This is a genomic window from Auritidibacter ignavus (assembly GCF_029853775.1).
Taxonomy (GTDB): domain Bacteria; phylum Actinomycetota; class Actinomycetes; order Actinomycetales; family Micrococcaceae; genus Auritidibacter; species Auritidibacter ignavus.
This window is the reverse complement of the sequence record NZ_CP122564.1, coordinates 115,344-346,029: the sequence shown is the minus strand read 5'-3', so window position 1 is coordinate 346,029 and position 230,686 is coordinate 115,344. Positions and strand designations below refer to the sequence as shown.

Sequence of the window (230,686 nt, the reverse complement as noted above, 5' to 3'; positions counted from 1 at the left end):
ACCGGCGTTGGGGTGCCCCACTGCGCCGGGATACTGTGGCGGACAACCAGCCAGAGCGTTTAGCAGAAAACCTGATGGTATATGTGGCCAGAAACTGGCCGGTGCATCAACGAATCATCCGTGATGACTTCACCGCCGCTGGCCTCGGCCAGGCCGAACAGAAAACCCTGGATTCCTTACTCAACAGGCTGGTGACCCACCAGCTTTTGGCCCGTGATCATGACGGGTTCATCTGGCCGGCTTCCACCCATCAACCCGACTGGGGCGTATTCCGCCAGCTCAGCATTGAGCAGCTGGCCGATCCTGACGCTGTACCGTTGATTGAGCTCGCCAATGCCGCCTGGGCTGGACTCGGCACCTGCGAGGACCAGCGCGCCACCACCAACCACCTGGTCGTCGCTACCGCCGAACAGCTCGGACTAACCGCCGAGGACCTGCACGCATCTCCCCAAGCCGAACAACGGGTGTGGGATGCCCTCGAGACCGGACTGGCCACCGACCGGTTAGCGACAGCCGGTCCGAACCAGATCAGGAGAGGACGCACCCAGTGGCCGGTGCTCTACCGGCGTCCGGTCACACCCCGGCATTCACGTTCCTAACACTGAACCTGCTGATCCTTATCCCGTGCTACACCGCGCCAATAGCTAATCCACGAATGGTCTCGCCGGGTGAGCAGACCGTGAGAGCCTGGTGGCAATCGAGGCAGAGGGAGACTGTGGTGCGCAAAGGGTGCGGGGGCTGTTTTGGACTGATCCTGCTGATTGTGTTGATCGTTCTGGCTAGCCGGGGTCAGCAAGGTATGGACCAACAACAAGAAAACCGCCGAGGCCACTTGAGTGAAGCGCCTCAGATGGTGGGGGCGCCGCCCGAGACGAGATGATTGAGGATCTCACCGAACGCTTTGAGGCGTTGCACCCGCACCCCGATTCCGGATGGTTCGTGGAGACGCGGCCTCACGCCGCCGAGTTCTACCGTCACGACCTTCACGCCCAGGAGATGTTCTGTGAACTCACCGACTCCTCGTCACCGCAGTATCCTCCCTCCGCTGACGATCCTCGCGCGTTGGGTGAACTGGTTCAGGAGAGCGAAGATGCCTCCCGCCACGCTGAGCGAGGTGTCCAGGGCTTCGAATGGACAGGGCCACCGCCCGCACCACATGACCGGGCCGGAACCCCCCGCTACATCTCCGCAGCACAACGAGCGCTCGACCCGCGCTGGGGCCAACCCGCCCGAGCCGAGGCTCCTCCAGCGGCGTCTGCCACACGAGTGAACACCTCGGTCTTCGAGCTGGTCACCACGCAATGGCCGCTGCAATGCACCACAGTTCACGTGGTGGAAGACCAGTATGGCGCTCTGTGGCCAAGCTGGGTGGATCGGCAAGCGTGGATCTGTCACCGCACCTTTTCCAGGACCGAGCGCCCCGAACAGCTGTGCGTGTGCCAGGCATCCCCATCCGGGAAATCGGCAACGCCCACTGGGCCGTCCTCGCCCAGGCCCCTGCAACGCAGAGGCTCTCGGCTGAGCAGTTGCTGGAGGCTACGTGGCATCGATTGGTGGGCACCGACGCCGTCATCAATTCCTCGATCACCGTCAGCCCAGACCACCACGCGCAAGACCGGCTCCAGCAAGGACTTCAAAACGCTATAGAAAACGACCGGGTCCAACGCACCGCTCACGGCAGGTTCATCGTGTCGGGTGTGTGTTGGCCGGTCACCTACCGACGTCCGTTCCGGGCACGGGCACGACCCGATGATGCCTGATGACGAGCCACATGAGCTTCAATAAGTCCCCCCACGTCTCACGTTGTCCTAGGAACCTTTTAGGCTACTTTCAGATAAGTCGCGCGGGATGCTGGACGTCAGCTATTCCATGAGTGAAAGCGAGTTGCGGTGAGCCAACAACAAGGTGGCGGGCTGGGGTGTTTGGGAGTGATTCTCCTGCTGGTCGTTCTGGGCCTGGCCATTGAATACTGGTACATAGTGGTCGGCATTATTGTGTTGCTGGTGGTTGGCTTTTTCGTGTTCTCGTCCCTAGCGGCAAGCGATCAAAGGCAACTGCAGGAAAAGCAAGATCGCATCGCCGCACGCAAAGAGCAGAACCAGCAGGAGGCCGAACGCCGTGAGCGCGCCGACAAGTTGCAAAGGATCACGGATCGTTTCACGGCCCTTGAAGCTCGATCAGCCTCCCAGATCCATCATTTGACAACCGAACCGGAGAACGCAGGCTGGCTAGTGGATTCCAACCCGCATGTGCAGGCGTTTCGGAGTCAATATCATCGCGCCCGGACCGAATTTTCTCGCCGTCTCAAGCCCTATTCGTCGATGTATCCACCTCGAGAGGACCAACTGACTCAGCTCGATGAGATGGTTACTGATCTTGAAGTGGCCTACGATCATGCCGATCGAGGGGTGCGGTTGTTCGGCTGGGGTGGTCCCGCGCCTGATTCCACCGACCTCGCCGCGGCGGCTCGCTACACGGCCGAGGCCCAACGGGTACTGGATTCTCGGTGGGATCAACCGGCCCTGATCGACCCTCCCGGTCCGTTCTCGGTGACTCGTTATGGAAAACTCGTGCATGAGGCAATCACACGCCACTGGCCCGTGTTGCGCGAGAGCGTTCACGACATTATGGCCGTCGCCGACTCAGCAGTCGTCAGACCCCATGTTCCCAGGGACACCGACGATGCTCTTGACACCCAGCTGGCCACCGGTCTCCTGGTGGAGGACCACAATGGGGCCTTGTGGCCGGCCTGGGTGGATCCCGACGAGTGGATTTGTCACCGCACTTTTCCCAACGATCACCACCCCGATTATCTGCCCTTGGTCCAGGCGCCGATCCGAGAAATTGCCAATGCCCACTGGGCGATGCTGGCCGAAGAGACCGAGGCTGGCGGGATGCCCGTCGATCAGCTCATCGAGGCTACCCTCCGCCGACTGCGTGGCCCCGATGCCGCCCCCGACAACAGTCCGCGGCTACAGGCCAGACTCCGCCGAGGTCTCGACGATGCACTGCTCAGTGGCCGGGTGCAACGAGAATCTGATGGACGGATCACCTTGTTGCGGGTGACGTGGCCTGCGACGTATCGACGCTCCCGTTTCGACGAGCGGGGCTGAGCACCCACCGATCTTCCGCAGCGTTGAAGTCTCCCCCACCTGGATCAATCGGTGAATTCTGGCTACCGTCACCGCGCAGTTCATCGCGTTGCGGACGCAGGATATTGCCGATGACTGACAAACAGATCCAGATCAGGGCAACCATGTGGGCGATAATGCCGGTGGCGTACCAGGCGGTGACCCACCAGTCGCCGAAGTCGCCACCGGAGGTGATCCGGGCCGATTCCATCCACACTCCGCCGAAGTGATATACCTCCGCGGCCTGCCAGATCCAAAACTGGGACTGTTTGGGCCGAGCCAGCACCACCAGAGGGATCAACCAGGTGACGAACTGCGGAGAGTAGACCTTTCCGAGCAGAATAAAGGCAGCCACGATCAACAGGCACAACTGAGCCATGCGGGGCCGGACCGGGGCACGCAAGCCCAAGACTAGGATTCCCACGCAACACAGGGCGAATAGGCCGTTGGAGATCAGCGAGAACGTCTCACCGGACCAGCCCGTGAAGTCCAGGGCCAACCACATCGAGGAGAAGGACACTTCACGATCGGAGGAGAAGGTGTAGAACCGCGACCATTGGTCGAAGGCTGTGAGCATAAATGGCAGGTTGACCGCCAGCCAGGTGATCGCTGCCGGGAAGATGACTTTGGCGAACACTCCGAGTTTGCCGGTACGGATCGCCAGCACCAGGATCGCGCCCAAGAAGAATAACGGGTAGAGCTTCATGGCCGTACCCAGCCCAATCAGCACCCCGGCGAGTACGTTCTGGTTCCGGGCAAAGGCCCACAGCGCCAGCGAGCCGAGCATCACCGCCCACAGATCCCAGTTAATGAACGCGGTCAGGATCATCGCAGGAGCAAGAGCTACCAACAGTGCGTCTTTGGGACGGTTGCGGGCGGTGTAGGCGGTGGCAATCACGGTGATGATCCAGCACACCGTGATCAGGGCGGCGTTGATGTCGAAGTAGGCCACGGTGCGTTCCAGCGTTGCGCCCTCACCGGGCACCATCCAGGCGGTGAGACCGGCGATGACCGCCAGCAGGGCCGGGTATTCCAGCCACTGGTCTTCGGGTAGTGGCGTGTAGAACGGGAACCAAGCTTCGGCCAGCCCGCGGGTGGGAAACAGTTGCGCGAAGTCCGAGTAACACATGTGGATGTGCGCATCCGGGGTCCCCCAGCCGTTGACACGACACCATTGTTTGGACAGCAACGCCAACACAGCCGCTACCAGGGTGACCAGCACCAGCACCACGAGCAGTCGGGGGGTGACTGCCGACCGGGGCACCGGGCGGCGTTCCGGGGTGCGTGTGGTGGAGTCAGTGGGTGCAGGCATAAGGGGTTAGTCTTTCTCGAGGTGTCGTAGCGTGGTGGCATCTCGGTCGCGTTGCGGCGGGAAGGCTTGTGAGGTGGCCGGATCCCAGAATAGCAACCCCGCCATCCCGATGACACCGATGACGCCGGTGATCACCCGCACCAGCAGGATGGGAATCCATTCGGCCACCGACACCTGATCGACCACGCCGATGACCACCAGCACCATGATGAGTAGGTACAGCATCCAGGACCAGCGCGGATGCCACAGCCGGACCACGGCGAATAGCGGCAGCACCCACAGCAGGTACCAGGGCTGGATGATCGGTGCCAGCAGAATGGAGACGATCAGCGCGATACCGGTGGAAATCACCGGGTGGGTCACCGAGCGCTTCAGCGCCAGGTAGGCCACCACCACAGCAGAGATCACGGTACCCAGCGTGTAGACCACGTCGGCGACCGGGCGGATACCGGTCTGGGCCAGCGCGTCGGTGATCCAGCCGATACCCAGGCCGAGCAACCCGAAGGGCGCATAGGGGAAGGCAGCGTCACCAGCGGTGGTCATGGCCGGGATCCAGCCAAACCACAGCCCGGAGATCCAGCCGAAGACGGTCATCACCGCACCGACCACGACCGCGCAGAGTCCCCAGGCGAGTATCCGTTGCCGATAGCTGACCTCGCGCTGGTCATGTGGGTCGGGTCGACAGAGCATCATCCCGGCGAAGGGCAGGGCCAGAATTGTCAGAGGTTTGATGCCAATCGAACAGGCGATCAGTACCAGCCCCACCACGGTGCGCAGCCACCAGCCGGTCGTGGGCCGGTAACTGCCTAACAGCAGGAACCCGGCCAACAGCAGCCCCAGCATCAACGAGTCGTTGTGGACTCCAGCCACCAAGTAGAGACTGACCAGTGGGTTGAGTACGCTGACCCACAACGCCCAGTCGGGGCGGGCGCCGAATCGGCGAGACAGCTCAATCACGGTGTACCAGCACAGAAACAGCCCGGCGATCGAGACCACGCGGAACAGCAGGACCGCGATTTCCGGGACCTGGCCGGAGACAAAGGTGATGCCTTGTGCCAGTAGCAGAAACAGGGGCCCATACGGTGAGGGGGATTCGGCCCAAATGGAGTCGGCGCCTTGACTAAACCACCCGGGTAGCGTGGATACCCCGGTCTCATAGGGGCTCCACCCGGAGTGCAACACCTGCCCTTGGGCAATATAGGAGTAAACGTCACGGGAGAAGATCGGGAAGGTGAAGATCAGCGGAAGCGTCCAGAGCACCATGGCTCGGGTCAGCACCCGATAGCGGGCGTGTTCCAGTCGGGCGGGCGCCCCAGGTTCAGGCTCGGGGTTTATCCCGCGGTAGCGGGTGTGCGGCAATCGCAAATCTTGCCCAAGGCATAACCAACAGCGAACCAGTAACAGTGAGGCGGTGACCAGCACGATGGCGCAGGTGAGCACCCCGGCGGTTTCCACACGCAGGGGGTTGAGCACCGTGGAGTGGGCGAACCAGGAGAATTGGGAGCTGGGGAGCCACCCCACGCCCCAGGAGGAGACCATGATGGCCAGGGAAGCGATCAGCCCGGTCAGCAGGTGACGGCGTGGTTCAGGATGGGCCAAACGCAACAACCGACGGTGGAACCAGATGCCCAGAGTCATTGATCAGCACCACTCCGATCAGGTTCGCGCGAAATCGGTGGCCTGTCCGGGGTGCGGGTGATCCGCCAGAACGCCAGGTCGCTGGCGCGTAGGGTCCGCAGGCGACGCCAGGTGTTTTTCAACCCGTCACGCACGTGCCAGTCTTCTTTCATCATGCGGGAGGTCAGCGGGTCCAGTAGCAGAATCCAGATGATGCAGATCCAGGACACCGCGGTAGATAGGTGGGGCATGAATTCCCCGACGGTGAGGAATTGCCAAATGAACAGCTGGTCAGCGGCACCGAAGGCAAGGAAGAAGGCGACGATCACGATGACCAGCTTCAGTTGCCAGTTGCCTTTGATGCCCACCACCACGAACAGGGGCAACAACCACAACACGTACCAGGGCTGGACGATCGGTGAAAGCAACACGATAGTGGCAAACGCCCAGGTGGTCCGTTGCAACAGCTGGGATTGTCGGCCGGTGAACATCAGAATCAGCACGATGATGACCGAGGCAATGCGACCGATGAGTTTCAGCACGTCCAGCACCCAGTCGCTGGGGATACCCAGGGCGTTGAGGGGAGTGCGGATCATATCGTAGGTGAAACCAATCGGCGACCACGGGACCGAGCCCGTGCCGGTCTCGGCCATCACCGATACCCAGCCGAAACCGTAGCCGTTGATGAGTCCAACAGCCACCAGCACGGCGAGAGCGATCGCCAAGGTCAGGGCCCAGTAGCCGAATTTGCGCACCCACCCCGGATTGCGTCCGGCCCACCACAGGCCAATAAAGGGTAGCAACACCACCGTGATGGGCTTAATGCCGATCGAGGCGACCACCAGCAGCACCGCGATCAGTCCGCGCCCGCGCACCGCGTAGTAGATCCCAGCGACCGCGAAGCCCACCATCAACGCGTCATTATGAGCCGAGGAGACGAAAGAAATAATAAAGAGCGGATTGGCTGCTGAGATCCACTGGGCCCGAGCCGGGTCCACACCATAGTGGGCTGCCAATGTGGGCACGTAGTACATGATCAAGGCCACGCCGGCGACAGCAACCACGCGGAAGAGCAGGATTGCCAGATCGGGGCTGTCCACACCGCTGAGGGCCATGATGCCGGCGGCAATCCATAAGAAGATGGGACCATAGGGTGTGGCGTCTTCAGCCCAGGTGGTGTCGGTGCCCAGTTGGAACCAGTTCGACAGGTTGGAAATGCCCTCTTCATAGGGGTCTCCCCCGGAGAGCACCAGCCGTCCTTGATTTACATACGCGAAGATATCGCGGGAGAAGATGGGCAGACAGAGTAGCTGTGGCAGGATCCACAGGGTGGTAATGATGGTCACCGGGGCCAGGGAGCCGGCGGGAAACCGGTAGAACCCTTGCTGAGACGAGACGCGCCGACGCAGCACAATCCCTAGTCGCAACCAGGCCCAGAACATCACCCAACATCCCAGCGTAAGGAGCAACGTTCCGATCGCCACGCCGTGATTGGTCGCGCGCAACGGGGTGAGCACCTGCCACTGATTTAACGGTGAGGCCGCTGCCAGCCAGCCGACTGCATAGGACCCGAGCATCACCATCGCGGAGCCCACGACACCAACCACTGCCGCGATCACCAGCGAGGGTGAGAGCGCCCGGCGGGGTTGCTCCGAGGCGGTGGATACCTCAGTGGTGGTCATGTTCGTCCTTTTGATGGCAACCGGGGTACCCGGCCGGTGGAGTGGGCAACGGCCGCACCCACAGCTGTTCATCGGGTGTCATCGTGCTAATTCGGTGCATAATCTATCATCGTTAGCGGAGAGTACGGTGGAAGACACCAACACTGCCGGACTGTTGTTCCTGGCGGTGGAAGCATGTGAAATCAATCTGTCAGGGAGACACGAATGTCCGAGAAGACCCCCGTGGAGAATGCCAACCGCAATCTGGTGTGGATCGATTGTGAAATGACCGGGTTAGACCCGGATGTGGACACACTGGTGGAAGTTGCGGTACTAGTCACGGACTCGGAACTGAATATTCTGGGCGACGGGGTCGATGTCGTGATTAAGCCCTCAGAGGCAGCGGTGACTCAGATGAATGATTTTGTTACCCAGATGCACACCTCCACCGGTTTGATCAACGAGTGGGAACAGGGCATGAACCTGCAGGACGCCTCCGCTGTGGTCATGGACTACATCACCACCCACTGCCCCACCCCGCGCACCGCGCTACTGGCCGGCAATACCGTGGGCCAGGACAAATTGTTTTTGACCAAAGAAATGCCTGCGGTCACCGACCACCTGCATTACCGGATCGTCGATGTCTCCTCGATCAAAGAACTGGCCAAACGCTGGTTTGTTGATGCCTATGAGAATGCCCCGGAAAAATCGGGCAACCACCGTGCCCTGGGAGATATCGTCGACTCCATTAATGAGTTGCGCTATTACCGAGATACGATCATGGTCCCCTCCCCCGGCCCCACCGCAGCGCAAGCCCAAAAAATTGCCGGTGAGTTGGAGCTCTATCAGACCGCTGACTACGCCCGTTAACGCCCTCTTTACCGCATGTTGTTCCCGATTGGGTGTCAACGAGAAAGCAGGGTATAGTTACTAGGCGTTGCCCAGCAGACTATGACACATCATGCGCTGGTGGGCAGGGCCTTATGGTGGGTATAGCTCAGCTGGTAGAGCGTCTGGTTGTGGTCCAGAAGGTCGCGGGTTCGAGCCCCGTTACTCACCCGGAAATATCGTCCCGTGAACTCTTCCGTTCGAAAGTTCACGGGACTTTTTTCATCCCCGGCTACCCGGTCTTGCCGAGTCATCGGGGCGCCAAACCCCACCATTAGACCGGTCTGGGTCAGGAGTAGACTAGACTCGAATCTCAGCACAGCCCTGATCAGTGGCGCTGTTTTCGTGACCTCAGGAGCAGTCATGGCATCGAGCACTCAACGTGTCGCCTCGTTGGTATCCCACCGTGTGATCGGTTGCGTGCTCGCGGTGATCGCTGGGCTCACCTTGAGTAGTTGTTGGTCTGACTCCACCGATGAGACCTGTTCTAAGGTGCTGGAGTTTCAGTCTGTCCAGTCCCAGACCCACGGTGATGCCATCTCCGATAACACCACCGTCAGTGACCAGATGACCGAGGAATGGAACCAAGCCACCGATAAGACCAGCGATGATCGACTCGCTGAGGCGATGCGCGTGTATGCGCCAGCATTTACCCAACAGGTCTCGACCATGGCCGGTGAATCACCCGATGCCGTCCCGGATGTCGATTTATCGAACCCAGATATTCAGCAGGCCGCGGCCACCCTCGACGAGATCTGCGGTACGAGCTGGAGTCTTGACGAGTCATCAACCTCCCCGTAGGAAATATCACGAAAGGCTGACTACCCGATGTCTATTGTTGTCATCAATGCGCTGACCGTACCTGACGAAGCTCGCGCAACTCTCGAACAGCGTTTTGCTGCTCGCAAACATGCTGTCGACCAAGCACCCGGTTTTGAAGGCTTCAAATTGTTACGCCCTACTGCCGGCGAAGACCGTTATTTTGTCTTCACCCAATGGGCTTCCCGTCAGGACTTTGAACACTGGCGCGACCACGGTGCAGCTGCCGCACATGCCCATGACGATTCCGAACAGGGCGAGCGTGCCAAACCGGCCGCCCAAAGTGCTGAGCTTCTCGAGTTTGAGATCGTCGACCTCTAGAGATCACTCTAGAGCTAAGGAGTAATTTTTCGTGGCCACTATCCGTCCTATCACCATTCACGGTGATCCTGTCCTCCACCGTCGTGCCACTGAGGTCACCGAGATCACCCCGGAGATCGTCACGCTCGTTCAGGACATGCACCTCACCCAGCGGGTTGCCAATGGCGTTGGCTTAGCCGCACCGCAAGTTGGGGTCGGGCTACGAATCTTTACCTGGGGCTACGAGGACACCGCAGGGGTAGCACCCACCCACGGCGAAGTGATCAACCCTGTGCTGACTGTGCTGGGCAAAATTTCGGAGGAAGAACCCGACCGCACCGAGGATACCGAGGGTTGCCTGTCGGTCCCCGGGCTGGGATTCCCCTTGCAGCGTTCAGATCATGTCCGCCTGCAAGGTTTTACCGTCAACGGTGATGCGCTCGATTTCGAGGCCACCGGTTGGTTTGCCCGCATTATGCAGCATGAATTCGACCACCTCAACGGCACGCTGTATGTCAACCGGTTGAATAAGCGCTGGTCGAAAAGGTGGAAGAAAGAGCTGAAAAAACACGGCTGGACTACCGAAGGTCGCACCTGGTTGCCAGGAAACGATCAGGATCCTTTCGGCCACGAGGTAGACGCCGAGGCCCTGGCCGAAGCGGAGGATACACCAAACAGTCGGCAAGATTCCTAGCCACCAACGCACAGCCCCCGGCCACGTCCTTCTGTTGGGACGGGTTCGGGGGCTGTGGTGTTCGCTGTCCTGATGCCTCGGTTGGGCGGTCCTAGTCGCGAGCCGGAAGCACTGGCAGGGATTCACCGGCCATCTTCTCAATGACGCGGATGACCTGAGAAGAGTATCCAAACTCGTTGTCGTACCAGACGTAGAGCACCAAGTGGGTGCCGTTATTGACGATGGTGGACAGACCATCAACTACGCCGGCACGCTCGGACCCCACAAAGTCGGTGGAGACGACCTCTGGAGAGTTGGTGTAGTCAATCTGGCTACGCATCGCACCGGTCAGTGACTCTTGGCGCAAGCGGGAGTTGATCTCATCGACCGAGGTCGGCTTGTTGAGTTCCAGGTTCAAAATAGCCATCGAGACATCCGGGACCGGAACACGGATGGCATTACCCGATAATCTGCCCTTCAACTCGGGCAGAGCCTTGGCCACTGCTTTCGCCGCGCCGGTTTCGGTCAGCACCATATTTAGGCCTGCCGAGCGACCGCGACGGGAGCCCTTGTGGAAGTTATCGGTGAGGTTCTGGTCGTTGGTATAGGCGTGCACGGTTTCGACGTGGCCGTGGTCAATGCCGTACTCGTCCTGGATAACCTTCAGCACCGGAGTGATGCCGTTGGTCGTGCAAGATGCGGCGGAGACGATCGTGTCGTCGGGCCGAATATCAGTGTGGTTCACACCGTAGACGATGTTTTTAATATCGCCCTTACCCGGTGCAGTCAGGAGCACCTTGGCGCTCCCCCGAGCAGCCAAGTGCTTGCTCAGGCCTTCTTCGTCACGCCAACGCCCGGTGTTATCGACCACGATGGCCTCGGAGATGCCGTAGGCGGTGTAGTCCACCTCGGCCGGATCGGAGGCGTAGATGACCTGGATGCGCGTGCCATTGGCGGTGATGGTGTTGGAGTCCTCATCCACCACGACCGAACCGTTGAACGGTCCGTGAATGGAGTCGCGGCGCAACAGGGAAGCGCGTTTGATCAAGTCGTCATCGGTGTTGCGACGCACCACAATGGCGCGCAGCCGCAAACCGGTTCCGCCACCGGCGTGGGAGAGTAGAATCCGGGCCAGCAGGCGACCGATCCGGCCGAAACCGTAGAGCACCACATCGGTTTCTTCCCCCACCCCGGCACCGTTGCCGTCGACAATGTCAGCTAGTGCGGTGCGCAAGAACTCTTCGGGGTCGTTCACGCCCGAGGACCGCCAGTCACGTACCAACAGGGCGAGGTCCAACTTGGCCGCACCCAGGTTCAACTGAGTAGCTGCCTGTAGCAGGGGGAAGGTTTCAGCAATGGGAAGTTCGGCTTCATCGACCTGCCGGGCAAAACGGTGGGCACGGATAACGTCGATGACCGACTTGTGAACCAGCGTGCGTCCATGAATGTTGGTGACAACATTGTGGTCGCGGTAGAGCTGGCCGATCAGCGGGATCATCCGCTCTGCCAGTTCTTCTCGCTGTCCCCACTTGTCTTCGGCCTGTTTAATCTCAGCGGTGTGATCTGCCACTGGGTGTTCATCCTCTCTGGCGAAGGCAATGCCCCGACGACATCCTTGTCGCAGGGCGGGCTGCTACGGATGGCTCCAAACGTCCTTTCATTCTAACCACGACTAGCCGGTGGGCAGGGACATCACACGGCGGAGCAATGGCTCACACCGCCGATTCGTAGGCAGGCTGGTCCGGACAGGTCTGCAGAATATTCTCCAATGCCTGTCGTTCTTCCGCGGTGACCCACAGCTCATATTTGGCTTTGACCGAGATCTGTCGGCCGGCATACTCGCAGTGGCTTTCCGGATCCGGAGGCAACCATTCAGAGGCGTCGCTATTAGATTTGGCAGTATTTACCGGACCGGAGACGGCTTCAAGGTTCAACGGGTCGTTAGCAAACCGGTGGCGCTGGTCTTCAGACAGTTCTTGGGCGCCTTTTTGCCAGGCGTCTGATAGCGCAACGACGTGATCAATTTGTACCTGCGAGGAGGTGTCCTCGCCACGCTGGAAGGTCAGGGTTTGACCGGTGTACAGGTCCTCAAGCACCCCGCTGTCTACCACGCAGTCATCGGTGCCACTGCGGTAGGTGACGTTTTGGAGATCACGGGCCAGAATTTCATTGCGGGTACTACACCCATCACCGTCGAGGTCCAGCCAGCCATCACCAAAGTATTCGCGCTGATATTCAGCGGAGAAGTCACGGTCCCCGGTCTCCAGGTGATCAAGGAGCTCTTCAGCAGTGCGGTCTTGGGCATCCACCTCGGTCAATGTGGACTGGTCGGGAAACAGCCCGAAGACCACGAGCAGCCCCATCAACACCAGGGCGGCCACCACGACGGTCCCGGTCGTGCGCCGGGAAGACTTCCGCCGGCGGCTCGCGCTACGCCCGATGCCTGGCGACCTGCGATGTCCTCTGTGGTGATGGGACCGAGAGCCGAGGCGAGACCGCGACTTTCCACGCCGAGGATAAGGTGCCTGCACAGCCGCGTCCTCCTTTAAGACCCTAACGATGTGGGAGATATTCACCGGCAGGTGGCCACCGGTGCTGACGATCAGTGGGATGGACCGGCGATAAGCCGGATCCTGTGCCGTGGGCTCGTTGCCAAGCCCACGGTAACGGTCATCCATCTAGGTCAGACTGCATTGCTGCAGGACTCTAGCAACCAACCCGGGTGCGTCTCGCGGGCCACAAGTTGGCACCCTACTTGGTTTTGCACCGGATGGGGTTTACCAAGCCGTTGCTGTCACCAGCAACGCTGGTGGTCTCTTACACCACCGTTTCACCCTTACCCAACAGGGGCGGTTTACTTTCTGTTGCACTAGCCTGCGGGTTACCCCGAGTGGGCGTTACCCACCATCCTGCCCTACGGTGTCCGGACTTTCCTCGACTCACGTCGCTGAGCCGCGACCGTTTGCCGGACCATCCCGGACAGCTAGTCTAGCGTTCCCGGCGGTCACCCTCAGGCCATAAGAACAACTGTTGTTTACATCGCCACGACTTGTCGGTCACCGGGAGTTTGGTCTCTGCCGTTTAGAGTGGGACTAATGCTAGTGCTTTTGCCCCCTTCAGAAGGAAAGAATTACCCAGAGAAAGGTCGCCCGATCTCTTGGGATTCTTTGGTGTTCCCGCAACTGAACGGAGAGCGCCACACCATGATGGGAAATCTGGCGACAGCCTCCTCGTTGCCGACGGTCTACGATGAGCTTGGGGTGTCCCGAAAACTCAGCAATGAGGTGGCCGCCAACCAGCACCTGAATATTGCACCCGCCGCACCAGCGCACCAGATTTATACCGGAGTGCTCTATGAAGCATTCGATTATGCCTCCCTGACGCCGGCGGCCAAACGGCGCGCTCGGCAGAAAGTTTTGGTTTTCTCTGGTCTGTTCGGCGTCACCGGGATTGCCGATAGAATTCCGGCCTACCGGATGTCTGTATCCGCCAAACTGCACACCGTGGGCACGACCGCTAAGTGGTGGCGCCCCAAAATGGCACCGTGGCTGGACCAACGCGCCACCCACGATGGCCCGATCGTGGATTGTCGATCCGGTGGTTATCAGAAAATGTGGGAAGCCCCGCACCCCATCACATTGACCGTCAATGTTTTCCAGATGCGTGGTGGCACCCCGAAGACTGTCTCCCACGCGGCAAAGTACACCCGTGGCCGGATTGCCCGAGCCTTAGTCGAGGCCGATGCTCGCTCCACGCGCTCCTTGGACAAGGTGCTCGACGTGGTCAAAGAAGCCGGCCGTAGCGGTGGTGAAGACCGCTGGGACGTGGAAATGGTGCGCCCCCAAGCCTCTCGGGGCGGCTCGTTGCAGGTCATTTTGCCTGAAGACTAGCTCCGACTACTCCGTCGCTACGCCTCGTCGCGAATAAGGATGACGCCGGTCTCTGGATCATAGGCCAGCTGGTCGGCGGGCGTATTGTCAATCGCTGCGAGTTCTACCGGCGACAGTGTCATGCCACTGGCCGAGGTATTGCCGTCTAACCGCATAACACCGATTCCTGCGTTACGCTGGGCAATGTCTTGGTAGTGAGCCACCAACTCCTCCGGCAGGCTCCCAACCAGTTCAGCCCGTGCTGCCGTTAGTCGTTTGCCCTCGGTAGCGATCTGGCCCATCTGGTCTTTCAGTCGCACCGCGAGCTCTTCGAGGTTTTGCTTCAGATACTGACGCTGTTGTTGGCAGGCGGAGATCTCGGCATCCACCCCGGCCACAGCCTCACGGGCAGCACCGGTGGCCGCTTCCGCCTGCGCCAGATCGGCTTCCACCGAGGATTTCTGCGCCAAGATCGCATTCAACTGGTGGGAGTTCGCCGCGTTCTCTTCTGCTTGCCCGCTCAACGTCTTCACCCGCCGGTCAAGGGATGCTTCGGTTGACTGTGCGTCAGCCAGGCGGAGACCGGCGTCCTCCCGTTGACGGTTGAGGTGTTGGAGTTGATCGGTGAACTTCTCGTACTGGTCTTTGCCTTGCTGGTAATCAGGGTCTTTCTTCAGCTGAGCCAGGCGCTGTTTCGCTGTGGCAATCTGGGTGTCGAAGGCCTGCAGGTCGAGAAGTCGTCGTTGGGTTTCGGGGTCGTAGCGTGCCACTGGCATCGCGCCATTCCTTTCGATCCGTACACTGTCCGCGTCGCTTGTAGTCTCGTGTCTTCTCGTCGGGTCTATTGTGGTGTGATCAGTTTCAACCGGCGGTGATCACAAAGTCCCAGGGGTCGGTATTCAGTGCTGAGACACCAGTGTCAACCGTCCAGCCATGCTCGGCCAACCCGCGCTGTAGGGCCTGTGCGGCTGCCGGCAAGAACAGCCATTCGGAGGCGAAATGGGAGACGTCGACCAGATAGGGTCGGTCGCCTTCTAGTGCTGCCCGTTCCCGGGCTTCACTGGCTGGATGGTGGCGCAAATCAGCGGTGACATATACATCAGCGTGATGGGCACGCACCTGGTCGAATAACGAGTCTCCGGCCCCACCGGTCACCGCCACGGTGCGGACCACACCGTTGCGGTCGCCGGCCACCCTCACTCCGGGCGCGACCGCGGGCAGAGCAGAAAACACCCGGGCGGCAAAGTCCTCCAGGCGCAATGGGTGGGGCAACGTCCCAACTCGACCCATCCCCTCACCGTTGACTGATTGTCCCTTCTCGGCCGGTGCCAGTGGCACCACATGCTGCAGGCCCAGAATCTCGGCCATCACATCGGAGACCCCGCCGACCGCAGAATCGGCGTTGGTATGAACGGTAATCAGTGCACACCCACCCTCGATCAGAGTGTGCACGACTTTGCCCTTAAATTGGTCCGCTGCCACCGAGTGCACCGCTTTGAGCAACAACGGGTGATGGGTAATCAACAGATCGGCTCCGGCCTCTACAGCCTCATCGACCACCGCTTGCACCGGATCAACGGCCCAATGAATTCGCCGCACGGGTTGTTCAACTCGGCCGGTCACCACTCCGGAAGCATCCCAGGGTTCGGCCAGTGATAACGGCCAGAGTTCTTCCATCACCTCGATCACCTCGCGCAAGGTGGGAGTTCGGTGGTATCCGTGCTGTTGGGTGGAGGCATCGGTCGCTGACGAGAGTGTGGAATCGGCCATGTCTCTATTGTCTCGCAGTCAGGGAATGAATTCACCCCCGTAGCACGCTATACCTGGCGTGATGGATCAGAACTTCGACACGAACGCGACACCGCAGACCCGTGAGCTCATCATGGCTGGGGGCTGTTTTTGGTGTCAGGACGCCATTTATCGCAAGACCCGGGGTATTACCGCAGTGGAAAGTGGCTACACCGGTGGCTACGTAGACCATCCCAGCTATCGGCAGGTCTGCAGTGGCACCACCGGGCACGCCGAGGCGGTAAAGGTCCGCTTTGACCCCCAGGTAATCGATGTGGGGGTGGTCCTCGATATCTTTTTCGCCTCGCACAATCCGACGAGTCTGAACAGACAAGGTGGGGATGTCGGCCCACAGTATCGTTCTGCGGTCTTCCCCCGCACCGCGCAAGACCGCCAGGATTTTGCAGACGCGATCGACCGACACCAGCAGCTCTGGGATGCTCCGATTGTGACCACCATCGAACCGGCGGGGCACTGGTGGCCAGCCGAAGATGAGCATCAGGACTTTTATCACAAACACCCCGCCATGGGGTATTGCCAGGTGGTCATTAACCCAAAACTGTCCCGAATCCGCAAAGATTACGCTTCGTGGCTGATCGACTGATGGCTTGCCGAGTGATCTTCTACGCTTAAGTAAGGAAAGACTAACCCGTTGCCCGCGGTGAAAGAAAGGATGGCAACACCCATGGCACTACTGAATAATATTACCGAAGCTGTTGGTCACACCCCCTTGGTCAAGCTCAACCGCTTGGACCAGGACTTGCCTGGCAATGTGGCGGCCAAGGTGGAGTTCTACAACCCAGCTAATTCAGTCAAGGACCGTATTGGTGTCGCGATCATCAACGCTGCCGAGAAGTCCGGCGAGCTTCGCCCGGGTGGCATCGTTGTGGAAGGTACGTCCGGGAACACCGGTATCGCTCTGGCGATGGTTGGGGCAGCTCGTGGCTACCGTGTCATTCTCACCATGCCCGAAACCATGTCGGCTGAGCGTCGGGTGATGTTGCGCGCCTATGGTGCAGAAATCGTACTCACCCCCGGTGCCGATGGGATGCGCGGCGCCGTCGAAAAGGCCCAACAGATCGTGGCCGAGTCTGATAACGCCATCTGGGCTCGCCAGTTCGCCAACGAAGCCAACGTGCAGGCACACTATGACACCACCGGGCCGGAGCTGTGGGAAGACTCCGACGGCGCTATTGATGTGCTGGTCTCCGGTATCGGTACCGGTGGCACCTTGACCGGTGCTGGGCGCTATCTGCGCGAGCAGAAGCCGGAGCTGAAGATCGTGGCCGTCGAGCCAGCAGATTCGCCGATCCTTTCCGGCGGCAAGCCCGGCCCGCACAAGATCCAGGGTATCGGGGCGAACTTCGTCCCCGAGGTGCTCGACACCGAACTGTACAACGAGGTCTACGCCGCCACGTTGGAGGAATCCGTCAAGGCTGCCCGTGACCTCGGTACCCAAGAAGGCATTCTGGGCGGTATTTCCGCTGGTGCCATCATCTCGGCTGCGCTGGCTGAGGCCGCCAAGTCCGACAACGAGGGCAAGCTGATCGTGGCGATCATCCCCGACTTCGGTGAGCGCTACATTTCCACCGTGCTGTACGAAGACATTCGCGGCTAACTGGCTGGGGTAGGCCAGTACGCGCTCAGCAAGCCCAGAAGAGCGCTGCAGGCCCCCGCCCAGGTCACCTAGGACCGGCGGGGGTCTTTTTTGTCTCGTGACGTTTCAGAGTGGAATATGACACTAAACTCACGTGTTGTTGATAGATGCCTGACCCCGTTCGCGGTCAGCAGATGATGGAAACTCGCACCGAAAGGCTGAGCTCAGTGGGCTTTCTCTCACGTATTACCCGTCGCGTTGTCGAAGATATCCAGGCGGTCAAGGACCATGACCCCGCGGCTCGGGGCTCCGTTGAAGTCGCGTTGGCCTATTCGGGGCTCCATGCCATATGGATGCACCGTCTTGCCCATAAAGCCTGGCAACACGAGCACCTGAAACTTCCTGCTCGCCTGCTGTCCCAAATCAACCGGGCGCTGACCGGTATCGAGATTCACCCGGGGGCCACGATTGGTCGGCGGTTTTTTATCGACCACGGCATGGGCGTGGTGATTGGCGAAACCACGGAGATCGGTGACGATGTGATGCTGTATCACGGTGTGACGCTTGGTGGACAGTCCTTGGAGAAGGTCAAGCGCCACCCCACGTTGCATGACGGTGTCGTCGTCGGTGCTGGCGCTAAGATCCTCGGCCCGGTGGAGATTGGGGCGGGCACTGCGGTGGGTGCTAACGCGGTGGTCGTCAAAGATACTCCCGATAATGCCATTGCCACCGGTGTACCGGCCACCGCGCGTATTCGGAAGTCACCGCAGGAAAATAAGCCGGCCGTCGACCCGGCAGAGTACGTCGACCCGGCCCTGTGGATCTAAGGACCTTGCCCTAGGCTCGGGCCCCAGCCGTCTGCGTGTCCGGGATCCACCGGGCTAACCACATCGTGAGCATTCCGGCAGCGGGAACCACCAGCAGCGCCCAGCGTAGCTCGCTGACCTCGGCGAGTGCACCGACCACCGGTGGGGTGATGAGAAAGCCAATCCGCATCAGCCAGGACACCAGGGTGAGGCCGGTTCCTTCGGGTAAGCCCGGGATACGGTGGGCTTGATCGTAGGCGCCGGGGACCAGAGCCGCGGAGCCGTAGCCGGCGATGCCGACTCCCAGGATGGTGCCCCAGACCGATGGGAACAGCAACGCGACACCGAGCCCGAGCCCGATCAATGCACCACCCAGGCTGAGGATGGGGCGTAGCCCGAAGCGGTCAATCAGCGGGTCGGCGACCAACCGGCCCATCAGTTGGCCGGTGATCAGCGTGGTGAACCCCATAGTTGCCACGATGGGGCTGGTGCCACGTTCCTCGAAGAGATACAGGGCCGCCCAGGAGTTCCCGACGTCTTCAACCATGGTCCCGGTGTTGCCGATCAAGACCAGCACCAGCAGGAATCCAAGGCTCGACCAGCGGATCGGCAGGCGGCAACGTTTCCCCGGTGTCGGGTGACTCTCGACGGATACCTGCCCGGGTGCAGTGCCGGTGTGTTGGCGTGGGAGCATCCACCACCAGGCCCCAACAGCCGCCAGCGTGAACATCGCCCCGGAGAGGCTCAGGTGTACCGGTAGCGGGAGGGTGAGCCCCACTGCCCCGGCTGCCATGACCCCACCCAGCACCCCACCCAGCGACCAGACCGCGTGCAAGGAATTGATGATGGACCGGTGGTATCCGGCTTGGACACGCAAGGCGTGCTCATTTTGGGAAACATCGGCCACCGCATCAGCGCCACCGGCAATCAGCAGACACAGCATGAGCACCCAGAGGCTGGGGGCCAAGCTCGCTCCGAGCAGACCAACAGCCACCAGTGCGGTAAAGACCGCGGCAATCAGCCCGGACCCGAAAGCCCGCACGAGCCGGGCGGCCAGGAGTCCGAACAGGATCGCTCCGGCGGGAAACGCGGCGACGGCAATACCGAAGACCCCGTCGCTGAGTCCTAGCGAGTCTTTGATCTCCGGGTAGCGTGGCAACAGGTTGGCGAACAGGGCCCCGTTGGTCAGAAACAACACGGCGGTGGCGGCCCGTGCGCGCCGGTAAGGTGCAGGCGGTGTGTGGCTACTGCTCAATCTCGCAACGGTCCTGGGACCACAGGGTATGGAAGGACCCGTGGCGGTCGACGCGCTGATAGGTGTGGGCGCCAAAGTAGTCGCGCAAGCCCTGAGTCAGTGCCGCTGGCAGTCGCTCGGCGCGCATCTGGTCGTACCAGGCCAGGGCCGAGGAGAACACCGGGACCGGCACACCCGCCGCCACACCGGTGGCGACCACACGACGCCAGGCCGGAAGAGTTGCGGTGATCGCTTCGGTGAACTTCGGGGCGAACAACAGGTTTGCCGGGTAGTCCCCGGCTCCGGAATTCTGCGGATCGGGGTGCCGGGTCACATCGCGTCCGCCATAGGCTTGCATGATCTCGTCGAGCAACCGGGCGCGAATGATGCAACCATTCCGCCACAGCGAGGCGATGGTGCCAATATCCAATGGCCAGTCGTAGGTGGCTGCCGCGGTGGTGAGCATATCGATGCCTTGGGCATAGGACACCAGCTTGGAGGCATATAGTGCCTGGGCCACATCGTCGATGAAAGCCTCCCGGTCGTCAATGGTCACCGGTTCAGCCCCGGCCGAGAGAAGCTGCTGGGCTTGGGCTCGTACCTGACGCTGTGACGAGACGGTACGGGCGAAGACGGACTCAGCGATCGCGGCGACTCCCGAGCCAATGTCCAGCCCAGAGATCGCGGTCCAGCGACCGGTGCCCTTTTGTCCCGCACTGTCAACGATGACATCCACCAGGGGCTTGTCAGTGGTGGCATCGATGTGGCCCAGAACCTGGGCGGTGATATCGATCAGGTAGGACTCCAGTTGGGTGGTGTTCCACGTGGCGAAAATCTCGGCCTGTTCTGCCGGTGAGATGCCGGCGACCTGGCGCATCAAATCATAGGCCTCACCGATAACCTGCATATCGGCGTATTCGATCCCGTTGTGCACCATCTTCACGTAGTGGCCGGCCCCATTGGGGCCGATCCAGGCACAACACGGGTCGCCCTGGAAGTCAGCGGCAATGTCTTCGAGCATCGGGCCCAGGCTCTGGTAGGAGGCCGGGGAGCCACCGGGCATGATGGCCGGACCGTTCAGCGCGCCGTCTTCCCCACCGGAAACGCCGACCCCCACGAAGTGCAGGCCCCGCTCAGCCAGGGCCTGTTCGCGACGGATGGTGTCCGGGTAGTGGGAGTTGCCACCGTCGATCACCACATCCCCGGGCTCCAGGAGTTCAGCTAGCTCTGCGATCACGGCATCCACCGCAGCGGCAGCGACCATGACCAGCACCCGACGGGGGCGCTTCAGCTCAGCGACCAGCTCGGCCAGGGTTTCGGTCCCCACAAACTCGCCCTCGTCACCGTGCTCGGCGAGCAACGACTCGGTGCGTTCGGCGGATCGGTTGTGGACGGCGACCACATAACCGTGGCGAGCGAAGTTGCGGGCAAGGTTGGCACCCATCACTGCCAGACCGGTGACCGCAATATCGGCGCGTGGCTCTGGGGAGGACTCGGTGGCTGTCTCGGTGGGTTCCGCACTCATCGAAAGGATCCTTTCCTGGCAGGCGAAAGCGTCGGTCGGGGCGGGGACCGTCCCCGTTTAGTCTAGCGCCCGGGTGGTGTCCCGTCCTGGAAGCGGGAGCCGCAGCGAGGATTCTGGTCGACGATTAGTCTCCCACGGCATCCCGGCCACGCTGAACGATCAGCGGATCGGGTTCACCGACGACATCGTAGTCTTTGTCGTCGTAGTCAAACTGGGAAAGGTAGTAGCGCATTGCGTTTAGACGGGCGCGTTTTTTGTCATTGGATTTGACGGTAATCCACGGGGCGTGGTCGGTGTCGGTGTGCATGAACATCTTTTCTTTGGCTTCGGTGTAGTCTTCCCACCGGTCCAAAGCTTCCAAGTCCATCGGCGACAGCTTCCAGCGACGCACCGGGTCCAGCTGACGGATCGCAAACCGCGTGCGCTGTTCGGTCTGCGTGACCGAGAACCAAAACTTGGTCAGGTGGATGCCGTCTTCCACCAGCATTTTCTCGAACAGTGGCACCTGGTTCATGAAGGTCTTGTATTGCTCGTCGGTGGAGAAGCCCATCACGCGCTCCACACCGGCGCGGTTGTACCAGGAGCGGTCAAATAACACCATCTCCCCGGCGGTGGGAAAGTGGTTGATGTAGCGCTGGAAGTACCACTGGCCCGATTCAACTTCGGTGGGCTTATTCAGCGCCACCACTCGAGCAGCACGAGGGTTGAGGTGCTCAGTGAAGCGCTTGATCGTGCCACCCTTACCCGCAGCGTCGCGACCTTCAAAAACGATAATGTGGCGTTGCCCGGTGTCCTGGGTCCAGTACTGCAGTTTCAGCAATTCGATCTGGAGCCGGTACTTCTCGAGCTCGTATTCTTCACGAGTCAGGCGTTCCTCATACGGGTAGTTTTCGCGCCAGGTGTCGACGGCCTTACCCAAAGGATCAATCAGATCGGGGTCGGGGGTGTGACCGTCCGAGACCGTGTACCCGCCCTCGCGCATGGCGTCAATAAATTCACGTAGATTCTGGCGCGGGGAATCCGGTTCCAACATTTCCAGCATGGTCGTTGTCTCCTCTGGTACGGGTCAAGATTGCTGTGGTGCACTCGGCGTCGAACCCACCACCACCGTCAATATAACCGCTCGGTCAAGCTCCGACTAACGGTCACGTGAATCCGCGGTGAACAGTTCTCGGTTTTCGGTTTCCACCACACGCCACTGCAAATCGCGGAGCCGTTCTCGGTCGCGCTTGCTCAACGCACGGGTCATCCGCCGGCCGGTCTTGGTGATCCGGTCACATAGCTGCGTGGCGAATTCGTTACCTTGCTCAGTGATCACCGCAGCACGCTCTCGGTGATCGTGCTCAGCCACTTGACGCACCACGTGCTTATTTTTCACCAGCCGGGTGACAATTGCCGAGGTGGTGGATCGGTCCAACCCCACGTGGCGTGCCAACTCAGTTTGGGAAATGCCCGGATGCAAACCGGCCGTCACCAGCACGCACATTTCCTCGGGTTTGTAGTGGTTCCACTCCACGCTACGAGACCACAGGGTTGCGTGGCGGTCTAAGACCCGTCGCACCATATCTCCGGGGTAGGACCAGGACAGGTCATCCTCGGTCAGTCGTCCAATGATGCGCCACTGGTCGATCACCCACGTGGCGTCTTCGGGATTCAACGGATCCAACAGCCGGTGTTGGACCACCTGGACCGAGGTCTTCAGTTGTTCCGTGGCAATCTTGGCTGGGCCGGTCAACGAGATCGTCCGTCGTCGCCCATCGTGGGGATCGGGGTGCCGGGTGACCCAACCGGTGTCTTCCAGGCGACGAAACAGTTCCGAGGATTGGGCTCGCTCCACGCCGGTTGCCTCCAGAGCAGCGTGCTGGTCGACGGGCTGATCGTCGAGTTCGCAGAGCCGTTGCACCGATAGCAACACGGAGAACTGCACGGGCGTGAGATCGAGGTCAATCACCTCGTTCCAGATCCTGAGATACCGGCCATCCAATCGTCGCATCTGGTAGCCGAAGTACTTTTGTACAGCGTTGAGTTTTCCCATGGCCACCGGCCCCCTTGAGCACGCTCCCTGAGTACGCGGCATCTCACGTCTCGGTCTGACAACTTCCCGTTATGTCGGAACAATTCATTATATACCCGCAAGTAATTCAGATCATGGACGACGTAGAACACAAAAAAGGCGATAAAACCACCTGGACCACGTGGTTCATCGCCCGGAGTTCTCAACCACCCTCGCACCGTGGCGATCTGGACGGTTGGCTAACACATTCAGCACAGAGTGGGTCCTACCGGGATCGAACCGATGACCTACTGGGTGTAAACCAGTTGCTCTACCAGCTGAGCTAAAGACCCGAAGAATAACGCAGACTATCCTAACCCAGCGGTGGAGTTTCGCCAAATTGCTCTTGAGCCAACCGCAGGTGCTCGGTGTGTTCCCGGGGCTGGAGCGCGCTACCGGTCACGCGGGCTCGTTCGACACCAGCGCGATCCAGTAGCACACTGTGTCGCAATGGCTTACCGGTAGCGGGATCAAACGCCTGGAAGCTCTCGGCAATCGCGCCGTGTGGCCAGAAGTCAGATAGTAACGGTATGGGACCCGCCGACCCCGTGGCGGGATCATCCGCGCCCCAGAGCTGGTCGGCTAGCACCCGGAGCACGGCCACAGAATCCACCGCCACCACACGCAGTCCCACCCTGGTTTCGCTCAGCTGGGTGACCAGTGTGGGAAGGGCGGTCAACTCGCGGGAGCACACCGGCGTAAACGCGCCGGGAAGAAAATACAGCCACACCCCCGCCAACGAACACTCGGTTCTCTCGGGTGCCAGGAACGGAGAGGACCACCTCTGGCCGTACTGGTCTCGTGCCGACAGGGCACCGGGCGAGCTCACAGCGGTGAGGCGACTTCCAGCCGAGTGGCTGACCAGCTGTCAGACACTCCCGCCTGGGAGGTGCGACGTAATGCGGTCGAGCGGCAGGCCTCTTCAATATCAGACGGCGGCACATGGAGTTCTTGTGCCGGTTTGGGCACCAACAACCAAATGGCGCCGTTTTCGGCCAGATTGGTTTGGGCATCGACGAGAGCATCGGCGAGATCTTGAGCGTCGCCTTCATCGGATCGCCACCACAGCAAAACGGCCTCGACCGGTTCGCGGTCATCTTCGGCCAACAGTGGCTCGCCGAGTTCGTCTTCCAAACCGTTGCGAAACTGGAAGTCGATATCGTCATCCCATCCCAGTTCTTGAACAATATCGCCCACGGACAGGCCCAGGGCCTCAACGAGGCCGGCCGATTGGTTCACGACACGCTCCTTGTGATGTGTGAGGGTAACAGCCGGAACCGAATCGGCCCGGTTCCGGCGTTAGTCAGTATCTCTAGCATATCGACGCCGGTGACGTTAGCAACAATGCCACGCTCGGTCGCTACGGTTGGGCCCAACGTTACTGCCTCGACATGCTGTCGTTACCCGTTCGTACACCGTTTTGACCGGCTCGATGGCGACCGTGAGACAGGTAACGATCGCGTCCTGAGCGTGTCTGAACTCCGCTGCACGCGGTATTCTCGAAAGTATCAGCACCAGCTCGCACACCCACCGGTCTGCGATCTGGTCACCGTGATGACGCAACCCAATGTGGTGGCGATACCACCGATGAAGAGAGGTTCACGACGTGAGCGCAGCTGAAGAAAGTTCCCACATCCGCAATCGATTGACCGACAACGTTCCGGATAAGGATCCCCAAGAGACACAGGACTGGATCGAATCTTTTGACGGAATGCTCGAGGAACGGGGCACCGAACGCGCTGAGTACATCATGCGCAATCTTTTGCAGCGGGCTAGCTCCAAGTCGGTGTCTATTCCCATGGTGACCACCACCGACTACGTCAACACCATCCCGGCGGACCAGGAACCGGATTATCCCGGCGATGAAGAACTGGAACGCCGGTACCGTAACTATTTGCGGTGGAACGCTGCCATGATTGTCCAGCACGCTCAGCGTGAAGGCATCGAGGTCGGTGGCCACATTTCATCCTACGCTGGCCAGGCCACCCTGTACGAAGTGGGCTTGAACCACTTCTTTCGCGGACCCGATCACCCCGGTGGTGGCGACCAGGTCTTCTTCCAGGGCCACTCCTCCCCGGGAAACTACGCTCGAGCCTTTCTCGAGGGCCGGCTGACCGAAGAGGATCTAGATGGGTTCCGCCAGGAGAAATCAAAGGGCGACCACGGGCTACCCTCCTACCCTCACCCGCGGATGATGTCGGACTTCTGGCAGTTCCCCACCGTGTCGATGGGGATCGGCCCACTGAATGCAATCCAGCAGGCCCAGGTTAACCGCTACTTGCACAACCGGGGTATTAAAGACACCTCGGAGCAGCACGTGTGGGCGTTCTTGGGCGATGGCGAAATGGATGAGCCTGAATCCCGCGGTGCTTTGCATATTGCAGCCAACGACAAGCTGGACAACCTAACGTTTGTGATCAACTGCAACCTGCAACGTCTCGACGGCCCGGTCCGCGGTAACGGCAAGATCGTCCAGGAACTGGAAGCCTACTTCCACGGTGCCGGCTGGAACGTGATCAAGGTGTTGTGGGGTCGTGAATGGGATCCGCTATTAGAAGCCGACGACACCGGCGAACTGGTGCGCATCATGAATGAAACCCCCGATGGCGACTACCAGACCTATAAAGCCGAAGATGGCGCCTTTGTGCGCGAACACTTCTTTGGTCGGTCTTCGACCACCAAGGAACTGGTTGCCGATATGTCTGATGATGAGATCTGGGGCCTGAAGCGTGGCGGTCACGACTATAAGAAGGTCTACGCCGCCTATGATGCCGCGCTGAAGTTCAAGGGCAAGCCCACGGTGATTTTGGCTCACACCATCAAGGGCTATGGTCTGGGCACCCACTTCGAAGGTCGTAACGCAACCCACCAGATGAAGAAATTGACCGTGGAGGACATCAAGGTCTTCCGCGACCGTCACCGGATCCCGATCTCCGATGAGCAGATCGAGGCCGATCCGTACCACGTGCCCTACTATCACCCAGGACCGGACGCTCCGGAAATCAAATACATGATGGAGCGCCGTGAGGCACTGGGTGGTTTCTTGCCACAGCGTCGAGAGAACTACGATCAGCTGGCGATGCCCGATGAGAAGCTGTACAAGCACGCGCGGAAGGGCTCCGGCAAGCAAGAAGTGGCGACCACGATGGCTTTCGTGCGTCTGCTTCGGGATATCATGCGCGATAAGAATATCGGTCAGCGCATCGTTCCGATCATCCCCGATGAGGCCCGCACCTTCGGGATGGACTCCTTCTTCCCCACCGCCAAGATCTACAACCCGCGCGGGCAGAACTATATGGCCGTAGACCGCGACCTGTTTCTGTCCTATAAGGAATCAAGCCAGGGCCAGCTGTTGCACGTGGGTATTAACGAAGCCGGTGCCACCGGGGCGATGACCGCCTTGGGTACCTCGTATGCCACCCACGGCGAGATCATGATTCCGATCTACATCTTCTACTCGATGTTCGGATTCCAGCGCACCGGGGATCTGGTGTGGGCGGCCACCGACCAACTGGCCCGTGGTTTCATGATTGGGGCTACCGCCGGTCGGACTACCCTGACCGGTGAAGGCACTCAGCACATGGACGGCCATTCCCCGATCCTGGCTGCCACGAACCCGGCGGTCCGCCACTACGATCCGGCGTTCTCCTACGAAATCGCCCACATTGTCCGCCACGGTTTGGATGTGATGTACGGCGACCACGACGGGGATCCGCTGGACCGTGACGTGCTCTTCTATCTGACCGTCTATAACGAGCCGATCGTGCACCCCGAAGAGCCCGAAGACCTCGACGTCGAGTCGTTGCTGAAGGGTATCTACCGTTACTCGGTGTCGGAGCACGGTGGCCCGAAGGTCAACCTCTTCGGCTCGGGTGTCTCCCTGCCCTGGGTCATTGAAGCCGCCGAGTTGCTGGCTGATGACTGGGGGGTCTCCGCAGATGTGTGGTCGGTGCCGTCCTGGACGGAGCTACGTCGCGAGGCCGTGGCCACCGAGCACTACAACTTTATGCATCCCGATGAGCAGGACCAGGTGCCATATATCACCCAGGTGCTCCAGGACGTCGACGGTCCGATCGTGGCCACCACCGACTACGTCACCCTGTTGCCCGACCAGCTACGCCCCTACATCCCCAACCGGTTCGCCGTGTTGGGCGCTGATGGCTTCGGCTTTGCCGACACTCGGGCCGCGGCACGTCGGTACTTCACGATTGACGCTCATTCAACCGTGGTGCGCGCTCTGAAGGAACTCGAAGCCACTGGCGAGGTGCCCGAGGGCACGACCGCCCAGGCTTTCGCCCAGTACCGGATTGATGATGTCGCTGCCGGCACCACCGGTACCGCCGGAGGAGACGCCTAACAAGCCCCTGCCCTGCGCGAACTTCCCCGGCGTTGTGCCCCGGAACTGCCGTGGTGGCCACCGAGCTGTCGTGCGCAGACCGGGGCACGCCCGTCTGGGAAGACGCAGATCCGCCGTTGGCACCGATTTATTCGGTTCCGGCACCCGTCCCGATCAGCAACCGCACAGACATAGCACAGACACCACATCACCTAACTCAAACTCATGCGTGAGAACACCAACGAGACCGACCACCAATCGTCTGCGAGACGACCACCGACGCTGTCGGAGGAAGCCCTCAAAGAGCTCTCCAGCCAGGTCGGCGTGTTGAAAACCAGCATCTTGCGGCAGCTGGAAACCGATTTGAGCTGGTATCGCGAGTTGGAAGCCGAACAACGTGCCTCGTTGGGAGCTATCGCCCAACAAGGCTTGCAGGCCTTCATCGACTGGTTCGCCACCGACCAGCCCCGCCCGGCTAATCAGATGAACCGGGTGCTCGCATCGGTGTTCGCCAATGCACCGGTGGAACTGTCTCGTACCGTGAATTTGCGACGAGCCTCCCAGCTCTTGCGATCCATCCTGGACACGGTGGAAACTCACCTGCCCACCGCGGTCGCCGAATCCGACCGGAGCACCATCCGAGAAGCGGTCTTGCGTTACTCCCGAGAGATCGCCTTCGCCTTGGCTGACGTCTACGCCAGGGCTGCCGAGAAGCGCGGAGCCTGGGACACCCGTCTGGAAGCACTACTACTCGACTCGGTGCTGCGCGGTGAGAACCCCGAAGAAATCCAATCACGAGCTGCCGCCCTGGGCTGGCGGGCCACCAGTGGCATCCTGGTAATCGCCGGTAATACCCCGTCGGAAAACCAACCGGCGGTCCTACCGCAGCTACGCCAAACCGCCACCCGGGCCCGCGTGGAGGCCTTGGTGGGTGTTTTCTCCGAGCAAATGCTCCTCGTGCTGGGCTCGGCAGAAGGACGTCACGACCTCATCGAACGGTTCACGCCCTTCTTTGGAGACGGTCCCGTGATTTACTCCTCCCCGGTTGATTCACTCCGCGAGGTCCACCACGCCGCCCACGAAGCGATCGCCGGATTCCACGCGGCTCCGGCCTACCCGGGGGCCCAGCGCCCGATTGCGGCCTCTGAGCTGTTAGCAGAACGCGTGTTGAACCGTGACGCCAGAGCCCAACGACTGCTCGTGCGGTTCTACTACCAGCCGCTGAAAACTGCCGGCGCGGCCATGATCTCAACATTGGACAGCTATTTACGGCTGGGTCACTCCTTGGAAGCCACCGCCCGCGATATGTTCATTCACGTCAATACCGTTCGGTACCGCTTACGTCGGATCGCGAAGCTAACTGGCAAAGATCCCCTGAACCCTCGAGATGCATATGTCCTACAAATTGCGCTGGCAACCGGTAGACTCATGGAGGCGAATACATCGCGTGAATACTGATCACCGCGCACTCGGCCGACATTGATACCTCGACCGTGGTTTGTAGGTTTCCTACAATAGTGTGGTGTGAGCTTCGTGCTGTGTCTCGCCTGTGAATCGTCGTCGAGTTTGGGAGAGTTGAATCTATGCTTGCAATTGTGTGCCCCGGACAAGGTTCTCAAACCCCAGGATTCCTGACAGACTGGCTGGAACTGGGGGATACCCGCGAACGTCTGGGCACCTACTCTGAGGCAACCGGCATTGATCTGCTCGCCCACGGAACGGTCTCAGATGAACAGACCATCAAAGACACCGCCGTGGCCCAACCCCTGATTGTTGCTGCCGGACTGATTACCGCACGCGCCCTGAACCTCAGCTGTCTGGATCCCTCCGGCTGGATCACCGCCGGACACTCCGTGGGTGAAGTGACCGCCAGTGCCCTGGCCGGGGTGCTGACCGAATCCGACGCCCTGAATTTCATCAAGGTCCGCGCCGCTGGTATGGCTACAGCTGCTGCGACGACCCCGACCGGCATGGCCGCGGTGATTGGCGGTGACCCGGAGGAGGTCAGCGCCCATATCCGCGCCCACGACCTCACCCCGGCCAATGTCAACGGTGGTGGCCAGATCGTGGCCGCCGGTGCCGAAGCAAATCTCCAGGCCCTGGCCGATGACCCGCTCGATAAAACCCGGGTCATCCCGCTGAAGGTCGCCGGAGCGTTCCACACCGATTACATGAAACCAGCCGTGGCCGGATTGCATGACTTCGCCGACACCTTGTCTCCCGCCGATCCCACCGTGCGCCTGTTGTCCAACCGCGATGGCCAAGAAGTCACGGATGGCACAGAGGTACTGGACCGACTGGTGTCCCAGCTGATCCGCCCGGTGCGGTGGGATCTGTGCCAGGAGAGCTTGCGAAATGCCGGCGTCACCGGACTGATCGAGCTGTTGCCCGCCGGTACCCTCACCGGCCTCGCCAAGCGCGGGCTGAAGGGCGTCAAGACTCTGGCTATTAAGACACCCGAGGACCTCGAACCCGCCCAAGAATTTATCGCCGAGCACCTCGGTGCTGCAGTTGAAGGATGATCAGATGAGTACAGTGACCCTGAAGCAATCGGCTCTTCGAGCAGGTAGCCGGATTCTCTCAGTCGGCGCCTACCGTCCCACTTTGGTGGTCCCCAACGACGATATCGTTGAGCCTATCGACTCCTCGGACGAATGGATTCGGCAACGCACCGGGATCATCACCCGCCACCGCGCTGATGCTGAGACCTCCGTGGTTGATATGGCCACCGCCGCAGCCGAAGACGCCTTGACATCGGCCGGAATGACCGGTGACCAAATCGATGCGGTCATCATCTCCACAGTGACTTTCCCCTTCGCGACCCCCTCAGCGGCAGCCAAGGTCGCCGACAACATCGGCGCCAACCCGGCTCCGGCCTACGACATTTCAGCCGCCTGTGCTGGCTACTGCTACGGTGTGGCCCAGGCAGATGCCCTGATCCGGTCCGGAGCAGCCGACCATGTGATGGTCATTGGTGCCGAAAAACTCTCTGACATTATCGATGAGACCGACCGGTCGATCTCCTTTATTCTCGGCGACGGGGCCGGCGCTGTGATCGTGGGTCCGAGCGAGGAACCGGGCATCGGTCGGTCTGTGTGGGGTGCTGATGGTTCCCGATGGGACACCATTCACATGACCCACTCGATGCTGGATGTTCGCGACGCCCTGGAAAAGGCCCAGAAGCACGCTGATGCCTCCGAGATCGTTGATCGAGACGATAAGCTCTGGCCGACACTGCGCCAGAACGGCCCCTCGGTCTTCCGGTGGGCTGTGTGGTCGATGTCCGATGCTGCTCACGATGCCTTGACCGCAGCTGGGGTGACCGTTGATGACTTGGCGGCGTTCATCCCCCATCAAGCCAATATGCGTATCATTGACGAGTTCGCTAAACAACTAGATCTGCCCGATACCGTGGCTATCGCCCGAGACATTGCCGATGCGGGCAACACCTCGGCAGCCTCGATCCCGCTGGCCATGCACCGGTTGCTAACAGAACAGCCCGAGCTGTCCGGAGGCTTGGCCCTACAGATAGGTTTTGGCGCCGGTTTGGTCTACGGCGCCCAGGTGGTTCGACTGCCCTAAGGCTTTGAGCCGTCGGGTTGTCTTCCCATCTGACGACAGACCACCGCTGACAAACACGCCAACGTTGTGAAAAGGAGTATTGCTCATGGCTAACAAGGAAGAAGTTCTGGCTGGACTGGCTGAGATCGTCAACGAGGAGACCGGCTTGGAGACTGAAGAGATCCAGCTGGACAAGTCCTTCACCGATGACCTGGACATCGACTCCATCTCGATGATGACCATCGTGGTCAACGCTGAAGAGAAGTTCGACGTGAAGATCCCAGACGAGGAAGTCAAGAACCTCAAGACCGTCCAGGATGCCGTCGACTACATCGTTCAAGCTCAGAGCTAAGACTCACCAGGACACACTCTCGCGGTCGCTGATCGCACCCATGAGCATTCTGGAGCGGTCCTAAGACATGCCCCTGTCACGTCTGTTTCACGACATGGCACGTCTTAGGGCCGCACCCGGAGGCTGTCGCATAGGTGCCCCTTGTGGCCGCCCACACACCTACACCGACCGATTTAGTGGCCGAAGGCAGTGGTCTTCGGCCCTGCAGAAGATAAAAGGCTGAAAGCATGACTCGCAAAGCTGTGATCACCGGTCTCGGTGCCACCACGCCTATTGGTGGCGACGTTCCGACGTTCTGGGCCAACGCTCTGGCCGGAACCTCAGGCGCCCGCACCATCGAAGAAGATTGGGTCGAAGAATATAATCTCCCGGTGCACTTCGCCTGCACCCTGTCCGATGATCCCGCAGACAAGCTCTCCCGTGTCGAGCTCAAGCGCATGGATCCCACCACGCAGTACGCCATGGTTGCTACCCGCGAGGCCTGGGCTGACGCCGGGTTGACTGATGTTGAGCTAGATCCGCAACGACTGGCGGTTGCCTACGGTACCGGAATTGGCGGGGTCTGGACACTGCTGTCGAGCTGGGACGCCTTGCGGGAGCGTGGGCCACGTCGGGTGATGCCGATGACTGTGCCAATGTTGATGCCCAACGCCGCCGCGGCCATGATCTCGCTGGAGCTCAACGCAGAAGCTGGAGCTCGCACCACCGTGTCTGCGTGCGCTTCCGGCACCGAAGCGCTCGACCAGGCTCTGCACCTGATCCGTTCTGGGGCAGCCGATGTGGTGGTCTGCGGTGGTTCTGAAGCCGCGATCCACCCGTTGCCGGTGGCCGGCTTCGCTGCCATGCAGGCGCTATCCAAGCGCAATGACAACCCCCAGATTGCTTCTCGCCCGTACGACGTTGACCGTGACGGCTTTGTCCTGGGTGAGGGAGCCGGCACTTTGGTAATCGAGTCCGAAGACCACGCTACCTCTCGTGGGGCACGCGTCTATGCCGAGCTGGCCGGTACCGGTGTGACCTCCGATTCGCACCACATCACCGCGCCCGAGCCCGAAGGTCTGGGAGCCTCCCGCGCGGTCTGGGAGGCTCTGGAGTCCGCTCAGGCTTCACCGCATGACGTTATTCACATCAACGCCCACGCCACCTCAACGCCTGTTGGCGACAAGCCCGAGTACTTGGCCTTAGCCTCGGTATTCGGTGACCGCATCTGCGAAATTCCCGTCTCGGCCACCAAGTCTCAGACCGGTCACCTGTTGGGTGCTTCAGGTGCCATCGAATCGGTGTTGACCGTGAAAGCTTTGGCCGATCGTCAGCTACCGGTCACTATCAATTTGGAAAACCAGGACCCGGACATCCCGTTCCATGTGGTCACGGACGAAACGACCCTTCCTGAAGGCCAGCGCCTGGCCATTTCGAACTCCTTCGGATTCGGTGGCCACAATGCTGTGGTGGCCTTCCGTAGCATCTAAGGCCCCACGACAAAGACCGACGAACAGTTCAGCCCGGGTCCGTGACGGACCCGGGCTGAACTGTATGGAGGAGGGTAGAAGGCTGACTTAGCCGACTTCGTGCAACCAGCGGACATTGGCCCCGTCGGTTGCTTGACGGAATGGCTCGAGTTCTTCGTCCCACGCCTCCCCGAGAGCCAGGCTGAGCTCGTGATAGACCGCGGATGGTTCTCCTGCTGCCTGCTCGTAGGCAAAACGGATTCGGTCTTCGGACACCATGATGTTGCCCGTCACATCGGTGGTGGCGTGGAAAATGCCCAGTTCGGGCGTGTGAGACCACCGGGACCCGTCGGAACCTTCTGAAGCTTCTTCAGTAATTTCATAACGCAAATGAGCCCACCCGCGCAGTGATGAGGCAAGCTTTGCGCCACTACCCTGCTCCGCACGCCAGTTGATTTCGGTGCGGTAGGTTCCCGGCGCGGCCGGTTGTGGCACCCAATCCATTTTTTCTTGGGCACCAAGAACGGCGCCGACCGCCCACTCGATATGCGGGCAGAGCGCTGCTGGTGCGGAATGGACGTACAACACGCCATTAGCCATTGGTAAAGACATAACCACCCTCCATATTTTCTGGTACGTCTTCCCCTACGACCGGAAAATATCTTCTGAGGTTGTTATGCCACGTTAAATGACATTCCTCTTCCATTATGCACTATTGGCTGGAAGGACTCCAGCTCGGCGTTCGCCACGATTATTTAGGCCCGAGGGTGAGCTTGACGATATCCATCGCGTAGCCGTTCGATGGAGATATGTGTATAGAGCTGAGTCGTCTGTAATGATGAATGTCCCAGCAATTCTTGAACGGAACGAAGGTCTGCACCACCATCGAGCAGGTGTGTGGCCACGGAGTGTCGCAAAACGTGTGGCCCTGACGCCGAAGTCGATCCAAGGGCTCGTAAATGACGATCGACCATCTCTCGAACCTGACGGACACCGATACGACCACCGCGAGCGCCCAGAAAAAGGGCCTCGACCGGTGTCGAGGCTTTCACGAGGTGGGGTCGGCCCTGTTCACGCCAGCGGGCAGTTGCGTCTAGCGCAGACTGGGTCAGTGGAACGACGCGTTGTTTGCGCCCTTTCCCAGTGACCCGCACGGTGTTCTGAGCGGTGTCGAGATCGGCAATGTTCAGGTCGGCGAGTTCGGCCACGCGCATTCCGGTCGCGTACAGTAGTTCCATCATGGCGATATCTCGCAATTCAACAGCCTGTTGGGTGGGGGTGCAGGCGTGGGATGCTGCTGAGTGTTCTCCCGTTTCGTTTGGAGCGGGTGCTCCCATCTGGTCCAACAGTTGGCTGGTTTGAGTTTGGGTGAGAGCCGCAGGCAAATGTTGTTGCTTCTTGGGGGCCCGTAGACGTAGCGCTGGGTCGTGCTCAATGAGGCCCTGCCGTTTGGCCCAACCGAAGAACCGGCGGACTGATGCTGTTTTGCGCGCGATACTCGCTCGAGAATGATGCTGCCGGTGCAGGTGAGCTAACCACTCTCGCAGGTCTGAGAGTTCCATATCCGGTAACACGGCGGACTGCGGTGTCGTGGTCTGTTTTGCCCGCTGGGTCGCACAATACTGCGCTAAAGCGTATAAATCACTGCGGTAAGCCGTGACGGTATTTGGCGACCGATTGAGTTCAAAGTGTAGATAGTCACAGAACTCCTCGATCCACTGTTCGTCGGTGATGTGGAGTGTGGACTGCCCGGAACCGCTCATGCCTCTACTCTGCCACGTTGGCGAGCTCACTGTGACGAGGACATGGCCACCCGTTGCGCTTGATATTGCCTGTGCCGTTCATGAACTAAGCCGGCGCGAGACAGTTTCGGAAGGTTCCGGGCAACTTCGCGGGCACTGAGTCCGCTGGCTGCACAGATTTCGTCCATTGCGGCATAGCGTCGCAGTGGTAGCGCGTCATAAAGGATGAGTTGTTCGTAAGACAGCTGCTGATCTAAAACGTCACTGTACCGGCAATGAGATTCCTGATCTGCTGGTACGACTGGTGTGACCGGCCCGATATCGTCCAGCATCTCAGTGAGCGAGTGGTGATCAAAGACGATCGTGGCTGGAGTTTCGGATAATAGCCGGTGGCAACCTGCCGAGGCTGCCGAATGAATAGATCCAGGCACGACCGCCACAGAAATACCCATCTCCAGCGCATGGTGAGCGGTGTTTTGGGCTCCGGATCTCCAGCGGGATTCCGGTATCAACACCAGGGAGCTCAGCGCAGCGATCAGTCGATTTCGATTCAAGAATCGGTACCGGTTGGGTCTGGCACCGGGTGGGAGCTCGCTGATCAGCACTCCGGTGCGCGCGATATCCGCCAGTAACTCTTGGTTTCCAGATGGATAATACTGATCTAATCCTCCGGCCATGACGGCCATGGTCGAGATGGGAGCCTTCTGGCCACTGTCTGTTGCCAAGGCTGTTCGATGCGCTAGGGCGTCCACACCGTAGGCGCCTCCGGAGATAATAGTGCGCTGTTTGTGCCGCAGCAGGCTCACGAACTCCTCGGTTACCCTCCGTCCGTACGGGGAGATTTCTCTACTGCCGACAACGGCGACCGAGTGTGAGTGAGAAGGGATCTGCCCCGGTCCTCGTGTCCACAGCGCCACCGGGGTGGTGTGATCCAGACGGTTGAGCGCGACCGGCCAGCGGTGGTCCTCCGGAATGAGGAAACCACCCCCGTTGCGCCGAAAGTCTGGCAATATGGCTGCCGGACGATAATTATCCCGTTTGTCTTTCCAGCGAGACAGGATCTCGCGAAGCTTTCTCGTGCTCTTTCCTCTCAGCCCGAGGTCGTCGAAGCCTTCCACCAGATGCGCCCATTCCTGGTGAGTCGGGGCGGACCCTTGCACGAATTCCGCTGCACGCAGGGGACCGACCACAGTGATGATCTGTGTGGCGAGTGCATCTGCTGGCTCAATGATTTGGGTCAGTCCAGCCCGAGCGAAGGCGATCTGCTCGAGCTCTTCCTCGCTGAAGATGCCCTGGCTACCGGTCATGTTCGCTCCCCCACAGTTTAAGATGGAAGGCCATGTCGATTTCGTCAACTCCGGGATGGGTTTGTTCTGCTAGGTCGGCCAAGGTCCAGGCGACTTTGAGGATACGTGAATACCCACGTGCGGTGATCTCACCGCGGTCCAGGCTCCTGTCGAGTATCGCCCGAGCCGAGGGGCTAACGCTCAGCGATGGGTGATGGAGTAAGCGTTGGTTCATCTCAGCATTGACGCAGATGCCCGTGCCTTTTAGTCGCTCGGCTTGGCGAGCGCGGGCTGCCAAAACCCGTTGGCGAATCGTGGCGGATGACTCCGGCTGCATCCCGCGACGGTTTAGGTCGCGGGATGTCACCGGGTGCAACCCGACGAGGATGTCAATGCGGTCCAAAAGAGGTCCCGACAGTCGCGCGTTGTACCGTCGTCTGACAGCGGATGTGCAGGAGCATTGGCGTGATCCGGCATATCCCCACCCACACGGACACGGGTTGGCTGCCAGAAGCAACTGGAATGAGGCGGGATAGATGACGTTATGACGGAGTCGGGATAATTCGATGTGACGGTTTTCCAGTGGCTCACGCAAAGCTTCGAGGACGCGTCGGTCAAATTCAGGTGCTTCGTCGAGAAATAGCACCCCGCCGTGAGCTAACGAGATAGCGCCTGGTTGGGCCTGCCGGGTTCCGCCCCCAATCACGGACGCTAGTGAAGCAGTGTGGTGCGGGGCCTGAAAAGGTGGTGTCGTGATGCTAGCGATCACCTTGGCCTGTGAGGAGGCCAGCGAGTGAATCGCGGTCGTTTCCAGTGAGACCTTTTCGTCCAGGTGTGGCAGGATCGTCGGTAAGCGTTGGGCGAGCATGGTTTTGCCTGATCCCGGAGGTCCTTGAAACAGCAGATGGTGCCCGCCAGCAGCGGCGACTTCCAGTGCCCAGCGTGCGTGGTGTTGCCCGGCAACTTCTGCGAAGTCCAGCTCATCCTGCCGATCAGGTTCCTGCATTGTTGCGTCCGGGGCCGATGCGGTGAACACATCAAAATTCTCACTTCGGACAGCGGCACCGAAATCCTCCAAAACCGCGCTGAGATGACGATACGACAACACGGTCACCCCGGACACTAGTTCGGCCTCTTTCTTCGAGGCCTCGGCCACGACAACTGTGTCAAACCCGGCCTTTTGTGCAGCGAGTACCGCTGCCAGCAGTCCTGGAACGTGCTGCAAGGTTCCATCGAGACCTAAAGCAGCCAGAAACACCGGCCCGGTTTCATCGTTGACCCGATACTCGGCGCCATAGGCTGCCATAACGATGGCCAAATCGAACAGTGGTCCGCTCTTGTGTAGTCCAGCGGGAGTGAGGTTCACCGTCAGATGCCGTCGGGTGATCGGCATTCCCGAATTTCGTGCTGCTGCACGAATACGATCTTTCGCTTCGTTCAGTGACTGATCGGGTAGGCCCACCAGAGTAAATCCGGGCAGCGCTCCCCCGATATCTGCTTCAACAGTAACCAGTTCCCCGTGCAGGCCACTGAGCGCCATCGCGTAGGTACGCCCGATGCGTGCTGGTTCAGTCACATTCAACACCATGGAGTCCAGGACCGCGTCCGCAGTAGCCGGCGCAGGGTTGTTGTCATATTCGGAGTTCATAGCATCACGTCCTGGAACAACCGCGCCTCGTGCTGACGTTGCGTGCCCACAGTGATGGCAAGCAGATCAACCCGTACCGGAGTGTACTGAAGCTGAGGATGTTGGGCCCGGTAACTCAGCAGAGCTCGCTGAATGCGACGAAGTTGGTACGCAGTGAGCGCCTGCTCGGCGGAACCGAAACCGATCCCACCACGGGTTTTGACTTCCACGGCCACCAGGTCGCCACCAGCCACGGCGATAATATCGATTTCACCCTCACGTGACCGCCACTGCCTTTCCAGGATGGTGTAACCACGTTTTACCAGAAGCTGTGTTGCTAATTCTTCACCGTGTGTACCAAAGGACCGGCGATCGCGGTGACGTTTTGGGTTGCGTTGTGTCTGCGATGTTTGAGAGTTTCTCACTGATTGCACCTCCACAACCAGTGTGAAATCCCCGCAGAATCAGCTCAGTACCTGGTGAATTTCTGTGGACAATCACAACACGACCCACCACCTGTGGACAACAACGACGCCCCCAGAAGACCACCAGGAACACACCACGAGACTAAGCACACGATTCGGGACCCAGTCCGACCTGCGTACTCACGTCGAGATCCTGATCTGGCAACTCTTCGATATTGACGTCTTTGAACGAGACCACGCGAGCGTTATGAATAAACCTGTTGGGACGGAACACATCCCAGACCCACCCATCCTCAATGTAGACCTCGAAGTAAGTTTGCCCCTTGTCCTCCACCGTGGTGAGCTCCACGTGGTTCGTTAAATAGAACCGCCGTTCGGTTTCAACGATGTGTGTAAACAGGTGCAGAACGTCTCGGTACTCTCTGTAGAGGTTGAGCTCCTGGGTGGCATGGTATTCTTCAAGATCGTCCTCGGAGTCGTGCATATCTCCATCATAGGTAATCCTGGCTACCCCGGGGCGAGGCGTAGCGGATACGACACCGGCGAGGCTGCGATCACGCTCGACGGCCGAATACATTCTGCGCAACTTCTCCAATCCTACAGCAGTGTGTCTTGACGATGTGCTGCCGGAATCAGATGCCAGCTCCGCCGATGATACGGAGAGATGCCCTGGTCGCGCAGTGCTTGGCGATGCTGTGCCGAGCCATATCCTTTGTTATGAGACCAGCCGTAGTCGGGGTAGAACGCATCAGCCTCGGTCATCAGTCGGTCGCGACAGACCTTGGCCACAATGGATGCGGCAGCCACACTCGCACAGTCCCGGTCGGCCTTGACCTGTAGATGTACTCGAAGCTCATCCGGGAGATGCCGCTGTTCCTCAGCGACCTCGACCGGCAGGCTTAACAGCCAGTTGAATTTTCCATCCAGGATTAGCACATCGGGCACCCGGTGATGTCGCCTCACCAGGTCATACCAGGCCCGGTACCCGGCGACCGCCAGCGCGGCGTTGATCCCCCACCGGTCAATTTCTGCCGGCTCGGCGTGGCCGATGCCCACCATCCACGATGTGTGAATCGTGTCTGAGAGAGTTTCTCGACGTCGGGCAGACAGCATCTTGGAATCCCGCAACCCCGGGATGAGGAGCGTGGTGAATGGGGAAACAGCACTGATTCCCACCGTTACTGGCCCAGCCAGCGCACCGCGTCCGACTTCGTCCATGCCGGCCACCAGGATGGTGTCTTTGGGATAGTGGTCGGGCCGGTGGGTACTTTCGTCGGCGGCGAGCTGACGTTCTGTCGCGAAGCTAGCGTCGGCAACCATTAGGGTTCAGGCACGTCGTTGAAAGGTTCGTCATTCGACCCGGCCGGGCCCCACCGGTCAATGGGCCAGGCAATGACCTCAGCACGTCCGACCACATCATCGACGTTAACGAATCCGTCGTTGGGCCCTTCCTGGTGGGCTCGGGAGTCTCCCGAGGCATTGCGGTGATCGCCCATCACCCAGAGCTTGCCTTCAGGCACGGTGACGTCGAAGTCTTGGTCGGATCCCGAGGCACCCGGATACACGTAGGGCTCGTCAATGATCTCCCCGTTGACTTGAATCTTGCGGGTTTGTTCATCGACGGTGACGTGATCGCCAGGCATGCCGATGATACGTTTCACCAGGTGCTGTTCTGAGGAATTTGGGAGGAGACCAACGCCTTCGAACACAGTCTCAAAGACGTTGCTGTCGTCGTCAACCGGCGGGAGCCAGCCCTGCGTATCTTCGAACACGACGATATCACCGCGTTTCAGGTCGGCCACCCCGGGAACCATGAGGTTGACGAAGATCCGGTCATTGACTTGCAGAGTGTTCTCCATTGATCCGGAGGGAATCACGAAGGCCCGGAAGAAGAAGGTTTTGATGATAAAAGACAGGACGAGAGCAGCGACGACAATAATGAGGATTTCTCGCACATTGACCCAGATACGACGTCCCAGACTCGGTGCGTCTTGGCGGTCATCACCCTGGTATGCAACATCATCGGACTGCTCGTTCAGATCAACGTCCTTGTCTAATTTGCTCATCGTGGATTTACTCTACTCTCTGGAAGTTCGAACAGGTCCTAGCACGCGTTCATTGTGCACCATGCCACCACCGGGGGCACCCAGCAAATCCCGAGAATCGAGGGAGGATTCCCGGTTGTCCCCCAGGAGAAAGACTCTGTCTTCGGGTACCGTGACGTCAAACGCTGTGCTTGAGGCAGGCCGGTCAGGCTCAGCAAGATAGTGCTCTTCGTGGAGCTCTTGGCCGTTGATTTCGATGCGACCGTTCGCGGTGCAGCAGGTGACCCGGTCTCCGCTGATGCCAATCACTCTTTTGACCACGTTGTCACGACTCGGGGCGATGCCGATCCATGCTCCCACGCTTTCGAGCACGTCCTGGAACGGTTGTTCCGGTTGATAGGGGGTAAATGAGCCTTGAGCATCGATGACCACCACATCTCCGCGCTCTACCGGATGGTGCTCGTAGTAGTCCGGGTCGATCCAAATACGCTCTCCGACTTGCAGTCCGGGTTCCATGGACTCAGAAGGAATCACGTACGAGTCGCTAAACCACCAGCGCAAGGTGAACACGATCGCCAGCACCACCACCAGCACGAAAATCAGCCCCCACATCAGGGCTTTGGCTCCCCCCGACACAGCAACGGACCGCGAGCCATCACGAGGGCTCACGGTCCGTTGCTGGTTCTGCTGTGTCACCGTCAGGACAAGCTACTGATCAGCGCTGACTAGGAGTCAACGCGCTTCTCGGGAATACGAGCAGCCTTACCGTGACGATCGCGCATGTAGTACAGCTTGGCACGACGCACGTCACCGCGCTTCTTGACCTCGATCTTGTCGATCACGGGAGAGTGCAACGGGAACTTGCGTTCAATACCGACGCCGAAGGACGTCTTGCGCACGGTGAAGGTTTCGCGCAGGCCCGAGCCCTGACGGCCCAGAACGTAGCCTTCGAAAACCTGAACACGCTGGGTCTTACCCTCGATAATGTTCACGTGAACAGCGACGGTGTCGCCGGCCTGGAAATCAGGAATGTCGTTGCGCTTCGACTTTGCATCGAGCTGATCTAAGATGTTCATGGATCTCTCCTGGTGGGACGCCGCAGGTCACCCACGTCATACAGCAAGCTCTTGACGTCTTGCGATGGAAATTTCGAGACACCCTTGTTGAGGGTTGTCCCGGTGCACACAGGCGGTACGCTATCCCCCGCGGCAGACAGCGGACCCAGCGGGCACGAGTATCTATTATGCCAGATCCTTGCGGATTTTCCATAAATCAGGTCTGCGACTCTTGGTTCGTTCCTCAGCTTGTGCTAAACGCCACGCGTCGACTTTGCCGTGATCTCCGGAAAGAAGTACCTCGGGGACCTCTCGTCCCCGCCACGTGGCGGGTTTGGTGTAGACAGGATATTCCAAGAGCCCATCTGAATGGGATTCTTCCACCAACGACGCAGGGTTTCCTACCACTCCAGGAATCAATCGCCCGATAGCTTCGATCATGGCCAAGGTCGCGACTTCTCCCCCATTGAGCACATAGTCGCCCAAGGACACAAGGTGCACTTCGAAGAGTTCTTCAGCCCACTCAAACACTCGTTCATCGATGCCCTCATAGCGTCCGCAGGCAAAAACCAGATGTTCGCAGTCCGCTAGGGTCGCGGCGGTGGGTTGAGCGAAAACCTCCCCGGACGGAGTCGGGATCACTAAATGCGGTGTGCCATAGCCCAGGTGTTTGCCGTGGGATGCCACTTCTTCCAGAGCACGTGCCCACGGCTCCGGTTTCATGACCATTCCAGCCCCACCACCGTAGGGTGTATCGTCCACGGTGCGATGCCGGTCGGTGGTCTGGTCCCTGAGATCATGGACATGAATCTCCAGCAGGCCCTTGTGGCGGGCTTTACCGATCAGCGAGACGTCCAGGACCTCGAAAAACTCGGGAAAGATGCTAATAATGTCGATGCGCATCGGGGTTAGTCCTGTCCCAGTTCCAATAAGCCAGCAGGCGGGGTGAGGATCACCAGTTGTTGGTCCACGTCGATCTCCGGAACGATTTCGACCACGAAGGGTACGAGGTTTGTCGTGCCGTTGGTGCGTGTGACTTCGAGCAAGTCCTGGGCCTCCCCAGGGATCAGGTCCGAGATGGTACCGATCGTCTCACCCTCAACAGAGTCGAGTTTGACCGTAAAGTCCGCTAAGTCTTCGGCGTACCACGCATCATCATCGTCTTCCAGGTCTTCCGGTTCAGCATAGAGCTGGCAATTACGGTACTGTTCGGCCTGGTTCCGGTCGCTGATCTCTTCGAAGGACAGGAGCAAAATATGCTTATTCCAGCGGGCGTTGTTGACCGTCAGGCTACCAGCTAATGGCGAGTCTTTTTTTCCATGATCCACGGTGAGCACCGCGCCGGGAACAAAACGAGTTTCTGGGGTGTCTGTGAAGATCTGAACGGTGACGTCGCCTTTAATGCCGTGGGGTTTGCCGATCCGGGCCACTCTCACGAGCCCGTCTAGCTTTTCCTGGGCCATGCCGATTCTTGCTCCTTAGTACCTGCTGGTGCTGGGTGGTTGTCATGTTAAAACACCGAGGGTTCCTAGAACAATGTGATCGGTGTTCTAGGAACCCTCGAGGTCATCTCTGCTTTTAGTGACGACGGTCCGTGTCAACCACGTCTACTCGCACCGAGTATCCGGCCAGCCCGTCAACGACAGCGCGCAGGGCATTGGCGGTCCGACCTTTTCGGCCTATAACACGGCCGAGATCGTCGGGATTTACTCGCACTTCGAGAAGCTCGCCACGGCGGTTTTCACGGAGGTCAACCTGTACGTCCTCGGGATAATCAACGATCCCTCGGACCAGGTGTTCCAACGCTTCTTGCAACATGATTATTCAGACTTTTCTTTGCTGTCTGCGTTCTCTTCAGTCGCAGACTCATCGGTGCTCTCTTCAGCCTGGCCCTCAGCCTGGTCTTCTTCCTTGTCATCACCCTTCGGGGTAATGGCCTCAGGAATAATCACCGACCCCTTCTCCGGAGCAACAAACTCCTCTTTAGCTTCCGGCTGCTTCAAGGTGGACTCGTCGTAGGACTCGCCCTTGAACTTCTGCCAGTCGCCAGTCAGCTTCAGCAAAGCCTGGACCTGTTCGGTCGGCTGAGCGCCGACCGACAACCAGTACTGAGCACGCTCAGAGTCAATCTTGATGAAAGAAGGGTTCTGCGTCGGGTGGTAGAGACCGATCTCTTCGATGGCACGACCATCACGCTTGGTGCGGGAATCCATCACCACAACACGGTAGTGCGGCGAACGAATTTTACCCAGACGCTTCAGACGAATTTTTACAGCCACTGTTGTGGTTACTCCTCTTTCTCACATTGAGTGCACGTCAACGTTTTCACTGGGGATCAAAGTTGAAACGTAGCGTGCGAACGGAAACGCAGAGGAAAGGATAGAGGGTCGTTTCCTCCGCGAATCAGTACCGAACCATTATGCCAGACAACGCACTCTTATTTCCACTCGACGCCCCGTGGTGGATAACCCCTATTTCAGGAACTTCTCGAAGCCTTTCGGCAAGTTGAGCTGACTGGGATCCATTCCCTGAGAGTTTTGAGCACCACCAAAAGAGCTGCCTTTCAAGGGATTTGGCTTGGGACGGTTAGCGGCTTTCTGCGCTTGCTCCCGCGCTGCAGCCTCCGCTTTAGCGGGGTTGCCGTAGCGCTGTTTCTTGGCGTTCTTTTTGCCACCTTTACCTTTTTTCTTGCCCCCGTGGCCACCCGCTGGCATACCGGGAATATTGGGCATGCCAGGAATACTCGGCATGCCTCCACCCGAGGCCATCTTCTTCATGACTTTCTGAAGCTGGCCAAACTGTTCGACCAAAGTATTGACGTCAGAGACTTTAACCCCAGAACCTTTTGCGATGCGAGCGCGTCGCGATCCGTTCAGGATCTTCGGCGCGTTCCGTTCATGCGGGGTCATCGACCGAATAATAGCTTCAATACGGTTAATGTGGGAATCGTCGAATTGGTCAAGTTGTTGGCGCATACTCTGGGCGCCGGGCATCCGCATCAACAGCTTCTTCATTGACCCCATGTTCTTGAGTTGCTGCATCTGCGACAAGAAGTCGTCAAAGGTGAAGTCCTCTTGCCCGGCGAACTTCTTCGCCATCTTTTCGGCTTCGGCCTTGTCCCAGTTACGTTCGGCCTGCTCGATCAGGCTCATCACGTCACCCATGTCGAGGATACGTGATGCCATGCGATCGGGGTGGAAGACTTCAAAGTCTTTGATGCTCTCCCCGGTGGAGGCGAACATAATGGGTTTGCCCGTGATGTGTTTGACCGACAGGGCGGCGCCACCGCGAGCGTCCCCGTCCATCTTCGACAGGACGACACCGGTAAAACCGACACCTTCGTTAAACGCCTGAGCGGTGGCCACCGCGTCCTGACCGATCATCGCGTCGAGGACGAACAGCACTTCCTGCGGGTTAGTCGCAGCTCGGATATCAGAGGCCTGCTGCATGAGCTCTTGGTCGACACCGAGGCGACCAGCGGTATCGATAATCACCACGTCGTGTTGCCGTTTCTTCGCTTCATTAACCCCGTCCAGGGCAACTTGGACCGGGTCACCAGTGGGATCTTCGAACTCCGAGGAGACGCCTGGGTGGGGAGCAAAAACAGGAACTCCGGCCCGTTCACCGTTGATCTCCAACTGACGAACAGCGTTCGGACGTTGCAAGTCAGCTGCGATCAACATCGGGGTATGCCCGTCTTCTTTAAGATGACGGGACAGCTTGCCGGCAAGGGTTGTTTTACCCGCGCCTTGCAGACCCACCAACATGATCACCGTCGGCGGGGTTTTCGCGAACTGGATACGACGGGTCTCGCCTCCAAGGATCTCTTCCAGTTCAGCGTTGACGATTTTGACAACCTGCTGGCCTGGGTTGAGCGCCTGGGAGACTTCTTCACCCAAAGCACGTTCCTTCACGCGCTTGATGAACTCACGCACCGCGGGAACAGCAACGTCAGCATCGAGCAATGCACGGCGAATTTCCCGAGCAGTTGCATCAATATCCGCCTCGGTCAGGCGACCTTTACCCTTCAGATTCTTGAAGGTCGACGTCAGACGGTCTGTCAGAGATGTGAACACTGGAAAGAAACTTCCTTCGGAAACGGTTATTAGCTCCTACCCAGGGTAGCAAGACTTACGTCGGTCTTCAGAAATAGTCAAGTCTGCCTGAGGAATACCAGCGTGACCCCTCAGTCAGAGAGAAACTCACATCACTGTAGACCGTAGCTCCAGTAGCCTTGATGCCGAGTAGGGGTTAGGGCTTGGGAGGTTTATCGCTCAGCACCCGGGAAGGAACCCAACCAGTACCCACCTTGGCAACCACGCGGGTCCACGAACCCTTCGAACCCAACACTCGAACGCGCTCACCAGCCGGAACCGTCCCAATCCGACGCGTCTTCGACGACGTACCAGCACGCATCGGACCAGACGAGGTCACATACTGATATGTCTTCACAGAGGATTCAAATTTGGAAACTTTGGAAGACGCATTGGACCGGATGCTGGGCAGTAGCGCATTCAGGCGGGCCCCGGGGCATGCAGTAGCGTTGGTATGGCGGTGGCCAAGAATGACGGGCGACGAAACGTGAGTACCGCTCTTATAACGCGCGGTCGAGCCCGGAGAAGCGCGCGAGACAAGTGTTGTTTTCCCTTGCGGGTTGAGATCGTACTGGTGCGCCTTCCACGCCAGAACCCGTGTCAGCGAGTTCACCATAGCTGTCGGCGGAGTAGCTGCCTCGAAGTTCCCGATGGCACTGACACCAATAGTGTCTGTGTTGAATCCTCCGGCCTGTGCTCCTATCGGCAAAGAATCCATCGACCCCTTGCGGCCTTCGTAGATCGTTCCATACCGATCGACGAGGAAGTGATATCCGACATCTCCCCAGTCCAGCGTCCGGGCATGGTAGCTATAGATACCGCGAACTTGCGCATAAGCTTGTGACCGCGAGTAGTTGTTGGTCCCCGCTGTGTGGTGGACGTACATCGCTTTGAGCGTGCTGGATTGCTTGCTGGGAGACGCCCAGGATTCGTTGGCACCCCACTGTGACCTTCGGACGATCGTTGGTCGACCTACGCTAGGGTTCTTCTTGCTGGTGGAAACATGGCTGGCGGTGTTGGCAACCACAGCTCCATCATTATCCGAAACACCGGGGTCGATCAGTGTAACCTCCAGGCCCGAAGGAACCTCCCCTGATTCGGTGTTGACGCGAACCTGCACGGCGTCTGCTTCCGTGGTCGCAAGTGGCTCTGTACCGATAACATCGCCCTCGGCCATTTCGTCATCAATGATCTCCAGTGATTCCCACTGAGACCAACGATCTTGCTCGCGAACGCGGATCGAAACATTAGTGACGATTTCAGAAGTGGATCGATGCCAGGTCACACCGGCAATCACGAAATCAATGGATTCCAGAGGAACAGTCAGCGCAGACAGCTCGCCTTCGTCGCTCTCCCCATCCAGAGCAGACTCGCTCAGATGGTCTTCTTCACGATCAGTCGCCGGTTCCGACCCTTCCGCTGCATCGGTAACCGTTTGCCTGGTTTCTTGGTCTGCTACAGTCTCATCGTCCTCAACAGCGTTCTCGCTCGGGTCAGCATCGACCGGTTCGGGATCCGCCAGTTCAGACTCGGTGGATTCCGAGTCGGTGGGTGCAGACTCACTCAGGGCAGACTCAGTTGGATCCTCCGAAACCTCGTTCGTCGCCGGGCTATCCCCCTCTTCATGGGCTTCTGCGTTCAGGGGCTCGGGCGAGGTCTCGGCTTCGATCTCTTCGCCCTCGGGAAGGGCTTCCCGAGAGACACCATCGATAGAAAATACCTGGATATCTTCACTGTGCACCTCCGCCTCAGGAAAGTCAGCCTCTGCAGGTCCTTCGGCGGTTTCGGCAGGCTCGTCGACTGTAGCATTTTGGCTGTGAACCGCAACAGAAACGGTGTCGGCTACTGCTGGACTGACGGTGGAGACACCGAGAGCAAGAAGAACGAATGAAACGGTGAGCTTTTTTCGCAAAGTGAAGCCAGGCATAAGGGGCCTATCCAAGGGGTGTGAGAGAAATGTGAAGACAGTGAGACAGAAGTGTCTAATTAGACAACCATCATGCTACCACAGGGAGACAATCTCAAAGCCGATCGCCTTGCATTAAGAGCGATGCGACCCCCAGACAGCTGAAGCCCTCCACCGAGACAGAAGCGAGCCGGTTCACCAATCGCTCCTGGCCGGGAAGAGGACTTCAATCGTTGCCATGTCACTGAATCAACTCACAGGACTGGGGCACGTCGATAAGACGCCACCTGTCCGGATGGTCTGAGTCAGTGCCACGGAGGTTACTCTGCTATCAGCGCGTCAACGAAACCGTGCGTGTCGAACGGGGCCAAGTCGTCGGCACCCTCGCCCAGGCCAATCAGCTTGACAGGAACACCCAGCTGACGCTGGATTGCGACCACGATGCCTCCCTTAGCAGATCCGTCGAGCTTGGTCAGCACAATACCTGTAACGTTGACGGCTTCGGTAAAGACCTTTGCCTGGGTCAGGCCATTCTGTCCCGTTGTGGCATCGATAACAAGCAGGACCTCGCGGACCGGCGCTTGTTTCTCAGAAACACGCTTAATCTTGCCGAGCTCGTCCATGAGGTTACCCTTGTTCTGCAGACGTCCGGCGGTATCGACGATCACGGTATCGACTTCAGATTCGATGCCCTTCTGCACGGCGTCGAAAGCGACTGAGGCTGGGTCGGTTCCTTCTGCCTCGGAACGTACCGTCTCAACCCCAACGCGGGACCCCCACGTCGCCAGCTGTTCGGCGGCAGCTGCACGGAATGTATCAGCTGCACCAAAGAGCACCGAATGATCTTCAGCCACGAGAACGCGACCAATTTTACCGACAGTGGTGGTCTTGCCCACTCCGTTGACGCCCACCACCATCACAACGGAGGGAAGGCCTTCTTGACGCGATACGGCCAGACGACGATCCATCGTCGGGTCTACCAAGTTAATGAGTTCTTCGCGGAGCATCTCACGGACTTGCTCGGTGTCTTTCGTGCCCTCAACGGTGACTCGTTCACGGAGCTTATCGACAAGTTCCAGTGCGGGACCGGAACCAAGGTCTGCGGTCAACAGAGTCTCTTCGATTTCATCCCAGACATCGTCATCAATGTCGTCCTGGGACAAGAGGGCGAGCAACCCTTTGGAAAAGATGTTGTTGGATTTCACGAGACGCGCACGCAGGCGCCCCAAACGGGTCTTGGCTGCTTCTGGTTTCTCCAGCTCGGGAGCAATCGGCTCCTCGATGACAGTCTCAAGCTCGTCGACTTCGGTCTCAGCCTGAGCTTCCTCCGATGGAGGCAGAACCGGTGTCTCATCTGGGACGGCAGTTTCTGCAACATCCTCCGGAGATGGAGCAACTTCCTCCGGAGTTGCGGTGGTTGTGTACACCACCTTCGTTTCATCAGGTCGATCCGAGACAAACGTCGACACCAGACCGACTAAGACGGGCAGAACAACGGCGCTGATAATAAGGATTTCCACCTCTTCAGTCTTTCATATTCTCCGGGTTCTTGCCGAGCCAGTTTCAGCCCGTTGCTAAGAGCACACTGAGGACAACCGAATCAATCCGGGCTTCGTGATTAAATCGAATATATGCCCCAAGATCGCGATGTCCCGAAAATTCCAGCAGAGCTAAAAGTCCTCATTACAGCGACCTTCCTCATCGCGATCGGGTTCGGTATCGTTGCCCCGATTCTTCCTTTGTATGCAGAGTCGTTTGGTGTCGGGGCATTTGCGGTCTCAGCTGTGGTGTCCTCATTCGGTTTAGCTCGCTTACTCTTCGCCCCCGTCTCCGGCCGAGTCACCAGTAAGTTTGGTGAACCCTATGTCTACACCACCGGCGTCACCATTGTGGCGCTGTCGATGTTTTTGGTGGCCCTTGCTCAGACCTACCCACAACTTCTCATCTTCCGTGGTTTGGGAGGCATTGGCTCCACCCTCTTTACCGTTTCCGCGATGTCGTATCTGGCCCGTAAGTCTCCCCCAACAATCCGCGGGCGGATCTCTGGCGCATATGCCTCTGCTTTCTTGCTAGGCAATATTTTTGGTCCCATCGTCGGCGGTGCTCTTGCAGGGTTGGGGCCTCGTGCTCCTTTTATCATTTATGGTTGTTCCCTTGTGGTCGCCGCGTCGGTCGTCTTCTTCACCCTCACCGGCGTCGGTCGTAGCAAAACGCACCGACCGGCACCAGATGACCGACCGGCGATGAAGCTCAGGCAGGCACTGAGCAATAGTTCTTATCGGGCAACGCTGACATCATTTTTTGCCAATGGCTGGGCTGCGTTCGGGGTGCGAAACTCCGTGACTCCCCTCTTTGCCGCCTCGGCCTTCGCGGGAATGACCTTCTTCCTCGACGGTCCGCAAACCGCGGCGGTCGGGTTGTCCTTATTTGCCGTGGGCAACGTAATTGCTGTGACCTTCTCGTCGAGGCTCTCCGACCGGATTGGGCGTAAGCCCCTGATCGTCTCCGGATTATTCATCGCTGGCGTGACAACTGGCGTGCTCGGCGTGTTCGTTAACCCTTGGTTATTCTTAGCCCTCAATACCATCGCCGGTGCCGGAACGGGTTTGCTCAACGCCCCACAACAAGCTGCGATTATTGACATCGTGGGTCAAGACAAGAAGGCAGGAACTGTGATGGCGACGGCCCAAATGGCATCCGATGTCGGCGGCATTGCCGGACCGTTATTGGTCGGGCTCATTGTCGACGTCGCTGGCTACGCCTGGGGCTTTGGCCTCACCGGGGTTATCTTGGTCACCGCCGCACTGGTCTGGACGTTTTCGCCCGAGACAAACGTCCCTATCACTCCGGGAGGCCCCCGGACCGGGTCCTTACCGAAGATTGATCCGACTCAGTCAGAGGCTAAGACTATGTTTCGTCATGACTCAGACGCTGGCTGATGACCTGGGATACCCCATCTCCACGCATTGACACACCGTAGAGAGCATCGGCGATGTTCATCGTGCGCTGTTGGTGGGTGATAATAATCAGCTGCGAGTCCCGTTGGAGTTCTTTGAAGATCGTCAGCAACCGGGAAAGATTAGCGTCATCCAGCGCAGCTTCTACCTCATCCATCACATAAAAGGGTGAAGGCCGGGCTTTAAAGATCGACACCAGTAGCGCAACGGCGGCTAGCGACCGCTCGCCTCCAGAGAGTAACGATAGCCTCGTGACTTTTTTACCGGCCGGACGGGCATGGACTTCAATGCCCGTTTCCAACATGTTCTCCGGATCGGTCAGGACGAGCGCTCCTTCACCTCCGGGAAAAAGCGTGGAGAAAACATGCTCAAACTGAGCGGAGGTATCCTCGAAGGCTTCTCGAAAGACCCTGAGCACCGTCGCATCGACATCCTCAATAATCTGCAACAGGTCCCTGCGAGAATTCTCTAGGTCCTCCAACTGTTCACTGAGGTATTGGTGTCGTTCCTGCACCGCCGAGTACTCTTCCAAAGCCAGCGGATTGACTTTGCCGAGCGCGCGCAATTCACGCTCGGCCTTCTTCAAGCGTTTCTCCTGTTCGTCTCGACGGTAAGCAGTCGACGATACAGCCTCGTCCTGATCTTGCTGGCCCTCGTTAAATTCGGGGATTGGTTGGTCGGTCCCAAAATTCGCGACCAGATAGTCGTGGGTGTACCCCAAAGTGTCCAGACTTTTTTGTTTGAGTTGCTCGAGCTTAATTTCTTGCTCCTGGCGGGCAAGCTGACGAGCGTGGGTACGTTCTTTGAGTTTCTCTAGATCAGATTGAGCCTGCTGGCGTCGGTGAACCAGAGCTTCCCGACGTTGCTGAGTTTTTTCACGAGTGGCCGCGAACTCTTGCTCATCAACCTCAGCACGACGAACCGAACTACCGATCTTTTCCAGAACTGTATTTACGGCCACGTGGACCTGTTCGAGGTGAGAGACTCGGTGTCGTTGCTGGTGTAGCGCGCGGGAATACTCTTGTTCTGCCAGGTGAGCAGCAGATAGCCTCCGCCGGGCTTGTTCCACGCGTTGTTGTGCCTGTTGTTCAGTCGACTCCTGAGTTCGCAACGCCAGCCGCGCATCCGTTTCAGCCCGTCGAGCTTCGACGGCGCGAGCCTCTGCACGCTCGGCTTCTTGTTCGCTCGGCGAATCTTCCGAGGTGTGCTGTTGCGACGCTACCCGCTCGGCAGCCACGGCTGTATCGTAAGCCTCCTGGTATCCTGTCACACGGTTCTGAGCCGCCTGAAGGTGATCGGCAAGCTCCTCCAATTGTTGCTCTGAACGCTCGCTATTCTGCAGGGTTTGGGCCAAGCTATTCTTCGTCGCTGCCTGTCGCTCCAGGTAGGTCGTCTCTCGCCGTCGAGCTTCATCTACCCTCTCGCGGATCTCGTCATGAGTTTGCTGCGAGGTGCGTACTTCCTGTCTCATACCCTCAATGTGTTGCTGTTGAGTCGAGATCTCCGTGTCAAGCCGATCTCGGGTCTTTTCGGCATCATCAAGCGACCCGCGAGCTTCGACATGGCTACTCCCGCCGGCTCCGTGAACCTGGACCCACAGATGCGTCATGAGGTGTCCATTCCGGGTAGCGATCACCACATGGGCATTATCGAGGTCGGTCTCCTCGAAGCGTTGTATAGCGCGTTCGGCTTCCTCGAGGTCTTCGCACAGCACGACGTGTCCGAACAGCTCTTGCAATGTCGCGGTCACGGCAGAATTCGCGTCTGGCTCACGCGCGAAGACGTGGTCTACCGCAGTAACAAGCCCATCAGGGAGTTGTTGCCGCTTCACGTAACTCTCCCCTTCAGAGGTGGGAGTGTAAATCCGCGTGGTCTCAACCTCGCCGTGTTGCAATAAGTCCACAGCAGCCTTGGCGGTTTGCGAGTCATCCGCCCAAAGCTGTTCAACCGCCACCGGTAGCACGGCCGCAACGGCGCGTTCCCACCCAGCTGAGACCACAAATTGAGAACTCAATTCTTCGACAGCCAGATCCATTAAAGACGCCCGAGCCGAGCCCTTGTGTGGTTCCAACGAATCCTTGAGGACCTCGATCCGTGCCTGGATAGCGCTATATTCACGATTCTGCGCGGCCAAGTGTGCCATCAGGTCATCCAGTTGGCCACGCTTCTGGGACAGTTTCCGGTCCGCCTCGTCAAGCTGGCCTTCGATCTGTGCACGTTGCCGTGCTGCCTCATCGGCCTGCGTTTGGTATGCGGAAAGTGAGTTTTGTAGCTCACGAAGACTGTCTTGACGGTACTCTGATTCTTCAGTCACGTGCCTGCGCTGGGCTTTCACTGCTTCCAGTTCAGCGATGGCCGAGGCGAGCTTTGCTTCTGCTGTGGCAATGGCGCGGTGACGTTGGGCCTCTTCTTGCAGTGAGTCCGTATATGCTTGCGAAGCGATTCTTGCTGCACGCTCGGCATCGTCCTTTTCCTGGATGGCCCGCGCCAGGGCCTTATCGGTTTCTGCTCTGGTATCGCAGATTTGCCGATATTCTTCGGCGGCTTGATCAAGCTGGGCTTGCGCTTGCTCGGCGGTGATGGTCGTGGTTTTCGTGATCGGTGCCGACGCGGTCCGCAGCCGTTCGTCGGTCACCGACAGCAACGACCGATACCGTTCCTGCAAACCACTGAGCCCGTACCGGTGTTCACGAGCGACGGTGGCCGCCTGCGTAATGTCGTCGAGTTCTTGGTCCAGCGCGTCCATTTGTTCAGAGACCTGAGTGATGTTCTGGCGAGCCGCGACGAGCTCTTCGTCGTTGCCCCGATCTTGTTCCACCAGATCTGCCACCACCCGCAGTTGCTGCTCCACGTCGTCGGCCAGCAGTCTGGCACGGGCATCTCGGACATCGTATTGGATGCGCTGGGCTTTGCGTGCCGTGTCGGCTTGACGCGAGAGTGGTCCTAGCTGGCGACGGACTTCTTCAGTGAGGTCTCTGACTCGGTCCAGGTTCCCACGCATCGCATCGAGTTTGCGAACCGACCGTTCTTTCCGGCGACGATGCTTCAGAATTCCGGCGGCTTCTTCAATGAACCCCCGTCGCTCCTCCGGTGTGGCATGGAAAATGCGGTCGAGTTGCCCCTGACCGACGATGACATGCATTTCTCGACCGAGCCCCGAGTCACTGAGAAGCTCCTGGATATCGAGCAGTCGGGCCGGTGACCCATTGATTTGGTACTCGGATCCGCCGGCTCGAAACAGGGTGCGGGAAATGGCCACTTCGGAGTATTCAATCGGGAGGGCACCATCAGAATTATCGATGGTCAGGGTCACCTGTGCCCGCCCCAAAGCCTGGCGACCTGAGGTGCCTGCGAAGATGACGTCCTCCATCTTGCCACCGCGCAGGTTCTTCACACCCTGCTCGCCCATCACCCAGGCCAGTGCATCGACAACATTTGATTTCCCCGACCCATTGGGGCCGACGACGGCGGTGATCCCAGGTTCAAATTCGAAAGTAGTTTTGGAAGCGAAGGACTTAAACCCTCGAACCTCGAGCTTTTTCAGATACATTTACACGTCACACCGGACGGCAAATAAGCCCTTATTCACCGAGTCCGTCGTCAAATTGTGGTAAACGAGAGCCCACGCCGAGTAGCTCTGCAATCGCCGAGACAGAACGCGGTGCGGCCCGGCCGTCACCATAGGGGTTTACCGCATTGGCCATCTTGGCGTATGCCTCGTCATTTGTGAGCAACTCGGAGACTTCCTCGACAACGCGCTCTTCGGCGGTACCAATCAGTCGGACGGTTCCGGCGGTCACCGCTTCGGGACGCTCGGTGTTCTCGCGCATCACGAGCACCGGTTTGCCCAGACCTGGTGCTTCTTCCTGAACGCCACCGGAGTCGGTGAGGACGACGGTGCTGAGGTTCATCAAGTGGGTAAATTCCCCGTATGCCAACGGCTCGGTGACGATGACATTTTCTTTGCCTTCCAGGAACGGCAGAATTGCCTCACGCACTACAGGGTTCTTATGGGCTGGCAAAACAATGGTCGCGTCCGGGTGTGAGTCCGACAGTCGTGCCAATGCTCGGCCGACACCGCGCATCGCATCACCCTGGTTCTCACGGCGGTGAGTCGTGACGAGGACGACCTTTCGTCCCTGGTCTACCTGCTCGATCAGTTCTTGCAAAGCAGGTTCACTGAACGGAACACGCTGGTCCACCACTTCAAGCAGGGCATCGATGACCGTGTTACCGGTGACGTAGATATCGTGCGCGTTGACGGCCTCACGGAGGAGGTTATCGCGACTGACCGAGGTCGGTGCTAAGTGAAGAGAAGAAATCTGGGAGGTAATCTTCCGGTTCGCTTCTTCCGGGAACGGGGAAAAGATATTGAAGCTACGGAGCCCGGCTTCGGCATGAACCACTGGCACACCACGGTTGAAGGCGGCAATGGCGCCAGCTGTGGAAGTCGACGTGTCACCTTGGACCACCACGGCATCGGGTTTCTCTTCATCCATGATCGCGTCGAGACCATTGATGGTTTTCGCCATCACCATGTTCAGGGTCTGGCGGGGCTGGATGATATTGAGGTCGTGGTCGGGAGTGATTCCGAAAAGCTCATTCACCTGGTCCAACATTTCCCGGTGTTGTCCAGTGACGGTCACCACACACTCGAATTGATCCGACTCCTGAAGAGCTTTCACAATCGGGGCCATCTTAATCGCTTCGGGGCGGGTGCCGTAGACCGGCATGATTTTCATTATGTCTCTACTCCTACATCACTACGACACAACGACCTCACGCGGCAGTGAGCCGGTGATTTCATTTTAGTATGCCGAGACAACCCTACACAGCTACCACCCTAATCAGCACATTTTCGTTGGGAGGGCCGAGATAAACATATGACCTTTCTCGATATCCTTTCCTTAGTACCCGCATGACTGCACTGTGATCACTGTGATCGCCGACATTCCCCGGGCTAGATACTGATCGCGCTGGTGCTCGGTACCTTTATCACGTTTTGCGGGCTGTCCTTTCTTCTGATGAACGTGAGAACTGTATATCTCCCCGATTCCTCAACGCCAGTAAAAGCGTACCGAGGAGTGTCTTGGTACCAAACTTCGGAGATTTCTGTCCCATCGCGATACAGGTAGAAAGCCCATTCATACTCACTCGGTTCGACACTGGCGAAATCGTTAGCCACAAGTATTCGCCCATGGATACGTTGCACGGTTGTCACTGAACTAGTGGGATCAGGATAAGACAGTGCGGCCGATGATTCACGCAGATCTGTAATCAGCCGAACCTTGGTTCGTGGAGCGGTTTCGTCCGCAGAAAGTCCTGGAACCGATAGGGTCTTCAGTGAGGCGATCTCGGGTGGGGGTGGCGTCACGACATCCAAGGCCGAGGCGACTTTTCCGAGAATGGTTGATCTGTTCAGTATACCCTGCTCCATCGTCCTTAATACTGCTTCATGTTGTTGTTGCAGAGGCTCTTGAAACTGCTCTGGAGCGTGTCCAACGATCGTCGCGAACCCTTCACGGATGAAGAGATCTCCAGCTCGCTGAGCGTTGAATGTGAAGCGCTGCGCGTCTGCCTCATCGCGTCGAATCTGTACGGTTTTGCCACTATCCGCTACATCATACGATTCGCGCCATGAGTCGTCGTCCGGCACCTTTTTCAGCTCTGCAGTGGTGAGACGGCTTGTCCACTGATCACTGTCGAAAGGGTACTTCAGCAACTGGGGCGCCGAAGCCTGGAATATGTCTTTGACCAGCTTGCCTTGGGTTCTTTCGTGGAATTCAGCGAGTCGCGACGCTTGCAAAAAGTAAGGATTAGCCAGTGGAAACAAGGGGACTTCGCGCTTGTCTAAAGCCTGTCGCGTGATACCGAAATGGTACCTATTCCTAGTCCGAAAGTAGTATCCGTCGAGGCGTTGGAACAGGTCGGATCCCCTAGAGCGTTTAAAGGTTCTTTCGAAATGCTCAGCAACTAATGGTTTGAAGTGCTTATTCGCAAGCCGGGGGTAGCTGTGCGCTTGGAGAAAAAAGTTGAAGACCCGCGGGTCCGACATCGATACGCCCTTTCCAAGTTCCCGGAAAACACGGTTAGCCAGACCTTCAGCAGACCCCGGGACGCGAAGTAGCTCTCCTCCACCTCCGCGGATCGTCATCTGGGGAATGGCGTATTCTCCTGAAAAATCGGACAGAAACATCTCGTAGTTGCGATTCGAATCGCGTATTTGATGGGTGAAGACACGCTCACTGAACAATAAGGATAAACCGCACTGTTCAGTAGGGCCCCACCACTCCATGCCGTGATCAGCGCGAATCGCATTGGCGAGCTGAATATCTCGCCCGTAAACCTTACGTTTCTTACCCTCATATCTTCGTGGGTCAAACGTCAAGACCTTGAAGTCTTGATGAGCACCAGTCAGTGTCAGGAGCGCTAGAGCGAGCCGGGAGTCAACGCCTCCGGAAAGGGTGATAACTTTCCGAGCGGACAACGAATTCACTGCAGTCGTCAAGGACTCTCTGGCTAGCTCTATGCCTAACGACACGGCGTCGGTGTAGTCATTGATTGTCTCAGAGCCCCCCAGTGTAACCCGCGGACGGATGGTCGCTTGGCGACCGGTAATCTCGAGGACGCAATCTGGCTCGAGAATATGTATTTGTTCTGCCATGGTCGTCGAGTCACTCATCCCCTCGGCAGTCCGGCCACGACTAGTTAGAGCGGCAACGTATGTACTGAGATTCAGATGAACCGAAACACCGGACTCTCGAAGAGCAACCGCAACGGCGATAAAGCTATCCGACAAGACCACCCCACGCCTAGGGATAATTGCATAAAAGACTGGTCCAAATCCGAAGCGATCGGCAAAAACAAGGTGTTTCACTCCTGACAACAGGTGTCGAGAACTAGCTATGGCTAGCCATTCCCCAGGAGCATCACGCAAGTCGGCAATCGTGAGATTCTCGGGGTGAGCGAACCCAAATTCTCCCCGGCAAAGCTGTTTGCCTGTCAAAGCAAGTCCACCGAACTCCGCAACCTTCGTATTTGGCTTCCACTTACCCGGGACCGCACTTTCTTCGATGGTCCGAGCTCGGGTATCAATCAGCACAGCGCGAACGACGGATGAGGACTGAGAATTCATGGTTGCCTTCTGAACGACAGCTCGGGGGTATATCGACTGGGCACAACCATCTGTGGCCGTAGCTTCACTCAATGGCTGGTTTGACCCGGCATCCCTACAAAACTATCAGCTTCGGCGAATACCTCAGCTTATCTGCACGGGTGATCCTCGTTCTGCCATTTACCTCCCAGTTCGGACGACCCTCCTAGCATCTGGCAAGATCGTTTCGCCGTGGCGATACAATGTAGTCTCAATGTGAAGGTGCAGATTCCCTGCAACGGCACAAAGAAGACCTCTTGATGCCGTTGTATGTGGAGGAGCAGGAAAGGCTGTAGCGAGAAGTATGGCGTCTACCAACGACAAGGAAGCGGGTCATCCACAAACCGCTGAGTTCGTTTCGGCCGTAAAAGATTCGTATCCAGGTGTAGACAAGCTCACTCCCATCGGAGGGCGTCCTGGAATCGGAAAGTATATTCGTCAGCTATGGCAACGGCGTCACTTCATTTGGCGTCAGTCGCGAGGCCGCGTTGTTACGGGCAACGACGACGCCAAGCTGGGGCCACTTTGGTTGGTTCTTCGCCCAACTCTCGACGCAGCTTTCTACTGGATTATCTTCGGGCTGTTGTTGCAATTCGATCGGGGCATGGACAACTTTGTGGCCTTTGTCATTATTGGTGTCTTCATGTTCCAGATGACCAGTAGTGCCTTGGGAACCGGTAGCAAGGTGATCGCGTCGTCTCGCTCACTGATACGGGCTTTCAAGTTCCCGCGGATGGCGCTGCCTTTAGGAGAGGCTCTCTACGATTTGTTGCAAAGAGGCCCGGCCTTTTTGATGATGTTCTTGATCATCATGGCTATCCCTCCCCACGAACTTCCAGAGTGGAGTTGGCTCCTCTTCCCCATCATTCTGCTCATTCACGTCGTCCTAAATTTTGGCATCACGCTACTTGTTGCTCGGCTGGCGGTCGTTTTCCCTGACCTGAGTAAGGTGATTCCTTTTCTAACTCGCCTGCTCATGTACGGCTCTGGAGTGATCTTTCCGATCACCCGGTTTACGACTAGATATCCAACGTTGGAAGCCATAATCGAGCTGAATCCGATCTACACCGTCTTACTGATGTACCGCGAAATACTCATTGATGGCACGGTGCCAGCAGTCGAGCATTGGTTGGTTCTCTGCGGTTGGGCCGTTGTGTTGTTTGTCGCTGGGTTTCTAGTGTTTTGGCAAGGAGAGGAATCTTATGGTCGCGAACGAAACGTCTAAGCCTAAGAACTCTCCCACCCCGGAACCGGACGAGAGCGAGGACACCATTTCACCAACCACGACAGAGCTCGGAGAGCTCACGATGCTCGCCACAGACATTGAGCTCACTTACCGCGTGCGGATTTTAGATGAAGGCAAAGAGCGCGGATTAATTCAGTCACGCGGCAAGAAGACATCGTTTCAGGCGCTGAAAGGGATCTCGCTGGCAGCGCGCGAAGGTGAATTCATTGGGCTCGTAGGGCGAAACGGGTCGGGTAAAAGTACCTTGCTCAGGGTTCTCGCCGGTGTCGAGACTCCGAACTCAGGCCAGGTCGTGGCACGCTCCACACCGCAGCTACTGGGTGTTGGCGCCGCACTCTTGCCGAACCTCACCGGTATCGACAATATTCGTATCGGACTATTGGCCATGGGACTCACACCGGCACAGGTCGAAGAGAAAGTGCCCGAGGTTGTCGAACTGGCAGACATTGGTGACTTCGTACGGATGCCGATGCGTACCTACTCGTCCGGTATGGGAGCTCGGCTCCGTTTCTCGATCTCTGTGTCGGCAGACCCGGATATCTTGATGATCGATGAGGCCCTTTCCACCGGTGACGATGCCTTCCGACAACGCTCGAATCAGGCCATGAAGGACTTGATCGCCCGCTCCGGTACGGGATTCCTCGTTAACCACTCGCCCTCTGCAATTCGTGAAATGTGTACTCGAGTCATCTGGCTCGATAAGGGTGCAGTTGTCGAAGATGGCGAACCTGACGAGGTGATGAAGCACTACAGCTATTTCATGAATGCGTTGCGGCGCCACGGCGAAAATGTCGCCCAGGGTGTGAAGGAAAAGCACATGCAGACATTCCAGGATCGGATTGACGACATTGTGGAAGACGGCCAGCCATCATAACGAGGCCATACCTCATGGCGTCCTGTCATCTTTAGCCTAAACGCACTTCTGCCCCTCCCAACGATGTACTGGGAGGGGCAGAGATATGCGGGACCTTACGGGTTTTAGCTCTCAATCAACCGCAAGATTTTTCCTGAGATGACTCCTGGACGGAAATGCTTATGCATATAGTCACGAACTGCATATGACTCGTCGAGCAGAGCCTGGGGATCTGCGGCCAGCGACCGAATTCGCTGGACAGCGCTGTCGATATCGTCAACAAGCCACCGTGTTCCATATACTTGCTCTGCTCCAGCCCAAGGTAGGATCACCGGAACACAGCCCGCAGCCCCTCCTTCAGCAACCACCTGATGAGTTCCTTCATGATCACTCGTCGACAGAATGAAACCGGGGACGGTGGTATACCATTCTGCAAGGTCAGGACTGTGGCCATCAAATACTACAGCGTCTTTTAACACCGGTGAGGATTCGATCCGCTCATAAACCCTCTGGAAGTACTCCTGTTCTGCGGGTCTATCCTGCAACCAGGGATACTCCGTATATTCTTTCCCTTTGACGATCAGCTTATACTCTTGGTCCTTAGATGCGAGTTGCTCGATGATGTCCAAAGCTCGATCGAACCGTTTGGACTGCGGAACAGACCCGACAAAGCCGATATTCTTCGGGTTAATCTCGCTTCTATAGGTGAGAAATCGGCCCATATCGAACGTATTGCCGATGACGAAGCTCTTAGACGTCGGAATACCATAGCGAACCTGCGCCCTGCGCATCCCTACCGGCGAGACGAAAATAAACGCATCAACATTTTTGAGGATTGCTTGGTCTAGAAACTTCGTTCTCAGTTCCTGGGCATGCACCCTCGTGATGAGTTTTTGTCCCGGAAGCTTATTCTGGCTGTACCACACCAGATTGCCCAGCGACCACTCACAAAAGATCACGTCAGCGCCATCGAGAAGACGTCGACTTTGTTGTTCATCATGGATGCTATGGCCACCCCATCGGTCAATTCGGACACGGTGGCCCGCCTTTTGGATACCATTCATGATCTCGATAAAGAACTTAAAATCGTGTCCAGCGATAAGGACGGTTTGCGAGCTCTCATCAGGACCAGCGAGGGAAACGTTCCTAGCAGAACTAGTAGTAACTGCTGTTTTCGTTGAGTCTACTTGCTCTTTTTTGTCTCTGACAATCTGCCATGCGAAAACGTCCTCGTCGTCGAGAGTAGGAGTTTCACCCTCTAAAATTTGCGCGTAAGTGTCGCGTTCGAAGAGAACAAGCCTACTGTTGATGGCTGCCGAACACGTGGCAACGGGGACAAATAGGTTTCCCGGCGACCAAGACACAGCCTGCTTTCCGACGGCCTTCCAATCGCCGAAGGTTAGGCCGTTGAGAAGGTCTTCCACATCGTTTCGGCTCAAGGTCCCGATGGAATTGGCCGCCTTAACGACATGTCGAATGTCGTACTCGCGCAATGCGTCCATCTTCGACTGTGCCGTGGGCGCTACAACGACTTGGCCAGCGACTTCTTGACCGTCGAATTCTTCGTCAAGCAAATACATGTCAGGACGTACTGACTGCTTCTCGAACTCGGGGATATCACTCGCCGAGCACTCCACGGCAAAGGGATGCAGCTTGGGAGCTCTTACGAGGAACCCAGCGACGCGCATCATGTACACCAAACGATGGGCGCACGTGTGGGCCTCGTAAACATGTCGCAAGGCCTTCCACAAATCCTTGTGCCGGGCTTCCTCGGACGATTTCCAGCGTTTCAAGACACTATTGGCTTCGTCGGGATTTTCAACGGTGGGGACTGTACCCGCGAAAGTTTCATCGACACCACGACCAGGCGAGCTAAGAACGCTTGACCCGGATGCAGTAATCTCCACAACTCGGCGCGAAAACATCGAGGGAGAATCCACAACAGAGTTCCCGTTGAGATGGATCGGGTGTGCTTTATAGGCCTGGCACATCTCGGGGTAGCTCAAACTCTGTCGAGCGTAGCGACGGAAGCGATCTGGAAGCCGATAGGGCGAATTCGGGTCGTTATGCACCCGCTCATAGATAGCCAGCCCGTACGGAGCTGATTCGTAGAAGAGAAAGTCAAGGCCCTGCTTTCGTGTGGCATATTTGTCGCCATAATACGTGCCACCGTAGGCAATGGTGTCTTCGCGTTCACGAGTGCTCGGCAACGGATTGTGCAGTATTGGTTGAGCTGCGAAAGGCGCCGACGCGACGGCCGAAATGCGGTTATCTGGTTCAGCGTTATAGTCGACAATCGTGCGCGCATCAGTAGTAAACACGTAGTCACACCGAGCAGCCGTACGCTTAAAGCGGTTGTAATGAACTGGATCTTCCTTATTCCAGAACATCACGGGAATGCCGTGTTCTTGGGCATGATCAATCAGGTTAGCAATTGGCGCGTGACTCGTGTCGTCGTAATATCCGATGATGCCTTCCCACGCTTTGTCGTTACCCTGCCAGGCAGACTCAATGAAGACAGCATCAATGTCGTTGTGAGCGAACTGTTCCCGCCAGTCATCGGGCGTGACCCGAATCGCTGTCAGCTCGGGTAGGAACGTCTCGGAGGTAAACGTATCACCAATGAAGGCAACGGTGTAGGAATCCAACGGCCGTTCAGAAGAGCTCTTCGCTAGTTGCGATTGACTTCTCAAAAGCTCTTGGAGCGCAGACCAGTAGATCTCACCTGTCTGCTTCCACGTGCGGTTTTCTCTTACCCAGCGACGAGCGCGTACACCGAGCTGGTCTCTAAGTTCCGGGTTTCGGATGAGCCGGTGCAACTGTTCCTTCAGTTCAGGGACACTATCCTTCGCGAAGCTCAAAGCCCGTGATTTATCTTCGTCTGTACCGTAGAAAGCTCTGTGTGGCGAGACATCAGACAACACCACCGAACGCCCCACGGCCATAGCTTCCAAAGGCTTGAGCGGAGAAACAAGCTCAGTGACTGGCAACGATTTCCGGGCTAGCGGGAAAATGTCGATGCTCGACAGATAAGTCGGCATGTTGGCATTCGGTATGCCCTCGAGGTACCTGGTGCGAGGTTCTAAACCAGCCTCGGATACACGTTTCTTGAGTTCGGGCAGATAAGATCCACCACCAATGACCAAGAAGTTGAATTCATCTCCCTCTTCTTGAATAGCGGAGAGTGCGTCAACCACCAGATCAAGCCCTTCGTACTCGGTGACGCTACCGGCGAAGCCAACAACAGGCAGTTCAGGCTGGGAGAATCCGAGCTTCTTGAGCAGTTGGAGATCTTTACCTTGAGGAAAGAACTTATCGATATCCACCGAGTTTGCAGCAACGGAAATGTTGTCCCCGTTGACTCCACGTTCGACAAGATCGTCTTTCATTTCTTCTGTGATGACCACGACGTGGTCAGCCTCGCTGGCAACTTGAAACTCAAGCCGGCGGTCAAGTGCGTACTTTTCAGATCCGGCCCACGCTGGGTTCTTAGACGCCGCTGTGACTTCCCAGAAGCCTCTCATTTCGTAGACAAAGGGCACCCCGAGTCGGCGTGCAGCCATCAGGGCCGGAAGCGCAGTGAGGTAATTTGACGCTGACACAATCACCTCAGGCTTGTCGATCATGGCCTCGCGTACGTAAGCGTCTGCGCTGACTTGCAAGAAAACGCCAATGTCGCCTTCCCAGCTTTTGAGTCCGGGGTTGTGAACATAATGGACACCATTGATCTGTTGCTGATAGCGACGCTTTTCTTGAGGAACTTTAAAGCCTGTCGACGGGCGCCTATCCCACGGTTTACCAGGCAGTGGGGCGACAATGACGTCAGCGCCTTGCAACTGGAGCCCCTGTGCAATCCCCTGGGTTCTGGTCGTGTAGCCATTGCTATTGGACACGGGCGAAATGCCAACCGCATAGAGAATCCGATTCTGAACCGGCAAATAATTGCACGTATAGTGCTTCTGAGGTAGCTCGACAGGCTTGTCAAGTAACTTATGCAAGGACCGAACACGCTGAACAAATTTTTTCTCTCCATCGCCCAGCACGGCGCTTTCTGGAACACTGTCGAGGATACTGTTCGCTTCAGAGATGTTCCCTTGGACGTTCAAGACCTTATTTGCATAGGGCAATGCGTTCTTCACCGTAGGCTTTTTCTGAAACCGGTCTCTCAGGCTTTCCAGGGATTCTTTCGAGGAGAGATTGCTGGCTGCTGTCGGCAATACCCTTCCTCGGACATCACCTGCGCGCCGAACAGAGTTTCTCGTCAAGCGCACGACCTTTGCATTAAGGCGCCGGAGGAACATAACCATCACGAATGCCAAGAGCGCCAATAGCCAGAATAGAGCAACAACCAAGATTGCCAGGTCTATAAAAAATGCCAAGACAGTTGCAGCAACCGCCACCAAACCAAAGAAACCAACAACAAGCTGTTGCTTACGACTAAACCGTCTGAACAAACCAAGCATAATAACTTTTCAGCTCTCCACAATTATTTAGTACAGGTATATATCAGTCGTTACTTCGCGAGTCGCTGCGGAAAATTCCACTTGAAGGACGTCCGCTGGTTTATGAACACCATTCTTGGGAAAATACCAGCCCTGAATATCAGGGGTCTCTTCGCCTCGGCGTTGAACAATTTTGAGATCGCCTTCCGAACGTAATCTCAGGTGCCCAAGATTTTCGTTCGACGCGTTCTGGATGACCACGGTATCGCCCGATGGCCTGGCTCTGACATCGGGTCCGAAATGCCATAGCAACGTGTACTGATGGAGATCAGCAGACTCAATCGTATCGATAATCCGTACGTGGCGTTTGGCATCATTCGGCTGATCGTCTTGTGGTTGAACGGTCACTCTGCGACTATGCTTGACGCCCTCGTAGCGGTGGTTGAAGCCTTTGACGTCGAACATCCCCTGTTGCTCGACTTGCTGTAGCCCTACCTTGTCCATTTTTGTGGGGTCGATACGAGGTAGTCCTTCGCCATCCACGATAAGCGTATTGTGAGCGAAACTAGAGAAAGCATAAATAGTATACGGATCAGACATCTCGTACCCATTAGGGCCTGCTTCCCTGAGAATCTCGAGCCCTTTGTAGACGAGGTATACGCTCAGCTCATCGCTGTGTTTGTGGTAGTCGGAGTTATAAGCGGCTACGAAATGCAGATACAAAGAATCAAGATCTCGCCAGTCTTCACGAAATATTGCCACACCAGCTTCATCGGCAATGAACCGGTCGAAATCGGGCGGAGTGCCAAGTGCACCTTGGGTCAACGCATACCTATATGAGTCCGAGTTATAGACCCGACCATATCCTCTACCAAGAACCGGCCCAGGCGGGGTGTCGCTGACAGGCGCAAAGGAGCCCAAGGGGCTGATGGTTGCGATTGCGTATCTTTCAGAGGCTTTGAAGACTTCTCGTAAGGATTGTTCCGTCGTCGACGCTTGCTGGCCTTGTAATTGGTTGTATTCTTTCAGATGGCGACTCACGATGACGTGGTAGTCGGGGGACTGTTCCTTATGCACTCCTTCGGCCGTGTAACTGCTCTTGAAGTAGGCAGTCAATCGCCCGAACGCTAAATCATATAAACCTTCGTTGTCGTCAATGTAGCTACTGGCGAGCATCAAGGCGAGGTCCTGGAACATCCCGTGGTTCGTTCCGGCGCTATGGAATTCGTCTTGTACCAAAAGATCAACGCCTTCGCGAATAATGTCCTTCACGAAAGTCTGATCCGAGGCGCTGAGCAAAGGACCGTAGTCGTCCAGCAGACAGCACAACGCGATAGTTCGTTGAGCAGTGGACTCATCGTGGTACGACATTGGAATCCGGGAAGGAGGTAACCCCACTACGTCACGCCAGGTATGGAGTAGCCATATTAACTTTTCCGCAATAGCATCGTCTAAATCGATATGAAACGGGCGAAGATAATAATAAAAAAGCCAACCGTGCATTTGCCGAGCCAGACTACGGGTACGTCGGTGACGCCACACCTGACCATCCTCAAGTCGCAAGGTCTGTCGTGGTTGGATAGTCATCAGGTCACGGTCAACAAAACGCGAGCGCGCGTCGCGCATGGCGAGCATGTTGCGTTTCGGAAATAAATAGTCCAGTGTCATCTGTCACCCTTCTGTCGGTTCGGTCGCCAACGGAGGGTGCTTAACAACGGACTCAACGATGTCTTCGACCCCGTAAGATGCTTTCCAACCCAGTTCTTCGCGAATTTTATCGACGTTGGCAGTTACTGTCGCCGCGTCCCCATCGCGTGGAGGCGCGATCTGATACTCCAGGTCAACCCCTGGAACTCTCTGGAATGCATGGACGATATCCAGAACACTACTTCCGATACCTGTGCCTACGTTATATGTATAGACCCCTGTCGCATTCGGCTGGCCAAGTGCGTCAAGGGCGACAATATGTGCATCGACAAGATCTTCTATATGCACATAATCCCGAATGCAGGTGCCGTCAGGAGTGGGATAGGCATCTCCGTAGACTGAAACCACACCGTGGCTCGTCAGCATATTGCGGATAGCAGGCATGAGGTTCGTGGTGGTGGTGTCAGCAAGTTCTGAACTCGTCGCGCCAGCGACGTTGAAATAGCGTAAAGCCACGGCGGACAGCCCCCACGCCCGTTCCGCGTTGTGGAGAGATTGCTCGTTGATGAGCTTGGTCTGGCCATAGGAGTTGATGGGATGACAGGCAGTGTTTTCGAACACTTCCGACTCGCATGGTTGTCCATACACCGAAGCGGACGAAGAGAAAACGATCTTCTGAACGGCTGAGTCTCTCATAGCACTCAACAGATTGACGAGCCCACCGATATTATTTCGAAAATACATCTCGGGTTGCTCGACGGACTCGTTGACAGCCTTCTTCGCCGCAAAATGCACCACGGCGTCAATTTGATGGTCCGAAAGAATCTTGCTGAGCTGATCAACAGCCTTATCGGCCGACAGATCGAGTTGATATAACGGCACATCCGAGGGCACGCGCCTCTGAAGCCCCGTGGAGAGGTCATCGACCACGGCAATATCGTAAGCTCCCAGCTCGAGAGCCCGGGAGACGAAATGGCCACCGATGTAGCCGGCCCCGCCCGTCACTAAAAGTCGCATTTCCCTCTCCTCGACTCCTTGTCCTCCATGCGGTCAAATATGGCTGTCTCTGCTGACGACATCTTATTCGCCAAAAACTTCGAGGAGGGCAACCGTCAACCTCTCTGGTTGCCCTCCCGCGTCCAAGGACGACATGCAGTTATTTATCGCGCCACTGCCCACGAGTATCAATCACATGCTTGCCCGACACGCGGTCACGCAGATCGGCGAAGACAGCGTGGTCAACAAGCAACAGGACAATATCGGCTGCTTCAACAGCGGCATCCACGCTTGCGAAGTCGACGTTGGGCAAACCCTGCAATTTCGCGGGAAGCTCGTTCACGTGGGGTTCTACCGCGAGGATCTTGGAGCTGGAAAGCTCGCGTGCCATTTGCTCAGTGATTCGCATGGCCGGCGACTCTCGCAGGTCATCGATATTGGGCTTAAAGGCAAGACCCAGCGCCGCAATGACAGGAGCTCGGCCAGTTTCTTTCTCAACGTCATAGGCTTCTGCCTTGACCTGCTTGATGACCCAATCTGGCTTCGCGTCATTAATTTCGCGAGCGTTGCGGATCAACTTCGCCGAATCCGGTGCAGCGGCGACAATGAACCAGGGGTCCACAGCAATGCAGTGCCCACCAACGCCAGGGCCGGGCTGAAGGATGTTAACCCGCGGGTGGTGGTTGGCCAGTTCAATGACTTCCCAGACGTTGATCCCCAGCTCGTCACAAATCACAGACAGCTCATTCGCGAAGGCAATGTTGACGTCACGGAAGGAGTTTTCGACCAGTTTGGACATCTCGGCCGTGCGCAAATCGGTCAAAAGTAGTTCTGCCTTGCAGAAGCTACGGTAAAGGTCGCGTGCGCGCTCAGCAGCGTGCGGTGTCGAGCCACCAACGATCCGGTCATTGGTCACCAGCTCGACCATGACCTTACCGGGCAGCACTCGTTCTGGGCAGTGAGCGAATTCCAGTGTGCCCTTGTCTTGAAGATCTGGACGGGCTTGGTGAATCACATCCGCCAAGTGTTCGGTGGCCCCGGGAGGTGAGGTTGATTCCAGAATCACCAGCTCATCGCCCTGTAGCTGAGGAGCTATATTGCGACCTGCTACTTCAATATAGGAAAGGTCCGGGGTTTTGTCATCGTGGAACGGGGTGGGTACGGCCACGATGTAGGCATCAGCTTGCGGAGTCTCTGCCGAAGCTGACAGCAGGCCCTGATCAACGGCTCGCTTGACGTAGTCCTCGAGGTCTGGCTCAACGAACGGTACAGTTCCCGAGTTAATCGCCTGAATCGTTCTTTCATTGACGTCAACGCCAAAGACTTTCACACCGTTCTCGGCCAGAATTGCAGCCGTTGGAAGGCCAATGTAGCCAAGCCCCACGACGGCCACGGTCGAAATATTCGACATAGAATTATCCCTCGATTTCTTTCGGCACTTGGTTCAGTACAGCACCGCGGTCCGTGCGGGGGCACTGTACACCCCGGGGAAGTATACCCCAGGATTTTCAATGAGGTGACAACGCAACACCTACGGTACGTACCCCGTGAGCTTCTGATACAGCTCAGTGTAGCGACTTTCGTTGGACTTCCAGGTTCTTTCCTGCAACGCCCACGACCGTCCGGCATGACCGATAGTTTGTCGTAGCGTGGGGTTATCCAAGAGATCCGTCAGGACGCGCGCCCACTCAATGTCATGCTCTGGCGGGACCAACATACCGGTCACCCCGTGATGGACCAGTTCCGACAGAGCCGGAAGATCCGAGGCGACAACGGGCTTGCCACTGGCGGAAGCCTCAACCGATTTCATCGGAGTGACGGTCCTGGTGACGGACGAATCAATACGGGGCACGACGAACACGTCTAAGGCCTGGTGATACAGTATCGACTCTTCTCGTTGCACCCGGCCGGGTGCAATCAGTCGATCACTTAGTCCCAGCTCTTCGGCCAGACGGAGCAAGCTGGGGCGGGCGGTACCATCTCCGACAAGGAGCATCCGTAGCCGAGGCCTGCTCGGGGCCAGGTGAGCAACGGCACGCACGACAGTATCGAGTCCTTCGTACGGAACCAATGAACTGACCGTCCCCACAAGTTCCAGGTCACGCGGCAGCCCCAAGGCCTCGCGCGCTTCCTGAGTGGACCGGGGTTCCTTGAGGAACTCGCCCCCGATTGCATTTGGTGTCAGGACGATGTCTGCACTATCGCGATCGAATTCTTCGAGTTTGGCTCGCATTTGCTTCCCGAGTGTCACCACGCCGTCAGCGGCCAGCACAGATTCCTGTTCCCGCTGTGTAAACAACCGGTAATACTCAGACCGGTAGGCTTCCGCACCACGTGTTGACGCCCACGTATCGGCAAGTAACCCTCGGACTTCATACACCCATGGAATATCCAAAGCTTCTGCAACGGCACGCACGGCGTTAGCGTTATTCCAATGTGAGGTGGTGTGCAACAAAGCCGGCTTAACCTTGAGGGCATGAGTGAGCAACATCTCAGCATACTGTTGCTCACGTTTTTCAGCATCAGTGTGCAGGCGCCTTGGAATCAGCCGGTGGTAGTCGATGCCATCAAGATGATTGACGGCCGGGGCTGTCAGCCCTCCGGTCACCACAGGCCATCCCATGCGAGTTGCGGCGCTCACGTTCCATCCCCGAGATTGCAAGGCTCGCAAGATGGAGTGTGATCGTTGTGCATATCCCGAACCGGTATATGGCAACGAATTAGTCAGCACGTGGAGAATGGCACCTTGTTCGGGGTGATAGTCCGGCACCCTTGCTAGTTGGGGACGCTCTCCTTGGAAGGTTCTCAACTGTGACCGGTACCCTTTGCGCTTCCAGCCTTCTTTCCCCGAGGTTTTCAGCCCTTCGACAGCAGCGGTCATGTTGCCTTTATTCCACTGGATCCGTGACCGTGCGAGGCGGTAGCCCTTGCCTCCGGGGCGCACTCTGGCCAACCCCCATTCGGCCGCCTCGGTGTCTCCACTGCTGGTGAGCAGGTTGACCAGCTCGAGAACTTTACGGGAGCCTGCACGTGCTTCCACGGCTCTACACAATTCTTCTCGTAAGCTTTCGGAGTTCCCACGTATGGCTGCCCCCAGAGCCCCGACAACATCAAGTGGTCCGCCGTGGATCTTGGACGCAACGCTGGCGACAGGCTCAGAAATCGACGTCGGCAACCGTCGCGCTACTTGCAAGGCAAATAACGCAGGGTCTTGTCCGATATGGTCTCTTGCGGTTTGGGCCGCAAGCTGGAAATTGCGAAGAAGCTGAGGGGTTCTGTTCCATGATGGTGACGCATTGGCCGTGTTCGTTGCTAAAGAGCCCTTTCGTGCCTGGAGCAGGTGACCTAGCAGCGCAGAGAGCCGGGAGGCCTCGACATCGAGAGAAATGTTGTCGGCAGCCCACCGGTGGGATGCAATATTCTGAGCAGTAGAATCTGGGTTCTTCGCAAGCTCCAGCCAATAGGAGGCCAATTGGTCGGCAGTAAGCTCGCCGAGTGGCTGATGTCCGGCAACGCGCAGTGTCTGCGCTGCCTCTCCTTGTACCAAACCGGTGATATGTTTTCCCGTTGCCAGTAATTCGTAGAGTTTGGAAGGAACAGTGTGTCTGAAGCTCTGCCAGTCTGGTCGAAGACTCACAACACATGTATCGGCCCATTGATAATGTTCGGTAGCGCGGTGCGACGGCACGGCGTCGTAAAGCTCCGCCGGTGACCCTAACGACCGGTTGGTTTTAATCAGAAGGTGTTTTTGAGTGCCCTGACCAACAAATCGCAACTGGATCCGGGAATTCTGGCGTTGTGCTAACGCGACTGCCTGCAACACTAGGGCAAGATTCTGCGATTCTCCATGATTTCCCAAATACAGGACGTGTAGCTCCCCTGGTTCGCGTGACCTCGACGGTAGCAGAGCCTCAGCTGAAACACTCACGCCATTTCGAATAGTGGCAACGTTTGTCATTCCGCGCTCTCGCAATGTCTGAGCAAATCCTTGAGTAACGGTGATGAGCAGGTCTGCCGATCGCTGAAGCCAGGTCACGACCTGTGACGCAGATTCGGAAACCACTTTTCCGCCAACATTCGCTTCGGTGAGAAGATCGGGCCATGCATCGCGCATCTCGACGACGAACGGTTTTTTCAGCAGTTTGGAGATAACGCGACCAGATACTAAATTCGGCAAGGCAGGTACGGTGGCAATCACGATGTCGACGTCGGAAAATCTTCGGGCCAAAGGAATAAACTCCGCGGCGTGTATCGTGCTCTCCAGCAGACGAGCCCACCGAGAGTGCTTCGTGCGGTGGGTCACCCCAGTTCGAATAATGCGTTCTCCTGCTGGTCCCAGTTCTTCACTCGGGTGATCAGCAACTCCCTGAGTCAGAACAGCTACCTCGCACCCAAAACCTCGTAAGAACTTGATGAAGTTCTGCCACCGTCGCTGTGGTGGAGTTTGCTCAGGCCAATACGAATGCGTGACGAGGAGAATTTTCACCGGCTCGGGATTGCTAGCAGTCATCAAACACATTCCATAGAGCATCGAATAGTTGCGGCGTGCGCGGGAACCAGGCGTCGAGTCACACTATCCCTGTACCCCGGATTCCACAGCAGACGGTTCTGGCGGGTTCGCTGGGGAAGTCGATTCTGGTTGGTTGCTACCGTCGGGATTTTGTTCTGCGTCGTATTCTTCTAAGAACTCATCCATGGTGCCAGAGCGTAACGCCTCTCGCATGCGATCAGTGGCGGCCTCGTCTTGTCGCACAATCGCTGCCCCGCCTGAGGTGATATCGGCGCCAGCATTCGGAATTGTGAACATCTTAATATCGGAGGAGCGAATGTTAGACATCGACAGCCCGTAGTTCAGCATAGTTTCGGCATCAAGGCCGTCGTCTACCGACAGATACGGGCTCAGGGTCGTAATGACATCGCTGAGTGTTCCTGGATTTGTCAAAACATCGCGTGCCAAGAGTTGATCCACCAGACCTTCGAGGAACAGCTGTTGGTTTTTTACACGCTGGTAATCACCATCGTTGAACGCGTGGCGTTCCCGTACAAACCGCAACGCATCGGTGCCGGAAACTTTGATTTTGCCCTCGGGGAAGAACGAGGGGTTTCGGATACCCGATGAAAATGCCTGTTCGTTGTCGACTTCCACACCGCCAAGCGCTTCGGTGACATCACGGAATCCTTCAAAGTCGATAATGGCAATGTGATCGATGTCCGAGCCGACGAGTCCTTCCACAGTGTCAACGACCAGAGGGAACCCCCCTTCTTCATATGCACCGTTGATCTTGCCCATGCCATACCCTGGGATCTCGACCCATAAGTCGCGCATGATGGACATCACATACACTTCTTCGTGACCATCCGGTATGTGCACAAACATGATCGTGTCTGTGCGCGCGCCATCTTCGCCGGCTTCTTTATCTTCCGGTCGTTGGTCACTACCCAGCAAGAGCAAATTCAGTTCGCCATCATCCATTACCGGTCGAGTGGTATCAATACCACTATCGATGGTCTGAGTTCGCTCATTGACGTTCGAAATAAGTGTACGCGCGTACACCGAAGTACTGGCGACGACGGACACCACAATCAAAACCACAGCGACGATGACGGAGAAGATAATGCCATGAGGGCGGGTGGCGACTCGACTAACGCGCCGGGGCGCATAGATCCGAGAGGACTCAGCCATACGGCGTCCTTCCTTTCATCTCTGCTGTGGTAGTGCAACAGGTAAGCGTTAACAACAAGCCAGCAACGAGCCCGTGAAGTCTACGTGGAGTCTTCGCGATACCGTACGCTGATAACGTCATAGTGGGTAACAATCTACTCCGAGTATCGTATATCAGAAATCCGAATCTACCCATTTCCAAGTTACCGTTGCGTTGTGCGTGGCTTTCGTTGACACCTCGGACAGTAATACGAGGACCGATTCATGAACTTATCACGGCGAATAAGAGTGTCGTACCCTTCGGCTAGGCAACGACGACAATACGTGCCCTCCTGATGGTAGGCGTTTAACGAGCGATCAAAATACCCAGATTCGCCGTTGACGTTGACATAAAGAGCGTCGAAACTCGTTCCGCCTTCTTTCAGGGCCTGTTCCATAACCTTCTGTACACACTGATAAAGCGTTCGCACTTGTTTGCGGCTCAACCGGTTACATGGCCGGTTATAGTGTATTTTTGCCCGCCACAGCGCTTCATCCGCATAGATATTTCCGATACCGGAAACCAGGTTCTGATCCAGAAGCGCCCGTTTAATTGCGGTCTGCTTCTTGCTCAGCACCTGATAGATGTGGTCTACGTCAAAATGGTTATCCAAAGGGTCTCGTCCGATATGAGTCACCGTCGTCGGGATCAGCTCATCGGGCTCATCCGCGGTGGGAACAAGTCGATCAAGATAGAGACCTCCGAAGATCCGTTGATCCACGAACCGTAACTCAGTCGGTGCCTGTCCGTGACCGGATGCACTGTCCAAGCGCAATCTGATGCGCAGATGGTGAGGAGCCGGTGCGCTGTGATGACTCAACAAGATCTGCCCGCTCATCCCCAGATGGACGACTAGCGCTGTCGGAGATTTCTGCTCGGTTGGGGAATGGTGTAACGGAATCCACAGATACTTGCCTCGCCGTTGAGGTTGCTCGAGCTCCGCCTGACGCAACGAGGTCACGAAGTCAATCGGACCTTGCCGGTGCCGTCGAACTGACCTTGGATCAAGCACCTCAACGTCAAGGACCTGTTGGTTCGTGATCCAGCGCGATAGCCCCCGCCGCACCACTTCAACTTCCGGAAGTTCAGGCATTCTGGGCAATGTCTTTCTGCAGGGCGTCGTATCCGTCCCACGCAGCCAGCCGTTCGGCCTCCTTTTTGCTACCGGCTTGGCCTACACCGTATTTTTTCTCGGCAACATAGAGTTCTGCGGTGAACTCTCGTGCGTGGTCGGGACCTCGCGAGCTGAGTCGATACTCGACGGGCGCCAAACTTGCCGAGTCGGCCTCCATCTGGACCAGAGTCTTCCAGTCGCGACCGATGCCCATCACGTAGTCGTCATCAAGAAGAGGAATGACATAACGGTGAACCAAACCTCGGGCAGCCTGGTGTCCTTCTTCCAGGTAAGTTGCTCCAATCAAGGCTTCCATGGTGTCCGCAAGGATGGAGTCCTTATCTGCGCCCCCGGTGCGAGTTTCACCTTCACCGAGCAAAATGTGTTGCCCAACCCCAATGCTTCGCCCAACTCGTGCTAAGGCCACCGTGGAGACAATCGATGATCTCTTTTTGGCAAGTTGTGACTCATCCTCATCAGGGAATGCACGGTAAAGATGATCGGTCACAATAATCTGCAGGACTGCGTCGCCGAGAAATTCTAGACGTTCGTTCGTCGGCAACCCACCCTTCTCAAAGGCATAAGAACGGTGGGTTAATGCAAGACGAAGCATCTCGGAGCCTAGGTGGACTCCGAGATGCTTCGTAAGATCTTCAGTCATCAAAGACTAAATATCGGCGACTTTGCGGCCCTTGTACTCGTAGAAGAGCGGGGTACCAGCAGAGTCGGTCACAACGTTAGCCTGGTGTGGCATACGGTAGGTTACTTTGCCGTTTTCAACGGTCTTAACAAGCTCAGGCGCCTGGGCCTTCCACTGCGAACGACGCATGCGGGTGTTGGCGCGAGACTTTTTTCCCTTAGGAACAGCCATGGTTATCTCTCTTCTGGTTCTTGGGTCTGGGTCTGGTTATCTATTGTAGCGTCAGCATCAGTTTGTTCCGCTGATGATAACGCCGCGAGTGCAGCCCACCGTGGGTCAAGCTGCTCATGGTGGTGATCCTCATCGACTTCGTCAAGACGTACGCCACATTGATCGCACAGGCCCTGACAGTCAGGTTTGCATACCGGTTTGAAAGGAAAAGCAGACAACACTGCGTCAATGACTGGTAGCCCAATATCAATCGCATCATTGACGATCAGACGTTGCTCTTCCGGATCAAGTTCCGGATCTGGCACGTACTGGTACAGCTCGCTAATGCTCACGTTCAGGTCCTGCGACAAAGGGTCCAGGCAACGTGAGCACTCACCACGAAGTTCCGCGTTGACGTCCCCGGAAACCAAAATTCCTTCGTGCAAGGAATCCATCCTGAGATCCAACTCGATCACAGAGCCCGGCTCTACTCGGGCTATAGGCGTTTCCATTCCCTCGGGTGCCACGACCTGTCGTTGAACCGGTTCAGAAGATCCAGCAACACCGTTGAGGTTCTTAACGTTCAAAACCCACGCAGAGTCAGAGGGCACGAAAGCACCAGCCACAGAATTCTTTTCTAGGTTCGCCATGCTTATCGGACCTCCTATCACCGTCTCATGGGTAAATCAGGACCCTCGTTACTGAGGACATCTCTTATTGGTAGCCATCTCAGAGCGATTCTTCCCCTGAAGAACAACCACCGAGCCAAACCTACAGAATACACCGTGAAATCTCGATACCAAAATTAGGCCATAAGCTTTAGAGCGGAGGAAAGCATCTGGTACGGCTTGGGTTCACGCAATAGACGGTGTCCTATGGCTTTTGCCGCTATTATGCCTTTCTTCTCTATTTTCCGTATGGCTTCCCGTCACATTGAAGGTACAATCGCTCATGCTCACCGAGTGAAACACACACCTTGAAGAAATACCGAATGAAACGGACCGCAAAATGAACTCCACGACCCAGCGCAACGCAATCTTATCTCGGGGGATGCCAGAACGCCGGTACCTCCCGGAACTACACGGCATCAGAGGTCTCGCTCTCGCTGGTGTGGTCCTCTTTCATCTCTTTGGGGCCGGCAGGATTTCCGGGGGCATTGATATCTTCCTTGCTGTTTCGGGGTTCCTCTCCACCGGAATGCTTTTGCGAGAAGCCACCGCCAAGGTGGGCGCATCAATCTCTGGAACTACTTCGGACGCTTATTCCGACGCATTTTCGTCCCTGCCGCATTGGTCGCCTTGATCACCCTTGGTGTGGGATTGTTGGTGATGCCGGCAACCGGTCATCGCCAATTGTGGGCTGAAGCTCGAGCCTCGCTACTTTATTTCGAAAATTTCGAGCTGATCAACTCCCAGCTGGCGTACGGAGCCGCCGGGCCCGAGACCTCCCCGTTTCAGCATTTCTGGTCGTTAGCCGTCCAAGGTCAGTTCTATCTCATCTGGCCTCTCATCACGGTCATCGCAGTCTTGGTAGCGCGAGCAATCAGGAGCTCGGCCCCACTCGTTCTCGCCATTATCTCGACGCTTATCTTCCTCGCATCGTTTACCTACGCCATCTACGTTGGGAGTTACAACCAAGCCGAGGCCTACCTGATGACTGAGACCAGAGCCTGGCAACTAGCCTTCGGGGCTCTCCTGGCCTTGTTCATCAGCACGTTGCGTTTGCCCCGCATGCTTCGGCCCGTTGGGAGTTGGGTGGGTGTCGCCCTGATCGTCTCCTGTGGGTTCGTCCTTGACGGTGCGCAACTGTTTCCTGGTCCGTGGGCTCTTTGGCCACTACTCGGGCTCGTTCTCGTTCTGATCTCCGCCGGACCTGACGGAGGCAACCACGACCCTTCGTACACGGCAACTCGACTATTGTCGTCCCGTCCCTTTGGCTGGGTCGCCGACCACGCCTATGCCCTCTACCTCTGGCACTGGCCACTACTGTTCTACTACCTGCAGATACGAGATCGCGAAGCTGTTGGGATACGAGGTGCCACCCTCATTCTCCTCGCGTCCTTATTCCTGGCAATGCTCACGCACCGGTTCGTGGAACGGCCCCTACAGCATCACGGCGGAAAACCACAGTCCCACGGCCTGTTGCGTAATAAGCCCACAGTGCTTACCGGTGCTGCCAGTCTCGTCACGCTGGCCGTATTGACCACCCAACTTGCACCATCCCCCGCCGACCTAGACCAAGCCTTCGGTGACCTCGACCCAGCTGTCTACCCCGGTGCCGCGGTCGAGCTTCAAGATGAGGAACCTCCCGACGCAGACGTGTTTCCACAGCCCGAAGACGCCGCGGACTACCGAGCCGCATACCATTTCAGGAATTGCACGCAAAAAATGGGAAACAACCCAGGAACAGACGAGGTCCTTGTCTGCGACGACGAGGAAGCACCTGAGTCGCCGACTGCGACCGTGGTGCTGGCCGGAGGATCACACGCCGGACACTTGGAAGACGCCTTTAAAACCTTGGCCCGCAAGTATGACTGGGAAGTTCTCATCGTCCTAAAACCAGGCTGCGTATTCAGCGGATCTGCGAATCAACCGGGAGATATGTGCACCGCATGGAACAACAACTTCATCGGCTGGCTCAACAACAACGACGTTGACCTTGTCGTCGCCCCCGGAACCCGCCACGAGGCCGAGGAAGATCGGGAAAACATCCCTGACCGAGCTGAGGAGTGGTGGGAGCGAATCACCGCAACGGATACGGAGCTTCTTTTGATTCGGGGGACACCACGTTCTGAACACGATCTTCCATCTTGTTTGGCCGAAGGCGGAAGCCCTCATGAGTGTGGGCCCTCAGCCCTAGCACTGCACCAACCGAACCCCCTGAACAGCATCGAACTACCTGACGGCGTTCAGCACATCGACCTCACCGATGCGGTGTGCCCGGCCATTCACGATGAATCGGCATCACGGTGCGACGCTGTTGTCGGGAATATTCTTGTGACTTTCGATAGCAACCACCTCACTCGCCCGTTCTCCCAATCGCTCGCACCCGTCATCGAAGAACAAATGCAAGACACCTTCCCTCACCTGCTCCGATAAAACGCTGAGCAACGACGCTGGTGAGGTTAGAATACTCGGTGGCTTTAATAAACCACCTTGCAGTACCAGTTCCGGAGCCGTATCGGCGATCTATACGAGGGCCTGCGGATCTACGAGACCCCAGCACGGCCATGTCCGATATCAATCAGCATCTCAATGGAGGGATGAGTTGAGCGAGAGCTACCAGAGTGTCAAGAACTTTATCCGAGCTCAGATTCTCGAACCGGGACTTTCTGTGAACTCGCTGGAGAAAATCAATCCGGCACCGGACCAGATTGAAAATGAATTCATCTCATTGGGCTGGCGCTTCGAAGACATTCCGGGGGAAACCTCAAAGTTTCCCAAACGTCGCATTATGTCACCCAACGACCGCCTCAGGCTTCTGATGCGCAAATCGCTGGTGTACCGTCACCCCGAGAGTGTTAACGCCATCTGTCGCAGTAAAGATCTCACCCGACAGTATCTGGAGAATAACGGCGTTCAGGTCCCTCGCGGTCAAGCCTTCGATCATGACGAAATGCCTCGGGCCTGTGAGTTAATCCAGAGCGCACCTGGTCCCTTTGTGGTCAAACCCTCGGATGCCGCCGGCTCACATGGTGTGAGCCTTGGAGTTGAGACACTGGAGCAACTCGAAAAAGCCTGGAATGAGGCTCTAACCCACGCACGTGAAGGCTCAAAGATCCTCGTCGAAGAATTCGTTGCAGGTATGGATGTGCGCGCCTACGTGACCGGAGATACTGTGGTGGCCGCCGCGGCACGGCTTCAGCCGTTCGTGGTCGGCGACGGGAAGTCCAACCTCGTCGAGCTCATAAAGGCGTCTCGACAGCGCTTGAAGAACCACGCCTATTGGAAGAGAAACCCTGCCACGGCACGGTGGAAATTCCTCGAGGCTCGTGGCTATCGCAAGACTTCCGTCCCGGCCCGAGACGAGATTGTCATCATCAATCCGTATATCGTGCTTCGGTACGGGTCGAGCATCGTTGACATTACCGACATCATCCATCCAGGGATCAAGCAGATAGCTGTCAAAGCAGCACACAGCATTCCTGAGTTAGAGGTCGCCGGCATTGATCTCCTCGTGACAGACATCAACGACCCCACCACTGCCCGAGTACTCGAGGTCAACACCGCCCCGGGGCCCAGCATGCACAAGTTTGCGACTTACGGGAAGACTCGCGATGTCGAACTAGATGTCGTGGCCTACTTTCATTCCCAATTTCTGGACACCTTGGATCCCAAGGAACGGCGTCAATTCGAGTCAAAATTGGCACGCGACAAGCGCTATGCCTTGTTGAAGAAAAAGGTTAGGGGCGTGGTCTCGCGTCTGCGTCGCGGACGTGACTCGCATTCGAAGCGCGGTCGCTAGGCAGTGGACTTATCAACTGCTTCGGTCGCGTCTTAGCGACCGAATTGTTCGGAGAGCCCCTGGGCGACAGCATGGGGAACAAATTCGGAGATGTCTCCACCCAAACTGGCGATTTCCTTCACCAGCGTGGACGAGACATGCTGGTACCGGGCATCGGCAGGCAGGAACACAGTTTCTACCCCGGAAAGGTGGCGGTTAAAGGTCGCCATCGGAGTTTCGTATTCCACGTCCGTGGGATTACGAATGCCCTTGACCAGCGCATTCGCCCCTTGCTGGCGGCAGACCTCGGCGATCAGCCCGGTCTCCATCGGCACCACCGAGACACCGCTGAGTGATGAGACGGTTTGCTCAATCATGTCCAGACGTTGCTCGAGACTGAACAGGTACTTCTTCTGCGGGTTGGTGGATACCGCAATGACAACCTCGTCGAAGATGAAGGTTGCGCGCGCAATGATCTCGATATGGCCTTTATGGACTGGGTCAAAGGAGCCGGGGCATACTGCACGTTGCATATCTCGAACTTACTATGGATCTATGGACAACGCACAAGACCCAACAGTCATCCCGCAATCCAGCGTCACCGAATTTCCTCCCGGCCCATGGCAAGCCGTAGCTACCGGTGCCGGCTTACTCACCGACGGTGTACCGGCTCCCACGATCTTTGAGGAGATGACCACGGCCGCACGTGAGTATGAGGCGGTCAATCTGGGGCAAGGGTTCCCTGATCAAGACGGACCAGAGTTTATCCGCGCCCGTGCCGGGGAGATCATCGCCGCAGGTAGCGCCACCTACCCCGGGGCTAACCAGTACGCTGCCGGTACCGGGTTTGAGTCATTACGGCAAGCGCTAGCTAACTATTACCGTCGTAGCACCGAGGTGGAGTGGGATCCTGCCTCAAATATTCTGGTGACCACCGGGGCGACGGAAGCTCTGGCCGCTAGCATTCTGGCCTTCGTGAACCCCGGAGACGAAGTCATCACCTTTGAGCCCTCATATGACTCCTACGGCGCCATCATCGGTCTGGCGGGAGCCCGCGATGTTCCGGTTCCCCTGCACGCCCCCGATTTTCAGCCCAGCCCAGAGGCATTAGAACAGGCCATCACCGATGCGACACGGATGGTCATCCTCAATACGCCGCATAACCCGTCAGGTCGCTCAGTCGATGCCGCCACGCTGGCGCAGATCGTGGAGATCTGTGCCCGGCACAATGTGTGGTTGCTCTCCGATGAGGTCTACGAAACGCTGATGTACACCGGTGAACACCGCTCGGCTGCTATCTACGCCCACGGTGCCCAGGGATACTCCAAAATCATCACCGTGTCGTCTGCAGGAAAAATGCTCTCGTTGACCGGCTGGAAGGTCGGGTGGCTGTTGGCCGATGCACCGGTGGTCTCCGCTATTCGCGCGGTCAAACAGTTTCTGACGTATTCTTCGGGTCCGGCATACCAAATGGCCGTTGCGGAGGCCCTGGATGCTCCGGACCGACTGGATCCCTTCCTCGCATCCCAACGCGCCGAATTTGGTGCCCAACGCGACCGGTTGGTGACCGCGCTCCGCTCGGCTGGACTGGATCCGGTCGTACCGGATGCCGGCTATTTTGTGGTGGTCGATCTGGCTCCGCTGGGTGTCACCGATGCAGCCACCGCGGCTCGCGAGCTGGTCAAGGATCCGGGTATTGCTGGCATCCCGGTGTCGTCATTCTGTTCCACCGACAACGCGCTCAAGCGGTTCGGGTCTTGGATGCGGCTGGCCTTCTGCAAGTCTCCAACGGTGATGGACCAGGCGCTACAGCGGCTCGAACGCCTGCCTGATGGCCGGTGACGCGGCGATAGTCTGGTGGTCGATCGCTAGTCCCGGGGTACTTTTCGCACGTAGAACACCGCCGATTCTCCGTAGGTTCTGGTGTCGATGATCTCGGTGGCGGCCGGAAAGCGCGGGGGCTGCGAGCGCGCCGACCGTTCCAAGACCAGCAGTCCGTCGACCACCAGGGCCGGAAAGATCAGAGCCAGCACCTGATCGAGCTTCTCGCCTTCGATCGGGTACGGCGGGTCGGCTAGGGCCAGGTCAAAATCTCCGTGCGCGTTCTTCTCCCCCGCCAGCCGGGTGGCTAGCAAGGGCAAGAATTTTTCCACGGTGGCCTGACGCACCGTGATGACCTTCCGGGACCCACCCAAGGCCCGGTTGACGGCTTGGGCATTGTCTCGTGCCACGGCGACAGCCTGGCGGTGGTTGTCAACCGAGATGACCTGTTGGGCTCCCCGGGAGGCAGCTTCGGCACCCAAAGCACCTGAGCCAGCAAACAGGTCCAAGACCCGGGTGTTGTCCAACCAACCTTTGGTCTCCAACCAGGAGAACACCGCTTCTTTGGTCCGGGCGGCGCTGGGGCGGGTGTGGTCACCGGCCAGGGTTTTCAGACGCAACCCGCCGGCGGCCCCGGCGATAATTCGGTTCACAGGTGGCTCCTCCCCGGTGACGGTGGCTAGTTCTTGACCAGGTACGCCGATCCCTCGGCGTGCTCATCATCCCAGACGTCTACCGCGTGTGCCAAGGCCGGGTGGTGTTCCAGAGTGGGGTCACGCTCCAGGGTGGGGGCAATCCAGTTGTTAGCGGCCACGATCAAGTCCTCGTCACGGATCACCCGCAACACGCGCAGGCGAGAGGAGTAGCCGTGTTGGCTTGCTCCAAGGACATCGCCTTCGCCACGTTGTTCGACATCGGCCCGGGCGATCTCGAAACCGTCTTGGGTTTCGGCCAGCACCGCGAGCCGATCCAGGGAGGGATGGTGATCCGGCAATCGGGTTGCCAAAAAACACCGGGCGGCAGCGCGACCACGTCCCACCCGTCCGCGGAGTTGGTGCAGGGTGGAGAGTCCGAAGGACTCGGCATCAAGGATGGCCATGACCGTGGCGTTGGGAATGTCAACCCCGACTTCAATCACGGTAGTCGAGACCAGCACGTCAATCTCCCCGGCGACCAGCTGTTGCATCACCGCTCGCTGGGTGTCGGCGTCCTGTCGGCCGTGCACCATACCGAAGCGCACCTGCTGGCGGTCAAAGACCGAGACCTGCGGAAGCTTGTGCACCATCTCGGTCACACTGGCCGCATGTGCGGGGTCGGCCAGTTCCGTACTGGCTGGTTGCTCGGCGGGGTCCGGCGGATCGATTTTGGGGCAGACGATAAAGGCTTGATGTCCGGCAGCGACCTCTTCGGCGATAATTTCCCAGACTCTGCCAATAATCTGAGGGCCGTGGGCCATCCGTGCCACATGAGTTTCAACCGGTTGCCGGCCCGAGGGTAATCCGTGGAGCAACGTGATGTTCAGATCACCGAAGACGGTCATCGCCACCGAGCGTGGGATGGGCGTGGCGGTCATGACCAGCATGTGGGCCCCGGGGTGGTCTTCACGCAACGTCTCGCGCTGGTCTACTCCGAAGCGGTGTTGCTCATCGATGACAATCAGTCCCAGCTCAGCAAAGGAGACCTGGTCAGAAAACAGTGCGTGGGTGCCAATCACGATGCCGGCTTGGCCGGAGGCGATCTTGAGCAACGCCTGTTTTGTCTGCGCGGTCGTCATCGACCCGGTCAACAGGACAACTTCGGTAGCTGGGCCGGTGTAGGAGCTCAATTGCCCGGCGGTGGCCAGCGGGCCCAGCGTCGTCGTGATGGATTGATAGTGCTGGGTGGCCAACACCTCGGTTGGGGCCACTAGCACGGCTTGGGCTCCCGAGTCCACCACCTGGGCCATGGCCCGCAGAGCCACCAGGGTTTTCCCCGAGCCGACTTCGCCTTGGAGCAGACGCGACATGGCGGTGGTGGAGTTCAGCTCGGCGGCTAGCTGGTCGCCGGCTTCGCGCTGTCCGGCAGTGAGGCTAAACGGCAGGTGCTCATCCAATGCGGTCCGGATTCCGTGCTTACGCACCGGGTAGGCGGTTGCCGTCCGGTCGGTGCCGTATGCGGTCCGACGTTGGGCCAGCAGGGTTTGGAGGATGACCGCTTCTTGGAGCGCAAACCGGCGACGGGCGCGGTGAGCCTCGTCGATGGTCTCGGGCCGATGAATCATGGTGTACGCCTCCCCCAGGTGGGGCAGGTTGCCTTGGGTCACCAGCAACTCGGCGGGAACAGGATCTTCGATGACATCCCAATTGATGGCGTCCAACACCATCTCGATGCAGGTGCGAATCGTCCAGGTCGGTAGCTTGGCCGTGGCGGGATAGACCGGCACCGGGGCTAAATCGGCGGCGGTGAGGGTCGCGTTGGCGGTGTCCACATCCTCGTAGCCGGTCGACAGGATTGAGAATTCCGGGTTATTCAGGGTCAGCTGGTGGCGGTACAGGCTGGTTTTGCCGTGGAAGATAGCGTGCGCTCCAGCGCTGAGGCGTTTCAGCGCGTCCCAGCCATTGAAAAATGCCATCGACATCATCGAATCATCGGCTTGGTCGGTGACCACCACCTCGACAATGAAGCCTTTGCGCGAGCGCATCTGGCGTTTGGTCACCGACAGGACTTTGGCCACGACGGTGACGTGTTCCCCGACCGGCAACGAGGAAATGGGGGTCAGTTCACCACGTTCGATCCAGCGGCGCGGAAAGTAATCCAGCAGGGCCCCGGTGGTGGTAATGTTCAGTTCGGTCGCGATCCGGCCGGCGGTCTGGGGGCCCAGCAGTCGATCCAGTCCCAGGTGGAGCGGGTGGTTAATGCTGGTGGTCGTCATGGGTGTGACAGTGTTCGTCGTCGATCTCGTGCAGTGCGGTGATGGTGAGGTTTTCGGGCTCTCCCACTCTCCGGATGAGGTCCAGGGCCTGTTCCGATTCTGGGACGTGGACGTGTAGCCGCCAGCGCACGGTGCCGGCTTGGTCTTCGGACATGGTCATCGGCGACATGATCACCGAGTCGCCGATCTCATCCAGACCAAAGCGCAAGGTCGCTGCATCCAGGGGGGTTAGCTCCAGCGAGCACATCACTTCGAAGCCTTCCTCGACGTCCATGTCTTGGTGCACGTGTGGGTATTGCGGGTGGAAACCATTGAGCGAGTCTAAGATATCGGGGTCGAGGCGCTGGCCTCGCACGGAGGCGCGTAACGCGTCCAGGACCAGTAGCAGTCCCATTCCTCCGGCATCTACCACGTGAGCTTTGGTGAGTTCATGGAGCTGGTGCTCGGTCTCCACGGCCGATCGCCAGGCTGCCTCAACCACGCTGTTGACCACGACTTCCAGGGTTTTGCGAGAATGCCGGCGGTCCTCTTCGGCATAGTTCAGTTCCTGCAGACCGGTCTGTGCGGCCTGGGTGGCGGCCTCGAGGACCGAGAGCATGGTGCCTTCTTGAGGGTCTGATAACGCGGCCCACGCAGCGGTGCGGGCTCGTTGGAGGCCGGCAAGGAATAACGGTGCGCTCAGTCGGCTGGCACCGTCCAGAGGTGGGGCCATCGCATTGATAATCACCGCAATCAGCGTGCCAGAATTGCCGTGGGCATGATCCAAGGCGGCCCGTCCGGCCACGCCCAGGCAGTCACCGACGGTCATGGTGGCTTGCTGGTCGTCGCTGAGGCTTTCCACATGGGCCATCAACGCTACCCGGGAGGCGGAGATGGTGGCATACATATTGGAGCCGGTATCCCCATCGGCGACGGGAAAAATATTAATGGCGTTCAGCCGATCACTGGCGTTACCCAGGGCTGATTCAGAGAGTTTGAGCCAGCGCAATACGTCACGGATGGCATGAGACGTCGTCTGCACCTGCGTGGTGAAACTCTCTGTGCTCATGCCCTGATTCCGTTCGTGGTGACAACATCGCTCAGCGCTGGTCATCGGCCCGGTCTTTCTCCGGCGATTCCATGCGTCTTTACCCTATCGATTCATGGGCCTAATTGCTATGCGAACACTCAATATTGGCTGGAATGGTCCACTCGTGGCATACGCTGGAGATTATGTTTGGTCATGATCATCACCTGCGACATCGCGTTGCGATGTGGGGCTTGCTCGCCGGTGCGCTGAGCGTTGTTGCTACCGGGTGCAGTGCCACGGTGGCCGGTATTGAGGTGGCCGAGGATGCCACCAACCCGGAATGCGCTGAAGCCATGGTGGCGCTGCCCGATGAAGTTGCCGGCCAGGAACGTCGTCGGACTGACTCCCAATCAACTGCCGCCTGGGGAGACCCCGCCACTGTGATCTTTCGGTGTGGTGTGCCGGTCCCCGGCCCCACCACCGAACATTGTGTGGAAGCCAACGGCGTCGATTGGATTACCCAAGAAGAAGACCAAGCCTGGCGTCTGACCACCTACGGGCGGGACCCGGCCATGGAGGTAGTCTTCACCGCCGATGCGGTGGCCTCCTCCTCGGTCATGGTGGACCTGGCCGATGCGGTCTCACGCGTTGAGTCCTTCGGGCAATGCACCACCTCGGATGTGGAGACCGTGGAACCAATACCCGAGACCAGCCCGCTGGAACAGCAGTAACCAGTAGCGGCCACCAGTGCCGACGGTGTTCGTCCCCTTCCTGCCTAGCCCTGCGCCGTCAGTGACCGCGGCGTCCAAGGTTCAGGCCGTGGGTGATCAGGTGCTCGATCAGGCTGGAGTAGTTCACTCCCGAGTGTTCCCACATTTGCGGATACATCGAGATGGGAGTGAAACCGGGCATGGTGTTGATCTCGTTGATCACAAAGTGCCCGTCGTGGGTGTAGAAGAAATCCACCCGGGAGAGCCCGCGGGCATCGACGGCATCAAAACCGCGCACCGCAAGCTGACGGATCTCGCGGATAGCCTCATCGCTGAGGTCGGCCGGACACTGCAGTTGCGCGGCGGATTGGTCTTGGTATTTGGCGGAGAAATCATAAAACGGCAGGTGTTCGTCATCGCCCACCACTGAGATTTCGCCGGGATAGGAGGCAATTGATCCTTTGTCTGGCCCCAGATCCAGCACCGCGCATTCGATTTCGCGACCGTCGATGCCAACCTCGACCAGTACCTTGGTGTCAAAGGTGCGAGCCTGTTGGATTGCTGGTTCCAGCTGCTCGGGTGCATCCACGCGGGAAATCCCCAGCGAGGAACCACCGCGGGCGGGTTTGACGAATACCGGTAGCGGGAGCCGACCCACTCGTTGTAGCACCGCCTCACGCTCGGTCTGCCATTGGCGTTCGGTGATAGTGACCCAGTCACCGACGTCCAACCCGGCATGAACGAAGGCAATCTTCATGAAGTGCTTATCCATACCCACCGCCGAAGACAACACGCCGGTACCGACATAGGGCACCCCGACAGTCTCACAGTAGCCCTGCAGGCTACCGTCCTCTCCCCCGGGTCCGTGCAACAGCGGGAAGACAATATCGACGTGTTCCAGCACCTCGCCGTCGTCGTTGCGCAAGGTAACCGGATCCCCGGCCACCAGGTGCACCGGCTGATCGGGTTCGGGCACCCGAGGCAACCGGGAGCCCAGGGCCGATTGGCCGGCAGAGGTCTCATCGCTGTCGTCGTTGACTAATGTCCCCACACTCCAGGGGGCACCGTGCTGGTGGGCGGTCCCTAGTCGATTCCAGTAGCCCTGGGAGGTGATCCCGACCGGGATGGGGCGGAACTTCTGCGGATCCATAGCATTGAGCACCCCGACTGCAGAAACGATGGAGACCGGATGTTCTGGTGAAATACCACCAAAGAGCACCAGCACGTTGAGGGGTTGTTCCCCGGTGGAATACTGTGCGGTGTCGACAGGCAGTGGTGTGCTCATAACCGCGCCTCCGGTTTCAAATCTCGTCCCAGCAGTAATGTTGAAATATCGGAAATGCTGATCTGGCCGTTGACCACAGCGTTCATCGCCTCAGAAATCGGCATTTCCACCCCGGCTGAGTGGGCCAGGGCCACCACCGCAGACACGGATTTCACCGATTCGGCGGTTTGCTCCATCCGGTCGATGACTTCTTGGGTCGACAGCCCTTGCCCGTAGAGTCGTCCGGCGGTGCGGTTGCGGGACAACGGTGAGGCACAGGTGGCCACCAGGTCACCGAGCCCGGCCAGTCCGGCCAGGGTATCGGGGTTGCCCCCTACGGCAGTGGCCAGGCGGGTGGTTTCGGTCAGTCCGCGCGTAATAATGGATGCTTTGGAGTTATCTCCCAGCCCCTGGCCATCGCAGAGCCCCACCGCCAGGGCGATAATATTTTTGACCACGCCACCAATTTCGACACCGGTGACGTCAGTATTGCGATAGGGCCGGAAGTATTTGGAATTACACAACGCCACCACCCAGTCGGCGACCGATTCTTCACGACAGGCCACCACGGTGGCGGTGGGTTCTTCATGGGCGATTTCCATAGCCAGGTTCGGGCCGGAGACCACGACAAAGCGTTCGGGTCCAAGCTGTAGTTCGGACTGACACAGTTCCCACATCGACGATTGGCTATCCCGTTCCAGGCCCTTGACCAAAGAGACGATCACGGTCTCGGACCCGATGTTCTCGGTGAGGTCAGAAAGCACACCGCGCACCTGCTGCGCCGGAACAGCTAGGACCACCAGGTCGGCGGTCCTGACTGCCTCGACGGCGTCGGTGGTGGCGGTAATGGATGCAGGAAGCACAATATCGGAGAGGTATTGGCTATTGCGGTGGGAGAGGTTGATATCGTCGGCGACTTCCTGACGACGCGCCCAGAGCCGGACGGTAACCTCTTCACCCCGCTCTTCGGCAGCATCGGCGAGAACTTTCGCAAAGGTTGTCCCCCACGAGCCTGAGCCCAAAATGGCAACCGTGACTGCCTGGGTGGACCGAAGGGGGTGCAAACGTGCGGTATCAGCCGTCATCGGTTCGCCTTTCTGAGTGCTGCGGTGCCGGTCCGTTCCTGGGGCGCGGTGCTCGCGCGTGCTTGAGCGCCTGATCCGGACCTTCATAGCGTTGCCTGGAGGGGTTCCACAGCTGGTTTGTCGGCGGGTTCTTCCCGCGAAGTGGCGCGACCAGGTCGGTCACGGCCGTCATCATCCGCCAGGTGGTGTCATGCAACACAGTGCTATTCAGTGTCGTATCGCGCAGGTCGGAGAGGTCCAGGGGTTTTCCGACGTTGATCTGGTGGATGGTGCGCGGCCACATTTTCGGCTTGGTGGCCCGTTTCGGCAACATCCTGTGCAGTCCCCATTGACCCACCGGCACCACCGGAGCACCGGTCTTCAACGCCAAACGTGCCACCCCGGTTTTGCCCTGCATCGGCCAATAATCCGGGTCCGTGGTAATCGTCCCCTCGGGATAGATGATCACCACGCCCCCTTCGCCAATGACTTCGGACGCCACCCGCAGAGATTCTTGCCCGCGACCACCGCGGTCGACCGGAATCTGTTTCAACCCATTCAGCGCAGTTTTCAGCCCAGGGATCCCAAACAGTTCTTTCTTGGCCATGAAGTGCGGTAGCTTGCCGTGGTTATACAGCATGTGCCCCAGGGCCACCGGGTCAATCTGCGAGATATGGTTGGCGACGACAATACAGCCACCATCCGGAAGGTTATCGGTCCCGGTCCATTTCTTGCCGTAGGCCATATTCACCAGCGGGCGCACGATATTGGCGGCCACGGCGAACTGTAGCCGCTCTGCAAACGGTTCACTCACGCTGAGACTCGGTCTTCCGTGCTCGACAACTCAACATCGGCGCCGAGACCATCCAACTTGGTCATGAATTTCTCATAACCGCGGTTGATGATTTCTAGCCCGGTGGCCTGCGAGGTGCCCTGGGCTGCGAGGGCGGCGAGCAGGTGAGAGAATCCGCCACGGAGATCTGGAATATCGAACTTCGCACCGTGCAACTGGGTGGGGCCCGAGATCACCGCAGAGTGTAAGAAGTTGCGTTGCCCGAAACGGCAGGGCACTGAACCCAAGCACTCTCGGTGCAACTGAATCGAGGCGCCCATCCGCACCAGCGCGTCAGTGAATCCGAAACGGTTTTCGTAGACGGTCTCGTGCACAATGGACACGCCGGAGGCTTGGGTCAGGGCCACGACCAAAGGTTGTTGCCAGTCGGTCATAAACCCTGGGTGCACATCGGTTTCCAGCACCAACGGCTTGAGATCTCCGCCGTTGCGCCAAAACCGAATGCCGGTGTCGCTGACCTCAAATTCACCTCCGATTTTGCGGTAGACGTTCAAGAACGCGGTCAAATCGCGTTGCATGGCGCCTTCGACGAAAATGTCGCCGGTGGTCACCAGGGCAGCCGAGGCCCAGGAAGCGGCCTCATTGCGGTCATAGATGGCAAAGTGGTTATAACCGCCCAGTTCCGAAACCCCTTCAATCCGGATGGTGCGGTCGGTTTGGACGGTAATAATCGCGCCCATCTTCTGTAGGACGTGAATCAGATCGTGAATCTCTGGTTCCACGGCAGCGCCCTTGAGCTCGGTGATCCCTTCAGCTTTCACCGCGGTGAGCAATACCTGCTCGGTGGCTCCGACTGAGGGGTACGGCAGTTCCAGCTTGGCGCCTTTGAGGCCTTTGGGGGCCCGGATATGAATACCCGAGGGTAATTTATCCACCACGGCGCCGAAACTCCGTAGCACGGTGAGATGAAAGTCAATGGGACGATCACCGATCTGGCACCCGCCCAGATCCGGGATAAAGGCTTCACCGACCGAGTGCATCAAGGGGCCGCAGAATAGGATCGGAATCCGGGAATCACCGGCGAACGCATCGATCTCCGAATTGGCTGCGGTGGTGGTATCAGAGGGGTTGAGGTAGACTTCGCCGGACTCTTTATTCCACTCCACGACAACACCATGGAGCTTCAACAGCCCGATCACGATCTCGACGTCCTTAATTTCCGGGACGTTGCGGATAATGGATGGTTTAGACCCCAACAGTGCAGCGACCATGGCTTTGGGCACCAGGTTCTTTGCACCGCGTACCGAAACTGTTCCTGTCAGGGGCTTGCCCCCATTGATTGTTAGTAGCTTCGACATCTACGTCTAAATCCTCCAAGATCCCACCGCTGCGGCCACCTGTCATCGTGACGGCGGGACGTCACCATGGCTTGTATGGGAAAAACTGTTATGTGGTCCGAAAACTAGTCTAAGTGATCATGACCGAAACGATGAGCGCTTCGCCGGGAGCGTGGTGGGTTTAAACCCGGGGCGACGTTTTTCAAAATCGGCGATAGCCTTTTCGTGGCGCAGAGTAATGCCAATGTCGTCCAGCCCCTCCATGAGCCTCCACCGCGTGTAGTCGTCTATGTCGAAGTGTGTCGTTAGCCCCCCGCAAGAGACCACCCGGTGTGCCAAATCCACGCTGACGGCAGTGCCCGGATGATTCTCCAGCTCTTTCCAGATCAACTCAACATCACTGTGGTTCACAACACCAGCCACCAGACCTTGTTTGCCGGCGTTGGAGCGGAAAATATCGCCGAAACGCGCCGAGAGGATCACTTTAAATCCGTAGTCCCGCAGTGCCCAGACGGCGTGCTCGCGGGAGGAACCGGTCCCGAAATCCGGTCCGGCCACCAGCACACTGCCGTGGCTGTAGGCAGGCTGGTTGAGTACGAAGTCCTCGTCCTGGCGCCACCGTTCAAACAGCGCGTCGTCGAAACCGGTCTTACTGATTCGTTTCAGATACATGGCCGGCAGGATTTGATCGGTATCGACGTTGGAGGCCTTCAGCGGCACGCCGACCCCGGTGTGGGTCACAAACTTTTCCATGAGCTGTCCTCTCTGTTCCCGCTATTCAGCCGCGGTCTCGCCGGCCGGTGTGGTAGCCATCACGGGCGGGGCCAGTCCTAAATCTGCCGGTGATGACAAGGTGCCACGCACTGCGGTGGCAGCGGCCACCACCGGAGACACCAGGTGCGTGCGTCCGCCCCGACCTTGTCTCCCCTCAAAGTTGCGATTCGAGGTTGAAGCGCAACGTTCTCCGGGGGCAAGCTGGTCAGGGTTCATCCCCAAACACATCGAGCATCCAGCAAATCGCCATTCGGCTCCGAAATCTCGGAAGATCTGGTCCAATCCTTCGGCTTCGGCTTGCAGGCGGACCTGCATCGAGCCGGGTACCACCAGCATCGTGACGTTCTCGGCTTTGCGCTGTCCCTGGATGATCTGGGCCGCTGCACGCAAATCTTCAATTCGGGCATTGGTGCAGGACCCGAGGAACACGGTGTCAACGGCGATGTCCTTCATCTTCGTGCCCGGGGTGAGGTCCATGTATTCCAAGGCCCGAACCGCCGAGTCATGCTCGACCGGGTCATCAAAGGAGTCGGGATCGGGCACCTCAGCGTTCAATGGCACGCCCTGTCCCGGATTGGTCCCCCACGTCACGAAGGGCTCGAGTTCATGGGCGTCAATGAAGACCTCCCGATCGAAGACGGCCCCCTCATCGGTGTGCAATGTCTGCCAATAGGCCATCGCCTCATCCCACTGGTGCCCCTGCGGAGCGTGTGGACGACCCTTGAGATACCTGAAAGTGGTCTCATCGGGGGCGATCATCCCGGCTCGGGCTCCGGCCTCGATGGACATGTTGCAGATGGTCATCCGGGCTTCCATGGATAGCGACCGAATGGCCGATCCGCGGTATTCCAGCACATACCCGGCTCCCCCTCCGGTGCCGATCTTGGCGATGACCGCCAGAATAATGTCTTTGGAGGACACCCCGGGCCGCAAGGTGCCTTCAACATTGATGGCCATGGTTTTAAATGGTTGCATTGACAGGGTCTGGGTGGCCATGACGTGTTCGACCTCCGAGGTGCCGATACCAAAAGCCAGCGCCCCCATCGCACCGTGGGTCGAGGTGTGGGAGTCACCACACACCACCGTCATACCCGGCTGGGTCAAGCCCAGCTGGGGTCCCACCACGTGAACAATGCCTTGGTCGTCATCCCCCAGCGAGTGCAAACGGATGCCGAAATCCTGCACATTATCACGCAGGGTACTGACCTGAAGCCGGGAGGTGGGCTCCTGGATCATGGCGTTGATATCCCGGGTGGGCACATTGTGATCTTCGGTGCCAATAGTCAGATCGGGCCGGCGCACCGCGCGGTTGGCCATGCGCAACCCTTCGAAGGCCTGTGGGGAGGTGACCTCATGAATCATGTGGAGGTCGATATAAAGCAGGTCCGGGGTCTGCACATCGCCCTGCGTTTCGCCGGGCACGACCACATGGTCCTGCCAGACCTTCTCCGCTAACGTCCGAGGCGCGTTCTCGGTCATGGTTCCCTGCTCCTTGATGCTCGAGGTGAATCGCGACTGGCGATGACCACCGATAACTTGCCCTCAGACTGGCACCACCGGCGAGAAATTCCAACCTCTCCACGTTCCCATCTCATTTATTGAGATACACACCGAGGTGCCCGTAGAATCTGTCGTGATGAGCGATAAATCTGAGATCCCCCCGTCGGGAGTTGGCGTCATCGACAAAGCGATGACGATCATGGCAGCTTTGGAATCTGGCCCGGCTGACCTGACCACGCTGGTCGCTGCCACCGGTATTCCCCGCCCGACATTGCACCGCATTGCTGCCGCGCTGATCCATCATCGCCTGCTCACCAAGGACGAGCGTTCTCGCTATGTGCTGGGCCACCGGATTGGCGAGTTAGCAGCAGCAATGGGTGGCGATGATCCTCTGGCTGTGGTTGCGCCCGACACACTGCGCTGGTTGGCCGAGATGACCGGAGAATCCACGCAGGTGTACCGGCGTCAAGGAGACTTACGGTTGTGCGTGGCCACGGCCGAGCGCCCTGTCGGGTTCCGGGACACCATTCCGATCGGTTCCCGTTTCTCCATGAAGGCCGGCTCGGCAGCTCAGGTGTTTTTAGCCTGGGAAGACCACGATGAAATGGTTTCCGGTCTGGATGGCGCTGTTTTTTCAGCGAGCACCTTGGCTCAAGTGCGCCGCCAGGGGTGGGCCCAAACCGTGGCAGAACGCGAAGACGGCCTCGGTTCGGTGTCGGCTCCGATTCGGGCGGCCAATGGCAAGGTGGTGGCTGCTGTGTCAATGTCTGGACCGGTCGATCGCATCACTCGCCATCCGGGGAAATTACACGCCACCTCGGTAGTGGCCGCCGCTCACCGAATCTCTGACCTCTACCAGAATTATTCTGCCTAGCTGGTCCGGAAATGATCCCAGCCGGGACCCTGGTCCTGTTCCGCTGCCGCCCAGCTCTCGCCGTCGACGGTGGTGGCCGGGCTCAGGGTGCCGATGACTTCGAAGCCGTCGGGAATCGGGTCGTACTCACCGATCACGGCCAGCAACCCGTAGTCTTCTCCCCCACCGTGGACCCACTGCTCGGCCGTCGCGGTCTCACCGGTCAGGGCTTGTGCCAACGGCGCCAGCTCGGTGGCTCGGTGACGCACCCATGTCGGGTCAACGCGTACCCTCGCCCGGTTGGCTTTCGCCAAACGGTGCGCATCGCGACCGATCCCGTCGGAGACATCCATCATCGCTACCACCTGCCGGGCCACGGCCGGTCCCACGGCCAGCTCCGGACGGGGCCGGAGTTGGGCCCGCACTGCCCGGGCGGCATCACGAGACAGTGCCCGTGGGAGCTCGGTGGTGGACTCCAAGACCTCCAGCCCAGCAGCTGCCCAGCCGGGGTGGCCACGATGAATCAGCCGGTAGGAACTGGCTACTGTGGGGTTAGCGCGAATGGACCGTTGTGTCACGGCCTCGGTGGCCAGCACCCCAAGGGCGGTGAGCGAGGCTGAAATTTCGGCGCCTGCGGTCAAATCTCCCCCGGCGACTTTGACTCCCGGCACCCCCAAATAATGCAGGCTGGCCATCACTCCGGTGGCAAACTGCTCCACCCATTGGACCCGAAGCCATCCGGGCAGTGCCAGGGAAATAACCAGGTGGGTGGGGATTGCTCCCATGGCGTTGAGATCAGAAAGATTCTGGGCGACCAGTTTCCAACCGGTGGAGTATCCGTTGTCCTCGACCCCACGGGGCCACGATAGTCGGAAACTGCGGTCCTGGTTCATGGTGTCAGCGCAGACCACCATCCGGGCTGGGCCCGCGCCTGGTGCCGTGTGGTGACCAAGGTGAATCACGGCCGCGTCATCGCCGGGGCCGACCTCGTCCTCGGCCCAGCTGGTAAAGAATCGAGCGTGAAGAATGTCGAGAATGCCATCTTCACCGATATCTGCTATGGTCATCGTGGCCTTTCGCGCGTCAGCCGGTCATCGGTCGAGCTGCACATGGCGAGAACGAAAAAACCTCCGGTGGTGCCACCGGAGGTTCCTCGACTGTGACCCCAGCGGGATTCGAACCCGCGTTACCGCCGTGAGAGGGCGGCGTACTAGGCCGCTATACGATGGGGCCAAAACCCGTCGAGACGGGTTCAGCTGGGGTACCAGGACTCGAACCTAGAATGACGGTACCAGAAACCGTTGTGTTGCCAATTACACCATACCCCACTATTGAGTTGTGTTGCCGGCATCTCTGCCGAACACGAGTAGTCACTCTACCCGATGATTTTCCCAGATATCAAATCCAGGGTGAGCATCTGCGTCGTGATGCTCACCACCTGAATTTAGGTGACCGGGAAGGTGGCATCCTGTTCCTCAGCGAAACGCCGGATGCGAGCCAGGGTGGCGTCTTGACCGAGAATCTCCAGCGACTCAAATAGCGGCGGTGATACCTTGCGCCCTGACACCGCACTGCGCACCGGGCCGAATGCTTGACGCGGTTTCAGCCCCAGCCCATCGATCAACGCCACGCGCAGAGCTGGTTCGATGGCCTCGGTGGTGAACTGCTCGGGGTCGATGGCCTCCAGGGCACGATAGGCGGCTTCCAGAGCGGAAGCCAGGTCTTCGGGCATGCCTTTCAGCGCCTGTTGTTCGGTTTCGATCTGGTCATCGTCCAGATAGAGGAAGGCCATCATCTCGGCAGCATCGGCCAGCAACTGGGTACGTTCTTGCACCAACGGTGCTGCCTGAGTGAGAATTTCCAGCTCGCGTTCGGTGGGGTTGTCTGCGATGAGTTGCTGGGCCTGCAGGTACGGGATCATCCGATCGCGGAAGTCCTCGGGCTCCAGCATGCGGATGTGGGTGCCGTTGATGGCAATGGCTTTCTTCTCATCGAAGCGTGCCGGATTAGCCAACACGTCGTGGATATCGAAGTGTTCGACGAACTGTTCGGGTGTGAAGATATCCTCATCGGCCGATAGCGACCAGCCCAGCAGGCCCAGGTAGTTCAGCAGACCTTCGCGGATAAAACCGCGGTCCCGGTGCAGGAACACATTGGATTCTGGGTCGCGTTTGGACAGCTTTTTATTGCCGGTTCCCATCACATAGGGTAGGTGGCCGAAAACCGGCATGTGCGTGGCGACACCGATCTCGTACAGCGCCTGATACAGCGCAATCTGGCGTGGGGTGGAAGACAACAGGTCTTCCCCGCGCAATACGTGGGTGATGCCCATCAGCGCATCATCGACCGGGTTGACCAGCGTGTATAGCGGGGAGCCGTCGGCACGTACCACGACGAAGTCCGGTACCGAACCGGCTTTGAAGCTGATCTCCCCACGGACCGCATCAGTGAAGCTGATGTCTTCATCCGGCATCTTCAACCGCAACACCGGCTCACGGCCTTCATCCCGGAAAGCCTGCTTTTGTGCTGCGGTAAGGTTCCGGTCGTAGTTGTCATAGCCCAATTGCGGGTCGCGACCGGCGGCTTGGTGACGGGCTTTGATTTCCTCAGCGTTCGAGAAGGACTCATAGACGTGCCCGGATTCCACCAGCTTGTTGATCACATCCTGGTAGATCTCGCCTCGCTGGGATTGACGGTAGGGCTCGTGCGGGCCGCCAACTTCCACGCCTTCGTCCCAGTCGATCCCCAGCCAGCGCATCGCGTCCAGCAGTTGTTGGTAGGACTCTTCGGAGTCACGCTTGGCGTCGGTGTCTTCGATGCGAAAGACCAGCGTGCCACCGGTGTGGCGGGCCCACCCCCAGTTGAACAGGGCGGTGCGGATCAAACCGACGTGTGGCGTTCCGGTCGGTGAAGGACAGAACCGCACGCGCACCGGGGTCGAAGCATCAACTGCAGGAATATCGTCAAAACTGGTCATAATCTCCACCCTACGCCACTGATGGTGTGGTTGGTGCCGAGCACGTGCGGTTCTGAACGCTTTAGCGCCGGATGAGCGTGGTCAAGGTGCCGATGCCCTCAACCTCGCACTCCACGCGGTCTCCGTCCTCGATGGTGCCGACCCCGGCCGGGGTACCGGTCAGGATCACGTCCCCGGGCAATAACGTAAACGCCCGGGAGATCTCGGCAACCAGATCAGCAACACCGAAGACCATCTGGGAGGTATTGCCTTCCTGGCGCACCTCACCGTTGACCGACGAGCGAACTTCAGCGTCTTCTACATCCAGCTCGGTTTCAATCCACGGGCCCAGTGGGCAGGAGCCGTCGAAGCCTTTAGCCCGGGCCCACTGGTTTTCAGCGCGCTGGATATCCCGTGCGGTGAGGTCATTGGCGACCGTGTAGCCGAAGACTACCTCGGGGACCTTCTCCACCGGCACCTCTTTGCAGATCCGACCAATCACTACGGCCAGTTCGGCTTCGTAGGAGACCTCTTCACTCCACGACGGCAAGGTCACCGGGTCGCCGGGACCCACCACGGTGGTGTTGGGCTTGAAAAACAGCATCGGGACGGTGGGTACCTCGTTGCCCAGTTCGTGGGCGTGGTCGAGATAGTTTCGGCCCACCCCGATGATTTTCGAGCGCGGGATGATCGGGGCCACCAGCCGGATATCGGCCACCTGGTGGGTGGTCGAGGTCGGCTGGATGCCCTGATAGAAGGGGTCGCCGTGGATTTCGGTGAACGTCGCGTCGTCAACCAGCCCGAAGGTGGGCTGGTCGTCGATGACAGCTCGAGCTATCCGCATGGATGACAAGTGTCCTCTCGATCTGATTAGGCCAGGCGGTAGAGCCAGCCATAGGGGTCGTCACTGGCACCGGTTTGCAGATCCAGCAGGGTCTGACGCAACCGGTTGGTGACCGCAAAGTCCGAGTGGGAGGAATCAATCACCCGGTCGCCGTCGCGAAGTGTACCGATCGGGGTGATCACCGCGGCGGTACCGCAGGCAAAGACCTCCGTAATGGTCCCATCAGCCACGCCACGGTCCCACTCATCCAGGGTGATACGACGTTCTTCGACGGTCATACCCTGATCTTCGGCCAGCTGCAGGATGGACTTGCGGGTCACACCTTCCAGGATGGTACCGGTCAGCTGCGGGGTGATCAGGCGGTTGTCGTCGGTCACGAACATCACGTTCATGCCGCCGAGCTCTTCAACAGCGTTGTCGTGGGTGGGGTCCAAGAACAATACCTGGTTATATCCCTGAGCATCGGCCTCGAGTTGCGGGGCCAGGGAGGCAGCGTAGTTTCCACCGCACTTGGCTTCACCGGTACCGCCGGGGCCCGAGCGGGCGTACTGGCGGGAGACCATAATCGAGACTGGCTTGAGCTCGCCACCGAAATAGTTACCGGCCGGGGAAGCGATCACGTGGAAGGAGACCGCGCGGGCTGGGCGCACCCCCAGGAAGGCTTCGGTGCCGATCATGAAGGGGCGGATATAGAGTGATTGACCGTCGCCGTCCGGGACCCAGTCCTGGTCTTGTTCGACCAGCAACTGGATGGCTTTCACGAACGCTTCTTCGTCTAATTGCGGCAACGCCAAACGGCGTGCGGACCGGTTCAACCGACGCGCATTTTCGAAGGGCCGGAACGTCCAGATGGAGCCGTCTTGGTGGCGGTAGGCCTTGATGCCTTCGAAAACTTCCTGGGCGTAGTGCAACACACCGGCCGCCGGTGAAAGCGTGATGGGGCCGAAGGGCTCGATCCGGGCCGAGGACCAGGTGCCTTTCATGTCCAAGAAGTTTCCGGCAGCCGCGGCTTCCCGTTGGGCACTCACGTCGGCTTTCCACTCAATGGTGGCCATGTGGTCGGTGAAGTAGCTACCGAAGCCGGGATCTTTCAGAATCTGGGCACGTTCGTCAGCGCTGACGGGTGCCGGATGGGGGTGAAGTTCAAATTCCATGGGGAAAATCAACGACCTTTCACTTCGTTTCTGGCAGGGCGGCGATGATGTCATCGCCGATCTGCTCGGTCGTCCGGGGACGGCGATTGGCCACATCGCGGCTGACTGCCGTGCGGATTGCCCGTGCGGCCTCGGGCTGACCGTGGTGTTCGAGCAGGATGGCTGCCGAAAGGATCGCTGCGGTCGGGTCGGCACGACCCTGGCCCGCAATATCCGGGGCGGATCCATGAACCGGTTCGAACATCGACGGTGCGGTATCGGAGAGATTCCCCGATGCCGCCAAACCGATCCCGCCGGTGATTGCGGCGGCCTGATCAGTGATGATGTCACCAAACATGTTATCAGTCACAATCACATCAAACCGGGACGGATCGGTGGTCAGAAAGATGGTCGCCGCATCGACGTGCAGATAATCGTGGGTGACCTGCGGAAATTCTTCGGCCACTTGATTCACCGTGTCCTGGTAGAGCCGACCAGCGTGAACCAACACGTTGTGTTTGTGCACGAGGGTGAGGTGTTTGCGCTCACGGTGTTCGGCGGCATAGGTAAAGGCTGCGCGCACCACTCGCTCTACCGAGAACCGGGTATTGACCGAAACCTCGGTGGCCACCTCGTGGTCGGTGCCGGCCCGCAACCGACCACCCTGTCCCAGGTAGAGCCCTTCGGTGCCTTCGCGGAAGACCACGAAGTCGATCTCGCCGGGGTCAGCCAACGGGGAGCGGACTCCCGGGTAGAGCTGAGCGGGGCGGAAGTTCACCCCGTGGTCGAGGCGGAATCGCAATGAAAGGATGATCTCGCGTTCCAGGATGCCGGAGGGAATCCGGGTGTCGCCCGGGTGGGAGCCGATGGCACCGAACAAGATGGCCTGGTGGCCACGGATAGCCTCCAGGGTCTCATCGGTTAGGGTCTCACCGGTGGCCAGATAGTGCTCGGCACCCAGCAGGTACTCGGTGGTGGTCACCGGGGTCTGAGAGACCGCCTTGAGCACCTTGACCGCTTCAGCGGTAACTTCCGGGCCGATCCCGTCGCCGGGTATCACCGCAAGATCCAATGCGGGGATGGTTGTCATCACCGGCCCCCTACTGCTGATCGTCGGTGTCGTCGTGGCGTGGGAACACCCCGACCGGCTTGGGAATCTCAGTTCCGGGCGTAAGCTTTTCATCCCAGGCCGCGAAGGACCGCGGGCCGTGCCCGGAGACCAGGGTTGCTCCGGCATCGCCCTCGGCAGGCACACCCAACAGGCTCAACAGCTGAGTAGCAGAGTCCGGCATGACCGGTTGGATCAGCAACGCGACCTGGCGCACGACTTCCAACGTCACCCATAGGACGGTCTTCATCCGCTCGGGGTCTGCTTTGCGCAACACCCAGGGTGCCTGGTCGGCGAAATAGGTGTTGGCTTCATCGAGCACACGCCAGGTTTCGGCCAGGGCACGGTTGAACTCTTGCCGGTAGTAGTGGTCCTGGTTGATCTTTAACAGCGGCTGTGCTTGGTCCAGTAGCGCCCGGTCGGCGTCCGTGAGGTCACCGCCGGGTGCTGGAATCTGGGCGTCGCAGTTTTTGAACACCATTGACAGCGATCGTTGGGCCAGGTTACCCAGGTTATTGGCCAAGTCGGCGTTCTTGCGGGCGACCACAGCCTGGTGGGTGTAGGACCCATCAGCACCGAAGCTGAATTCGCGTAGTAGGAAGTAGCGCACCGTATCCAGCCCGTAGTGCTCGACCCAGTCGGCCGGGGCAATCACGTTGCCCAAGGACTTGGACATCTTTTCGCCGTCATTGGTCAAAAATCCGTGGATGATGACTCGCTGCGGGAAATCAATGCCTGCCGACATCAAAAACGCCGGCCAGAACACGCAGTGGAACCGGGAGATGTCTTTACCGATCACGTGTAGATCAGCCGGCCAGTAGCCAAACATCTCATCATCGTGGGGGAAACCTGCACCGGTGAGGTAGTTGGCGAGGGCATCGACCCACACATACATCACGTGTTTCTGGTCGGTGACCAGTCCAGGGTCGGCGGCCAGGGCTTTTTCGCTGGGCTCTGGGACGTCAATGCCCCAGTCGAAGCTGGTGCGCGAGATGGAGAGATCTTGCAGACCAGATTCGACAAAGCGGCGGATTTCGTTGGCACGAGAGGCCGGTGCGATGAACTCAGGGTGTGCATCGTAGTGTGCCAACAACCGGTCCTGGTAGGCCGAGAGCCGGAAGAAATAGGATTCTTCTTCAGTCCAGGTCACCTCAGTACCGGTTTCGGTGGCGATGCGGGTGCCGTCGTCGGCCAGCTCGGTTTCGTCTTCGGTAAAGAACCGTTCATCACGCACCGAGTACCACCCGGAGTACTTATCCAGGTAAATATCACCGTTGTCGCTCATCCGCTGCCAGAGCTCTCGAGCAGCCACCCGGTGATCGGTGTCGGTGGTTTGGATGAACCGGTCGTAGGACACCTTCAGCACCGTGTCGTCCATGTCCTTGAACCGGGCTGAATTGCGGGAGGCGAGTTCAGCGGCGGTGATGCCCAGCTTCTGGGCGGTTTGTTGCATTTTCTGACCGTGTTCATCGGTGCCGGTCAAAAAGCGCACATCGCGCCCATCAAGGCGGGCGAACCGTGCCATGGCATCAGCGCCAATGTACTCATAGGCGTGACCGATGTGTGGGTCGCCGTTCGGGTAGGCAATCGCGGTGGTCAAGTAGTATTTCATATCAGCGTTCTTCCAAGTTGAGTTCGCAGGAACGTTCCGCACCGATGGTGTCGCTGATGGTGATCAACGTGCCCTCCGCCAGAGCGGCATCCAGGGTGACCACGGCCAAGGCGGTGTCATTGTCACCATCGGGGCTGACGTCCATGGCAGCAATGTTGACGTGCTGATCGCCCAGGGTCTGACCAATGACACCAATCACCCCGGGTCGATCCTGATACTGCAACACCAGCAGGTGGTCAGCCAAGACCACCTCAAATTCAAAGTCATCGATGCCGACCAGTTTTTGGACCTGCTTGGGGCCGGTCAGGGTACCGGTAACCGAATACTGCTCACCGTTAGCGGCCGCTCCGCGCACCGTGACGGTATTACGGTAGGACGGGGATTCCGGGGAGGTGGTCAAACGCACCTCGACACCGCGGTTTTCGGCCATCACCGGGGCATTGACGTAGGAGACCTGGGTGGAGACCACATCGGTAAACACGCCCTTCAGGGCAGCCAATTTCAGCGAGTCCACGTTCATCTCGGCCAGTTCCCCGGCAACATGGACCTCCACGGCGGTCAGCGACTGGTTGCGCATCAGTGCGGTCAGGATTCGTCCCAGCTTTTCGGTTAGCGGAATGCCCGGTCGCACGTAGGGATCAATCGCTCCCCCGGCGACGTTAACGGCATCGGGCACCAGCTCTCCGGCCATGGCCAACCGCACCGACTTCGCCACAGCGACTCCGGCCTTTTCCTGGGCTTCTAAGGTGGAGGCACCCAGGTGCGGGGTGACGGTGGCCTTCGGTGATGAGAAGAAGCCCAGGTCCTTGGCGGGTTCGTTGACGTAGACGTCGATGCCGGCTCCAGCGATAGCCCCGGATTCCAAGGCGCGGGTCAGAGCGTCCTCATCCACCAGACCGCCACGTGCCACGTTGATGACGTAGGCGGTGTCCTTCATGAGCGCGAACTGCTCGTCCGAGATCATGCCCATGGTTTCGGGAGTGCGTGGCATGTGGATGGTGACAAAGTCGGAGGCTTGGAGAACTTCCTCGAGGCTGAGGAGTTTCGCGCCGATGGACTGAGCGCGTGCGGCGGTGACGTAGGGGTCGTAGGCGACGATGTTCATGCCGAAAGCCTGCATTCGCTCGGCCACCAGCGATCCGATACGTCCTAAACCGACGATGCCCAGGGTCTTTTCATACAGTTCAGTGCCCTTGAGTTTCGAGCGCTTCCACTCCCCCGCTTTCAGGGTGGCGTTACCTTCAGCCAGGTTCCGAGCCGAAGCCAGGATATGTGCACAGGTCAGCTCGGCCGCAGAGATGATGTTCGAGGTCGGGGCATTGACCACCATCACCCCGGCGTCGGTGGCCGCTTGGGTGTCAACGTTGTCCAGCCCCACACCAGCGCGGGCAATAATTTTCAGTTTGGGGGCCGCGGCGATGGCTTCGGCATCCATGGTGGTCGCGGAGCGAATCAGGACGGCGTTGGCCTCGGGCAGGGCTTGGAGGAGTTGTTCGCGGTCCGACCCGTCGGTGTGGCGAACATCGAAGTCACCTCCCAAGACGTCCATGGTGGCCGGGGAGAGCTCTTCGGCAATCAACACGACAGGTTTTGTCACGGTTCTGGACACGCTTTCATCATCTCAAGGGGTGGTTCACTTATTGGTGCATCAGTCACCGCTGTTGATGAGCGGACCATGTGGCCCGCCAACACTGACACCTCACCTAGTCTACGACGCGAGCGAGGGCTGGGAGACTGTGCGAAGCGGGAAAGATCGGAACCCCACCGCAGGTGGTGATCATCGATCACGCACCTTGCGGTGGGGTTCAGTCTCGAGTGAGCCGTGCGAGCGCTTAGCGAGCTGCGGTGCCCTCGGTGTAGTCGGCATCAGAGTCCTTAAGCCAGGAGAACATCTTGCGCAGTTCACGACCGGTGGTTTCGATCGGGTGCTGTTCTTCTTCAGCGCGCAGTTTCTGGAACTCTTCGGCGCCCTGAGCCTGATCGTCCATGAAGCGCTTGGCGAAGGAGCCGTCCTGGATATCGGCCAGCACAGCCTTCATGTTCTCCTTCACCCGGGCATCGATCACGCGCGGGCCGGAAATGTAGTCACCGAATTCAGCGGTGTCGGAGATGGACCAGCGCTGCTTGGAGATACCACCTTCGACCATCAAATCCACAATCAGCTTCAGCTCGTGTAGTACCTCAAAATAGGCGATCTCCGGCTGGTAACCAGCTTCAGTGAGTACCTCGAAACCGGCCTGGACCAGGTGGGATGCCCCACCGCAGAGCACGGCTTGTTCACCGAACAGGTCGGTTTCGGTTTCTTCGGTGAAGGTGGTTTCAATCACGCCAGCGCGGGTGGCACCGATACCCTTGGCGTAGGACAGGGCCAGGTCCTTGGCCGAACCGGTCTCGTCCTTCTCTACAGCCACCAGGGCAGGAACACCGCGTCCGGCTTCGAATTCGCGACGAACCACGTGACCAGGGCCCTTGGGGGCCACCATGGCCACATCAACACCGGCCGGAGGCTGAATGTAATCGAAACGGATGTTGAACCCGTGGGCGAAAAACAGCGCATTGCCCTCAGACAGGTTGGGCTCCACCGACTCGGTGTAGACGGTGGCGGCAACCTGGTCGGGAACCAGCATCATGATCACGTCAGCCTCAGCGGCGGCATCGGCGACGGAGGCGACTTTCAGCCCGGCAGCTTCAGCCTTCGCACGAGACTTCGAGCCCTCGGCGAGACCAATGGTGACATCCACACCGGAGTCGCGCAGAGATTCGGCATGGGCGTGGCCCTGGGAGCCGAAACCAATCACGGCCACTTTGCGGTTTTGGATGATGCTCAAATCGGCATCGTCATCATAAAACTTGTGAACGGACATCATTCTCCTTTTTTAGACAGGGCTCTATCGGTCATGGATTTCCCGCCACGGCCGACCGCAATGGTGCCGGAACGGACTAGTTCTCGAATCCCGAAGGGCTCCAGAACTTCCAATAAGGCGTGAAGTTTTTGTAGTGAACCGGTGGCCTCCACGGTCACCGCATCAGTGGAAACATCCACCACGGTGGCGCGGAACAGTTCTACGGCTTGGACCACCGAGGCACGGGTGGAGGCATCAGAGCGGACCTTGACCAGAATGTGGTCCCGGTGCACTGCTGCATCATCGAGCTCGACGATTTTGATGACATTGATCAGCTTATTGAGCTGTTTGGTGACCTGCTCCAGGTGATCACCATCGGCATCGACCACCACGGTGATGCGCGAGAGCCCGTCGATTTCACAGTTGCCCACCGCCAGGGACTCAATATTGAAGGCGCGGCGAGAGAACAGCCCGGACACCCGCGTCAGCACGCCGGGGACGTCTTGAACGAGTACGGACAATGTGTGTCGTGCCATGGTCTAGTCCTCCTCTGACCATTCCGGTGTCAGATCACGGGCAACCTGAATATCGTCATTGGACACCCCGGCGGGCACCATCGGCCAGACCATCGAGTCCCGGGAGACGACGAAGTCCACCACGACCGGGCGGTCGTTGATCTGCATCGCCTGGTTAATGGTGTCTTCCAAATTCTCGGCGCGTTCACACCGCAACCCGGTAGCACCGTAGGCCTCGGCGAGCTTCACGAAGTCGGGCACCCGGACGGTGTCGGCTCCGGTATTGAGATCGGTATTGGAATACCGGCCGTCGTAGAACAAGGTCTGCCACTGGCGGACCATGCCCAGCGATGAGTTATTGACTACCGCGATCTTGATCGGGATCTGGTTGATCACGCAGGTGGCAAGTTCCTGGTTGGTCATCTGGAAGCATCCGTCACCGTCAATAGCCCACACCACCCGTTCGGGTTGGGCCACCTTGGCACCCATGGCGGCTGGGACGGCAAAGCCCATGGTGCCCAGTCCGGCGGAGTTCAACCACTGGTGGGGACGTTCGTAGGCCACGAATTGGGAGGCCCACATTTGGTGCTGGCCCACCCCGGCAACGTAGACGGCTTCCGGACCGGCAATCTGGGAGAGTTTCTCGATAACGGTCTGCGGGGCCATCAGCCCATCGTCGGTGGGTGGGTAACCCAGCGGGTAGGTGCTGCGTACCTTATTGAGCACCGTCCACCATTCGCTGAGGTCCGGTGTGCCCTCGGACTCACGCAATGCGGTGACGTCCTGGTACAGATCGGGCAGGATCTCTTTGAGATCCCCCACGATCGGAACATCGGCCGCACGGTTCTTGGAGATTTCGGCCGGGTCGATATCGGCGTGAATGACCTTGGCTTTGGGGGCGAAGCTGGAGAGTTTGCCGGTCACCCGGTCATCGAATCGGGCGCCTAGCGTAATCAGCAGGTCCGACATTTGCAGGGCGGTGACCGCGGCCACGGTGCCGTGCATGCCGGGCATGCCCAGGTTTTGCTCATGCGAGTCGGGAACCATGCCCCGGGCGTTCAAGGTGGTCACCACCGGTGCGCCGGTGAGTTCCACCAACTCCAGGAGTTCTTTTTGAGCCTCGCCGCGGGCGGCACCACCGCCGACGTAGAGCACCGGACGGGACGCGGAGTTAATGAGCTTGGCGGCCTCGCGCACCTGACGGGAGTGGCCACGGGTCACCGGACGGTAGCCCGGAATATTGGGCTTCGGTGGCCAGGCGAAGTCCAGGGTGCCTTCCTGCGCATTCTTGGTGATATCGACCAACACGGGCCCGGGACGACCGGAGGTGGCGATATAGAACGCTTCCGCCAGCACCTGCGGGATGTCTTCGCTGCGGGTCACCAGCCGGGAGTGCTTAGTGATCGGCATGGTAACCCCGACAATGTCGGCTTCCTGGAAAGCGTCGGAGCCTATCAACTGGGCTCCGACCTGTCCGGTAATGAAGACCACGGCTTCCGAGTCCATGTGGGCATCGGCGATGGCGGTGACCAGGTTGGTCGCACCGGGCCCGGAGGTGGCGATAGCAACCCCGGGTTTACCGGTCGCCAAGTAGTAGCCCTGGGCGGCGTGGCCGGCGCCTTGTTCGTGGCGGACGAGAATGTGGCGAATCTTCTCAGCGTCCAAAAGCGGGTCATAGAGGGGTAGAACTGCCCCACCGGGTAGACCAAAGACATCGGTGACGCCGAGTTCTTCCAGTGACCGGACAATGGCCTCGGCGCCGGTCATCGTGGTGGGTTCGATCCGCCGGTTCTCTCCGGGGACTCGGTCATCGTATCCACCGGCGGTGGTTCTCGTGCCGCGTGTTGGTGGATGAGGGGGCATCACCGACGGGGTGATATTCGCTCCAGAACTCATGAGCTATGCCTCATTCATTTCTTCTGTCTTCGACTCGTGATTCCGCCATTTGTGGTTTGCACAAAAGGCCATAAAAAAACCCCGATACCGGCTCTGGTGTGGGCCTTACGGGGTCAGCGCATGGTGGCGGTGCTTCGCCAGCTGAGTTTCTCGACTCAGGCCATGCGCTACATAACGACTACTAGGGTCTTCGACATGTTCTTATATTTGCAGTCGAGGAACTGAAAAGTCAAATATGTCGTGAGGTGGCCCACGGTGTGCTATCTCACACCGATTTGACCATCTCACGACCCCGTGTCGTCAGCCCGCTCTGTGCTGTTGTGTGGCGCGCTGTACTGTTGCGTTACCGGGTGCTCACCGGGCGTGAGGTGACCGCACCTGCGGAGGCGGAGGAGACCATGTCGGCAAATTTTCCGAGCACGCCTTGCTGGAATTTCGGTGGCAGGGGCTCGAAGTTCTCCCGGCGACGCTCCAGTTCGGCCTCATCGACCAGCAGATCAATACGACGATCTTTAATGCTGACCTGGATCGCGTCACCGTCTTCGATCAGCCCGATGGGTCCGCCGACAGCTGCCTCGGGAGCAATGTGTCCAATACACAATCCGGTGGTCCCGCCGGAGAAGCGACCATCGGTAATCAGCAACACGTCTTGACCCAGACCGGCGCCCTTGATGGCACCGGTAATGGCTAGCATTTCGCGCATACCGGGTCCTCCCTTGGGGCCTTCGTAACGGATGACCACCACGTCTCCGGCCTGTAACTCGCCGGCTGCCAGTGCGTCCATGGCGGCCTGTTCGCGTTCAAAGACCCGCGCGGTACCGTCAAAGACCTCCGCGTCGAATCCCGCGGATTTCACCACCGCGCCTTCCGGGGCCAACGACCCGTGCAACACGGTCAGTCCTCCGGTGGGGTGCACCGGGTTGTCCAGGGTGCGCAATACCTCGCCATCAAGTCCCTGCGGGTTGAGTTCTTCGAGGTTTTCGGCGACAGTCTTGCCGGTCACCGTCAGGGCATCGCCGTGGAGCACTCCGAGATCCAGCAACGCCTTCATGACCACCGGGACGCCACCAATGCGGTCCAGGTCGGTCATCACGTACTGACCGAAGGGCTTCATATCTGACAGGTGCGGGACCTTGTCTCCGATCCGGTTGAAGTCGTGCAGGCTCAGGTTCACCTGGGCTTCATTGGCGATGGCCAGTAGGTGTAGCACCGAGTTCGAGGAGCCTCCGAAGGCCATCATCACGGCAATAGCATTCTCGAACGCTTCCTTGGTGAGGATGTCACGAGTGCGGATCCCTTGTTTCAGGAGGTTGATCACAGCCTCACCGGCCCGGCGAGCATCAGCATCGCGACGACGATCGGCCGAAGGCGGGGCGGCCGAGCCCGGAATCGACAGACCAAGGGCCTCCCCGACCGAGGCCATAGAGTTGGCAGTATACATCCCGCCACAGGCACCTTCGCCAGGACAAATCGCGCGTTCGATGGTGTCCACGTCCTCGCGCGAGATCAACCCGCGAGCGCATGCCCCTACGGCTTCGAACGCATCGATAAGGGTCACCTGCCGAGTCTTGCCATCCGACAAGGTTGCATAGCCGGGCATGATCGACCCGGCATAGACGAATACCGAGGCCAGATCCAGACGGGCGGCGGCCATCATCATCCCGGGTAGCGACTTATCACACCCGGCTAGCAACACCGAACCGTCCAAGCGCTCAGCCATCATCACCGTCTCGACCGAGTCGGCGATCACGTCGCGAGACACCAGTGAGTAATGCATACCGTCATGGCCCATAGAAATACCATCGGAGACCGAAATGGTGCCGAATTGCAGCGGGTACCCGCCGGCTGCATGGACACCCGACTTCGCGGCATCAGCCAGACGGTCCAGGGAGAGGTTGCAGGGGGTGACTTCATTCCACGACGACGCAATACCGATCAGCGGTTTGGAGAAGTCCTCATCCCCCATGCCCACGGCACGGAGCATGCCACGGGCTGGGGCCCTTTCCATCCCATCGGTCACGTCCCGTGAGCGGGGCTTGAGATCTGGCTCAGATGAATTGTCCGTAGTGCGAGGTGTCATGACGACAGTCTACGACTGCTCGCCCCTGTTATCTGCAACACGACGAACACATTGCACTGACTGAATCGTCGAGTAAATCAATCGCTGGTGATTTCATCATGACGCAGCGTCATCCCAGAGACTAGACTGGTCCATTATGATGGCACACCTCAAGCAGGGCTCTTCCTCGTCTGCGGCGCTGAAGCAGCGCCTGCGTTTGCTCTTTGAAGCCACAATTTTTAACTACGGCGATTACAACCTGATTTATGCCCACCCGGTCGCGACCGGACCGGCCTTCGTGATCGGCTATCGTCGCCAGCCTTTAGAGATGGTATTGCTGCCGATCGTCACCGAAGAGGTCGAAGCCTTTGGGGTGCACACCGAGGCCGACCGAGAAGACATCCTGACCATTGACCTGTCGAATGTAGCCATGGTGTCTGATTCGGGTGCTGGGTACGGAGTCACCACTGTGACCGGCCATCGCGCACATTTTGATGTGGTGGGAGACCCCGAGGTTCCTCTCGGTGCCGGGCACAGCGTGGCTCTCGAGCAGTTCGATGATTCGGAGGACTTTCACGAGTTCATGACCGAACTGATGGACCAGCTCGATGAGCTCTACAAGCGCAAGCAAGATCAGTAGGCTGAACAAGAGGTCGTGATCGTCACACCGCTCAGATTTAACAATCGATAAACTCCTCTGCTAGAGTAGTTCCTCGTGCGAAACGCGCATCTAGTTCTGCGCCTCTAGCTCAACTGGTAGAGCACTTGACTCTTAATCAATAGGTTGTGGGTTCGAGTCCCACGGGGCGCACTCTAAGTCGGCACCTCGTTTGGCCACACGTCAAACAGGTGCCGTTGTCATATCCGGCGGACACGGCAAATCCACCGTCTACCCACAGCTTTAAAGCCACCAGGCCCGCCTCCACGCTGGGTTGTTTGTGCCTATTGACTGCCAGCTTCCGTGTGGCTCTGAGTCTCCGTCATGGTCTGGGCGCTGGTGCCCACCGACTTACTCCTCCTGCATCACGCCCGCGACAGGACCACGATCTGATCCATCCGGTGCAATCGTTACCTCCCACCCTCTCGCTCTCTCGTCCCAGAGCAGGGTACCTCATGAGGCATCGACCACCATGTCCCGACGTGGCGCAACACCCTGGGTGGGAGCCACCTGTCGTACCGGCCCTCTCGCGACGGGCCGCCTGTTGAGCGTGGCCTGGTACGTGTAACACTGCGTCAAGGACACGAAATATATGACAGGGGAAACCGTCGCGCCAGAGATGAACGGACGAATGTGTCAGTGCTTTGACCTCGACTAGGTCCCAGCCTTCCCTATCTGAAGAATGGTTAATCGTTCCTCTATCAACCAACGTCAATGGGAAAACGGGAAGTGATCTGATGACAGTCCGGCTTAGCGCTTTCGATTTGGTACCGCTCTCTGAAGGGTATACCCCTGCCGAAGGTATTGATCATGCTCGAGCCTTTGCTCGTGGCATTGAAGAAGCCGGCTATCACCGCTTGTGGTACGGGGAGCACCACCTGAACCCAGGGATGTTGGGCTACTCCCCTGCCCTGACCATCGCCTTGTTGGCCAGTGAAACCGGAACCTTGCGGTTTGGTTCCGGAACGGTTCTGACCGGTCACCGCACTCCTTTCTCGGTGGCAGAAGAATTCAGCCTGCTTGAAGCGGCCTTTCCGGGACGAATTGACCTCGGCTTGGGACGTGCCGGGTTGAAGGGCCCTAAAAAGAAGCGCACCGAGGCCGAAGCTGCCAAACAAGAGAAGAAAGATGAGGCTAAGCAGCAGTCAGACGACTACGAGACCGACAACGGCGTGTTTATCCCCGCTTCCCCCGATTTGTCTCACCTCTTTGGCTCACCGCGTGCTACCGCTCAGCAGGCCCTATTGCATCAGCCCGGCGCGGAGCCTCGCTTCTATGATGAGTACCTCGATCAATTACTGGATTTGTTCCATGACCGCGCCGTAGTACATGGCGAACCGATCTCGAATGCCACCGCGGATGTGGGTTCTCCGGAGATTTGGATTTTGGGTACCAACGCCGGTGACTCCTCGCAACTGGCCGCAGAAAAGGGACTACGGTTTGGTGCGAATTATCACGTAGCCCCCACCCATACTCTGGAAGCTCTGGCGGACTACCGCGAGCGCTTCCAACCCAGCGAAGACCTCGATGCCCCATACACCATCGTCTCCGCTGAAGTTTTGGTGGCCGATACCACCTCCGAGGCTGACACCTTGGCAGCTGGTTACGACCAGTGGGTCTACAGCATCCGTAGCGGTCAAGGCGCTATCACATATCCTTCACCCGATACCGCTGCACAAAACCAGCTCACCGCCGAACAGCAACCCCTGGTCCGCGACCGGACGACGACCCGCTACGTGGGGGACCCGCACCAGGTGGTCGAGAAACTCAAGGCGCTACAGGCCGCTACACAAGCCGACGAATTGCTGATCTCGACCATTACCCACGACCCGGAAGCCCGCCTGCGTAGCTTCCAGCTGTTGGCTGAGGCCTGGCAATAGCTTCCCCGTTGCCCTCCGGCTACCCCTGACCACCCATCCCAGCCCATCAACTACCCAACCACCACCGAGAATTTATTGTCACGAGATCCGATTTCAAGCCCTGGCTGATCGGACAGCAACCCTCTCTCTGGAGATCGACCACAATCTCTTACACAGTGGGGTGCTCCAGGTGAAGACAAGGCCCATTCGGCAAGTGTGTTTAAGGAGAATCATGTCACGTGCCACACCCGAAACCTCCCACTTCGTCATCGGAGTTGCGCTGGATCGAGGGGGTTTCCACCCCGCAGCCATCCGGAGCCAGCAGGCTCTTGCCGATAACTTCTCCATCACAGCGTGGGAAGACCTCGTGCGTCAGGCTGAGAACCTGGGGGCCGGATTCGTGACCCTCGAGGATGCGTTCAATGACGCCACCCGCCCGGGATTCGATACGTCGTTGCTGGCCTCGTGGTTGGCGCCCCGCACCGAGAAGATCGGCCTGATCCCGACGCTGACCACCACCCATACCGAGCCCTTCCACGTCTCGAAAAATCTTGCCACGCTTGACTATGTCAGTCACGGTCGCGCTGGCTGGCAGGTTGCAGTCTCAGCCACCGAAGCCGAAACGCTGCTAGTGGGACGAGGACGCGCCTACGACGATGAGGCCTCGCTTTATGCTGAAGCCCGCGACGTCATCGAGGTCGTGCGCGGTCTGTGGGATTCGTGGGAAGACGACGCCGAGATTCGCGATGTAGCCACCGGACGATTCATCGACCGCGACAAGCTCCACTACGTGGACTTCGAAGGAGACTTCTTCTCCATCAAAGGCCCCTCTATCGTTCCCCGGCCACCGCAAGGCCAGCCACTGGTCACCATTGCAGGTACCAGCGAAGAGGTGCTGAACACTGCAGTGCGCGCTGCCGACGTGATCTTCACCGGCACCTCGGCCCCGGAGAAGTTGACCTCACTCCACGAAAGGATTACAACGCTGTCCGACCAGCACGGTCGTGACAAGAACGCGCCGCCGAAGGTCGTGGCCGATGTGTACTTTGCGGTTGATCCAGACGAGTCAGAGGCGCTCGCACGCTGGCAACGCCTCAACGAGGTCCAGACCCTTAATCCTTCTCAGGCCGATGAGGTCGTCATCGGTACTCCAGAGCACCTCAGTGAACGCCTAGACCAGGTCAAGGCCGCCGGGGTTGATGGCGTCCGGCTTTGGCCTGCCCAGAACCAGCACGACCTTGCTGTGATCGAGCAGCACCTGAAATCTGTCGTGGAGACACTCCAAGATCACCCAGCCGATAACAATGCCGCTCCATTGCGGGCCCGGTTCGGACTTGGTCGTCCCGCAAACCGGTACGCCTCAGCTTCCTCGTCCGCTTCCGCTCACTAACCTCCCCCAGGAGACACTCATGACGAATCAGCAGAATCACTCTTCCCCTCGCCAGATCATCCTTGGGGCACACTTCCCCGGGGTGAATCATCACACCGTGTGGTCCGATCCGGAGTCTGGAAGCCACATTGAGTTCGAGTCTTTTGAGAAGTTCGCCGCCGAAGCCGAGCGTGGTCGCCTGGACTTCATTTTCTTGGCCGAAGGGCTCCGACTGCGCGAAAACCGGGGTCTGATCCACGACCTGGATGTCGTTGGTCGCCCCGACACGTTGCCGATCTTGGCAGCCTTGGCCTCGGTGACCGACCACATTGGACTGGTCGGGACTATTAACGCCACCTTCAATGAGCCCTATGAGGTGGCTCGGCAATTTTCAACCTTGGACTATGTCTCCAACGGGCGAGCTGGTTGGAATATTGTCACCACCTCCGATTCCTTCCACGGCGCCAACTTCCGTCGTGGCGGTTACCTCGACCGGGCGGACCGCTATGTGCGGGCTTCTCAGGCTCTGGATGTTGCCAATCGTTTCTGGGCAAGCTGGAAAGATGTCGAGTCCGAGCGGGAACGTGTGAACGTCACCAACGATCAGTTCGATATTCACGGCGAGTTCCCGCTCCCCCGTTCCCCTCAGGGGCGTCCGTTGATCTTCCAGGCCGGAAAATCCGCTCAGGGTCAAGACTTCGCGGCCGGTAACGCCGATGCTATTTTCACTTTGCACACTGATAACGAAGACAGCCGACAGTTCTACCATGAACTCTCCGAGCGGGTGCGACAGGCCGGCCGTGATCCCGAATCTGTCAAGATCCTGCCGGGTACTTCCGTTGTTGTGGCAGATACCGATGAAGAAGCAGAAGAACTGGCTGCGACGATTCGGGCTCAGCAGGTCAGCGGTCAGACCGCCATCCTGTTGCTGGAACAGATTTGGAACCGAGAGCTTTCAGAGTTCGATCCCGAGGGCCCACTTCCTGATGTGGACCCGGTGGTCGGTGAAACCACCATCAGTAAGGGTCGCAGTGAGGTCAGGCATGACGACCGGTTCGCGACCGTGCAGAAGCTACGGGACATCGCTGAGGCGCGCAATCTGAACCTGCGCGAAACAGTGATTGCCACCCAGTCGCGGCAGACCTTCGTCGGAAGCCCTGAAACCGTGGCGTCCGAAATGATTGAGACTGTGGAAACCCATGTCAGCGACGGATTCATTCTGGCACCACATCTGAGCCCGACCGGACTCGTGCCTTTCATCGACCGCGTTGTTCCGTTACTCCAAGAGCGGGGTGCTCTACGCACCGACTACCCAGAGGGCGCAACGTTACGTGAACTACTCGGTCTGCCCACAACGTGGGATCCGGCCACGACCGGCCGGGCAACTTTCCGGCAAGGGGTGAATGTCTCATGAAGCAGCGTCACGCACGGTCCTCACGTCATGGCGTCCGCTCACTAGCCCTTGTTGCAACGGCCCTATTCGCCTTCACTGGTTGCAGCAGTGGAACTGGCCTGGAATTTTCCCCCGCCGCGGAAGTGGACGAGGAGAACGTTTTACACATAGCGGTTGGTTCGGACGCTGGTTGCGCTGATCCTCAGCAACTCATTCTGAATGATGCGGTGTTTTCCACACGTCACTTGGTAGATTCACTCACGGACCAGGACCCTGAGACCGGTGAAATCGTCCCCTGGCTAGCTACTGACTGGGAAGTCAACGACCAAGCTACCGAGTTCTCATTCACCCTGCGCCCCGGAGTGACCTTTTCTAATGGTGAGCCTGTGACTTCTGAGGTCGTCAAAGCCAATTTTGAACGAATTCTCGAGTTCGGTCCACGCGGAAATATTGCGCGAAGCTATCTGGAGAATTACGAGGACACCGAGATCGTCAACGACCACGAATTTGTGGTGAAGTTCTCCGAACCAAATGCGCAATTTCTACAAGCCACGTCCACCCACAACCTGGGGTTGCTGGCTTCGGAGTCCATCGAGCTCTCGGATGATGAACGTTGCCAAGGGGTTATCGGGTCCGGTGCATTTGTCTTGGATTCCTACCGCCCTAATGAAGGAATTAACCTGGTCGCCAGGGAGGATTACGACTGGGGTTCGCCTCTATACGAAAACCGTTCGGCACCCAAGATTTCCGGGGTGAGCTTTACCGTCGTTCAGGAATCTGGAGTACGCGCCGGGCTCTTGCAGTCAGAGCAGGTTGATGCTATTGGAAGCGTGGCGCCACAGGATATTCCCGCTATCGAACAAACCGATGCCACCTTGCACACACTGACCGTTCCCGGAGTACCGATGTCGCTTCGACTGAACCACGACAGTCCGGTGATTCAAGAGCATGCTGTGCGCGAAGCCATCTCGCTGGCTATTAACCGGGAACAAGTGGCCGAGGTCGTTTACCCTGATGGGGCTCCCGCAGCCACGAGTATCTTGTCGTCGACCACTCCGGGCCACAGTGATTTCTCCGAAGAGCTACGCTACGACCCTGAAAGAGCACGGCAGCTACTGGCGGAGGCCGGCTTCACCCCTGGTGACGATGGCATCCTGGTTCGTGACGGCGAACGCCTGGAACTTGATTTCACCTGGTCAGCCATCACCGCTACGAACTCGGGTTCGGTGGAGTTGATCCAACAGCAACTCTCAGAAGTCGGTATCGCCGCAGAACTAGATGAGGGGACCCCCGCCCAGTGGACGGCCAAAGTGGCCGAGGGCAATTACCACCTCGATTGGTTCAACACTACCCGTTCTGATGCCGACATTCTCCGGACTGTCTTCGACTCTCGTCTGGCAAATACCTCTCATCTGCCGGAGGGATATCACACCGATGAAGCTCTTTCCCTTCAGGCCACAACCCTGGACCCCGAAGCACGGGAAGAAGCCATCCACCAAGCTCAAAAAGCACTGATTGAGGACTACACATCCATTCCAGTTATCGATCACACCAACGTCATGGCCACCTCCGCTGAGGTATCCGGGCTGCGATTTGATTCAGATCGACGAATTCGTCTGTACGACGTGACTTTGAATCGAGGTGAGGACTGATGGCCCGTTACGTTGGCATCCGAGTCCTGATGGCGCTGCTCGTTTTGTGGGCAGCCTATACAGTCAGTTTCATTATTCTCTACATGATTCCCGGCGACCCTGTGCTGGCCATGGCCGCTGGTGGTGGCGACCCGAGTGCCGTGGATGAAGAGACACTCGCAACGTACCGAGAAGCCTATGGTTTCAACGATCCGCTCATCGTCCAATACTTCAACCGTCTTGGTGCCGCCATCACTGGTGATTTCGGTGAATCGATGCGAACCGGTCAACCGGTCTCCACAGCGATCGCCGAGGTCATCCCCTCCACCGCGCAATTAGCGGGGGTCGCGTTGTTACTCGCCGTAGTGTTGGGCGCAGCAATTGCCATGCTCGCCACCTATACGAACATCACCTGGTTGAAGAACCTATTGTTGTCGTTGCCTCCCTTGGCCATCTCTTTACCCACCTTCTTCATTGGTTTGTTACTCATTCAGGTTTTCAGTTTCCAGTTGGGTTGGCTACCTGCATTGGGTGGGGCGAACCTGGCCGGAATCATTCTTCCGGCGATAACACTCAGCCTTCCGATTGGCGCGGTGATCTGCCAGGTTTTTGCATCCAGCCTGGAAAGAAGCTCGGCAGAGTCCTACGTCAATACAGCGCGGGCAAAGGGACTCAACCGGTTTACCGTGCACCTGCGCCATGTGGCCCGAACCTCACTGGTCCCGGCCCTATCGATGGTGGGACTGGTCGCCGGCGGTTTACTAGCCGGGTCAGTCATCGTTGAAACGGTGTTCTCACGTCCCGGTGTCGGACAGCTGACGGTTCAGGCTGTTTCCACTCAGGATCTTCCGGTGGTTCAAGGCATTGTCGTCTTAGCAGCTGTCGTCTTTGTCACCGTGAATCTGCTGGTGGACCTGGTGTTGCCAGCGATCGATCCTCGAGTACGACTTGGCCGTCGTTTCGCCTAAGAGAACGGGAAACTCATCATGACTCAAACACTCTCTGCTCGACTGCCCCGATCGTCCGCAGAACCCACCATCGCACAACGATCTCAACACAACCGACCACCACAATTCTCGCCAAAATCCATCACGTCTCGAATCGGGCTGATCCTGGCCGGTGTATTCTTGGCCCTCGTGGTGATCGCGGCCTTCTTCCCCGGGGTCCTGGCTCCCGGTGATCCTTACCAAGGTGATACCAATAACGTGCTACAGTCGCCCAGCCTGGCCCATTGGTTCGGTACCGATCAACTCGGCCGAGATTTGTTCACCCGCGTAGTCCACGGTACTTCACTGTCACTGCAGACCGCCCTGATGGCCGTTGTCATCGCCTTCGTGAGCGGAAGCTTCTTCGGAGTGCTCTCTGGATTCCTGGCAGGTAAAGTCGACCAGGTCATCATGCGCATCGTGGATGTCCTTTTGGCGATTCCTTCGTTGCTCCTCTCACTCGCGTTGATTTCCGCACTCGGTTTCGGCTCGTTGAATGTTGCCATTGCTGTCGCTGTGGGGTCCGTGGCAACCTTCGCTCGCATCGCACGGTCCGAGAGCCTCAAAGTCTCGGGTGCAGACTATGTTGATGCGGCCCGTTCCGTCGGCTCCAGTCGATTCAGCATCCTGGTACGACACGTGTTGCCCAATGCTTCCGGACCCATCATCGCGCTGGCCGTGTTGGAATTCGGCAACGCCATCCTAGCGGTCTCCGCCTTGAGCTTCCTGGGCTTCGGTGCTCCCAAGCCGGCACCTGAGTGGGGAGCCCTGGTCTCTGAGGGCCGCAACTATCTCTACAGTGCTAGCTGGTTGACGCTACTACCAGGCCTGGTGGTAGCTGCTACTGTGCTCTCCGTCCACGTCATTGCCCGCCGGATTTCCGCGCGAAAGGGGGTTTGATTCCCATGACCGTTCTGCTTGAAAATGCCTCGTCGAGCGCCCCGAAGCCAACGACACCGTTGCTTCAGTTGGAAGGACTGAAAGTCGATTATCGATCCGGGTCCTCCACCACACCGGCCCTACACGGCATCGATTTTGCTGTCTGCCCCGGACAGAGAATCTCCGTGGTAGGCGAGTCCGGGTCCGGCAAGTCCACCTTGGCTCTGTCCTTGCTCGGGTTGCTCCCGCCGGAAGCCTCCATTCGTGACGGCAAACTTTCCTGGGGCGATACCCCCGTCGCGCTGAGCTCTGATCGAGCCTGGCAACGACTCCGTGGTCAAAAGATCGGATTGATCCCTCAGGATCCCGGTGTCAGCCTCAACCCGGTCTACACCATTGGCCATCAACTCATTGAGGCCATTCGCGCCCACCAGAAGGTGCCGAAGGCTCTTGCCCGTCAACGCGCTCTGGAGTTGCTCGACCAGGTAGGGCTCGATGCGGTAGAGACCCGTTTTGACCAGTACCCACATCAACTCTCGGGTGGTATGCGGCAACGCGTCCTCATTGCTATTGCCTTGGCTCCCGAGCCGGATCTGCTCATCGCGGATGAGCCCACCTCCGCTCTGGATGCCACGGTGCAGCGTAAGATCTTGGACCTGCTGGATTCCATCATCAGTGAGCGAGACATCGCCTTGGTGCTCATCACCCACGATTTGGCAGTCGCTGCGCAACGCACCGAGACCACCGTGGTGATGCACCACGGAAACGTGGTGGAAATCGGAGACACCGGAACCATCCTCAATACCCCCACGCACAGCTACACCCAGCGTCTGGTGACTGCGGCTGATTCATTACACCGCTCGACACATATCCGTCCCCCACTGGAGGTCGAAACCGAAGTCCTGGTCCAGGTCCGCGGACTGAAACGCCATTTCGCCCAGCCGAAGGCCACGTCACGGCGCCATGACGCCTCAACATTGCGTACCAACGCCGTTGACGGCATTGATTTCGTGATCCGGCGCGGTGAGACACTGGCACTCGTGGGTGAATCGGGGTCCGGTAAATCTACCACCGCACGATTGGTACTCGGTTTGGATACTCCGACCGAGGGGACCGTGACCTTCGACGGGGAACCCGTTCATAACCTGTCGGGACGTCGTTGGCGACAGTTGCGCCGCCGGGCGCAGTTGATCTACCAGAATCCGTTTGCGTCATTAAACCCTCGCTGGAGCCTGGAGCAGATCATCACCGAGCCCCTGCGCGCTTTCAAAGTCGGCAACCGCGCCGAGCGTCGTGCCACGGCCGAGACACTGCTCGACCAAGTCGGGTTACCCGCCACGTTTGGGTCCAGATTGCCCAGGGAGCTGTCTGGCGGTCAGCGTCAACGCGTCGCGATTGCACGGGCCTTGGCCTTATCCCCCGACTTTGTGGTCTGCGATGAGCCGGTCTCAGCCCTGGATGTTTCGGTCCAGGAACAGGTGTTGGACCTGATGTTGGATCTGCAAGCCGAACACGAATTGACCTATTTGTTCATCACCCATGACCTGGCTGTCGTACGCCGACTAGCACACCGCGTCGCGGTGATGAACCAGGGCAAAATTGTCGAGACCGGCACCACCCAAGAGGTGTTTGCTAACCCGCAAGAAGAATACACCGCCTCGTTGCTCAAGGCTGTTGAACCTCTTGGGGCAGGACACTAGCAACGCCAGCGACACCCAATACCGCAATAGCTGAAAGACCTCCGGCCACCACGATGCGGATCTCAGATTCCGTTAGTCACCGGAGGTCTTCTGCTGTCGGTTCCTCGCCCTGTGTCCCGTACCCGTCAGCCCACCGCACACGAGTGCCGTCATCATCAGCGCCGTCGTTAGCACGTACCAGCGACCTGCAGGGCTCTCGGAGGCTCCTGTCTTGAGATTCTCGCCGTACACCGTGCGGGGCTGAGGAGTGCACGGACGAGTCCGCTGGTAGCCGCCGTCCGCTCCAGGTGGCCGGACTGCTTGGCCCCAAAGTCACGAAGGCCCGACTCACGACCGCTGAATCGCGTTATCGTAGGGGAACGGGAAAATCGGGAAACGGGAATCAGCAGACCGAGTCGGTCGGTTTCGGATTATCCATCCCGAACAGCGCGCGGGCTTTCAACCCGGCCCAGGTACCCGCCAACGCGGCCACGGCCCACAGCCAACCCGACACGGATCCCGAGGCAATGCCACCTAAGTAGGCGCCGATATTGCACCCTTCGGCAAGACGGGCGCCGATCCCCATCAGGATGCCGCCAAGAACAGCGATGCCTGCTTGCCTCCAGTTGATATTGCGGGCAAACGCCCAGGTCCCGGCCGCCGTAGCAGCAAGGGCTGCCCCGATCATGATGCCAAAGTTTGTCAGTGAGTTCTTGTGGGAAAGCACTGAACCCTCCAGCATGGCGGCCCAGTTTTCTTGTTGCCAGAATTCCCACGTTTCGGGCTGGAAACCAATGAACTGTAGAACCTTGGCGCCCCACAGAGCGAAGGCATTGGTAATGCCCCAAATTCCGCCAGAGACCCACATCACGGCCCCGCCGAGCACCGCGAGCACCAGTGCTCCAACCCACATCGGCCATGAGCCTCGTAGTATTCGAGCAGCACCACGTGCTGTCGGAGGGTTTCCGGTTGGAGGTGGGTTGCGACGGCCCTGGACAACGCGCGTGATCGCCACAATAACAAGTAGCACCGCAATGGTGATCGCCCAGCCTCCCACATAGCCGACATGGTCTGAGAGCAATACCGGTTCCATACCGGGAAGGTCAGAGACCAACGGGTAGAAAAATGGGGCGGTATAGATGATGGAACCAGCGATAAAGCCAATCAGCGTGGGGATCACCATCGATTGTCCGGAGCCCACGGCAAAAAGTGTTCCCGAGGCGCAACCACCGCCCAATTGCATCCCCATGCCGAAAATAAAGGCACCTAGGAGAAGCCCTACCCCGATCGTCCCGGCATAGGGCGTCGGTTCGTTGCCGAAGGCTCCCCACCCGGTGGTAAAGAGCAACATAAAGATTGTTGCAGTTGTCCCGAGTAAGAGAGCGTGATTTCGAAGTCCTTTACCATTGCCGACAGCTACCAGCTGTCGCCAGGCGGAGGTAAAACCGAACCGGGAGTGAAATAGCGCTACGCCGAGTCCGAGGCCAATGAGAAAGAGCACGCCGAAGTAGAGCCCCTGCTCTATGCCGGCGTTGAGGGAGTTGACATTGTAGATCAGGGCCAACAACCCGATGGCCAATAGAATGAAGATGCTGATCTTGTTACGTTGTACCGGACCAACCGGATCAGGCTTCGGAGGTTCTACTCGAGTCGGCGCCGGTTCGAAGACTGAGAATTCTGTTTTTGTCTTGCTAGTTGTCATTGCTCAACAGACCCTTCGGAACAGACGTCACCAGCAAACGCTGGGCAGAGACATTAGTTGGACCAGGCTAACGCCGATCACGTTGTTAACATCAGCTGTCTGTCATAAAGGGTCATCACCCGGTCACGAACATTAACACGGAACTTTCTCCCCAGAACCGCTGGCGCGCCCGTGTTTCGCGAAGTGTGCCCAGCAACGGCTCGGGCCCGTCGCAAGCTTGCGAGGGGCCCGAGCTGTTACTGGTGAGCTTGGTCTGTGCTCTGTGGGATCCAACTAGCTGCGCAGAGCGCGCTCAAGATCGATCAGCAGGTCCTCGATGTTTTCGATGCCCACGGACAGCCGCACCACATCAGCGGGCGGAGCTTGTTCGCTGCCCTTGGTGGAACCGTGTGTCATGGTGGCAGGATGAGAGATGAGCGACTCGACGCCACCGAGGCTGACCGATAACAGGAACGTTTCGGTGGATTCGGCCACCTGACGCGCTTTGGCCTCTCCCCCGTTTAATCGGAAGCTCACAATCCCCCCGGAATCACTCATTTGTCGACGAGCGATGTCGTAAGTGGGGTGGGAAGACAATCCGGGGTAGAAAACCTGGTCGACCTCGGACCGATCCTGGAGCCATTCCGCGATGATTCGTGCATTTTCACAGTGTTGTTGCATCCGCACGCCCAGAGTTTTCAACCCACGAGAGGTGAGGAAACAGTCCTGGGGGCCTGCCACAGCACCGGCAGCGAATTGCTGGAAGCCGATGACCTCGGCTAGTGGTTTGTCTTCCCAGCTCGTCTGGCCAACCACAATGGCGCCACCCAAAACGTCTGAATGGCCGCCAATGTATTTGGTGGTTGAGTGAATCACCAGATCCGCACCGAGAGTGATCGGCTGTTGTAGTGCCGGTGATGCGAAAGTGTTATCCACTACGAGCAGTCCGCCATATTGATGCGTTGCTTCTGCCCAGGCAGAGATATCAACCACGGTCAGCAACGGGTTGGAGGGCGTTTCCAACCAGACCACGTCAGGACGGTATGTTTCCACCGCCTGAGCGAGCTTGTCTTGCTCGCTGGGACTCACGAAGACGGTATTAACTCCCCACCGAGCGTAGAGCTGGGTGAGCAGTCGGTGTGTACCACCGTAGGTTTCGGCCGTGCTGACAACGGTTGCACCAGGTTTCAGCACCGCCCGCAACAGAGCATCTTCAGCAGCCATGCCCGAGGCAAAACTAAACGCTGCAGCACCGGCCTCGAGCTTGGCCAGCTGTTCTTCGAGACCGGTCCGTGTGGGATTACCGCCGCGGGAATATTCAAAGCCAGCGCGTAGTGTTTCCACACCGGGTTGCACAAACGTCGAGGTTTGATAGATCGGTGGAATCACCGCTCCGGTCAGTGGATCCGGGTCTTGACCAGCATGGATGGCTCGGGTTCGGAACCCCGGGGTGGGATTTTCGTTTTTCTTGCTCGGGATGTTGTGGTGAAGATCAAGAGTTGTCATGACAGTGCCGCCTTTGCTGATTCTTCTGCCTTAGTGGTGTTTGCATCTGCCCAGACCTGTTCGGACGCGGGCTGATTTGCTTGAACAAGCTGGTCCAGCCCTTGTTTGACGTCGTGCCACAAATCGTCGACATCTTCGCGTCCAACTGCCAGTCGCACGGTGGTCTCGTTGATCTGTCCAGCGATGCGAAGCTCCTCCGAAAGGCGACAGTGGGTCGTGGTCAGCGGGTGGGTGATCAAGGAGCGAGAGTCGCCAAGATTGACCGCCAGGGTAAACAGCTGCAGTGAATTGAAAAACCGCTCAACACCGGCAGAATCGGTATTCAATTCGAAAGAGAATACCGCTCCCGTCCCCCGCGTGAAGTCTCGTTCCGCAATGTCTTTATTCGGGTGAGATTCCAGCGAGGGGTGGCTCACCGAACGCACACCGGGGTGCTGTTCCAGTCGACGAGCGAGTTCCGTAGCGGTCTGGCTGTGGCGGGGCAACCGCAGGTCGAGCGTTTCAATACCCTCCAAAGCCTGCTGGGCGTTCAACGCCGATAGCACCGGTCCCACGTCGTTGAGCAACTGTGCTCGAAGCAGATGCAGCACAGAGCCTGCCTCCCCGTATTTCTCCACCAAGGACTGAGGACCAAAACGAGGGCGTGGTGTGGTCAGCTGTGGCCATAGCTCTGGACGTTGTGAGGGATGGAAATTGTCCGTGACAATGACCGCTCCTCCGAGAGAGGAACCGTTTCCGACCAAGTATTTGGTCACCGAGTGCACCACGAGGTCAGCACCCAGACGAGCAGGTTGGAGCAAATACGGTGTCGCCAGGGTATTGTCGACAATCAGTGCCACCCCGTGCCGGTGAGCAACTTCTGCCAAGGCCGGGATATCCGGCAGGTCTGCGTGTGGGTTGGCAATGGATTCGACCACAAAGACCCGCGTGCGTTCGGTGATCGCTTCCTCCCACTGCTGGGGATCGTGCGGATTGACCCAGGTGGTGGTGATCCCGGCTTCCGCCAGGCTGTCGTTGAGCAAGTCAGCGGTGCCACCATAGATACGGTTTGAAGCCACCACGTGGCCGGCCGGAGCCTCCGGATGGGGTTGACCGTCTGGGCTTTGCGAGGACCGTCCTGCCAGGGCCAGCACACTCAGCGTGATGGCGGCCTGGCCCGACGCGGTGGCGACCGCCCCGACTCCGTCTTCCAGGCTGGCAAGTCGCCGTTCCAGCAATCCAACCGTGGGATTTCCAGTTCTGGAATAGGTCAGTCCAGGTTGACGTTGGGCGAAGACTTCACGGGCTTGGGCGAAAGAATCGAATCCGAAGGCAGCTGAAACATAGACTGGTTCGCGTACAGGACGAATGGATTCATCCGGGATACGGCCCGCGTGAATTTGTTGGGTACTAAACCCGGATTGACATGGGCCCTCAGAGTCTTCGGCAGAAAAGTGACTGGTAGTAGACATAACGTCCCCCTTGATACTAGGGCGTGTCTGCCAGTGCTGGGCACGCCGTGCTTGCCTCCAGCGGTGTGCTGAAGACCGGATCATCATCTGAGGCACCCCGTCACAGCGGAAAGGGTTGCCGACCGGCCAGTCAGAGCTTGTTGAACCGGTTCTCGTGATCCTTTGTCAAAGTATTCTACTTGTTTTCGAGGAGTGGTTGGTCTAACGAATTTGGTCTCAACCTCCGCTACCGCCACCCACTCTGAAAGACACTTTAAAAATCGCCCTGATAGTGGTCAAAGCACCGGGTGGAGGACCCGTCATATTCTGTCGTCAAACCTTCATTACCGTGAATATCTCACATTATGACGACGCTGGCCGCGCCGGGTTCTTTCCCCACGCGGCCAGCGTCGCGGTGTGTCTTCCGTGCCGTCGTTATTCGACGATCAGGTGACGCTTAGTGCACCCGGCGGTTGCGCACCGGGACGAAAATGGTTCCTCACACAATCGAGCCCACAGCCAGGCCGGCAATGGCCAAGATGTTTCCGGTACCGGTAGTCGCCACGTCTGAGGACGAACCAGAGCCAGTTGCACCAGACTGCTCATCCAAGCGGCGCTTGTTCGGTGCAGCACCCTCCGTTGCGGTTCCGGATCCACCGCTTTTGTCCTCGTCCACGGCGTTCTCAGGCGCACGGTACGTGATGGTTCCCGTGGTCTCATCAAGCGAGATCTCCCAGTCGTCTGGGACGGTAAATGACTCGTCGATTGCAAATCGAGTCCCCTCTGGCAGTTGCGGCTCGACGGTTTGTGGGGCCGCAACCGTTCCACCCGGTGCAGTGGTGACCGCCTCATATCCCGGACCATACTGCTCGCTCGCAGACGTGACGGTAATCGTCACCGGCACGGTATACTCCCGCGGTTCGGCGTTCTGTGGGGTGGGTGCGACGGCAATGGAACCATCCTGTTGCAGTGCGGCCCACTGTGGCCACTCTCCGTCGACATCGACGGTGGTGCCGTCGGGCAACGGGTTGCCATCGTTTCCGCGTGGCACCGCAACGGTCGCTTCCTCGTTCATCGCTACGGTGATGGGCTCGTAGACAGGGACTTGAGCCACGATAACCTTAACCTGAAGTTCATCAGGGTGACCATCACCAAAGGTGCGCTGAATCGGAACGGTATAGGAGCCCGGCTCGACCGTGCTGTCTGCCGTTGCGGTCACCTCACCATTCTCCGGATTAACCGTCACAGGAAGTCCTTCGGGGCATCCGGCGTGTACTTCACGGCGCTATTCGGGGCCGGTTTATCACCGATATCATTGGTCTTTGCATCATCTCCGCCGGCTTTGACCGTCACCGGCTCCCAGTTATGCATCGGTGCTTCGCACTGATAGGGAACTTCTCCGAGGGATCCTGGGAGTAGTCGGGGGCTCACCACCCGTTCCAATCCGCAGGCGGGAATTCTGCCTCAACGTCTCCGACGAGGTCGCATCACGTTCATCAACCCAGTCATCTAAGATCGCGGTCAGAGTCTCGCCCGCGCGTGGCGCGCGGGTCATCATGTAGCCGGTATCGAGGTAGGGATTCTGGAAACGTTCCCGAACCGTGGCTGGGCTCGTGGTGTCCGTGTGTGACGTGCTGGGAACGCCAGGGGCTGAGATCCTGTGAATTCTTCGACGGGGATTCCCCGGCCAGGGTGATGCACCACGAGTCCGGATTGTGTCGCACCATCGGGTCGTGTCTGGGGCCAGTGCAACTCCTGGCTCGGTGTGGGCGCACTCGAGAATTGGTGAGCCACGTCGGCGGTGCCCACCCCATTGTGGTGTGCATCCTGCACGGGGGTGTTAGCCAGGGGCGGGATCGGGATTGCGGTCACCACGGGCACACCGGCACCCAGAAGCCCACAGGTCAACACGCTGGTACCGAGAATGATCGATGGACGCGTTTTCCGGTGCGCTGAGCAAACCCGGTGGCGCCTTTCCTGCAGGGTAGCAGGCATGTTGGTCTCGTTTCTGCGGTCACACTGATCTCAACCGCTGGAAAGATCGTCACGTGTCCGGACACCAGGTGTGATGGCAAGCAACGTCTCCACTCCAGCAATCAGGCTCTTACCATCGAGTAGAAATCTTCCGAAAAGCCCCTAGTCCAGTGAGCGTTCGGCGTGCTGCGCGGCACGCCAGCGGAAGAATACTGCTAGCAATCCGCCAGAAATATTGTGCCAAACACTGAATACGGCGGCCGGTAGCGCCGCGGTGGGGTTGAAGTGGGACGCGGCGAGCGTTGCGGCCAGTCCAGAGTTCTGCATCCCGACCTCGACCGAGGTCGTGCGGGCCACACGCGAGGGGTAGCCAAATAACCGCGCGGCGCCATAGCCCAGCAGGTAACCAATCCCGTTGTGCACGATGACCGCCAGTAGCACCAAACAGCCAGCGGTGACGATGGCATCAGCAGAACCGGACACCACAGCAATCACCACGTAGGCAATGCCGAGCACACTCACCCACGGTAAAAGTGGCAGAATCTTGTCGATCCACTGACGCAACAGCCACCGCACGAGCAGACCGGCCACAATCGGGATCAGCACCATCTGCACGATAGACCACGCCATGCTCCCGGCATCCACGGGCAAGAGTGCTCCGGCCAGCCACTGGGTCAACAGCGGGGTAATAATCGGGGCCAGCAGGGTCGAAACCGAGGTGATCGTCACCGACAGCGCCACATCCCCCTTGGCCAAATAGGTAATCACGTTCGAGGAGGTCCCGCCGGGGGCACAACCGACCAGAATCACCCCGACCGCCAACTCCGCAGGGAGCTGGAAAATCCACACCAGTCCCACCGCAAGCACCGGCATGATCACGTATTGAGCCATAGTGCCCAACAGCACCGGCAGGGGACGTTTAACCACCAGCGCAAAGTCCGGCAGGGTTAACGTCAGTCCCATGGCGAACATGATGATCCCCAAGGCAATATTGGTGAACTCTCCCAGCCCGGCGGTCTGGTCGGGGAAGAAGAACCCCACGAGAAAAGCCACAATAATAATGGCTGGGAAAACCGTCACGGCCAGCCGGGCTGACCGGTCTTCTTTGACCTGTGCGGTGTGGGTGAGTTCTTGAGTGCTGGGGTCTTGTTCAGCCACAGTACCTGCCTTCGAGTCACGAGGTGTCTCCGGTCCGACACCACGCAGCGGGCGGTGCAGATCGGTCTATCTGTCGGTTCAGTAGAATCCCTGGTCTGGTGTCGTGTCAAAACCGATGACCACCGGTGACCACATAGTGAGCACCGGTAGTGCGAGCTCAGGTTCAGATGGGGTGAGTTGTAGGCTGGAGTCACGGTGGCCAATCGTGTAGAGGAGATGAACACAGATGACGCTCAACAGCAGAAAAGCCCTGATCATCGGCGCTCTCATCGGGCTCGTGGCGTCCTCGGTCGTCGAGGGCATCCGGTGGCTGACCGGCCAACGGATCATCGAGGATCTGCTGGGTACGCTGGTGACCATCGCACTGTTTACCCTGGCCGGAGCGGTCCTGGGTTTGTGGCTGTATCAGGTCCGTCGCCGTTCCGCCGAAACTGACTCCTCAGGCACGGGCTCGTCGAGCTCCTCGAGCTCGCACCGTTCTCAGCGGTGATCTAACCGTCAGCAGAGCCACGGTGTGCCAGTCGGCGCACCAGCTTCTCGCCCTCAACAATCAACAGCACCGTCGATCCGATCGCCGTGCACATCAGCCATTCGGTGACCGACAAGGCGGTCAGACCAATCAGATCCGCGATCGGCTCCCAACTGGATGCCAACCACTGCAACCCCAGAGCAGCCAGCGCTGAAATGAGCAGGAGCGGGTTCGAGAAGGGGTTGAGCCGGAACACCGATTGACGTTCTGCCCGGGCGGAGAACACCTGGAAGAAGTTAAACATCACCATGGTGATCAATGCCAGGGTACGACAGTGGTCGAGCTCGAGACCAGCTTCGTGGGCCATCCGGTAAACCAGCAAGGTGCCCACACCCATCCAGGTACCGGTGATCACCGTGCGCAACCACATGGTGCGGTTCAGTACGCCCTCAGAACGTGGTCGGGGAGACTGGTCCAGTTCGTCTCCTTCACCTTTTTCGAAGGCCAGGGCAATGTCCTGAATACCGTTGGTCACCACGTTCATGAACAGCAACATCACCGGCAAGAAGATCAGTGGTAACTCGGTGAAGGTGTTGACGGCGACCGCGATCAACGCGGCAAGACCGTTGGAGAGCAGGAAGAAGGTGGCTTTACGAATCGAGGAGAACGTAATGCGCCCCTGGCGCACCGCCTCGACGATGGTCACGAAGTTGTCGTCGGTGAGTACGACATCGGAGGCTTCCCGGGCCACGTCGGTGCCGGACTCGCCCATCGCCACACCGATCGAGGCGGCTTTCAGCGCCGGCGCGTCATTGACGCCGTCACCGGTAATGGCCACGATTTTGTCCTGTTCTTGCAGAACTTTGACGACGCGCAGTTTGTCCTGCGGTGACATGCGGGCAGCGACGGTGATCTGTGGCAGTCGCTCCACCAGTTCAGGATCAGACAGTTCCGCCAGCTCGGTGCCGGTGATGACCGACTCCGCTTCGGAGTGGCGGGAGCTGGTGGTCTGTGTCGGGGCCAAACCCAACCGGTCGGCGATCGCCGCGGCGGTGGTGGGGTGACCACCGGTAATCATCATCACGTGCACGCCAGCCTCACGGCACTGGGCAATAGCGTCTTCCACGCCCCCACGCGGTGGGTCCATCATCGCTTGCAGACCACTGAGTTCCATTCCGGTGGGTCTCGGAGCCTGAGAGTTTTCGAACTCTTCCACCAGCTCGTCGAGTTCGTCGTCGGCAATCTGGCGGTGAGCGGTGGCAATCACGCGCAGCCCGCGGTGAGCCATCTCCGAGACGGCTTTCCGGGCTTTATGGGCGGTCTCCTCGTCCACGGTGCAGAAATCCAAAATCGTTTCAGGAGCACCCTTGGCATGCAAGACCGCGGTACCATCCGGATCAGTGCGGATGGTTTGCGAGTAGGCCAGCTCGGGCTCATAGGGCATGGAGGCCATCGGCGTTTGACCCCGCTCCTGGCTCGTGACCTGTTCCGATTCGAGCCCAGACACCGCCATGGCCACATCCACCGCGTCACCGATCAGATCAAGCAGAGAACCTTCGCTGTCGGTTCCTTCACTATCGGCATCCGCACCGTCGCGGTCGCCCTCGGCTGCCGGAACGGCGTCGTTGGTGAGCGCCCCGGTGCGCAAGCACTGCGTCTGCGCTGCGGTGTAATCTTCCAGCTCTTCACGGTTCTCCCCGCTGATGGTCACGGTTCCCGCATCTGGAGTCCACAGTTGTTCGACGGTCATACGGTTGACCGTCAGCGTCCCGGTTTTATCGGATCCGATCACGGTGGTGGATCCCAAGGTTTCGACACTGTGGAGTTGGCGAACGACCGCACGGTGTTTGGCCATACGAGACACACCGACGCCCATGGCTACTGAGAGCACAATGGGTAGCGCTTCGGGCATCGCGGAGACCACCAAGGCGACAGTGATCAGGAAGGTATCGCCGATCGTGGTGCCCATGATCAGGCTAGAAATGAAGGTCAGGATCGCCACGCCCAGAATCACGTAGGCGATGTTGCGTTCCAGCTGGTCGGTGAGAATCTGCAACGGTGTTTTGGCCGATTCTGTGCTGACCAGTTCGGCAATGTGTCCCAGCTCGGTATCGGTACCGGTGGCGACCACCACACCGCGGGCCCGGCCTGAAATGACCAGGGTGCCCGAGTAGCCCATATTGATGCGGTCGCCCAGGGAGATATCGGCCTCAAGGACCTCGTCGTGTTTGCTCACCGCCATCGCTTCTCCAGTGAGCATGGATTCATCAACTTGGAGGCCGTTAGACTCCAGAATTCTCACATCGGCGGCAATCTGGTCCCCCGATTCCAGATACAGCACATCACCGGGAACGACATCACTGGCCGGAATCTGCGACTGTTCGCCTGCTCGAATCACCGTCGCGGTCGGGGCCGATAGTTCTTGCAGGGCTTTGACATCACGTTCTGCTTTGCGGGCCTGCCAGAAACCGATACTGGCGTTGAGCAACAACACCAAAACGATCACCAGGACATCGAACCATTCCTGCAGTACAGCGGTCACCACCGCGGCGACGGCCAAAAAGAGCACCATCGGTGAGCGGAACTGTTTGGCCAAGGTGACATACCACGCGTCGCTGTCGGAGGTGGGCAACCCGTTGGGGCCACATTTCTCTAAGCGTCGTTGGTGCTCCTGGGAGCTGAGTCCCTCAGCGGTGGTTTCCACCGCCTGAAAGGTCTGGTCAACACTGAGCTCATGCCATTGCTGGGCGTTGGGAGGTGAGAATAATGACGATGTCTTCTGGACGGTCGTGGTGGCCAACGCAGTCTCCTCATCCTGGCCTGTACTGCTCAGTCTCTCCGTGTCTTATTCTAGGCAATCAACCTGCTCAGAGGGGTTGAGACGTTGCTAACGCCTCCGAACACAACGCCAGCTATTTCACGCCGGCGTCTTTGAGAATTTTGCGTACGCGGAACGCTAGCACCAAGGAAATAATCCCCGAGATGATGGCAAACAGGCCGAGTACCCACACCAGACTGATGATGGTGGCCCCAGGCTGGACGAGCAAAAGTACGCCGAGCACCAGACCAGCAATCATCATCAGCACGCCCAACAGGGTGCTCCAGCCACCGGTGTACCGAGAGGCGATGACGAAGATTCCGCGCAACAACACGGCGGCGACGATAATCCAGGACGCCACCAACAACAGCACGCTTCCGGAAATCAGCGGGAAAACGATGAACAGCAACCCCAGCAGCAACGAGATGATGCCGGTGGCCACGATCCAGCCCCAGCCAGGCTCATCGGCCTTACGCTCACGATGGGCATCAACGAATTCCGCCACACTGTAGACCACCAGTCCAACCCCGATAAAGACCGCTGCCAGTGTGCCGAGCGCGGGGGCGAGAATTGCTGGCGCCAGCACCATCAGCACACCGATGATCAACGCAAAAATCCCGCGGAAAAGTATGGTCCCGAAACTCAGTTTCCGCACGAAGCTGCGCACCTGGTCCTGTGCGACGAATTCGGGAGGGGTCTCGGAGGGTTGAGAGGCGTCGTGAGGGGTGGACATAACCGGCTCCTTAAAGTGGTTGTGATCAGCGGCGATTATGAGCAATTGCTGAAATCGGTCCTGAGGTGTGTTTAGTTCTATCCTCGCCGTCACCCTCCAGTTTTTGCTAGTCGATGTCTTCGTGTTTCACTGTTACTGAAGTTGTGCCACAGTAGGGGTATGACTGATGCACAAACCGCTCGACTCGTCCAGGGCGATGTTGCCCCCGATTTCACCTTGCCAGATGCCCGCGGCCAGCAGGTCAGCCTCAGCGATTATTCCGGTGACAAAGTAATCGTCTATTTCTATCCTCGGGCGATGACTCCTGGGTGCACCACCGAGGCGTGCGATTTCCGAGATAACCTCAACCGCTTCGCACAGGATGGCTACCAGGTGGTGGGTATTTCGCCGGACCCGGTCGACAAGCTCGAAAAATTCACGGAGAAAGAAGATTTGAATTTCCCGGTGCTCTCCGATGCCGATCACGCCGTCGCCGAAACCTACGGAGCCTGGGGCGAGAAAAAGAATTACGGAAAAGTCACCGAAGGCTTGATTCGTTCGACCATTGTTGTTGGTCCCGATGGCACCGTCGAACTGGCTCAATATAATGTTCGCGCCACAGGGCACGTGTCGAAATTGCGTCGCGACCTCGGATTGGACTAACCAAACGAGACCCACCAGACGGTCCAGACTAGCCAGGGGCCGACAAATGCGGTAAACGGAAGTCGTTTCAGCTACACTGGTCTACGGTCTTCGCCGACCGTTGCGGGCGTGGCGGAATTGGTAGACGCGCTGGATTTAGGTTCCAGTGTCTTTGACGTGGGGGTTCAAGTCCCCCCGCCCGCACTGTTGAGATTGAGTGAGCAGTTATCTACCGAGTCATCGCGTGATGGGGGCTAGCTATGGAACTCTCACGCCGCTCGTTGCTGAGTGCGGTTGCTGCCGGTGGGCTCGGTCTGGTCGGCGCCCGGCACCTTTCCCCGGCCGTGGCTTCCACCCCGAAACCACCCCGTTTGGCCCAGCCATCCTCCGGCACGCTCCGGTTAGGCATTCCCAGTCGGCCGATGTCCACCGATCCTTCGGTGGTCAGTGACCACGATTCGTTGCGGCTCACCCGACAGGTCTACGACACACTGGTGGCTATCACCCCGGACACCGGTGAACCCACCGCCCGACTGGCACTGGAATGGGACCGTTCTGCCGACCATTTGCGTTACGATTTCACGTTGCGTGACGACGTAGAGTTCCACGACGGAACACCGCTGACTGCCGAGATCGTGGCCCAAAATTTTCAGCGCTGGGCCACCCTTCCCGAGCGGTTAGACGAGGCGGGAATATCTACGCGCCCCCGACTGGCCTTCGCCATAGTCTTTGGCGGCTATACCGGTGAGACCGAGTGTCTGTATGACTCCAGTGAGGCCGTCGATGATACCCATTTCCGACTTCAGCTTCACCAACCGATCTCAGGTTTGGTCTCGGCGCTGACGGACCCGTCTTTTGCCATCACCTGCCCTGAGGACTGGCCGGCGTTCGATCAGGAACTATCCCGCCTGAATGCTGACCCCGAGGCGACCGAGATCATCTGGCCGATGGTTCCCCTATCGGGCACCGGTAGCTTTACCTGGCCCGAGAACATCGACTCGGACGCAACCAGCGTGACGTTGACCCGCACCGAGACGGCCGTTTCCAATCCAGATATTCCCACCGAAGAACAGGTCACCGAAGTCCACGCGGTGGTGGTCACCAGTGTGCACCAGCGACTCTACGGCCTCGAGTCCGACCAGCTCGATGCATTCGATGGGGTAGCCCCGGCGGTCTTACGCCCGTTGGTGCAAAACGGTTTCCAAGTCATTCAGCGCGACCCGATGTCCACCGTGTATGTGGGCTTCAACCAGCAGCACCCGGTGGTGTCCTCGTTGCAAGTGCGCCAGGCGGTCGCCCACGCGATTGACAGCCAAGACCTGGTCAACGAAACCATGCTGTCCGGGTCGATGGTGGCCGATCATTTCCTCCCGCCAGCGATCATGCAGGCCCCAGAAGACATCCAGTCCTATCCTTTCGACGTAGCCAGAGCCCAAGAGTTGCTGGACTCATCGGCCTATCAAGGCCAGGAACTGGAGTTCTGGTATCCGATCGAGGTCGGTCGTCCATATCTACCCAATCCCGAGGCGGTCTACGCCAAAATCTCGGAGGATCTGGCAACCATTGGCCTGGTGCTCAAACCGGTGCCCGTCCCCTGGGAGGACTACTACCTGCAACAGGTCCTGTCCGCCAATTCCAACCGGGCCTTCCACCTACTCGGTGCCCACGCGGTCACCCGCGACCCGTTACGCATGCTGGCTCGACTGTTCGGACCCCCGAACCCCGAATTCGGGTGGGAAAACCCGATGGTAGCCCAGACACTGCGCACCGCCCGCAGCGAATTGGATTCTTCCGCCCGTGACCGACAGCTCGCCCGTATTTCTCGCGCCGCCGCTCTGGATCTGCCGGCTTTTCCGCTGGCCTTTCCGATTTCCTCGCTGGCTTCGGGGTCTCGGGTGCAGTACTACCCGATTTCGCCGGTGCTCGATGAACATTTTGACCACCTGCGGCTCAGCCAGTAACCCATCTCTGTGACGCGGTGAGACTGAGCTGATCCGGCTGATCGGTAGTAGAGTGAACCTGTTAGATGATCCGCGGCCGCGCGCCGGTCAGATAGTCGATCCGAAAATCAGGAGATAGACGTGCCGCACGAAAGCGACTCCCCCGTTTATGATGTTGTTCTGATCGGGGGCGGGATTATGTCCGCCACGCTCGGAACTTTCCTCAAGGTTCTCGAGCCGAACTGGTCAGTTGCCCTGTACGAAAACCTCAATCAGGCCGGTCAGGAGTCTTCTGACCCCTGGAACAACGCCGGTACCGGTCATGCCGCACTGTGCGAACTGAACTACTCGCCACAGCAAGCTGACGGATCCGTAGACATCACCAAGGCCGTCAACATCAACGAGCAGTACCACGTCTCCGAACAGTTCTGGTCCTACCTGGTGCGTAACGGCACCCTGACCGACCCGCAGAGCTTTATTCACCGTCTGCCACACATGAGCTTCGTGTGGGGTGATGATCATGCGAACTATCTGAAGACCCGCTACGAGGCGATGAAGGCTCACCCACTGTTTTCCAACATCGAATACAGCGAGGATCCCGAGACCATCGGCTCCTGGGCTCCGTTGCTCACCGAGGGACGCATTGGTTCCCAACGACTGGCTGCCTCCCGCGTGGAGACCGGTACCGATGTGGACTTCGGGGCGCTCTCTCGCCAGCTGGTTTCTCAGCTCGACGATTACGTTGATATCCGCTTCGGCCACCAGGTCAAGTCTCTAACACGTGGCTCGGATGGTCGCTGGGAGGTATCGGTCAAGGACAAGATCGGCGACCGGGAATTCACTGCCCGGTCACGCTTCGTCTTCATTGGTGCCGGCGGTGGCGCCCTGCCGTTGCTACAGTCCTCCGGTATCCCTGAGGCCAAAGGCTTCGGCGGTTTCCCGATTTCCGGGAAGTTCCTGCGGTGCCATAACCAGCAGGTCATCTCCCAGCACAACGCCAAAGTCTACGGTCAGGCCCAGGTCGGTGCTCCTCCGATGTCGGTCCCGCACCTCGATACCCGTTTTGTCGACGGGCGCCGTTCGCTGATGTTTGGCCCCTACGCTGGGTTCTCCACCAACTTCCTGAAGACCGGCTCCTTATTGGATCTTCCGCTGTCGGTGCGTGGACACAATATTCTGCCGATGCTCAACGTGGCCAAGGACAACCTGGATCTGGTCAAGTATTTGGTCTCGGAGTTGACCACCTCCACGTCCAAGAAATTCGCATCCCTGGAGGACTTCTATCCGGCCGGTGACCAGCAGGACTGGGAGATGATCACCGCCGGTCAGCGTGTCCAGGTGATGAAAAAGGACGCCAAGAAAGGCGGCGTGCTGCAGTTCGGTACCGAACTGGTCACCTCCGAGGATGGCACCATTTCGGCCCTGCTGGGTGCTTCCCCGGGTGCTTCCACCGCGGCACCGATCATGCTCAACCTGCTGAATAAGTGCTTCCCGGCCCGGGCTGAGCAATGGCGTCCGACCTTGGAAGAAATCATCCCGTCCTTCGGCCAGAAGCTGGCCGATAATCCGGACCTGTACGAAGAAATTGTCGCCGAGAATGCTAAGACACTGAAACTGGCCTAAGCCAGGCCCCCAGTCATGGGGTTTACACCCCGGTGGTGTTTTGAACCAACTCGAGGTTGGAAACGCCCTGGGGTGTTTTTGTGACCCGGATACGGGTCGGGATTTGGTGTTTCATCGATTCCACGTGAGATACCAACCCGATGGTGCGACCATCATCGCCCAATCCGTTGAGGACCTCCATGACTTGCTCTAAGGTTTCGGAGTCCAGAGATCCAAACCCTTCATCAATGAACAACGTGTCCATCGTGATCCCGCCGGCCTCGGCTTGAACTGTGTCGGCCAACCCCAGCGCGAGAGCCAAGGAGGCCATGAAGCTTTCGCCACCGGACAGTGTCGCTGGGGCGCGGTAGGTGTCATTGAGGTGGTCGCGGACCTGAAGATCGAGCCCGGATTTCCCGCGGGATTGGCCAGCATCATCGTGTTCCAGGCTGTAGCGGCCCTGTGTCATCCGCTCCAAGCGTTCTGAAGCTGCCGCAGCGACTTTCTCCAAGCGCCCGGTCAGCACATAACTACCCAGTGACATCTTGTAGGAGTTCTCCCCCTGACCCCGCACCACCTTGAGCAGATCGTCAAGTTGCTGGTGCTTCTCTGCGACCTCGGCGGTTTGACTGGAGCGTTGGTGTAGCTCGGTGGTTTCAGCGGTGACCTGTTGGTGGGCGTGTTCGACGGTCCCGCGACGCGAATCGGCGGCCTGCCGGTTGCGAATGGTCTCCTCCAGTTGCTGCCGGTGGGCGCTCAACACTTGTTGACTCGGTAGCGGGTGTTCCTCCGGGTCGTTGTGGTGCTGGGCGAGTAAGTCCAGGCCATGGACGACGTGCTCATGCTCTGCCAACTCGGCTAATCGTGCCGACTCAGCGTCCCAGTCGGTCACTTGTTGTTCGGCTTCGGTCACCGAGCGATCCTCCATCACCGCTGCCGTGATGGCCTCCACGGAGCTGGCATCGATGGTCAGTCGGTGAGTCTTCACGTGTTCTTGAGCTTGTTTCAGCGCAAGGTCTCGGCTGGTGATGGCCTGATCTCGTCGTGCCACCGCGACACCAAGTTGGTCGAGGCGCTGGCTGATGGCGGCGACGAGTCGATGCGCTTGCTCGGTGTGGTCCTGTAGCTCACTCACCGAGGCATAGGAACCCAGCGCCTTGTGCAGTTGCTCCTGGAGCTTCTCCTGTCGTTCTCGTTGCGCTTCGAGGGTTGTCGCGGTTGCGGTTCGTTGTGCTTCCAGATCGGGAAGCATGGTGGTGATCTTCTCGATGGCCTGTTCGGCACGCTGTTGGTCCTGAACCAGCTGACGATAGCGTTGTACGTCCTTTCGGAGCTGCACCACGTGTTCCTTCGCCTCATCTCTGGTTTGGCTGGCTTCCTCGGGGGTCACACCTGAACTTGCTGCCAGCAACCTTTCGTGCTCGTCGCGAGCCGCCTGAAGCACCTTGTCCTGTTGCACGCGGGCTGTGTGCAGCTCGTCAGCACGCTGACGGGCTTGTTCCACGCGGTGTTGCGAAATCTCTTCGAGCCCCTGCCCCTGGGCGGGGGCCGGGTGCTCGATGGAACCGCAGACCGCACAGGGCTGTCCCTGAACCAGTTCTTCGGCCAACAGCTCGGCTGCAGCATCCAGGCGTGCCTGCACCAGCCGCTGATAGGTATCCACCGCCCGCTGTGCTTGATCTACCGCATCGTGATGCTTATGTTGCTCTTCGCTAAGTGTTTTCTTCGCGGTCTGCCTCGCTCGAGCGGCTGTTAGTGCTGTTTCGGTCTGCTGGTGGCGTTGTTCTGCGGCTTCCAATCGTTCCTCAGTGCCGTGTAATTCCTCCAGGTTTCCGGCCAGTTCCCTCAGTTGACCCGCCATCTCTTCGCGCTTGTTTTTGCGAACCTGAAGGGTCTCGTCGAGCTCCTCGAGCTCGCGCTCACCTCCGGTAATGCTGTCTGCCAGTTCCCTGATCTCACGTGCTTGCTGGTGTCGGTCCGAGAGCCGGTCTACCGCCCGGTCGGCTTGTCGCTGCACGTCATTCCATCCCTGCCTCAATGCCTGCAGGCCGGCATCCGACTCGCCGAGGTCATCCAGATGGTCTGCAAACTGTGCCACACCGAGCTCTGCCGCGCGCGCCCAGGTCTGGATCAGCGGATGATCTTGCCCAGCGGTGAAGGTCTCAGCGAGCGCCTTCGCTTGATCCTGAACCACCTGAGCGGTTCTGCAGACCGCTTGGACGGCACGCCACACCGGTTCGGCCACGCGATGAGCAGCCAGTTGCTGTGTGACAAGACTGATCTGCTCCCGCTGGTGCTCGTGTTGGTTGCGTCGCTGGTGATACGAGGTGGCTTGGTCCAAGCAGGTGAGATCACGGGTGATCGTCTCGACTCGCTGTCGAAGGGTGTTTTCTGTTGTAGAGAGTTCTTGTTGCCGGTGGTGGGCTGAGGCCACTAAACCCGCCATCGTCTCGGTCGCCCGTGTCGCCAGCGTCTCATCGTCCAATTCTTCAGCGCTTTCCGGAGCCTGGTTCTCAGCCCACCAAGCCTCCTGCGTCAAAGCCGAGATGGTAGTGATCACATCGTGACGCAACGATGTGATCCGATCGGTTTCAGACCCGAGGTGGTGCTCGAGTGCGTCGCGTTCGTCTTTGAGAGCGTCTTCCACTTGCTCGAACCGGGCAGTGTCGAACAGTTTGCGTAAGAGCGCCTGGCGTTCGCTCGAACTGGCGTGCAAAAACGCCGCAAATTCTCCCTGTGGGAGCAGGATCACGCGCATGAACTGCTCGGCGGTGAGCCCCAGCACCGCATTCATCAGCTGACCGGCTTCATCGGCTCGGGTGGTCACCTCACGCCAGGCGCCGTGCAACAGTTCTGACACACTGACAGTGGAGTTTTCTTTCACCACACCGTTCTTGGCCCGTTTCGAAGGGCGCTGATAACTCGGCGAGCGCGTGATAAGAAACCGCCGCTCAGCCACCGAGACGTCTAAGACCACTTCCGGCCGGGTGGAGGATCCGGCCAGGGTCGAGTGCAGTGAGTCGGTTTTCCGTTCGCCGGGTACGGTACCGTACAGCGCGAAGGTTAAGGTGGCTAGGATGGTGGATTTTCCCGACCCGGTGGGGCCATCCAGCAAAAACAATCCGGCCTGGTTGAGCCGGTCGAATTCGATCACCTCGCGCTGGGCAAAGGGACCGATGGCTTGAATTTCGAGGCGGTGGATTCTCATCGGAGATTAGCGTCCCTTCCCTCACGGCCTACCTGTTCCAAGGCTTGGCTGATCCAGTGTTTTTCTGCCTGGGAGGCTGGGCGACCCCGGACATGGTCGATAAAGTCGGTCACCACGTCCAGGTCGGTGGTGGCCGATGCCAACCGTTTGGCGTAGGTCAATTGCCGGGTCGGCGGGTTCCCGGAGGGGGCTAGTATGAAGTTCAACAGGTCCGGGAACCGTTGTTTCAGTCGCTGATAGGCCCGTGGCGGTCGTTGCTCATCGGTAACGGTGATTTGGCACCAGGCGTCTTCGGCCCAGGTGTGCTCGGGGTTGTCCAGCAGGTCGTCAATTTCACCGGTGAGCCGGGCCAGCTTCTTCCCGGCGCTGAGGTCAACGGGTTGAATATCGGTGACGCGGTTCTGCCCAGTGGTGATCACCCACGCTCCTTTGGTGTGATCCGCCTCGGAAAAGGAGTAGGCCACCGGGGAACCGCTATAGCGCACCGCGGGGGAGATCGTCTGTCGCCCGTGGAGGTGCCCGAGCGCAGCGTAGTCGAAGCCGTCGAAGATACTGGCCGGAACCTGGCCGAGGGTGCCCACAGTGGTTTCGTCATGATGGGCACCGATGTCGCGCTCAGAATCAGATCCGGTACCACCGGCGGCAAACAGGTGCGCCATCACCACGTGGGCGGCCTGATCGCGCCCGAGGTGCTGTTGGCTTTCTTGGGCCTGGCGGATGTCGTTGACGGCGGCCTGGATGACGGCGGTGTGCTGGGGTTCGACGCCCCAGTGCCCGGCGGAGGTCCCGGGGTCCAGATAGGGAATCCCCCAGATCGCCACGGTGCCACCGTCGGGATCCTCGAGCACCACCGGGTGGGTGATATCAGCAATTTGGGTGCGAAAGTGAACCCCGGAGGCCCGCATGAGCTCGCGGCCAAAGCCTAACCGAATGGAGGAATCGTGGTTGCCGGAGGTCAACACCAGTTCCGCTCCGGTCTCCCGTAGTGTGGCGAGGCCGGCATCCAGCGTGCGGACCGCATCGGCGGCCGGCAGGGCACGGTCATAGATATCACCTGAGACGACCACCGCCGCAATTCCGTGCTGAACCACAATCTCGGCCAGTTGCTCCAGAGCACGCTGTTGGACCGGTAACATGCCGGTGCCGTGAAAACTCCGACCAATGTGCCAGTCCGAGGTATGAAGAATTCGCATGAGCCCAGCCTATGGTGCATGTCTGGACAAGATAAACTTTCCGATGTGTGTGCTTTATCCTCCACTGACCCCGGCCCCGATCCACACATGCCTGATCACGGTGCGGTGACCGCAGCGGACAGGATCCGGGCGACGTTGCATTCCGGAGCTGTCGGGGATGCATTGGGGTACCGATGTAGCTGGGAACAGGGCACCAAGAGCTCATCGTCTCCGCTGGCGATCTCCGATGACACACAGATGAGCCTGTACGTCATGGACGGGCTATTGGAGGTCATGGAGTGGGCCGCTGAGGGATCGGCCGCCGACCCGCCCGCCACCGTCTGGCTGGCCATGTTGCGCTGGTACCGAAGCCAGCGCGGAGATTTTCCCGAAGACACTCCCCGACCACTGTTGCGCTGGATTGATGCAGACGATCAGCCATTGGGCCACGAACGGCACCCAGACCCGGTATGTTTATCCGGACTGGAACATACCCAGATGCGGTTGATCAACCGTGTGGCGAATCCGGACGCGGTGACCGCCACCGCGGTGTCCCGGGCCAGCGGGTATGCGATGTTGCCAGATATTGATCACCGTCTGCGGATCTCCTTGGTTCGCCAAAGCGTAGTACTCACCCACGGGTCCACGACAGCCTGGGTATCGGCTGCGGTCTTCGCCCTGATACTGACCGAGCTACTGGCGGGATCCGATCTTGACCGTGCGGTGCACCAAGCACTGAAGTACCTGCGACAAGAGAACTCCGTGGAGGAACAACTGAGCGCGGTGTTAGCACAGATCGGTCGCTACACCGAACAGCCCACGTTGAACCCAGGTCGCGATGCTGACCATCCCCAGCGTGTTCCCGCCGATCGTGTGCTCGCCTGCGCACTCGGGATGGTGGCAACCAATCCGTCGGGTTCGCTCGGCGTGCTGGCTGATCAGCTCTTCGACTGTCTCGGACAGGCGCCGCACGAGGATCTGTCCACCCTGGGGAGCATCGCCGGGCAACTACTCGGCGCCCGTGACGGGCACTTACCCCACCACCGCCGCAGCGATCTGGAATCGGCGCTCGCGGCCGATCAGGTTGCAGTCCTCGACGAGATGGCGACCCGCTGGTTGAAATTCACCGAACCACTCCCGGAAACGACAGGTTAGTGTCAAGCCCCTCTCGGGCCGGTCATCGCTCGAGGCGGGCACGACCGCTAGCTGGTGTGGGCCGGCCAGACGTAGTCCAGCATCTGGAGAAATTCGGGCTCGGTGACAATAGTGATCGACTGACCGGTCTCATTGCGGTGTAGCACCTCACGCATTTTCTTATGGGTACGAGCCGGGTGCCGGGAACGCGCCTGCAGGTCATGGGAGCGGAAGCCGTCGCCGACCACCAGCATGGTGGTCGACCCGTTGACGCGGCTAGCAGTGTGGGCCCCGTAGGTGGCCGCTCGGTTCTTGGCCTCCTGACGCGAGATCCCCAGATTCCCGGTGAAGACCACGTGTTGGTCGAAAAGCGGGTGATGCGGATCGGCGGCTGTATTGGGTTCGGGATTATCGCCCTCATCGGGCCAGTGCAACAGGTCCGGCATCTCATCAGCAGCGGTGATGACCCGGGAATCAAAGACCGACCCCATCCGCTGGGCGTGCCGGGTGGCCCGAGACAGCGGCTCGCCGGGCTGTTTAGCCGTCAGCTGGCGCAGTCCGACCCCGGCGCGTTCCATCAGGTCCGCGACGCTGTCGGCCTGTAGCCGACGGGCACAATCGATCACGATCGCAGCGCAGGCTTCGGCATCATCCAAGGCGTGGTGGTGGACGGTGAGATCGAAACCGGCTTCGGCCGAGGCCGAGGGTAAGGCATGGGAGGCCAGCTGGTAAACCTTCCGCGACAGCATCAGCGTGCATCCGTAGGTGATGGCCGGCACCGGTCTCAAGGAGACTTCCATGCCGGACTCGATGACTCCCAGATCAAATCCGGCGTTGTGGGCGAACACCGTATCGGTGCCGATGAACTCCATCAGCCCCTCCATGGCATCACCGAACCGCGGGGCATGGGCCACATCCTGGGTGGTGAGCTGGTGAATGCGGGTGTTGCGCGGATCGAACCGGTCATAGCCTTCCGGTGGCCGCAATAGTTGGTAGTTGCGGGCCACCACCTTCCCGTGGCGAACCCGCACCATCCCGATGGAGCAGGCTGAGCCCCGAAAACCGTTGGCCGTTTCGAAGTCGATGGCGGTGAAGTCGATCATGATTGGCTCAGCACCCGCAGGATATGGGGTAGCAAGGCCTCGAAAGCCCGGCCTCGGTGAGAGATCGCGTTTTTCTCCTCAGGGGAGAGTTCCGCGGCGGTGCACTGATAACCGTCCGGGATAAAAATTGGGTCGTAGCCGAATCCGCCGCGCCCCGTAGCATTGGTGGCCAGCTGGCCCTGCATGACGCCGTGTGCAACGTGGGTTTGTCCGGCCGGGGTGGCCAGTGAGGCCACGCACCGAAAGTGCGCGCCACGGTGCTCGGCCGGAATATCGCAGAGCTGAGCCAGCAAGAGATTCAGGTTGGCGGTGTCATCCCCGTGGGTTCCTGACCAACGGGCCGAAAAAATGCCGGGAGCACCGTTGAGCACGTCCACGCATAACCCGGAGTCATCAGCGATAGCAACCAGTCCGGTGGCCTGGGCGATCTCACGAGCCTTTTTCAGCGAGTTCTCGGCGAAGGTGACCCCATCTTCCACCACGTCTGGGGCGCCGGCGGTGGTAGCATCAATAATCTGGGTTTCGACATCGAGGTCCAGCTCTGGGTGCGTGCTCAGCCCAGTGGCGATCAGCTGACGCAGTTCAGTGAGCTTCCCGAGATTATGAGAGGCCAACACGAGCACCGGATCACGGTTCGATCGCGCAGCTGTGGATGCGGAGGTGGCGCTCACTGGACTCCGGCCTCCTGCAGTGCCTGGCGCTGGATTTCTGCCAGCTCGGTGGTTCCGGCTACCGCCAGGTCCAGTAGCGTGTTCAGCTCGTCCCGGTTGAACGGCTGGTTTTCGGCGGTCCCTTGGATTTCCACGAAGTCACCGGATCCGGTGACCACCACGTTCATGTCGGTATCGGCCCGGGAGTCTTCCGGGTAGGGCAAATCCAACATGGCGACCCCGTCGACCACGCCAACCGAGATGGCGGAGATGGAATCTGTCAGCGGATTGTGTGCTGCGGGGATTAGTCCCTGGGATTTGCCCCAGGACACCGCTTGGGCCAGGGCCACATAGGCGCCGGTAATCGAGGCGGTACGGGTGCCACCATCGGCCTGCAACACATCACAGTCCAGTACGATGGTGTTCTCGCCCAGCACCTTCCGGTCGATGATGGCCCGCAGGCTCCGACCAATAAGTCGCGAGATTTCGTGGGTTCGGCCCCCTATCTTGCCTTTGACCGATTCGCGAGTGGAGCGCTGACTGGTGGCGCGCGGTAACATCGCGTACTCGGCGGTGACCCAGCCGGTGCCCTGGCCTTTCAGCCACGTCGGGACACCTTCGGTCAGCGAGGCGTTACACAACACGACGGTTTCACCGCACCGAATCAGCGCCGAGCCTTCGGCTTGGGTGGACCATCCGGTCTCAATGGTGATCGGGCGCAGTTGATCAACGCGACGACCATCGGCTCGCTGCTGAGTGCTCACAGCAACATCACGTCCTTTTCTTGCCTTATTTGGCCTTATTCGGGCCCCGCGCAGGGGGCTGTCTGTGTTCACGTCGGTCTCAGACGGTGTAGGTCACTCCCGAGACCGCCACCGCTAAGGGCCCGGCAAAGCTACGACGGGCTTCTTCGGCGACAGTCAGCGGATCGTTCCACACCGGCAGGTGGGTGAGCAATAGCCGGGACACGTCAGCGCGATGGGCCATCTCGCCCGCGCGCTGACCGGTCAGGTGCACCCCCTCAATCCCGTCATCACGACCTTCTTGAAAGGCTGCCTCGCACAGGAAAATATCGGCGTGATCGGCTGCTTCCACCAGCTCATCACAGGTGTCGGTATCGCCGGAATAGGTCAGCGCCGACCGCACGGTGTCGCCGCCAATGTGCTCTTCGGCCTCAATGCGAATGGCGTAGGCCTCATCAATCGGGTGACGCACCGGATAGGGGGTGATCGTCATCGGTCCCAGCTTCACCGGGACCCGACTCTGCCAGTGCTGAAAATCAAATTCTTCGTGCATCCCCGGGTCCAGGTCGAGCCCGTAGGCGATAGCCATCCGATCAGCAGTGGCAGCCGGCCCCCAGACGGGAACCCGTCCGGCCCGCCAGCCGGAGGGATCCCACCGGATCGCCACATGCATGCCACATAAGTCCATGCAGTGGTCCGGATGCAGATGCGAGAGACAAATCGCGTCCACCTCGTCCAACGAGATGTAGCGTTGCAAGGCACCTAAGGCGCCGTTGCCCAGATCCAGCAGGATGCGATATTTCTTCGGGTTGCCCTGTTCGTCGACACCTTGGGCCGAGACCAGGTAGCACGATGCTGGAGACCCGGGTCCCGGAAACGAACCGGACGACCCGATAATGGTCAACTTCATGAATAGTGCTCCTGCGCGGTCGTGGTGCTCGCCGAGGCAACCTGCTGGCGATTGTCTTCCTGACTACCATAACCCCGGACCCCGGTCGACACAGAGTCGGTGCCATCACGACCGAGAGATCTACCCCACGTTCACTACCGGGTCTGGCCAGTTCCGAACCCGAACAGTCGGGCGCCTGCTAGGCCCGTTCAGGCCCGCAGGTGCTCCGCCACCGCCTGGTCGATCACCCGCAACGTTCCGGTGGGATACTCTTCGGCCACGGTTCTGATTTCCTGCACCGAGGAGACCTCAGGACCTAAGAATCTCCTGGCCAGACGCTGAAACTGCTCCGGGTTGCCGGTGGCCATAAATCGGTATTTCTCTCGCTGACTACCAGGAACCCCGTCGGGACGAAGGGTCGGCGCTGAGTCAGTGGCACCGGCTGGATTTTCCAGCTGATATTCCACCAGCGCACGGTAGACGCTTTGGGCCGTGGCCTCCGAGGACGTAACCAAACTCACATCAGCTCCCATCACGTAGGAGATCACACCGGTGAGCAACGGGTAGTGGGTGCACCCCAGCACCAGCGTGTCAACACCTGCGGTCTTCAGCGGCGCTAAGTATCGCTCGGCCACCGAAATGAGCCGTTCCCCGGTGGTGATACCGGCCTCCACAAAGTGAACAAATTCCGGGGCGGCCACGGAGGTGATCTCCAATTGCGGAGCAGCGGCGAACATATCGTGATAGGCCCCGGAACTGATCGTGGCCTCAGTACCGATGACCCCAACGCGCCCGTTACGGGTGGTAGCCACCGCCCGGCGCACGGCCGGTTGAATCACTTCCACCACCGGGATGCCGTACCCGGCGGTGTATCGCTCGCGGGCATCACGTAGCACCGCCGAGGAGGCCGAATTGCAGGCGATCACCAGCAGTTTCACCCCGGCATCTACCAGCTCGTCCATGATCGCCAAGGCCAGCTGACGCACCTGGGCAATCGGGCGTGGACCATAGGGTGAGTGAGCGGTATCGCCGACGTAGACAATGTTCTCATCGGGCAACTGATCGATGACGGAGCGGGCCACGGTCAGCCCGCCGACCCCGGAGTCGAAGATTCCAATCGGAGCCTGGGGTTGGGGTTCAGGGTGGGTACTCATCCGCGTTCTCCGTGCATTAGGGCCACCATCAGCGTGTCAAGCAGCCACGAACTAAAGTTGTACAGCAAAGCCATGTAGGACTCCACCGATTCGGCCCGATCCAATGAATTCACCCCAGCAATCTTACGAGCATCGTCTTCGGTGGTGATTTCTAAGCGCTTCGCTAGCACTAAGCGGACCTGATTCAACGCACGAGCAAAGGCCTGCGCGGTGGGCGTATCCAGCACGAGGTGCCGGGGCTGTAGCGCGGCCCAGGCGAGCTGTAAGTCCTGAATCTTGTCGGCCCGAATGGCGTCCTCGGCCAAATCGCGGAACTCTTGAGAACCCGATTGCGCATCGTCGCCACTACGTCCCGGCGGGAGCAGGGCCGCCACGGCCGGGTCGGATCGATCCGGAAGCGGCTCCAGCCCGGAGGATTGCCCGACCAAATCCCAAAACGTGGCGTCAATGTCCTGGCTTAACTCGCCGGTAGATGCAGTGTCGGCGGGGCCCTGCTGTGTGGATTCGTCGGGTTGCTCGGATTGTTCGGGTTGCTCGGAGTCTTCCGGCCGGTTCAGCACCGAGTCCCGGGTTTCCGCACCCTCGGGCAGGGCTCCACCCAAGAGTTGAATGACATCGGCAAACAGCGAGCGCAATAAGCGGCGTTCTTCAGCTTCTAGGTGCGCGGTATATCCGCGAATCCCCGATTTAAAGGCACGTGCCATACGTGGCAGACATCTCCTGTGGTCTCGTGATGTGGCCCAGCTGTGTGGCCTACTGATGTGGCTCGTAGGTCGCCCACAGCCCAAAACCGTGCATGGCCTGAACGTGCCGTTCTGCTTCTTCTTTTGTCCCGTTGGCTACCACGGCTTTGCCTTCTTGGTGGACCTGGAGCATCAGTGAGTGTGCTTGAGCCTGGGAGTACCCGAAATAGGTCCGAAACACGTAGGCGACATAGCTCATCAAATTCACCGGGTCATTCCAGACAATCACTTTCCAGGGGCTGGCAGGTTGCTGAGAGCTCTCGGTGAGTATATCGCTGCGGGTGTCCTCATCGGGTACCGCCGTGGCATGCACCACTGGAGAAGAGAACGACAACTGTAGTCTGGCCATGAGTTCAGTCTAAAACACAACGAGAGTTGGTTCAGATCGTGCCACCGTGGAGGCTTGTCTGAGCTACCCCGATGCCGTGCGTGCAGTGGCGCGCTGCAGCGACGCTGATGTTCTCACCGCTGGGGTCTTGGCATCCCGGTCAGACAGAGTAGTGTTGTTTAAGTGAGTATTCTCGATCACTCAGAGACCAATCGCGGGTTTTGGCCGTCCTCGTTATTCACCGACCACTACGAGCTGACCATGCTCGATACGGCGATGGCCTCCGGTGCCGCACATCGACCCAGCATTTTCGAGCTCTTTGCACGACGTTTGCCCGAGGGACGACGTTACGGTGTGGTGGCCGGAACCGGCCGATTCTTAGAAGGCCTGAAGCACTTTCGTTTCACGGACGCCGAGCTTGGTTTTCTCTCCGACCACCGGGTCGTTACCGATCAAACCCTAGCGTGGCTGGCCGATTTCACGTTTTCGGGCACCATTTACGGTTATCCCGAAGGCGAAGTGTATTTCCCGCACTCCCCCATCTTGCAGGTTGAGGCCACCTTCGCCGAGGCTTGCCTGCTGGAAACCTACGCCCTGTCTATTTTGAACTACGATTCCGCCGTGGCCTCGGCGGCCTCGCGAATGGTGCGGGCTGCCGGGGGGCGCCCCTGTATTGAAATGGGGTCCCGGCGTACCCACGAGGAATCTGCTGTGGCCGCCGCTCGGGCTGCCTATGTGGCTGGATTCGGTTCCACCTCGAACCTGGAAGCCGGTGCCCGCTACGGTATTCCGACCGGAGGCACCGCGGCACACTCGTTGACCTTGCTACACGACACCGAGCGCGAGGCCTTCCAGGCTCAGGTCGACACGCTCGGTCCGGACACCACCTTGTTGGTGGATACCTACGATATTGCGCAAGGAGTCCGCACCGCCGTGGAGGTGGCCGGTCCCGGATTAGGCAAGGTCCGGATTGACTCCGGTGATCTGATTGAGCAGGCCCACTCGGTGCGCGAATTGCTCGATGAGCTGGGCAATACCGACACCGGAATCATGGTCACCTCGGATCTGGACGAATACGCCATTGCCGGATTGCGCTCGGCTCCGGTGAGTGCTTATGGGGTGGGCACCAAACTGGTCACCGGCTCCGGGGCACCCACCGCCTCCATGGTTTATAAGCTCACTGCCCGGGCTGCCGACGATGGATCGTGGCATAATGTGGCTAAAGCCTCCCAGGGGAAGAAATCGGTGGGTGGCCGGAAATATGCGGCCCGCCAGCTAACTCCTAGCGGAGTGGCCACCGCTGAGTTGCTCAGCGTGGATGAACCTATCACATCCGATCAGACCCATCGAGATCTGGTCGTCAAGCTCGTTGATCACGGTGAGATTGACGAACGCTATATCGGTCAAGCCGGTGTGCAGCGGGCTGTCGCCCGGCACCGTAAGTCCCTGGCTGAACTCCCCCGGACGGCCTTCCGTTTACAAGCCGGAGACCCAGTCATTCCGTCACTATTCCAGGAGATTGACTTCCCCCGGGACAGATAGGATATGCTAGCTCAGCATCGTCACAACGCACCTCTCGATCCAAAGGAACATAAGACCATGCGTGCATTGGTGATCGTGGACGTCCAGAAAGACTTCTGCGAGGGCGGTACATTAGCCGTCGAAGGTGGTAATGCCACCGCAACCAAGATTTCAGAATTCCTGGAGAAAGCTCATTCACAATACGATGCCGTCGTCGCCACCCGCGACTGGCACGTGGAACCGGGCCCACATTTCGCCCAGAACAACGACGAGGAACCCAACTTCAGTGACACCTGGCCGGTTCACTGTGTGGCCGGAACCGAAGGTGCTGAACTCAGCGACTACCTCGACACCGACCATATCCAGGCCGAGTTCCTCAAGGGCCGTTACGACGACGGCTACTCCGCGTTTGAGGGGCTGTTGGGCCAGCCCGATGAAGTTCGGTCGGACGCTCCCACCGGTAACGCCGGCCCCTATGGCGCCACCGCCGCAGCAGCCAGCGCCGTGGAAGATGGTGCACCGGATCTCAATGCGTGGCTGGCCGAACGCGATATTGAAACCGTGCACATCGTCGGCATTGCCACCGACCACTGCGTGCTAGCCACGGCCCTGGACGCCGTCGATGCCGGCTACGATGTCAAGGTTTTGGCAGATTTGTGCGCCGGTGTTGATCCGGCGGAGTCCGAAGACGCTCTCTCGGAAATGGAAGATGCCGGATGCCACGTCGGTCGGTGCCGGGCCATTCTGGCTCACTAAAGCCGGTACCGAGGCCAGCCTGAATGCTGGCACCAGCTTGCGATAAACCTCTCGTCAGCCACCGAGCCCACTGATCCCGGGACGGTGGATGCCGGGAGGTTTATTTCTTGCCCACAAACCATTTTTGCAAGGTATTAATGCGGGTTTGTAATTGTTCTCGGGAGGCCTGGGCCACCGCAGGGCCTCCGGAGATCTCTCGCAACCGGTTATGGATCACCCCGTGTGGAGTACCACTGCGGGCAGCCCAGGCAGACACCATCGAGGAGAGCTTTTTCCGGAGTTCTTTCATCTGTCGGTGGTCAACCACCGCTGGATCCTGGGAGGATGTCGTGGACTTGGCGGGCCGGTTTTTCAGGTGATTGGCCTGGTGCTGTTTGAGCAGGATTGAGACTTGTTCGGCATCGAGCAGACCTGGGATGCCGAGGAAATCGAGTTCTTCGGCAGATCCCACGGCTGCTCCCGCACCAAATTCGCCTCCATCGAACAGGACCTTGTCAAAAGCAGCGTCGGATTCCAAGGCACGGAAGGTGCCTTCGGTCAGACGTGACGAGGCCGACTCCTGTCGGTTCGCTTCCTTCAGTTCTCGTTCTTCGGCGGCCTCCTCAAGATTCTCCACTTCCACGGCGCCGGTGACTTGAAGGGCGTGGTCACGTTCTGTTTCCAGCTCATTGGCCAATGCCATCAGCTTCGGCACCGAAGGCAAAAACACCGAGGCGGTCTCACCGCGCTTACGTGAGCGCACGAAACGTCCCACCGCCTGAGCGAAAAACATCGGCGTGGACGTGGAGGTGGCATACACCCCCACACACAGTCGCGGCACATCCACCCCCTCGGACACCATGCGCACAGCCACCATCCAGCGCTGATCGGAGGTCGCGAAGCTCTCGATCTTCTCCGAGGCCGTCGGGTCATCGGAGAGAACCGTGGTCACCGGTTCGCCACACACCGCCTGAAGTTGGGCTGCATAGGCCCGGGCGTCCTCATGGTCGGTGGCAATAACCAGTCCTCCGGCGTCGGGCACGTTGCGACGAACTTCGCTGAGACGACGATCGGCGGCTTTGAGCACCGAGGGGATCCACTGTCCCTCGGGGTTCAGTGCGGTGCGCCATGCCGATTGAGTCATGTCCTTCGTGGCAGCTTCACCCAGCTGGGCTTCCATCACTTCGCCGGTTGATGTTTGCCAGCGCATCTGCCCGGAATAGGCCATGAAAATCACGGGACGCACCACATGGTCTTTCAGCGCTGGCCCGTACCCGTAGGTGTAATCAGCCTGCGACCGCAGCACTCCATCCCCCTGATCGGCGTAGCGCACGAAGGGAATCTGGGCGTCATCGGAACGGAAAGGAGTACCGGTCAGTGACAGTCTGCGCGTGGCGGGTTCGAACGCCTCTTTGATGCTGTCGCCCCAACTGAGTGCGTCACCGCCGTGGTGGACCTCATCGAGAATGACCAGCGTGCGGGCTGCTTCGGTGCGGTTACGGTGCAAAACCGGTTTTTGGGCCACCTGAGCGTAGGTCAGGGCCACACCCATATATTCTCTTCCGTGATGCCCATCGGAATTCTTGAAGTTCGGGTCAATGGCCAACCCGATACGAGCCGCAGAATCGGCCCACTGCTTCTTCAAGTGTTCGGTCGGTGCCACCACCGTCATCCGGGAGATCACCCCGGATTCTTTCAACATTTTGGCCACGCGCAACGCGAAAGTGGTTTTGCCCGCACCCGGAGTAGCCACGGTGAGAAAGTCTTTGTGCGGGGCCGAGAAATACTGTTCTAGCGCCTCTTGCTGCCACTGGCGCAGTTTCGAGGCGGTGCCCCATGCAGCGCGTTTCGGCAGAGCAGGGGGGAGATCTTCTCCAATCTGGAATAACGCATCAGGTTGCTCACTCACTGATTGGCTCCTCCCCGGCCTGTATGTCCCCTACGGTTGTGTCTGCTGTGTTCGTGCTGTGTCATCTCACCGGTGGCTAGACCAGCAACCCGGCCGGCACCACGACAAAAGCTACCCGAAGACACAGCGTGCTCGGGTAGCTTTGACGGTCCGGTTCTGTCGGAGTTTATTTCTTGCCGCGCCCGAATCCGAAGAATCCGCGGCCACCGCGGCCCTGACCGGACTCAGCATCCCCGGACTCCATACCTTCCCAGATTTCCAGGCAAGACGGGCACATCGGGAACCGCTCTGGATCCCGTGAGGGGACCCAGACCTTGCCGCACAATGCGACCACCGGGGTGCCGTTGATCATGGCATCGGCAAGCTTATCTTTCGGCACGAAGTGTTTAAAACGTTCGTGGTCCCCGGGTTCGGTCGCTTGGCGCTGTTCTTCGCGTTCCAACACACCCGTTGACCCACCGCTAAGATCCTGCTCGGGATCCACGGAAGAGTTCAGCACGGATATCGTCTCAAAAGTCATGCCTCTATTCTAACCCTCATCACGCCCACGGGTCGCGTTCCGAGGATCCGCTCATGGCCTCGACCGGTATCTAGCCAGCTCGGTCTAGAACAAGGCCATTGCCAATTTCTTCCGAGATTCTCCCACGCGCGGGTCGTGATCGCCGACGATCTGATACAACTCGACCAGGTGTGCCCGGGCCGTCTCCCGGTCGTCACCAAAGTGGGAGGCAATAAATTTCACCAGACGGGTGAAGGCGTCCTCGACGTGACCTCCCAGCAGATCCAGATCGGCCACATCGATCTGGGCCTGGACGGCATCGGGATTCTCGGCTGCTGCGGTGCGGACCTGTTGGGCATCCATTGACTCGGTGCGTTGCAACAATTCGACGCGGGCCACCCCGGCTTTGGCGTGCTCGTCCCGGGGGTTTTGTTCCAAGACCCGCTGATAGGCCGCGATTGCACCGTGATAATCGCCGGCGGCAACAGCATCTTCGGCCTCTTGCAAATGCGGTGGCAGGTGTCCTTCAGCGTCGGCTTCGGCTGCCACCAGTGGAGGAACTGAGCCCGACAGACCGTTTTGGACTGCTACCGCGTTCAATTCATCCAACAGAGCCTTCATCTGCTCAGCAGGGGCCGGAGCATTGAGTAGCGGCATCGCTTGCCCACCCAGAATGGCCAATACCATCGGAGCTTGGGCACCACCGAAGGCCTGCAAAATTTCGGGGTGCGTGTCGACGTTGACACGACCGGCGGCAATGCGTCCGGCGCGCGCATCGATTTCTGGAACCAGAGCCTGGTCAATCTGTGCCGAAACCTCATCGGTGGCCGAACGAGCCAGGTGAATGATGACCGGAACCTGATTGGTATGCTCCAACAATTGTTGCAGACCCTGCTGATCCATATCGGTCAGCACCCAGCTGGCCTCCGATCCACCATCCGCTCCCCCAGCGGGCGAACCGGGGCTCTGTTGCTGTAGTTGCGTCAGATCAACGGCTCCGCGCGATTGGGCGGGGGTGGCACCGGTGGATTCGGTCATCTGCAGGAACTCCTGTCGTCGGGGATTATTGCCCGTGGACACCCTGGGGCCACGAGACTCGATCACGTTCTGGGCTCAGTCTACTCACTGCTGGTTTCTGACAGCGATGAGGAATACCCCACGAGCTGAATTTCACCCTCAGCCGGAATCAGCAGTGCCAGCTGTTCGCGGTACTTGAGTCGTACCTCGGTACTGTAGGTCCCCGCAGCGTCTTCCTCCGCTGTGGCTTCCTCGCCCTCGTCGGTGGCTGCTTCCTCGTCAGCGTTGTCAGAGTCGTCCAGCCCGGCAGCTACCTTGCCCACATTCACGGTGCCACCCTCTTCGGGAGTAAATGTCGTGGTCGACGAGCCCGCCCCCATCACCAACACCGAACCATCACTGAGTTTCAGTGCGGTCATCGACTCGTTATACAGGCTCCGCGTGTGAGAGACCTCAGTATTATTCTCCGACTGGGCGTCAACCTCTTGGCTTTGCAACTCATGAATTGCTTCGGTGTAGGCGTTATCGGCGACCCTGTCGGCTGCATCAGCCTCAGGGTCATCGAGATAGGCCACCACATCGGTCAAGGCATCCTTGGGTGAGGCCACCGCACCGGCGTCCTCATCCTCGGCTAATTCGGTCACGTCGGTATCGGTCAGGTCACCGGCCGGAATCTCCACACCGTCCAAGACCGGGGTATTCGCCACCAGCTGGTATTGTTCTCGGGCCGAGGGTTGAGTCAACGTCAATAATTGCGGGTATTGCGAGTCCTCATCGCTTTGCCCAGGCTCTGCGCCGGTGAGCACCATCATGGTGCGCGGGAACTGCTCCTCGGGTTCCATCCAGGCCCGTTGTATTGAGTCCTCCGAAATCGGAACAGGCGAGGAAACCTCTTCATCAATACCTCGGTTGCGATAAATTTCAGAGCGCATGGTGCGAGCTTGGGCCTGCACTCGGTGACCGAGATCCTCGACGTTTTCGGAGGCGTCACCTTTTTCGACCGCAGAATTGATCCGTCCCAGGATGGTCTCGAGCTGATCCGGGAAGACCACCGGAACCACGGCGTCCTCGGGCACCGCGGAGGCATCCTCATCAATCTGTGACTCCACCGGAGCATTATCGGGTTCCTCGGTGTTTTCTGCCTGTGCGGTGAGCACCGAGGTGGTTGCCAGGATCATGCTGGTGATCACCAGCACAGCACTCACTCGGCCCAGGGTCGAGATCGATCCGGACCCTGATTCACCCGCAGCTGGCACCTGCGCCTGCTCACGAGCCGGGGCACGGCCAGCAGCACGGCGTCCCGAAGGCTTTTTCTTCGCCTTGGACCGGAAACTCACCAGCGCCCAAATCAACAAGATCAGCCCGATCAGCACCAGTACTACGCCGATCACCATCAGCGGAGTGACCCACGGCGATTCGGTCTCATCCGTCGCCCAGGTGACCGATAGCTCGGTGGGAGCAGGGGTGGTGCCATCGGTAGCAACTAACAGGGCCCAATCGCCTTCTTCCGGGGCGGCCCAGCGCTGAGTGACTTCACCCTCCACGGTCTGGGTAGCCATCCACAGATCAGAATTGACCGGATTGGGAACCTCAGATTCCCCCTCCACGGTTTCAACAGTCACCACCGGGTCGTCGCCGGAGTCGTCGATACCGGTGATCTCGGTGTGAGCAGCATCGCCAACCCAGGCGTCAATATCCCGGCGCTGCCCCAGCATTAAGGTGAACTCGCCCTCACCGGTGAGCGTATATTCCGCCGTCTGATCGTCCTCCACCTCAATACCGGGGGTAATGATTGTCAGCGGCGCTTCCGAGTCGGAGGCCTCGACGCTGGCGGTTCTTTCCTCTGGGGGGGACCAGACGGTCTGCAACCCAACGGATACCACCATCGAGGCGATTCCGAGCACCAGAGACAAAATACCGAAAAAAACTCTCACCTTGATCTCTTCCAGATCTCTGAACGGTCACGACAGTTCCACTTAGTTTAGCGTGGATCCATCCCTAGCGAACGCACCTGCTTACCCAACACGTCGGCATCGGACACCGGTAAGGTACTGTGCACAGCCGTTGCCGTAGCGTACCGTATGAACCGTGAATCCCGAAGAGTCCGCCTCATCCTCCCAGCGCCCCGGGCTGCTCGGCCGCCTGAAATCCGGCGTTCGATCCGTGCGCGATCGATTGCCGTCACGGCCACCCCGACCACGATTTACGGTGGATGATCCTCCCGCTACATCGCAACCGGAGTCAGGCTCTACTCCCACCGAGACCGAGACCGAGGCCTTACCCACCTATAGCGCCCGTCCCATCCAGACCGGTTTCATGGTGACCATCGGGGTCGGCATCGCCTTAGCGCTGTACTGGGTCCTGTCCAATAACTGGCAACTGGTGGTGTGGATTCTGGCCGCATTGTTCATCACCCTGGGCCTGGACCCGGTGGTGCGCAAGATCGTCCACTGGGGCGCACCCCGCTCGGTGGGTGTGTTGATCGCGGTGGTGTTACTTTTGGCGGTCTTTGCCCTGCTGATGTGGATTCTGATCCCCACCGTGGTCACCCAAACTGCTGATTTCATCCAGCAGATCCCTCAGCTGGTCACCGACTTCTTAGAATCGGACATCTTCCAACGATTGGATGACCAATTTGATCTGAGGAGTACCGCGTTCACCGAACTGAATCGTTTTGTCAGTAACACCGATAATGTCACTCGACTCGCCGGTGGCCTCTTCGGGGTCGGTACCGCGATCATCAACACGGGTTTCTCGGTGCTGATTGTGATCGTTCTCACGCTGTATTTTTTGGTTTCCCTGCCCTCGATTAAGTTCTGGGCCCACCGCTTGGTCCCCTACAGCCGGCGTCGTCGTACCGAGGAACTATCGGAAAAAATCACCCGGTCCGTCGGCAATTACGTGATCGGTCAAACGGTTGTGGCCACCTTGAACGGTATTGTCGCCTTCACCGCGGTGAGCATTGCCGGGCTTCCCTTTTCGGCCTTGTTGGCCACCTTCGCCGGGTTCATGGCGTTCATCCCTCTGGTCGGGGCGGTGATCGGTGGCACCGTGATTACTCTGCTGGCGTTGCTGACCGGCTGGCAATCAGCTTTGATCTTCGCCATCATCTACTTCATCTATCTACAGGTCGAGGCCTACCTGGTCTCACCGAGAGTGATGCGACGGGCGGTTTCCATCCCGTCCTCGGTTGCGGTGATTGCCGTGATCGCCGGAGGCTCATTGCTGGGCGTGCTGGGCGCGCTGATGGCCATTCCGATTGCCGCAGCGATCATGACGCTGATCAAAGAGGTGCTCATCCCTCGGCAAGATGCGCACTAAAGTCCGAGATCCTGGCGACGATTTGTCCAACACGCTCGGTGCCAGTGCCGACGGTATTCCCCGGCCTGTTCATCGCCCATAATCCAATCCGCCCGCCAGGCCACCACGTGGGCTTGACCGGTCGGAATCCGGCGGAGACATCCCGGGCAGGTATAAGTCTTCACGGCCCGCCACGACGGAATCTCGCGCACATGCCAGTCCCCGCTGGCACTGTGTTCCAGCCGATAATTGGGGTCCAGCCCTTTCATTCCCCACTCTGGGCGATGCCCGTGTTGCTTGGTACGCTTGACACCCCGGCCAGACTTGTGGCGCTGAGACTGGCGCGGGCGGTTTCTGCGGGGCACGATGCCCATTGTGTCATATTCACCCGTGCGCGCCCAGCGCCGCCCGCTCTGCCGACTCGTGCAGGTGGTGGCCCCGCGGTACACTGGCCTGCGTGCGCTTAGTAATTGCCGAATGCTCCGTGATCTACCAGGGTCGGCTCCGTGCCTATCTGCCCCGGGCTAAACGTGTGCTGATGCTCAAAGCCGACGGTTCCGTCCTCGTCCATTCTGACGCGGGAAGCTATAAACCGCTCAATTGGATGTCTCCCCCAGCAACACTCCGCCCGACCCCGGTCAACAACACGCAACGAGAAGAAGGCATCCAACAGATCTGGACGGTGCAGTCAACTAAGTCCGACGACCGGCTCCTGATCCACCTCTACGAGGTCCTCGATGACCACACCTACGAATTAGGCCACGACCCGGGCTTGGAAAAAGACGGGGTCGAGGCCGATTTGCAACGCCTGCTGGCCGAACAGATCGACACCTTAGGCCCGGGACACACACTGGTCCGGCGCGAGTATATGACAGCCATTGGACCGATCGATATTGTCGCGAAATCCCCCCACGGAACCACCGTGGCCGTGGAGCTGAAACGCCGGGGAGATATAGACGGTGTGGAACAACTTACCCGGTATGTGGAGCTACTCAACCGTGACCCACTCTTGGCCCCGGTCGAAGGCGTCTTTGCTGCCCAACTGATCAAACCGCAGGCTCGGGTGCTGGCCGAAGACCGTGGCTTCCGCTGTGTCACTCTCGACTACGACGCAATGCGAGGCGTCGACGATGCCGAATCCCGCCTTTTCTAACGCCACCTCTCAGCACGAATCAGCTCGGCACGGAGTGGCTGACGGCCATATTCACGGCTTTGCGGGCGTGGATTTTGCGACCTCTCCGCTCGAGCGCGTTCTGGACTGCATCCAACACCTGAACGACCGCGGAACCCGGCATATCATCGCAACATTACCCACCATGGCCCCGCAGGCACTGCTCCGCCGGGTAGTCCAGCTCTCCCCCCTGGTTGACCGTCAACAGCTAGCCGGTCTTCATCTCGAAGGACCTTTTCTCAGCCCTGCAGCAGCCGGAGCGCATCCGTCGGCGTTGCTATTGACCGGTGACCAGCCCGAGGCCCGCGAACTGCTGAATCAGCTCGAGGTGATTCAGCAGCGTGCTCACCGGCCGGTGACCGTCATGACAATTGCTCCCGAGCTTCCCGGCGCCCAAGAAGTGATCGACCGTCTGCTGGCCATGGGAATTTCGCCGAGTCTTGGGCACACGGCCTGTTCGGAGCGGGAGTTTGTGACCGCTTGTGAGCGGATCACAGACAAGCTGCACGCACCGGTGCGTATCACGCACCTGTTCAACGCGATGCCGAGGTTCCACCATCGCGACCCCGGTCTTCTGCCGGCTATCTATCGGCTCGCGACCGGCGGGGAGGCCATCGTGGAACTCATCGCCGATACCCATCACGTTCATCCGCGCGCCGTGCAATGGTGCTTTGAACTGTTTGCTGATGCCATCACATTGGTTTCAGATGCCTCAGCGGCAACCTTTCCCGCTGGTGGTCACACCCTCGCGGAAACAACGGGCTATCATATGGGGCCGATTATGCTTTCCCGCGATCCCCACCGCAATCTTGCGACCGTCGCCGGGCGCAACACGTTGGCCTCGGGAGCCTGCGATGTTCCCGAACAGCTTCAACGCCTCAGACGGGCCGGAGGGATTCCGGACGCAGAGCTGACCGCTGCCGCGTGTCGGCTCTAAAGCGTGCCCAACGCCGGCCACAGGCTCGGGACGGACAAGGTATGTTTAGAAATACCTGCGACGCTGGACGCGCTCGGGGGCCTCACGCCAGTGACCGATTCCAACAGCTGGCCCGGATTCGTGCCAGGTCGTCAGCTCAGCGCAGTGATCAGCCGAGAGCGCCAGCGTTATCCGGGCTCCAGAGTCTAGGTCCAGTAGTTCCAGGCGAACATCTGAACCGGTGCGGTGGTCACTGGTGTCACGGTGTAGTTCCAAGACGTGGCGAGCCACCGAAAAATAAAATACGGTAGGGGCGAGATGGACCACACCGCCAGTACTTCCACGCTGGACTCATGGTACGAGACCACCACGCCTCGGGCCGTCGCCAGCTTCTCGCCCCCAACGGCAGTGAGCGCCTTGGCCGGGAAGGTACCGGGTGTTTTCAGCAGGGTTCGTCGCCGCCAGGCGATGATCCCTAATAACACCAGGCTGATTGCTATCACCAGGGCGAAAACCCAGGCCAGCACCAGCCCGATCGTCCCTACGCTATCGGCCAAGGCACCTCACTGAGCTGAATGTTCTTCTGCGTTGTGGAGTTAGGCACTCGGTTGTGACTCGTGCAGGCGCGCCTGCGTGGCAGCCAAGGTGACGCGATTTTCGTGAACAGAGAAGAACCCCCCGGATGCCTCTGCCACCACTGCAGACCCGTCGGCGGTCTCCACAACGACTTCACCATCACCCAGCACCGCCAGCATCGGGGTGTGGCCGGGAAGGATCCCGACCTCACCGTCAATGGTGCGAGCCGAGACAGACCGTGCCTGCCCCGACCACACCTGGTGGTCCTCAGCGACGATTTCGACGTTGAGAATATTCTCGTCAGCCATGGATTAGTTTTCCTTCTGAATCTTGGCCCACTCACGTTCCACATCGTCCAAGCCACCGACGTTATAGAAGGCCTGTTCAGCGATGTGGTCCAGGTCGCCATCGCAGATCGCCTTGAAGCCTTCGATGGTGTCCTTGATGGCCACGGTGGAACCGTCAACACCGGTGAACTGCTTCGCCGTGTAGGTGTTCTGCGACAGGAACTGCTCGATCTTCCGCGCACGCATCACGGTGACGCGATCTTCTTCAGACAACTCGTCGATACCTAGAATCGCGATGATGTCCTGCAGTTCCTTGTTCTTCTGCAGAATCTGCTTCACGCGGTTGGCAACCTCGTAGTGATCCTGACCGACATACTGCGGGTCCAGAATACGTGAGGTCGAGGCCAGCGGGTCCACCGCCGGGTACAGACCACGGGAGGCCAGATCACGAGTCAAGTTGGTGGTCGCATCCAGGTGGGCGAACACGTTAGCGGGAGCCGGGTCGGTGTAGTCGTCTGCGGGAACGTAGACCGCCTGCATCGAGGTAATGGAGTGACCGCGGGTGGAGGTAATCCGCTCCTGCAGCACACCCATTTCATCTGCCAGGTTCGGCTGGTAACCCACCGCAGAGGGCATACGACCCAGCAACGTGGAGACCTCGGAACCAGCCTGGGAGAAACGGAAGATGTTGTCGATGAACAACAGCACGTCCTGCTTCTGCACATCGCGGAAGTACTCTGCCATCGTCAGACCGGTCAAGGCCACGCGCAGACGGGTTCCCGGTGGCTCATCCATCTGGCCGAAGACCAGAGCGGTATCTTTGAGCACGTCGGCCTCGTCCATTTCAACCCAGAGATCGTTACCCTCACGTGTACGCTCACCCACACCGGCGAACACCGAGGTACCACCGAAGTTGCGCGCCACACGGGTAATCATTTCCTGGATCAGCACGGTCTTACCCACACCGGCACCGCCGAACAGGCCAATCTTTCCACCCTTGATATAGGGGGTCAGCAGGTCAATGACCTTAATGCCGGTTTCCAGCATTTCGGTCGAACCCTCAAGGTCTGCAATCGGCGGAGCTTGGCGGTGGATCGGCCAGCGCTCGGTTACCTGAAGTTCGGAGGCCGGCACATCCAGCGACTCGCCGAGCACGTTGAAGATATGTCCTTTGACGACGTCGCCAACCGGAACCGAGATCGCAGCTCCGGTGTCCTTCACCTCGGCGCCACGAACCAGACCGTCCGTGGACTGCATCGAAATAGCGCGCACCAGGTTCTCACCTAGGTGCTGGGCAACTTCGAAGGTCACAGTTTGGGTCTTGCCGTCAATCGTAATCTCGGCGGTGAGGGCGTTGTAGATCTCCGGCATAGCGTCAGCTGGGAATTCAGCATCGATCACCGGACCGGTTACTCGAGCAACGCGCCCCACCGCGCCGGCCTGCTGGCCTGTTGCAGTGTCATTAATGGTGGCAGTCATTTCTCTCACTTCACTGGTGGATGGAGTTTAGGTTTTTCGGGTTCGAACTTAGCCCAGAGCGTCTGCACCGGCGATCAGCTCGGTGAGTTCCTGAGTAATGGAAGCCTGGCGTGCATTGTTCATTTCCAACGTGTACTCGCGGATCAAATCCGTGGCGTTGTCACCAGCCGACTTCATAGCCCGCTGACGCGACGCCAGCTCGGAAGCCGAAGCCTGGAGCATGGCCGAAAAAATGCGAGACTCGATGTACTTGGGCAACAACGCGTCCAACACCTGCTCAGGATCGGGCTCGTACTCGTACAGTGGCAACAGCTCAGTTTCTTCGGTGACCTCTTCTTCCACAACTTCCAGCGGCAACAACCGCACGACCGTCGGGACCTGGGAGACCAGCGACCTGAACTCGGTGAACACGACGTGGATCTCGTCAACACCACCTTGATCGGTATCGGTCAGGAAGGCATCAACGAGAGTTTCGCCCACCTCTTTGGCGGTGGAAAATTCTGGGTTGTCGGTGTTACCGGTCCAGAGCTTTTTGTATTCGCGACGACGGAAATCGAAGTAGGCCTGAGCCTTTCGGCCGATCAGGTAAAGATCGGCTTCTTTGTTCTCGGACTTCAACCGCTCTAGCAGTTCCTCGGCGTGCCGTAGTACGTTGGCCGAATAAGCACCGGCCATACCGCGGTCAGCGGCCATGATCAGTACTGCCGACCGGGTGGGATTTTCCACCTCGGAGGTCAGCACGTGATCGATGTCCTGCTGAGAGCTCACCGCAGATACCGCACGAGTAATGGCATTAGCGTACGGAGTCGAAGCAGCCACGCGCTCACGCGCTTTACCAATACGCGAGGTAGCGATCAGCTCCATCGCGTTGAAGATTTTGCGCATGGAACCTGTCGAGGCGATCTTTTGGCGATACACCCGAATGTCAGATGCTGACATGCTTGTCCTTTCTGGCTAACTAGCAGGAGGGTCTGGATCAGACCAGGTGACTAGCTAGCTGTTCAGCGCTTCTGCTTGACGATCTTTTCCTGCGAGATGCTCTCATCGGCCATGGCCTCGTGTTCCTCGTGACCCGGCTGCACCTGGGAGTCGTTGCCCTGAGCGAGGAAGTTCTTTTTGAAGCTCTCCACCTCGGTCTTCAGCGTATCGACAATCTCGTCGGACAGCTTGCCGGTTTCGGCGATCTGTGCGGGAACTGAGGTCTGGCGACGCATGTGATCGATGAACTCACGCTCAAAGCGCGACACGTCCTCGACCGGCACCTCGTCCAAGTGGCCCTGCGAGCCGGCCCAGATCGAAACAACCTGGTCCTCCACCGGGTAGGGAGTGTACTGCGGCTGCTTGAGCAACTCCATCAGGCGGGCGCCACGGGCCAGCTGGCGACGGGTTGCCGGGTCCAGGTCGGAAGCGAACATCGAAAAAGCTTCCATGTCGCGATACTGAGCCAAGTCCAGTTTCAAGGTGCCCGAGACCTTCTTCAGTGCCTTGGTCTGAGCGGAACCACCCACGCGCGACACCGAGATGCCCACATCAACAGCTGGACGCTGGTTAGCGTTGAACAGATCAGACTGCAAGAAGATCTGGCCGTCGGTAATGGAGATGACGTTGGTCGGAATGAACGCGGAAACGTCGTTCGCTTTAGTTTCCACAATCGGCAGGCCGGTCATGGACCCGCCACCAAGTTCATCGGAGACCTTGGCACAACGTTCCAGCAACCGGGAGTGCAAGTAGAACACGTCACCGGGGTACGCTTCACGTCCCGGAGGACGACGCAACAGCAACGAGACCGCACGGTAAGCATCGGCCTGCTTGGTGAGGTCATCAAAGATAATCAGCACGTGCTTGCCGTTGTACATCCAGTGCTGACCAATAGCGGAACCGGCGTATGGGGCCAGGTACTTAATACCTGCCGGGTCGGATGCCGGGGAGGCCACGATCGTGGTGTATTCCAGTGCGCCGTGCTCTTCAAGGGTCTGGCGAACCGAGGCAATGGTGGAGGCCTTCTGGCCCACGGCTACGTAGATGCAACGGACCTGTTTGGTGGGGTCACCAGACTCCCAGTTGGCCTTCTGGTTCAGGATGGTGTCCACGGCAATCGCGGTCTTACCGGTCTGACGGTCGCCAATGATCAGCTGACGCTGGCCACGGCCAATCGGGATCATCGCGTCAATAGCTTTCATACCGGTCTGAAGGGGCTCTTCCACCGATTTACGCTCGGTCACACCGGGAGCCTGAGCTTCCAGCGGACGAGTGGTCTCCGCGGTGATCTCACCGAGGTTATCGATCGCGTTACCCAGCGGGTCCACCACACGACCGAGGAAGTTGTCGCCGACGGGAACCGAGAGCACCTCGCCGGTCCGACGTACTTCCATACCTTCTTCAATGCCCTGGAATTCACCCAGCACCACCGCACCGATTTCGCGGGGGTCCAGGTTCTGGGCCAGGCCCATCACACCGTTTTCAAAACGTAGTAGCTCGTTGGCCATCGCGGAGGGCAAGCCCTCCACGCGGGCAATTCCGTCAGCAGCTGAAATGACGTAGCCGACTTCAACACGCTCGGTGTCGGAAGGTTCATACGACTCAGCGAACTCGCTGAGGGCATTGCGGACGTCATCAGCGTTGATGGTCAAGTCGGCCATCTGCAGTCCCTGCTCTCTTCATCTCTGGTTGCTCTGCTAGCGGCAACCTCAGGTTGTCAATCTTGTCGAGTGCCGGTCTCAGCCGGCCATTTTTGTCTTGAGATCGTTCAGTCGCGCCGAGATCGAGGAGTCCACGACCTCATCGCCAACCTGAACACGAATACCACCGACCAGCTGTGGATCAACCTCAACGTTGAGAGTCAGCTCGCGGCCAAAGGCTGCGGACAGACCCCGCGCGAGACGATCCTGCTGAGACTGCTGTAGTGGTTTTGCCACCGTGACATCGGCGATCCATCGACGTTGCCGGGTTGCCACTACGTTAGCGAAGTGACGAACCACCGCAGCTGGCTTGGCACCGCGAGGAGCTTCTACCGCTTGGCGGACCAAGGCTTTGGTCTCTTCCCGGGCGTTGACACCCACCAGTTTCACGGCAAGATCGCCACGTGCACTGGCTGGTGCCTGCTGATCCGACAAAGCCCACTGCACCTCGTGGGATTCTTGAATCAGCTGGTCGAAACCCAACAGCTGTTCGGTGAGCTGTTGCAGTCCGGCAAGGCCCTCGCCTTCGGCGGAGGTAGCCGAGGCTTGTGCCGCTGCGGTCTCGATTGCATCGCCGAGTTCGCGTTCTTTCGACCAGCGCTGTCCGACCAGCAATCGCAGCACACCTAACGCGTTCGCGCCGACGTGATCGCTGAAGATACGCTCCACGAGGCCCTGTCGTTTGGTGGATTCTGCGGTAGGGTCAGCCAGGCTACGCCGCAGCGCTCCCTGCTGATCAATCACCCGAAGCGCGACAAACAGCTCGCGGGCGGTGTCCAGTCCGTTGCTGGTGAGAAAACTCTCTAGCTCGGGACTGATATTGGCCAATGAATCACTCGATGCTAGAGACATCACTCAGTTGCACCTGCACTCGTGGTCGATCCTTGGGCAGCTTCGTTGTTCTCCAGGTCCTCCAGGAACCTGTCGACAACCCGCTGCGAGCGTGCATCATCGTCCAGGGCCTCGCCGACAATCTTGGAGGCCAGGCTGGTTGCCAGAGTACCGACCTCGGCGCGCAACGACGTCACAGCCTGTTGACGCTCGGCAGCAATCTGTACTGATGCTTGTTCGTTAATCCGTGCTGCCTCTTCGCTGGCACGGGTGCGGGATTCCGAAACAATCTGTGCTGCTTCTTCACGGGCGTCTTCCCGGATCTGATGTGCTTCGGCCCGAGCATCCTGGAGCTGCTGCTGATAGTCAGCCATCATGGCGTTGGCTTCAGCTTGAGCTTTCTCGGCCCGTTCCAGACCGCCTTCAATTTCATCAACTCGCTTAGTGTAGGAGGACTCCAGCGCCGGAGCGATGAACTTGACGACGACGAACATCAGCACCAAGAAGCCGGCTGAGGTGACGATGACTTCCCACCAGTTGGGAATTAGCGGGTTTGCACCTTCAGCCGCCGCGATGATCACATTCATACCGTTCATGTGAAAACCATCCTTTGGTGTACGTTCTTGACATTAGTGACCGGTTGACTCGCGACCGGTCGGGATGGTTTGACGGCTACGCGCCGATCACGAAGGCGAAGACCAGTGCCAGAATCGCAAGGGCTTCAGCCAGAGCGAAGCCCAGCAGCGCGATCGGCTGCAGGATACGCTGAGATTCGGGCTGGCGGGCAACGCCGTTGATGTAAGCGGCGAAGATCAGACCCACACCAATGGCGGAGCCGATAGCGGCCAGACCGTAGCCAATCATGTTCAATGAACCATGCAGTTCCATTGTGTTCCTTTCAAGATGCCTTTGTCGGCAGGTTGTGAGGGTTCCCGGCAGGCTCCGATGATTGACCGGTACCAGGAAGTTTTTGAAAGGTGTTTCTCTCACCTGATCGCCCGGATGGACGATAAACCTATGGGGTTATTTTCCTTTCGGCACGCCGTACACTGTGCATACGGTATACCGCAAGCTAGTGTTCGTTCGCGTCGATGGCACCTTGGACGTAAATCGCGGTCAGCAAGGTAAAGACGAATGCCTGCAAGACCATCATCAGCAATTCTAGGAAGTACAGAGCCACCGAACCGACGATGACCAGCACGCCGGTAGCCTGCAGGGCGAGGTTTCCAGTTTCGGTGATGAGATATTCAGCACCGGAACCGGCCAGCATCACAATCATGTGACCCGACAGCATCACGGCCATCAGACGTAGCGAGTGAGTCAGCGGACGGACAATGAAGTTGGAGATGATCTCCAGCGGGACCAGGGCCGGAAGAATCCAGCCGGGAACTCCGGCCGGGACGACAGCCAGCTTGAAGTATGGGAGGCCGTGGCGACGCACACCGGTCGCAATCCAGGTGACGTAGACGATCAACGCCAAGGCATAGGCAGCACCCGCGTGAGAGAAGCTGGGTAACTGCAGGAAGGGGATCGCTCCAAAGAGGTTATTGAAGAGAACAAAGAAGAAGATCGCAAAAAGGAACGGCACCCAGGACTTAAAGTGCTTCTCGCCAATAATGTCGCGCGCGATACCGTTGCGAACGAAGGAATAACCGGATTCGGCCAGGAACTGTGCCTTGCCCGGAACAATGGTGGGCTTGCGCATGGCCAGACCGAAGAAGGCCCAGATCAGCACAATCGAGAGGAGAATCATCAGCATCTGCTTGCCGAAGCCGGTCCCGTATTCGGCCATCCACGGAATAATTTCCGGGAGGTGCGTATCCTCAATCGTGGGAGGCACAAATTCACTTCCGACAGTGGAAGTAGCAAGCACGAGTGGAAGCACGCGAATCCTCTCCTCATAGATCACCACAAGCCAAGGTGTGATGAAGACGGTGTGGTGACGCTGACACAGTCATCGCAACGGCTACCCCGTTGCAGTCCGTAGAACAGCCTATCAAATGAGAGTGGGGTTACGGACACCTGGTCGGGGAATCAACCCAGATTTTTCCCGACTTAGCAACCCCCGCTCAACGGTTCGGCCTTGGTCATCACTTCCGGGACCACGGTCGAGTGTTCTACTTCTCCCCCATGGTCTCGCCCAAAAGGACTGGAGGCACCTCGGCGCCGGGCGGTGCTGACGTGGCATCACTCATGCGATGGCCCTCACCCACTGCATGTGGTTCATCTCATACCTGATGGTGCGCGGCAGGCAGGCCACCGAGCGCCATGATGTCAGCAGAAACCGGTGGGCCAGACCCAGTGAGCCGAGCTCGTCAAAGCTGGCGCGTCAGTCGTGGTAGATCTGCTCTCGGGTGCGCGTAAAGACCAGCACTTCGGTAATTTGCCAGACCAGGATGGCGCCCAGGGCCGTCAAGGCCGCGGGCGTGGCCACCAACCAATCGGGAGTCGGCACCACGCTGAGCAGGATCGCGCAGACAATGATCTTGACGACGAAGGCACCCATGGCCAGAGGAATGGCCAGATCGCGATGATTTTGCCACACCACCGCAATCACCACGACGCTCACGGCAGACAGCACCCAGACAATCAGCCCGGCCAGGATGGCCGACCACCACCCGTAGATGCCATCCAGACCGCCAAACAGCACCCCGGCTCCGAGGACAGCGAGCAACGTGACCCAGCTGGCATGAAAGAAGATTCCCCACCAACCGTGGCGATTGACCAAGCGGTTACGTCGACGGACGGTGGTCTGTTGCATCGTGGTGTTGCTCCCGTTGGTGTTGGGCTCGGTGGGCTTGTCGTATTTGATTCAACCGACGATAGTAGGCGCGGCGCAAGATCCAGGGCCGAAATGTCAACCACATCGTGACCGCCAGGGCCAGGCTAGTAATCAGCATAACGATCCAGGGCTCGAAAAAGGTCAGAGACACCGTGCCGTAGGCGACCACGAAGGTCCACAAATACAGCAACAGCACGGCTTGGCGATGGGTGTAACCACCATCGACCAGCTTGTGGTGGATATGGCCGCGGTCTGCGGAGAAAGGACTACTGCGTCGGGCGGTGCGACGTACCACGGCCATGAGCAGATCGAGCAACGGTAGCACCAGTACGGCCAGTGGCAACATGATAGGCATGTAGGCAGGTACGTTGCGGAACCGAAAGCCTTCCAGCGCTCCCACATCGGCGGTGACGGCCACCGCGGCGGCAGCCATCAGCAATCCGATGAGTTGGGCGCCGACCTCTCCCATGAAGATGCGGGCGGGATTGAAATTAAAGGGAAGGAACCCAACACAGGCACCTAACAAGACGGCCATCAACAAGGTGGCGAGGTTGGAATAGTCATAGGCGTTGATCGTGCGAGTCAGTACGTAGCTATAGATGAAAAAAACGGAGCCACCAATCAGCGCGACCCCGGCCGCCAAGCCGTCGAGACCATCGACGAAGTTGAAGGCGTTAACGGTCAGGACCACCGCGAAGACAGTGAGGGCGATTTGCAGGCCTTCGCTCTCGACGTGAATCCAGCCCACCGGCATGGCCTCAACTTTGATGCTGTTCAGTCCCAGGGACAGCCCGGCCAGGATTTGACCGAGCAGTTTCAGCGACCAGTGCAGGTCCCACAGGTCGTCAGCGACACCAAACATCACAATCACAAGAATCGCCAGTAACACACCGCGCACGGGGGCCGGATCGGCGAAGATGGCATCGAGGAAAGGGATAGTTCCAGCTACACCTAGCGTAATGATCACCGCCACAGCCATGGCGACACCGCCGAGTTTCGGAATGGGATCGCGGTGCATATCACGTTTCCGCGCGGGAGTGTACGCCCGGACTTTAATGCCGATCAGCCGGACGAGTGGGGTCAACACGAAGCTGAGCGCCGCCGTGACGAGAAGTAGCAGTAAATAGACCTTCATGGATTCTCAGCGCATTAGCCTTGCGTTGTATCGTCAGGGGCATCAGGTGCGCTCTCACCCACATCGAGGAGGTCCTCCACCACCTCACGCAACGTGTCAATGCTAATGGCGCCAGCCCGGATCAGGCGCAGGGGGCTCATGGTGCAGTCCACAATGGTCGAGGGCGCTTGGGTTTGGCGATCTCCCCCATCGAGGTAGACCGCAACGGATTCCCCGAGCGCTTCTTGGGCCATAATCGCTGAGGTGGCGGCGGGCTGGCCATGGCGATTAGCTGATGACACGGCCATCGGGCCGGTTTGTTCTAAAATATCGCGAGCTAGCTCGTCGTCCGGAACGCGCAGTCCCACGGTACCGTGGGTTTCGCCCAGATCCCAGGTTAGCGAGGGTTGAGCGTTCAGTATCAGGGTGAGTGCTCCGGGCCAGAAAGCATCGGCCAGCGCACGAGCCTGGTTCGGAATGTCATCAGCCAATGCATCCAATACGCGGGGATGTGCCATGAGCACCGGGGGCGGGGTGGCCCGCGATCGTCCCTTGGCAGCGAGCAGGACCGCGACCGCTTGAGCCGAGAATGCGTCAGCTCCAATGCCGTAGACGGTATCGGTCGGTAGCACGATGCATTGGCGGTCTCTGATGGCCTCCACCGCATCGGCAATGCCTGCTGAGCGTTGTGCCGGATCTTGGGCGTCGTATCGAGTACTCACGTTGCTATTCTCGCATTATTTCTGTCGCCCCCGGTCGCTGCACGGGTGAGTCTTGGAATCGACCCGGTGGGCTTTGAGGAATCGGGGGCGGTCGTTGTAGTCGGACAGGGTTGTTACCGTCTGCCACATCCCTTGCTCGGAGGCCAACTGCCGGAGGCGGTCTGCGTGTGATGCGTCGTGTTCCATCACCAACCAACCGCCGGGGGCCAGAAACTGAGCTGCTGTTGTGGCCACGGCCAGCGGAATGGCAGTGCCATCGGCGTTGCCCCCGTAGAGGGCGATCGGTGGATCGGCTGCGGCTTCGGGCTGGACGACCGCGTGGGCTTCGGGCACATATGGCGGGTTAGCTACCACCAGATCGACGTGGCCGATCCATTCGCGAAGCCCGGGGTGCGCGATGAGCAGGGCGTTGACATCCGTGGCATCAGCGCACACGGTGGTGATGTTCGTGGCGTGGGTGTTGGTCTGCAAATACCGAACAGCCACCGGGTCCTTTTCCACGGCGATCACCTGCAGCTTGTGCGTCGAATGCTCCCTGTGCTGCGGAGTCTGTTGGTTCCAGTGATGTTCCAGGGCCACCGCGATCGCGCCCGATCCGCTACACAAATCCAGCACGGTTAAATCCCCGTCGCGTGTGGTCAGCAGTTGCTGGGCCAGCTCCACCAGCGCCTCGGTTTCCGGACGCGGGATAAATACACCCGGCCCCACCCGCAGGCTGACTCCGTAAAAGCTCTGAGCCCCGGTGAGGTGTTGCAGGGGCACACGCTGGATCCTGCGATCGACCAAGCTCGTGAGTCGTTGGTACTGCTCGCCGGTGATCCGATCTCCCAGCAAGCTGGCCTTGGCTACGTCTGAGAGTTCAAGCCCTAAGACGTGCGCGAGCAACAAGCGTGCTTCGGCTACCGCTTGGTCGATACCAGCTTGAGCTAAGCACGCCTGTGTGTGGTGCAGGGTCTCACGCAACGTAAAGCCGTCATGCTGCTGGTCCGACATGTACCAGGATCCTAGCCTTCGTGCTCGCCCAGCGCTTCAAGTCGCTCGGCCTCATCCATATCGATGCAGGACTGCACGACGGGCCCCAGATCACCTTCGAGGACCTTGTCGAGGTTATTGGCTTTATAACCGGTCCGGTGATCGGCGATGCGGTTCTCGGGGAAGTTGTAGGTCCGAATCCGCTCCGAGCGGTCCATAGTTCGCACCTGGGAAGCCCGGGTCTCGGCTTCTGCCGCAGCCAGTTCTTCTTGCTGGTAGGCCAGCAGCCGGGAGCGCAACACGCGCATGGCAGCTTCACGGTTTTGGATTTGAGACTTCTCGTTTTGCATCGAGACCACGATGCCGGTGGGCAGGTGGGTGATACGTACGGCCGAATCTGTGGTATTCACAGACTGACCACCCGGACCGGAGGAACGATACACATCGATCTTCAGATCGTTCTGGTTGATCTCAATCTCTTCGGGCTCATCAACCTCGGGGAACACCAGCACACCGGCAGCGGAGGTGTGAATCCGGCCCTGGGATTCGGTGACCGGCACACGTTGCACACGGTGGACTCCGCCTTCAAACTTCAGGTGTGCAAAGACGCCTTCGGCTGGATCGTTGGAGTTACCGCGTACCCCCAGGTGAACGTCTTTATACCCGCCGAGATCCGATTCGGTCGCGGAGATGATCTCGGTTTTCCACCCCTTATGTTCGGCGTACTTGATGTACATACGGGTCAGGTCAGCCGCAAACAGTGCGGCTTCTTCACCGCCTTCACCGCCTTTAATCTCCAAAATCACGTCACGGGCGTCATCGGGGTCACGCGGGATCAGCAGTCGGCGCAGACGTTCGGCCGCGGTATCGACCTGCTCTTGTAAGATCGGGACCTCAGCGGCAAAGTCTTCGTCCTCCGCTGCCAGTTCTTGAGCATCGCAGAGATCGTCTTGCAACGTCGACCAGGTGCGATAAGCGCCCACAATTCCGTTAAGTTCGGCATATCGCCGGCCCAGCTTCCGGGATTTCCCAGGGTCGGAGTGCACATCCGGGTCTGCCAGGGCCTCGGTGACCTCTTGGTGTTCTTCCAGCAGGTGCTGCACGGATTCAAACATGATGAACTTTCTGTTGAACAGATGACTGTGGACGGGCAGGGACACACTCAAGCCACCGCCGACAGCACACAACCGAAAAGGTCAGTCGGTTCACTGCGCTGTGCGGGCGGTGGCTTGAAAAAATCGCTAAGAGTCGGACTTGCCGCCCAGAGTAGTCTTAGAGACCAACATGAGGAACTCTGCGTTGGACCCTGTTTCTTTGATCTTATTGGTGAGCAACTCGAGCGCCTGCTGGGTTTCCAAACCAGACAGCACGCGGCGTAGCTTCCACATAATCTTGATCTCTTCCGGCGAGAGGAGGTTCTCTTCGCGGCGAGTACCCGAAGCACTGACATCCACAGCCGGGAAGATCCGGCGCTCAGACAGCTCGCGCGAGAGACGCAGTTCCATATTGCCGGTGCCCTTGAATTCTTCGAAGATCACTTCGTCCATCCGCGAGCCGGTTTCTACCAGGGCAGTGGCCAAAATGGTCAGCGAACCACCGTTTTCAATATTGCGGGCAGCCCCGAAGAACTTCTTCGGCGGGTAAAGCGCAGCTGAGTCCACACCACCGGACAGGATGCGTCCGGATGCCGGGGTGGCCAGGTTGTAGGCGCGACCCAGACGAGTCATCGAGTCCAACAGCACCACCACGTCTTTGCCCAGCTCCACCATGCGCTTGGCCCGTTCGATCGCTAATTCAGCGACGGTGGTGTGGTCGTCGGCAGGACGATCGAAGGTCGAGGCGATGACTTCGCCATCAATCGAGCGTTCCATGTCGGTAACTTCTTCGGGACGTTCATCCACCAGCACCATCATCAGCTTCACATCGGGATTGTTTTCCTTAATGGCGTTGGCAATCGATTGCAGCATCACAGTCTTGCCGGCCTTGGGCGGAGACACAATCAAACCGCGCTGGCCCTTACCGATCGGAGCTACCAGGTCTACGATACGCGGGCCGATCTTCTTCGGATCGGTCTCCAGCCGCAACCGCTCGTTCGGGTACAGCGGAACGAGCTTGTTGAACTCAACGCGCTCCGGGTTCTCCACGGCGGGCTGACCATTCACGTAGTCGATCCTGACCAGTGCATTGAACTTCTGACGGTTCTTGTGCTTACCCCGTCCGCCACGACCACCGCCGTGGTGCTGCTGGTCGTTATCCTGGCCGGGCTGGCGAATCGCACCGCGTACAGCGTCACCTTTGCGCAAGCCGTATTTCTTCACAAACGACAGCGAGACATAGATGTCCTTCGGGCCCGGCAAATATCCCGAGGTCCTGACGAAGGCGTAGTTGTCGAGAACGTCCAAGATACCGGCAATGGGAAGCAAGACCTCATCGTCACGCACGTCTTGCTGCTCATCGCGGTTTTGCTGGCGACGATCATTGTTGTTCTTGCGCTTATTGCGGTTATTGCGGTCCCGGTTCCGAGAACGACGTTGGCGATTGTTCTGAGAATCATCACCGTTGTTGTCATCCTGGTCCGAGCTCTGGTCCCGGTCCTCACGCTGGTGACGCTGGCCCTTCTTCCGGTCCCGGTCTTCGCCGTCGTCCTCGGAGGAATCGCGGTCGTCGCCGTCTTTGCGGTCCTGACGCTTCTCGTCGTCATCGCGATTGTTCCCGCGACGGTGTGTGCGCTCGCGCCGGCCTGACTGGTCAGACTCGTCGGACTGCTCCGACGCATCGGACTGATCTGTCGAGGGCTCCTCGGAAGAGGTGTCACCGTGGGTAGGGTCACCCGCTGTTGCGTTAGCGCGCCGGGACCGTGAGCGTCTCGGCCGGCGTTGTGAGTCTTTGTTCTCCGCGTGCTCCGAGTCCTCATGCTGTGCGGGCCCCTCGGCGCCCTCGGACGAGCCCTTCTCCGGTGATTCCTGCGTCTGGTCGCCGGACTGTTCGGTCTGGTCGTCCTTGGAACGTGGCTGAGTGCTCGGAGCAGCCACTCCCCCACGTTGGTGCTCAGAGATCGCTTCGACCAGAGCGGCCTTGCGCATCCGGGAGCCGCCCGTGATGCCTAATTGGGAAGCGAGAGCCTGGAGTTGGGCCAATTTCAGAGAAGCTAAACCGTTAGCGTTCCCAGCAGTGTTGGAGTCTTGCTGGGATTGGGTATCGATGGTTTCGGTCACGAAGGTAATCCTTCTCCCTCGTCAGGCGGGAACTGTGTGTTCGTCCGCATCTTTTTTGCGTTGGTCTATGAGCCTTTAGCGCCTCAATATGCTCGGTGCCCAGACATCTTCAATTCTGGATTACACCGACAGCCAGGACTCTTGTCTAGCGACCGCGTCGTAGCCATTCTGTGCACGTGCTCCGCACGCAGGACAGTCGCCACGGCGAATGCCATCGCAGTGGTATTGCACAGTGACCATGACATGACTCGTTCGGCCGTTTTCATGCACTGAACAAAGAGCCCTCGGTTGAGGAGAAATCCGCGAACCGTATTGTGTCATGGGCTACGCAATCCGTCGACACAGACTGTCGTGTCACGGCAACCCATCACGGGCGGACTATCTCCAGTTTAGCACCTTCGAGATTTACTGCCAGAATGTGGAGATCCCAGTGTCGACGCTGGGGCGCTACCGTCTCTTCCAGCGCCGCGTAAGCTCGTCGGGCTTCCTCCGGGCAGGCAGTCAACACCATCACGGTCGGACCGGCACCAGATACGACCGCAGCGAAGCCGTGGGCGCGCATCACACGGACCACGTTAAGGGTATGTGGCATTGCCGCGAATCGATATTCCTGGTGCAGGTAATCGCGTGTGGCGACATAGAGCAGACTGGGGTCGGTCGTGATCGCTGGAGCTAACAGCGCGGCGCTGGCAGCATTTGCAGCCGCTTCAGCGTGAGGCACGGCCTCAGGAAGAAGTTCGCGAGCCGTGGCAGTGGCCACCGGTTTGTCCGGAATGGCCACCACGGGAGTCAATTCTGGGGCCGGTTCGAACCGAGCAGTATGGAACTGGGCATGGGTTGACCAGGACAGGGTCAGCCCACCAAACAGGGCCGGAGCCACGTTGTCAGGGTGGCCTTCTAGCTCCGCGGCCCACTGCAACAGCTCGTCGTGGGTACGCTGGGCGTGTCGGGGCAGAAGCCCCTGCGCCCCGAGAACAGCCGCCACGTGAGCGGCTGCTGACGAGCCGAGCCCACGAGAATGCGGGATGCGATTGATCGCCCGGACCTTCAACCCGGGTACTGTCCAGCCGATCGAGGCCAGCAACTCACGGATGGTAGAGATTATCAAGTGCCGGGAATCGGTGGGCAAGTAGTCCTGGCCATAGCCGGTGATCTCCACGCAGTACCCGGCCTCAGTCGAGATGATCTCAACTTCGTCGAACAGTTGTACCGCCAGACCGGCGGCATCGAAACCGGGGCCGAGATTCGCCGAGGTGGCAGGGACCGAAACCCTAACGGTGATACCGGCCGGTACCCGGTCCGGGGGGCGTTGCGTAGCAGGAGTTGCGCTACCCATGGGACTAGTCACCTTCCACCCGCATCGTGGCCAAGACAGCGTCAACAACGTCGAGTTCTTCAACGGCACTGACCGTCTGCGACAGATCGGATTCCCGGGCCTGGTGAGTGATGAACCGCAGTAAGGCACGCTGTTTGCCCACGGCGGCAGCCTCCTCATCTGGGGACTGGTTCATGGATTTAATGGACAACCCACGCTCGGCAAAGACGCCAGCGACTTGAGACAGCACACCGGGAACATCCGCGGTCCGCAGTACCACCATGTAGCGGGTGATGGAATCGCCCACGCCGAGTGCTTTCAGACGCCCCGTGGTGGTGTGTGGTCGGCCGGGTCCACCGCGCAGAATGCGACGGGCAATAGAGACCGTATCGCCCATCACGGCCGAGGCAGTGGGGGCTCCCCCGGCACCGGGTCCGTAGAACATCAGCTCGCCAGCGTTCTCTGCTTCCACGAATACTGCGTTGTAGGCCCCGCGCACCGTGGCCAGCGGGTGCACACGTGGCAGCAAGGTGGGGTGAACCCGCAAGACCACACCGGGTTCTTGGTCATCGGCGGTCTGCACCAGTTCGATAATCGCCAACATCTTGATCACATAACCGGCTTCCGCGGCCATCTGGTGATCGCGGTCAGTAATGTTGGTCATTCCCTGGCAGTAGACCTGTTCCAGGGTGAACGGGGTACTAAAAGCCAGGTGAGCCAGGACCGCGGCTTTAGCTGCGGCGTCGGCGCCACCCACGTCTGCGGTGGGGTCTGCTTCGGCATAACCGAGCCGTTGCGCCTCGGCCAAGGCGTCGTAGAAGTTCGCACCGGTACTATCCATCTGGTCCATGATGTAGTTCGTGGTGCCGTTGACGATTCCCATGATGCGGGTGATACGGTCGCCAGATAACGAGTCACGCACCGGACGCAAAATGGGGATGGCCCCAGCCACTGAGGCTTCAAAAGACAGCTGTACTCCGGCATCGGCGGCTGCTTGATAGAGCTCGTGCCCGTGGGTAGCCAATAATGCTTTGTTACCGGTGACTACCGAGGCACCGGAGTCGAATGCCGTGAGGATAAGGTCGCGAGCCGGGGCGATGCCACCCATGAGTTCAATGACGATGTCGGCATCACGTACCAGGGACTTGGCATCGGTGGTGTAGCACTCGGCTGGTAGCTGGTAGTCGCGTTCGGCTTCGGGGTTGCGCACCGCCACGCCGGTCAACCGTAGCGACACACCTACCCGTTCGGTCATCAGCTCAGAGTCTTCTACCAAAATGCGGGCTACCTGTGACCCGACGGTGCCGCCACCTAACAAAGCGACTTTGAGTTCTTGTACAGCGGGCTTGCCGGTCATATTCCTCCGAGCTCGTTCGTAGTTGTCGACAATTTGTGTTGTCTTGGGCTGGGACCCAAGACAACGTCATGGGGCTTAGACTTCGCGGGCGAAGAGGTCCTGGTCAGTTTCTCGACGAATAATCAGACGGGCCGATCCTCCGGAGATGGCCACCACCGCAGGGCGCAGTAATGCGTTGTAGTTGGAACTCATCACGTGACAGTACGCGCCGGTAGCCGGCACGAGTACCAGGTCCTGATCGTCGAGGTCCTCAGGCTGGTAGGTGTCTCGCACTACAATATCGCCCGATTCGCAGTGTTTGCCAACTATTCGGGTCAGTACCGGATCGGCCTGGGAGACCCGGGAGGCCAGGGTGGCCGAGTAGTCGGCGTCATACAGCACCGGACGCGGGTTATCGGACATGCCGCCGTCAACAGCGACGTAACGACGTGGCACGGGCTGGTCGGCCCCGGTGGGGTCATCAACCCACACGGTTTTGGTGGTACCCACCCGGTAGAGGGTGGAGCCGGCCGGGCCGGAGATCGCACGACCGGGTTCGATCGAGATCCGAGGACAGTCAATGGTGAGTGACTGGAGCGTAGCGCGGATCCCTTCAGCCAGTGAGTCGGCGATATCTTCAGGGGCTCGGGGACGATCAGCTTCGGTGTAGGCAATGCCGTAGCCACCTCCGAGGTCCAGCTCGGCGGTGGTGATCCCGTGCTGGGTTTGCAGGGCTGCAATAAAGTTCAGCATCCTGTCGGCAGCGGCGGTAAAACCATCGGCTTCAAAAATTTGTGATCCGATGTGTGAGTGCAACCCCAAGTACCTCAAGTGGGGATGTTCCGCCACGGCCAGCACCGCTTGTTCGGCCACGGAGCGTTTTTCTCCCGGAGCCGGAATCATACTCAGACCAAATTTTTGGTCCTCGTGAGCGGTGGCGATATAGCTGTGGGTTGAGGCATGAACCCCGGTGGTCAAACGCAACATGACCGGTGCGCTCACACCGGCTGATTCGGCGAGCGCGGCCAAGCGGCGTATCTCGGATAAGGAATCCACCACGATCCGCCCCACCCCGGTTTGCAAGGCCCGGGTGAGTTCCTGATCGGATTTGTTATTGCCGTGCAGGCCGATCTTGGCCGGATCAAACCCGGCCCGTAGCGCGATCGCAAGCTCACCGCCAGAGGCCACATCCATGTTTAAACCTTCCTCGGCCACCCAGCGGGCGACCTGGACGGTGAGCAAAGACTTGGAGGCGTAGTAGACAGCTACCCCGCCACACAAGGAGTCGAAGGCGTGATTAAATCCTTCAACGAAACCTCGGGCCCTAGCGCGAAAATCATCCTCATCAACCACCAACAACGGAGTACCGTACGTGGCGGCCAGCTCGGAGACCGGCACGGTGCCGATGGTGACCTCCCCGGAAACCTGACGGGTGGTACCGTTCGAATACATCACGGGATTGAGATACGACGTGTCGCTGGGGTAACTCAACCAAGACGGTGCCAACGGTGATTCAGTCATCGGGGTTCTCTTTCGCGCGGTGATCGGTGGTTACATTTTCTCTGGAGCCGACACGCCCAGCAGGTCCAGGCCGTTGGCCAAGACCTGACTGGTGGCATCATTGAGCCACAACCGGGCAATATTGACCAGTTGTGCTGCCGGGACGGACCCGTCTTCATCTGGGGCCGGCACGATCCGGCACGCCCCATACCAGGAGTGATAGGCACCGGCAAGATTCTCCAGGTACCGTGCCACCCGGTGAGGCTGGCGTAACGCCGCGGCGTGTCCAACGACCGCGGGGAACTCACCGAGCTGAGCCAACAGTGCGGTTTCGGTCGGGTCGGTCAGGGTACCGGCATCAAAGGGTAGCGCATCACGAGTGATGCCGTGAGCTTCAGCGGTCCGGGCCGCCGAACGAGACCGGGCGTGTGCGTATTGGACGTAGAAGACCGGGTTGTCGTTGGTGCGCGAACGCAACAGGTCTGGATCAATAGTGATCGGCGAATCGGCTGGATACCGTGCCAGGTCGTAGCGCAATGCATCACGTCCCAGCCACTCCACCAGGTCCTTGAGTTCGATGATGTTGCCGGCGCGTTTGGACAGCTTCGCCCCGTTGACCGAGATCAGCTGGCCAATCAAGATTTCAATATGGTGCCGTGGGTTGTCTCCAGCGCAAGCGGCAATGGCCTTCAGTCGCGAGACATAACCGTGGTGGTCGGCCCCGAGCAAATAGATTTTCTGTTCGAATCCGCGCTCTTTCTTCGACAGATAATAGGCGGCATCGGCTGCAAAGTAGGTGGGCTCTCCATTGGCGCGAATCAGCACGCGGTCTTTATCGTCGCCGAAGTCGGTGGTGCGTAACCAGACCGCGCCCTGGTGGTCATCAACTTCGTTCTGATCCCGCAGGTGCTGGACTGCCGAGTCGATGGCGCCAGCATCGTGCAGGGACTGTTCGGAGAACCAGACGTCGAAGTGGACCCCGAAGGACTCTAGGGTGTCTTGAATGTCCTGTAACTGCAACCGATAGGCCCGGCGACGTAGCTCCGGTAACACCTCGTCGTGGTCTTGTTCTGCCAACTCGGGTGCCTCGGCCACAATGTGGCGGGCAATGTCGGTGACATATGCACCGGGGTAACCACCGTCAGGCACCGGCTGGTCGTGGATCCGGGCATAGACCGAGTCCGCGAACGTATTCATCTGGTTACCGGCGTCGTTGATGTAATACTCGTTGGTCACCTCAGCGCCGCTGGCCCGCAACAGTCGCGAGATGGCATCCCCTAACGCCGCCCAGCGGGTGTGACCGATATGCAACGGACCGGTGGGGTTAGCCGAGACAAACTCGAGGTTAATGACCTGGCCTGCCAAGGAGTCGTTACGACCAAACTCAGCACCGGCTTGGACAATACTGTGCGCCAGCTGTCCGGCCGCGGCTGCCTCCACCACAATGTTCAGAAACCCAGGACCGGCGACCTCTACAGCGGAAATTCCCGACTCCTCCTGCAAGCGTGTGCGCAGGATTTCGGCCAGCTCCCGGGGAGCCATCCCGGCCTTTTTTCCTAATTGCATCGCCAGGTTCGATGCCCAGTCTCCGTGTTCACGGTGACGGGGGCGCTCAACTTTCACCGGCTGCGGAATCAGCTGCGGATCAAGATCGATCTCACCGGCCGCAATGGCTTGGTGCAATACGGACGAAAGGGTTGCTGAGAGTTCTTCTGGGGTCACCCCTCATAGTGTAGTGGTTTCGAGATCTGAGTCAGAATAGGGTACAGTATTCACGTCCGATGATCACTGGCGATGGCCCCTATCATCTGGCCCCGCCTCCGTAGCTCAGGGGATAGAGCGTCTGCCTCCGGAGCAGAAGGTCGTAGGTTCGAATCCTATCGGGGGTACCACCGCCTACATCCCGATATCTGGAATCGGGGATGTAGGCATTTTTTTATGCCCGCCTTTCTGCCCACCCGCGATCGTCGAAAGTGAGATCACCAACTACGATGACGCCGTTCACTTCTTCGTCCTCCACGGGCTATGTCCTGTTGCCTCCAGCGCGCATCACCTATCCGGAACATCTTCCGGTGAGCTCCCAGCGACAACAGATCATGAACGCGGTGGCCGGTCACCAGGTGGTGATCGTCGCCGGCGAAACCGGGTCCGGTAAGACCACCCAGCTGCCAAAGATGTGCCTGGAGCTGGGGCTGGACCAGCACGGGATGATTGGGCACACCCAGCCACGTCGTATTGCCGCCCGGTCAGTGGCCGAACGCATCGCCGAGGAGCTGAATGAAACCGTTGGTGAACACGTGGGCTACCAGGTGCGATTCACCTCTGAGGTGTCAGCTGAGACATCAGTCAAGGTCATGACCGACGGCATTTTGCTGGCCGAAATTCAGCATGATCCGCTCTTGCGCCGCTACTCAATGCTGATCATCGACGAAGCTCACGAACGATCGCTCAATATTGATTTCTTACTGGGCTACCTCAAGAAGATCCTGCCTCAACGCCAGGATCTCAAGGTGATCATCACCTCAGCGACCATCGATGTGGAGTCCTTTGCCGAACATTTCTCCACGCCCACCGGTGCAGCGGCCCCCATTATTGAAGTCTCGGGCAGAACCTATCCGGTAGAGATCCGCTACCGGCCACTGACCGATCCACGCATCGCCGATGATCCCGACGATGACGCCGATGATGCCGAGGACGCCCGGGACCCGTTGGACGCGGTGGCCGATGCGGTGCTCGAGCTGGGTACCGACCACGGTGGGGATACCCTGGTGTTCTTTCCCGGAGAACGTGAGATCCGTGACGCCAAGGAAGTGATCCAGGCTGCCATTTCCTCGCATCCAAGGCTCAAACACGCGGACATTCTTCCCCTCTACGGGCGGTTGTCCTTAGCTGAACAGCAACGCGTCTTCCGGCGCAGTTCCACCTCGGCTCCGCGGATTGTCTTGGCGACCAACGTGGCCGAAACCTCGCTGACGGTCCCGGGCATCACGGCCGTCATCGATACCGGTACTGCCCGCATCTCACGGTACTCCCAGCGCACGAAGGTGCAACGGCTGCCGGTCGAGCGCATTTCCCAGGCGTCCGCGAACCAGCGGGCCGGACGTGCCGGGCGCACCAGCCCCGGGGTGGCCATCCGCTTGTACTCCGAGGAAGATTTCAACCAGCGCCCTGAATTTACCGACCCGGAGATTCTGCGAACCTCGCTGGCCTCGGTGATCCTGGACATGTTAGCCGCCGGCGTAGCCACAACCCCCACCGATCTGGAAGAGTTCCCCTTCCTGCAACCGCCCGAGCACCGCCAAATTACCGACGGTATTCAGCAATTGCTGGAGCTCGGTGCCCTGAACTCCGGGGCACCGGTGGAGGTCACCGACCGCTCCGGCACGAAGCGCACCCGCACCTTTACCCGTGGCACCATCACGCCCCTAGGCCGTCGCCTAGCGCAATTACCCATTGACCCGCGTCTGGGGCGGATGATTCTGGCAGCCGACCAGCATAAGGTAGCCCGCGAAGTCATGGTGCTGGCTGCCGGGATGACCATCCAAGACCCCCGCGAGCGCCCAGCCGATCAACGAGATGCCGCCGATCAGGCCCACGCGCGCTTCACCGATGAGAATTCCGATTTTTCGGCGATGCTAAATCTGTGGGTGTATTTACGCTCCCAACAAAAACAGCTCTCGGGCAATCAGTTCCGGAAGATGTGTCGCCGAGAATTCATCAACTACCTACGCGTACGTGAATGGCAGGATCTGGTTCAGCAGTTGCGGCAAATGGCGCACCGGGTGGGCTTGAAAGTCTCGGCCGGACCGGTCGATCCGGTCGGCACCCATGAGGCAGTCCACCAGGCGGTGCTGACCGGGTTACTCAGTCAGATCGGCACCTATCAGCAACGCACGAAAGAATATCTTGGTGCTCGTAACACCAAATTTCGGATCTTCCCCGGGTCCGGACTGTTCACAAAGCGCCACGACTATGTCATGGCTGCCGAACTGGTGGAAACCTCCCGGCTCTGGGCACGCCAGGTGGCCAAAGTCGAGCCCGAGTGGATCGAAGAGATTGCTGGACCGTTGGCAAAATCCAGCGTCTCGGACCCCTATTGGTCCACCCGTCAGGGCTCGGCGATGGCCCGGGAAAGGGTCACCGTCTATGGTGTGCCGGTGGCCGTCGATCGTCCGATCAAGTACTACCGGGTCAACCGTGAACTGGCTCGTGAGATGTTTATCCGCCACGCGCTGGTGGACGGTGACTGGCACACCCGGCACCGGTTCTTTGCGCGCAACCGGGAGCGGATGGCCGAGGTCGACCAGTTGCAGACCCGACATCGTCGCCACGATCTGAAAGTCTCCGATGAGGACCTCTTCGCCTTCTACGACGCCCGAATCCCAGCCTCGGTGGTCTCCGTCCGGCACTTTGACCGCTGGTGGAAAAAAGCACGTCGCACAGATGAATACCAGCTCGATATCGCGGTCGAGGACCTGATCCGCGTCGAGCCCGAGCAACTGGACCCCGCACAATACCCCTCGGTATTGATTCACCCCACCGAGCACGGTGAACTCGAGCTCCCACTGGACTACACTTTTGCCCCGATGACGCTGGCGCAGACCCGTCGCGAGAACAACTCCGCCGGCACGCCACCGCCAACTGACGGCGTGACGGTGACCATAGCGGTCGAAATCTTGCACCGGATGAACCCCGACCGTTTCGCTTGGCTGATTCCAGGGCTACGCGAAGAGCTGATTACGGCACTGATCAAAAACGTGCCGAAGGCCTTACGCAAGCAGTTGGTTCCCGCCCCAGATACCGCACGTCGGGCGCTGGCCATACTCAACCGCGACTACGACCCGCTCACCGATGACTTCTACGATGCCCTCTCGGCGGTCTTACTGGATGTCAAGCACGTCAAGGTGCCCCGGGACCAGTGGCGCCCCGAGGCCCTGCCCGAACATTTGCGGATGACGTTCTCCGTGGTGGATCACCGTGGCGCGGTCATGGGGGTCGGTGAAGACCTCGGGCAGTTGCAACGAGACCTGGCCGGCGAAAACCGCACCGCCCTGGCCGAATCACTGACCCGCGCGGCTCAGGCTCAAGGCGTGGACCTCGCTCAGACCACTCAGCACCCCACCCCTGGCCCCGGGAAGGACACCACCCGACGGCAGCCAGCATCCAACAGCGGCAAGCAACCACCTCGACGGGACCAGGACCGGACCGTGACCGAGTCCTTCACGCCACGGCAAGGGTTGACCCGCTGGGATATCCCCGAGCTCCCCGAACAGGTGCAAACCCCGGTGGCCACCGGGTCCGGTCACCAGCTGGTGACCGGTTACCCGGCGCTATCGCCCGCTACCACTGGGGTGGGGGCTGATTTGGTGATCATGCGAACGCTGGGCGAGGCACAATCCGTGCACCGTCACGGCGTCGTAGCGTTGCTCCGGGCTGGGCTACCCGATACCCAACGCTATATTGCCGACCACCTCAGCAACGAGGAGAAGCTAACCTTCACCAGTGCCCCGCATTCGGATCTGCAAGAGATTGTCTCCGACAGTCTCACCGCGTCCATCGATGCGCTGGTTCCAGCCTCGCACAGCCAACTCCCCCGCTCAGCCCAGCAGTTTGAGCAATTGCACGAGCAGGTTCGCGCCGAGGTGATAGACCAAAACTTTCGGGTCACCGCGGTAGTCTCCGAGGCGCTGCACGCAGCTCGCCACGTACGCCGTGACGCCAAGACACTTAAGTCCTTGACCATGGCGCCGGTGCTGACCGATATCCGCGCGCAACTAGATGAGTTACTGGGCGAGCATTTCGTGGCGAAAACCGGGTGGCGCCAGCTACGGCACCTACCCCGCTATATCCAGGCCATCACTGTCCGGATTGAGAAATTGCAGAATTCAGCCCACGGTCTCCAGGCCGACGCAGCGTCGATGCAAGTCATTCACGATCTCGAGCAGGCCTACCAGCGCCGGGTGGATGACTATGCACAGGCCGGGTTCATTCCCGCTGAGCTCAGTCAGGTGTTTTGGCTCCTCCAAGAGCTACGGGTGAGCTTTTTTGCCCAGCAATTGGGCACGGCCGTGTCGGTGTCGGAAAAGAAGGTCCGTGCTGCACTACAGGCCGTGCCCTCACCTTGAGGTCTGTGCCACACCCGGCATGGTGCCGGCTGTGGTCGACCCCGCTTATGCTTCGGGGACGAATTCCTGGTGGCCGGCCCCCACGAGGGCGGCACGTAGTTTCTCGGCGGCCTGGTCCATCTCGGCGGGCTCAGGGTTGTTGTCAACCTTATCGAGGTCGAAGTCCTCCAACGAGCTGGAGGGCCAGACGTGCAGGTGCAGGTGCGGGATCTCATAGCCGGCAATCATCAATCCGGCCCGTACCGCATTGAAGGTCTTGGGCATCACGGCGCCGATATTTTGGGCCACGGTGATCAAGTGCTGGAGCAGATCCGGATCAGCGTCGGTCCAGACATCCACTTCTTCTCGTGGCACCACGAGGGTGTGCCCGGGTGCCATAGGGCCGATGGATAAAAAGCCCACACAGCGTTCGTCTTTCCACACGAACCTGCCGGGGATTTCACCATTGATGACGCGGGTAAAAACGGTGGACATTGTCCTGACTCCTGTCTCGTGCTATCTCAACTGGGCACTGGGTCCTCAGCGCCAGACGGGCTCGAACTCTCTCACGTCCAGTCTCGTCGTTTCGGCCACGGTGTTCAAGATCACCCAGCCAGGATCAGTACGGATGCTCACCGGTGGCAACCGGGCGATCCCCGGCGTTAATCCAGGCCGAAAACGACCCGGGGTAGAGGGCAACGTCCATGCCGGCAATATATAGAGCCAGCACTTCCGCGCTCGCAGTGACACCCGAGCCACAATAAACACCCACTGCATGTTCCGGTGCGACGCCGCGGGAGGCGAAATGCTCACGGAGTTTCTGGGCAGGCAAAAAGCGCCCGGTCTCATCGGTCAGCTCAGATACGGGGGCTGAGACGGCTCCGGGGATGTGGCCGGCCACCGGATCGATGGGCTCTTCTTCACCGGTGTACCGACGGTAATCGCGGGCATCGAGCAACACCCCGTTGTCATCAGCTGCTAGTGCTTCGACTTCCTCGGTGCCAACAACCGGCATTTTGCCCCAGCTGATGTGGGCCTTACCGATCGCTGGTAGCGCTTCTCCGGCCTGCAGCGGCAGACCGGCCTCACGCCAAGCATGGAGGCCTCCATCGAGCACATAAACACGTTCCATACCCGCATAGCGGAGCAACCACCAGGCGCGGGGAGCAGAGGTCGAGGCCACATCGTCGTAGACCACCACAGTGTCGCCGTCATTGATGCCCAGCATACGCACTGCGTCCGTGAAGCGGGAAGCATCCGGTAGCGGGTGACGTCCCTCTGAGGGGGCGCCGTGCCCGGAGAGTTGCCCGGACATCGAGACGAACACAGCGCCGGGAATGTGCCCTTGTCGGTAGCGTTCATGGCCTTCACCGGGTTCGGTTGCCGACCAGCGCACATCGAGAATCACCAGGTGCCCGGCCTGCGGGGCTTGGTCGGTAGCAACAAATCCTTCCGGTTGTGTTCCGGGGTCCTCTTGAACGTGTTGCTCGTCGTCGTGGCGTAACCAGTACGACAGCACCTGATCTGCGATCAGCGCGGCGGGGCGCTGTTCGGTGGCAGTATGGCCTAAAGATGTCATCGAGTCCACGCGTGTTCGCCTTCGGCTAGGAGATTCAGCTCAATGCCGTAGCGTTCAGCAAAGGCCTGAACCTGTTTGTCGTAAATGGTGTGGCCGTTGTCTGACAACAGTCCGTCATGGATCGGCACCGCTTGGCGGGGCCGAACGCTAATCATGAAGTCTAAGGTATCTTCCAACGACGCCCAGGGCGCGTTAATCGGTAGGCACAGCGTATCGATCTCGACCCCGGCGGGAACAATGAAGCTATCACCGGGGTGATATACCGACCCGTTGAGCACGTAGCCGATGTTGTCGATTTGGGGGATCTGGGGGTGAATGATCTCGTGCTGGCCACCCACGGCTTGCACGTGAAAGCCAGGTAAATCTAGCTCGTCTCCGGCAGCGATCACTTTAAGTCGGTGTTCGGAAATATCGCGCTTTTCGGTTGCAACGCGGTGTGAGAGTCGTTCTATCACCGTTTCGGGCGCGTAGAGCCGGACCGAATAATGCCCGGCCAGCAACTGTACGACGAGCTCATCATCAACATGATCGGGATGTTCGTGGGTGATGAAAATGGTCTCCGCTCCAGCAGCTGCGGTGATCACATCGGTGAAACCACCGGGGTCAATCACGGTGCGGTGATCGGTGCTATCCAGGCGAACACACGAGTGCCCAAACTTTGTGAGTTTCATGTCGGACTGGCGACTTTGAGCTGAAATGTCCACGCTCCTACACTAACTGTTACAGCCGTGTTTGTGCAGATGCCTGTCGAGGCACGACCCGCTGTCATTTCCCGGAATCATTCCTACTCACGGCCAATATTCACCGCCACCCTAAACCCGAGGTTGCATCGCCATGACAAATCAGCCGAAAACGCGTAATACCTGGCAGAAACAAGCCATCCAGGAGTTCCTCTCAGCAACCGACGATTTTGTTTCGGCTCAAGACATTCACCAGGGTTTATTGCGTCAAGATCAAAAAGTCTCGCTGGCGACCGTCTACCGAGTCCTCCAGGCCCAGGTTGAAGCCGGAACCGTCGATCTGCTCACCAGTGATGACGGAGAGTCCTTCTACCGTCACTGCACTAGCCCTCAACACCACCATCACGTCGTGTGCACCCGGTGCAAAGCCACCGAAGAGTTTGAGGCTCCCGAATTGGAACAAGTTGCCGACGAGACCGCACGTCGGTTCGGATATCTCCCCCAGGATCACACCTTGGAAATATTCGGGTTGTGCCCGAACTGTCAGCGCGATCAGCTCGCGGGCCGAGAAAACCTCACTAACGAATCAGTACCCGAAACTTAGCGTTAGGAGTGGTCATTCTCGTCTGCTCTTTCTTGCCCGTGGCTGTCATTATCGGTATGAGGCAACGCCACGATCCCCTGGGAACTCAGCTCTTCGGTGAGATTGGCTGTATCATGCAGGGCACCCAATCCGTAGGCCGTTTCCAGGTTCTCGCGCGTGAGTACCTCGCTGGGAATGCCACAAGCCAGCACCTTTCCTTTGAGTAGCACCACATAATCGGCCACAGCGGCCTCATCGAGATCGTGCGTCGTCATCACCACGGAATGACCGTGTTTGGTCTCTTCGTGAATCACCTGGTCGATGACTTTCATCGAGCGGACGTCCAGTCCGGTCATCGGCTCATCGAGCACGAGAATCTCATGACCTTGGGCAATCCCCTGGGCCACATACACGCGCTGACGCTGACCGCCGGACAGTTCTTCCAGATGCTTTTTCTTCAGGTGAGTGATCTCCATGACCTCCATGGCCCGGTCCACGGCAACCCGGTCCTTCGCGGTGCTCAGACCAAACCAGCCGGTCTGGGGGTAGCGCCCCATGGACACCACGTCCTTGACCGTAATTGGGGTACCGGTCGGAAAGACCACCGACTGCATCACAAAGGAGACGTGTGGTCGCATTTTCTCAGGTGAGCGGCCCAGCACCGTTAGTTCACCGGCAGCCACCGGCAAAACACCGGCGATCGCCTGCAACAAGGTGGATTTACCAGACCCGTTTGGTCCTATCACCGCGGTAATGGCTCCGGCGGGTATGTGAAAACTCGACCGGTCCACGGCGACATACTGACCATAGGCCAGTTTGATGTCCCGGGCCTGGACAAGGAGTCGTTGGTCCGGCGCGGTCGAAGCGTGCGTTGTCGATGGTGAAATCATGCGTTCGGACCTTTGACGTGGGCCATGGTCGGTTGGGTGCTCGTCTGATTGGCCACCGGGTGTTGAGCTGCCAACAAAGCCGGCTCCGCCTCGGGAGCATCGGGGTCCTCGGGGCCGTACTCCGAACGCAACGCCCGGGAGCGGATCCGGCGAACGATATCTCGAATTGCTAGGACCACAAAGAACAATACGATGGGAACCATTGCCATCGTGGCAGAGGCAGCGGTGTCCGCGTGGTAGCTAATAATGAGTCCGGTAGCCACCGAGGTAACCCCAATGAGCACCGAGACCAGCATCATTTGGGGCACGCTACGGGTCAGCAACGCCGCAGTGGCTGCCGGTCCGACGAGGAGACCGAATACCAGCACCGTTCCCACCGCTTGGAAACTGCCGATCACAGCTCCGGCAATCATGATCAACAACAACCAGTGCGTCAGCTGTGGTCGCATTCCCAAGGACTTGGCTTTCAGCGGAGAGAAGCTCAACGCTAACAAGGGTCGATAAAGCATGAGGGACATCAGCACGACGACCACCAAGAATACTGACTGAGCGATAATGTCTTGGCGACTGACGCCCAAGGCATCACCAAACAGAATGGTGGTCAACGAGCCGGCGAAAGACTCGAGCGTAGAAATCATCACCACACCGAGGCCCAACATGCCGACAAATAACAACCCGATGGAGGTGTCCTCTTTCAAGCTGGTGGTGCGGTGGACCAGCTCCATGCCGGTGACCATCACCACCGCGGCAATCCCGGCCCCCAGGTAAGGTGAAAAACCGAAAATCACCGAGGCGGCAATGCCGGGAACGACGGCGTGGACGAACGCGTCGCCGAAGAAACTCATCCCGCGCAAGACCAGCCACACGCCAACCACGGCACTCATCACCGCAGCCAGCATGCCACCGATGAGAGCGCGTTGCTGGAATCCGAGCGCAAACGGGTCTAACAACCATTCCACGCCGTCGATCACCTCTCTTGAGTTACCACCTGAACACCGGCACGCAGTTGCGCGAGGAAGGCTACTGCTCGCCGTTCAATCCATCACGCAACTGTTCTGCGTTGTAGATCATGGCGTCCTGATAGGTAGATGCTTCCGAATCGGGCTCACCCAATCCACCTTCGTACAGGTGGATCAGCGGAACCTCGCCGTGGTCTTCAGCCAGTCCTTCCAACGTCGGATTGGGGCTAAGCTTATCGGTCACAGCGGCGTCGGCGTCTTCGTCTTCTAGCACCTGAGCAAGTTCACTCAATGCAGCGCTGGAAGGCTCCGCGTCGGTGGAACCACCAGGAATCACGATACCGCGAATCTCGAAACCATACGCATCAGCAAAGTACTGGTAGGCTGCGTGGTCGGTGACCAAGGAGGGCTCGTCAGTCTCGATCTCGTCGAGGATATCGCGAACCTCTTGATCGGTTTCCTCAAGGTCAGCCTTAACATCGCTGGCGCAACTGGTGTACTGCTCGGCCAGCTCCTGATCGTCAGTGTGCTCAGCCAGCTGATCACCGATCAGCTCGGCTGCGGTAGCCATCCGAGATACGTCCATCCACACGTGCGGATCTTCATCACCATGGTCATGGTCGTGATCATGGCCATGCTCTTCATCACCATGATCATGGTCGTGATCATGGCCATGCTCTTCATCACCATGATCATGGTCGTGATCATGGTCGTGCTCTTCATCACCATGGCCATGTTCGTGATCATGGTCATGGTCTTCATCACCATGATCATGATCGTGGCCGTCATTGTGCACATGATCATCGCCGATCGGTAGTGGCTCGAGCTCTTCACCCACCTCGTAGATGTCAGCACCATCGGATTCCGCGTTGTCCAGAGAATCCTGCATAGCGGCTTCGAGGCCCAAGCCGACGGAAACCACCAGGTCTGCATCGACAACATCGGTGACCTGCTTGGAAGATAGCGAGAACTGGTGCGGGTCATCACCGGGGCCCATCAGGACCTGGGTTTCACCACCGGCGCAATCAGTAATTTGTGAGGTAATGGAACCAACCTGGGTCGTGGTAGCAACGACCGACAGTCCCTCTTTCTGTTCTCCTTGCCCGGCGTTGGCCTCAGAATCGGCGTTGTCGTTGGAGCAGGCACTCAACCCGAGAGCAGCAATAATACCCAGTGAGCCGAGGGCCATAGCAGCCCGGCGATGAGGCGAGCGCAGGTTAATGTGATCGCGACGCATATGCTGTGTCCTCCTGAAATCACGTCAATCTGACAAATAAAACAGTCCCCGCACCATCTTCATGGAGGGGTTCGTATCCAGTCGTGAACACACTATCATATTGAAAACAGTTCTCATTATCAGAAAACAACCCTCGTCAAGCCCTCAAGAGGACTGTGACGTGTCAGTGGCGGACGTGGGCTGAGTAGCGTCGTGAATTTCACCCACCAGCACTTCCAGGACGTCCTCAAGGAACAGCACACCGATGGTTTCTCCTTGCGGCGAAATCACGCGCGCGACGTGCGAACCGGTGCGCTGCATCACTTCCAGAGCATCTTCGATCTCTTCGCTGGCTGCCACATTCGACATCGATCGGATCTTTGATAGAGGTAGCGGGTCCTCGTAGCGGAATTCTGGGACGGTCATCACGTCTTTCAGGTGCAAGTAGCCGAGATAGGCTCCGTCGTTGGTGTCTTCAATCAGGAACCGAGAGAACCCGGTGTGGCGCACCGCGTCGTCGAAATCCTCCGCCGAGGAACCCAGGGGCAGGGTGATGACATCGTCCAAAGGAAGCATGACTTGTTCCGCGGTGTAGTCAGAGAATTCCAGGGCGCCCGAGAGTAAACCGGTGTTGTCGTCTAAGAGCCCGGAACGCGTGGATTCTTCAACGATGGATTGGACCTCTTCCAAGGTATAGGTCGAGTTGACCTCGTCTTGGGGTTCGACTTTGAACAATTTCAGCACGACATTGGCCGCAAAGTTCAAAAACAACACCAGCGGACGTAATACTTTGTCCAGGGCCACCAGCGGTACAGCAAGCACCAGAATCGCCCGATCGGCCAGGGTCACAGCCGCATTTTTGGGCACCATCTCACCAAAAGTCACGTGCAAGAAGGTCACGATCAACAACGCCAAGATAAAGGCGGTGGTATCGGCGACCGGATCAGGGAGTCCAGTAGCCTGCAGCGGAATACTAAACAGATGGTGGATAGCCGGTTCGGAGACATTGAGGATCAGCAGCGAACAAACCGTAATGCCCAGCTGACAGACCGCCAGAATGTGGGTGACGTGTTCCATCGCATACAGGGCGGTATTGGCCAGCTTTGACCCGTTTTCGGCCTTAGGTTCAATCTGCGAGCGCCGGGCACCCATGACCGCAAACTCACCGGACACAAAGAAAGCGTTGCCCAGCAAGAGAACAACGAGCCAGATGATACCTGAGACGTGCTCATCCATCGTTAGCTCTCACCCGCCTCTACGGAAGGAGCGCCTGACATTGAGGTACCCGTCTTCGTTTTAGAGGTATCCGGAACCGCCGGGATATATTTCAAACGGTCGACTCGGCGACCGTCCATTTTGATGACTTCTACAGTGCCGTCATCGAGGGTCACCTGATCCCCGATATCGGGCACACGCCCCAGGGCGGCCATGATGAACCCGCCAACGGTTTCATAGGCGCCGTTTTCGGGAACTTTTAATTCTGGAATCTGAGCCATCAATTCGTCGGGACGCAACAGTGCAGGGAAGAACCAGTGCCCCGATGCTGTCTGCAACACTCCCGGACGAATTTTGTCGTGTTCGTCCGAAACCTCTCCAACGATTTCTTCCACGAGGTCTTCTAGTGTCACGATACCGGCGGTGCCACCGTATTCATCAACGACGACAACCATCTGCAGACTCACCGCGCGCAATTCAGTCAACAGCGAATCGAGGTGCATGGTTTCTGGAACCCGAGCCAAATCGGTCATGATATCGGCAGCCACCATGTCACCGCGTTGGTCTTTGGGAACGGCGATTGCTTTCTTCACGTGCAACACGCCACGAATCGTGTCGGCAGAATCCTCAATCACCGGGAACCGAGAGACGCCGGTTCGCCGGGCAGCATCGATGACTTCCAACAGCGATTGGTCGACCTCCACAGTTTCAACTCTCATGCGCGGTGTCATCACATCGGCGGCGGTGCGGTCAGCGAAACGCAATGTGCGGTCCACAAAGAGCGCGGTGTCCCCGTCGAGTGTGCCCATCTCCGCGGAGCGACGAACCAAGGAGGAAAGTTCCTCGGGGGTCCGGGCCCCGGAAATCTCCTCTTCAGCTTCCAGCCCCAGGGTTTTGAGCACGCGGTTCGCAAAGCCGTTGAGTAGCAGAATCACCGGCTTGAAAATCGCGGTGAAAATCAGCTGTGCCCGAGCCACCGTGAGCCCGACATCCAGAGCCTTCGCGATCGACAGGTTCTTGGGGACCAGCTCTCCCATCAGCATCGACAGGATTGTCGCGATCACCATAGAGATCAGCAGCGAGACCGAGGAAGAGATCGCATCGGGTAGTCCCAAGGCCTGCATCGGGGTTTCCAAAATGGTGCCCAGCGCCGGTTCCATAACGTAACCGGTCAATAGCGTGGTCAACGTGATCCCCAGCTGACAACTCGACAACTGGGTGGAGAGTGACTTCAGGCATTTCAGCAGGGGAATGGCTTTGCGGTTGCCGTTATCGACCATGCGTTGCACGGTCGGAACATCCAAGGAAATCATGGAGAACTCCACGGACACAAAAAAGCCGTTACCACCGATCAGCAGTAAGCCAAGTCCGAAAAGTAACCATTCCATCAAAAATCACCGCCAGCCTTGTAGGACGGTGGTCACCGACAGGATCAAAGCATGAGGCACGCACGGCCAACTAGAAGGCTCCGATCCGCGGGCGGACTGCTGCGTTGCCCGGTGAGAGTTTTTACGCGGGGATCTATGCATGATAAGTACAGTATAAGCATTGATTCTGGTTGCGGTGGCCCTGCCCGCAACCAACAGGGCCACCAGCCGGGACTACCAAGATTGAGCCACTGCCCGTCCTTCTTCGTACCCGGAGGCCGACTGCACTCCAAAGACCGCGCGCTCGTGGAATTCTTCCAGTGTTGAGGCGCCGGCATAGGTCATCGAAGATCGCACACCCGAGGTGATCCTATCCAGCAGGTCCTCCACCGAAGGGTGGTCGGGATCAATGTACATTTTCGACCCGGAAATACCCTCTTCAAACAACGCTTTACGAGCGCGCTCGTAGGCGGAATCTTCCCGGGTGCGTGCCGAGACGGCCCGGGACGAGGCCATCCCGAAGTTTTCCTTATATTTACGCCCCGAGGAGTCCACTACGATGTCGCCCGGAGATTCGTAGGTACCTGAAAACCAGGAGCCGATCATGACCTGCGAGGCGCCAGCCGCCAAAGCAAGAGCCACATCACGGGGATGCTTTACTCCTCCATCGGCCCAGACCGAGGCCCCGCGAGCCCGCGCGGCTGCTGCACATTCCAGTACCGCCGAGAGCTGAGGACGCCCCACTGCGGTCATCATCCGGGTGGTGCACATCGCCCCGGGACCCACACCGACCTTAATAATGTCGGCCCCAGCATCGATCAGGTCATTGGTGCCATCTGCGGTGACAACGTTTCCGGCGACCAGGGGCACCTTCAGGTGCGAAACCTGGCTCAAGGCATCAAGCATTTTCTGTTGGTGACCATGTGCGGTGTCCACCACGAGACAATCAACACCGGATTCCACCAATGCTTCGGCCTTGCCTTTAACATCACCATTGACGCCGATGGCGGCAGCGACGTGAAGGCGTTGCTGATCGTCAACGCCCGGAGCGTAGAGGCTGGAGCGAAGTACACCGGACAGTGTCATCACCCCGACAAGCCGGTCCCCATCCAGGACCGGGGCGTAGTCGACCTGGGCTTGGTGCATCCGCTGATATAGCTCACTGAGAACGTCAGCGCGTTCCGCCATGGGAGTGCTAATGGCAGGAAGCTCGTCAGCGCCTAAGGTCATCACCGGTGCACGCATCAGTTCAGATACTGAGGTGAAGTGGTCAACACCTTCGACGTCGGTCACCAGCACCACACCACGGAAGGTCCGGCTCTCGGGGTCATCAATGACAGCAACGGCCGGATGATTGCGTTTGGCCGACAAATGCAGCACGTCCAACACCCGATCCTGCGGGGTGACCCACAATGGGGTCTCGAAGATCGGGTGGCGAGATTTGATCCAGGACGTCACTGAGGCAACCTCATCCAGGGGCAGATCCTGTGGGAGCACGCCGAGCCCGCCGCGCCGGGCAATCGTCTCCGCCATCCGCCGACCAGTGACCGCGTTCATATTCGCTGCCACCACCGGTATCTGCGAGCCCGTGCCGTCCTGGGCCGAGATATCAACAGCGGTCCGAGACGTAATCTCAGACCGGGAGGGAACAAGGAAAACATCTGAATAAGTCAGATCAGTCCGAGGTTGGGTTAAAAACTGCATACCTCTATCATGATCTACCGCACATCATCTCTCCACCTCACCACACCGATAATCCCTGGGGCGAGCACCACGTTTTTCAGCTGCCCCGGTTTATCCCGCTATTCGGGCCCGTGAAACCGCCATTGTCTAGAACTTGCGCTGTTGGCAAACAGCCTGACTTCTTCGTCGGACAGTACCTCCTGGCTGTGGCTTACGTGACGCGATCACAGCTATGATGAAAGAACGTGCTTTCGGCACGGTGTCGCGGACGATGACATGTCCGCAGGCACCTGCGCAGAGAGCTGAACAATACACGTGGCGGACTGTTTCTCAGCCACCCGTTGAGAGCGTCTCGCCCCAACACAAACTGACTACGGAAGAGGCTTTCACCGTGCCAGAACTGACATCGGCCCAGCTGTCAGAAGAATTCCCCGGCAATGAGTGGCTAGTGGCGGATATATACGAAAAGTACAAGGCCGATCGTTCATCTGTGGACCCCAAGTGGGCCGAGATCTTCGCTCGCCTTGAAGGAACTGCAGCAACACAGCAGAAACGGCATGGTGGTGACAGCGATAAGGGCACCTCACGCTCTGCTCAACCACAGCAGAAAAACGCGTCGACGAAGTCGAGCGCAACGTCAACGACCAAGAAGGAATCGAACTCTCAATCCTCCGCATCGTCGTCCTCTTCTTCGTCTTCGCCTTCCTCCTCAAAGTCTTCCGGCCCGAAGGTTCGTCGGGCTGAGGGCTCCAGCGAAAAGGCCATCCCGTCTGAGCCCCCGAAGTCCAAGCAGAAAAAGGACGAGGAGTCCCACCAGGGTGAGGACACGTGGACCCAGCTCAAAGGTGCCACCAAGGCCATTGCTTCCAACATGAACGCCTCGCTGTCGATGCCGACAGCGACCACCGTGCGCGATGTGCCGGTCAAGGCGCTCATTGATAACCGCGTGGTGATCAACAACAGCCTGAAGCGTGCACGCGGTGGCAAGGTCTCGTTCACCCACCTGATCGGGTATGCCGTCATCAAGGCCCTGGTCAAAAACCCGGGCATGAACACGCTGTACCGCGAAGAAGGCAATAAGAAGTACGCAGTCCAGCCCGCACACATCAATTTCGGCCTGGCCATCGACCTGCCCCAGAACGACGGGTCGCGCGTGCTGGTTCAGCCCAGCATCAAAAAGGTCGAGTCGATGAACTTCCGCGAGTTCTGGGAAGCTTATGAAGAGCTCGTCTCCAAGGCTCGCAACAACAAGCTCACGCTGGACGACCACTCCGGGACCACCGTCTCGCTAACCAACCCCGGTGGTATCGGAACCGTACACTCGGTGCCCCGCCTGTCGGAGGGTCAGGCCGCCATCATTGGTGTTGGCGCTCTGAACTACCCGGCGGCCTTCCAGGGCACCTCGCAGGAAGTGTTGTCGAGGTGGGCGGTGTCTAAGACCTTGACTTTGACCTCGACCTACGATCACCGTGTCATCCAGGGCGCTGCCTCTGGAGCCTTCCTCAACGACGTGCACCAGTACTTGCTGGGCGCTGATGGCTTCTACGACGAGATCTTCAAGACCTTGCGTATTCCGTACGAGCCAGTGCGTTGGAAGCCCGACGTGCAGGTCAACCCCGGTGACGAAATCGGCAAGGTCGCCCGCATCCAGCAGCTGATCGCCGCTTACCGGACCCGCGGTCACTTGATGGCCGATGTGGACCCGCTCGAGTACCGGATGCGCACCCACCCGGACTTGGACATTATCCAGCACGGACTGACGCTGTGGGATCTGGATCGTTCTTGGGCAACCGGAAATTTCGGTGGCAAAAGCTCGATGCTGTTACGCGATATTCTGGGCGTTTTGCGCGATGCTTATTGTCGCAATACCGGTGTGGAGTACATGCACATTGACTCCCCCGAAGAGCGTGAGTGGTTCCAGGACAAGCTGGAGCACCCCTACTCCAAGCCCAGTCGGGAAGAGCAGCTACACATTCTCAGCCGTCTTAACGCCGCCGAAGCGTTTGAAACCTTCTTGCAGACCAAATTCGTCGGCCAGAAGCGGTTCTCCTTGGAGGGCAGTGAGTCACTGATCGCTCTGTTGGACGCTGCCATCGGTGATGCCGCCGATGATGGTCTCGACGAGGTCGCTATTGCTATGGCGCACCGGGGCCGGTTGAACGTGCTAACCAATATCGCCGGTAAGACCTACACCCAGGTCTTCCGCGAGTTCACCGGCAATATCGATCCGGAAACCGTGCAGGGCTCTGGTGACGTGAAGTATCACCTCGGTACCGGAGGAACCTTCACCTCCTATAACGGCAACACCACCAAGGTGTCGCTGGCTGCTAACCCCTCCCACTTGGAGGCTGCTGACCCGGTACTGGAAGGTATCGTGCGCGCCAAGCAGGATCGTCTGGACCGCGGTTCTGACTCACCGACTTCCTACTCGGTGATGCCGATTTTGGTCCACGGTGACGCCGCAATGGCCGGCCAGGGCGTGGTGTACGAAACCTTCGCCCTCTCGCAATTGCGGGGATACCGTACGGGGGGTACCATCCACGTGGTCGTCAACAACCAGGTTGGTTTCACCACTCCTCCCTCCCAAGGACGTTCCTCCACCTACGCCACCGATGTGGCCAAGTCGGTCAACGCTCCGGTCTTCCACGTCAACGGTGACGATCCCGAATCCGTGGTGCACGTGGCCAAGCTGGCCTACGACTACCGCGAGCGGTTCCACAAGGACATTGTGATCGACCTGGTCAGCTACCGCCGTCGTGGTCACAACGAGGGTGACGACCCCTCGATGACTCAGCCGCGGATGTACAACCTGATCGAAAATAAGCGCTCGGTCCGTAAGCTCTACGTCGAGACGCTGGTCGGTCGTGGCGATATCACTCAGGAAGAAGCCGACTCGGCCATGCAGGACTATAAGGATCGTCTGGAGCGGGCCTTCGCCGAAATTGGCGAAGCCGAAACCTCCCCGATCCCGATCTTGGGTTCAGCGCACGGTTCTCACGAAACCAGCGAAGAATACGTTCCGGAAAAGACCGCTATTTCCGAAGAAGTGTTGCGCCGGATCGGAGAAGCCCACACGGAGTACCCCGAAGGATTCACCGTTCACAAGAAACTCAAGTCGATGCTGGAAAAGCGCGCGAAGATGTCGGTCGACGGCGACATCGACTGGGGCTTTGCCGAACTGCTGGCCTTCGGTTCTCTCCTCATGGAAGGTACACCGGTGCGCGTGACCGGTCAGGACACCCGACGCGGTACATTCGTACAGCGCCATGCCGTGTTCTACGACCGCGAAACCAACGACGAATGGACCCCGCTGGCCAACCTGTCTGAGGACCAGGCGAAGTTCTGGATCTACAACTCGCCACTGAGCGAGTTTGCCTGCGTTGGTTTTGAATATGGCTACTCCGTGGAGCGTCCCGACGCGCTGGTGGCGTGGGAAGCCCAGTTCGGTGACTTCGCCAACGGTGCTCAAACCGTTGTGGATGAGTTCATCTCCTCGTCCGAACAGAAGTGGAGTCAGCACTCCTCCTTGGTGATGTTGCTACCACACGGCTACGAAGGACAGGGTCCTGACCACTCCTCGGCGCGTATCGAGCGCTACCTACAGCTGTGCGCACAGCACAACATGCGTGTGGTCCAGCCTTCCTTTGGTGCCAACCACTTCCACCTGTTACGTGAGCAGGCTTACTCCACGCCACGGCGTCCGCTGATCGTGTTCACCCCGAAGCAGCTACTACGTCGCCGTGAAGCCAGCTCGGAGATCGCCGACTTCACTCAGCACGGTTTCCGTCCGGTCATGGGAGACGACAAGATTGGCTCCAACGCCCAACGCGTTCTGCTGGTCTCGGGTCGTCTCTACTACGATCTGCTGGATCGTCGCACCAAGAACGAGGATTATTCCACCGCGATCGTCCGCGTCGAGCAGCTGTACCCGTTGCCGACCCAGGAGATCCAGGAAGAACTGAAGAAATATCCCGAGGCAAATCTCACCTGGGTTCAGGATGAGCCGGAGAACCAGGGGCCGTGGCCGTTCATGGCCGTCAACCTGGCCCCCGAACTGGATCGCGAGATTAACGTCATCTCCCGTCCAGCCTCAGCCTCCCCGGCAGCCGGCAGCAAGCCGCGGCACGATCAGGAGCTGGAAGAACTGCTCGACGAGGTCTTCGGAAAGTAAGTTCTCCTGCTGACCAGCTACGGCACGTGTCTCACCTTCCCATCACCGGGTTGATTGGGCCACGTGCCGTAGCTGTATCCCTTGCCGTGACCGTGGCCTGATTCGTAGCATCGAAGATATGCCCTCCATACCATCGTTGCCCGAGCTGACCCTGACACGACCGCTCGTTGTTGCCCCCATGGCTGGAGGCCCCAGCACTGCCCAGCTTGCCATCGCCGTGGCGGCAACAGGTGGGTTTCCGTTCCTGGCCGGTGGCTATCTCAGTGCCGAGGCGCTCAAAGCGCAAGTGGACGCCTACACCGAGGCCACCGATGCACCCGCTGGTGTGAACCTGTTCGTCCCCGACCCCGCGGCCCAAGAGATCGACGAAGACGTGTACCTCAAGTACCGCCACCAGATCATCTCGAAACTGAAGCTAGACCCACAACTCCTGCCAGAAGCGCCGATCTACTCCGATGACGCTTTCAATGACAAGCTCAACGTGACGCTGAGCTCCTCGATCCCGGTCATCTCCTTTACCTTTGGTTACCCGACAGCTCAGGTCATCGATCGTGTCCACCAGGCCAGGCGCTGGGTGGCGCTCAATGCCACCAGCTGTGCTGGTATTGATGCAGCTGTGCGCCACGGGGCCGACCTGCTCATCGTCCAAGGTCCTGATGCCGGTGGGCATCGGGCCAGTGTCCCCGATGCCGATCACTTCGACGCCTCACCCAGCACCGGCGAACTACTCGCTTATGCGGCCCGACACCACCGGGTGCCCGTTATCGCCGCAGGTGGGATCGCCGGCCCCCACGATGTGGCCGAATTATTGGCCGAAGGCGCAACAGCGGTTCAGGTTGGCACCTTATTCTTGGACGCAGTAGAAGCTGGCACCAAGCAGACCCACCGTCTCGGACTGCGCAACCTGATCGATCGCGATACCGTGATCACCCGGGCATTCACCGGCCGTCCAGCCCGGGCCATCCGCAACCAATTCACGGATGCTTTGTCTGATCAGGCCCCCGACCTATACCCGCAGTTGCACTATCTCACCTCAGGGATTCGCAAGCAGGCTGATCAGCAGCACAATCCCGAACACCTAAATCTCTGGGCAGGAACTGGTTTCCGCAACATTCAGCATCTGCCCGCTGCCGAAATTGTGGAACATTTGCTGAGCGCGTCCACGCTCGCTGACCATCCACAGCGGCTGGCCGGTTTGCGCTCATCAGGCTGATCACGCGGCACATAGCAGTGCTCATCGATTCTGCGCGAATCCGCGGTAGCGTTGAGACAATAACGGATTGAGACAGAAAGATACCAACAGCATGGAATTTCGGCAGATACGACTGGCCTCAGTGGGTGGAGAACACCTCGCCGGGCTGGGCGATCCACGTGCCATGGGGTGGTTGGGCAGAGTTCTCGCCAAGAGTCATCACCCCGACGTTTTGGTAGAAAGCTACGTCCTGGCCGCCCCCCAAGAGCCCATCGAGGCGATGTCCTATCGTTGGGAAGAAGAAGCACTACCCCGGTTCAGCAACGACACTGAAAACCGGTTGCTCATCGCGTTGAATAGTTCCGACACGAAGTATGTGCCTACCTCGGCACGAGCTCGGCTGAACTTGGCCAACATCATCGATAAAGCGACTCAACAAGGCCTCGAGGTATTTGTTGTTGGTCCCTTGCCCGGTCTGGATCAGGATGCCAACCAGAAGTTACGCGAACTTAACGCTGCCTACCGGAATGTGGCCCAGCGCCGCAACGTATTCTATGTTGATGTCTTTGAAGCATTGGTCGACCATAACCAGTACCAGCAGGATCTCGCATCAAACCAGGGTCTGCCCGGCCAGTCTGCCTACGGGCTGGTGGCGTGGCTGGTGCTACACCGGGGGTGGTATCGCTGGATGAATCTACCCGAGAACCTCGGATCGCAATCCTAATCGCGTCAAAGCGCAACAGGCACGGGTGCTAAAATTTACCAAGAATTCATTCACCACCGTCTTGAGGCGCTAGAAAGGAGTTGCGCCATGGGTAAGCGTGGTCGTAAGCGCAAGGATCGTCGCAAGAATAAGGCCAATGGCGGAAAACGCCCTAATGCTGGCTAACGTGGCGTGAGGCCACACAAGATTTTCCCGAAGGTGGACGAATTTTTTCGTCCACCTTCGTTGTATTTCGAAGGGTTAGTGTGAACTTTCTGCCCGAATCTCACTGATACGCACCATGATTTTCGACTTCAGCGAATCCGGGGCCTTTTCAGTACAGGACCGACGGACCACCGAGCGAATAATGCATTCCAAGTCATATTCTGCACTACACTCTTCGCACTCATTCAGGTGCCCCTGTACATCTTCAATATCACTGTGGGAGAGCACCCCATCAAGATACTCATAAATTCGTTGGATACGGGAATCGGAAGGATTACCACTCTCCCGGCAGCCTGTCACATTGCAGTGTGCATCGTCTGGTGTCTGCCCCATGAGCGAACCTTCCTCCTTACTTTTTCGTCTTCTGTTTCGTTTGGTCTTCCACTGCTGCTCGGATCCCCCGGTCCGCGGCATAGTCCGTAAGCCGTTCCCGCAACATTTTCCGACCCCGGTGCAGTCGCGACATCACCGTTCCAATGGGAACATCGAGGATCTCAGAAATTTCCTTATAGGCAAATCCCTCAACATCGGCGAAATACACCGCCAGCCGGAACTCTTCCGGAATCTCTTGCAGAGCTTTTTTCACATCAGCATCCGGCAACCGATCCAGGGCCTCTGTCTCCGCCGACCGCAACCCTGTTGAGGAGTGCTCGGCGGCTTGGACCATATGCCAGTCCTCGACGTCCTCGGTGCCCGATTCCTGAGGCGAACGCTGACGCTTGCGGTACAAGTTGATGTAGGTATTGGTCAGAATCCGGTACAACCAGGCCCGCAAATTCGTGCCCGGCTTGTACTGGTGGAACGAGGAAAATGCCTTGGTAAAGGCTTCCTGGACGAGATCTTCAGCATCGGCGGGATTCCGTGTCATGCGCAAGGCGCCAGCATAAAGCTGGTCCACGTACTGCATGGCGTCCCGCTCGAAGCGTTCTTTGCGCTGTTCGAGAGACTCGGTTTTCGGATCGATGCGGTCGGTGTCTGGCGAGGAGTCTGCGGACGGGGCAGGATCTGTCGTACTCATTACAGCCCAGTCTAAGCGCTGTTGAGTCCGTCCCGTGCCATGTGGCCGTGCCGGTGTCTTCGCTACTGCCGTTGGCATCGAGCTCCTCCTCCACATTCTCTGTCCGTCAGGTCCGATACGCCCAGCGAGCGGTGACCGACACTGTTCTACTAACCCGTATAGCTCTCCGGCGGTCTCAGATATTCCTCAGCATTCGGTTCGCTATGCCACAGTCGCTAGGCTAGAACCTAGTTCATCAGACGTCACCGGCTGAAACGAGATATCGTTCGTGTCCTCACCTTCCCTTGCTGATCATCCCGCCGACAAGCTCTGGCAGGCCCCCCACGCCAGGGGCCCCGTACGGGCCACCGTAGAGATCCCCGGCTCCAAATCACTAAGCAATCGCTATCTGGTGCTAGCGGCTCTGGCTAAGGCCCCGAGCGAATTGACCGGGGTACTCGACTCCCGCGATACCGCGCTGATGAGGGACGCCTTGGAAGCCCTGGGTGCAACCATCACCCCCGGCGATGCACCGGGAAGCTATCGCATCACCCCACTGAAACCCGGCACCCACTTCGCGGAACCGCTCACCATTGAGGTGGGCCTGGCCGGGACGGTGATGCGCTTTATTCCCCCTGTTGCCGCCCTGATGCAGGCTGAGGTCCACTGCGTGGGTGACCCCGAAGCCAGTGCCCGCCCGATGGGCCCCTTGCTGGAGGGGCTGCGTCAGGCCGGAGTGCGCATCACCGCAGAGACTACCCCGGTGGCTCATCTGCCTTTCACGGTCTACGGCACCGGCTCCGTGCCCGGCGGCACTGTTTGTATCGACGCGAGCGGTTCCTCCCAGTTTGTATCCGGTCTTTTGCTCTGCGCGGCCCACTACGAGCGCGGACTGTCGATCCGTCACACCGGGTCCAGGGTTCCCAGCCCAGAACACGTTGGCATGACTCTCAAGGTCCTCGCCGAGGTCGGCGTCGAGACCGCGTCCCCGGAGCCCGGGCACTGGATCGTCTCCCCTGGCCCCATCCGAGCCCGCAACACCGCGGTCGAGCCCGACCTGTCTAACGCTGGCGTGTACTTGGCCGCCGCGGTGATCACCGGTGGAAGGGTCTCCATCCCCCACTGGCCCCGGGAGACCACCCAGATTGGTGACCGGTGGCAGCAGATCCTGCCACGGTTCGGCGCCGATGTGCAGTGGGCTCCAAACCCCGAGGATGACGCCTCTGGCACCCTGACAGTCACCGGTCAAACAGATTCGACTGGGAAACCGATCATCCTCGGTGCCGGGGAAATTGCCGGCGCCGCCGAGTTGGTGCCGACCATTGCGGCCCTAGCCCTTGTCGCAGATTCCGAGACCGCACTGACCGGGATCGGTCATTTGCGCGGCCACGAAACCGACCGATTGCACGCCATCGTCACCGAGGCCACGAAACTCGGCGCCCGGGTTCATGCCACCGACACCGCCCTGTACTTCAGCCCGTCGGAGCAGTTGCGCCCGGCGACCTTGGATTCCTGGGCCGACCACCGGATGGCAACCTTCGGCGCGCTGGCCGGTTTGCACATCCCCGGGGTCAGCGTCCGTGATATCACCACCACCTCCAAAACCATGCCACGGTTCCCGCTGGCTTGGTCGGAGCTCTTCGGCCTCGAGGCCACGGCAGAGAGGACGATGGTACAAGGATGAGCCGGTTCACCATTGATTACTCCGATTTTGACGAGTCGTCGGCCCGCACTCGCCCATCCAAGCGGGGCTCCCGGCCGCGCACTAAGCAACGCCCTGAGCACCACGACGCCGCGTTGGGACGAGTCATCGCCGTAGATCGCGGTCGCTATACGGTCTACCTGCCCGCACAACAACCCGGAGGACGTTCCTCCACCCTGCATCAGCCACGTACTGTGGTCGCGATGCGCGCCAAAGAGATGCGCCGAACCGCGATCGTGGTCGGTGACCGGGTGGCTGTGGTCGGCGATCTCTCCGGGGCCGACGGAACCCTGGCCCGCATCGTGCGCCTAGCAGACCGCCAGAGCGTACTGCGCCGCTCGGCCGATGACTCCGACACCTATGAGCGCATCGTGGTCGCCAACGTGGATCTGCTCGTGATCGTCGTCGCCGCCGCTGATCCGGAACCGCGCACCGGTTTTATCGATCGCGCCCTGGTTGCAGCCTTTGATGCCGGCATTACACCCCTGTTGTGTGTAACCAAAACCGATGTGGCTTCTGCCCAACCCCTCGTCGACCACTACGCCGATGTTGATCTGGAGATCATTACCACCTCAGGGGATCCACACACTGCCGATCACACTGAGCTGAATGCCGAGGACGTCCACCGGCTCGCTGAGCGTCTCACCGGACACCGTAGCGCACTTGTGGGGCCCTCCGGCGTCGGCAAGTCCACCTTGCTCAACGCGCTGACCGGCGCTGACCGCGCCACCGGTCACATCAATCCCACCACCGGACGCGGCCGACACACCTCCTCCTCGGCGGTAGCGGTCCCATTGCGTGGCGAGCACACCGATGACACCGAACCGTCCTGGCTCATCGATACCCCCGGAATCCGTTCCTTTGGGCTCGGACTGGTCGATCCTGATGACGTGGTGGCCGGATTCCAGGAACTTCTGCCTGCTATTGCCGATTGCCCACGCGGGTGCACCCACCGTGAGCAAGCCCGCGAGTGTGCCCTGGATGACTGGGTGGACTCCGGTCACGCTGGAAGTTCTGGGCCGGCCCGGTTGGCCTCGTTGCGCCGATTACTCGCCAACCGTGTTTCCAGCCCCGGCGACGAGGTAGCAAGAGGGTAATCTAATGAGCATGGCACTCGACAACAGCTGGCAAGGCTACCGTGATGACCTGAATCTCGCGCTGACCATTGCCGATAGCGTAGACGCCGTCACGACCGCTCGCTTTCACGCTCAAGACCTTCAGGTCTCCACCAAGCCAGACCTCACCCCGGTCACCGATGCCGATCGAGCCGCCGAGCAGCACATTCGCAACCAGCTAGCCCGTGCCCGCCCCCGCGATGCGATCTTGGGTGAAGAATTCGGTACCGAGGGCAATTCCTCCCGACGCTGGATCATCGATCCGATCGACGGAACCAAGAACTTTGTGCGAGGGGTGCCCGTGTGGGCCACGCTCATCGCCCTGGTCGAAGACGGGATCCCTGTCGTTGGCGTCGTTTCGGCCCCGGCACTACACCGGCGCTGGTGGGCCGCTCAAGGAAGTGGTGCCTTCACCGGTCGGTCGCTGGCTCGAGCAACCCAGCTTCATGCCTCCAACGTGAGCGTGATTGATGACGCGTCGCTGTCTTTCTCCTCGCTGGAGGGCTGGCGCCACCGCGGTAATATTCGCGATTTTTTGGAATTGACCTCAACAGTCTGGCGGGTGCGGGCCTACGGGGATTTTTGGTCCTACATGCTCGTGGCCGAAGGCGCAGTCGACATCGCCTGCGAGCCAGAACTCGAACTCTACGACATGGCCGCGCTCGTGCCGATCGTGACCGAAGCCGGTGGTCGGTTCACCTCACTGGACGGAGAACCCGGACCCTACGGCGGACATGCACTGGCCACCAATGACCTGCTGCACGATGAGGTCCTGGAGCGTCTCAACCCCAGCCTGCGCGGACAACAACGAGCCCAATGACGAAAACTATCGGCACCAGGGTCCGAGCTCGACTACACCCCGCCGTCCTCTTGGCCGTGGGGCTAGCCGGTGTGACCGGAGCCGTGGTGCGCTGGCTGGTCACCGTGGTCTTCCCCAACCCCAGTCTCACCCCCGGTGGCCTGACCACAGTCCCCCATGGACTCGGGTTTTCCTCGACCATCTGGGAACTGATCGTCATTAACCTCATCGGATCTTTTCTCCTCGGCATCGTCAGCGGCAGGCTGGCGACCTCACCCCGAGTGCAACGCCAACACCTGCCCAGCTGGCTACCACCAGCACTCACCACCGGTTTTCTCGGGTCCTTCACCACTGTCTCCGCCATGATGGTCTCCTACACCACCGGAGTCTGGGTATTAGGCTCAGTCGTCGGGCCCTCACCTGCCACCACTGTTGTCATCGCGATGCTCAGTGGCGCGCTACTGCTAGCCGGTGTGCTCGTGGCCGGCACCGCAGTCGCGCTGTGGGGCTACCGGCTGGGTTCCCGCCACTGTGCTTCAAGGCCAAGTCACCCGGCGCCCAGCACAGAGGAGTCGGCGTGATCGCCATCGCGTTCGTGGTAGCCGCTTTTTTCGGAGCCGTTACCCGCTACGTGGCGGATGTTTTGCTTCCGCGCTACGGTATTTTGCTCGCTAACATCGCTGGGTCGGCCATCGCCGGTGTGGTCGGTGGTTTGATGCTCGGTTATGCGGATCTGGCCGAACAGGCCAGGCTGATTTGGATTACGGCGTTAGCAGGTTCGCTCACCACATTCTCCACGGTCTCCATGTCCACCGCCCACCACGTCATGGCTGGAAACCTTGGGCGAGCGGTTGGCACCTGGACTCTTCACATCGTCGCCAGTCTGGCCGTGGCCACTCTGGGATTCACCCTGGCTATCACGTCGTTTAGCTGATTTCGCACCCCCAAAGATTCGCAACGTTGCCAAGCGCTACTGATCCAATAAATTCGAACGGATCAAGAACCGTTTGCCTTCCGGGGCTTCCACCGAGAAGCCTGCGCCACGGCCGTCGACAACATCTAAACACAGCCGAGTATGTTTCCAGACCTGAAACTGTTCAGCGGATATCCAGAACGGTAGCGTCTGACCTTCGCGGTCAGGTCGGTGGCCTTCACCTGGCGGGCCGGACATCTCGAACGTGCCCAGTAAAACGTCTGAGGCGCCCGTCTTAAAATCTCCGATCGGGAAACACATCGGCGAGGAGCCATCACAACATCCGCCTGACTGGTGAAACAGCAGGGGACCATGAAAAGCCCAAAGCTTTTGCAACAGTTCAAAGGCAGATCGAGTCATCGATACCCGGGAAAAATCTTCTCCGCTTATTTCTGGGCGGGCGACCAAAAATATCTCTGGGTCCGCGTTCTTCTCGGCAGTGTCGCTATGTGACGACATGGTGCCCTCCTTTCAGGGTATGCTTCACAGAAGCGTTGACCGGGCCCAGAACGCCACAGCATCCGCAGGCCCGGTCTTGTTCACTCAGTTGCTTTCGCTCGCGTTTAGAAGAAACCTAAAGCGGAATCGGAATAGGACACCAATAGGTTCTTCGTTTGTTGGTAATGCTCCAACATCATCAGGTGCGTTTCGCGTCCAATACCGGAGGACTTATACCCGCCAAAGGCCGAGTGGGCCGGATAACTGTGATAATTATTCACCCACACACGGCCCGCTTGAATATCTCGACCAGCCCGATAGGCTCTCGTACCATTCCGCGACCACACGCCAGCGCCCAAACCGTAGAGCGTGTTATTTGCAATCGAGATTGCCTCGTCGTAATCCGCGAAGGTCGTGACAGCGACGACAGGACCGAAGATCTCTTCCTGGAAGACACGCATATCATTCTTCCCTTTAAAGATAGTGGGTTGGACATAGAACCCCTCCGCGAGGTCTCCCTCCAGTTCAGCACGGCCACCGCCTGTCAGGACTTCCGCGCCTTCCTTAACTCCAATGTCCAGGTAAGACAGGATCTTCTCGAGCTGATCATTGGAAGCCTGTGCACCAATGACCGTGTCCGAATTGAGCGGGTCACCGTGACTAATGCGCTGAGTGCGAGCTACCGCCTGCTCCAAGAAGTCATCGGCGATCGATTCCTGCACGAGCGCTCGAGACGGGCAGGTGCAGACTTCGCCCTGATTGAGTGCAAAGAGCACAAACCCTTCTTGTGCTTTGTCGAAGAACGCATCATCGGCAGCCATCACGTCCTCGAAGAAAATATTTGGGGACTTACCACCTAGCTCCAGGGTTACGGGGATAATGTTTTCTGACGCATACTGCATGATGAGTCGACCTGTGGTGGTCTCGCCGGTAAAAGCAATCTTTCGAATCCGCGGATTCGAAGCCAATGGCTTACCGGCTTCCAGCCCAAATCCATTGACCACGTTGACGACCCCCGCAGGCAGCAGGTCCCCAATTAACTCCAACAGCACCAGAATCGAAGCCGGAGTTTGCTCAGCTGGCTTGAGCACGACAGCGTTTCCTGCTGCCAGCGCTGGAGCCAGTTTCCACACCGCCATCAACAGCGGGAAGTTCCAGGGAATGATTTGCCCGACAACGCCCAGCGGTTCGTGAAAATGATACGCGGTGGTGTCATCGTCAATTTGGGACAGCCGACCCTCTTGAGCGCGTATCGCCCCTGCGTAATAGCGGAAGTGGTCAATCGCCAAGGGAAGATCTGCGTTTAGGGGTTCTCGGATGGCTTTACCATTATCCCAGGTCTCAGCCACCGCAAGCTCTTCAAGATGTTGCTCCATCCGGTCCGCGATCTTCAACAGAACTCCGGCCCGTTCGGCCGCCGAGGCTTTGCCCCACGCTGATGCTGCAGCTTGTGCCGCATCGATCGCGACGTCAATGTCCTCCGCGGTTCCGCGAGCGACCTCGGTGAAGACTTTGCCGGTCACTGGAGTAATATTCTCGAAGTACTGACCTTTGACTGGTGCAACCCACTCGCCACCGATGTAATGGTCGTATCGTGATTTAAATTCCACCAGCGCGCCAGGCTGGCCGGGGTGTGCATATTGTGTCATCCTGACCTCCTAAAAACGGGAGTCCGTTGTTACGGTTACTCTTCAGAGACTCCTTGAATATGATCCTAATCACATGCCGGTTGCAGGCGGGTTGCAACGCATCCCGTCGATTTCACCAGTGCGCTCGAGGTTCAAGACAATTTCCGTTCGGCGCGGATGCTGCTCGGGCAGAATTTTGAGTGCAAGCATCATGACTTGCTCGTCTTCCTCGTCGTGACACGTATCGAGATACTTCAGCACTTGCTCGGCATTGGCTCTCTCCAGAACGAGCTCTCGTAACCACGTCGCCACTCGATGGCGCACCTCAAATACCCCCGGCGCGCCACTCTCTGGCAAGAACGATTGACTGCCGAAACCCAACGCCTGGTCAAGATCACCAGAGCGCAAGGCGTTCCATAGTTCCACGACATCAAGCTCCAGCGACGCCACAAGCCGATAGGGTCGAGACTCGACTTCAACAGCAAGCGCCGGTCGCGCAGCTAGGAATTTTCGCAAGCGGGTCATTTCAGCGCGCACCGTGACCACGTGCTCACCAGAGCCGAAAAGTTGCTCACTCAGCTCTTCCGCGCTCATGCCTCGACCGCGCTGATGTGCCTCCCAGCACAACAAGAAAAGAATTTCCGCATGACGTTGGCTCAGCTCTACGGCATTTCCCGCACCATCGACCAGCAAGGGCTTGGCTCGGCCGACCGCACTCAGTGTCGTGGGCCCAAGCCCCGCCTGCACCCCACCGTGATAGAGACACGTTGGCATGCGGTCCGCGTAGAGCTCTCGCAGGTATCCTTCGCAAGCTAATCCGGTGGCTTTCATCAACGCCAGCGCATGCCCGGCAACGGCACGATCACCGCCCGTAATGTCCAGGGCCCCTAAGATCTTTCCGGTAATCGGGTCGCGAACAGGGACTGCGGTGCACGAGAAGCATTGGATATGGAGGGCAAAATGTTGTGTTCGTGCCACTTGAACCGGACGTCCGGTGACTAAAGCAACCGCAGGGGCGGACGTGCCCATGCTTTGCTCCGCCCAATTGGCGCCAGGACCGAAGGATAGATCCTCCGCAAGAGTCCGCGTGTGGTGGTCGCCCTCCACCCAGAGTAAGGTGCCGGCGTAATCGACGACGGCCACAATTAACCCTGACTCAGCCACGGAGTCCGTCAACACACTCCGCACCATTGGTAACAAAGCAGCAAGGGGGTGGTTTCTTCGATAGTCATCCAACTTCAGCCCGTCGTAGAACAACGGGGCGTCAGTCGACTCGGCGTCAAGAGAATGAGCGCGAGAGCGACGCCACGAGGCTTCCAACTCCGGAGGTAGCCCGCGGTAACTCGGACCACCGCTTGCGACCAGTCCTTCTCTCATCTGAGACCCACCTCAAAGAAGAGCGCTTGAATGTGATCATCATCACATACTCTAGGTGAGCCAAATACCCCTTGACAAGACCAACTCCCAGATCGAGACAGGTGAAGCTAGTTGGCTGTACTGACCGGACACGTTATTCGATGGACACGTAGACCGACTCCTCCACTGACCCTCTAACCAATTCGAGACGTCGGGAAATCTAGCTACCAATATCAGTAGCGTGAGCCACCAGACATTATCCTAAGGTGAGTCACTGCACCTCAGACGCTCAAGGATGGCCCCATCTATGGCTTCACCGACCACATTGTCGTCGAAGAAAACCGTCACAACAGTCTTCGCCGTTGGTTTGATGTTGTTCTCGATGTTTTTTGGGGCCGGGAACCTGATTTTCCCGCCCATGCTCGGTATCGAGTCCGGCGATCGGTTTGCGCCTGCAATCACCGGCTTCCTGGTGGCCGGCGTGGTCCTACCGGTCATCACGATCATTGCTGTCGCAGTGTCTGGTTCCGGCGTCAGGGATATGGCCTCTCGAGCTGGCGTCATTTTCGGTGTCATCTTCTCAGTGGTTGTCTATCTCTCCATCGGTTCGTTTTACGCCATGCCACGCGTGGCAGCGATCGGTTACGAACTCGGCATTGAATCCACCTTTGGACTATCCGGTACAGGCTGGCGCGTGTTCTTTACCGGGCTCTTCTTTGCCGTCGCGTTCGTCATTGTGCTATTCCCAGGCAAGGTGGCCGACTCCTTGGGTAAAGTCCTCACCCCCGCCCTGCTCATTCTGTTGACCGTGATGACCATCGCCGTTATTGCGTCCATGAATAATCCCCCGGTAGCTCCCACCGAGGAATACGCTTCCAGCCCGCTGATCGCCGGAATTCTTCAGGGCTACTTCACCATGGATTCCATTGCCGCTCTGGCATTCGCCATCGTGGTGGTCTCCAGCTTCGGCGCTGCTGGCATAACCAACCACAAGAGAGTGGTAAAGCTCAGCGCAATCTCGGCCTGTATCGCCGGCTTCTTCCTCATGCTGGTTTACCTCGGTCTGGGCTTTATGGGCACGCGCATGCCGAATAAAGAAAGTTATTCCGATGGCGCAGAAATTCTGTCCAGCGCGTCGAAGCTGACTTTGGGATTGACCGGAGACATCATCTTCTCCGCTGTGGTTCTGCTGGCATGCCTGACCACCGCGGTTGGTCTGATTGCTGCCTCAGCGTCGTTCTTTGAAGAACTACTCCCCCAGCTGTCCTACCGTAGCTGGGCAATGATCTTCACCGTGATCGCATTCACTCTTGCTAATCTCGGCCTGGAACGCATCCTGACGTTCTCGACACCCATCATCGGACTGATCTACCCACCCGCAATAGCCTTAATCGTCACCAGCTTGGTCCACCTGCTGGTCCCGCGTCGCCAGTTACCACTGACCTACCGCACCGGTGTCTATGTCGCGCTGATCTTCTCGGCCCTTGATCTGATCGTGTCCAACAATCTGTTCGGTGCTGAGGTCCTGGCCGAGCCACTGGCGATCATCCCGTTGTTCTCAGCGGGACTGGGATGGATGGTCCCCACCGTCGTGGCAGCAACCATTGCCTTCATCTTCGATATGCAGCGCGGCCTGACCCGAGATGATGACCTCGTCTCAGGAGAAATCCGCGACCCTCTCCAAAGAGATGAGACGCCATCGTCCGACACGAGCCAGGCACTGAATCGCTCCTAGAGGCTCGCCTTTGACGCAAAGACCCTGTTCACAAATCGATGACATGAGCGGGGCTCGGTCGTCTTATTCCCAGTTAGCCCCCATCCTGCCGAGTTCTTCCCTGCAATCCGTGACATGTCGAACGTGGACCCTTTGTTTGAGGATGAGCGTGATTCCGCTACTTCCCTTTATGTGCAACGAAAAAGCCCGCCAACTCAACGAGTTAGCGGGCCTAGGGTGGAGACGCCGGGAATCGAACCCGGGTCCGATGTGAACTTCAGTAGGCTTCTCCGTGCGCAGTCTGTTCTGAAGTTTTATCGACCTCGATCGTCCCACAGACAGGCGATCGTTCAGGTCTAGTCGGCTTCAGGTCTTCGTTGATTCCCCCGACAGGGTCAACGAACAGTGGCTATCTAATCGACGCCAGACACCGGGCCGATAGCATTCCCGGGCTGACGGACTCGATCACTGATTAGGCAGCGAGAGCGAAGTCAGTGCGCTTAGATTCGGCACTTAATTGATTGCAAAGGGCGTTTACGAGATGACTTTGCGTCCTCGGCACGCTTCCCTTACCTCAACTCACATCGTCGAAACCGATCGTCCCCTCTTCGATTATGTTCCACGAAATCGTGGATACACCAGAATAACCCGTCGAAAGTCCGCCCGCAAGTCACGCGAGCTCCCTGATTGCCCGGGAGCTGTGTTCTTCTGCAAAGAGCTAAAACTCCAACGCGGAGACCCCGCGCCGGTTGGCTTGCCGCATCGCTCGTTGTGCCTCACGCGCATCTTGCTGCTCACGAAGTGCTTGGCGCTTGTCAAAGTCACGCTTACCCTCGGCAACGGCGATCTCTACCTTGGCGATACCATTCTTAAAATAGAGCTTAAGTGGCACAATGGTAACGCCTTTGTCCTGGACAGCGCGCTCAAGCCGATTCAATTCTGCACGGTGTAGTAGCAATTTTCTCCGGCGTCGCGATGCATGGTTCGTCCAAGAACCGTTGAGGTATTCAGGAATGTAGACCTGTTCGAGGTAGAGCTCACCATTGGTAAACTGGGCGAACCCATCACCAATCGAGGCTTGTCCCTCGCGTAGTGATTTAACCTCAGTTCCCATCAGAGACAGCCCGGCTTCATAGGTATCTTTGATCGTGTAGTTGTGACGAGCTTTCCGGTTCGAGGCAACAACCTGGCTATTGGGGTCAGGTGTTTTTTTCCCGTTCGATTTCTTCGCCATCGTCAGCCTCACCTCTTCCCCAAGATCTCGTTGAACATACCGGGCACATCTTGTCGATCAACCCAAAAATTATACACGTCGGCCCTCTCCGAAGTCATCTAACGGGTCAGAGAGGGTCGCGACGTGGAAATAGTTAGAGCAAGCCCTCGGGGTCAACCGCGGTCCCGTCTAACAGCGTTTCAAAGTGCAAATGGCACCCGGTGGAGTTACCGGTTGTGCCGGTATAACCGATGACGTCACCCTGGTTGACCTTCTGACCTGGACTGACGACGTAACGGGTCATGTGATGGTACTTTGTGGCCAATAGCCGACCGTTAACCTGCCCGTGCGAAATGACGACGCGACGACCCGAGGTCCACACGGCCCAGTCAGCGTTCATGACCGTGCCGGACGCGGCGGCCTTGATCGGTAGACCACAGCCACCGCCATAGTCGATTCCGGTGTGAACGTATCCGCCAGCTCCTCCATAGTCAAAAGTTCCGGCTGGGGTGGGACGCCACCCAAATCCAGAAGTCTGGTAGGTATTGAGGGGAGGAACCAGACCCCACGCCGAGGAACTGCTGGAAGGTTTCGAGGATCCCGAGGAGCCCGATGATTTGGACGACTCGTTGGCCGCAGCCTCTTCTGTGACTTTTTGGTCTGCGTCACGCGAGGCCTTAGAGGCTTCTTCGGCCTTTTTCCGTGCTTCTTCAGCCTCCTTGCGCTGACGTTCCGACGCCTTAGCGGCCGCTGCTCGTTCCTCTGCTTCACGAGCCTTACGTTCCGCTTCTTCTGCTTCCTTGCGTTTGCGTTCAGCCTCTTCGACTGCCTCTTGGTATTGGCCTTCTAAGTCCGAGGTTGCTGATTCTTGATCGAGCAACTCCCGCTGACGCTGAGCGATGTCTTCGTTCACCGAAGATTGCTCGGCGCGGTTCTCGTCGATCTGCTTCTGAATCTTCGGACGTTCGGCCTTCAGTTCTTCAGTGAGCCGCTCGGTGTCGGATACCATCGTGTCCAATTCCTTCTTTGCGGCTCGAGCCTCGTCACGGGCTTTTTCTTCAGCTTCGAGAGCTTCCTCGGCCTGTGCCTGTAGCTCTTCGATTTCTTGTTCCACGCCGGCGAGACGTGCGTCCGCATTACGGTCGGTTGCTGCCTGCTGGGAGGCCTGGGAAGACCGTGAGGATTGGATGCGTAGCGCCTGCTGAGTCAGTCCCATAGTCTCGGGCAGGGAGGAATCAGAAACACCGAGCATAAACGACAGATCTTGCGAGACCCCGCCACGCCGGTAGGCCTGGTGGGCAATCTGGCCAACTTCCTCGCGCGCTTGTGCAACCTGTTGTTCCGAGTCATCGATCTCGGCCTGAATTTCCTGACGACGTTGCTGGGCTGAGGTCAATCGACTCTTGAGCGACTGCACTTCATCCACGGCAGCTTGCACTCGAGACTCTGCGTCTTCAACAGCCTGTTGCGCACCGGGCAACTGCTCTTGCAACTCGTTGAGCTCCGTGACCTTTTTCCGGATGTCCTCATCGAGCCCTTCCAGGTTGGCATTCAAGTCGCCCCGGTCAGACTCCAGTTTTTGCTTTTGGCTTTCCAAATCCGACAAGGAATCAGACAAGTCTGATTCCTGCTGACGCGATTCGTCCAGCTGCTGTTGCAACTCATCGACCTTATCCTGCGCATGGGCTGGCGCGATACTGCTGACTGTCAGCACCGCCATCAAGCCAGTCGCAATAACACACAGAGGTAGCCGGTTACGGCTCATGAAAAGTACTCCTTCACGGAACGGGGGAAGACGAAGGACTCAAGCAGGCCACTGCCGAGCTAGACCTTGAGGTATCGCCGCAATGTCAACCAGGACGAGACCGCAGCCAGAACCACGGCAATCACTATCAACAATGGTATGAGAACGAGGGCATCTTGCCCGGATATAAAGCCAGTGTCTGGATATTGGGTGGCCAACCAGTTACCAACAAAGAACTCTGCCAGTGCCCACGTCGTCACCGATGCCAGCACCGCGCCAAGGACCGCCGCCAACACACCTTCTGCCAGAAACGGGAGTTGGATCATGGATTTGGAGGCGCCGACCAAGCGCATAATCCCGGTCTCGCGTCGGCGGGAGAAGGCGGAGAGCCGGATGGTGGTCGCGATCAAAAGCGTTGCTGTCACCAACATCACCACGGCCAGTCCGACCGCAACGACTGAGGCGATGTTCATGATTGCAAATAACGACTCCAGCAATTCTCGCTGATCTGAGACCTCCTCAACGCCCGGCATATTGGCGAACATCTCGTTGATCACTTCGTATTGTTCGGGGTCTACCAATTTCACCCGGAATGATTCCGGGAGCTGGTCAGCCGTGACTACCTCAGCCATTTCGGAGTTGGCAAACTGCTCTTGGAAAATCTCCAACGCCATCTCTTGAGACTCGTACTCGTAGCTGTCGACATACTCTGCTGCTTGCGGCGATTCGAGCTGGTCTTCAATGGCCTGGCGTTGTTCATCGGTCACCGCGCCCGCCGAACAGGCCGCCGACAGGGAATTTTCGGTACACAAGAAGATCGCCACTTCAACCCGGTCGTACCAATAGCCCTTCATCTGGTTAATTTGTTGCTGAAGGAGACCGGCGGCTCCGACGAAGGTCAGGGACACAAAAGTCACCAGAATGACCGAGATGACCATCGAGAGGTTTCGGCGAATACCAGAGAAAGTCTCGCCGAAAATAAACCTAACTCTCACTGCTGACCCTCCTGGACGATCTGTTCCTGAACTGCCTCACCGCGCCGTGTGGCACGACGTGGCATCGGCTGGTCATCTCCATAGGCCTGCAGCTGGCGCTCGTGTTCAGGACTAATGGAGGGAGAGTAACCGCCTTCGGCTTCATCACGCACAATACGACCATCCACAAGTTCCACCACACGCTTTTTCATCGAGTTAACGATGTCGTGATCGTGGGTCGCCATCACCACGGTAGTGCCGTTCTGGTTGATCTTGTCCAGAACTTCCATAATTCCCCAGGACGTTTCGGGGTCGAGGTTACCGGTGGGCTCATCGGCCAACAGAATCGCCGGGCGGTTCACAACCGCACGAGCAATCGCCACGCGCTGTTGCTCACCACCGGATAGCTCGTGTGGCATCCGCTTCTCTTTCCCCGCCAACCCCACGGTCTCGAGCACATCGGGCACGTTTTGGCTGATCAAGGCATTACGTTTGCCTAACACTTGCATTGCAAAGGCCACGTTGGCAAACACGGTTTTGTTCGGCAACAACCGAAAGTCCTGAAAGACCACGCCCAAACCGCGTCGCAGGTGAGGAACCCGCCAGCTCGGCAGTTTGGCGACGTTTTTTCCTGAGACGTAGACGGAACCGGAGCTTGCACGTTCTTCTCGCTGGACCAGTCGGATAAAAGTTGATTTACCGGATCCGGAGGCACCAACTAAGAAGACGAACTCACCGCGTTCTATTTCAACGGTCACGTCTTCGAGTGCTGGTCGCGAGGTACGGTGATAAACCTTCGTGACATCTTCGAATCGAATCATGTTCTACTCCGACCGGGCAGAATACCCGCCGGCGGTGTGGCCTAATCGGGGAAGTCTTCCAGCGCCGGCCCTTCAAGAATAGTCACGAATTGGTAACCGTTGTGGGAGGCTGAGCCATGAGAGATGCTGTGTCGCCGAAGTCGATTAGTTCTCGTCCTCGCCGTCATGCCGGTCACCGGCACGCCACCGGATGCCAGCATCGATAAAGTCATCAATTTCGCCGTTGAAGACCTTGTCGGGGTTACCTTCCTCGTGCCCGGTCCGCAGATCTTTCACCATCTGATAGGGATTGAGCACATAAGAGCGCATTTGATCACCCCAGCTGGCTTTTACGTCACCGGCGAGTTCTTTCTTCTTGGCATCTTCTTCCTGCTGGCGTAGCAACAGCAACCGCGACTGCAAGACCCGCAGGGCAGCAGCGCGGTTTTGAATCTGAGACTTCTCGTTCTGCATCGACACCACGATCCCGGTGGGAATATGGGTCATACGCACCGCAGAGTCGGTGGTGTTGACCGACTGACCACCAGGGCCTGAGGAACGGAACACATCGATCTTCAGCTCTGTCTCGGGAATCTCCAGCGAGTCATCGGATTCAATCACCGGCACGACTTCAACCGCGGCGAAGGAGGTCTGTCGACGTCCCTGGTTGTCGAAAGGAGAAATACGGACCAAACGGTGCGTTCCGGCTTCAACCGATAACGTTCCATATGCGTATTCAGCATTGACCTCAAAAGTTGCCGACTTCATCCCAGCTTCTTCGGCATAAGAGGTGTCCATCACCTTGGTCGGGTACCCGTGGCGTTCGGCCCAGCGCAAATACATTCGCATCAGCATCTCGGCGAAGTCGGCAGCATCCACACCACCGGCACCGGAACGAACAGTCACCACCGCCTCGCGCTCATCATATTCACCGTTGAGTAGCGTGACAGTTTCTAGCTGGCTAAGTGCATCGCGGATGCTGGAGAGCTCACTGGCCGCGTCATCCAAAATGGCCGGTTCTGACTCTTCCCTGGCCAATTCCACCATGACTTCGAGATCGTCAATGCGTGATTCCATGGTGGTCAACCGTTCCAGTTCGTGCTGACGCCTCGAGAGCTTGGAGGTGATTTTTTGAGCCTCATCAGGGTTGTCCCATAGATCAGGTGCCGCGGCCTGACGGGATAGCTCCTCGACGTCAGCGCGAATCTGCGGCAAGTCGGAAACTTCCGCAATCGAGGCATAGGTAGAACGTAGACCCGCGATCTCGGCGGGGAAATCAATTTCAGCCATGACCCTCCAAGCCTACGTCATCTGAGCCGGAGGGCAGAAAACGACTCAGCGTTGCAGACTGGTGCGAGCGCTGGACTCTGCGTGAACCTCTACCCCATCGGGAAGAAACCAACTCACCACCGGGACCTCCGCCTGTGCAGTCAACTCCACCACCACTGTATCCCCGCCAAGGACTCGGACATCGACGACGTCAAGGTCGCCGAACCGCTGGTAGGCCCCCGAAGAATTGAGATAGTCTTCAACCCGACCCCGGGCCGACCGGGCATTGAGTCTTGGCGTTTGGGTTACCACGCTGTTGCTATTGGGTTCTGAGATGGCAGGTGTATCAAGACGAAAGTCGGCGGCCGCCACGGATGCCACAGTGTCGGCGGTCGATAGGAGCTTGCGCGACTGGAGATTGACCTGCGTGATTGCCAAGATCGTGACCGCACAGGACAACAAGACGGCGCATATCCCCATCAGCAAAATGCTGGTCTGTCCTGAATCTTCGCACATTCGGACACGCCATCGAGCTAGTACCTTACTCAAATTCACCCACTTGATAGTCAGCGACTGAGTTCAACGTGGCCACGCTGGTCGGGTTACCTAAGATACTGGGAACCAGCGGAAGACCCACACTAGTGGATATTTCGATCTGCGCTAGTGAGCCCGGAGCGGTGCAACTGTCTGGTGAGCAGTGAATGGCGACGGTAATTTGGTCTGGATCAACGCCGTAATCCTCCACGGTTCGCTCAATGCTGGCTCTGGCTCGTTGCTCGCCCTGTTCATCGTCCGAAGCCTGCGCAAGCATTCTCACGCCCTGATCAGCCGCTGCAACGGTGGCGTAGCCGGCGGATTGGATCTGGGCGATGAGTACTAAGAAATAGATCACCGGCACCAGTAGTACGGCAGCAAGTACCGTGAATTCCACGGTCGAAGACCCCTCATCGGCGCGATGGTCGCATCTATTGGGTGAAGCTATACGCATGGCCACTCACCTCCCACGTGACAGGAGCGGCGACGAACCCAACCATGGGAATGCCGTGCTCGACGGTGATGGTAATCAACTCCGCTCCATCACCACCGGGTACTGCGGAAACCTGAGCACTCACCTGAGCCTGCGAAGCCCCCGGTATCGACTCGGTCAGCAACGTCTCGGCCCGCTCCACGCCGTCGCTGACGGACTTATCAGCTAGCCCCGCATAACGGGCGCCTGCTGAGGCCGCGTCAATCATCGTATTGCGCGTGTGAATAATGACCGCTAGTTGCATGATCGAAACCATCAGCACCGCAATGACGGCGATGATCATGGTTGATTCCGCCACGGCGGAGCCACGCTCACGTCGCAACGAGCCGATGGATTCCCACATCTTAGTTTGTTGAAACTTGATCGATCGCCTGGTTGAAGAGGTCTGCCAGAGCCGGGCCGGCAAGTGCCAGCAGGCCAGCCACCAGCACAGCCGACATCAGGGTAATCATCACCCAGCCTGGAACATCTCCTCGTTCATCTCGTCCCAGGCGCTGGAGTGAATTGGACATCCAGATCATCAACGTAATCAGGCTCTTCATAGTGTGTCTCCTTCTTGTCGTGACTTACTCGTCGTGGATTTCTGGTCATTCCTTTTTTTGGGGGGTGATCTAGTCTGTATTGCTCGAAACTCTCAAACACCGAGGTTCAATAGCGAGAGGCCCGGATAGACGGCAAAGAGGACTGTCAGAGGCAGGATGCCGAAGATCAATGGGGCCATCATGCCGATCTCTTTCTTGCCCGCGACTTCCATCAAGTTTCGTTTCGACATCTCACGGACATCATGGGCTTGTGCCCTTAAGACCTGCGACAGCGGAGTACCGCGTTCCAAGGCCACCAAGAGCCCAGAGATGAATCGTTCGACGGCCGGTATCTGGACCCGGTGGTCACAGGACCGCAGGGCAGTAGCGAAGCTGGAACCGGCATGGAGATCTCGCATCACGCGATCAAATTCGGTAGCCAGCTCTCCCTCAGCGGAGTTGGCCACCCGTTCGATGGCACCCTGTGCAGTGTCTCCGGCCGATACTGACAAAGCAACTAGTTCGGTCACGGTGGGAAACTCCGCCAAGATACGGGCTTTGCGACGAGATACCTGGGAGCTGAGAACATTATCCCGCAAGAAGAAACCCAGGACGCCAAGGCCAAGAACCACGATGACGCCTAGCAGGGGCGTGAGTGAGTAGTTCACGGCAAGCCCGATACTGACCACCATTCCGGCGGATGCTCCAAGTAGGGCATACATGAGTTGCTCTGTGCGATACTGTGCCACGGTCATCTCGAGGCCAGCACTCCACAGTTTTCTCTGTAATTGGTCAGAACCGAGGTTCATCATATCCAGCAGTCTGGCCACTCGACCCAGCAACGGGGCGGCCAACTTGTAGATCGTACCGAGGACCCCACTGGGCCGAGCCGTCACCGGTGCCGTCGCAGGAGCAAATCCCCGGAGCTGAGGTTGGACGCGCTGGACTAGCGAGGGCGACCCACCTGTCCACACGACCAACATGATCAATACAAGACCGGTACCTAAAAGTGCCCCGCACCCTAAGGCCAACCAACTTGGCACGCTCATAAAACTCTCCTCTCAGCCGGAAGAGCCCCAATCCTGCGCATTAGCCAATAGCACAAGGCACTAACCACCACGCCGAACAGCAACACGAGCATGCCTGCCATCGTTTGATAAGCAGCCAACGCCTGCGGTTGTGTTGCCAAAAGTAGTAGCACGACCCACGGCGCGACCACAGCCAGACGCGCCCCGTTGATAGTCCAAGACTGTCGCGCTTCCAGTTCAGCTCGAGTTTGTGCCTCTTCACGCAAAAAGTCCGCCAAGGTCTCCAGTACTGCACCAATATCTGCGCTACCGACATCCCGGGTCATCATCAACGATGCCGCCAGCCGATCGGCTACTGGATCGGCCAGACGCTCCTTAAGGCGTGTTAGGGCACCAGAGAATCGCATTCCGGCCCGATAATCTGCGGTGAAATCTTCCAACGCGGGTCTGAGTTCTTCGGGACCGTGAATCGCCAATTGTGACAACGCCTCGGGCAACGTCAATCCGGCACGAATCGCGGACCGTAAATGGTCTACCGCCTCGGGCCATACCTCGCGCATCGTCGCTTGCCGTTTTCTGGCTGACGATTTCAAGATGCCAAATGGAAGCAGAGCTGCGAAGAGTCCAAAGCAGATCCCCAACGGAACCGCTCTCGTCAGGGCAATCATGACCAGCCCCACCACCAAAGCCAAAATGGCCGAACTAGCCACGACAGTGGGGACGGTAATGCGTTCGATCCCAGAACGAATAACCAGGTGCTGAAGTCCTGACACGCGAGAGGGCTTGCGACTCTCCTGGGCAGGCTGGGCCCACCATGACAGCCAAATCAGGAGTAGCCCGACCCCTAGGATGAGCCCGAGCAACACGCTCATGCGTTCGCGCCCATCAAAGCGCGGACGTCCATACCGTGGTCACGAAACTTTTTGCTATCCACCAAGCCGCTGGGGTTAAAAACTAGTTCGTGCTCTGGTCGATGAAAGACTGGAGCCGATTCGATCACACCGGCTTCGACACGTTGCCCGACCGCACGGATCTCAGCTATCCGTCGCTGTCCTCGGCGGTCTTTTTCACAGTGCACCACCAGGTCAAAACAACTGGTCACCGTCGGGACCACGAATTGTGAGGTGATATTGTCCCCTGCCAATAAAGGTAGCGTGCAGATTTTGGTGAGTGCATCCTGGGCACTGTTGGCGTGCACCGAGCACATTCCCGACAGTCCGGCGTTCATCGCAATGAGCATGTCCAAGCTTTCGGCCTCGCGGACCTCTCCGACAATAATCCGGTCCGGACGCATCCGCAGGGCTTCTTTTACCAGGCGACGCAACGAAATCTCACCATAACCTTCCAGATTGGCCTGCCGACACTGCATGCTCACCACGTCACGAACCGGTATCTGCAGTTCAAAGATCTCCTCAACGGTAATCACTCGCTCTCTGGCCCCGATGGCAGCGGATAGACAATTCAACAGAGTGGTTTTCCCGGCTTGAGTGGCACCGGACACCAGAATGTTCAGCCCGGCAGTCACGGCAGCCTCTAAAAACATGGCGGCTTGAGCGGTTAGCGAGCGGGTACGGACCAAATCCTGAAGGTTGTGCGCTCGAACAACGAATTTTCGAATGTTAACGGCCCAGTGTTGTGCCGTAATCTCCGGAATAACCACGTGGAGCCGTGATCCGTCGGGTAAGGCAGCGTCAACGAACGGTGAGGACAGGTCGAGTCGACGCCCCGAACTTTTCAGCATCTTCTCGACCAAGTCTCGAACCTGTTGCGCACTCAACGAGACATTGGTCAACTCTGTGGTGCCACCGCGAGCGCAGAAAACTTGGTCGGGAGAGTTGATCCAGATTTCTTCGACAGAATCATCGTCCAGCAGCCGTTGCAGCGGTCCGAAACCAGCGACAGCGTCTAGCACGGCTTTTTGAGCAACCTCACGATCGGCCAAAACCGGCACGCTGCCTGTCAGTGAACGCGCATCATAGTTCTGTGTGACGTGGTAGACGAGGTCTCGAACTGCAGTGAGATCTTTAGAAGGGTCAATATTGGATCGGCGTATCTCTTCGCGAACTTCTGTTTCCAGTATGCGCAAAGCGTCCATCGAATCATTGCTCCCCTTCAGCAACCAAAACTGTCGTCTGACATCACAAAACTGTGACCCCACTCACTGTAAACAATAAATTGAGCTGAGAAAACAGTGGTTCCTGAAATTTCTGGATAATTTATATTATCCACAGGTCTTACAAATACTCTCGACGCATTCGTACCCGGCGACGAAGATAGAACCGACCAGAAACCCATGACACACCGGATTGACGATGCTTCTTGAGCTCTTCGGACTAGCAACTCCGCAACCGCCCCGATGGGTGCTTGAAAACCTTCCCGCGGGTGGCGGTGCTGAATTGGAACAGCTGATCAGACAGCACGCAGAAGCCCAGCTACGGGACTACCAGTTGTGGTTCGAGCAACGTCGCTTGGCGGACCTCGATCACACTCAGCTCACCCAATGTTGCGAGCATGTGCCCTCGGCCGGTCATGTCCTGCGGCTGATTGCCCGGCCTGACCACGCAATACCAAAGGAACGGATAGATCATCCTGGGTTGAATCTCGTGACTACTACCGGACCTGACGCCGGGCGTCTTGTGCCGGTCACACGAGAACCATTGTCCGTGGGCCGACAGCACGCGCACTATCAAATCAACGATCCGTATCTGCTCGATCGTGATTTCAGCGTGCATCTGACGCAGCACACCACCCAGTTGACAACCTACAGCCCGCTAACACAACCTGCCGAAACGTCGCACGAGAGATCGGTTTCATCGCAGTGGCCGGCACAAGAGACTCTGTCCAGAGGGCAGACAAGTTTTCGTCTCGTCTCCCCGCACTATCCCCGGCTGCCAGAGTTAAGGGCCCCAGCCGTACTGGAGATTGATCCGGGCCCGGAGCCTCAGCCGCCGAATGTTGTGCTTCAACTGGTAATGGCAGCCAGTCCGATGATCATCGGACTGGTGATGATGGTTGTCACAGGAATGTGGTATTTCCTGCTCTTCAGCGCGATTTCGGTGATCGTCGCCGTGGTCATGATCAGTCAATATCGCGCGAAACGCCGGAAGTTTATCGCAACGATCACCCGACTATCTACCGAACAGGGACAACACCGACTGAATGAAACATACACTCCAGACCAACTGCGTTTCGCTCTGCGATCTATCGCCCCAGATCCGCTCGGGCTGCTCCGACCGCATTTAGCAACTCCAACCATCCGCTGGGGAGACGGGATCCTCGCGGTCAAGCTTGTGCGGAGTGACGCCGACGAGAAATGGGCGCAGCATACCCAAGTTCATACCGCTATCGCCCAACATCTGGCTCCAGGCTCAACCACCGTGGTCCGCGGGCTACCCGAACAGCTTGCCTCGGTCACACACTGGCTGCTGGCACAGTGCCACCATCACGCAGCGGCCACCCAACAACGTGTCTGGGTCCATACGAATTCCGAACGGGACAAGGAACTGATCGATTCCGTCCTACCATCAACAATCATTGATACGACCGGTACGCTCACTCGGGACGACCTGGACCAAAAATTCGCCCGTACTCCCCTGGTACGGATTGAACAGGTAGACGAGAACTGTCCCAGACCTCCGGCCAGCCAAGAGGTGGTGTTTGATGTTAGCGATGGCTCAGTATCAGGTCTGGGCCAAGATATCTCGCAGATCAACTTCTTTGGGATAAGTGTCACCACTTTAGATTTGGTTACTTCACGCCTACTCAGCCAATTACCGGCAACCAGGAGTCATAGCCCGCTGTTGAGCCTTCCGTCTACATTTTTTACCGCTCATAGCTCGGGAGATCTGCGGGTGGAGATCGATGCCAGAGATAGCGCCGACGCTTTAGATCTGGTCGCAGACGGACCACATGTGTTGATTACCGGCACGACCGGATCGGGAAAATCTGAGCTCTTACTGACTGTTCTAGCCCAACTAGCGATGAACTACCCTGCGGACCAGCTATCGATGGTACTCCTCGATTTTAAAGGTGGTTCCTCCTTCGCGGTCCTCGAGGACCTGCCACATGTGATGGCGGTGGAAACCAACCTCAGCGCCGGACTATCTTTGCGATCTTTGGGAGCTATCGAAGCCGAATTACACCGCAGAGAGAAGCTCTTTGCTGAGTATCGGGTCCCCGATTACTCATCGTTCCGACAGAACGTGCCCCATGTCGTCTTGCCACGGCTTGTGGTGGCCATCGATGAACTGAAAATGCTAATCGAAGACCACCGTCAAGCCCAAGATGTTCTGATCCGCCTCGCCTCCACGGGACGCTCACTGGGATTCCATTTGGTGTTGGCAACACAGCGGGCTCAGGGGACCGTGACCTCTGACGTGCGGGCGAATCTGGGCTCGGTACTCTGTCTTCGCACAGCAACAGAACAAGATTCCTGGGACCTGATCGGTGATGCCTCGGCCTATCGCATCAGCGCTTCTCAGCCAGGACGTGGGATTCTGCGTCGCGGACCGGCCGAGTCCGAGATCTTTCAGACTCCTATTATGCGACTACCTTCTGAACCGGTCACGCTCACCCCAGTCTCCGCCGATCGCCCGGTGTCGACAAAGACTGTCGCCACCACGAAGTGGCCACGGGTGGTATCCATGATTACCCAAGCCCATGAACAGGCCGGTCTGTTATGTCCTGACCCCATTGTCTTGCCTTCGCTACCCGAGCACTGGAATCCTAGCACTCAGAGCACAGACCCGTTAACACCGACATCAGGCATGATCCTAGGGCTCGTCGACCACCCAACCGAACGGATGCAAGCTCCGATATGGTGGAACCCCAAGACAACTTCTTCCGAGGCAACGCCTCAGAGCGGACGAAAACCCTGGATCCTAACCGGTTCTTTAGCCGTCATCGGCGCCAGCGGATCTGGTGCCGAAAAACTGCTAGATCGGGCAGTCCCGGCGTTCTTCACCCAGCACCACCAAGGGGACCCTTCGCCAAGGATTGCCAACAAGGTGGCCCTCTTTGATGGTCGCCCCCATCGAGAAGAATCCTCAGTGGAACGAGCAATCCACATAACGGAGAGTTCTCAGAACAGATGGTCGTTCCATGCTGAGTGCACCGGTGAAGAACTCGAAGAGGCTCTAGCGACCTTGAGAGAAATCCTTCAAGCTGGCCAACAGCTCACCATCATTATTCGACATTTTTCGGCGTGGGCCTCAAGAATCCCTGGTCGAGGCTTCGAGAGTTTTGAAGACCGTTTAATGACGCTGATCCGCGACTTCCCCAACACACTGAAAATCCTGATACATGGTGGCCGAGAATTGGCCGCGGGGCGCACCGTGGGGCTGATTACCGACCGGATATATCTGGGGTTCGGCTCAACCGAGGAACACCGTATGGTCTGGCCACGGATACGTCAAGCCCCACATATTCCATATCGTGGTGTCCTCGTGGGACGAGGATGGCCTGTACAAGGCCTGGAAATTCAGCTTGCTGAATGATATTGCATGGCCGAGGCATACATGCACACGGTGGCGGCGGTAGCAACATTTAGAGACTCAGCCTGGCCATACATCGGCACCGCGATCGACTGGACGGCCAGGTGTCGCTCATCATCGCTAAGCCCTTGTGCCTCATTACCAAACATCCAGGCCGTCGGGTCGGCCAATTGTGCCTCGCTCAGCATGTCTAGTGTGGTCTGTCCGTACCCGTCAGCCGCCAATAATTTCATTCCGGTCGCGGACAGTTCGGGTGCCAGTTCTCCGATATCAAGGCGAGACAAGACGGGGAGATGAAATAAAGAACCAGCCGTGGAGCGGACGACCTTCGGACTGAAGGGGTCCACGCTACCGCTAGTCAGAAACACCCCATCAGCACCCACCGCATCGGCCACACGGATAATCGTGCCGACATTTCCAGGATCCTGTACTCGGCACAGCACCGCGACCAAATGCAACCCGGCTAAGTCAAGCTGCTCTGGCTGTTCAGGTATTGCGCAAACAGCCAAGATCGATTGCGGTGACTGAGTATCGGACATGGCTTCTAAGACGTCCTGAGAAATCTCTGCAGCATAGACATTACGTCGCCGGACGACGTCCTGGACAAGACCAAATAATGCCGGATCAGAGGATTCGAGCTCCGAGGTCCAGTAAAGTTGATCAATCACACATCCCGGTCTCCAGCTCGCACGACGCTGTGATGCCGACGGTGTCTTTGCCTGAAGTTGCCCGGTTTCTGCTTTGAGCGCTTCCCGGACGGTTTGCGGTCCTTCAGCCAGAAACAGCCCTTGGCGACGACGCACAGCAGAACGCCCCCCCAAACCTGCGACGTGTTTAACTCGATCGGATCGAGCGTTGTCCAGGAACGGGACGGGGCATTCAGTGCTCATCGGTATGCAGGTCGTTACGGTAGACGCAGAATACCAACGGACTAGCTGGCAGCCGGGGCGTTGACGTCCTCAGGCAGAGCGTTCTTAGCCTGCTCGACGATTTTGGCGAAAGTAGCTGCATCAGAAACAGCAATCTCAGCCAGCATACGACGGTCCAGCTCAAGGCCCGCCAAGCGTACGCCCTGGATGAAACGGTTGTAGGTCATTCCGTTCGCTCGAGCAGCAGCATTAATACGGGTAATCCATAGACGGCGGAAGTCACCCTTACGCTTGTGCCGGTGTTGGTAGTTGTATACATACGAGTGCAACAGCTGTTCTTTGGCCTTGCGGTACAGGCGAGAGCGCTGTCCGCGGTAGCCGGAAGCCCGCTCCAAGACGGTCCGGCGTTTCTTCTGGGCGTTAACCGCCCGCTTCACACGTGCCACGCGTATCTCCTTCAGTAGTCGATGATCGGCGGGGTCTTAGCTACACGGCCCCACCACAAAGTTGTGTGTAAAAAGAATGCTTAGATACCCAGCATTTTCCGGATACGACGAGTGTCACCCTTGGTCACCGCGACATCGCCCTTCAAACGACGAGTCAGTCGCGACGACTTGTGTTCCAGGTAGTGGCGACGGTTGGCACGCTGACGCATCAGCTTTCCGGTACCGGACACGCGGAAGCGCTTTGCGGCACCCTTGTGAGTTTTCATCTTCGGCATAGTTGCCGTTCTCCTTCGTGGTTGTGCTGACTCCCCCAGGAAGTCAGACTGAGCTCGGTGCCCTCCACCAAACTCTGTTGCCCTTCATCGCGTGATCGATGCGGGTACGGGTTCATCGTGACCGCTGAGCTAGCTCTTCCGAGGTGCCCGCGGCTTGGGCCCCGGCTTCGGAGCCTGGGAGGAAGACGTTGCTGAGGAACCCATCTTCTTCAGTTCCTCGGGCATGGCGTCTCCCACCAAATTCTTGACCTCGCGGTCCTTGGCCTGTTGCTCTCTGGCGGCCTTCGCTGCAGCAGCAGCCCGGTCGCGACGAGAGCCACCGCCAGAGCGTTGCGGTGACGACGGCTTCTTCGCGTCTTTCTTATCTCTGCGGTTACGCAACGGACCCACAACCATCACCATGTTGCGACCGTCCTGTCGCGGAGCAGATTCAACTTCGCCATACTCAGCTACGTCTTCAGCAAACTTCTCCAAGAGCTGGATCCCCAACTCTGGGCGCTGTTGTTCACGGCCACGGAACTGAATCATCGCCTTGACCTTGTCCCCAGATTTCAGGAACTTTTTGGCCCGGCCAGTCTTGGTCTCATAGTCGTGAGTATCAATCTTCAGACGGAACCGCACCTCTTTGAGTGTTGTTGAGGCTTGCTTCTTCTTCGATTGACGGGCCTTGACCGCAGCTTCGTATTTCCATTTGCCAAAGTCCATGAGTTTAGCCACAGGGGGTTTGGCTTTAGGAGCAACCTCAACAAGATCCAGATCCGCTTCGACCGCCAGACGCAAGGCGTCTTCAACACGCACGATTCCGACTTGTTCACCCTGCGGGCCGACAAGGCGGACCTCTGGCACGCGAATGCGTTCATTGATTCTAGGCTCGTTAATGCTGTTCTCCTCAAATAGTCTGTCGCAACGGCACAGGGCCACCGCGTTACCTCGCGGAATCGTGACACAAAAAATGCCTCCCTGTCAGACAGTGGAGGCTAAAACGTCACTCTGAGATGTTGAAAGCGTGACGTCTCTTCAAGGGACTGCTCAGCAATACCCTTGGCATAACCCGGAAACTCGGTATCGTCGCGATACTTCCTGCTAGCGCGGGTGGGAGCAAACCTCCACTTGTCTACCGACCTATGGTAGCAGGTCTCGCCTCGATATCCAACGCAGTCCCGGCGACCCGCGGGGTAAACCTTGAGCAATATCCATAGAGCTATGCCAAGCTTAGACCTATGACAGAACCACACTCCCACGACCACCTGTCCGACGAGCAACTCGACGACCTCCAGCACGGGGTCGAGGATCAGGTTCGCGAAATTCAGGACGTTCCTGCCGTGGAACTCATTAATACCACCGCAATCCACCTGATGACCGCAGCAGCGGTGAAATGCGGACTGGCGGACCTGCCCGATGCCGCAGAACAAACTGACCTCGATGAGGCCCGCAAGCTCATCACGGCCTTGGCCGGTCTGGTCACGGCAGCTGCCCCGGAAATCGGTGGGGCACACGCGGCTCCCCTACGTGATGGACTGCGCACCCTGCAACTCGCTTTCCGCGAGGCCTCAACCGTCCCAGATGAACACGGCAAAGGCCCTGGCGAGAAGTTTACCGGCCCCGTCTACGGTTGACTCACGCTACGAATCTATTCTCATCCCCGCTACCTACCCGGTATATACCAGGCCGGTAGTGGGCTTGAGCTAGCGTCAACTTGGCTACCGTTCAGGTTCTCGTCGGGTGATGTGGGCATTCACTGCCGGGCTAAACAATATGACTAACGCTACGGCCGCAGGGACAAGGAACGCGATGCCATACCACCAGTCAGCCGTGGAGAAGTAGTTAAAAGACAGGACAATGGCGAACAGCTCAATCACCATGACCGCTGCCCTGGTCCAGGCTTTACCTTTTACGACGCCATAGGCTGCTACGATCAACCAGATCGCTCCGATGGCTAAGAGAAAGGCGAGGAATAGCTCTGCCCCCAGGCCTAAGGTGCCATCTCCGATGTTCAGTACGGCCAGCACAGCCGAGACCGTAAGGACAAGCCCTTGGCAACCCACAATGAGGCTGAGCAACCACACCAGTGGTGCACGACTATCCACGCGATTGTCTTCGATGATGACCACCCCTGATTGTGCCCCTTTCCGGATCATTGTCTCATACCATCACGGGCCCACCGGCCTACTCTCCACCCCACGTAGGCAAACTTCAGGTGAACTAACAGGCTAAAAGGCGCACTGTCAAGAGCGCTCACTAAAAAGACGGAATGTTATGCCCCATGCCACAGTGGACGCAAATTGAGAGTGCTGTTGTGACAAATATCTCTTCAAATTTGACATTTCGGTGACTTTAGTCTCTTGCACGGAGCAAAACCACATGAAAACATTATTAACAACAGTCGACGAGCCGGTACAGGCCGGGCTCACAGCGTCGCACCCTCTCCGTTTTCTCGCGAGTTCTTCTCATTGTCTCCTCTGACAAGCTGAACTGTTTCTTACGGACAGCGGTCGCGAGCCATACCAGCAGCGAAAAGGAGCAATTCATTATGGATTGGCGTAGTAAGGCAGCGTGCCTGGATAAGGATCCAGAGCTCTTCTTCCCGGTGGGCAACACCGGTCCCGCGTTGTTGCAGATCGAAGAAGCTAAGGCAATCTGCAACCAGTGCCCTGTCATGGAACAGTGTTTGCAGTGGGCCATCAGCACCGGTCAGGATTACGGTGTCTGGGGCGGTATGAGCGAGGACGAGCGTCGCGCACTGAAGCGCCGTAAGGCTCGTGCCCGCCGGGCTTCCTAAGCCGAAGAGCCAGCACCCTTGAGAAAAGGCCCAGACCACACTTTTGAATCAGTGCCACCGAGACTGATCTTTGACCGGTCGTTTCACCGCCCTGAGCAATCTGCCAGAGCCTGAAACGACCGGTGTTTGTCTGCAGTACACGAAGGCCACGTAGGACAGGGCTCCGGAGCCCTGTTGGCCCACTTCGGTCTTTCTCACTCCTACTCAACCGGGATACTAACCCGAGCCAAGGTGCCACGACCGCCGGGGGTTGCCAGTTGCCATGAGATTGTTCCGTGCAGGTCCGAGGCCACCAACGTGCGGATAATTTGTGTGCCCAGCCCTCCGGCACTCGTCGCTGAGGTATGCTCCGGACGATCTGGACCGCGCGTGCCCTGGTAGCCGGGCCGGCCAGGACGACCCGAGTCTTCAATCTCGACGATCAGGTGCTCAACGGGTCGTGATGTGAGCTCGGTTCCGGGCAAATTTTCCGGGATTTGGGTGCTGTAGTAGGCCCGGAACCATACCGTTCCCCCCAGTTCGGAGTCGAGGCCGTGTTCCACCGCATTGGTGGCAAGCTCGTTGACGATCAATGCCAGCGGGGTGGCCAGTTCACTCGAGAGTTGCCCGAAGGCCGTGGAGATTTCGGTGTGGATGTCCCGCCCGGTGTTAGCGATGTCTACCGCCATCGTGAATTGTTGGGAGAGCAACTCGTCCATGTCGATGCGACGATCCACCGATTGTGACAGGGTTTCGTGAACCCGGGCAATGGTATCAACCCGCCCCATGGCTAGTAGCAACTCATGTTTGGCTTCCGGGGAGGTCATGCGACGTGATTGCATGCGTAACAGCGACCCGACGGTCTGCAGATTATTCTTCACCCGGTGGTGGATTTCCTTAATGGTCGCGTCCTTACCGATCAGCTGTCGATCACGATGGCGCAGTTCGGTGACGTCTCGAATGAGTAATACGGCGGCATAACGCTCTCGGTGTCGATCTCGTAGCGGGATCGACCGTATCGACAGAGACACTTTTCGAGTTTCGATCTCTGTGGTCTCCGTGCTGACACCATAAAGAACGCTAGGTAGCAGGTGGTCGGTGTGGCCTCGCGGGGGCAGGTAGTCGGTCACGACGCGGGAAAGTTGTCGGCCTTCCAGCGGTTGCCGGATTCCGAGTTTCCGGAGCCCGGACACTGCGTTCGGCGAGATGAAGTTAACGAGGCCTTGGGCGTCTAATCGAATCATCCCGTCACCGACCCTGAGATCTGACAACGATGGCCCATGGCGTTGATCGGGTTCTGGCCACAGTCCCCTGGAGATCATCATTAATAAATCTTGGGCCGACCGGTGGTAGGCCTGTTCCAGCCGGGAAGAATGACGTTGTCGCGCGAGGTTCTTGTGCACCGACAGCACGGCCAGTACCTCGTCGCCGTCGACCACCGGCCAGACCGTGACGCCAAGAGCTGCCGAGCCTTGCAGTTGTTCGGATCCGTTGACGGGGATGCCGGTGCGCAGCACCTGCATCAGCAACGGCTGAAGTCCGGTGCGTGGGGCGGAGCCGATCAGATCGCGGATCAGCGTGGTTTGGGCGGTGAAGGGGCGGGCTTGGGCTGCTGCCACAAAGTCTGCTTGGTCGGGTTTTCCCGTCGCATCCCGGGTGTTAATACTCGGGAGCCAGAGGACCAGGTCAGAGAAGGCGAGATCGGAGAGGATCTGCCAGTCCCGAGGTAGCCGGCTGACCGCGGGTGGCAGTCGCAGAGCCGCCGTATCCGGGCCAGCCGAGGCCGGTGGCTGGGCACGATCAGATCGGTCGGGGTACCGTTCGTGGTGCATGATGCCAGCCTAGCGGGACGCGACGACGCCCCGGGAACCAAGACCGAAACGCACACTGGTCAGCCCCACCGACGGGCGGGGCTGACCAGTGGTGGCGTGTCACACCGAACCGGGGCGGACTCGGGGAGTACTCCTAGACGATCAGGGTCCGCAAACGGTGCAGAACCACCGTGAGCATCGCCAGGTCGGTGTGCTCGCCTTCTTCGGGTTGCAACTGCGCTCTGATTTCGTCGAAGAAGCCCTTGACACGGTGCACACGCCGCTTGTGGTGGGCCCGCCAGTCTTCCACGGCAGCTGAGACCTCTTCGTGGGTGTCGTAGGTGAACGCCTCGGCGGTCTGTTCCACGATGACCGAGGCCAAATCTGACAGCCACCCGTAGAGGTCTTCACGGATGGAGACGCGGGCTAGGGCATCCCAGCGGGTCCGGCGGGACAGATCGGTGATCAACTCCAGTAGCTTCTCAGCGTCGAAGTAATCCTGACCGTGGAAGTAGACCCGTGCGATACCGGCAGGATCCTGATCGAACCGGTCGGCAATGCCGGCGATATCCAACAAACTGTAGGATTCGAACAGGGTTGCCACGGTCTCTGCCAATTCGTCGCCGACGCCAGCCTCGCGGAGTTTCGTAGCACGGCTGGTGGCCGCCTGATGCATATCGCCGGTGAGCAACTGCCCGATCTTTGGTTGGACGGCTGCCACGGTGTCCTGGAACCGTTCAATACGGGAGTGCATCGGCTCGGTGGTGAGCTGGTGGTGGATCAGCCAACGCATCAGCCGGTCGGTGAGCCGGCGGACATCTTGCAACATCTGCATCCGCACCCGGTGGTCCAGCGTGGCGGGAAGATCATTGATCTGTTGTTGCAGGGCCGGTAGCTGGTAGATTTCTTCGGCGACGATGAAGGCGCGTACCAGGGTCGACAGGTCCGCGGCGGTTTCTTCCTCGGCCCGGAAGATGACGGTGATGCCGCCGGAATCGATGACGTGGTTGGCTAGGCGGGTGGCGATGATCTGGGCACCCAGCGGGTGTTGCAGGATCGCATTCTCACCGGTTTCTTGTAGCCGTTCGGGGAAATAGCGCACCAGCCACCGGCTGAACCAGGGATCGGTGACGATATCGGTTTCCTGTAGCTGCCGTGCCAGGGTGTTCTTGGCGTACGCCAGCAGGATGGACAGTTCTGGAGTGTAGACCGGTTTGCCGTCCTTCAACCGCTGGTTCAGTGTGGCATGGGAGGGGATTGATTCCAGCTCGCGGTTGAGCCCACCGTGCTCTTCCAACCAGCTCACATACCGGATCAGTGCTGGCATCCAGTTCAGGCTGAGCGATTCTTCCACGCGAAGCAACCGGTTCTGGCTGGCGTTGGTGTCTAGCACCAGGTGCCCGACCTCATCAGTCATCGAGGCCAGCAACTCCTCGCGATCCTCAGCTGTCAAATCCCCGGAGGCGATCATGTTCTCCAGCAGGATCTTGATGTTCACCTCGTGATCGGAGGCATCCACACCCGCGGAGTTGTCTACCGCGTCAGTGTTGACGCGCACGCCGTGGGCGGCAGCTTCCACGCGGCCGGCCTGGGTTGCACCCAGGTTTCCGCCTTCACCGATGATGCGTGCCCGAACCTGGGAACCGTTGATACGGATCACGTCATTGGCACGGTCCCCGACGTCCTCACTGGTTTCGGACTCGGCCTTGATGTAGGTTCCGATACCGCCGTTGTAGAGCAGGTCAACCGGTGCCTGGAGGATATAGTGAATCAACTCCTCTCCGGACGCCGAGGTCACCGATTCCTCCAGGCCCAGGGCTTCACGCATCTGCTCGGTAATCTCAATGGACTTCGACCCGCGGTCGAAGACGCCACCACCGGCGGAAATCAGGTCGCGATCGTAATCAGCCCACGTCGAACGAGGGGTGTCATACAGCCGGCGACGCTCAGTGTAGGACGCCTCGGGGTCCGGGTTGGGGTCAATAAAGATGTGCAGGTGGTTGAACGCTGCGATGAGCTTCAGATGCTGCGATCGTAGCAGTCCGTTACCGAACACGTCACCGGACATATCACCGATTCCGACCACGGTGATCGGGTCGTGATCGGCATCTAGCTCCAGAGCAGCAGCATGGGAGCGTACGGACTCCCAGGCACCACGGGCGGTAATACCCATTTGCTTGTGGTCGTAGCCGACCGACCCGCCGGAGGCAAAGGCATCGGCCAGCCAGAA

Annotated in this window: 198 protein-coding genes, 7 tRNA genes, 2 other RNA genes and 2 riboswitches (2 of these 209 only partly in view); of the genes, 63 read left to right on the top strand and 144 right to left on the bottom strand. The window is 58.7% G+C overall.

Annotated elements, in window-relative coordinates:
- The 3 genes from QDX22_RS01505 to QDX22_RS01495 all read left to right on the top strand — a co-directional run.
- On the top strand, nucleotides 1–599 hold the 3' portion of the coding sequence (locus QDX22_RS01505; RefSeq protein ID WP_110110046.1) for a hypothetical protein. The gene continues 514 nt to the left of window position 1, outside the view; the window shows 599 of its 1,113 coding nt (coding positions 515–1,113); its start codon lies off the left edge, out of view; the stop codon is at nucleotides 597–599.
- A gap of 277 nt (nucleotides 600–876) precedes the next feature.
- The gene (locus QDX22_RS01500; protein ID WP_279717922.1) at nucleotides 877–1,647 is read left to right on the top strand and encodes a hypothetical protein; all 771 of its coding nucleotides are present in this window, start codon (nucleotides 877–879) and stop codon (nucleotides 1,645–1,647) included.
- 242 nt (nucleotides 1,648–1,889) lie between these two features.
- Complete coding sequence (locus QDX22_RS01495; RefSeq protein ID WP_279673782.1) at nucleotides 1,890–3,113, top strand: hypothetical protein; 1,224 nt, start codon at nucleotides 1,890–1,892, stop codon at nucleotides 3,111–3,113.
- Here the strand turns inward: QDX22_RS01495 and QDX22_RS01490 are convergent.
- Genes QDX22_RS01490 through mptB (QDX22_RS01480) form a run of 3 tightly spaced genes read right to left on the bottom strand, consistent with a single transcriptional unit; the run spans nucleotide 3,049 to nucleotide 7,742 of the window.
- Nucleotides 3,049–4,443, bottom strand: a complete 1,395-nt coding sequence (locus QDX22_RS01490; protein ID WP_279717921.1) for a glycosyltransferase family 87 protein — start codon at nucleotides 4,441–4,443, stop codon at nucleotides 3,049–3,051. The genes QDX22_RS01495 and QDX22_RS01490 overlap by 65 nt on opposite strands.
- Before the next feature lie 6 nt (nucleotides 4,444–4,449).
- Nucleotides 4,450–6,081, bottom strand: coding sequence for a polyprenol phosphomannose-dependent alpha 1,6 mannosyltransferase MptB (mptB, locus tag QDX22_RS01485; protein ID WP_279717920.1), 1,632 nt, complete (start codon nucleotides 6,079–6,081; stop codon nucleotides 4,450–4,452).
- Nucleotides 6,078–7,742 carry a polyprenol phosphomannose-dependent alpha 1,6 mannosyltransferase MptB gene (mptB, locus tag QDX22_RS01480; RefSeq protein ID WP_110099512.1) on the bottom strand — a complete coding sequence of 555 codons (1,665 nt, stop codon included), beginning with the start codon at nucleotides 7,740–7,742 and terminating at the stop codon, nucleotides 6,078–6,080. Before mptB (QDX22_RS01480) ends, mptB (QDX22_RS01485) begins: the two co-directional genes overlap by 4 nt.
- Nucleotides 7,743–7,946: 204 nt before the next feature.
- On the opposite strand from mptB (QDX22_RS01480), the gene orn reads away from it, so the two are divergent.
- The 5 genes from orn (at nucleotide 7,947) to def (ending at nucleotide 10,422) form a co-directional block, all read left to right on the top strand.
- Nucleotides 7,947–8,591, top strand: coding sequence for an oligoribonuclease (gene orn / locus QDX22_RS01475; protein WP_279673778.1), 645 nt, complete (start codon nucleotides 7,947–7,949; stop codon nucleotides 8,589–8,591).
- Nucleotides 8,592–8,707: 116 nt separating this feature from the next.
- A tRNA-His gene (locus QDX22_RS01470) sits at nucleotides 8,708–8,780 on the top strand.
- 192 nt (nucleotides 8,781–8,972) lie between these two features.
- A complete protein-coding gene (locus QDX22_RS01465) occupies nucleotides 8,973–9,410 on the top strand; it encodes a hypothetical protein (protein ID WP_110099510.1) in 438 nt (145 codons plus the stop codon).
- Between the two features lie 27 nt (nucleotides 9,411–9,437).
- Complete coding sequence (locus QDX22_RS01460) at nucleotides 9,438–9,749, top strand: antibiotic biosynthesis monooxygenase family protein (protein WP_279674982.1); 312 nt, start codon at nucleotides 9,438–9,440, stop codon at nucleotides 9,747–9,749.
- Between the two features lie 31 nt (nucleotides 9,750–9,780).
- Complete coding sequence (gene def, locus QDX22_RS01455; RefSeq protein ID WP_110099508.1) at nucleotides 9,781–10,422, top strand: peptide deformylase; 642 nt, start codon at nucleotides 9,781–9,783, stop codon at nucleotides 10,420–10,422.
- A gap of 91 nt (nucleotides 10,423–10,513) precedes the next feature.
- On the opposite strand, the gene QDX22_RS01450 is transcribed toward def, so the two are convergent.
- The 3 genes from QDX22_RS01450 to rnpB all read right to left on the bottom strand — a co-directional run bounded on the left by QDX22_RS01450 (nucleotide 10,514) and on the right by rnpB (nucleotide 13,375).
- A complete protein-coding gene (locus QDX22_RS01450; protein ID WP_425248478.1) occupies nucleotides 10,514–11,899 on the bottom strand; it encodes a glyceraldehyde-3-phosphate dehydrogenase in 1,386 nt (461 codons plus the stop codon).
- A 214-nt stretch (nucleotides 11,900–12,113) separates the two neighbouring features.
- The gene (locus tag QDX22_RS01445; RefSeq protein WP_244924634.1) at nucleotides 12,114–12,932 is read right to left on the bottom strand and encodes an HNH endonuclease family protein; all 819 of its coding nucleotides are present in this window, start codon (nucleotides 12,930–12,932) and stop codon (nucleotides 12,114–12,116) included.
- Nucleotides 12,933–13,007: 75 nt separating this feature from the next.
- An RNA gene (gene rnpB, locus QDX22_RS01440) (RNase P RNA component class A) lies at nucleotides 13,008–13,375 on the bottom strand.
- 121 nt (nucleotides 13,376–13,496) lie between these two features.
- On the opposite strand from rnpB, the gene QDX22_RS01435 reads away from it, so the two are divergent.
- Nucleotides 13,497–14,291 carry a YaaA family protein gene (locus QDX22_RS01435; protein WP_110100368.1) on the top strand — a complete coding sequence of 265 codons (795 nt, stop codon included), beginning with the start codon at nucleotides 13,497–13,499 and terminating at the stop codon, nucleotides 14,289–14,291.
- Nucleotides 14,292–14,308: 17 nt separating this feature from the next.
- Here the strand turns inward: QDX22_RS01435 and QDX22_RS01430 are convergent, their stop codons facing one another.
- Nucleotides 14,309–15,046, bottom strand: coding sequence for a zinc ribbon domain-containing protein (locus QDX22_RS01430; RefSeq protein ID WP_279717918.1), 738 nt, complete (start codon nucleotides 15,044–15,046; stop codon nucleotides 14,309–14,311).
- Between the two features lie 85 nt (nucleotides 15,047–15,131).
- Nucleotides 15,132–16,040: a Nif3-like dinuclear metal center hexameric protein gene (locus QDX22_RS01425; protein ID WP_279717917.1), complete on the bottom strand. Its 909-nt coding sequence runs from the start codon at nucleotides 16,038–16,040 to the stop codon at nucleotides 15,132–15,134.
- 61 nt (nucleotides 16,041–16,101) lie between these two features.
- On the opposite strand from QDX22_RS01425, the gene msrA reads away from it, so the two are divergent.
- The 3 genes from msrA to epsC all read left to right on the top strand — a co-directional run bounded on the left by msrA (nucleotide 16,102) and on the right by epsC (nucleotide 18,482).
- Nucleotides 16,102–16,662, top strand: coding sequence for a peptide-methionine (S)-S-oxide reductase MsrA (gene msrA / locus QDX22_RS01420; RefSeq protein WP_110099504.1), 561 nt, complete (start codon nucleotides 16,102–16,104; stop codon nucleotides 16,660–16,662).
- Between the two features lie 81 nt (nucleotides 16,663–16,743).
- Nucleotides 16,744–17,676 (top strand): cysteine synthase A, encoded by a 933-nt coding sequence (cysK, locus tag QDX22_RS01415; protein WP_110099503.1) that lies wholly within the window; start codon nucleotides 16,744–16,746, stop codon nucleotides 17,674–17,676.
- Nucleotides 17,677–17,852: 176 nt separating this feature from the next.
- Nucleotides 17,853–18,482, top strand: coding sequence for a serine O-acetyltransferase EpsC (gene epsC / locus QDX22_RS01410; RefSeq protein ID WP_110099528.1), 630 nt, complete (start codon nucleotides 17,853–17,855; stop codon nucleotides 18,480–18,482).
- Between the two features lie 10 nt (nucleotides 18,483–18,492).
- Here the strand turns inward: epsC and QDX22_RS01405 are convergent, their stop codons facing one another.
- The 7 genes from QDX22_RS01405 to QDX22_RS01375 form a co-directional block, all read right to left on the bottom strand.
- A complete protein-coding gene (locus QDX22_RS01405; RefSeq protein ID WP_279717916.1) occupies nucleotides 18,493–19,716 on the bottom strand; it encodes an MFS transporter in 1,224 nt (407 codons plus the stop codon).
- Nucleotides 19,706–21,220 (bottom strand): NADP-dependent phosphogluconate dehydrogenase, encoded by a 1,515-nt coding sequence (gene gndA, locus QDX22_RS01400; RefSeq protein ID WP_279717915.1) that lies wholly within the window; start codon nucleotides 21,218–21,220, stop codon nucleotides 19,706–19,708. The genes QDX22_RS01405 and gndA overlap by 11 nt, the downstream gene beginning before the upstream one ends.
- Before the next feature lie 124 nt (nucleotides 21,221–21,344).
- Nucleotides 21,345–22,262, bottom strand: coding sequence for a polyphosphate kinase 2 (gene ppk2, locus QDX22_RS01395; RefSeq protein WP_183145565.1), 918 nt, complete (start codon nucleotides 22,260–22,262; stop codon nucleotides 21,345–21,347).
- A gap of 96 nt (nucleotides 22,263–22,358) precedes the next feature.
- A complete protein-coding gene (locus QDX22_RS01390) occupies nucleotides 22,359–23,255 on the bottom strand; it encodes a MarR family winged helix-turn-helix transcriptional regulator (RefSeq protein WP_166769827.1) in 897 nt (298 codons plus the stop codon).
- Between the two features lie 238 nt (nucleotides 23,256–23,493).
- Nucleotides 23,494–23,566, bottom strand: a tRNA-Val gene (locus tag QDX22_RS01385).
- A gap of 20 nt (nucleotides 23,567–23,586) precedes the next feature.
- On the bottom strand, nucleotides 23,587–24,003 hold the full coding sequence (locus QDX22_RS01380) for a redoxin domain-containing protein (RefSeq protein WP_233487821.1): 417 nt from the start codon (nucleotides 24,001–24,003) through the stop codon (nucleotides 23,587–23,589).
- Nucleotides 24,004–24,098: 95 nt separating this feature from the next.
- Nucleotides 24,099–24,512: a DUF3052 domain-containing protein gene (locus tag QDX22_RS01375; protein ID WP_110099498.1), complete on the bottom strand. Its 414-nt coding sequence runs from the start codon at nucleotides 24,510–24,512 to the stop codon at nucleotides 24,099–24,101.
- Between the two features lie 367 nt (nucleotides 24,513–24,879).
- Between QDX22_RS01375 and aceE the strand changes: the two genes are divergently transcribed.
- The 6 genes from aceE to fabF all read left to right on the top strand — a co-directional run bounded on the left by aceE (nucleotide 24,880) and on the right by fabF (nucleotide 32,991).
- The gene (gene aceE, locus QDX22_RS01370; protein ID WP_110100363.1) at nucleotides 24,880–27,630 is read left to right on the top strand and encodes a pyruvate dehydrogenase (acetyl-transferring), homodimeric type; all 2,751 of its coding nucleotides are present in this window, start codon (nucleotides 24,880–24,882) and stop codon (nucleotides 27,628–27,630) included.
- Nucleotides 27,631–27,834: 204 nt separating this feature from the next.
- Nucleotides 27,835–29,067, top strand: coding sequence for a PucR family transcriptional regulator (locus tag QDX22_RS01365; protein WP_110100362.1), 1,233 nt, complete (start codon nucleotides 27,835–27,837; stop codon nucleotides 29,065–29,067).
- A gap of 125 nt (nucleotides 29,068–29,192) precedes the next feature.
- A complete protein-coding gene (locus tag QDX22_RS01360) occupies nucleotides 29,193–30,131 on the top strand; it encodes an ACP S-malonyltransferase (RefSeq protein ID WP_110099495.1) in 939 nt (312 codons plus the stop codon).
- A 4-nt stretch (nucleotides 30,132–30,135) separates the two neighbouring features.
- The gene (locus QDX22_RS01355) at nucleotides 30,136–31,191 is read left to right on the top strand and encodes a beta-ketoacyl-ACP synthase III (protein ID WP_110100414.1); all 1,056 of its coding nucleotides are present in this window, start codon (nucleotides 30,136–30,138) and stop codon (nucleotides 31,189–31,191) included.
- Between the two features lie 85 nt (nucleotides 31,192–31,276).
- A complete protein-coding gene (locus QDX22_RS01350; protein WP_110099494.1) occupies nucleotides 31,277–31,522 on the top strand; it encodes an acyl carrier protein in 246 nt (81 codons plus the stop codon).
- A 227-nt stretch (nucleotides 31,523–31,749) separates the two neighbouring features.
- Nucleotides 31,750–32,991, top strand: coding sequence for a beta-ketoacyl-ACP synthase II (gene fabF / locus QDX22_RS01345; protein ID WP_110100361.1), 1,242 nt, complete (start codon nucleotides 31,750–31,752; stop codon nucleotides 32,989–32,991).
- An 87-nt stretch (nucleotides 32,992–33,078) separates the two neighbouring features.
- Here fabF and QDX22_RS01340 read toward each other — a convergent pair whose 3' ends face one another.
- The 17 genes from QDX22_RS01340 to ftsY all read right to left on the bottom strand — a co-directional run bounded on the left by QDX22_RS01340 (nucleotide 33,079) and on the right by ftsY (nucleotide 48,670).
- Nucleotides 33,079–33,582, bottom strand: a complete 504-nt coding sequence (locus QDX22_RS01340) for a DUF3145 domain-containing protein (RefSeq protein ID WP_110100360.1) — start codon at nucleotides 33,580–33,582, stop codon at nucleotides 33,079–33,081.
- A gap of 143 nt (nucleotides 33,583–33,725) precedes the next feature.
- Entirely contained in the window at nucleotides 33,726–34,733 is a 1,008-nt protein-coding gene (locus QDX22_RS01335; RefSeq protein ID WP_110100359.1) for a tyrosine recombinase XerC, read from the bottom strand.
- 26 nt (nucleotides 34,734–34,759) lie between these two features.
- Nucleotides 34,760–36,019 carry a DNA-processing protein DprA gene (gene dprA / locus QDX22_RS01330; RefSeq protein WP_110100358.1) on the bottom strand — a complete coding sequence of 420 codons (1,260 nt, stop codon included), beginning with the start codon at nucleotides 36,017–36,019 and terminating at the stop codon, nucleotides 34,760–34,762.
- On the bottom strand, nucleotides 36,009–37,646 hold the full coding sequence (locus QDX22_RS01325) for a YifB family Mg chelatase-like AAA ATPase (protein ID WP_233487819.1): 1,638 nt from the start codon (nucleotides 37,644–37,646) through the stop codon (nucleotides 36,009–36,011). Before QDX22_RS01325 ends, dprA begins: the two co-directional genes overlap by 11 nt.
- Complete coding sequence (locus tag QDX22_RS01320; RefSeq protein WP_158524699.1) at nucleotides 37,643–38,050, bottom strand: YraN family protein; 408 nt, start codon at nucleotides 38,048–38,050, stop codon at nucleotides 37,643–37,645. The genes QDX22_RS01325 and QDX22_RS01320 overlap by 4 nt, the downstream gene beginning before the upstream one ends.
- Before the next feature lie 142 nt (nucleotides 38,051–38,192).
- Complete coding sequence (locus QDX22_RS01315) at nucleotides 38,193–38,627, bottom strand: DUF2469 family protein (protein ID WP_320410248.1); 435 nt, start codon at nucleotides 38,625–38,627, stop codon at nucleotides 38,193–38,195.
- Between the two features lie 20 nt (nucleotides 38,628–38,647).
- Nucleotides 38,648–39,370 carry a ribonuclease HII gene (locus tag QDX22_RS01310; RefSeq protein WP_110110040.1) on the bottom strand — a complete coding sequence of 241 codons (723 nt, stop codon included), beginning with the start codon at nucleotides 39,368–39,370 and terminating at the stop codon, nucleotides 38,648–38,650.
- Complete coding sequence (gene lepB, locus QDX22_RS01305) at nucleotides 39,370–40,116, bottom strand: signal peptidase I (RefSeq protein WP_110100355.1); 747 nt, start codon at nucleotides 40,114–40,116, stop codon at nucleotides 39,370–39,372. Before lepB (QDX22_RS01305) ends, QDX22_RS01310 begins: the two co-directional genes overlap by 1 nt.
- Nucleotides 40,117–40,128: 12 nt before the next feature.
- Nucleotides 40,129–40,791 (bottom strand): signal peptidase I, encoded by a 663-nt coding sequence (gene lepB, locus QDX22_RS01300; RefSeq protein WP_117328625.1) that lies wholly within the window; start codon nucleotides 40,789–40,791, stop codon nucleotides 40,129–40,131.
- 29 nt (nucleotides 40,792–40,820) lie between these two features.
- The gene (gene rplS / locus QDX22_RS01295; protein WP_110099484.1) at nucleotides 40,821–41,171 is read right to left on the bottom strand and encodes a 50S ribosomal protein L19; all 351 of its coding nucleotides are present in this window, start codon (nucleotides 41,169–41,171) and stop codon (nucleotides 40,821–40,823) included.
- A 165-nt stretch (nucleotides 41,172–41,336) separates the two neighbouring features.
- Nucleotides 41,337–42,053 carry a tRNA (guanosine(37)-N1)-methyltransferase TrmD gene (trmD, locus tag QDX22_RS01290; RefSeq protein WP_110100353.1) on the bottom strand — a complete coding sequence of 239 codons (717 nt, stop codon included), beginning with the start codon at nucleotides 42,051–42,053 and terminating at the stop codon, nucleotides 41,337–41,339.
- A gap of 5 nt (nucleotides 42,054–42,058) precedes the next feature.
- Entirely contained in the window at nucleotides 42,059–42,613 is a 555-nt protein-coding gene (rimM, locus tag QDX22_RS01285; protein ID WP_110100352.1) for a ribosome maturation factor RimM, read from the bottom strand.
- A 115-nt stretch (nucleotides 42,614–42,728) separates the two neighbouring features.
- Nucleotides 42,729–42,968: an RNA-binding protein gene (locus tag QDX22_RS01280; RefSeq protein ID WP_110100351.1), complete on the bottom strand. Its 240-nt coding sequence runs from the start codon at nucleotides 42,966–42,968 to the stop codon at nucleotides 42,729–42,731.
- A 2-nt stretch (nucleotides 42,969–42,970) separates the two neighbouring features.
- Nucleotides 42,971–43,429: a 30S ribosomal protein S16 gene (gene rpsP, locus QDX22_RS01275; RefSeq protein WP_110100350.1), complete on the bottom strand. Its 459-nt coding sequence runs from the start codon at nucleotides 43,427–43,429 to the stop codon at nucleotides 42,971–42,973.
- A gap of 192 nt (nucleotides 43,430–43,621) precedes the next feature.
- Nucleotides 43,622–45,226 (bottom strand): signal recognition particle protein, encoded by a 1,605-nt coding sequence (ffh, locus tag QDX22_RS01270; protein ID WP_110100349.1) that lies wholly within the window; start codon nucleotides 45,224–45,226, stop codon nucleotides 43,622–43,624.
- A 175-nt stretch (nucleotides 45,227–45,401) separates the two neighbouring features.
- Complete coding sequence (locus tag QDX22_RS01265; protein ID WP_110100348.1) at nucleotides 45,402–47,171, bottom strand: N-acetylmuramoyl-L-alanine amidase; 1,770 nt, start codon at nucleotides 47,169–47,171, stop codon at nucleotides 45,402–45,404.
- Nucleotides 47,172–47,470: 299 nt separating this feature from the next.
- Nucleotides 47,471–48,670, bottom strand: a complete 1,200-nt coding sequence (gene ftsY, locus QDX22_RS01260) for a signal recognition particle-docking protein FtsY (protein ID WP_233487817.1) — start codon at nucleotides 48,668–48,670, stop codon at nucleotides 47,471–47,473.
- A gap of 111 nt (nucleotides 48,671–48,781) precedes the next feature.
- On the opposite strand from ftsY, the gene QDX22_RS01255 reads away from it, so the two are divergent.
- Nucleotides 48,782–50,089 (top strand): MFS transporter, encoded by a 1,308-nt coding sequence (locus QDX22_RS01255; RefSeq protein ID WP_110100347.1) that lies wholly within the window; start codon nucleotides 48,782–48,784, stop codon nucleotides 50,087–50,089.
- Here the strand turns inward: QDX22_RS01255 and smc are convergent.
- The 3 genes from smc to QDX22_RS01240 form a co-directional block, all read right to left on the bottom strand.
- Nucleotides 50,058–53,657 (bottom strand): chromosome segregation protein SMC, encoded by a 3,600-nt coding sequence (gene smc, locus QDX22_RS01250; protein WP_110100346.1) that lies wholly within the window; start codon nucleotides 53,655–53,657, stop codon nucleotides 50,058–50,060. The genes QDX22_RS01255 and smc overlap by 32 nt on opposite strands.
- Before the next feature lie 31 nt (nucleotides 53,658–53,688).
- Nucleotides 53,689–54,852 carry a non-hydrolyzing UDP-N-acetylglucosamine 2-epimerase gene (wecB, locus tag QDX22_RS01245; protein ID WP_110099475.1) on the bottom strand — a complete coding sequence of 388 codons (1,164 nt, stop codon included), beginning with the start codon at nucleotides 54,850–54,852 and terminating at the stop codon, nucleotides 53,689–53,691.
- 215 nt (nucleotides 54,853–55,067) lie between these two features.
- Entirely contained in the window at nucleotides 55,068–57,242 is a 2,175-nt protein-coding gene (locus QDX22_RS01240) for a hypothetical protein (protein WP_110100345.1), read from the bottom strand.
- A gap of 322 nt (nucleotides 57,243–57,564) precedes the next feature.
- On the opposite strand from QDX22_RS01240, the gene QDX22_RS01235 reads away from it, so the two are divergent.
- Nucleotides 57,565–58,485 (top strand): ABC transporter permease, encoded by a 921-nt coding sequence (locus QDX22_RS01235; protein ID WP_110100344.1) that lies wholly within the window; start codon nucleotides 57,565–57,567, stop codon nucleotides 58,483–58,485.
- Complete coding sequence (locus QDX22_RS01230; RefSeq protein ID WP_110099472.1) at nucleotides 58,463–59,380, top strand: ABC transporter ATP-binding protein; 918 nt, start codon at nucleotides 58,463–58,465, stop codon at nucleotides 59,378–59,380. Before QDX22_RS01235 ends, QDX22_RS01230 begins: the two co-directional genes overlap by 23 nt.
- 104 nt (nucleotides 59,381–59,484) lie before the next feature.
- Here QDX22_RS01230 and QDX22_RS01225 read toward each other — a convergent pair whose 3' ends face one another.
- The 10 genes from QDX22_RS01225 to QDX22_RS01180 form a co-directional block, all read right to left on the bottom strand.
- Nucleotides 59,485–63,822: a glycosyltransferase gene (locus tag QDX22_RS01225; protein ID WP_110099471.1), complete on the bottom strand. Its 4,338-nt coding sequence runs from the start codon at nucleotides 63,820–63,822 to the stop codon at nucleotides 59,485–59,487.
- Nucleotides 63,823–63,849: 27 nt separating this feature from the next.
- On the bottom strand, nucleotides 63,850–65,469 hold the full coding sequence (locus QDX22_RS01220) for a heparinase II/III domain-containing protein (protein ID WP_110099470.1): 1,620 nt from the start codon (nucleotides 65,467–65,469) through the stop codon (nucleotides 63,850–63,852).
- A gap of 3 nt (nucleotides 65,470–65,472) precedes the next feature.
- On the bottom strand, nucleotides 65,473–66,465 hold the full coding sequence (galE, locus tag QDX22_RS01215) for a UDP-glucose 4-epimerase GalE (RefSeq protein WP_279717913.1): 993 nt from the start codon (nucleotides 66,463–66,465) through the stop codon (nucleotides 65,473–65,475).
- A gap of 139 nt (nucleotides 66,466–66,604) precedes the next feature.
- On the bottom strand, nucleotides 66,605–67,855 hold the full coding sequence (gene wecC, locus QDX22_RS01210) for a UDP-N-acetyl-D-mannosamine dehydrogenase (RefSeq protein ID WP_110099468.1): 1,251 nt from the start codon (nucleotides 67,853–67,855) through the stop codon (nucleotides 66,605–66,607).
- A 120-nt stretch (nucleotides 67,856–67,975) separates the two neighbouring features.
- Entirely contained in the window at nucleotides 67,976–70,954 is a 2,979-nt protein-coding gene (locus QDX22_RS01205; protein WP_158278428.1) for a glycosyltransferase, read from the bottom strand.
- A 63-nt stretch (nucleotides 70,955–71,017) separates the two neighbouring features.
- The gene (locus tag QDX22_RS01200; protein WP_110099466.1) at nucleotides 71,018–72,127 is read right to left on the bottom strand and encodes an LCP family protein; all 1,110 of its coding nucleotides are present in this window, start codon (nucleotides 72,125–72,127) and stop codon (nucleotides 71,018–71,020) included.
- Nucleotides 72,128–72,309: 182 nt separating this feature from the next.
- A complete protein-coding gene (gene mutM / locus QDX22_RS01195; protein WP_110100341.1) occupies nucleotides 72,310–73,239 on the bottom strand; it encodes a bifunctional DNA-formamidopyrimidine glycosylase/DNA-(apurinic or apyrimidinic site) lyase in 930 nt (309 codons plus the stop codon).
- The gene (gene rnc / locus QDX22_RS01190; protein ID WP_110099464.1) at nucleotides 73,232–73,921 is read right to left on the bottom strand and encodes a ribonuclease III; all 690 of its coding nucleotides are present in this window, start codon (nucleotides 73,919–73,921) and stop codon (nucleotides 73,232–73,234) included. Before rnc ends, mutM begins: the two co-directional genes overlap by 8 nt.
- Nucleotides 73,922–73,927: 6 nt before the next feature.
- Nucleotides 73,928–74,131 carry a 50S ribosomal protein L32 gene (gene rpmF / locus QDX22_RS01185; protein ID WP_110099463.1) on the bottom strand — a complete coding sequence of 68 codons (204 nt, stop codon included), beginning with the start codon at nucleotides 74,129–74,131 and terminating at the stop codon, nucleotides 73,928–73,930.
- Nucleotides 74,132–74,133: 2 nt separating this feature from the next.
- Complete coding sequence (locus QDX22_RS01180) at nucleotides 74,134–74,760, bottom strand: YceD family protein (protein ID WP_110100339.1); 627 nt, start codon at nucleotides 74,758–74,760, stop codon at nucleotides 74,134–74,136.
- Nucleotides 74,761–75,118: 358 nt separating this feature from the next.
- Here QDX22_RS01180 and QDX22_RS01175 point away from each other — a divergent pair, with 358 nt between their 5' ends.
- The 3 genes from QDX22_RS01175 (at nucleotide 75,119) to QDX22_RS01165 (ending at nucleotide 78,574) form a co-directional block, all read left to right on the top strand.
- Nucleotides 75,119–75,412: a hypothetical protein gene (locus QDX22_RS01175; protein WP_110099461.1), complete on the top strand. Its 294-nt coding sequence runs from the start codon at nucleotides 75,119–75,121 to the stop codon at nucleotides 75,410–75,412.
- Nucleotides 75,343–77,208 carry an acyltransferase family protein gene (locus tag QDX22_RS01170; RefSeq protein ID WP_341849192.1) on the top strand — a complete coding sequence of 622 codons (1,866 nt, stop codon included), beginning with the start codon at nucleotides 75,343–75,345 and terminating at the stop codon, nucleotides 77,206–77,208. Before QDX22_RS01175 ends, QDX22_RS01170 begins: the two co-directional genes overlap by 70 nt.
- A 169-nt stretch (nucleotides 77,209–77,377) precedes the next feature.
- Nucleotides 77,378–78,574, top strand: coding sequence for a hypothetical protein (locus QDX22_RS01165; protein ID WP_110100337.1), 1,197 nt, complete (start codon nucleotides 77,378–77,380; stop codon nucleotides 78,572–78,574).
- 32 nt (nucleotides 78,575–78,606) lie between these two features.
- Here the strand turns inward: QDX22_RS01165 and coaD are convergent, their stop codons facing one another.
- Nucleotides 78,607–79,086, bottom strand: coding sequence for a pantetheine-phosphate adenylyltransferase (coaD, locus tag QDX22_RS01160; RefSeq protein WP_110100336.1), 480 nt, complete (start codon nucleotides 79,084–79,086; stop codon nucleotides 78,607–78,609).
- Nucleotides 79,087–79,108: 22 nt separating this feature from the next.
- Here coaD and QDX22_RS01155 point away from each other — a divergent pair, with 22 nt between their 5' ends.
- Nucleotides 79,109–80,395, top strand: coding sequence for an aminotransferase class I/II-fold pyridoxal phosphate-dependent enzyme (locus tag QDX22_RS01155; protein WP_110100335.1), 1,287 nt, complete (start codon nucleotides 79,109–79,111; stop codon nucleotides 80,393–80,395).
- Between the two features lie 26 nt (nucleotides 80,396–80,421).
- Here the strand turns inward: QDX22_RS01155 and QDX22_RS01150 are convergent, their stop codons facing one another.
- From QDX22_RS01150 to QDX22_RS01140, 3 genes are read right to left on the bottom strand one after another with little or no spacing between them, the layout of a single operon-like run.
- Nucleotides 80,422–81,027: an RsmD family RNA methyltransferase gene (locus QDX22_RS01150; RefSeq protein ID WP_110100334.1), complete on the bottom strand. Its 606-nt coding sequence runs from the start codon at nucleotides 81,025–81,027 to the stop codon at nucleotides 80,422–80,424.
- Between the two features lie 26 nt (nucleotides 81,028–81,053).
- Nucleotides 81,054–83,285 (bottom strand): ATP-dependent DNA helicase RecG, encoded by a 2,232-nt coding sequence (locus tag QDX22_RS01145; RefSeq protein ID WP_208392077.1) that lies wholly within the window; start codon nucleotides 83,283–83,285, stop codon nucleotides 81,054–81,056.
- Entirely contained in the window at nucleotides 83,266–84,333 is a 1,068-nt protein-coding gene (locus QDX22_RS01140) for a DAK2 domain-containing protein (protein ID WP_110099455.1), read from the bottom strand. Before QDX22_RS01140 ends, QDX22_RS01145 begins: the two co-directional genes overlap by 20 nt.
- Before the next feature lie 164 nt (nucleotides 84,334–84,497).
- Here QDX22_RS01140 and QDX22_RS01135 point away from each other — a divergent pair, with 164 nt between their 5' ends.
- Nucleotides 84,498–85,025, top strand: a complete 528-nt coding sequence (locus QDX22_RS01135) for a DUF3515 domain-containing protein (protein WP_233242773.1) — start codon at nucleotides 84,498–84,500, stop codon at nucleotides 85,023–85,025.
- 58 nt (nucleotides 85,026–85,083) lie between these two features.
- Here QDX22_RS01135 and QDX22_RS01130 read toward each other — a convergent pair whose 3' ends face one another.
- The 6 genes from QDX22_RS01130 to leuC form a co-directional block, all read right to left on the bottom strand.
- Complete coding sequence (locus tag QDX22_RS01130) at nucleotides 85,084–86,289, bottom strand: D-alanine--D-alanine ligase family protein (RefSeq protein WP_110100333.1); 1,206 nt, start codon at nucleotides 86,287–86,289, stop codon at nucleotides 85,084–85,086.
- Nucleotides 86,286–87,353, bottom strand: a complete 1,068-nt coding sequence (locus QDX22_RS01125) for an NAD(P)H-dependent glycerol-3-phosphate dehydrogenase (RefSeq protein ID WP_110100332.1) — start codon at nucleotides 87,351–87,353, stop codon at nucleotides 86,286–86,288. Before QDX22_RS01125 ends, QDX22_RS01130 begins: the two co-directional genes overlap by 4 nt.
- Entirely contained in the window at nucleotides 87,343–88,146 is an 804-nt protein-coding gene (locus QDX22_RS01120) for a lysophospholipid acyltransferase family protein (protein WP_233242774.1), read from the bottom strand. The genes QDX22_RS01125 and QDX22_RS01120 overlap by 11 nt, the downstream gene beginning before the upstream one ends.
- Nucleotides 88,143–89,483 (bottom strand): UDP-N-acetylglucosamine 1-carboxyvinyltransferase, encoded by a 1,341-nt coding sequence (gene murA / locus QDX22_RS01115; protein ID WP_110100331.1) that lies wholly within the window; start codon nucleotides 89,481–89,483, stop codon nucleotides 88,143–88,145. Before murA ends, QDX22_RS01120 begins: the two co-directional genes overlap by 4 nt.
- A gap of 117 nt (nucleotides 89,484–89,600) precedes the next feature.
- Nucleotides 89,601–90,215: a 3-isopropylmalate dehydratase small subunit gene (leuD, locus tag QDX22_RS01110; RefSeq protein WP_110100330.1), complete on the bottom strand. Its 615-nt coding sequence runs from the start codon at nucleotides 90,213–90,215 to the stop codon at nucleotides 89,601–89,603.
- A 21-nt stretch (nucleotides 90,216–90,236) separates the two neighbouring features.
- Nucleotides 90,237–91,715 carry a 3-isopropylmalate dehydratase large subunit gene (gene leuC / locus QDX22_RS01105; RefSeq protein ID WP_110100329.1) on the bottom strand — a complete coding sequence of 493 codons (1,479 nt, stop codon included), beginning with the start codon at nucleotides 91,713–91,715 and terminating at the stop codon, nucleotides 90,237–90,239.
- Nucleotides 91,716–91,872: 157 nt separating this feature from the next.
- Between leuC and QDX22_RS01100 the strand changes: the two genes are divergently transcribed.
- Nucleotides 91,873–92,610 (top strand): IclR family transcriptional regulator, encoded by a 738-nt coding sequence (locus tag QDX22_RS01100; protein ID WP_110100328.1) that lies wholly within the window; start codon nucleotides 91,873–91,875, stop codon nucleotides 92,608–92,610.
- On the opposite strand, the gene QDX22_RS01095 is transcribed toward QDX22_RS01100, so the two are convergent.
- From QDX22_RS01095 to ilvD, 13 genes are all read right to left on the bottom strand, one after another.
- Complete coding sequence (locus QDX22_RS01095) at nucleotides 92,607–93,656, bottom strand: thiamine-phosphate kinase (protein WP_110100327.1); 1,050 nt, start codon at nucleotides 93,654–93,656, stop codon at nucleotides 92,607–92,609. The genes QDX22_RS01100 and QDX22_RS01095 overlap by 4 nt on opposite strands.
- A 93-nt stretch (nucleotides 93,657–93,749) precedes the next feature.
- Nucleotides 93,750–93,822, bottom strand: a tRNA-Glu gene (locus tag QDX22_RS01090).
- A gap of 23 nt (nucleotides 93,823–93,845) precedes the next feature.
- Nucleotides 93,846–93,917: transfer RNA gene (locus tag QDX22_RS01085), tRNA-Gln, on the bottom strand.
- 116 nt (nucleotides 93,918–94,033) lie between these two features.
- Nucleotides 94,034–95,566, bottom strand: coding sequence for a glutamate--tRNA ligase (gene gltX, locus QDX22_RS01080; protein WP_110100326.1), 1,533 nt, complete (start codon nucleotides 95,564–95,566; stop codon nucleotides 94,034–94,036).
- 61 nt (nucleotides 95,567–95,627) lie between these two features.
- On the bottom strand, nucleotides 95,628–96,389 hold the full coding sequence (locus QDX22_RS01075) for a fumarylacetoacetate hydrolase family protein (protein WP_110100325.1): 762 nt from the start codon (nucleotides 96,387–96,389) through the stop codon (nucleotides 95,628–95,630).
- A gap of 26 nt (nucleotides 96,390–96,415) precedes the next feature.
- Nucleotides 96,416–97,543, bottom strand: a complete 1,128-nt coding sequence (locus QDX22_RS01070) for a branched-chain amino acid aminotransferase (protein WP_110099728.1) — start codon at nucleotides 97,541–97,543, stop codon at nucleotides 96,416–96,418.
- 19 nt (nucleotides 97,544–97,562) lie between these two features.
- Nucleotides 97,563–98,612, bottom strand: coding sequence for a 3-isopropylmalate dehydrogenase (locus tag QDX22_RS01065; protein WP_110100324.1), 1,050 nt, complete (start codon nucleotides 98,610–98,612; stop codon nucleotides 97,563–97,565).
- 10 nt (nucleotides 98,613–98,622) lie between these two features.
- Nucleotides 98,623–100,242, bottom strand: coding sequence for a methionine--tRNA ligase (gene metG / locus QDX22_RS01060; protein ID WP_279717912.1), 1,620 nt, complete (start codon nucleotides 100,240–100,242; stop codon nucleotides 98,623–98,625).
- A gap of 1 nt (nucleotide 100,243) precedes the next feature.
- Nucleotides 100,244–101,839, bottom strand: coding sequence for a phosphoglycerate dehydrogenase (gene serA, locus QDX22_RS01055; protein ID WP_110100322.1), 1,596 nt, complete (start codon nucleotides 101,837–101,839; stop codon nucleotides 100,244–100,246).
- 235 nt (nucleotides 101,840–102,074) lie between these two features.
- Nucleotides 102,075–103,106 carry a ketol-acid reductoisomerase gene (gene ilvC / locus QDX22_RS01050; protein ID WP_110100321.1) on the bottom strand — a complete coding sequence of 344 codons (1,032 nt, stop codon included), beginning with the start codon at nucleotides 103,104–103,106 and terminating at the stop codon, nucleotides 102,075–102,077.
- The gene (gene ilvN, locus QDX22_RS01045) at nucleotides 103,106–103,621 is read right to left on the bottom strand and encodes an acetolactate synthase small subunit (protein WP_110099732.1); all 516 of its coding nucleotides are present in this window, start codon (nucleotides 103,619–103,621) and stop codon (nucleotides 103,106–103,108) included. The genes ilvC and ilvN overlap by 1 nt, the downstream gene beginning before the upstream one ends.
- 3 nt (nucleotides 103,622–103,624) lie before the next feature.
- Nucleotides 103,625–105,496, bottom strand: a complete 1,872-nt coding sequence (locus QDX22_RS01040; protein WP_110100320.1) for an acetolactate synthase large subunit — start codon at nucleotides 105,494–105,496, stop codon at nucleotides 103,625–103,627.
- A gap of 343 nt (nucleotides 105,497–105,839) precedes the next feature.
- Entirely contained in the window at nucleotides 105,840–107,576 is a 1,737-nt protein-coding gene (ilvD, locus tag QDX22_RS01035) for a dihydroxy-acid dehydratase (RefSeq protein WP_110110037.1), read from the bottom strand.
- A gap of 136 nt (nucleotides 107,577–107,712) precedes the next feature.
- Here ilvD and QDX22_RS01030 point away from each other — a divergent pair, with 136 nt between their 5' ends.
- The 9 genes from QDX22_RS01030 to QDX22_RS00990 all read left to right on the top strand — a co-directional run bounded on the left by QDX22_RS01030 (nucleotide 107,713) and on the right by QDX22_RS00990 (nucleotide 118,030).
- Nucleotides 107,713–108,195 (top strand): hypothetical protein, encoded by a 483-nt coding sequence (locus QDX22_RS01030; RefSeq protein WP_233242775.1) that lies wholly within the window; start codon nucleotides 107,713–107,715, stop codon nucleotides 108,193–108,195.
- Between the two features lie 98 nt (nucleotides 108,196–108,293).
- A tRNA-Lys gene (locus QDX22_RS01025) sits at nucleotides 108,294–108,366 on the top strand.
- 584 nt (nucleotides 108,367–108,950) lie between these two features.
- Complete coding sequence (locus tag QDX22_RS01020; RefSeq protein ID WP_110100319.1) at nucleotides 108,951–110,093, top strand: LLM class flavin-dependent oxidoreductase; 1,143 nt, start codon at nucleotides 108,951–108,953, stop codon at nucleotides 110,091–110,093.
- Nucleotides 110,094–110,169: 76 nt separating this feature from the next.
- Nucleotides 110,170–110,295, top strand: a riboswitch (SAM riboswitch).
- Nucleotides 110,296–110,304: 9 nt separating this feature from the next.
- Nucleotides 110,305–111,462, top strand: a complete 1,158-nt coding sequence (locus tag QDX22_RS01015) for an LLM class flavin-dependent oxidoreductase (RefSeq protein ID WP_110110036.1) — start codon at nucleotides 110,305–110,307, stop codon at nucleotides 111,460–111,462.
- Between the two features lie 19 nt (nucleotides 111,463–111,481).
- A complete protein-coding gene (locus QDX22_RS01010; protein WP_110100317.1) occupies nucleotides 111,482–112,855 on the top strand; it encodes an NtaA/DmoA family FMN-dependent monooxygenase in 1,374 nt (457 codons plus the stop codon).
- A gap of 206 nt (nucleotides 112,856–113,061) precedes the next feature.
- On the top strand, nucleotides 113,062–114,486 hold the full coding sequence (locus tag QDX22_RS01005) for an ABC transporter substrate-binding protein (RefSeq protein WP_158524697.1): 1,425 nt from the start codon (nucleotides 113,062–113,064) through the stop codon (nucleotides 114,484–114,486).
- Nucleotides 114,486–115,433 (top strand): ABC transporter permease, encoded by a 948-nt coding sequence (locus QDX22_RS01000; RefSeq protein ID WP_110110035.1) that lies wholly within the window; start codon nucleotides 114,486–114,488, stop codon nucleotides 115,431–115,433. Before QDX22_RS01005 ends, QDX22_RS01000 begins: the two co-directional genes overlap by 1 nt.
- Nucleotides 115,434–115,451: 18 nt before the next feature.
- Nucleotides 115,452–116,351, top strand: coding sequence for an ABC transporter permease (locus tag QDX22_RS00995; RefSeq protein ID WP_110099740.1), 900 nt, complete (start codon nucleotides 115,452–115,454; stop codon nucleotides 116,349–116,351).
- Between the two features lie 5 nt (nucleotides 116,352–116,356).
- Nucleotides 116,357–118,030 carry a dipeptide ABC transporter ATP-binding protein gene (locus QDX22_RS00990; RefSeq protein ID WP_110100314.1) on the top strand — a complete coding sequence of 558 codons (1,674 nt, stop codon included), beginning with the start codon at nucleotides 116,357–116,359 and terminating at the stop codon, nucleotides 118,028–118,030.
- A 382-nt stretch (nucleotides 118,031–118,412) separates the two neighbouring features.
- On the opposite strand, the gene QDX22_RS00985 is transcribed toward QDX22_RS00990, so the two are convergent.
- The 6 genes from QDX22_RS00985 to QDX22_RS00960 all read right to left on the bottom strand — a co-directional run bounded on the left by QDX22_RS00985 (nucleotide 118,413) and on the right by QDX22_RS00960 (nucleotide 125,758).
- The gene (locus QDX22_RS00985) at nucleotides 118,413–119,711 is read right to left on the bottom strand and encodes a YeeE/YedE family protein (RefSeq protein ID WP_110100313.1); all 1,299 of its coding nucleotides are present in this window, start codon (nucleotides 119,709–119,711) and stop codon (nucleotides 118,413–118,415) included.
- A gap of 273 nt (nucleotides 119,712–119,984) precedes the next feature.
- Nucleotides 119,985–121,196 (bottom strand): cystathionine gamma-synthase, encoded by a 1,212-nt coding sequence (locus QDX22_RS00980; RefSeq protein ID WP_110100312.1) that lies wholly within the window; start codon nucleotides 121,194–121,196, stop codon nucleotides 119,985–119,987.
- On the bottom strand, nucleotides 121,193–122,647 hold the full coding sequence (locus tag QDX22_RS00975; RefSeq protein WP_110100311.1) for an O-acetylhomoserine aminocarboxypropyltransferase/cysteine synthase family protein: 1,455 nt from the start codon (nucleotides 122,645–122,647) through the stop codon (nucleotides 121,193–121,195). The genes QDX22_RS00980 and QDX22_RS00975 overlap by 4 nt, the downstream gene beginning before the upstream one ends.
- Nucleotides 122,648–122,689: 42 nt before the next feature.
- Nucleotides 122,690–122,807, bottom strand: a riboswitch (SAM riboswitch).
- A 318-nt stretch (nucleotides 122,808–123,125) separates the two neighbouring features.
- Nucleotides 123,126–123,845, bottom strand: a complete 720-nt coding sequence (locus QDX22_RS00970) for a Rib/alpha-like domain-containing protein (protein ID WP_148707492.1) — start codon at nucleotides 123,843–123,845, stop codon at nucleotides 123,126–123,128.
- A 23-nt stretch (nucleotides 123,846–123,868) separates the two neighbouring features.
- Nucleotides 123,869–123,997 (bottom strand): hypothetical protein, encoded by a 129-nt coding sequence (locus QDX22_RS00965; RefSeq protein WP_255410735.1) that lies wholly within the window; start codon nucleotides 123,995–123,997, stop codon nucleotides 123,869–123,871.
- Between the two features lie 765 nt (nucleotides 123,998–124,762).
- Nucleotides 124,763–125,758, bottom strand: a complete 996-nt coding sequence (locus tag QDX22_RS00960) for a bile acid:sodium symporter family protein (protein WP_110100309.1) — start codon at nucleotides 125,756–125,758, stop codon at nucleotides 124,763–124,765.
- 226 nt (nucleotides 125,759–125,984) lie between these two features.
- Between QDX22_RS00960 and QDX22_RS00955 the strand changes: the two genes are divergently transcribed.
- Entirely contained in the window at nucleotides 125,985–126,248 is a 264-nt protein-coding gene (locus QDX22_RS00955) for a hypothetical protein (protein WP_110099748.1), read from the top strand.
- 1 nt (nucleotide 126,249) lies between these two features.
- On the opposite strand, the gene QDX22_RS00950 is transcribed toward QDX22_RS00955, so the two are convergent.
- Both QDX22_RS00950 and QDX22_RS00945 read right to left on the bottom strand, forming a co-directional pair.
- On the bottom strand, nucleotides 126,250–129,027 hold the full coding sequence (locus QDX22_RS00950; protein WP_279717911.1) for a cation-translocating P-type ATPase: 2,778 nt from the start codon (nucleotides 129,025–129,027) through the stop codon (nucleotides 126,250–126,252).
- A gap of 112 nt (nucleotides 129,028–129,139) precedes the next feature.
- On the bottom strand, nucleotides 129,140–129,778 hold the full coding sequence (locus tag QDX22_RS00945) for an HdeD family acid-resistance protein (protein WP_110100307.1): 639 nt from the start codon (nucleotides 129,776–129,778) through the stop codon (nucleotides 129,140–129,142).
- A gap of 159 nt (nucleotides 129,779–129,937) precedes the next feature.
- Here QDX22_RS00945 and bcp point away from each other — a divergent pair, with 159 nt between their 5' ends.
- The 4 genes from bcp to QDX22_RS00925 all read left to right on the top strand — a co-directional run bounded on the left by bcp (nucleotide 129,938) and on the right by QDX22_RS00925 (nucleotide 133,962).
- Nucleotides 129,938–130,420, top strand: coding sequence for a thioredoxin-dependent thiol peroxidase (gene bcp, locus QDX22_RS00940; protein ID WP_110100306.1), 483 nt, complete (start codon nucleotides 129,938–129,940; stop codon nucleotides 130,418–130,420).
- A 102-nt stretch (nucleotides 130,421–130,522) separates the two neighbouring features.
- Nucleotides 130,523–130,603, top strand: a tRNA-Leu gene (locus tag QDX22_RS00935).
- Nucleotides 130,604–130,659: 56 nt separating this feature from the next.
- Nucleotides 130,660–132,360 carry an ABC transporter substrate-binding protein gene (locus tag QDX22_RS00930; protein WP_122548690.1) on the top strand — a complete coding sequence of 567 codons (1,701 nt, stop codon included), beginning with the start codon at nucleotides 130,660–130,662 and terminating at the stop codon, nucleotides 132,358–132,360.
- A gap of 120 nt (nucleotides 132,361–132,480) precedes the next feature.
- Nucleotides 132,481–133,962 (top strand): malate:quinone oxidoreductase, encoded by a 1,482-nt coding sequence (locus QDX22_RS00925; RefSeq protein ID WP_110100304.1) that lies wholly within the window; start codon nucleotides 132,481–132,483, stop codon nucleotides 133,960–133,962.
- A 22-nt stretch (nucleotides 133,963–133,984) separates the two neighbouring features.
- Here QDX22_RS00925 and QDX22_RS00920 read toward each other — a convergent pair whose 3' ends face one another.
- On the bottom strand, nucleotides 133,985–137,149 hold the full coding sequence (locus QDX22_RS00920) for an AAA family ATPase (protein WP_122548691.1): 3,165 nt from the start codon (nucleotides 137,147–137,149) through the stop codon (nucleotides 133,985–133,987).
- Nucleotides 137,146–138,342 carry an exonuclease SbcCD subunit D gene (locus tag QDX22_RS00915; RefSeq protein WP_110100302.1) on the bottom strand — a complete coding sequence of 399 codons (1,197 nt, stop codon included), beginning with the start codon at nucleotides 138,340–138,342 and terminating at the stop codon, nucleotides 137,146–137,148. The genes QDX22_RS00920 and QDX22_RS00915 overlap by 4 nt, the downstream gene beginning before the upstream one ends.
- A gap of 87 nt (nucleotides 138,343–138,429) precedes the next feature.
- Between QDX22_RS00915 and QDX22_RS00910 the strand changes: the two genes are divergently transcribed.
- Nucleotides 138,430–139,476, top strand: a complete 1,047-nt coding sequence (locus tag QDX22_RS00910) for an ADP-ribosylglycohydrolase family protein (protein ID WP_279723929.1) — start codon at nucleotides 138,430–138,432, stop codon at nucleotides 139,474–139,476.
- A 47-nt stretch (nucleotides 139,477–139,523) separates the two neighbouring features.
- On the opposite strand, the gene QDX22_RS00905 is transcribed toward QDX22_RS00910, so the two are convergent.
- The 7 genes from QDX22_RS00905 to clpS all read right to left on the bottom strand — a co-directional run bounded on the left by QDX22_RS00905 (nucleotide 139,524) and on the right by clpS (nucleotide 145,086).
- A complete protein-coding gene (locus QDX22_RS00905; RefSeq protein WP_110100301.1) occupies nucleotides 139,524–140,558 on the bottom strand; it encodes a 3'-5' exonuclease in 1,035 nt (344 codons plus the stop codon).
- Nucleotides 140,555–141,229, bottom strand: coding sequence for an RdgB/HAM1 family non-canonical purine NTP pyrophosphatase (gene rdgB / locus QDX22_RS00900; protein WP_110100300.1), 675 nt, complete (start codon nucleotides 141,227–141,229; stop codon nucleotides 140,555–140,557). The genes QDX22_RS00905 and rdgB overlap by 4 nt, the downstream gene beginning before the upstream one ends.
- On the bottom strand, nucleotides 141,226–141,972 hold the full coding sequence (gene rph / locus QDX22_RS00895) for a ribonuclease PH (RefSeq protein ID WP_110100299.1): 747 nt from the start codon (nucleotides 141,970–141,972) through the stop codon (nucleotides 141,226–141,228). The genes rdgB and rph overlap by 4 nt, the downstream gene beginning before the upstream one ends.
- A gap of 79 nt (nucleotides 141,973–142,051) precedes the next feature.
- Nucleotides 142,052–142,861 (bottom strand): MBL fold metallo-hydrolase, encoded by an 810-nt coding sequence (locus QDX22_RS00890; RefSeq protein ID WP_110099760.1) that lies wholly within the window; start codon nucleotides 142,859–142,861, stop codon nucleotides 142,052–142,054.
- A gap of 188 nt (nucleotides 142,862–143,049) precedes the next feature.
- On the bottom strand, nucleotides 143,050–143,994 hold the full coding sequence (murI, locus tag QDX22_RS00885; protein ID WP_110100298.1) for a glutamate racemase: 945 nt from the start codon (nucleotides 143,992–143,994) through the stop codon (nucleotides 143,050–143,052).
- A complete protein-coding gene (locus QDX22_RS00880) occupies nucleotides 143,991–144,698 on the bottom strand; it encodes a DUF2017 family protein (protein WP_110100297.1) in 708 nt (235 codons plus the stop codon). The genes murI and QDX22_RS00880 overlap by 4 nt, the downstream gene beginning before the upstream one ends.
- A 49-nt stretch (nucleotides 144,699–144,747) precedes the next feature.
- Entirely contained in the window at nucleotides 144,748–145,086 is a 339-nt protein-coding gene (clpS, locus tag QDX22_RS00875) for an ATP-dependent Clp protease adapter ClpS (RefSeq protein WP_110099763.1), read from the bottom strand.
- Between the two features lie 240 nt (nucleotides 145,087–145,326).
- Between clpS and QDX22_RS00870 the strand changes: the two genes are divergently transcribed.
- Both QDX22_RS00870 and QDX22_RS00865 read left to right on the top strand, forming a co-directional pair.
- Nucleotides 145,327–146,607: a nicotinate phosphoribosyltransferase gene (locus QDX22_RS00870; RefSeq protein ID WP_110100406.1), complete on the top strand. Its 1,281-nt coding sequence runs from the start codon at nucleotides 145,327–145,329 to the stop codon at nucleotides 146,605–146,607.
- A gap of 57 nt (nucleotides 146,608–146,664) precedes the next feature.
- The gene (locus QDX22_RS00865) at nucleotides 146,665–147,342 is read left to right on the top strand and encodes an isochorismatase family protein (protein ID WP_110100296.1); all 678 of its coding nucleotides are present in this window, start codon (nucleotides 146,665–146,667) and stop codon (nucleotides 147,340–147,342) included.
- A gap of 100 nt (nucleotides 147,343–147,442) precedes the next feature.
- On the opposite strand, the gene QDX22_RS00860 is transcribed toward QDX22_RS00865, so the two are convergent.
- The 4 genes from QDX22_RS00860 to QDX22_RS00845 all read right to left on the bottom strand — a co-directional run bounded on the left by QDX22_RS00860 (nucleotide 147,443) and on the right by QDX22_RS00845 (nucleotide 152,680).
- Nucleotides 147,443–149,230, bottom strand: coding sequence for a DEAD/DEAH box helicase (locus QDX22_RS00860; RefSeq protein ID WP_110098678.1), 1,788 nt, complete (start codon nucleotides 149,228–149,230; stop codon nucleotides 147,443–147,445).
- Nucleotides 149,231–149,396: 166 nt separating this feature from the next.
- Nucleotides 149,397–149,750 carry a DUF3039 domain-containing protein gene (locus QDX22_RS00855; protein ID WP_110098677.1) on the bottom strand — a complete coding sequence of 118 codons (354 nt, stop codon included), beginning with the start codon at nucleotides 149,748–149,750 and terminating at the stop codon, nucleotides 149,397–149,399.
- A gap of 84 nt (nucleotides 149,751–149,834) precedes the next feature.
- Complete coding sequence (locus QDX22_RS00850; protein ID WP_110100295.1) at nucleotides 149,835–150,767, bottom strand: co-chaperone YbbN; 933 nt, start codon at nucleotides 150,765–150,767, stop codon at nucleotides 149,835–149,837.
- A gap of 80 nt (nucleotides 150,768–150,847) precedes the next feature.
- On the bottom strand, nucleotides 150,848–152,680 hold the full coding sequence (locus QDX22_RS00845; protein ID WP_279717910.1) for a hypothetical protein: 1,833 nt from the start codon (nucleotides 152,678–152,680) through the stop codon (nucleotides 150,848–150,850).
- 274 nt (nucleotides 152,681–152,954) lie between these two features.
- Between QDX22_RS00845 and QDX22_RS00840 the strand changes: the two genes are divergently transcribed.
- Complete coding sequence (locus tag QDX22_RS00840; RefSeq protein ID WP_233487814.1) at nucleotides 152,955–154,067, top strand: AI-2E family transporter; 1,113 nt, start codon at nucleotides 152,955–152,957, stop codon at nucleotides 154,065–154,067.
- Here QDX22_RS00840 and QDX22_RS00835 read toward each other — a convergent pair.
- Nucleotides 154,064–154,411 carry a hypothetical protein gene (locus tag QDX22_RS00835; RefSeq protein WP_110100405.1) on the bottom strand — a complete coding sequence of 116 codons (348 nt, stop codon included), beginning with the start codon at nucleotides 154,409–154,411 and terminating at the stop codon, nucleotides 154,064–154,066. The genes QDX22_RS00840 and QDX22_RS00835 overlap by 4 nt on opposite strands.
- Before the next feature lie 92 nt (nucleotides 154,412–154,503).
- On the opposite strand from QDX22_RS00835, the gene nucS reads away from it, so the two are divergent.
- Entirely contained in the window at nucleotides 154,504–155,199 is a 696-nt protein-coding gene (gene nucS, locus QDX22_RS00830; protein ID WP_279717909.1) for an endonuclease NucS, read from the top strand.
- Nucleotides 155,177–156,154: a hypothetical protein gene (locus QDX22_RS00825; protein WP_110100292.1), complete on the top strand. Its 978-nt coding sequence runs from the start codon at nucleotides 155,177–155,179 to the stop codon at nucleotides 156,152–156,154. The genes nucS and QDX22_RS00825 overlap by 23 nt, the downstream gene beginning before the upstream one ends.
- 185 nt (nucleotides 156,155–156,339) lie before the next feature.
- Here the strand turns inward: QDX22_RS00825 and QDX22_RS00820 are convergent, their stop codons facing one another.
- From QDX22_RS00820 to argS, 19 genes are all read right to left on the bottom strand, one after another.
- On the bottom strand, nucleotides 156,340–156,690 hold the full coding sequence (locus QDX22_RS00820) for a hypothetical protein (RefSeq protein WP_110100291.1): 351 nt from the start codon (nucleotides 156,688–156,690) through the stop codon (nucleotides 156,340–156,342).
- 39 nt (nucleotides 156,691–156,729) lie between these two features.
- Nucleotides 156,730–157,017, bottom strand: coding sequence for a F0F1 ATP synthase subunit epsilon (locus QDX22_RS00815; RefSeq protein ID WP_110098671.1), 288 nt, complete (start codon nucleotides 157,015–157,017; stop codon nucleotides 156,730–156,732).
- Nucleotides 157,018–157,020: 3 nt separating this feature from the next.
- On the bottom strand, nucleotides 157,021–158,475 hold the full coding sequence (gene atpD, locus QDX22_RS00810) for a F0F1 ATP synthase subunit beta (protein ID WP_110100290.1): 1,455 nt from the start codon (nucleotides 158,473–158,475) through the stop codon (nucleotides 157,021–157,023).
- Nucleotides 158,476–158,523: 48 nt separating this feature from the next.
- The gene (locus QDX22_RS00805; protein ID WP_110098669.1) at nucleotides 158,524–159,414 is read right to left on the bottom strand and encodes a F0F1 ATP synthase subunit gamma; all 891 of its coding nucleotides are present in this window, start codon (nucleotides 159,412–159,414) and stop codon (nucleotides 158,524–158,526) included.
- 62 nt (nucleotides 159,415–159,476) lie between these two features.
- Nucleotides 159,477–161,114, bottom strand: coding sequence for a F0F1 ATP synthase subunit alpha (gene atpA, locus QDX22_RS00800; protein ID WP_110100289.1), 1,638 nt, complete (start codon nucleotides 161,112–161,114; stop codon nucleotides 159,477–159,479).
- 78 nt (nucleotides 161,115–161,192) lie between these two features.
- Nucleotides 161,193–162,005, bottom strand: coding sequence for a F0F1 ATP synthase subunit delta (locus tag QDX22_RS00795; protein ID WP_279717908.1), 813 nt, complete (start codon nucleotides 162,003–162,005; stop codon nucleotides 161,193–161,195).
- On the bottom strand, nucleotides 162,005–162,580 hold the full coding sequence (locus tag QDX22_RS00790) for a F0F1 ATP synthase subunit B (RefSeq protein WP_110098666.1): 576 nt from the start codon (nucleotides 162,578–162,580) through the stop codon (nucleotides 162,005–162,007). The genes QDX22_RS00795 and QDX22_RS00790 overlap by 1 nt, the downstream gene beginning before the upstream one ends.
- A gap of 76 nt (nucleotides 162,581–162,656) precedes the next feature.
- Nucleotides 162,657–162,872, bottom strand: a complete 216-nt coding sequence (locus tag QDX22_RS00785; protein ID WP_110098665.1) for a F0F1 ATP synthase subunit C — start codon at nucleotides 162,870–162,872, stop codon at nucleotides 162,657–162,659.
- 184 nt (nucleotides 162,873–163,056) lie between these two features.
- Nucleotides 163,057–163,869, bottom strand: coding sequence for a F0F1 ATP synthase subunit A (gene atpB / locus QDX22_RS00780; RefSeq protein WP_110098664.1), 813 nt, complete (start codon nucleotides 163,867–163,869; stop codon nucleotides 163,057–163,059).
- Between the two features lie 444 nt (nucleotides 163,870–164,313).
- Nucleotides 164,314–164,745: a hypothetical protein gene (locus QDX22_RS00775; RefSeq protein WP_110098663.1), complete on the bottom strand. Its 432-nt coding sequence runs from the start codon at nucleotides 164,743–164,745 to the stop codon at nucleotides 164,314–164,316.
- A complete protein-coding gene (locus tag QDX22_RS00770; protein WP_110098662.1) occupies nucleotides 164,717–165,901 on the bottom strand; it encodes an MraY family glycosyltransferase in 1,185 nt (394 codons plus the stop codon). Before QDX22_RS00770 ends, QDX22_RS00775 begins: the two co-directional genes overlap by 29 nt.
- Nucleotides 165,902–165,915: 14 nt before the next feature.
- Nucleotides 165,916–166,602 carry an L-threonylcarbamoyladenylate synthase gene (locus QDX22_RS00765; RefSeq protein WP_110098661.1) on the bottom strand — a complete coding sequence of 229 codons (687 nt, stop codon included), beginning with the start codon at nucleotides 166,600–166,602 and terminating at the stop codon, nucleotides 165,916–165,918.
- 15 nt (nucleotides 166,603–166,617) lie between these two features.
- On the bottom strand, nucleotides 166,618–167,595 hold the full coding sequence (gene prmC, locus QDX22_RS00760; protein ID WP_110098660.1) for a peptide chain release factor N(5)-glutamine methyltransferase: 978 nt from the start codon (nucleotides 167,593–167,595) through the stop codon (nucleotides 166,618–166,620).
- An 11-nt stretch (nucleotides 167,596–167,606) separates the two neighbouring features.
- Complete coding sequence (gene prfA / locus QDX22_RS00755) at nucleotides 167,607–168,689, bottom strand: peptide chain release factor 1 (RefSeq protein ID WP_110098659.1); 1,083 nt, start codon at nucleotides 168,687–168,689, stop codon at nucleotides 167,607–167,609.
- Between the two features lie 126 nt (nucleotides 168,690–168,815).
- Entirely contained in the window at nucleotides 168,816–170,789 is a 1,974-nt protein-coding gene (gene rho, locus QDX22_RS00750) for a transcription termination factor Rho (RefSeq protein ID WP_110100288.1), read from the bottom strand.
- 367 nt (nucleotides 170,790–171,156) lie between these two features.
- The gene (gene thrB / locus QDX22_RS00745) at nucleotides 171,157–172,125 is read right to left on the bottom strand and encodes a homoserine kinase (protein WP_110098657.1); all 969 of its coding nucleotides are present in this window, start codon (nucleotides 172,123–172,125) and stop codon (nucleotides 171,157–171,159) included.
- Nucleotides 172,126–172,129: 4 nt separating this feature from the next.
- Nucleotides 172,130–173,461, bottom strand: coding sequence for a homoserine dehydrogenase (locus QDX22_RS00740; RefSeq protein WP_110098656.1), 1,332 nt, complete (start codon nucleotides 173,459–173,461; stop codon nucleotides 172,130–172,132).
- A 75-nt stretch (nucleotides 173,462–173,536) separates the two neighbouring features.
- Nucleotides 173,537–174,961: a diaminopimelate decarboxylase gene (lysA, locus tag QDX22_RS00735; RefSeq protein ID WP_110100287.1), complete on the bottom strand. Its 1,425-nt coding sequence runs from the start codon at nucleotides 174,959–174,961 to the stop codon at nucleotides 173,537–173,539.
- Nucleotides 174,962–174,991: 30 nt separating this feature from the next.
- On the bottom strand, nucleotides 174,992–176,662 hold the full coding sequence (gene argS, locus QDX22_RS00730; protein WP_110100286.1) for an arginine--tRNA ligase: 1,671 nt from the start codon (nucleotides 176,660–176,662) through the stop codon (nucleotides 174,992–174,994).
- 94 nt (nucleotides 176,663–176,756) lie between these two features.
- Here argS and QDX22_RS00725 point away from each other — a divergent pair.
- Both QDX22_RS00725 and hrpA read left to right on the top strand, forming a co-directional pair.
- Nucleotides 176,757–176,832: transfer RNA gene (locus QDX22_RS00725), tRNA-Arg, on the top strand.
- A gap of 99 nt (nucleotides 176,833–176,931) precedes the next feature.
- Nucleotides 176,932–181,065 (top strand): ATP-dependent RNA helicase HrpA, encoded by a 4,134-nt coding sequence (gene hrpA, locus QDX22_RS00720; RefSeq protein ID WP_110100285.1) that lies wholly within the window; start codon nucleotides 176,932–176,934, stop codon nucleotides 181,063–181,065.
- A 45-nt stretch (nucleotides 181,066–181,110) separates the two neighbouring features.
- Here the strand turns inward: hrpA and QDX22_RS00715 are convergent, their stop codons facing one another.
- The 3 genes from QDX22_RS00715 to QDX22_RS00705 form a co-directional block, all read right to left on the bottom strand.
- Nucleotides 181,111–181,539, bottom strand: a complete 429-nt coding sequence (locus QDX22_RS00715) for an HIT family protein (protein ID WP_110100284.1) — start codon at nucleotides 181,537–181,539, stop codon at nucleotides 181,111–181,113.
- Nucleotides 181,540–181,663: 124 nt separating this feature from the next.
- A complete protein-coding gene (locus QDX22_RS00710; RefSeq protein WP_110098693.1) occupies nucleotides 181,664–182,623 on the bottom strand; it encodes a sulfurtransferase in 960 nt (319 codons plus the stop codon).
- Nucleotides 182,620–183,294, bottom strand: a complete 675-nt coding sequence (locus QDX22_RS00705) for an MBL fold metallo-hydrolase (RefSeq protein ID WP_110100283.1) — start codon at nucleotides 183,292–183,294, stop codon at nucleotides 182,620–182,622. The genes QDX22_RS00710 and QDX22_RS00705 overlap by 4 nt, the downstream gene beginning before the upstream one ends.
- A 163-nt stretch (nucleotides 183,295–183,457) precedes the next feature.
- Here QDX22_RS00705 and QDX22_RS00700 point away from each other — a divergent pair, with 163 nt between their 5' ends.
- A complete protein-coding gene (locus QDX22_RS00700) occupies nucleotides 183,458–183,907 on the top strand; it encodes a Fur family transcriptional regulator (RefSeq protein ID WP_110100282.1) in 450 nt (149 codons plus the stop codon).
- A gap of 2 nt (nucleotides 183,908–183,909) precedes the next feature.
- Here the strand turns inward: QDX22_RS00700 and QDX22_RS00695 are convergent, their stop codons facing one another.
- The 6 genes from QDX22_RS00695 to guaB1 all read right to left on the bottom strand — a co-directional run bounded on the left by QDX22_RS00695 (nucleotide 183,910) and on the right by guaB1 (nucleotide 191,237).
- The gene (locus QDX22_RS00695; RefSeq protein ID WP_110100281.1) at nucleotides 183,910–184,776 is read right to left on the bottom strand and encodes a metal ABC transporter ATP-binding protein; all 867 of its coding nucleotides are present in this window, start codon (nucleotides 184,774–184,776) and stop codon (nucleotides 183,910–183,912) included.
- Nucleotides 184,773–185,735 carry a metal ABC transporter permease gene (locus tag QDX22_RS00690; protein WP_110100404.1) on the bottom strand — a complete coding sequence of 321 codons (963 nt, stop codon included), beginning with the start codon at nucleotides 185,733–185,735 and terminating at the stop codon, nucleotides 184,773–184,775. The genes QDX22_RS00695 and QDX22_RS00690 overlap by 4 nt, the downstream gene beginning before the upstream one ends.
- A 61-nt stretch (nucleotides 185,736–185,796) precedes the next feature.
- Nucleotides 185,797–186,972: a metal ABC transporter substrate-binding protein gene (locus tag QDX22_RS00685; protein WP_110100280.1), complete on the bottom strand. Its 1,176-nt coding sequence runs from the start codon at nucleotides 186,970–186,972 to the stop codon at nucleotides 185,797–185,799.
- Between the two features lie 144 nt (nucleotides 186,973–187,116).
- Entirely contained in the window at nucleotides 187,117–188,187 is a 1,071-nt protein-coding gene (locus QDX22_RS00680) for a hemolysin family protein (RefSeq protein ID WP_110100279.1), read from the bottom strand.
- Between the two features lie 2 nt (nucleotides 188,188–188,189).
- Nucleotides 188,190–189,554: a hemolysin family protein gene (locus QDX22_RS00675; RefSeq protein ID WP_110100278.1), complete on the bottom strand. Its 1,365-nt coding sequence runs from the start codon at nucleotides 189,552–189,554 to the stop codon at nucleotides 188,190–188,192.
- A gap of 213 nt (nucleotides 189,555–189,767) precedes the next feature.
- Entirely contained in the window at nucleotides 189,768–191,237 is a 1,470-nt protein-coding gene (gene guaB1, locus QDX22_RS00670; protein ID WP_110100277.1) for a GMP reductase, read from the bottom strand.
- Between the two features lie 370 nt (nucleotides 191,238–191,607).
- Here guaB1 and QDX22_RS00665 point away from each other — a divergent pair, with 370 nt between their 5' ends.
- From QDX22_RS00665 to QDX22_RS12045, 4 genes are all read left to right on the top strand, one after another.
- Nucleotides 191,608–195,387, top strand: a complete 3,780-nt coding sequence (locus QDX22_RS00665) for a multifunctional oxoglutarate decarboxylase/oxoglutarate dehydrogenase thiamine pyrophosphate-binding subunit/dihydrolipoyllysine-residue succinyltransferase subunit (protein ID WP_110100276.1) — start codon at nucleotides 191,608–191,610, stop codon at nucleotides 195,385–195,387.
- Between the two features lie 118 nt (nucleotides 195,388–195,505).
- Nucleotides 195,506–196,600 (top strand): NAD(P)H-dependent flavin oxidoreductase, encoded by a 1,095-nt coding sequence (locus QDX22_RS00660; RefSeq protein WP_110100275.1) that lies wholly within the window; start codon nucleotides 195,506–195,508, stop codon nucleotides 196,598–196,600.
- Between the two features lie 91 nt (nucleotides 196,601–196,691).
- Nucleotides 196,692–197,303, top strand: a complete 612-nt coding sequence (locus QDX22_RS00655) for a DUF459 domain-containing protein (RefSeq protein ID WP_110098642.1) — start codon at nucleotides 196,692–196,694, stop codon at nucleotides 197,301–197,303.
- Between the two features lie 87 nt (nucleotides 197,304–197,390).
- Nucleotides 197,391–197,468 carry a 50S ribosomal protein bL37 gene (locus QDX22_RS12045; protein ID WP_369859877.1) on the top strand — a complete coding sequence of 26 codons (78 nt, stop codon included), beginning with the start codon at nucleotides 197,391–197,393 and terminating at the stop codon, nucleotides 197,466–197,468.
- Nucleotides 197,469–197,543: 75 nt separating this feature from the next.
- Here the strand turns inward: QDX22_RS12045 and rsrA are convergent, their stop codons facing one another.
- Nucleotides 197,544–197,807, bottom strand: a complete 264-nt coding sequence (gene rsrA, locus QDX22_RS00650) for a mycothiol system anti-sigma-R factor (RefSeq protein WP_110098691.1) — start codon at nucleotides 197,805–197,807, stop codon at nucleotides 197,544–197,546.
- A gap of 49 nt (nucleotides 197,808–197,856) precedes the next feature.
- Nucleotides 197,857–198,525: a sigma-70 family RNA polymerase sigma factor gene (locus QDX22_RS00645; RefSeq protein WP_233242779.1), complete on the bottom strand. Its 669-nt coding sequence runs from the start codon at nucleotides 198,523–198,525 to the stop codon at nucleotides 197,857–197,859.
- Between the two features lie 268 nt (nucleotides 198,526–198,793).
- On the opposite strand from QDX22_RS00645, the gene aroA reads away from it, so the two are divergent.
- From aroA to QDX22_RS00620, 5 genes are read left to right on the top strand one after another with little or no spacing between them, the layout of a single operon-like run.
- Nucleotides 198,794–200,188 carry a 3-phosphoshikimate 1-carboxyvinyltransferase gene (gene aroA, locus QDX22_RS00640; protein WP_110100273.1) on the top strand — a complete coding sequence of 465 codons (1,395 nt, stop codon included), beginning with the start codon at nucleotides 198,794–198,796 and terminating at the stop codon, nucleotides 200,186–200,188.
- Complete coding sequence (gene rsgA / locus QDX22_RS00635; protein WP_110100272.1) at nucleotides 200,185–201,303, top strand: ribosome small subunit-dependent GTPase A; 1,119 nt, start codon at nucleotides 200,185–200,187, stop codon at nucleotides 201,301–201,303. The genes aroA and rsgA overlap by 4 nt, the downstream gene beginning before the upstream one ends.
- Before the next feature lie 4 nt (nucleotides 201,304–201,307).
- Entirely contained in the window at nucleotides 201,308–202,141 is an 834-nt protein-coding gene (gene hisN, locus QDX22_RS00630; RefSeq protein WP_279717907.1) for a histidinol-phosphatase, read from the top strand.
- On the top strand, nucleotides 202,138–202,701 hold the full coding sequence (locus tag QDX22_RS00625; protein ID WP_110098637.1) for a fluoride efflux transporter FluC: 564 nt from the start codon (nucleotides 202,138–202,140) through the stop codon (nucleotides 202,699–202,701). The genes hisN and QDX22_RS00625 overlap by 4 nt, the downstream gene beginning before the upstream one ends.
- The gene (locus QDX22_RS00620) at nucleotides 202,698–203,054 is read left to right on the top strand and encodes a fluoride efflux transporter FluC (RefSeq protein WP_158278408.1); all 357 of its coding nucleotides are present in this window, start codon (nucleotides 202,698–202,700) and stop codon (nucleotides 203,052–203,054) included. The genes QDX22_RS00625 and QDX22_RS00620 overlap by 4 nt, the downstream gene beginning before the upstream one ends.
- Before the next feature lie 36 nt (nucleotides 203,055–203,090).
- On the opposite strand, the gene QDX22_RS00615 is transcribed toward QDX22_RS00620, so the two are convergent.
- The 3 genes from QDX22_RS00615 to QDX22_RS00605 all read right to left on the bottom strand — a co-directional run bounded on the left by QDX22_RS00615 (nucleotide 203,091) and on the right by QDX22_RS00605 (nucleotide 206,536).
- Nucleotides 203,091–203,552 (bottom strand): DUF779 domain-containing protein, encoded by a 462-nt coding sequence (locus QDX22_RS00615; protein WP_110098635.1) that lies wholly within the window; start codon nucleotides 203,550–203,552, stop codon nucleotides 203,091–203,093.
- 104 nt (nucleotides 203,553–203,656) lie between these two features.
- Nucleotides 203,657–205,180, bottom strand: coding sequence for an acetaldehyde dehydrogenase ExaC (gene exaC / locus QDX22_RS00610; protein ID WP_110100270.1), 1,524 nt, complete (start codon nucleotides 205,178–205,180; stop codon nucleotides 203,657–203,659).
- A 69-nt stretch (nucleotides 205,181–205,249) separates the two neighbouring features.
- Complete coding sequence (locus tag QDX22_RS00605) at nucleotides 205,250–206,536, bottom strand: helix-turn-helix domain-containing protein (RefSeq protein ID WP_110100269.1); 1,287 nt, start codon at nucleotides 206,534–206,536, stop codon at nucleotides 205,250–205,252.
- Between the two features lie 286 nt (nucleotides 206,537–206,822).
- Between QDX22_RS00605 and brnQ the strand changes: the two genes are divergently transcribed.
- Nucleotides 206,823–208,250, top strand: a complete 1,428-nt coding sequence (brnQ, locus tag QDX22_RS00600) for a branched-chain amino acid transport system II carrier protein (RefSeq protein ID WP_183145568.1) — start codon at nucleotides 206,823–206,825, stop codon at nucleotides 208,248–208,250.
- Nucleotides 208,251–208,464: 214 nt separating this feature from the next.
- Here the strand turns inward: brnQ and ssrA are convergent.
- The 14 genes from ssrA to QDX22_RS00530 all read right to left on the bottom strand — a co-directional run bounded on the left by ssrA (nucleotide 208,465) and on the right by QDX22_RS00530 (nucleotide 219,537).
- Nucleotides 208,465–208,834, bottom strand: a transfer-messenger RNA (tmRNA) gene (gene ssrA, locus QDX22_RS00595).
- A 113-nt stretch (nucleotides 208,835–208,947) separates the two neighbouring features.
- Nucleotides 208,948–209,463, bottom strand: a complete 516-nt coding sequence (smpB, locus tag QDX22_RS00590) for an SsrA-binding protein SmpB (protein ID WP_110098630.1) — start codon at nucleotides 209,461–209,463, stop codon at nucleotides 208,948–208,950.
- Between the two features lie 133 nt (nucleotides 209,464–209,596).
- On the bottom strand, nucleotides 209,597–211,207 hold the full coding sequence (locus QDX22_RS00585) for a M23 family metallopeptidase (protein ID WP_110109995.1): 1,611 nt from the start codon (nucleotides 211,205–211,207) through the stop codon (nucleotides 209,597–209,599).
- A gap of 59 nt (nucleotides 211,208–211,266) precedes the next feature.
- Nucleotides 211,267–212,181 (bottom strand): permease-like cell division protein FtsX, encoded by a 915-nt coding sequence (gene ftsX / locus QDX22_RS00580; RefSeq protein ID WP_110098628.1) that lies wholly within the window; start codon nucleotides 212,179–212,181, stop codon nucleotides 211,267–211,269.
- Complete coding sequence (gene ftsE / locus QDX22_RS00575; RefSeq protein WP_110100268.1) at nucleotides 212,178–212,981, bottom strand: cell division ATP-binding protein FtsE; 804 nt, start codon at nucleotides 212,979–212,981, stop codon at nucleotides 212,178–212,180. Before ftsE ends, ftsX begins: the two co-directional genes overlap by 4 nt.
- A gap of 144 nt (nucleotides 212,982–213,125) precedes the next feature.
- A complete protein-coding gene (prfB, locus tag QDX22_RS00570; protein ID WP_110098626.1) occupies nucleotides 213,126–214,250 on the bottom strand; it encodes a peptide chain release factor 2 in 1,125 nt (374 codons plus the stop codon).
- Nucleotides 214,251–214,295: 45 nt separating this feature from the next.
- Complete coding sequence (locus tag QDX22_RS00565) at nucleotides 214,296–214,745, bottom strand: hypothetical protein (protein ID WP_279673667.1); 450 nt, start codon at nucleotides 214,743–214,745, stop codon at nucleotides 214,296–214,298.
- 25 nt (nucleotides 214,746–214,770) lie between these two features.
- Entirely contained in the window at nucleotides 214,771–215,160 is a 390-nt protein-coding gene (locus QDX22_RS00560; RefSeq protein WP_110098624.1) for a hypothetical protein, read from the bottom strand.
- A gap of 34 nt (nucleotides 215,161–215,194) precedes the next feature.
- A complete protein-coding gene (locus QDX22_RS00555) occupies nucleotides 215,195–215,599 on the bottom strand; it encodes a TadE/TadG family type IV pilus assembly protein (protein WP_110100265.1) in 405 nt (134 codons plus the stop codon).
- 1 nt (nucleotide 215,600) lies between these two features.
- Nucleotides 215,601–215,798 carry a hypothetical protein gene (locus tag QDX22_RS00550; protein WP_110098622.1) on the bottom strand — a complete coding sequence of 66 codons (198 nt, stop codon included), beginning with the start codon at nucleotides 215,796–215,798 and terminating at the stop codon, nucleotides 215,601–215,603.
- Nucleotides 215,799–215,890: 92 nt separating this feature from the next.
- On the bottom strand, nucleotides 215,891–216,826 hold the full coding sequence (locus QDX22_RS00545; RefSeq protein ID WP_110100264.1) for a type II secretion system F family protein: 936 nt from the start codon (nucleotides 216,824–216,826) through the stop codon (nucleotides 215,891–215,893).
- Nucleotides 216,823–217,677, bottom strand: a complete 855-nt coding sequence (locus QDX22_RS00540) for a type II secretion system F family protein (protein WP_110100263.1) — start codon at nucleotides 217,675–217,677, stop codon at nucleotides 216,823–216,825. Before QDX22_RS00540 ends, QDX22_RS00545 begins: the two co-directional genes overlap by 4 nt.
- Nucleotides 217,674–218,900: a TadA family conjugal transfer-associated ATPase gene (locus QDX22_RS00535; protein WP_110098619.1), complete on the bottom strand. Its 1,227-nt coding sequence runs from the start codon at nucleotides 218,898–218,900 to the stop codon at nucleotides 217,674–217,676. The genes QDX22_RS00540 and QDX22_RS00535 overlap by 4 nt, the downstream gene beginning before the upstream one ends.
- A 337-nt stretch (nucleotides 218,901–219,237) precedes the next feature.
- Nucleotides 219,238–219,537 (bottom strand): hypothetical protein, encoded by a 300-nt coding sequence (locus tag QDX22_RS00530; protein ID WP_158278497.1) that lies wholly within the window; start codon nucleotides 219,535–219,537, stop codon nucleotides 219,238–219,240.
- A 225-nt stretch (nucleotides 219,538–219,762) separates the two neighbouring features.
- On the opposite strand from QDX22_RS00530, the gene QDX22_RS00525 reads away from it, so the two are divergent.
- On the top strand, nucleotides 219,763–222,300 hold the full coding sequence (locus tag QDX22_RS00525) for an FtsK/SpoIIIE domain-containing protein (protein ID WP_279723928.1): 2,538 nt from the start codon (nucleotides 219,763–219,765) through the stop codon (nucleotides 222,298–222,300).
- Here the strand turns inward: QDX22_RS00525 and QDX22_RS00520 are convergent.
- From QDX22_RS00520 to infC, 4 genes are all read right to left on the bottom strand, one after another.
- Nucleotides 222,285–223,187: a TrmH family RNA methyltransferase gene (locus QDX22_RS00520; RefSeq protein ID WP_110100261.1), complete on the bottom strand. Its 903-nt coding sequence runs from the start codon at nucleotides 223,185–223,187 to the stop codon at nucleotides 222,285–222,287. The two genes, QDX22_RS00525 and QDX22_RS00520, sit on opposite strands and share 16 nt — an antisense overlap.
- 41 nt (nucleotides 223,188–223,228) lie before the next feature.
- On the bottom strand, nucleotides 223,229–223,612 hold the full coding sequence (rplT, locus tag QDX22_RS00515) for a 50S ribosomal protein L20 (RefSeq protein WP_110098616.1): 384 nt from the start codon (nucleotides 223,610–223,612) through the stop codon (nucleotides 223,229–223,231).
- Nucleotides 223,613–223,692: 80 nt separating this feature from the next.
- Nucleotides 223,693–223,887 carry a 50S ribosomal protein L35 gene (rpmI, locus tag QDX22_RS00510; protein WP_110098615.1) on the bottom strand — a complete coding sequence of 65 codons (195 nt, stop codon included), beginning with the start codon at nucleotides 223,885–223,887 and terminating at the stop codon, nucleotides 223,693–223,695.
- 129 nt (nucleotides 223,888–224,016) lie between these two features.
- On the bottom strand, nucleotides 224,017–224,733 hold the full coding sequence (gene infC / locus QDX22_RS00505; protein WP_233487812.1) for a translation initiation factor IF-3: 717 nt from the start codon (nucleotides 224,731–224,733) through the stop codon (nucleotides 224,017–224,019).
- A 374-nt stretch (nucleotides 224,734–225,107) separates the two neighbouring features.
- On the opposite strand from infC, the gene QDX22_RS00500 reads away from it, so the two are divergent.
- Nucleotides 225,108–225,503: a DUF1844 domain-containing protein gene (locus tag QDX22_RS00500; protein WP_110123387.1), complete on the top strand. Its 396-nt coding sequence runs from the start codon at nucleotides 225,108–225,110 to the stop codon at nucleotides 225,501–225,503.
- An 84-nt stretch (nucleotides 225,504–225,587) separates the two neighbouring features.
- Here QDX22_RS00500 and QDX22_RS00495 read toward each other — a convergent pair whose 3' ends face one another.
- Nucleotides 225,588–225,974 (bottom strand): hypothetical protein, encoded by a 387-nt coding sequence (locus QDX22_RS00495; protein WP_146206275.1) that lies wholly within the window; start codon nucleotides 225,972–225,974, stop codon nucleotides 225,588–225,590.
- 443 nt (nucleotides 225,975–226,417) lie between these two features.
- On the opposite strand from QDX22_RS00495, the gene QDX22_RS00490 reads away from it, so the two are divergent.
- Nucleotides 226,418–226,666: a WhiB family transcriptional regulator gene (locus QDX22_RS00490; protein ID WP_110098613.1), complete on the top strand. Its 249-nt coding sequence runs from the start codon at nucleotides 226,418–226,420 to the stop codon at nucleotides 226,664–226,666.
- 200 nt (nucleotides 226,667–226,866) lie between these two features.
- Here the strand turns inward: QDX22_RS00490 and QDX22_RS00485 are convergent, their stop codons facing one another.
- Nucleotides 226,867–228,477, bottom strand: coding sequence for a sensor histidine kinase (locus QDX22_RS00485; RefSeq protein WP_110100260.1), 1,611 nt, complete (start codon nucleotides 228,475–228,477; stop codon nucleotides 226,867–226,869).
- A 133-nt stretch (nucleotides 228,478–228,610) separates the two neighbouring features.
- On the bottom strand, nucleotides 228,611–230,686 hold the final stretch of the coding sequence (locus QDX22_RS00480; protein ID WP_122548695.1) for an NAD-glutamate dehydrogenase. Its footprint extends 2,835 nt past the window's final position; only the last 2,076 of its 4,911 coding nucleotides appear in the window; its start codon lies beyond the right edge, outside the window; its stop codon occupies nucleotides 228,611–228,613.

Bases quoted from the DNA above. Each gene is read 5' to 3' on its own strand.
- QDX22_RS01500 (WP_279717922.1), top strand. From the start codon at position 877: ATGATTGAGGATCTCACCGAACGCTTTGAGGCGTTGCACCCGCACCCC.
- QDX22_RS01490 (WP_279717921.1), bottom strand. From the start codon at position 4,443: ATGCCTGCACCCACTGACTCCACCACACGCACCCCGGAACGCCGCCCG.
- mptB (WP_279717920.1), bottom strand. From the start codon at position 6,081: ATGACTCTGGGCATCTGGTTCCACCGTCGGTTGTTGCGTTTGGCCCAT.
- mptB (WP_110099512.1), bottom strand. From the start codon at position 7,742: ATGACCACCACTGAGGTATCCACCGCCTCGGAGCAACCCCGCCGGGCG.
- orn (WP_279673778.1), top strand. From the start codon at position 7,947: ATGTCCGAGAAGACCCCCGTGGAGAATGCCAACCGCAATCTGGTGTGG.
- QDX22_RS01465 (WP_110099510.1), top strand. From the start codon at position 8,973: ATGGCATCGAGCACTCAACGTGTCGCCTCGTTGGTATCCCACCGTGTG.
- QDX22_RS01460 (WP_279674982.1), top strand. From the start codon at position 9,438: ATGTCTATTGTTGTCATCAATGCGCTGACCGTACCTGACGAAGCTCGC.
- QDX22_RS01450 (WP_425248478.1), bottom strand. From the start codon at position 11,899: ATGATCCCGCTGATCGGCCAGCTCTACCGCGACCACAATGTTGTCACC.
- QDX22_RS01435 (WP_110100368.1), top strand. From the start codon at position 13,497: ATGCTAGTGCTTTTGCCCCCTTCAGAAGGAAAGAATTACCCAGAGAAA.
- QDX22_RS01430 (WP_279717918.1), bottom strand. From the start codon at position 15,046: ATGCCAGTGGCACGCTACGACCCCGAAACCCAACGACGACTTCTCGAC.
- QDX22_RS01425 (WP_279717917.1), bottom strand. From the start codon at position 16,040: ATGGCCGATTCCACACTCTCGTCAGCGACCGATGCCTCCACCCAACAG.
- msrA (WP_110099504.1), top strand. From the start codon at position 16,102: ATGGATCAGAACTTCGACACGAACGCGACACCGCAGACCCGTGAGCTC.
- cysK (WP_110099503.1), top strand. From the start codon at position 16,744: ATGGCACTACTGAATAATATTACCGAAGCTGTTGGTCACACCCCCTTG.
- epsC (WP_110099528.1), top strand. From the start codon at position 17,853: ATGGAAACTCGCACCGAAAGGCTGAGCTCAGTGGGCTTTCTCTCACGT.
- gndA (WP_279717915.1), bottom strand. From the start codon at position 21,220: ATGAGTGCGGAACCCACCGAGACAGCCACCGAGTCCTCCCCAGAGCCA.
- ppk2 (WP_183145565.1), bottom strand. From the start codon at position 22,262: ATGCTGGAAATGTTGGAACCGGATTCCCCGCGCCAGAATCTACGTGAA.
- QDX22_RS01390 (WP_166769827.1), bottom strand. From the start codon at position 23,255: ATGGGAAAACTCAACGCTGTACAAAAGTACTTCGGCTACCAGATGCGA.
- QDX22_RS01365 (WP_110100362.1), top strand. From the start codon at position 27,835: ATGCGTGAGAACACCAACGAGACCGACCACCAATCGTCTGCGAGACGA.
- QDX22_RS01360 (WP_110099495.1), top strand. From the start codon at position 29,193: ATGCTTGCAATTGTGTGCCCCGGACAAGGTTCTCAAACCCCAGGATTC.
- QDX22_RS01355 (WP_110100414.1), top strand. From the start codon at position 30,136: ATGAGTACAGTGACCCTGAAGCAATCGGCTCTTCGAGCAGGTAGCCGG.
- QDX22_RS01350 (WP_110099494.1), top strand. From the start codon at position 31,277: ATGGCTAACAAGGAAGAAGTTCTGGCTGGACTGGCTGAGATCGTCAAC.
- fabF (WP_110100361.1), top strand. From the start codon at position 31,750: ATGACTCGCAAAGCTGTGATCACCGGTCTCGGTGCCACCACGCCTATT.
- QDX22_RS01340 (WP_110100360.1), bottom strand. From the start codon at position 33,582: ATGTCTTTACCAATGGCTAATGGCGTGTTGTACGTCCATTCCGCACCA.
- QDX22_RS01335 (WP_110100359.1), bottom strand. From the start codon at position 34,733: ATGAGCGGTTCCGGGCAGTCCACACTCCACATCACCGACGAACAGTGG.
- dprA (WP_110100358.1), bottom strand. From the start codon at position 36,019: ATGACCGGTAGCCAGGGCATCTTCAGCGAGGAAGAGCTCGAGCAGATC.
- QDX22_RS01325 (WP_233487819.1), bottom strand. From the start codon at position 37,646: ATGAACTCCGAATATGACAACAACCCTGCGCCGGCTACTGCGGACGCG.
- QDX22_RS01315 (WP_320410248.1), bottom strand. From the start codon at position 38,627: ATGTATTCGGCCGTCGAGCGTGATCGCAGCCTCGCCGGTGTCGTATCC.
- QDX22_RS01310 (WP_110110040.1), bottom strand. From the start codon at position 39,370: ATGGTTGCCGACGCTAGCTTCGCGACAGAACGTCAGCTCGCCGCCGAC.
- lepB (WP_110100355.1), bottom strand. From the start codon at position 40,116: ATGAGCAAATTAGACAAGGACGTTGATCTGAACGAGCAGTCCGATGAT.
- rplS (WP_110099484.1), bottom strand. From the start codon at position 41,171: ATGAACATCTTAGATCAGCTCGATGCAAAGTCGAAGCGCAACGACATT.
- trmD (WP_110100353.1), bottom strand. From the start codon at position 42,053: ATGCGCATCGACATTATTAGCATCTTTCCCGAGTTTTTCGAGGTCCTG.
- rimM (WP_110100352.1), bottom strand. From the start codon at position 42,613: ATGGCCCAGGAAAAGCTAGACGGGCTCGTGAGAGTGGCCCGGATCGGC.
- QDX22_RS01280 (WP_110100351.1), bottom strand. From the start codon at position 42,968: ATGTTGCAAGAAGCGTTGGAACACCTGGTCCGAGGGATCGTTGATTAT.
- QDX22_RS01265 (WP_110100348.1), bottom strand. From the start codon at position 47,171: ATGCCTGGCTTCACTTTGCGAAAAAAGCTCACCGTTTCATTCGTTCTT.
- QDX22_RS01255 (WP_110100347.1), top strand. From the start codon at position 48,782: ATGCCCCAAGATCGCGATGTCCCGAAAATTCCAGCAGAGCTAAAAGTC.
- smc (WP_110100346.1), bottom strand. From the start codon at position 53,657: ATGTATCTGAAAAAGCTCGAGGTTCGAGGGTTTAAGTCCTTCGCTTCC.
- QDX22_RS01240 (WP_110100345.1), bottom strand. From the start codon at position 57,242: ATGAATTCTCAGTCCTCATCCGTCGTTCGCGCTGTGCTGATTGATACC.
- QDX22_RS01235 (WP_110100344.1), top strand. From the start codon at position 57,565: ATGGCGTCTACCAACGACAAGGAAGCGGGTCATCCACAAACCGCTGAG.
- QDX22_RS01230 (WP_110099472.1), top strand. From the start codon at position 58,463: ATGGTCGCGAACGAAACGTCTAAGCCTAAGAACTCTCCCACCCCGGAA.
- QDX22_RS01225 (WP_110099471.1), bottom strand. From the start codon at position 63,822: ATGCTTGGTTTGTTCAGACGGTTTAGTCGTAAGCAACAGCTTGTTGTT.
- QDX22_RS01220 (WP_110099470.1), bottom strand. From the start codon at position 65,469: ATGACACTGGACTATTTATTTCCGAAACGCAACATGCTCGCCATGCGC.
- galE (WP_279717913.1), bottom strand. From the start codon at position 66,465: ATGCGACTTTTAGTGACGGGCGGGGCCGGCTACATCGGTGGCCATTTC.
- wecC (WP_110099468.1), bottom strand. From the start codon at position 67,855: ATGTCGAATATTTCGACCGTGGCCGTCGTGGGGCTTGGCTACATTGGC.
- QDX22_RS01205 (WP_158278428.1), bottom strand. From the start codon at position 70,954: ATGACTGCTAGCAATCCCGAGCCGGTGAAAATTCTCCTCGTCACGCAT.
- QDX22_RS01200 (WP_110099466.1), bottom strand. From the start codon at position 72,127: ATGGCTGAGTCCTCTCGGATCTATGCGCCCCGGCGCGTTAGTCGAGTC.
- mutM (WP_110100341.1), bottom strand. From the start codon at position 73,239: ATGCCTGAACTTCCGGAAGTTGAAGTGGTGCGGCGGGGGCTATCGCGC.
- rnc (WP_110099464.1), bottom strand. From the start codon at position 73,921: ATGACTGAAGATCTTACGAAGCATCTCGGAGTCCACCTAGGCTCCGAG.
- rpmF (WP_110099463.1), bottom strand. From the start codon at position 74,131: ATGGCTGTTCCTAAGGGAAAAAAGTCTCGCGCCAACACCCGCATGCGT.
- QDX22_RS01180 (WP_110100339.1), bottom strand. From the start codon at position 74,760: ATGGCGAACCTAGAAAAGAATTCTGTGGCTGGTGCTTTCGTGCCCTCT.
- QDX22_RS01175 (WP_110099461.1), top strand. From the start codon at position 75,119: ATGAACTCCACGACCCAGCGCAACGCAATCTTATCTCGGGGGATGCCA.
- coaD (WP_110100336.1), bottom strand. From the start codon at position 79,086: ATGCAACGTGCAGTATGCCCCGGCTCCTTTGACCCAGTCCATAAAGGC.
- QDX22_RS01155 (WP_110100335.1), top strand. From the start codon at position 79,109: ATGGACAACGCACAAGACCCAACAGTCATCCCGCAATCCAGCGTCACC.
- QDX22_RS01145 (WP_208392077.1), bottom strand. From the start codon at position 83,285: ATGACGACCACCAGCATTAACCACCCGCTCCACCTGGGACTGGATCGA.
- QDX22_RS01140 (WP_110099455.1), bottom strand. From the start codon at position 84,333: ATGAGCACAGAGAGTTTCACCACGCAGGTGCAGACGACGTCTCATGCC.
- QDX22_RS01135 (WP_233242773.1), top strand. From the start codon at position 84,498: ATGTTTGGTCATGATCATCACCTGCGACATCGCGTTGCGATGTGGGGC.
- QDX22_RS01130 (WP_110100333.1), bottom strand. From the start codon at position 86,289: ATGAGCACACCACTGCCTGTCGACACCGCACAGTATTCCACCGGGGAA.
- QDX22_RS01125 (WP_110100332.1), bottom strand. From the start codon at position 87,353: ATGACGGCTGATACCGCACGTTTGCACCCCCTTCGGTCCACCCAGGCA.
- murA (WP_110100331.1), bottom strand. From the start codon at position 89,483: ATGTCGAAGCTACTAACAATCAATGGGGGCAAGCCCCTGACAGGAACA.
- leuD (WP_110100330.1), bottom strand. From the start codon at position 90,215: ATGGAAAAGTTTGTGACCCACACCGGGGTCGGCGTGCCGCTGAAGGCC.
- leuC (WP_110100329.1), bottom strand. From the start codon at position 91,715: ATGACCGAGAACGCGCCTCGGACGTTAGCGGAGAAGGTCTGGCAGGAC.
- QDX22_RS01100 (WP_110100328.1), top strand. From the start codon at position 91,873: ATGAGCGATAAATCTGAGATCCCCCCGTCGGGAGTTGGCGTCATCGAC.
- QDX22_RS01095 (WP_110100327.1), bottom strand. From the start codon at position 93,656: ATGACCATAGCAGATATCGGTGAAGATGGCATTCTCGACATTCTTCAC.
- gltX (WP_110100326.1), bottom strand. From the start codon at position 95,566: ATGACCAGTTTTGACGATATTCCTGCAGTTGATGCTTCGACCCCGGTG.
- QDX22_RS01075 (WP_110100325.1), bottom strand. From the start codon at position 96,389: ATGCGGATAGCTCGAGCTGTCATCGACGACCAGCCCACCTTCGGGCTG.
- QDX22_RS01070 (WP_110099728.1), bottom strand. From the start codon at position 97,543: ATGGAATTTGAACTTCACCCCCATCCGGCACCCGTCAGCGCTGACGAA.
- QDX22_RS01065 (WP_110100324.1), bottom strand. From the start codon at position 98,612: ATGACAACCATCCCCGCATTGGATCTTGCGGTGATACCCGGCGACGGG.
- metG (WP_279717912.1), bottom strand. From the start codon at position 100,242: ATGAAATACTACTTGACCACCGCGATTGCCTACCCGAACGGCGACCCA.
- ilvC (WP_110100321.1), bottom strand. From the start codon at position 103,106: ATGTCCGTTCACAAGTTTTATGATGACGATGCCGATTTGAGCATCATC.
- ilvN (WP_110099732.1), bottom strand. From the start codon at position 103,621: ATGGCACGACACACATTGTCCGTACTCGTTCAAGACGTCCCCGGCGTG.
- QDX22_RS01040 (WP_110100320.1), bottom strand. From the start codon at position 105,496: ATGAGTTCTGGAGCGAATATCACCCCGTCGGTGATGCCCCCTCATCCA.
- ilvD (WP_110110037.1), bottom strand. From the start codon at position 107,576: ATGACACCTCGCACTACGGACAATTCATCTGAGCCAGATCTCAAGCCC.
- QDX22_RS01030 (WP_233242775.1), top strand. From the start codon at position 107,713: ATGATGGCACACCTCAAGCAGGGCTCTTCCTCGTCTGCGGCGCTGAAG.
- QDX22_RS01020 (WP_110100319.1), top strand. From the start codon at position 108,951: ATGACAGTCCGGCTTAGCGCTTTCGATTTGGTACCGCTCTCTGAAGGG.
- QDX22_RS01015 (WP_110110036.1), top strand. From the start codon at position 110,305: ATGTCACGTGCCACACCCGAAACCTCCCACTTCGTCATCGGAGTTGCG.
- QDX22_RS01010 (WP_110100317.1), top strand. From the start codon at position 111,482: ATGACGAATCAGCAGAATCACTCTTCCCCTCGCCAGATCATCCTTGGG.
- QDX22_RS01000 (WP_110110035.1), top strand. From the start codon at position 114,486: ATGGCCCGTTACGTTGGCATCCGAGTCCTGATGGCGCTGCTCGTTTTG.
- QDX22_RS00995 (WP_110099740.1), top strand. From the start codon at position 115,452: ATGACTCAAACACTCTCTGCTCGACTGCCCCGATCGTCCGCAGAACCC.
- QDX22_RS00990 (WP_110100314.1), top strand. From the start codon at position 116,357: ATGACCGTTCTGCTTGAAAATGCCTCGTCGAGCGCCCCGAAGCCAACG.
- QDX22_RS00985 (WP_110100313.1), bottom strand. From the start codon at position 119,711: ATGACAACTAGCAAGACAAAAACAGAATTCTCAGTCTTCGAACCGGCG.
- QDX22_RS00980 (WP_110100312.1), bottom strand. From the start codon at position 121,196: ATGACAACTCTTGATCTTCACCACAACATCCCGAGCAAGAAAAACGAA.
- QDX22_RS00975 (WP_110100311.1), bottom strand. From the start codon at position 122,647: ATGTCTACTACCAGTCACTTTTCTGCCGAAGACTCTGAGGGCCCATGT.
- QDX22_RS00965 (WP_255410735.1), bottom strand. From the start codon at position 123,997: ATGCATAACTGGGAGCCGGTGACGGTCAAAGCCGGCGGAGATGATGCA.
- QDX22_RS00955 (WP_110099748.1), top strand. From the start codon at position 125,985: ATGACGCTCAACAGCAGAAAAGCCCTGATCATCGGCGCTCTCATCGGG.
- QDX22_RS00945 (WP_110100307.1), bottom strand. From the start codon at position 129,778: ATGTCCACCCCTCACGACGCCTCTCAACCCTCCGAGACCCCTCCCGAA.
- bcp (WP_110100306.1), top strand. From the start codon at position 129,938: ATGACTGATGCACAAACCGCTCGACTCGTCCAGGGCGATGTTGCCCCC.
- QDX22_RS00930 (WP_122548690.1), top strand. From the start codon at position 130,660: ATGGAACTCTCACGCCGCTCGTTGCTGAGTGCGGTTGCTGCCGGTGGG.
- QDX22_RS00920 (WP_122548691.1), bottom strand. From the start codon at position 137,149: ATGAGAATCCACCGCCTCGAAATTCAAGCCATCGGTCCCTTTGCCCAG.
- QDX22_RS00915 (WP_110100302.1), bottom strand. From the start codon at position 138,342: ATGCGAATTCTTCATACCTCGGACTGGCACATTGGTCGGAGTTTTCAC.
- QDX22_RS00910 (WP_279723929.1), top strand. From the start codon at position 138,430: ATGCCTGATCACGGTGCGGTGACCGCAGCGGACAGGATCCGGGCGACG.
- QDX22_RS00905 (WP_110100301.1), bottom strand. From the start codon at position 140,558: ATGATCGACTTCACCGCCATCGACTTCGAAACGGCCAACGGTTTTCGG.
- QDX22_RS00890 (WP_110099760.1), bottom strand. From the start codon at position 142,861: ATGAAGTTGACCATTATCGGGTCGTCCGGTTCGTTTCCGGGACCCGGG.
- murI (WP_110100298.1), bottom strand. From the start codon at position 143,994: ATGAGTACCCACCCTGAACCCCAACCCCAGGCTCCGATTGGAATCTTC.
- QDX22_RS00880 (WP_110100297.1), bottom strand. From the start codon at position 144,698: ATGGCACGTGCCTTTAAATCGGGGATTCGCGGATATACCGCGCACCTA.
- clpS (WP_110099763.1), bottom strand. From the start codon at position 145,086: ATGGCCAGACTACAGTTGTCGTTCTCTTCTCCAGTGGTGCATGCCACG.
- QDX22_RS00870 (WP_110100406.1), top strand. From the start codon at position 145,327: ATGCTCGATACGGCGATGGCCTCCGGTGCCGCACATCGACCCAGCATT.
- QDX22_RS00865 (WP_110100296.1), top strand. From the start codon at position 146,665: ATGCGTGCATTGGTGATCGTGGACGTCCAGAAAGACTTCTGCGAGGGC.
- QDX22_RS00855 (WP_110098677.1), bottom strand. From the start codon at position 149,750: ATGACTTTTGAGACGATATCCGTGCTGAACTCTTCCGTGGATCCCGAG.
- QDX22_RS00850 (WP_110100295.1), bottom strand. From the start codon at position 150,767: ATGACCGAATCCACCGGTGCCACCCCCGCCCAATCGCGCGGAGCCGTT.
- QDX22_RS00825 (WP_110100292.1), top strand. From the start codon at position 155,177: ATGCCGAATCCCGCCTTTTCTAACGCCACCTCTCAGCACGAATCAGCT.
- QDX22_RS00815 (WP_110098671.1), bottom strand. From the start codon at position 157,017: ATGGCTGACGAGAATATTCTCAACGTCGAAATCGTCGCTGAGGACCAC.
- atpD (WP_110100290.1), bottom strand. From the start codon at position 158,475: ATGACTGCCACCATTAATGACACTGCAACAGGCCAGCAGGCCGGCGCG.
- QDX22_RS00805 (WP_110098669.1), bottom strand. From the start codon at position 159,414: ATGTCAGCATCTGACATTCGGGTGTATCGCCAAAAGATCGCCTCGACA.
- atpA (WP_110100289.1), bottom strand. From the start codon at position 161,114: ATGGCCGACTTGACCATCAACGCTGATGACGTCCGCAATGCCCTCAGC.
- QDX22_RS00795 (WP_279717908.1), bottom strand. From the start codon at position 162,005: ATGTCTCTAGCATCGAGTGATTCATTGGCCAATATCAGTCCCGAGCTA.
- QDX22_RS00790 (WP_110098666.1), bottom strand. From the start codon at position 162,580: ATGAACGGTATGAATGTGATCATCGCGGCGGCTGAAGGTGCAAACCCG.
- QDX22_RS00785 (WP_110098665.1), bottom strand. From the start codon at position 162,872: ATGGAACTGCATGGTTCATTGAACATGATTGGCTACGGTCTGGCCGCT.
- QDX22_RS00775 (WP_110098663.1), bottom strand. From the start codon at position 164,745: ATGCAACAGACCACCGTCCGTCGACGTAACCGCTTGGTCAATCGCCAC.
- QDX22_RS00770 (WP_110098662.1), bottom strand. From the start codon at position 165,901: ATGAAGGTCTATTTACTGCTACTTCTCGTCACGGCGGCGCTCAGCTTC.
- prmC (WP_110098660.1), bottom strand. From the start codon at position 167,595: ATGTCGGACCAGCAGCATGACGGCTTTACGTTGCGTGAGACCCTGCAC.
- prfA (WP_110098659.1), bottom strand. From the start codon at position 168,689: ATGTTTGAATCCGTGCAGCACCTGCTGGAAGAACACCAAGAGGTCACC.
- thrB (WP_110098657.1), bottom strand. From the start codon at position 172,125: ATGGGTAGCGCAACTCCTGCTACGCAACGCCCCCCGGACCGGGTACCG.
- QDX22_RS00740 (WP_110098656.1), bottom strand. From the start codon at position 173,461: ATGACCGGCAAGCCCGCTGTACAAGAACTCAAAGTCGCTTTGTTAGGT.
- lysA (WP_110100287.1), bottom strand. From the start codon at position 174,961: ATGACTGAATCACCGTTGGCACCGTCTTGGTTGAGTTACCCCAGCGAC.
- hrpA (WP_110100285.1), top strand. From the start codon at position 176,932: ATGACGCCGTTCACTTCTTCGTCCTCCACGGGCTATGTCCTGTTGCCT.
- QDX22_RS00715 (WP_110100284.1), bottom strand. From the start codon at position 181,539: ATGTCCACCGTTTTTACCCGCGTCATCAATGGTGAAATCCCCGGCAGG.
- QDX22_RS00710 (WP_110098693.1), bottom strand. From the start codon at position 182,623: ATGACATCTTTAGGCCATACTGCCACCGAACAGCGCCCCGCCGCGCTG.
- QDX22_RS00705 (WP_110100283.1), bottom strand. From the start codon at position 183,294: ATGAAACTCACAAAGTTTGGGCACTCGTGTGTTCGCCTGGATAGCACC.
- QDX22_RS00700 (WP_110100282.1), top strand. From the start codon at position 183,458: ATGACAAATCAGCCGAAAACGCGTAATACCTGGCAGAAACAAGCCATC.
- QDX22_RS00695 (WP_110100281.1), bottom strand. From the start codon at position 184,776: ATGATTTCACCATCGACAACGCACGCTTCGACCGCGCCGGACCAACGA.
- QDX22_RS00685 (WP_110100280.1), bottom strand. From the start codon at position 186,972: ATGCGTCGCGATCACATTAACCTGCGCTCGCCTCATCGCCGGGCTGCT.
- QDX22_RS00680 (WP_110100279.1), bottom strand. From the start codon at position 188,187: ATGGATGAGCACGTCTCAGGTATCATCTGGCTCGTTGTTCTCTTGCTG.
- QDX22_RS00675 (WP_110100278.1), bottom strand. From the start codon at position 189,554: ATGGAATGGTTACTTTTCGGACTTGGCTTACTGCTGATCGGTGGTAAC.
- guaB1 (WP_110100277.1), bottom strand. From the start codon at position 191,237: ATGCAGTTTTTAACCCAACCTCGGACTGATCTGACTTATTCAGATGTT.
- QDX22_RS00660 (WP_110100275.1), top strand. From the start codon at position 195,506: ATGCCCTCCATACCATCGTTGCCCGAGCTGACCCTGACACGACCGCTC.
- QDX22_RS00655 (WP_110098642.1), top strand. From the start codon at position 196,692: ATGGAATTTCGGCAGATACGACTGGCCTCAGTGGGTGGAGAACACCTC.
- QDX22_RS12045 (WP_369859877.1), top strand. From the start codon at position 197,391: ATGGGTAAGCGTGGTCGTAAGCGCAAGGATCGTCGCAAGAATAAGGCC.
- QDX22_RS00645 (WP_233242779.1), bottom strand. From the start codon at position 198,525: ATGAGTACGACAGATCCTGCCCCGTCCGCAGACTCCTCGCCAGACACC.
- rsgA (WP_110100272.1), top strand. From the start codon at position 200,185: ATGAGCCGGTTCACCATTGATTACTCCGATTTTGACGAGTCGTCGGCC.
- hisN (WP_279717907.1), top strand. From the start codon at position 201,308: ATGAGCATGGCACTCGACAACAGCTGGCAAGGCTACCGTGATGACCTG.
- QDX22_RS00625 (WP_110098637.1), top strand. From the start codon at position 202,138: ATGACGAAAACTATCGGCACCAGGGTCCGAGCTCGACTACACCCCGCC.
- QDX22_RS00615 (WP_110098635.1), bottom strand. From the start codon at position 203,552: ATGTCGTCACATAGCGACACTGCCGAGAAGAACGCGGACCCAGAGATA.
- exaC (WP_110100270.1), bottom strand. From the start codon at position 205,180: ATGACACAATATGCACACCCCGGCCAGCCTGGCGCGCTGGTGGAATTT.
- QDX22_RS00605 (WP_110100269.1), bottom strand. From the start codon at position 206,536: ATGAGAGAAGGACTGGTCGCAAGCGGTGGTCCGAGTTACCGCGGGCTA.
- brnQ (WP_183145568.1), top strand. From the start codon at position 206,823: ATGGCTTCACCGACCACATTGTCGTCGAAGAAAACCGTCACAACAGTC.
- smpB (WP_110098630.1), bottom strand. From the start codon at position 209,463: ATGGCGAAGAAATCGAACGGGAAAAAAACACCTGACCCCAATAGCCAG.
- QDX22_RS00585 (WP_110109995.1), bottom strand. From the start codon at position 211,207: ATGAGCCGTAACCGGCTACCTCTGTGTGTTATTGCGACTGGCTTGATG.
- ftsE (WP_110100268.1), bottom strand. From the start codon at position 212,981: ATGATTCGATTCGAAGATGTCACGAAGGTTTATCACCGTACCTCGCGA.
- prfB (WP_110098626.1), bottom strand. From the start codon at position 214,250: ATGGCTGAAATTGATTTCCCCGCCGAGATCGCGGGTCTACGTTCTACC.
- QDX22_RS00565 (WP_279673667.1), bottom strand. From the start codon at position 214,745: ATGTGCGAAGATTCAGGACAGACCAGCATTTTGCTGATGGGGATATGC.
- QDX22_RS00555 (WP_110100265.1), bottom strand. From the start codon at position 215,599: ATGTGGGAATCCATCGGCTCGTTGCGACGTGAGCGTGGCTCCGCCGTG.
- QDX22_RS00550 (WP_110098622.1), bottom strand. From the start codon at position 215,798: ATGAAGAGCCTGATTACGTTGATGATCTGGATGTCCAATTCACTCCAG.
- QDX22_RS00545 (WP_110100264.1), bottom strand. From the start codon at position 216,826: ATGAGCGTGCCAAGTTGGTTGGCCTTAGGGTGCGGGGCACTTTTAGGT.
- QDX22_RS00540 (WP_110100263.1), bottom strand. From the start codon at position 217,677: ATGAGCGTGTTGCTCGGGCTCATCCTAGGGGTCGGGCTACTCCTGATT.
- QDX22_RS00535 (WP_110098619.1), bottom strand. From the start codon at position 218,900: ATGGACGCTTTGCGCATACTGGAAACAGAAGTTCGCGAAGAGATACGC.
- QDX22_RS00530 (WP_158278497.1), bottom strand. From the start codon at position 219,537: ATGCACGCTGAAATCACGATCGAGCAGATACGGATCGTTGATTTGATA.
- QDX22_RS00520 (WP_110100261.1), bottom strand. From the start codon at position 223,187: ATGAGCACTGAATGCCCCGTCCCGTTCCTGGACAACGCTCGATCCGAT.
- rpmI (WP_110098615.1), bottom strand. From the start codon at position 223,887: ATGCCGAAGATGAAAACTCACAAGGGTGCCGCAAAGCGCTTCCGCGTG.
- QDX22_RS00500 (WP_110123387.1), top strand. From the start codon at position 225,108: ATGACAGAACCACACTCCCACGACCACCTGTCCGACGAGCAACTCGAC.
- QDX22_RS00490 (WP_110098613.1), top strand. From the start codon at position 226,418: ATGGATTGGCGTAGTAAGGCAGCGTGCCTGGATAAGGATCCAGAGCTC.
- QDX22_RS00485 (WP_110100260.1), bottom strand. From the start codon at position 228,477: ATGCACCACGAACGGTACCCCGACCGATCTGATCGTGCCCAGCCACCG.